Raw genomic sequence first — 205,330 nt, 5'->3', positions numbered from 1 at the left:
CTTACCTGTCTCCTCGACGATCCGGACCGCCCCATCACGAAACTCCCGGTCGTACTTCTTCCGCTTCTCTGGCATCGTGCTCCTCATTATCGATGCCTCTACGGTTCGGGGGGAACCTCAGTGCGACGCGCAAGATCGGCAGTCGTCGCCGAGCCTGCAGGTGATCCTCTCGCGGGATCAGCAGGGCTCGGTCAGCGGGTACTCGTCGCAAACGGACACCATAAGCTTCAAGTGGAGAAACGACGCCTAGCTCTGAAGCGCTCGTAGCCTCGCTCCCCTTTCTGTCCTGATTCGGTCCGTCCTGTCTGTATTCGGTACGACAAAAAATCGCACCCACGCTTCGCGGTATAAGCGATGGGCGGAGGTGGTCGCGAATTCGAGGTCGGTGCCCCAAATGGTCAAGGTGAAGAGGTCGTCATCCAACTCAACCAACGTCGGTCGAATTGTGAAGGCCCAGCCGTACCCGAGGTCGGCATGGATCTGATCGAGGCCAACTTTGTTCACCGAATCGAGTTGCAGGTAGGAGTCGATCGTCCCCTTCGGGGCATCTCGGTGGGGATCTCCTACATCCCGCCGGCACGCCGTGGAACAACGGGTTCATCGAGTCGTTCAACAACCGGCTCCGCGACGAGTGCCTGAACCGCAACTGCTGGCCCACCCTGCTGGAAGCCCGCGTGGTGATCAGCGATTTCAAAGACGACCACAACCACCGGCACCGCCACTCGGCGCTGTGCTACCAGACGCCGGCCGAGTACAGTGCCCGATGCACCCACCAGCATCACCCCGTGGGCTGCGAGATCGACTGACCGACAGCTAGAAGGAACTGGCTCTAGAACTGCCTGGACCGGCTATCGGGGACCTGCCACATCGACTACCGGGGTCAGATCCAACCGTCAATCGGGAAGAGCCAGATTACCGGTGTTCGGCTTCTTCTTCGAACTGCAGTTAATTCTTCTGAATAACATCTTTCATCGCGCTTACTGTGTCGTAGTCGCCGAAAAACTGAAACCCGTGGTCTCGATCGTCAAATGCACCATATGAACGTATAACCAGCTCGCCCTTTTCGATGAGTCTCACCGACTCAAACAGGAGCTTCTCGCGGCCAACGGGTTCGTGGCCAAACGCTCCTACGGCCCTGCTTGGTGTGTCGCGACGACGGACGACACCGATTGCATTCCCATGAGAAACCGCTCCGAAGTACGCCACCGTGAGGGGTACGTCAGCATAACCGAGCGCTTGAGTCGTGCCATCGTCATAGTCGTGTAGTAATGAGACTCGTTGTATCCCCGTGTCCGCTAATAGTTCCGGAAACTGAGACCAAGGTCCGCTACGCTCAAGCCGCAGCCGAGCCAGACGATTCGGGATCACGTCGTGGACGGTGAACACTCGTAGCTGCCACTTCCACTCTGGGTTGTCGCCCATCCGGTCCACGATCATCTCGGCGATCTCTTCATGACCTCGCGCTTCGTGAATACTGCGGCGCTTGACATTGATGTCCAGGACGAATAAATCAGCACGTTCTAGTGGCGTGAAGTTTCTCCACGTGCTCGCATCCTCAATTTCGATCTCAATAGTCATAGTGTTCGCCATCTGGGGTATTGAAATGTGGGCCCCGATTCTGGCGGGGATCATCTGCGAAGACGTGTCCGCCAGCATCGTCACGGATTTCGATTGTCCGACCGTTCACTCTAAACCTATACCTGTAACCGGGCTGCCTATTTTCCCGTCTATCGAGGTTCTCGAGCACCTCATACGGATGCTGTGACACCGGGATTCCCCAATCTCGCTTGGCCTGACGGAACGCGCCACGACGTCCTGCACCTTCCGGAGATCTATCCGGAGGTCGGTTGGGTTGCGCGTCATCGGCGCTATGGACGTCGCGACCTCGGCGCCTCCTACTCGAGTCGTCGCAAGAGCCGGTCGGCGCCAATCCGAGAGGGTCGGCCCAGATCGTTGGGTTACGCGGATAGGCATAAGGGTTCGGCGCCGGCGCCAGCCCGAGTGGGTCCGGACTGAGGTACAGACCGGTGCTCGGGTGATAATAGCGGTGACGGTTGTAGTGCAGTCCGGTCTCGGTGTCCAAGTACTGACCGGGGTACGACCAGGGTGTTGATGCTCCGGTCCATGCGGTCTTGCCATACAGAGTCCTGACCGATCGGCCGGCGACTTCGCCTGTGTTCGGTTCGATCAGCGCGGTCGGTGCGGCGATCTGGTCGGTCACGATCGCGAAGAACTCCCGGTCGACTTCTGACTGCGACCACTGCAGCGCCGGTTGCGTAGCGGGAGTCCTGCCGCCGAGATTCAGACTGAGATCGCCGTCCTGCCCACTTGTGCCACCGGGCCCTGGCCCATCCTCGATCGGGCTGATCGGCTCGGATGTGGAAGTCTGCGCCAGCGGGACGAAGGCGGCCGGCGAATAACTCCACGTGGTCGCCTGCAACTCCTGCTCGGGACCAGGCGCGATGTCGATCTGCTCGACGAGATGCTCGCCGTGCCAGTGAAAGCGTGTGGTTGCGCCGGTCGACTGGTTCGTCTTCGACAGTCGTCGTCCCACGTGGTCGTAGGTGTAGGACCACGCCGTGCCATCCGGGGTGGTCACCGACCGCAGGTGATCGTGGGCATCCCAGACGTAGTGCCAGACATCCGGTTTGCGTGACAGCCGCCGACGACTCATCGAGATAGCCCGACCGGCGGCGTCGTAGCGGTAGGAGGTGCGGCCGTCGTCGACGAGGAGGGTGCCGGAGTAGCGGCGGCGGCCCTTCGAGGCTCGGCTGGCGCCTCGCACCTCAGGGAGCAAGGGGTCGCTGGCGCCTCGCACCTCAGGGAGCGATGGGTCGCTGGCGCCTCGCACCTCGGGGTCGTGGTTACTCTCACCCGTGGAGGCGTACTCGGTGATGTTGCCGGTCGCGTCGAACGAGAACTGCTCCGACCCCGAGGGACTCGTCGCGGCGACCACCCGCCCGAGCACGTCGACCCGGTAGTCGGTACGACCAGCGGTCAGTGTCGACGTCAAACTGGTGAGGATGCCGTCAGAACGGTAGCTGTACTCGGCAGCTGCGACAGTCCGATCGGGGCGCTTCTCCCCCGCGCTCGCTCCACCGACCCCGAGATTCAAGCCCGACGGGCGCTCCGCCACAGCCATGACGGTCCGCCCGATAAGGCGGCCCACCGGATCCCACGTCGAGTCGATGGCCGAGCCCTCGAAGCGCCGACGCCGCTCACGACCTGTCGGACTCGTAGTGATGTCGCAGGAGCGTCCCGCGCTGGACAGGAAGTCGAGAACCCCGCGCGGGTCGTAGCCGTACCGGGTGTTGACACCTGTCGGTGACGTGAGCGAGGCCAGGCGTCCTGCACCAGTCCAGGCAGACTCGATGACCCAATCGCTCTGCGCGTCCTCAACACCGGTGAGCTGCGGCAGCCCAGCAGCGGTGTAACTCGTATGCCAGCGCCCAAAGACACCGGCCGCGCTCTCGAGTCGACCAGCGGCATCGAAGCTGTATTCCGTTGTCTCGCCGTCGAGGTCGGGATTGACCGGATCGGCGGTGAGGTCACTGATCAGGCGACCGACTGCGTCGTAGGTGAACGACACCGTCTGCCCCGCGGCGTTCGTGCGTGACTCCAGTCGACCCTCATCGTCGTAGATATACGTCGTTGTCGCGTTGTTGAAGTCCGTCTCCGACGCCAGGGACCCGTCTGCGTTGTAGGTGTAGGTCCACACCAGGTCGTCGGGGTTGGTGACCGCGACCAGGCGACGTGTGGCGTCGTAGCTGAACTCGGTGCGAGACCCGTCGGCGTCGATCCGTGCGACCGGCAGGTCGTAATGCCCGTACTCCCAACGGGTCACCGCGCCGACGGGATCGGTGTATGCGACGCAGTTGCCCTCGCCGTCGTACTGCCATCGAGACTGACCGCCATCCGGCGCCGTGACACTCGTTCGGTTACCCATCGCGTCGTAGGTGACGACGGTCCGTGCGCCTTCGGCATCGACGACCTCGGTCGGACGCCCGAAGCCGTCGCAACTGACGTGCGTGGTGTGGCCGAGAGTGTCCGAGATCGCGGCCGGAAGCCCGGCAGCGTTGTTGCGATAACGTACGACAACGCCGTCAGGGTCGGTGCGCGACGTCAGCGCGCCGTGCTCGTCATACGTGTAGCTGGTGACCGCACCGGCGTTGTCGACGACGCTTGTCGGTAAGCCGTTGTCGTCGTAGGCGATCCGCGTCGTGATCCCGCCGGGTTCGACGATCCGCTCCGGACAGTCGGGTCCGGCATACGCGATCTCGGTGACCTTGCCGTCCGGGGCCGTGATCGACTCCACGTCACCGATACCGTTGTAGCGCAGAATGGTCCGCGCGCCACCCGGACTGGTGATCGACAGCGGCTGACGGTTGGCGTTGTAGTCGGTGTAGGTTATCCGTCCGGCCGCGTCGGCTTCCTGACGCACGCGTCCGTCGGTGTCGATGCCGTATACGGTGGTCGCGCCGACGGCGTCGCGGTAGGTCGTGTACGAGCCGAGGCCATCTGGGCGGAGGTGGTACTCGAATCGGCCCGACCACACACCGTTCATGCCGGACTGGATCGTCACGCGTCCGAGGTCGTCGTAGCGGTTCCAGTACTCCATGCCCAGCGAGTCACGCCACCAGGTCATGCGCGCGGCGTCGTCGTAGCCGAAATACGTTGTGCCACCGACTGCGTTGGTAACCGCCGCGAGATTGCCCTGGTGATAGTCGAAGGTGCACAACTGCTGGTCGACCGGGACACCGTCCACGCCTGCGGTCAGCCGGTAGCCGAGGATGCGGGCGCCGTCGCACTGCACCTCGATCCGGTAGCCGGCCGAATGTTCCACTGCCGACGGTCGGCCGCGCTCGTCGAAGACGAACTCGATCCGATTGTGGTGGCGGTCGGTCATCGCCGAGACCGCGATGTCCCCGGCGCGCACATCGACCCCGTTGAGTTCGGGGATCGGGACGAAGAACCAGCTCAGACGGTCGCGAATGTGAGTGACCCGATAACCGCCCGTGGGGGTCGTCCGTAGCTCCCAATCGGACGCGTTGACACTCCGCGACACCGAATCACCCTCGGGCTTAGGGAAATTCGTCAAAGTGCCGTCGGCGTCGACGATCGTGACGAGTTCGTCGCCGACGAGGGCCCGCGCGTCGAAGCTCGACGGTGTCGTCGGACCCATCCAGCGGCCCCATCGATACCGCGAACGATGACGATGCGTCAGGCGCAGCGGGAGTACGCCCGGCAACTCGACGTCGGTCAGCGGCAGGAAGTACTCCCCTGATGCGACGTTGACCGGTTCGCCGTTGCTGCGGCATTGGGTCGGTGCCTCGTTGCCCTCGCTGGTATCGGCACGATCGGGAGCGCCTTCGTCGGTGCGCCCGGGGTTCGCCGGGTCGTGGGCCTCACGGGTGTCGTGGTCGATCTCGGGGTTATCCGAGTCGGGACCATTCGGCTGGTCGGGGTTTCGCGGCGACGAGGGCGAATCCGGCGTCGTGTCGCGGTGATTCGGTGTGGGCGAACGATCAGGTGTGATCGGACGGTCCGGGAACGCAGCCGGCGGAATCGGCCGGTCGTCCGGCATGATCCGCGTGTTGGTGGGACTCCCGGCGTCGCGGTCCGGAGTGTGCCGGCCAGTCGGTTCCGGCACGTTGTGAGCGTTCGACGGAGTCGGCCGAGCGCCATCGCGTGCAGGGGTGGCGTTGTCCGGGGTGGTCCGCGCCGGTGTGGTGCGGTCGGGTGTGTGATCGGGGGCCCGTGGAGGTGCGGCAGGCGTGTCGGCTCTGGCGGCAGCACCAGGACTGACCGGTGCGCTGGTGGGCTTCGGCTGGCCTGCGTCCGGCACGGCGTGTGAAGGAGCGTGCGGCCCCGACACCGGGTGCGGTCCAGAGACAGGTACGACCGGCGTCCCGTTCGGTGACTGACCATCTGAGGGAGTCCTCGTCGAGGCGTCGGGTCCGTTGTGTGACCCGACAGGTGACTCGGGATGGACCGTCGGTGTCGGCCGCGCGTTGGGCCCGGGTGTGTCCGCATCCGGACGAACAGGGTGTGGTCCAGGCGACGCGTTGTCGTCGACGGGTTTGGACGGATAGGGACCTGAAGGTTCGTCGTTGCGCACGACCGGTTGCCCTATGCCGTCGCCATCCGATTTGGTCGGTGCATGGTCAACATTGGTCGGTGTGACGTCGCTTCCGCGGGCGTCTGGGTCGTCGTGATGCCCCACGTTCTGTCCGCCGGCGTCACCGTCGTTCTTGGTTGACGGCGAATCGCCACCGGGACTGTGTTCGACGGCGGGTGTGGTCGTTTCTCCGCGATCAGGACCTGGCGGGTCGTCCTCACCTGATCCCCTACCGCCCGGTGTGGTGTCTCCCGCGTCCGGCGTGGACGCGTCCGGTGCGTCTGTTCGCGTCGCCGAAGTGGCTGCCGGTGTGGATGTAGGAGCTGGGTCACCTGAGTGTGGCGAGGTCGGTGATGGACTGTCGAAGGTACCGCCGCCGACGGGTTGATCGGGCGTGGCGGAATCGGAACGTGGTGTGGGCGAGTGCGGTGGCCCCGCTGCGGGTGTGGGTTCGGGTGGACCCGGTGGCGGGGCAGCATGATCTGGCACGGGGGCCGAGGACGACGATTCGGATTGGGCTGGCGTTCCGGGAGTGGGACCGGGGTCGGGCTCTCGTGGAAGCGGTCTCTCGTGAGTGGATAGATCGGGTCCGTGGTGGACAGGCAGATCTCGGGACGGGGTGGCTCCGGGTGTGGGCGCCGAGCCGTCGGGAGATGCCGGATGGGGCGCAGACGGGGTGGGAGACGTCGGGGCGGTGGGCGCCGGCGCATCGGGAGCTGTTCCGGCGTGCGGCCTGGGGGACGGTGTCGGTACGTCGGGCGCCGCTTTGGTGAGTTTGAGAAGTGACAGACCTTTGGGTCCCGGAGCGGCAGTCGCCGCCACATTTCCGAGCAGGGTGCCGAAGCTGCTCGCCGGATCGGTCGACCATCCGCCACCGACAAAGTTTCGGACAGCGGCGTCGGGGTGGGCGACCTGGTTGGTGATGCCAATGATCAGCCCGGCGGAGTTGCGTACGTACTGATGCGGTCTGGCGACGTTGTACGGATTCTGCGGGGCGAGCATCCACAGCGACTTGAACATCTCGGTCCCCGCGCCGACGAGCCCGAACTCGAAATGGTTGAACGCCGTGGCGGCGCCGGCTCCGATGTCTTTGGCCTCCATCTGAGCCTGTTCGAAGGCTGAGGGCATGGGCGGTGCCAGGTTCGCGGCGGCGCTGAGTTCGGATTTCGTGCCTGGTGCAGCCGAATTCCGGTGATCACGACCGACTTTCAGGACTCGTCTCGCCTCGCGTTGATACTCTGGCCAGGGGTTCGGTCCGGGATGGACGGGCGGGGTGTCGCGGCGGTCGTTCCGATAATCGTCGAGTTCGGCGTTGTAGGTTTCGGCCTTGGCTTTCCATTCGTCGCGTAGACGTTCGCCTTCCTCCCATATCCGGATGGCGTCGGTTGCCTTCTGCTGGGCGAACTCGACGACGCCTGCCCATTTCGTCAGAGCTGCAGCGGCATTCGACGCGGCCTCGGCGGCGGCGAACCACCGCGGAACCTGCTGGCCCATGGCGTCGTGGAATCCGTCAGCGCCGTCACCGGCCCAGTTGCCGGCCGAGATTCCGCGGAGTCCTTCTCCGGCCTTCGTGAAGTTGCCTGCGAATCCCTCGAATGTGCCTGCGGCTGCGGTGATCGCGCCGGGATCCCCGAGGATGAGCTCTTTCGGGTCGTTCGTTCTTCCCAGTTCTTTCTCGTCGGGCATGGCGCCCATCGAATTCGCGATGTCATCTCCGAAGTCCTCGACTTCGATCGCGATCGTCTCGAGCCCTACTGCACGGAGACCCTTGCCGACGAGATCGGTGGCACCGTCGACGAGTCCGCCGACGAATTCCCGTCCGCCCTCGATGATGCCGAATGGATCCATTCAGGCGACCTCAGTCATGCGGTGTCCCAGCTGAATCTGGCGCTCGAACCGTACGTTCGTCGCCCGGGGGCTCGCCGGCTGTGAAGCCCTCCCGCTCGAATCCATCCATGGTGTCTTCGATCAGGGTTCGCGGGTCCATCTGGTGACGCTTGATGGTCGCGAGGTCATTCAAGAAACTCTCGCGGTTCTCCTCGGCGAAGTCGAGGTGACGCTGTTTCTCGGCGTCGCTCAGCGACCATTCCGGATTCGTCAGCACGTTGCGGTTGTGATCCCACAGGTCGCCCCACGACATCTTCTTGATGTCCTCGGGAGTCAGGCTCGGGTCACCGGCGATGTCCATCACCATGTCTTTGAACTGACCTTCGGCCCACTTCTCCTCGCGCTCATAGTGACTCGCCCCGAGTCCGAGTCCGCGCGACAGTTCGGCCGCGCCTGTGACGAGCGCCCGAACCCCCCATTCCCAGCGATCGCAGTATTCCTCGAGTCCGGCTTTGGGATCGGCGTGACCGATCGACTTGCCGTCGAGGTCGAGATCCCCGTATCCCCGGCCGAGCGCTGCGGTGTACCCGGCCGCGGCGCCGGTGTCTCCGAGACCGTCGATCACGCCGTTGATTCCCTCGCCGGCCTTCTTGATGTCGTCCGGATCGACAGTCAGCTTCTCAGTCATCGGATGATCTCGCCCTCGTCGTCGTAGTAACAGTGCGGGGTGAAGTCCTTCAGCGGAGGGAAAGTCATCTGCGTGGGTGTCATCGGGTCGACGACGAGGCCCGTCGGTTCCGGGGCTTTGTCGAGCACCTCGTCGATGAGTGCCTGGCCCTGGACGTCGATGTAGGTGACCTCGGCGGGGTCGCGGTCGGTCAGGTCGGCGAAGTCGCGCAGACGCTGGGGCGTCGTGAACGCGAGCATCCAGGGCAGCCCGCCCTGGACCAGGGTGAAGAATCGTCCGTGGACGTCGAGCGGCACCGACAGGTGCGCCTCGCGCAGGGCGTCGTAGAGCCTCGGCGGATCGCCGAACCCGGACAGGTAGGCGCGCACCTCACCCGCATACGTGACAGTCATCGAATCCCCCGACCTTCATCCCCGTGCCGGATGATGCTAGATCACCCGGCCCAGGTCCTCGCGGCGGCTGTCCACAGCATCGGTTCCACCGCGTCGTCGCGGCCGCCGCCCGACCGTCGAGATCGCGTCCCGTGTTCTTGCGACCCGGTCACCGCACCCATCGCCCAGCGACGTGGAGAAGCGACCTGCACAAACGCCATCGCGACGACGCCCGAAAGGTGACCGGGCCCACGTTGACCTCGGCAATCAGTCGCTCAGAAGTGAGCTCGCCCACCTTGAGCCCGCTTTCTAAGGAGCAGCTCAGGTCCGTGTGGGTAACCTCGCCGTGTCCTGCCCGATACCAAATCGTTACCGAGACGGAAAAGCTGTGCCTCTACACCCCATGAACGCTCATCACTCGACGCACACCCGCACCCGCAAGGCGGTGCGAGCCGGTGCGCTCGTCGCCTTTGTCGGCGCGATCGGCCTCGCCGTTGGCAACGCTGCACAGGCTGCAGCCCAGCCCGCGCCCCCGGCGGCGAAGATCGCGCTGCCGGAGAGCGTGAAGATGCCGGCCGGACTGGTCCTGCCGCCCGAGGTCGACAAGTTCGCTCGCGACATCCTGCCGCCGTCGGTATTCACTCCCGCCGTGCCCGGCCACCCGGGCATCCGCAAGGCCGTCAAGCCTGTCAGCGGCACCGTGACGTCGGGTTATGGCCCGCGTTGGGGCACCAATCACAACGGAGTCGACATCGCCAACAAAGTCGGTACCCCCATTTACGCCGTGACCGACGGAGTCGTCCTCGAGTCCGGCCCGGCCTCCGGCTTCGGGCAGTGGGTCCGCGTGAAGCAGGACGACGGCACCACCGGCGTCTTCGGCCACGTTGATCAGAGCTTCGTCCGCCCCGGTCAGCACGTCACTGCCGGCCAGAAGATCGCCACCGTCGGTAACCGCGGCCAGTCCACCGGCCCCCACCTGCATTACGAGGTCTGGGATGCCAACGGCAAGAAGATCAACCCGCAGGTGTGGCTGAACCAGCGCGGCGTCCACCCGTGACGAACGCTCCTGCCTGAGAGCATCGCTCGCGCCAAGCGTCTTGCGGTGTGTTCACCAGCTCTCGACCGCGATCATCTTGTGATCGCGGTCGAGAGCATTTGAGGCAAGTCTCCGTCTGGCTTCATCAATTATTCACAAAGCACGGGATAGACGTGCCGAGCGCGGACATCGTCGACAACCGGTCGACACAGGCACGCGAGGCTACGGGCCTTACGCAAGATCCTGCAATGGTCCGATCAGGTTGGCATCCGTATCACTCAGTTGCTCAACGCGATCGATTAGACCGAGTTGCCACGGCTGAGCGGTTGCCATGACGAGTTCGTCCCATGATCGAGCGCTTGGAATTTGTGATGCGCGATATGCGTCACTGACGGCGGTCGCGGCTAGAGTGCCGGTGCGGAGCAGCGCCGGAATGTTCGCGTGCCGGATGTGAGACGGATGCAGCGCGCGCAAGTAATCTCCGGTAGCCGCGTGCGCCGCCATCTGGGCAGTGACCTTGCCCAAGGAGATGGCCGATACAAGACCGTGGGCGGCCAGGAGCAGTTCCGTGCGGCGACGCTGGCCTGGCCAGTCGAGTTCAGCGGTTCCAGTTCGGTGCAGGGCTTCGCCATGTACATATGTCCGCATGAGAACTTCGACGACGATGACCGTCATCGAGGGGTTGGCGATTCCGTTCCGAATGTTCCAGCCGGTTCCATTAGCGAGTCCGCTGTACGCGTGGAGCGCAAAGTCCCGAAGCGCGGTCGAATCGCTCTCGTAGAGCAGGGACATCCCTGGAATCGGCAGGCTCATCTCCGTGATCACATCCGCGAGTAGATGCTGGCCTAACCGGGACGCGGCCTCCGTGGTAGGTAGTGGTCCTCTGAAGCGTCCGACTTGGTCTACCGCCTGCGGAACTCCATCCACCCAACGGACCCCACGGAATTCACCTTCCATCACCTGTCGGATCGCTTCGATCGGACGTGCAAGGTCATGGCCGGCAGACTTAACGCGGTGCGCGCGGCCCCCGAATCCGGGGCCCATGTAGTCGATGGGCAGCCGTTTCCCGGCGCTCTCCCACATCTGCAATGTGGCAGTATCTTTGAGACCCTTCAGTCGATCCCGCACTGCGCGGTCGATCGTCGAGTCGAACCAGCAGCACAGTAGGCCGATCAGACCGGCCGCGCCGACTGCAAGATAGTCCGAAGTCCTCCACTCGAGGCGGTGCTTGGTGAGCCAGTTCTCCCACGCTTCACGCTGACTTGCTGTCAGGGCTTGGTCGAGGTCGACCTCTTCCCAACCCCGTTGCGTCCTGAGTTGCTTGTTGTACGCGGTGAGTTCGTCATACGACTGGCGATGGGACGTCTCTGGAAGTTCGACCATCGACTCCTCGTCCTTGAGTGCGGAGCCGATGATGTCGTCGAGCTCACTGAGGCGTCGCGCTTGGGTATCGAGGTTGAGCTCGATCTCGTCGTCAGTCATTCCACATCCATCGCTGGCAACCGGTCGCGCACCACAGTCAGGGTCGTCGTCGCGGAACGAAGTTCGCGGAGCTCGACCTTCATCTCTTCGATTTGCGCTTTGAGCGAGGAGTTCTCGGCTTTGGTCTGAGCATTCTCGGCGCGCAGGCTGTCGATCTTCTCCACCAGCAACCTGGTTCGGTCGGTCAGGGTGTTGATGTTCTCCTGCAGGCTTTCGACCACGCGTCGCACCTTCTCGTCTCGGTTGGGCGAGTCTGCGAGTACCAATTTGGCGATCAGATCGAGTTTCACTGCTTCGGCGGCAATCGCCTGAGAAGCGAGCGGACTGAATCCCGTTCCGGCAGCGACTGCACCGCCAATGGCGACGCCCCCGATTCCTGTCAAGAGCATTGTCCCGCCGGCGACGCCGAAGCCGCCTGCTGCCAGCGAACCACCACCGAGAGCCGCCAAGCCCGCCGACGTCGCGGCCGCCCCCGTCAGACCCATGGTGCTTCCGATCGCGGCGCCGATCGCAGGGGCTGCCCAGCCTGCGGTGACGATGCCGACTCCTGCGCCGACAGCAGTCGCGGCGACCACTCGACCCCACTTGATTGACTTGAGTCGCAACGCCTTCCGTACGCTCTCCAACTCACCGTTCGCAGACTTGAGGTCGCCGTCTTTCAACCCCCCAAGATCTTGGGCTGCGAGTTCAAGGCTCGACTCGCGTGTCTTCTTGTCCCATCGGTTCCCGTCGGTCCAGGGTTCCAGCGTCAGAAGTTCGACGAGGATCACCAGCGCCGCTGATCGGACATGGACCTGCGGCGCGAGCGAAGCGGCGAGGTTGACGAATAGTTCGACCTTGTCGTCGATCGATCCACGGTCGAAGTTCTCCAGCTCGTCGGGAAGCCAGTCGGCTCCACCCACCGGCACGACATCCACGAAGGACTGCAAGACGAAGCGATGCAGGTCATTCGTCTTCTGAATGGTGTTCCGGTCCTTACGTTCCGCTTCGAGGTCAGCCATGAGCATGCGCGCCTGCAGCGAGCGCACAGTCAGCACTTGAAGTGGAGTGAGTCTGAGTTCTTCAACCACTTGGTTCGCGGTCACTTCAGTCATGGAGATCCTCGGTCGGTCCTGGCTTGTCGCAGGCACTGTACCGAGTTGATCCGACATCGCTGATGGGTTCGGCACCGATTCAGTCATGCGAGCGGTCTGTCTTCGCGGTGGAATCACTCTTGGGCGCCTGACCGGGGATGGTCATCACCGTCCGAGTCCACCGGTCCTCACCTGCACTACGAGGTTCTGGGATGCCAACGGCAACAAGATCAACCCGCAGGTGTGGCTGAACCAGCGCGGCGTCCACCCGTGACGAACGCTCCTTCCTGAGCCCTATTGTCGGAGCCGGCGTGTACTGCGAAACGCGTACACGCCGGCTCCGACTGCTAGGACGATCACCCCGGCGAGCACCGAGGTGAGTGGCAACGTGAACGCCACCACCACGCACCCGGTCACACCCACCACGGGGGTGGCTCGCGCGGGACGGTTCTCGTCGCGGGTCAGCGTGAGCGCCGACGCGTTGGCGACGGCGTAGTAGAGAAGCACGCCGAACGACGAGAATCCGATGGCCGCCCGGACGTCGGCGGTGGCGGCGACCACCGCGACCACTCCGCCGACCACCAACTCGGCGCGATGCGGGACCTGCGTCCGCGCGTGCACGGCGGCCAGTGGACGCGGCAGATGACCGTCGCGGGACATCGCGAACACGGTCCTCGAGACGCCGAGGATGAGTGCGAGCAGGGAGCCGATCGCGGCAACCGCAGCGCCGACGCGGACCACCGGGACCAGCCAGTCGACGCCCACGGATTCGGCGACAGCCGTCAACGGTGCTGCGGCGTCGCCGAGTTCATCGGCCCCCAGAACGCTGAGTGCCGCGGTCGCGACCAGCGCGTAGACCACGAGGGTCAGCCCGAGGGAGATGCCAATCGCACGAGGAATCGTGCGGGCCGGTTCGCGGACCTCCTCGCCCAGCGTCGCAATCCGTGCGTATCCCGCGAAGGCGAAGAACAGCAGGCCGGCCGCCTGCAGCACGCCGAGCACGCTGGCGTCCGAGCTCAGCGTCAGATTGTCGGGACTGGCGACATCGGACGCGAACGCGGACACCACCACCGCGGCCAGTACCGCCAGCACGAAGGCGACGATGATCCGCGTCAGCCACGCCGCCTTCTGTACTCCCGCGTAGTTCACCGCGGTCAACGCGACCACGGCGGCCACCGCGACCGCGTGGGCGTGATTCGGCCACACATACACCCCGACCGTCAGCGCCATCGCCGCGCACGACGCAGTCTTGCCGATGACGAACGCCCAGCCTGCGAGGTACCCCCAGAATTCGCCGAGGCGCTCCCGGCCGTACACGTAGGTGCCACCCGAGACCGGATAGAGAGCCGCCAACCGTGCGGAAGATGTTGCGTTGCAATAGGCGACGACGCCGGCGATCGCGAGGCCGACCAGCAGCCACGAACCGGCAGCGGCGGCCGCCGGCGCGAGCGCGACGAAGATTCCGGCGCCGAGCATCGCCCCGAGCCCGACCAGCACCGCGTCGTGGAGACCGAGTGCGCGACGCAGCGGGGCCTGGGAGTCTGTCATCGAGTTCCTTTTGTTCGGAGGTCGCACGACGCTGCGGATCCTGGGTGCGTCGTCCGGTGATGTCGCGTGGCCGCTACTGAGTGTCGGGCCTCGGGCTGGGTAACCGCCACCCGAAGGTCGCGGTTGGTGGCGCATCTTTCGCGTACAACCGTGCCGGGCGGCCGCCGCCGACCCGCGTCGCAGGTTTGCCGTCGGCGTCGAGCTGCGGTGCGAGCAATGGCTGCGCGCGCCGGTTGAACGAGTCCCGCATCAGCCGCCGTCCGAGGATCGCTTCATGCAGTTCGCGCAGCTCCGACAGTGTGTACGGAGGTCGCAGGAGATTGTCCGGGTCGGGCTGGTCTTCGTAGCGTTCGCGGAGTTTGTCGGTGGCCGCTGCAATGATCTCGGCGTGGTCGTAAAGGACCCGCTCCCCTGACGCCAGCTGCCCGGTTGGCGTGACGGGCGCGAGTTCGCCAGTGACGTCGGACAATTCGACGGCCGGCAAGGCTACCGCATGCGCGACCGAGATCGTCCAGCCGCGAGGATCTCGGTCAGGATCACTGAAGACCGCCAGCAGGTGCGGATGGACGTGATCGGGCGAGAGCCCCAGTTTCAGTTGGAGCACTTCGCGCACCGTCTCCTCGACGGTGTGCCGCTCCCGGACGAACCGCCCCGGCAACGCGGCTCTCCCCTGCTCGTCGCGCTGGATCACCACGTTCAGCGCGCCGTCGGAAACGGTGAGGACCGCGATGTCGACGGCCACGTTCGGCCGTGGGTAGTTGGTGAGCGTCGTCGAACGAGTGGTCACGAACAAAAGGCTATGCGAATGTCTGCGCAAAGGTCTATTCTCAGATTCGCGCAAAGTCGCCGTCTCGATCGGATGCCGAGACGGAGGAAGGAAGAATGATGAAACTCTCCGCTGCTCTGGACGTCGAGATGGTGGCCCACGAGACCGCCGATGAAGTGACCGTTCTGCTGGAGCTGCAGGCTCCCGCGGGACCCGAGACCACACGCACCCCTACTGCCGTGCAGGTGGTGCTCGACCGGAGCGGGTCGATGTCCGGCAGCCCGCTCGACGGTGCGAAGAAGGCTCTCGCCGGTGTTGTCGCGCAGCTGGATCCATCGGATGCATTCGGCGTGGTCACCTTCGACGACGACGCGCAGGTCGTCGTACCGGCCGCTCGCCTGTCGGACAAGCAGCGCGCGGTGGACGCGATCGGGTCGATCGCAGCCGGTGGCTGCACGGATCTGTCGTCGGGCTACCTGCTCGGGCTGCGGGAACTACGGCGTAGCGCCCAGGCGGCCGGAATCCAGGGCGGCACAGTGCTGATCATCAGCGACGGCCACGTGAACCGCGGCATTCTCGAGGTCGACAAGTTCGCGAGCGTCACGTCGAAGGCCGCCGGCGACGGGATCGTCACGTCCACGCTCGGATACGGGCGCGGCTACGACGAGACGCTGCTGTCGGCGATGGCGCGTGCGGGCAACGGCAACCACGTCTTCGCCGACAACCCGGACGCAGCGGGTGCGGCGATCGCCGGCGAGGTCGAAGGTCTGTTGGCGAAGTCGGCGCAGGTGGTGACGCTGACCGTGCGGTTTGTCCCGCAGGTGCAGGAGTTGTCGTTGTACAACGACCTGCCGGCTCACCAGACCGCCGACGGCGAGGTGATGGTCGAGCTCGGCGACTTCTACGCACTCGAAGAGCGGAAGCTTTTGCTGCGGATGAAGGTCGACGGCCTCGCCGCACTGGGTCTGGCGCAGATCGCGACGCTCGAGTTGCGGTACGTCGAGACCTCGACGCTCACCGAACACACGGTGTCGCTACCGATTTCGGTGAATGTGGTGCCGGGCGACGAGGCTTCGGGTCGTGTGCCGGACCCGAAGGTGGAGTCCGAGCGCCTGTACCAAGAGGGGCAGGCAGCGAAGCTCAAGGCCTCGGAGGCGTTCGAGGCCGGAGATCTGGATACCGGCAACCAGCTGCTGGGCGAGTCGGCGTCTCAGCTTCGACGGGCCTCGGCGCTCGCATCGCCCGAGGAGTTCATGGCGATCGAGGAGGAGCTGCGGAGCATCGAGGTGTTGGGTGCGCAGGCGAGGGTCGAGGGTGCGGGGTACGCGTCGAAGATGTCGCGGGACTCATACCACCTCGCGAACCGGAAGCGCGGGCGTCGGCGGGGGTAGTTCCACTATGTCGAGATGTGGCCACCGGGCTGAGGCTCGGTGGCCACACCAATACCCCGTTCGCCCTCCCCTGTCGGTGCAGTCGCCCACGCGAGTCCGCGGAAGTTGGTCGACGGCGCTGGCTTCGGTGGGAGTCTCGGTCCTCAGACTCCACAGCGAGCGAGATCAGCTGGCGGAATCCGCGGGCCACGCTAGTCTGTTCGGCGAGGGTGGGGCGCCGTCGGGGCGCGCGAGCGTGAGGGGGACTTGTGACGACACCGTTCTCAGACGACTCGTTATTGCCCAAAGCTGCCCCGGCGATGCCCGTGAGTCCGCACGGAAATGACTACGTACTGCGCTCTGAACGCGCTCAGTGGGAGCGGCGGGCCGCAGTTGCCGCCGAAGTAGCGGAGACGCTCGATACCGTGTTCTCAGACCTGAAACCTGTAGGAAAATCCAATCACCTGGGGGACTGTGTAGAAGGACGTGACGTGACCGCCGGACTGAGGCGTGCTCTCGCGTCCCTCTCCGCCGACATTGCGGCACACGCAAACCAGGCGACGGACTTGGCACGCCAGTGCAGATCTGCTGCGACCGAATTCGAAAGCGCCGACCTCGCCGGCGCAGAGGGTCTCGATGCCTGATCCCCGTTTGATAGGTCTCGCAATAGCAGTCGCCTCATTTACGATTTTTGCGGTGGGCGCCTGCGCGACTGAAACGGGACAGCCAGTAGCGGCGCCGTCGACTGCTGCTCCCGTCTCCAACGCCCAAGAGATTCGGCAGACAGACGACGCAGGCAATCGACTCCCCTTCGAAACCGAGTTTCCGAACAGATGGAGCATCAACAACGACGGGTCCTCCTATGAACCCTGTACGCAGGTGTCAGTCGATGTTGTGAAGCGCTTCGTATTGGACCCGGACTCAGTTGGAGACGTCGCTGCTTCCAACTTCCAGACCGCCAGAGGATGTGAATGGAAGTACGTCGACGACAGTAGATCCTCGATCGCCCAGTTCGTGGGCAACCTCCGGCGACCCGAGGCGGGCCTGTCCGGTCACAAAGAGTCGAACGCCGCAGGGACAACCTGGCTACCAGACACTGAAATAGACGGACGTCGCGTACTTCGCGAATCAATGGGACCAGGTGACTGCACGGTCTACGTGAGGTCTGGAAACGCCCTAGTCATAACGTCTGTTACGAGGATGGGCTTCAATCCGCCGTCTACTGAGCAGCTGTGCGCCGAGGCGACCAGTTTTCTGAGGGCAACTATTGCCCAGATCCCGAACTAGGATTCGGACACCGACGGCTGAAACGAATCGAAGTCGTGACTAGGCCACATTTGTCACCAAGTCAGTTCTACCGCAATGGATACCGTTCACATTCCGCCTACTGCACCGCAACGCTCCTCAGAACCCTGCGCGCTAACGCACACCAACTTCACCAACTCCGCCCGGTTCCTTACCCGCGTGGCCGCGAACACCCGACTGACATACTTCTTCACCGTGTCGACTCCCAGGTTGAGGATCGACGCAATCTCTTCATTCGTATGCCCATCCGCAACGAGCTCAGCCAGCTCAATCTGCCGCGGCGACAGACACTCCCGCCACGACGGGAGCGGCTCCCCGGGAAGCAATTTCGCCAGGTTCGACAGCTGCCGGGACAGCAGCCCCATGGCATGCAACCGCAGACGGTCCGGTTGCCTACCCTCTGAGTCGAACAACCCGACCAGCCCGTGGCAATCGTTCGCGAGGTCGAGATGCATCACGGATGCACTGTGTAACTGCTTGCGATACAGGAAGTCTTGTAGATAACTGACGGAGTCGCTGGCGAGTCCGCCGAGCTTGTCCGCCGAGATCGCCGGGTTCTTCGACAACGCCGCCCGCGACTGCGCGGACGCGAAGACGTCCTTCGGATACCACCGTGCTTGATACTCGTCGATCACCGGCATGATCCGCCCCGTGACCACGGAGTTGGGATCCGAAAACGCGGTGACGAAGGTCGGGCCGGTGAAGAACGTCGTGTTCAGACAGTTGTAGTGCTCGTGCAGCGCACCCATCAAGACGTTCTTGAACGCCTCGAGAGTTTCTGCCTGCGAGCATGCATCCAAGATGGCGAAGACCCGCTCGTACTCATCGACGGGTAGCACGACCGACTGACTGGCCAATCCCGTGCTCCTTCCTCCGGACGCGATCCCTGAACTGTACCGGTTCAATTGTGATGTGGAGCACATGCAACGCCATGCAACGGGGGCGCTGCGGCAGCAGGCCCAGAGCAAACCGTCCACTTTCGTGCACTGTGGCGTCAGTCACACTCTTTCTAGTCTTTCGTCGTGGCCGACAGACCGCCGGCCGACAGATCGACAGGAGACTCGCATGAGCAGGCTTCGCTTCGGATACTTCATGGCGCCGTTCCACGCACCCGGCCGCAACCCCACCGCCGCCCTGGAACGCGACCTCGACCTGGTCGCACACCTCGACCACCTCGGCTATGACGAAGCCTGGTTCGGCGAACATCACTCGGCGGGCAGCGAGATCATCGCTTCCCCGGAGATCATGATTGCCGCGGCCTCACAGCGGGCGAAGCGGATCCGGTTCGGCACCGGCGTCACCTCGCTCTCCTACCACAACCCCCTGTGGGCGGCCGACCGCATCATGCAGCTCGACCACCTCACCCGCGGCCGCACGATCTTCGGCGTCGGACCCGGATCCCTGCCCACCGACTCCGCGATGATCGGCCTCAACCCCACCGACACCCGTGAACTCTTGCAGGAAAACCTCGACATCGTCGTACGCCTCCTGCGCGGCGAAACGGTATCCGCGAAGACCCGCACCCACGAGCTCTACGATGCCAAGCTGCAGCTCGCGCCATATTCGGCGGACGGGATCGACGTGGTCGTCGCCGCAGTGGCCTCCCCCACCGGCCCACGCCTGGCCGGCACCCATGGTCTCGGCCTGCTGTCGATCGGCGCGACACTCTCCGCCGACGGCTTCGACGCCCTCGGCCACCATTGGAACGTGATGGAAGAACGGGCCGCCGCCAACAACGTCACGGTTGACCGCAGCAAGTGGACCCTCGCCGGACCGTTCCACATCGCCGAGACCGAGGCCGAGGCGTACCGCCAGGTCGAGTACGGCATCGAGCAGTGGTTCGACTACTTCCAACACGTCGCCGCGTTCCCCCAGATGGCCGTCTCCGGAAGCAAACTGACGGAGATGATCGACTTCATCAACGAAGCAGGCATCGGCGTCATCGGCACCCCAGAACAGGCCCGGGCCCAGGTCCAGCGTCTGTGGGATCAGTCCCAAGGTTTCGGCTGCCTGCTGCAGATGGGCCACGATTGGGCTAACCCGCAGGACACCAAGCGTTCCGCGGAACTCTTCGCGCAGGAAGTGTTCCCGCACTTCCAGGGCCAGGCGCAGGCAACACTCGACGCCGCTGAGCACGCGCGCGCTGTGCGAGAGGGCCATGCTGCGAAGCAGCTGGAGGCCGTCGACCACATGACGCGCAAGTACGAGCAGGAACTGGCATCGAAGGGCTGAACAACGATGCCCTCCAACACAACAGCCGCCGATTCGCTTCAAACGTCATTCCGCGACGCGATGGCTCACGTGTGTTCCCCGGTCGCCGTCGTCACGGCCTTCGACGGCGACCGGCCGCACGGCACCACCGTCAGCGCGTTCATGTCATTGTCGATGGAACCGCCGATGGTGACCATCGCGCTCGACCAGAACTCGGAACTCCTCGGCGTGATCCGCGCGCACGGGAACTTCGCTGTCAACGTACTCGGCGCGCATCAGTCCGACGTCGCGCTTGCCTTCGCGCGGAAGGGCCACGACAAGTTCGACGGCATCGGGTGGGCGACCACTCAGACGCTCTCCGCTCTCAACGGCGCGGCGATCTGGATGAGTTGCGCCGCAGAACGTTTCGTCACCGGCGGCGATCACACGATCATCGTCGGCGCCGTGCGGCACGTCATTCGTGAGGAGTCGCCACCGCTGACCTACCACGGTCGCATCTTCGGCACCCACTCCCCGATCCTCAACGCCACCTGACACCTGGAGGTCTTTCGTCGTGTACGTAACCGTCCAGCCCGGGCGGGTCGAAGTGCTCGAGGCCACGGACTACCGCCGGTTTCAGGTCGAAGCCGCTGCAAGCCTCACCGCCGCCGACATCGCGAAGCAGCTCAAGGACTCCCGCCTCGGTGAGATCGAGGGCGACCATGCGTGGATTCACATCGGCGCTCTCACCGTACTGTTGGCTGCGTCCGAGGGATTCGACGGCCGGCAGTTCGAGGCGATGGTCGCCTATGCGCATGAACGTGGATGGGTGTCGGACGACGGAGGATCGTTGCGGGCACACCTCGTGCGTGCGGGTACCGCATAGCGCTTCACCCACCGGGCAGGTTCCCGCCTGCTATCCACCCACATTCCTCGGCGAATGCGGCTGCGCCACTGACACAGTCACGTACTTCCGGCGAATCCGAGTGCGCATCCATCCAATTGAGGAACCACGATGCGGTCGCGGTGGGCGCCAACGGGAGCCACCGGAAGGTGTCGCCGACATCTGCGGCCACCGACTCCAGGCACACGAACAAACTCTCACCGTCGGTGACCATGTCGCTGCCGGCGACGATGCCGAACACCGCCGACGTCGTCCATCTGGGGTGCCGGCCCTGACTCATTGCCCACTGTGCGATCCACCGGTTCCACTGGCTGAGCTGATCGTCGATGGACACCACCGGATAACGTTCGAGATCGCCGCCGGTCACCGAGTCCTGCTGTGCCAGCGGATGTCTCACGTCCATCAGCGCGCCGACGCGTTCAGCACGCAGCGGCGTGCTTCGCGCCCCCGCCGCGTGGATGGGCGCCCCGATGGTCAACGACAGTTGCGGTCCCCTGGCGTCGTCACCGGTCAGCGACCGGGGCAGCGTCGTGAGGTGTATGGACAATGCGGGGTCGGCGGAGCGTAACGCGGCCATCAGCCTGCGTGGGGTTTCGAGCGCGGGCTCGCTGATGTGCACGGTGACGGCACGACGAGGTGTGGCCGTTCGCGCGATGGCCGCACCGACGCGGTCGATGATGTCGAGAGCGTCGACCGCGAGGTTGTGTCCGGCCGGCGTCGGTTCGACCCGGCGACTCGTCCTGTCGAACAGACGCACTCCGAGGCGTCGTTCCAGACGGAGGATGGCCTGACTCAGGGCGGGCTGCGCCATGTGCAGCTGCTGTGCGGCGCGGGTGAAGTTGCGTTCGCGATGCACGGCGACGACGTACTCGAGCTCACGCAACGACACATCTAGCATCCTGTGATGCTAGATCGATAGGCAATGGGTGTTGGTCGTTTTCGCGCGCGGCGTCGACGATCAGTCCATGCCTCAACATGTCGTCGACGCCCACCTTCACCTGTGGGACCTGAACCATCCCTGGTACCCGGGTTTGCAGGCTTTCGCCGAGGATGTCGGCAAGCCCGACCTCTACTCCGACTTCGGTCTCGACGACTACGCGGCGGCGGCCGGTGGGTTCCCGGTCGAGCAGTTCGTGCACGTCTCGGCGGTGACCGCGCCGCGTGCGTACCTCGACGAGTTGCGGTGGGTGTCGAAGGTGGCCGCCGACCGCGGAGTGGACATGCGCTTCGTCGGATCCGTCGACCCGACGCTGAGCGCGCAGGACATCTGCGCCGACCTCGACGCCCAGGCCGCGATCACGCCGGAGTTCCGAGGAGTCCGCGTGCTCTACGGCTTCGAACCGGACTCGCAGGCGGCACGCACCGTGCTGCGCTGGCTCGACGACCACGACCTGGTCTTCGACCTCACCGCCCACCCGGAGACCATGGACGGCTGGTTGCGGACGCTCGCGAACTTCCCCGATCTCACCGTCGTTCTCGAGCACACCGGATGGCCCACCGCGACGGACGTCGACGCCCGGGCCGCGTGGCGTCGCGCCATCGCCGCGTGCGCCGACTCGACCTCTGCCTCGTGCAAGATCTCCGGGCTCGGCATGTCCACCGGCGACCTGTCGGCGGAGACTCTGCGCCCGTGGGTGGAACCGGCAATCGAAACGTTCGGGTGGGACCGGGTGATCTTCGGCAGCAATATTCCGATCGAGCACATCGGCGGCCGCTACGCCGACCTCATCGAGTCACTCACCACGATCATCGGTGAGGAGCCCGCGGACGAGCAGGACCGGTTCTATCGCCGAAACGCACTCGGCGTGTACGGCTTCGGGGAGGATCGATGACCGATCTGACCGGGCAGGTCGCTTGGGTCACGGGCGCCGCACGCGGCCAGGGACGCGCCCATGCACGCGCGTTGGCGGCAGCGGGAGCCCACGTCATCGTCACTGACATCGCCCGGCAGGTGCCGACGGTTCCCTATCCGCTGGCCACCGAAGAGGAGCTGGCTACGACCGTCGCTGAGATCGTCGCCGACGGCGGCCGCGCCACGGCAGCGCGATTGGACGTGCGTGACGCTGCGGCAGTCACCGTGCTTGTTGAAGCGATCATGGCCCAGCACGGTCGGCTCGACATCCTCGTCGCCAACGCCGGCGTTTGCGCCTTCACGCCGGTCGAGGAGATCCGTGACGACCAGTGGGCCGACATCGTCGATACCAACCTGACCGGGACGTTCCACTGTGTGCGCGCCGCGGTCGCAGCGATGAAGGCGAACGGGCGAGGTCGGATCGTCGGAGTGTCGTCAGGTGCGGGACGCGGTGGCATGAAGGATCTTTCGCACTACGCGGCCACCAAGTGGGGCATCATCGGCTTCATCAAGTCGGTCGCCCTGGAGGTCGGCGCGTACGGCATCACCGCCAACGTGGTGTGCCCGACGTCGGTGAATACTCCGATGGTCATGAACCCGACCACCTTGAGGCGGTTCCGGCCAGACCTCGACGACCCCACCCCCGACGACGCGCGGTCGGTGTTCGCCGGTCTCGGCCCGCTGGGTGTGCCGTGGCTCGAACCCGAGGACGTCACCCGCGCGGTCATGTACTTCGTCGACGATCCTGGCCTCACTACTGGGACCGTTCTGGAGGTCAATCTGGGGACAACGGCCACGCGCGGGTGACCGGCCGGAGCGGCGCACCCACGTAGGTGCGTCGCTGCCTCTGGGACAATAGGCGGCATGGTCGAACAGAGCATCTGGATGCAACAGGTCGCAGCGAATCCCGATCACTCCACCTGGTACGTCGAGCGCTTTCGTGCAATGGCGGCGAAGGGCGACGACCTGGTCGGTGAGGCTCGACTCATCGACGCGATGGCAGCGCGCGGATCCCGCATCCTCGACGCAGGGTGCGGCCCGGGACGTGTCGGTGGATATCTGGCCGAGGTCGGGCACGACGTGGTCGGCGTCGACGTCGACCCGGTGCTCATCGCGGCAGCGGAAGAAGACCATCCCGGGCCCCGATGGTTGGTCGGCGATCTGGCCGAGCTGGACCTACCGGCGCACGGCATCGAGGAACCGTTCGACATCATCGTCTCGGCCGGCAACGTGATGGCGTTTCTGGCGCCGAGTACCCGCGTGACGGTGCTCGAGCGGTTGCGTGCGCATCTTCGGGAGGACGGACGAGCGGTCATCGGGTTTGGTGCCGGGCGAGACTATGCGTTCGACGAGTTCCTCGACGACGCAGTCGCCGCGGGATTCGCTCAGGATCTGCTGTTGTCATCATGGGATGTGCGGCCGTTCACGGCGGACTCGGAGTTCCTGGTGGCGGTTCTGCGGCCCGCGTAGATACCGCACAGTGGGTGGCCCACGAAGGCTGGAGATCGATAAGTGTAGCGATCAAGCGGACTACAAAAGATCATCGTCGGACCGCCTTGGACATCGACAATCCCCTCAATGTTGGTCCGAAACCGTGCCTGGCCCCAGGGCTGTCGGCAGGTTGCTGATCCGACGATGATTCACCTTGTCGGTGGTCAATGCGATCATCAGCATTGTGTGGTGCCGGGTTCCGCGGTCGGCTGCACGCACAGGCTCAACGCCATCGACGAGGTGTAGTCCACAGTCCCGAAGCCCGTGCTACCCCGGGCGGGCCGGAATGGGACGTGCCCAGGCAATCTCGACAATGTGGTCGTCCGGTGCGTCACGATGGGGCTTGAGGCACGAGGTACGAGGACGAGGGGATAAAGGTGGCCGAAGAGAATCTGTCGTTGTCGGATCTGCAGATCTGGATCAGTTCTGCCCTCGAACCGATGGTGGGTCATGAGGCGGTCAATGACGACGACGGCGACTTCCCAATCCAATTCGACACGGGCGCCGCCTTCATCACAGCTGTCGAGGACGAGAAAGCGATCCACGTGTTCTCCCCGCTGGTGACCGACATCGTCGAGACCGATTACGCGGGGTTCGTTGTGCAGCGGCTCAACAGGGCTCACCCGGCCCTCAAGTTTTTCCTTGTGGGCGACACCATCCGTGTGCGGGCAATTCTCTACGCCGATCCTCCGGTAGAAGCTCACCTGATTCGGTGCCTCACCGAGTTCGAGTCGGTGATGACCGACGGTGCCGAGATCGCTCAGGACGTCGGGGGCACCTTCGCATGGGAACTCGGGGCTAAGGACGAGGACGACGATGACGAGGAATTGCCAACTCCCATCATGATCCTTTTCCAACTCGACGCAGACGGCGACCACCCGCTGTCACCAGAAGACGTCGCACGCATATGCGACGACGACGGTGCGGCCATACTGCGGTACATCCGGATCGTTGAGGAACAGATGATCAACTGGCGCAACAGCGCAGACGATGCGCTCGCCACGGGTGATACCGACGAAGCCGAGGCCTGCCTCCACGAGGCGCGGGGCTGGGAGAAGACCGCGCGCGACCTGCGGGGCGCGTTGCGACATGTGGCATTGGGTTCGTCATGAAGGCCGTGGCTGTGCTCCTACTGTGTGCTGTTGTCCTCGCTTCGACGGCGTCGTTCGCGTGGCCGCGTCCACAGAAGACCCGGAAGTCCGACGCCAAGCCGAGTAGGCGGAGGTCACCTGTTCTGGCGCTCAATGAGGAACTCCGGTCTTGGAGAGCATCGCCCTGGTAGATCAGATTCCGGAGGGGCGCGCGGCGGGCCATGTTGCTCTCGCGCTTGACGTTTGGTCAGGGCGGGATTTCACGCTTCGCAATCGGGCCGTCGGACTAGGCTGGCTTCCGTTTGTCGATCCGCCCGAGCATGAGGAGACCGACGAGACTCGCGTGGCACGTCTTGACCGGGTGTACGACCTCAACAAGACGGAACGGGCCGAAGTGGAGGGAATGCGCGATGACCTCGTTGGTCGGTTCGCTTATGTTGCGGGGCTGATCGCAGCGCGCATCTACGCCTACCCTGCCTGGCGCCTCGACTTCTTCGACGAACACAACGTTCGCATAGACCTGGCCGCTCAGGTCTCGGCCATCGCCGCCAGCGCCGCGCTGCTACGTGATCAGCGTGCGCTCCTGGGCGAACCGCCAACCGGACATCTCGCGAAGGACGACGACGTGGTGGGTGTCTACGTCGAGAAAGCACGCGTGCTCGACAGTCGCGCAGATGGTCTGTTGCGGCGAGTGCAGGCCTTCGCCGAGTACCGCGAAGCTGTGGACGGGGTGCAGAAACGCGAGGACAAGCGGGCGTGGTTCGATCGTGTCGGCGCCATCGATGAGCTGGAACACGCGGTAGATGACGTGGTGAACTCCTCGGAGACCGACCATCTCCGCGGAGTGGCAGGCAACTCGGCCGTCCTCGCGACCTTGTATCTCGACACACTCGAACCCCTGACTGCGTCGCTTACGGTTTCGGAGTCTCGGAAGTCCTGATCCTGGTTCGCATAAGTTCAATTCGCGGGAGACGTCCGGAAGCGGGTCCTCGCCGAACTCGATCTGCCTGCCCGTGGCATCGGTGAACCGTTCTACATCGTCGTGTCCGCAGGCAACGTCGTGACTTTCCTTGCACCGAGTACGCGTGTCACCGTGCTGAGTCGCCAACGAGCACATCTGCGCGACGATAGCCGTTCCGTGATTGGGTTTGGCGCCGGCGGGGATTACCCATTCGCCGAGTTCCTTTCTGACGCAGCGACAGCCGGCCTCATTCCTGACGTTTTGCTGTCGGCGTGGGACGTACGGCGATTTTCCGAGAACTCGGAATTCCTGGTAGGAGTTCTCCGGATGGTTTAGCCGCTGCACTACCAAGCAAGCAGTTCGCTGCTCGGAGGGTTTATCTGCTGCTACGTATCCCTGGGGCCAGCGCACGTCCGCTCCCAACGTTGGATTTCAACAGACGCAACCGCCCCAGGCACTGTCGCGCTGAGTCTCCCTTGTATCGCCGGCGGGCCCTGTGGAAGGAGTCGTCGTTCTCCTCTGAAACCAGGTAATGTCCGGGCGGGTCATATGGGGGGTCAAATGGAACTGCGAGCCGATCTCGAGGCGCTGCACGCTGCATCGCGGAACGTCACGGAACTTCATGCCGATATCGCAGACGAATGGTCTGCGCTCGCCAAGCGGGCCGAGGATCTGTTCGGTGGTAGCTGGTCAGGAGCGGCCGCGGACTCATACGCCGAGCCGTGGGCTCACTGCTGCGAAGGTCTCGGGCACGTCTTGAACGGCCTGAGTACGATGGGCCAACTCCTCGCCTCAGCGGCACAAACATACGCTGAGCGCGACACTTCGGGTGCGAAAGTCATCGAGAGGACAGCCTTCGACATCGCACTGAGGCTGCCATGACATCTGACGATGCCTACCGCATCGAGCTCGCGGCAGTTCAGGATTTTGTCGACGACCTCGCACGGTTCACTACAACGGTTGACGACCGGATCCGTAGCCTCGACGCACAGATTGAGGAACTACACCTGGTGTGGGCCAGCGACGCAGCAATCGCTCATCGCAGCGCTCATAGCCAGTGGCGCGAGGGTGTTGCCGACATTCGTGAAGCCATCGTGGAGATCCGGAAGGCAGCGAGTCACTCGCACGCGGCTTTTGGTGGGCTACAAGAACACCTGCGAAAGATGTGGCCTTGACGGCACCGATCGCGGTCCGTCCATCGTCGTTCTCCTCAGCGGCTGAAGCCTTCCTGCAGGTCCATACCGACATCAGCAGGACTCTGGACGCACTGTACGTCTCGCTGCAGTCGAGCGGCCAAATGGCAGGAAGCGACAAGTCCGGCAGGGAGTTCGCACAGTCGTACGACAAGACCGTTAACGGGGAACAGAGTCTCCTTGCGGGTATCGCACTGATGGGTAACGCCTGCGGCAAGATGGCCGAGCTGCTGGACGCATCTGCCGTCAACCATGCGAACGTCAACAACGCCATCGGGCTGTGTACTCCAGCCAATCCTTCAGGCAACCTCAAGAACCTGGACACGATTCCGACGCTGTCGGTGGGTACTTCTTTTGGCGGTCCGGGTGAACCGAGCAATTGGGAAAAGTTAAAGGAGTTCATCGAAGGCGAAATCTTCCCCGACGGACAACCGGACAAGCTAGAGAAGGTCGGCGACGCCTGGACCCGTGCGGCGACAGCACTCCGCACGCATCAAAGCGCAGTTCGGTCCGCGATCAAACCGATCGCCGGCGAGAGCTCTGCCGAAGTTGGACCAGCCCAGGATCAGGCAGCGATGATCGACCAACATCTAGGTGAGATTGCCGAATCTTGCGATGCAGTGGCGAAGCTCTGCAATGGGTTTGCTGATGAAGTACGGAAGACCCGCGAAGAAATCGGCAACCTCGTCGAAGAGTTGGCGTGTGAGCTACTGGTCGCGGCAGCCATCGGAATAGCGTTGGTGCTTGTCACCTCGGGGTTGAGTAGCCTGCTCGCGACAGCGGCGGGCGTGGCGAAGGCTACACAAACGGGTGCCCGGATCGCGGGCGTGATCCGGGCCCTCGCGACCGCTGCCGGCCCAGTGCTCCGTCCGGTGGCGTACGTGCTGGACCCGGTTGCTGCGGCGGCTGGCGACCTCGGCGCGTTGATGGGTTCGCGTGGGGCGATGTTCTCCATGCAGTTGTCCAAAGGATCAATACGGGCAGCGGAGTTAGCTGCCGCTTTGGAGAAAGTCCCGGTTTGGGCACACGATGAATTGAAACGCGCGGCCGATCCTGACGTTCTCCGCAAGGCACTGGAGGCCGACGGGGTGCCGAAGAATCTGATAGACGACGCAATCGCGAACAACCCGTATCGCAACATGACACCGCAGCAGATCCTCGATCGATACTGGGATGATGCCCGAGGTACCTGGGCATACCCACCGAACAACGGATTCGAGGGCGGCTACAAGGTAGCCGACAGTATTCCTGCGGGCACGCGACTCGACCGATTGGGCGGAGACGGCGGTGGGTTCATGGGGCGCGAAGGCGACTCGTACAGCGCCCGAGCGCTTCCACCGGGCAAGGCTGGGCCGTACACCGAGTACGTTGGCACCGGAAATCCGCTGCCCGCGAACTGGGAAGTACGGCACGGCAAGATCGCGGAGGCATTTGGTCAGTCAGGAGGCGGACACCAGTGGGTTGTGGTGGACAAGCTGACGGGCAAAGAAGTGCCAGTGAAGAAACTCATCGACGCCGATGCAATCGAGTAGCCAACCCGATGCCTAGACATTTTGTACAGAGTATTGAGAGGAATACCCGTGGACCGCTGGCATGGACTGACAGACTTCCTTTCTTCGATGCAGTACTGGTCCGAAGTTCAGAACGCACTAGCAGAAGGCGGAAAGTTCCGTAGTGCAGTGCCTCTCTACGAACCGCCATACCTCGACGGAGACAGGCTTGTTGTCCCGCGTGGTCCGGGAAATGCCGAGGACTCGGAAGGCTACACCGACTACTCCATCCTCGACCAACACGACTATTTCAGCATTCGAAGCTCCGGCAGAAGCAGGGGAAATCTGTACAGCGAATCGTCAGAGTCATGGTTTGGAATCTTTAGCGACGCGGGAAAGCACTTCCTTGCGAGTGAAGTGGCATTGACAACGCGACTGCGAATCCCGGGCAAGCGACTCGAGATAGTCACTCGCAGATGGAAAAACCTCGGACTCGCACCCTCATGGACCGAGGTCGCCCAGCCGAATCCGGGCGGTTTTGTCGACTCGAAGACCTATTACAGGAGCGACAACCCGACAAGGTTCTACATCACCGTTAACCCAGATACTTCGACGGCCTTCCTTCTTGATCTGAGCTGGCGAGAGCTCAATTCCGCTCTCAGCGAGGGAATTCCGGGCATCGAACACGTCCAGATGCCGAAGTTCTCGGACGACTAGCTCGTTGCGCTCGCCTAACTGTTAGGAATCTGGACAACAACCTCGCCCGCGTCGACCTGGTTCCCTTGGCACCAAAGAACCATTCGAGATCATCATCTCCGCTAGGAACGACATGGCCGTCTGTGCTTCGAGTAGGTGCTGGGTCGAGGCTCCGTAAGTCAGTCGTCCACCTCTACGCCGTGCCGCACAGCGAACTCGGCCAAGCTGTCGTCGTATCCCTGTCCGAGCGCACGAATTCGCCAGACATCGTTGCGACGGTAGATCTCGGCAATGATCATTGATCGCTCGGTCGTCGCGGCGTCGAGTACTGCTGTGGCGAAGGTGAGTTCGGAACTGTCAACGGTCACCGACAGTGCTCCGACGTCACCAAAGGTGGCGGTCTCAATCGACGCGCCGACCATGATGCGGTCGATGTCGACGTCTACCGCCGAGAGGTCGACCGCTATCCCCTGCTCCCGATCGCCGTCGATACACAGGCGCACCGCGCCGTCCGGACTGGCGGGCTGGTTGTAGAAGACGAACTCGTCGTCGGAAAGCACCTTGTGATCGCGGTCCAACTCGAAGGCGACGACGTCCACTTCGATCGGCGCAGCAGTATCCGCCCAGGCGACGTTGACCGTGAATTCGGTGACGTCGGAAGGAACGTCCATCACCGCTCCAGGCGTCAGGTTCCTGGGTGTCTGCGCACGGGTTGCGGCCGCCGTGGCAACAGCGGATTCTGGCTCCCCAATGGGTGTATCGCCCGCCAACGTTTCGAGGTGATGCGATTCAAGTATCGGAAGCTGCCTGTCGTGGGCCTTTCGTATCCGCGGATCCGAGTGCCCACCGTCCAACACCAGGACGTGTGTCACGCCGGCCGTGAAATTGATGGCCGGGGTGGCGCCTAGAGTCGTCAGGCGAGATCGGATGGCTGCCGCCTCAGTGTGGTCGCCACCGAGCACGAGGACTCGCCGACCGCTCCACGGTAGAGCCACCGGCTGTTTGGAGGGACGCGACGACGCGGTCTGCGGCAACACCTCGATGACGGGGACGGACTTCGGGGTTCCCGGCACCACTCGTTCGACGAGTCGCATAGCGGTGGCCTCGTCGACGATGGGGATGCCCTTATCGCGGGCAACCCTCAGTTTCCGACTGTCTGGGACTCCGGTGTTGGCGATCAGCAGACCGGTCTTCCCACTGACGCCGTTCATCACGTCGAGGCCTGCGTCGGTGAACCGTCGAGCCAGCTCGAGACGGGGCAGCGAGGTTGATCCGGTGATGACGACCTTGGTGCCTTGGACCAGTCCGACACCGGCGTCGAACCGACCAGGGTCAGTCCATGGGCACGGCACGCGGGTCACGTTGTCCGGGTAAGCACGCGTGGTGGAACCGCACGCGACGACCGGAACTTGTAAGCCGAGGTTGTTCGCGAGATCGAGGCTGCGACGAAAGACTTCAAGGAGCACCCGAACGTCGTCAACCGCATTATGGGCGTCGCGCTGCGGTATCTGCCAGTGACGGGCAAGCGTCGCGAGCTGAGCGTTGGGCACATCGAGCTGCAGGCGACGGGTGAGGGTTACCGTGCACAGACGATGAGTGATCGGGAGAGTCACGCCAGCTCGCTTGGCTTCTCCCACGAGGAATCCGTGGTCGAAGTTCGCGTTGTGCGCCACAAGAGTTCGGCCGGATAACAGCTCGTGTAGTTGCACGACCGCTGAATCGAACGTGGGCGCGCCTCGGAGCCTCTCAGGCGTGAGCCCGTGGATGTGCACGGGGCCAGGATCACAGCCCGGGTTGAAAAACGACGAGTACTCGGCTTCGGTTTGTCCATTGCGGTCGACGGCGATGGCTGCGACGCTCAGTACGCGATCGCGGCTTGCGTTCAAGCCGGACGTTTCGACGTCGACCAGAGCCCAGCCTCTATGTGACGGCAACAAATAAACCTCGTCTCCTGACCGCGTGCGGAGCACGGAACGTCCTGGATCCTGGACACCGGCGGCTACACCGCGGGACGGTGTGAGTGCATCGGCCTGCGGTAGCGGGTGTGTCGCGATTCGTGACGCTAGCGCACGCTCCCGACAACCTCTCACACCTTGTTCCAACTGTCGAACCCGTGTCTGACTCGTGCCGGTCTGGGTCGCATGAGCCGATAACGCCCGCGAATCATGCGCTCCTGGAGCTGGTGTCACCTGATCGGACGAACGGAACGGATGTCGGCCGTATCCGCTACATTCGGTTCATTCTGTAGCAGAACGCGGGAGGTGGCGGGTTGTCGAAGAACCCTAGGACGGTGCCGGTGTGGACGATTGCGACGGACCGCGCGGACGTACCCGCGGTGATCGGCGATAACGCACTCACTCCCGAGCGGCTCGACAGTCTTCGGACCGCTCTCGCAGCTCTGAGTGACATCCCGATCACGACTCTCGAGGCCCACGACGTTCCCAAGGCCCTCGACCGGTCGAAGGGCATCCACCTCCACGGTGTCAGTCCGCTGGCGACGCAGCTGTCAGAGCTCGTGAAGAAGACCCCCAATGTTGTCACCGACGGCGGCGAGACTCTGTACACGATGGTCGTACCCCCGAAGTTCGCGTCGCAGTTCGCCGCCGGAATCGTCAAACCGATGGCGTCCTCGACGACCGCGAACGGCATCCACAGTGCACTGTCAGACGGATCCAAGATCGCCGCCCATGCCTCCTTCGTCCCGGTCAGCGCCGGCAAGGCAGCGGCAGCCGGCGCCGCGACCGGCTCGGCCACCACCGCAGGAGCGGCCGCAGCTGGTGCCGGAGCCCTGACCATCGCCGCACCGCTCGTACTCATGGCGGTGGCAGTCGGCGTCAGCGCGTACGCCGACCAGCAGCGACAGAAGACCTTGGAGCGGATCACCGAACTCCTCGAGAAACTGATCGCCGACAACCTCGAATCAGAGCAGCACAGCCTGGAGGCGTGCCGCGGCGCGATCGTCAAGGCCACTTCGGTCCTTCTCGACGAAGGACGCATCGGCGCCAGCCTTGGACTCGACTCGACAGTGTTCGCTATCGAGGAGGCGCTGTCGCGCGCAAAGTCGCGGATTGCCAAGTGGGAGAAGGAACTCACCAACCTGAGTAGCGACAAGGTGGAACTCAACCAGCTTTCCAAGTTCATCCCGGGCATCGAGAAGGCTGACAGCGAGTTTTATGTCCACGTCGAACTCGCACAATTGGCCATCGCGATGAAGCAACGAGTGCTGATCCTGCAAGCCGTCGAACATGCTCAACTGTCCGAGGGTAACCCGTTCGAACGATTCGTGACCACGTTGCAAGCCGAGAAGCAGGGTCTCGACTCGCTCGAACAGCGTCTTGAAGCGGTGGTTCTGCGGCTGTCGGCATTGCAACTGGATCGCTCCCACGGCATCCGGGACGTGGTGTTCTCTTCCGGCGAGGTCGACAAGTTACTGGAGACCACACGTCGTCTGCGCGAACTCGGCCAGTCGGTCCAGCCCAGCACCCGCCAGTCGGAGGTCACAATCGACATCCTTCAGGAGAAGGACGGCTCGGTCATCGTCTTCCCGGCCATCGCCTCGTGATCTGTCGACTCAGCACAGCCAGCACGAAAGACCATGGCAGTCAACGGACGTAACGCAGACCCTGCTGTCGTACGAGACAAGCATGCTCGAATCTGGGAACCGCACGTCGCTCCACTCAACGAGTTGGCGAACCGCATCGCCGATGCAGAAGGACTCCCCCACGGATATGTTCCGTACGTCGACCCGGACGCCGGTGGTGTTCGCGCGCGGATGCTCGTGCTGTTGGACAACCCGTCCACGAAGGCTGAGGCCGGGACCGGTTCTGGACTCCTGAGCCTGGACAACAACGACCGCACTGCCCGGAACTGCCGAGAAGCTTACGCGCGACACAACGTTGAGTGGGCTGACGTCGTGCATTGGAATGTCGTGCCATTCCCAGTCGCCGGCGAGAAGAACGGTGGTTCGACGCCGAGTGAACGGGCTCGTGCCGTTCGTTGGACACGTGAAGTGGTCGACCTTCTGCCTAACTTGGAGATCGTGCTCCTGCTCGGTGCGGCAGCGCGGGACGGATGGAAACGGGCGGGCATCAGAAGGGCCGGCGTGTACGTCCCGGAAGGCAACATCCCGCACTGTTCTATGCGTGGCTTGAACACTGCTGGTGGTCGGGAACGTTTTGAAGAGGCGATTATTGATGTTGCCAGATGTCTGAAACTTAACGGGTAATGCCCCTTTCGTTCGCGCGCCTCGGTCGCGCCGACCCTGCATCCCAGCTAGTCAGCCACTTCTGGTTCACTCGTTGGAGCCACAAGAATCGACGTGTCGACGCCGCATTCTCACCTTACGAATTTCTCGACAGTAGTAATGGAAGAATTCCGGAGTGCCTGAATGAACCCACCTGAGTCCCCGTTCGTCGATATCCCTCGGAGCGAGTGGATCGCTTCCAACCGGTCGGCGTTCGCAATCTGGGACGCGTATCCGGTCAGCCCAGGCCATGCTCTAGTCGTGTCGCGCCGAGAGATTGAGGACTGGTGGGTCGCGACAGCCGAAGAGAAGGCAGACCTGCTTGGACTGGTCGATGAAGTACGGGACGTGATCCTGACGCAGCATGGTCCGGTCGACGGCTTTAACGTGGGTTTCAACGCCGGGCGTGCGGCCGGCCAAACGATCGATCACCTGCATATCCATGTCATCCCTCGGCGACGGGGCGACGTTCCGGACCCGCGCGGGGGCGTTCGACACGTGATCCCAGAACGGGGCAACTACCTGGCGCAGAACGAATCAGTGGACGGTGGCCTTGTCCCCACGTCTCCCGTCCTCATTGATGGACGCACCAAGTACCTTCTTCCCGAGTTGGTCGCCCACCTTCGCGACTCGACCTTGGACCGGGTCGACATTGTGGTCAGCTTCATCAAGATGTCCGGACTCGGTCTACTCAACGGTGCACTCAGTGACGCGCTGGATCGGAACGCGGTGGTCCGAATTCTCACCACTGACTACCTTGGCCTCACCGAGCCTCTCGCCCTGGCCAGCCTGCATGACCTGGCAGATGACTACCCGAGCCAACTGTCGGTCAAAATCTTTCAAGACAGTGAAACGAGCTTCCACCCGAAGGCGTATCTCTTCTACTCGTCCGCTGCAGGCGCTGGCGAGGCAGCATTCGTCGGAAGCAGCAATCTGAGTCGATCCGGTCTTAATGGCGGGATCGAGTGGAGCCTGCACGTCGGATCAATCGACGATCTCAAGCGCGGCTTCGAGGACCTGTGGTCGGATCATCGCAGTGCGCCGCTGACGAATCAGTTGATCGCTGACTACCGACCTGCTCCACAGCACGTTCCGGCCGTCATCGAAGTCGTAGATGCACCCGAACCGGCGCCATCTCCCCGACCTATCCAGCTGGAAGCACTGGAAGCGCTCGCGCGTACCCGCGACGAAGGTTTTCGGGCCGGAATGGTCACCCTCGCTACGGGTTTGGGAAAGACTTGGCTCGCCGCCTTCGATGTCGCCAGCTTCGGAGGACATAAGGTGCTCTTCCTGGCTCACCGCGAGGAGATCCTCACCCAGAGTCGCGACGTATTCAGGCGCATGATGCCTACCGCCAGCATGGGTCTCTATTTCAGTGGGCACGACGACTATCGGGCTGACATCGTCTTTGCGTCGGTCCAGACGCTGTCGCGGAACCTCGAGCTGTTCGATCCGGAGGAATTCGACTACATCGTTGTCGACGAGTTCCATCACGCGGCTGCCGCAACCTACCGTGCGGTCCTCGACCACTTCACGCCCCACTTTCTGCTAGGTCTCACCGCCACCCCCGACAGGATGGACGGCGCAGACCTCCTAGCACTGTGCGCAGACAACCACGTGTACGACTGTGACCTCGTAGATGGAATTCGACGGTCCGAGCTTGTCCCCTTCCACTACTGGGGCGTCCCGGACCCGGTGGACTTCGAGCCGATTCCATGGCGCAACGGCCGGTTCGACCCAACCGCGCTCGAAGCAGCATTTGCCACACAGGATCGCGCTCAATCGGCGTTCGACGAGTGGCAATCACGAAGGGGGCAGCGCACGCTGGCGTTCTGCGCTTCAAAGCATCACGCCGACTTCATGGCTGACTTCTTTGCGGATCGTGGTGTCCGCTGCGCGTCGGTACACAGTGGTCCCTCGAGTGCGCCCCGTAACGAAACCATCGACGCTCTGCGGGAAGGTGAACTCGAAGTCGTATTTGCAGTTGACCTTTTCAACGAGGGTCTGGACGTGCCGACCATCGACACCGTCCTGATGCTCCGTCCAACCGAGTCAGCCATCATTTTTCTGCAGCAGCTTGGTCGTGGATTGAGAGTTTCAGACGGCAAGGCTGCGCTGACTGTCATCGACTTCATTGGCAACCATCGCTCGTTCCTGCTGAAGCCCAGAACCATCCTTGCCCTCGGGAAACGCACCGCTCCGACGACGCTCCAAGTCCTCCAAGCCATGGAGGATGGTGAGTTCGACCTTCCTCCTGGCTGTTCGGTCGACTATGAGCTCGTCGTGGTCGACATGCTTAAGTCATTGACCCGCACAACAGCCACGGACGCTGTCGAGGAGTACTGCCGCTCCTACCAGGAGGATGAGGGGCTTCGACCGACGGCGGCACAGACATTCCGCGCGGGACACGATCCAGCGGCTGTCTCCTCGAGGCACGGTAGTTGGTTTGGTTTCTTGAACACTCTGGGACTACTCGGGCCCCGAGAGGAGGCCGTCTATTCTTTCCACGCGGATGTGCTTCGAGCGATCCAGATCGAGGACATCACTAAGTGCTACAAGCTGATCGCGATGCGGGCGCTGTTGCACGACGGGCGGTTCTGCACCGGGGACTCGGTGGCAAACAACGCGACGACATCACGGCAACTGCTGTTGGCCGACCCACGTCTCGCACGGGAAGTGCCTCAATCCCAGTTCCCCAACCTGCAGCAGGCACCCGAGCAGAAGTGGACATCGTACTGGGTTAGCTGGCCAATCTCGCGGTTGACCGGTGCGGATGGCTCGACATCCCGCGCAAATCACCTGTTTCGTCTGGACGCCGACCGCATTGTCCCGAATTTCACCATCGCACCAGAGCACCGAAATGTCTTCGAAAGCATGGCGGCCGAAATCATCGAGTACCGGCTCGCCAAGTACCTACTGAAGCAAGACGCAGGTACCCACCGTCGATGGCCCTGTCGGGTGGCGCTTGTAGACGGTCTTCCGTCGGTCCTGCTTGACCGGCGGCAGTACGCCGACCTTCCCAATGGCGAAGTGAAATTGGTGGTCGAGGGAGCGACGTATGAAGCGGCCTTTTCCTCTGTTGCAGTCGATGCCATCCGCGGAGGCGGAAGCGACGACTATGCACCACAGTTGCTTAAACGCTGGTTCGGGCCGACCGCCGGGTACCCAGGGCACGTGCACACAGTCGTACTCATGCAAGAGGACGGTGAGCTCACGCTCCGACCCGATCGTGCTGATGACGGCGGCCGACTCGAGCTACCGTTGTTCGGTAGCTTCGCCTCCGCGATCGGCGCTGGGCCCGCTTCGGGATCGAAAGGCACGATCGGCTCCAGCATCGCGGTGCGCGCGCGCACGGATATCGACCATTCATCAGGCAACCAGTTCGTCTGCTTTGCAGATGCAGGAGCGCTAGATCCGAGCGGCGGAATTCTCGCCGGCGAACCGCTTCTGTTCGAGTGGGCGTCTGCCACGTCTCCGACCGAACTCATCGGAGAGACGATTCTTGCCGAGGTAGAACATGGGGGTCAGTCAAAACGACAGCTGACGACGGTGTGGCAGGTCGACAGCAACATCGTGCTGGAGTCGGCGGACGGGTCGAGACAGATCACCACGGGAGCAGAGGTACTGAAGTCGGCGCGTCTCGTGGCCGAACTGTCCGAGAGCGACATTAACCCACTCGCAGATCGAATCGGCGACCAACTCAAGAGCCTTGACGTACCCGAGCTCTACGGGGAAACCTACAACCCCGGGAACTGGCGCTCTGGGCACGTATCACTCGCGCGACACGCGGTACTGTTCGTGACCCTTGAGAAGCGCTCCGACAGCATCCAGTACGTTGAGCACTTTGAAGGCCCAGACCTTTTCGTGTGGAGCTCGCAGAATTCGACCAAGCCCGAAGGAAAGAAGGGCCGGGAAATCCTTGAGGCTCCAGCAACCGGGAAATCGATCGAGCTGTGGATGCGTCGCAAGCCGAGCGACCCGTTCACATACCTCGGTCGTGTCATTCCCCTGGGACACGAGGGCTCTCAGCCGATGACAGTCACGTACCGCTTGCTAACCCCGCTGTCCGGAGAACTGCGACGGCGGTTGAACTTCGAGCAACATAATCGCGCGTAGCGACTGATCCCTATGCGGTGCAAACGCATACACGGAGGTCCCTGTCGGCAAAGCAGACAGGGACCTCCGCTGGCTTATGCCTGAACTTCTGTGGGCATCGTTCTCAGACTCGCGATCGGCTCGCCGGACTGCTTCACCTTCCACAGCGCCCAACCGTCGACGCGTGAACGCTCGGAATCTCCATAGAAGCGGAGTTGTGCTAGAGCTGCCTCATCTGGCCCCTCGAAGTTGCGACGGCCGACAATCGCGTAGTCCAGAACGACGCTCCAGTCACTGGTGTCGAGCACTGCCCCGGGTACGAAACCACCCTCGCACTCCATGTAAATGGGAACTGTGTTGCCTGACTCCGGGTTTCGGGGGCGTTCAGAGGCCTTGGTAGGGAGCTGAATCCTGCGAGTTCCGAACGGCTTCTGCGGCCTCTGCTCGACGTCAACGTGCACGGAGTCATCACCTGCGCGGCGGCTCGGATGGTCCACCGGTTGTGAAACATGCCTCTGGCCGAGCTCAGGATCCTTGACTGACACTTCGTTTCGGCCCTTTAGGGGCTCCGTATGGGTCGTCGCCGATCTGTCATCAGACGCCCTCGATGAAACCCCAGGTAGCTGAATCCTCCCAAGCGCCTCGTCGCCTAGCTGCACAACCTCGTCATAGGTTCGGTTGAGCCGAGCCGCGATGCTGCCGTTGTCGAGCGGCTCATCCCCGTCGAGACCGAACCGACGAATCAGAATGTCAGCTTCGTGGGGGTCCAGCTCGACTATTGCACGGAGGATCTCGTCGACGCTTTCGCATCGCTCGAAACGCACCGCACTCGCGACGACGGTTCGAATGTGCGCACTGGCGCGCTGGATTGTCGCCGCTCGCTGCGCAACCGAGATTGTCGCAGCCTCAGCCAGTTCTTGGTCATCCTCACCGAGGATTTGGCCGTTGTTGTCTCTCACTTCTGGTAGCCAGTCCTTCACCACTGCTGGGACACTGTGAACCTCTACAGTTTCGAGGTGTTGCGCGATGTCGGTGAGCTGCTCAAGGAAGGTCCCGTGCGCACCGTTCTCCGGGTCTTCGGAGCTGGCTTCCGCGTACAGAATGACGAACACCGCGGCGCGTCCATCGGCCTTTGGCCGCAGCACTCGACCCATTCGTTGGATCATCTGACGCCTCGTGCGACTCGCAGCGAGGACGATCGCAACGTCCGCTTCAGGAACGTCGATACCTTCGTCGAGAACCCGAGGAGCAGCTAAAGCCGTGATACTTCCGCGCTTGAAGCTACCGAGGAGCGCAACCCGCTCATTCCGAGTGAGGTCGCTCGTGTATGGCGCCGCCGCGATACCAACTTGCAGGAGAGTTTGGGCTGCAGAAGCGGAGGCCGACATGGTCTCGGCGAATACGAGCGACCTACTCGACTGTTCTAGCACAGGGGCGATCGCGGCGAGTGCCTCCTCTTTGCCGGAGATCGAGGCGAGAAGGTCACGGCGATCGGCAAATGCTTTGAGGTATCGCCGTGCGGATCTAACAGATGCATCGCCACTGAAGTCATCCTTCGCGAGCAACTGAACGTCTTGTAGAAATGATCCGAAAGGTTCTGCGCGGCAGCCGAATTTATTGATCAGGTTGGTTCGCTCGCCACGAGCAACCTCGTCGAGGTCGTCGTATCGTGCCCGTTCGCGTGGCGAGAACGGAACGGGCACGAGGGCCACGTTCACTGGTGCGAGGATGCCGTCCTCGTATCCGCGTTGGTAGGTACAACCAGAGATCACGTTCTCAAAGAATGGCAGCAACACCCGGCCGATACCGTCGTCCGACCGTTCCAAGGTCGCCGTCAAACCAAGGCGATGGTCGAACGAACTCGCCGAAAGGACCTTCGCGAAAGACTCCGCGCCGTAGCGATGAACCTCGTCGGCAACCAAGAGCGATCCAGCCGGCGGCTTTTCGGCAGCAGGCATCACAGCCGACTGCACGGTCGACACAATCACGTCGAAGTGACGAAACGAGTCCTGATGGGCATCGCCGCGTCGCCCCACCCGCAACGCACCACTTGCCGCCACGAGTCGTTCATGCCATTGGCGGAGCAGATCTCGCGACGGTACGACGACGAGGACCCGGCGCCCCTCGGCCACGGCCTCTAGCGTGGCTGCGATTCCGACTTCGGTCTTTCCTGACCCAGTAACGGCTTCGACTACTGCTCGTCGTCCATGTTTGCGCCACTCGTCGAGCGCCTCCTGTTGCCAGGCGCGTAACGGTTTCAAACCTTCGCTCCATACGAACGGACCCACAACATCGTGCCGGCTTTGGTCATCTCATCTAGCTGACCATCCTCGACCAACGCATCGAGCACATCTCGCGTAGCGCTCTCGTCGAGTTTCGAGATGTGGCATGCCCGGTCGATCGTCAGTGGAACGCTCGGCCACGCCGCGGCCACCAAGACCTTCCGAAGCGTTGCTTGGACGGGGAAAGCGGCAGGCGTCGCATTCTCGTTCTCGATCTCGCTATCGGATGCAGCGCGACGCAGCAAGTCGTCGCGAGCGTTCACGCCCGGGTTGTACTCGGGCGCATCCTGCCGGTTCTTAGCGCTCTCGGCGAAAAGGTCGCGTAGTACTCCTTCAATCTGCGATTCAGGAACCTGGAACTGTGCCGCCAGTTCCCGCGCTTTCATCGAGCGGTAATTTGGCGCTCCAGAAACTATCGCCTCCCGGAGAGCTTCGTCCGAAATCCGAACGCAGTCAGTCTCCGACGGCAACGTCTGTTCGACGATTGGCTTAGGTTCAATCGACGGCGACGTTCTTTCTACGACTGTTTCAACTGGGGTGGTTCTGGACCGTGCCCCGTCATCCGGCTCGTCACCCCGGTTCTCAATGGGAGGCACCGGTGGCTCGATATCCGTGGGGTTGTCTAGTCCGCTGCCGCCGCGACCGATGACGGTCGAGACCGTCGAGGGATCGTTCGAATGCTGTAGGCCGGGTTCAATTCCCAGTCTGTCGAGCTCGGTCCAGAGAGACGACATCGCTTCGATGCGATCTGCGTAGAACTCGGATTCCCGCACCCTCCAGAAAGTCCACCCGCAACGTCGAAGCTCGATCTCACGCTCGAGATCTTCACGAAGCTGCTCGGGTGTCGTGTGGAACGCGTCGCCGTCACATTCGACTGCCAAGCGCGACGCACTGCCGGTCACGACGAGATCGATTCGACGGTTATTCACTGGGATCTGCGGATTCACGTGGTATCCGCGGGCAACGATCTCGTTGAACACTCGCTGTTCAAAGAGACTGTCGAAACGCGGATCTCGCACGTCGTTCGGCACGTTCTCGGGGACGGGTTCGGTGGTGGCGACGGTTCGCGTGGTCATGTGTTCCAGCAGCGACTTGCGCAGGTCACCGGTGCGCAGTCGATCAAGCGTCACCGAGTGGAACAGCCACATCTGGTCCTTAGCGCGTGAGGCGCCGACGTTGAAGCGCTGTTCAAACTCTGTGCGCGTCAAAGACTGGAAGTTCTGATCGGGTGCTACGACCAACGAGAGGAAGATGACGTCCCGCTCGTCTCCCTGGAAGTCAGGCGGAGTCCCGACCCGGAACCGCCGTTCGTCCCACTCGTCCTCCGAAATGTTTCCTCGGAGCGCATTCTGAATCGCAGTGACTTGGCCCTGCCCCTGCAGGACAACGACTCCCATCGTCTTTCCGTCGTACTGCGGGTCGTCAAGGCATGCGCGCACTTGGTCTGCGATAGCCTCGGCTTCTGCCCTGTTGGTGAGTGTGGCGAACTTTCCAGTGACGGTTGCTCCGGCGACGTAAGTACTCTTGAGCGGTGGTAGTCGATCGGAACCGAACTGACGCACTGGCACCAGCGGAGCGTCCCGATAGAACTGGTTGCTTGACCAGCTGATGATCTCCGGCATCGACCGGAAGTGCTCCCGGAGACGGACGACCTGGCCAAAGCGTGACCGCAAGAGGGAGAAGAGGCTCGACCGCGGAGTGAAGGTGTTCCGGACGTGGTCGGGAAGGTCGCCGAGGTAGTTGTCCAGGCGCGTGAACACATCGTCGAGGCCACCGAGAGCGACTTCGCTAGGCGTGCACTGCTTGTCGTCGCCGACGACAATGACTCGCGGTGCCAGCCACAGGAGGTAGAGATTCGTGATGTCGACCTGGCTGGCTTCGTCCACGATGACAACGTCGAAGGCGCCTGGCTGAGGCGGAATCGACGCGAGTACCTGTTGCGTAGGCATGACCCACGCCGGCACCGCGCTTTGCGCCTCCTGCATCGCCATACGGGCTGCCTGCCGGAACCTCTCAGCGTGCTTGCCGGTTCCCTTTCCGATGCTGCGAATGTGATCGCGGTAGGCCTGAAGCGCCGTAACCTCGGTGGCGCTCATGCGCTCGAGCGCACTCTTCCACGCTCGTTCTGCCGCCAATCGCGCTGTCAGAGAGCTGATATCGGATGTTGCGGCGTCGAGTTCACTGCTGAGCTGCGCCTCCCGCCCAGGAGTCCGCTGTTGCTGAACCCACTCGTACGCACGACGCCAGTGCCACGCTTCATCTATGGTGTCGACGCGAGCACCCAAGCCCGGGTCAGACAAGTGACCCTGGAGTTCATCGAGCAACGACGGGGCTGCCGTTCGCACACGCTGCACAAGAGCCTGGCACTCGTGGTACTCGCGCTGTTGTTGCTGCGCACGCAAATACGCGCTCAACGCTTCACCGAACTGATGAGCGGATGCTGCTCGAACGCTCTCGGTGAGCTCGCGAGCTTCGGGCGCCGGCGCCGGCCCGAATGCGTTGCCAAGCACATCGGTGATGGCAGACAGTTCTTGACGGGCAGATCGGCGCTGCAACTCGAACGTGATTGCGGACGCCGCTTGAGACAGCGTGTCGGCATCGTCGACGCTACGGACGGCCAGATGCCGCCGAGTGCTCTGATACAGGGTGTCGGTAAGCGCGCGGCAGCTTGCCACCAAGCGTTCGATCGACGCGAGGTGACGACGCAGGATGACGAGGTTGTTCACCTGCGACGTACGCGAGGAGTCGTCGGCAAGGTGGACGCCGAGATCCGCAAGGATTCGCCGTGCGGACTCGACGGCGTCAAGTCCTTTGAGGTGTGCGACGACGATCTCGAGCTCTTCGGCTCGACGCACCGGATCGCCGTCGACGATCAGATTGAGTTCGAGTTCGTCATACGCCTTCTGCTCGGCGGAACGACGGAACCTTCCCTTCCACTCGGCACCATCCTGCAAGCGGGCGAACCATGCTTCTATCGTCTGAAGAACCCTACGTGACACGCCAGGTGCATCGACCGCAACGCTACCAACGGCTCGGTCGCACCGGGTGGCGCCCTCGACGAGGGTGTCGAGTTCCGGAACCCGCGCCCACAGATGGTCAATCTCACCTGCGAGCACGCGGTTTGCGAGCTGCCGGTAGTCCATAGGCAGCGCACGAACAATGTCGACCGCTTCCCTGAGCGTGCCGCACTGGAGCAGGACCTGCTCGGCTGTTCCGCTGTCGACACTCTCGATGATGTCGACAAGATCCTGTGTCTGAGCTGGAAGATCCAGCGGCGGGCGGTGGACCGCGTCGAAGAGGCTTGTCATCCGATCAGCACTAGGCAGCAGGCTGTCCAATGCCGGCAGCATCTGTTCCGCGCGAGTCCCATGCTCAGGCGTCTGCAGCTCGAGGAGCCGGACCAATTCCCGAAACTCTCCCGGGCCAAGTGGCGGTTCCGCGGCGTACAACGGGCCGGGAAGCCACGCATGTCGCTCACGCTGCTCCTCCAACCGTCGCACGATCGAGGCCAGCGTCCCACTGTATCCCGGAGCGACTTCGGGATGCTGGTAAGTCTCCGATTCCCGCAGCGCTCGGATCGATTCGAGGATTGTCGACCGACGTGCCAACGCCTGCTCGCGCTTGTCGGTGAGGTCCGCAATGGTGCGTTCGGACGCCTCAGGGATGAACGAGGTCTTACGCTCAGCGATCGTCGCGACACTTCTGTTGAGTTCCTGGGAACCGCCACGGGCCAGGTCCGTGATGGACACGCATAGCTCTTGCATATCCGCCGGCAGTTTATCTCGGAGCACTTGCAGCGCCTGTGACTTCTCGCTCGTCACCAGCACGCGTTGTCCCCGCGCAAGGAGCGCGGACATCAGGTTCGCGATTGTGTGCGTCTTACCCGTACCGGGTGGACCTTCCACGACGACGCCACTGTCGCCGCCGAGTCGCTCAATGATCTTCGATTGTTCGGCGTTGGCGGGTAGCGGGAACAGCGGGTCCTCGGCGAGTTCGCTCGGCGCCGTAGCTCCGGTGGATTCAAGCCATGCGACGCGCTCATCAGCCTCAATCGCGGCTACGAGCTGCGCTAGGCCGAGTGGTGTCTTCGCAGACGCCTCTTCGGCCTGGTTGATCATCTGGTTGTAGTACTCGACCAGCGCGAAGGCTCCACGCTTTCGCAAGACCAGAGCGGGCGCGAGGGCGAGCGATACCTCGCCGATGGTGGTGGGAGGTTCGAGCTCGTCGGTGACCGGGATTTCCAGACCGAGTGCACGAGCCGCCCAGGTCTTGAGAAAGACCTGGATCGACTCGTCAAGGGGCGAGCTCGACTCCCTGAGTTGCGCAAGTAGCGTTCGACTCCCTGACTGGTCGAAGATCTCGTACCCGGTGAGGAGCTCGCTGTCTTCCAGTCGACAGGACGAGAGCTCGACAAACCTCACCAAGAGGTCACCAGTGGTTTCGTCCCGCTCGATGGTCGCGGCCTGCGTGACGAGATGGGTATTCACACGCGACCCATCAGCAAGCTTCGACGGGAGGGACAGAAGCCCGGATCCGACGACGAGCTCCACCGAGTCGGGCCTCGCCGTGAGCTCATGCATCATGTCGGTCAGGGCTTGGTAAAGCTCATGGTGAGGCCGACGCTGCCGATCCGTCTGAGCCCACCCAGTCCACTGAACGTACCAACGGAGGTACTTCGCGCGGGCTCTCACAACCTCGGCTTCGGGGACGGAGGCATCCTGGCCCGGCTCGCGGAATTGGGGACCGTAGGACTCGCTCCGGTCTGCCGCAGCAGGATCGTCGACCCAGGTCAGGAGCTCCCGAGGGAGCTCAGGCGGCTCCTCCAGATGCACACGCGGCGCCCGCACCACCACGTCTCCCGCCGTCGCAGCCTGATCCACCTGAAACGGAGTTCTACCCGGGAAGAGCCAGTGGTGTTCTTCATGGTCCTCAACCTTGAGAACCGGCCGTGTCCGGGCCTTCACCATCTCCCGAAGGAACTGCATCAATCTGCCAACGCGATCCTTGAGGTCGACGTCGTTCTCTCGACTGGCCACTAAAACCCACTAACTCAGGCCGCGGCGTCGCGGCTCGCCATAATCGAGAGTCACAATAGCGGGCGACCGTGACAATTAGCGCGGGTAACTGTCGTCCGGCAGGGTGCCTATCCAGACTTCTCGTGGTGGACACCCTTGAATTCGATCGTTCAGAGGACAGTCAAGTGACCCATTTATTCTGTGGCCGCCAACGGGGCATCACATTCGGGCCTTTCAAGAAACGATAAGTGCCCTGGGATGGTGGGGTTCCGCGGCGAGGGCAGCTGTTGCTGAGCGGGTCGGCGACCATTCTGCCTTGCTCTCACAGCTTGATGCATTCCGCACCGCCGATGCCGAGGCGGCGTCCGCCGAGTTGGTCCGAGCGGGCTGCAAGCACTGATCGAGGCCGACGCCAGCGAGACGATCGGCATCTGCCCGTTATGAGCGTTCCGCGGAACGTGCCACCCAACTCAACGGCCACCGGACCAAGACTGTTCGACGACCTCCTGACCGCCGCGCAAGTCACGACGCCTACTGTCAGCGCATCTTGATCTCCGCGACAATCTTGGACCACTTGGCGTCGCTCAGTGACACCACTGACTCAGCCTTCGGATTCGATGCCCGACGAATTCCATCGGAGATTTCTCTCGGCATCGGGTCGTCGTACGCAGTCGGCACCTGCATGGCCTGCGCGATCAACTCGGTATCGAATCGGAACGGATACTTCAACACCGACTCCGCTGTCTCGTCAGGCCAGAAACAGCTCGACTCCCACCTCAGCGGAGACAACACCCGGAATAGATATACGTCCACCGCACTCGTCACCCACTCTTCCGGCTGGCACCGTGGACCGCGCCGCAGCCCGCTGGCACGAGCTCCGATGACGTGCCAGTCGAAGCTCATTCCTTTCGTCCAGCCCTGTGGCTCCCGTCGAAGTCCCCAGCGGCCATGCTGTATTCCGAATCGAAGGTTCTCCTGGACCGCCGGCGTGACACCCGAATAGGTGGTGAGAATCCGCGTCAACTCCGCGGTCCTTCGACTAGAGCACGGAGCATGTCCTGCGTCTCGGCGTCCGTCGAGTAGATCCGCATGCCGCGCATCCCTCGGGTGAGAAGCACCTTGTAGGTGTTACGGATGGCTCGGTCGAAGGCCGCTCGGTCGGCGGTCTTGACCTGCCTGTCATAGCTCTTCTCGGGCTGCGCTACCCAACGATCCGTTCGCCAGACCAGATCTGGCCCGAAAATGACTGCGCCGTAGTCGTACTCGAATCCCTGAGCGGTATAGACACATCCGATCTGACCGAAACCAGCGGGATCGGTGGCCCAAAGTTCCCGGCTGGGTGCACCCTCGTGTCTCGTGGTCTTCGGGTTGTTCCAGGGTCGACGCCAACCTCCAATCGTGATGTCATCCGCGAGCGGTTCGCCCTTCTCAGGCGTGCTCCACTTCCAGCAGTATCCGGCGACCATACGAGCGGAGTAGCCGTCGTCGAGCATTTGTTGAAGTCGACTCTCAACTACGGATGGCGCCTCGTCGACTGCCACGTCGAAGGCCTCGTCTCCCTCCCACGGAATCGGTCCGCCTGGTTTGAGTTCAAGAAGCCTTCGAACCCAGTAGTCGTACGCTTGGCTACCACCGCACCGGAACTGGCCGTCCAATCGAATGATCTTTATGGTGCATCCCATTCGCTCGGCCGCTCGTCGGATTTCATCGACGCTGCCGCGCTCCGACGGTTTGACGATTTGATCCTCGTCAAGCAGGAACACGGGTACGCGCGCCGCGTCGATCAACTCTTCGACTTGTGGGCGACCAGTGCGATTGATCGCGCGAGTGAACCGGTTGGTCGAGGTCTCGCGAATGCGGTGCGCTTCATCGCAAATGAGGACTTCTAGATCGTTCGGTTCCGAGTTGATGAAGTTGTTGTAGTAGGTGAAAAGCTTCTGGACTCGCGGCGCTCGAGCACCGGCGACTTTCCGGAGAGTCTTGGTGAATGCAGATGACCCCGTCGCGTGCACTGCGGTCCTCCCCTGACGCGCAAGTTCGCCGAGTAAGCTCAACGCGATGACCGACTTTCCCGAGCCGGGACCGCCGACGACGACGATCACTTCCTTTGTGTTCTGTCGGGCCGCCGCCTGCACGGCACGCATGACGAGCGAATAAGCGACCTTCTGTTCGTCAAGAAGCACGAACTGCTCTCGACGTTGGACCTCGTCGGCCGCTAGGGCCATAAGCTGCTTGCTCGGTCGGATCGCAGACGATGTCAACTGGTCGGCCGCATCGGCGCCGGGTTTATCGGCAATCCGCGAGCGGAGAAATTCGATCAACTCGCTGCGCCGTTGCCCGGTAAACATGCGACCAGTCTGAGATTCCGGGTAACCCCACAACGAACGGACGCCGTCGTCGGTCGCATTGTGCAGGTACGCGACACCAGCGAGTTGCTCAGAACTACCGGCCAGAGCGGCGATGAAATCCGCGATGTGAGAACAATAGCGGCTGACCTGCTCAATAGGGTGAAGACGTTCGCGGTCGCCGTCGTAGAGGACGACGTCCTCCGTACCGTCCAGGACGGTCGCGGTGGTCCACTGTTTCAGCTCGACCACGACATAAGAGGCCTCGCCGGTTTTCGGATGAACACCGCACACAACGACGTCGGCACGTTTGCTAGTGAGCGGCAGCCGGTACTCGAGAAGAAGCTCAGCCTGGTCCAATCCCGCGTCCTCCAGGTCGCTTACCAGGACTCCGACGCTGCGCTCCCACGAGCGCACTTCGGCCTTCGACGCGTGGTAGCCGTACTCGAAGAAGTGTTGCTCGGTCAACTTAGGGATCAGGGTGTTAGCGGTGATCTGGGCGCGAACGCCCGACACCGAAGCTCGAAACAGAGACATGCGGCTCCAGGAAGACACGACGAACTTCCCGCTCGGGTTGGAGCCTTGTCACGATGACGCGTCTGTCGGGCCGTAGCGGATGACGATGTCCACGATAGTGGCTGACGCCGGCAGAATTCGTCCGAGCACCCGGCGGTTCGGACATCCCTGCGACCCGACACGCAAATGCTCACGATTGTCGTAACGATCGGTTAGCTTCCTGTCGACGTAAGTTCTGCGTACGGACGAACGGACAGACTCGAAGATGAAAGATCGAACTAATGGCGTTGCAAGTTGTCGGCGGAGGGTCGAGTGCCATCGCGTCCTCGTCTCACGCCGCGTGTGCCCGCTTCCGCGGCACCGATCCGCTGATCACAGGCTTGACCCGTCGTAGTCTCGCAACCGCGGTCGGGTTTGACGACGCCTCGGGCGCGATCCCGCAGGCGCGGTGGATGCGCGCGATGACGTTCGAGCGGCTGGTGCGCAACGAGGACTTCGCCGGGCGAATCGCCACACGAACTGTCGGTGCGCTTAACCTGAACCGGCCGAAGGAAGTTGTGACGGTCGACGCGCACGCCAACCCGGACACCACCGCGAAGGTGCTCGTCGCAGCGCACGAGCGTGCCGTAAACGAACAGTCCGTAACTCTCGTCTACCAACTCGCAGTCCCATTCGTCGGCTTCGAGGAGCACGACGCTACAGACGTCAAGCCGGACTTCGCGGTCGTCGCGCCATCTCACGACGACCCGACCGCGTCGTGGCTGGTTATGGGTGACGCAAAGGATTACGAGCGGGTTCGCTCGCGAATCGACGACGCGCGAATGCTCAAGGGCTTCCTTCAGGTGGCTGTCGGCGCAGAATCCGCGCGCGCGTGGTCTCGGCTGCCAGTCGGCATGTCCGTCCACACTTTCGGGGTACTTGCCGTGCCGCGCAACGCGTTCCTCCAACCGGAGGCGATTGTCGAGAACCTCCATGACTACGCCGAGGAGGTCAACCTCCGCATCGACGAGCGCCGACGTGAGGCGGCCCAGTCCGGCTATGCCGCTGGGCAAGACGTCAAGCCATATGTCGAGCACCTCCAGGCCGACTTCGACCCGGCCTCGTGCCCGACTTGCACGCTCTTCACCTACTGCCGCGACGAACTACGTCGCTCGACTGTAGCTGGCGATTTGCTAATCGAACTGGGCATAGCCCAGCGGCTTCGGAACGCAGCCCTCGGCCTCGTCGACGGTGTGACGGATGTCGGTCGCGTGCCCGCGTCGACAGCGGCGAACATCAAGGCAACCCTAAGCGGGGTGGCACATAATTCGGGCCAGCTTCGCATCGACCAGGCCGGTAAGCCGGGCACGATCAACGTAGTCCTCGCGAAGTCGGACGCTGCAGCGATCGGCCTCCACGGAATCGGGGTGCAACGAGTTACAGCGAGCGGACGAAAGGACTGGCAGTTCACTGTCTTCCACGACCCGCAAGCGTCCGATACTCGCCGTCGAGCGATGCGGATCATCGGGAAGGCGCTCAACAGCGCAATCGGCGAGCAACAACGGGCGGCCGGCGTCGGCCAGCCCGACTCGGTGCACCTCGTGGTGCCCGACCAGGCGACTGCCGACGTGCTTGTCACGATCGCGGACAACCTAGCTGGAGTCGAACTGAGCCGCTTGCGATGGAAGCGCGACGAGCACCAGGGCCGCCCCGCGCTCACCTACGACGGGGAACCGGCAACCATTCCGCGAGCGATCACCGAGGGCGAACGCACGGCGATTGCGTTCCTTCTCGAGGACGACCGCTCGCGCGGGTTCTCGCTTCGTTGTCCCATCATCGACGCTCGCGAAGTACTCGCGCGCCACTTCGTGGCTGGTGGCCCTGCGGTCAATGCGGGCCGTCTCGACTACCTGGTCGGCTGGGCCGAAGCACAGAAGTCCGGGCCGATCGATCACAGGGCGTTTGCAGACGAAATCGAAGATTCCGTACACACTCCGGGCGCACGCCTCACTAATTCGATGTCTGATGCAATCCACCAGTCGCTAGTCGGAAAGCGCGGCAAATCCGGATCAGGCGAAGCGGCTGACCCCGAGATGTACGAGAGGCTCGTTCTCGAGGAGATGCAGTACAAAGCGCGGGCGATTGAACGCGCTCTGGACGCTCTGGAAGTTATCGAACCGTCGACACTGCGCGCCGCGTATCGGGCGGTCGAGTCTGACGCGCAAGAGGTATGGCGCCGGCGCTTGGCGCTGCACGCGTCGGACCTAGTGCGCTTCGGCCGTACTTACCGTCCCTGGCGGAATTCGCTCGTACCGATGCTCGAGAGCGACGGCAAGTGTGCGGCTCAGTTGCTCCTCTTATGCAACCCGCAAGCGGCCCGCGACATGGCCTCGGACGCCGGCAATCGATTCGTCGCATCTGCCACCGTCGTGTCTGCTGCGCCGCTCGTCATCGACGTCGAGTCACGGAGGATCGTCGACGGGTCGCGGATCGTAATGGTGACTCGGAACGGCATAGCCTGCGTAGAGATGACCGGCGCAACTCTTGACCCGCCCAGCAGCGGAAAGTTCAAGATCGACGGCCTGTCGATCGGCCCACTCGCGACGGAGGACCCAGACATTCCAACCAGATTGCGATGGACTCCTCAGACGACACCACAACTGGAACTCGGCGACTCGCTCGTCGTCGCCGACTTCGCCTGGTTCGACAAGCTCACGGGCAACCGCAAACTTCCGGTATGCAAGCCAAAGTCAGACACGACGTCAGCGCCTACGCCCGTTTGCCGGTTCGACTCGTACGAATCCGATCCGTCGACCCATAGGTGGTGCTGCCGTTCGCACGAGATCAGCGAGGCCGAGTTCTCCGATCTGCTCGCGGAACGACGTGCACGGGGCGAGCTGAACCCCGAGACGTGGCCGCCGGTGCGTGACGATGACGCATTCGAGGTAGCCGCCAGCGGTGCGTCCGAGGGGAACGCGTTCGCAGCCGTGCCGGAGACGCCGCCTGCCCACAAGACCATGGATGACGTCGAATGACCGCACAGCAGGTGGAAGAGTCGAGCCACTTCCAGGAACCGCTTGACGTTGCAACCAGCGCCAAGCACCACGAGGACGCAGCCGTGCTTAACGAGCACGTCACCGATGAGGCAAGTGTTGAACTCGCCGCCATGCTGGCTGGCACGTCAATGAACGAACGGATTCTGTTGAAGGCCGCGGCCGGAGCGGGCAAGTCGTACGCGTTGAAACGACTCGTCGTGGAGGCGACTCAGCACGCTCCGGGTCATCGAGTCGCAATAACCGCATTTACGAACAAACAGGTTCGACCGCTCGCCGTCTCGCTCGCGGAGTCCCTCGGGAAGGACGCTGTTGCGTTACTTGCGGGAAAGGACGCGTACCTCGACATCCCGCAAGAGGTTCTCGACGCTGCAACAGTGGTGACGTCAACGACTAACGTTCCGTTGAATGTGCAGGTTGTGATCGGGACGGTGGCACGGTTCGGCGCAATCTCAGAGCGTAAGAGACTCCTTGATCACCTCGGCTCGGCGTCGGACAGCGATTCCCCGTTCGACGTGTTGTTCGTCGACGAGGCGTGGCAGATCGCACACCACCTGTTCGATCAGATCACCAAACTCGCTCCGATCTGGGTTGGTGTGGGCGACGTCGGACAGTTGCCGCCACTCGAGATCGGGCAGAACCCGTGGCGTGGTGATCCGGCCTATAACCCATACCGCGCGTGGCCGACCGAGTACGACGACGATGCCCGCACGTGGTCGCGCGAACTCCCGACGGTGTGGCGCCCAGCGGCTGGCCACCTCGCGCTCTGGCGCGCCTTTTACCCCGAATGGGAGGGCTCGCTCGACTGCGTCGCAGCTCCAGGCGACCGCTCGATCGATTTCGGACCGATGGACGAGGGCGCGGCCGAGATCTGGAGGCAAGTCGGCACGGGTGTGCCGACTCTGCTCGAGGTTGGCGGATTGCCCGAAGCGGAAGCAGCCGACATCGACTTGCCGCTGATGAATTTCATCGAGGCACTGCTCGACGCGTTCTTCTCGGCCGAGCCGACACTCACATCCGCCGTGTACGACCGGGATGTTTCGGGACGACCGACGGGCCGGTGGGAGACGAAGTCGCTGCGCGACCCTCATTCCGATCCCCTGATCACCATCTTGGCGACGCGGAATCAATCCGTGGACGACGCGACAGAAGTCGTTCTGCGGCTGCAAGAGCGGCACAACTTGACCAACCGCGACGTCGTCGCTTCCACTGTCGATTCTTGGCAGGGGCAGACGAACGGCATCACGATTGCAGTGCACCCGCTGAACGGTGCAGCCGAGCTAGACGAGTTCAACTCCGCGTTCGGCCGTCTCGCGGTCGCGTGCACCCGCGCGACACACGGGCTCCTCATGCTGAGTCGCCCCGGTCTCGACGATCTGCTTGCCGAAGCGCCGGCACGCCCCGGCACGCCGTTCGGTGAACCAGGCACTCGCCAGTTGCCGAGGCAGACGCACGCACGAATCCTCGCCACATTTGCTCGAAGCGCAATCGACGTATCGGAAGACGAATGAACGCAGTCAGGCCGTTCAAGCGTGGGCCAAGTTCGGACCACGGCCGTCCGGAGCTGGTGCATCCCGAGCCGCCGCCGGCTGTGAGTGTTCCCGGCCGCCTACTATGACCTAACACCGCATCCGTGCTCCTTGCCGGACCCGTCTCAGTCACTCCGACCGAGTAGGAAAGAATCGACACGTGTCACGCCTCAACGACCTCCTCCGACAAGTCGCCAATACCGATCCCCAGCTGGCCAAGGATCTTCGACGCGAAACCGATGCGCTCGCGGACCGCCGGGCGTTCGGGTTGAATTTCGAGCGACACACTCCCGAGGCCGTAGAGCTGCCCGGTCGGCCGATACGAAAGAATGACAAGGTCCGGATCCTCCCTGAGCGGGGAAAGACACCGAAGAAGGAGGATGAGCGCCTGTACCGGGTCACGAAGGTGTACTCGGCGGACGGCGACCGATGCGCTGATGTTGTTGCTGTGGATGACCCCGACGATGTGCGGTCTGTAATCGTCGACGACCTCGTTGTCGTCGCCGAGTTCCGTGACCCGATCTACCCTGGGCTACTCTCGACGGGAAAAATTGAGCGTGGGAAAAGCAAGCCTTTTCACACGGTGATCAATTCCGAAAATTATCACGCGCTTCAAGCGCTACTATTTACCCACCGGGGAAAAGTCGATTGCATCTATATTGATCCACCCTACAATACGGGCGCGAAGGACTGGAAGTATAACAACGACTACGTCGAGTCGGACGATCACTACCGTCACTCAAAGTGGCTAGCGTTCATCGAGCGCCGTCTCGTGCTTGCGCGAGAGTTGCTGAACCCGGACGAATCCGTCCTTATCGTAACGATCGACGAGAAAGAGTATCTGCGCTTGGGGTTGCTACTCGAGCAGGTGTTCCCTGGCGCTCGTGTCCAGATGGTCTCGTCCGCTATCAACCCAACAGGGGCGATCCGAACCAATGAGTTCACGCGAACCAATGAGTTCATCTACTTTGTGATGATTGGGGACATTCAACTGATACCCGAAGTTACCGGCATTCAGGATGGCGAGGAGGTGCGTTGGAATCAGCTGCGTCGATTCGAGATGTCATCCGCACGAAATGGTCCGCAACCGAGGCCTGATCAGTTCTACCCGATATATGTGAACAAGGAATCCGGTCGTATAAGTGAAGTAGGAAACTCTATACCCCGGACGGTGGACCGACATACGGTACCAGGACGAGATGGCTGCGTGACCCTGTGGCCACTTAAACCGGACGGTACTGAGATGATCTGGGGACTCACACCCGCAACACTTCGTTCGAGGATCGAACAGGGATATGTCCGCGTAAGTCGCGGCCGAGGCCGCACAGAGGGTGATTTTTCAGTTTCCTATCTAACCAGCGGGAAATTGGAACAAATACGCAACGGCACAATCAAAGTACTTGGGCGACGGCAAGATGGTTCAGTTATTGTCGAGCGCGTAGGCGGATTGAAAAGAACGATGCCGACGACGCAATGGCAACGTGAGTCACACAGCGCACAAGCCTACGGAACAAAGCTGATTTCGAATATAACCCCAAACCGGAGATTCCCATTTCCAAAATCATTATACGCGGTTGAGGACGCGCTCCGGTTGTTTGTGGCGGATAATCCATCGGCCGTAATCCTCGACTTTTTTTCCGGTTCTGGAACAACGGCGCACGCGGTGCTTCGACTCAACAAACAGGACGGAGGGCATCGCCGCTCGATCTCAATTACGAATAATGAAGTTTCCCAAGATGAACAATATCGTCTACGCGAGTCCGGACTGCGCCCGGGAGACGCGGAATGGGAACGGTGGGGCATCTGCGATTACATCACCAAACCGCGAATTGCAGCGGCTATCACCGGTAGGACCCCTGATCGCGAGCCCATCAAGGGAGACTATAAGTTCACAGACGAGTTTCCCATGGCTGACGGTTTTGAAGAGAACGTCGAGTTCTTCACCCTCACCTACGAATCCGCTATGCGCGTGGCGTCACACCGAGAGTTTGCCAAGATCGCTCCCTTCCTCTGGCTACGAGCTGGAGCACGTGGGCGCCGCATCGATGAAATCTCGGTTGGGTGGGACGTTGCCGATACGTACGGTGTGATCGCGAACCTTGACCTCGTTGAGCCGTTCCTGAAAGCCGTTGAGGCTGCGGAGGGAATCACCCACGCGTACATTGTCACCGACGAAGACCGCCTATTTGAAGCGTTAGTCCGACAGCTTCCAGAACACGTCGAACCGGTTCGCCTGTATTCTTCTTACCTCCGCAACTTCGAGATCGAAGCCGGGAGGGCTGCACGTTGAAGTTCACACTGAAGCCATACCAGCGCACAGCGCTCGAAGACATGCTCGCAGCTCTGGATCGCGCCAAGACGATCCACGAGCGTGAAACGACCCCGACCTCGGTGTCTCTGTCCGCAACCACAGGCGCCGGCAAAACAGTGATCGCAGCGGCAGTGATCGAGTCACTGTTTTTTGGCAACGCCGATTACGAATTCGAGCCGGACGACGGTGCCGTTGTAATCTGGTTCTCGGACCAACCGAGCCTCAACGAGCAAACACGGTTCCGCATCATGGAGGCGTCGGACAAGGTCGTGTCAACTGACCTCGTTACCATCGAACCGCCGTTCTCGCGGCCGAAGCTCGAAGCCGGCAAAGTGTATTTCCTCAACACGCAGAAGCTGTCGAAGTCCTCGCTCCTCACGCGTGGTCACGAGACCGTTGCCGAGCAGGACGTGCTGGAGGGAATGCAGGCCTTCGTCCAGCCAGACATGCAGGGTTACACGATTTGGCAGACTATCGCCAACACTATCGACGATCCGGACTTGACTCTGTATTTGATTGTCGACGAGGCGCACCGAGGTTTCGGTACGAAAGCAACAAGAGACAAGTCCACGATCGTCCAAAAGCTGATCAATGGGCATGCTGGGTATCCCCCCATCCCAGTCGTGTGGGGAATCTCGGCCACGATTGGCGATTTCCGGGAAGCGATGGACGACGCGGATGTGTCGGGCGACCGCCGCTACCTTCCACCGGTACAGGTAGATGGTTTCCAGGTGCAGGAATCTGGACTCGTAAAGGATGTCGTGAAGGTCGACATTCCAGCTGAGGCGCAAGCGATCGACATGGTCCTGGTGCGTCGAGGCGCGAGGAAGCTAAAGCACTCGTCCGAGCGGTGGCAGACCTACTGCGAGACACAGAAATTGCCTGACGTCGTCAAGCCATTGATGGTCCTACAAGCTCCCAACACGCCGAACCACGACAAGATCGGTGAGGCACTCGACGTCATCTTTGACGTCATGCCCGAGTTAGGCTCCGACTCGATCCGACACGTCTTTGACAAACACGTGACGCAGACATTTGGGGCTCACCAGGTCGATTGGATTGAGCCTCAACTCGTCGAAGATCGCACGGACGTCCGAATACTCATCGCGAAGGACGCAATCTCCACTGGGTGGGACTGTCCGCGTGCCGAGGTGTTGGTGTCATTTCGGCCTGCGAAGGATCACGACCACATCCAGCAGTTGCTAGGCCGGATGGTGCGCACACCCCTCGCCCGTCGAGTTCCAGGCGACGACGAACTCAACTCGGTCGACTGTCTGTTGCCGTTCTTCGACCGAAAGACCGCCGGTGATGTAGTTAGGCTGCTAACCGCCCAGATCGACGGGGTCCCCGAACCGACCAGGAGGATTATCCGCGACGAGTGCCTCATGACCCCGAACAAGTCAGTCCCGGAGACGGTCTGGCGCGCGTGGGACAACCTACCGTCGATGACACTCCCGCAGCGTGGTACGTCTCCTGTGAAGCGGCTCGCTACTCTCGCTCTTTCCCTATCAACCGATGGTGTGCGGCACGGAGCACTGGCCGAGGTGTCTCGTCAGGTCCATGCCTTGCTCGATGACGCGGCCGTGTCGTACAGAAGCAGAGTGGAGTCCGCGATTGCTGAAGTCTTGGCTGTGCGGCTGCAGGAGATCTCGGCGAAGTTCGGCGCCAAGAGCGTTGAGTACGCCGACATCGTCGAGGTGGCAGACGAACGTGCCATTCGCGCTGCATTCGAAGACGCTCGCAAGGCGTTTGGCGCCGATATCGCGCACGGCTACGTCGACCACCTGACGACCGATGACGACAGCGACGACGCGCTCCGCGAAGCATTCGTTCGAACCGCAGCTCTCGCCTGCGTGCCGGAGATACGGGAAGCGGTCGACAACAAGTCCGACCAGATCGCGGCAGATTTGTTTGACGAACACGATGACGCCATCCAGGAATTACCAGACGATCGCCGGCAGGAATACCGCGACATCAACGCACTCGCAGCGACGCCTCAAATCGAACCACTCGGTCGACCGCGAACCCGCATCGAAGACTACGTCGAGGAGAACGAAGATAAACAGCTCCTCCGCGCCGAGTTGGTGAAGTTGCACCTCATGTCGGACAAGAACGGCGACGCGCCGATCACGAAGTTGAACGACTGGGAAGCCGAGATCGTCAAGCACGAGATCGCGCGCGATGGTGCACTTGGCTGGTATCGGAATCCGCCGCGTCAGACTGCCGATTCACTCGGAATCGCGTATCGAGATGAAATGACGGGAAATTGGCGATCGATGCACCCTGACTTCATCTTCTTTCACGACATCGACGGCGAGGCGAGGGCTTCGATCGTCGACCCGCACGGTCACTACCTCGATGATTCATTAGTCAAGCTTCAGGCCCTAGCGGCGTTCGCCGAGGCGCACGGTGCCGCGTTTCATCGAATTGAAGCATTGAGCAAAGTCGGCAGCGTGATGAAGGTGCTTAACCTCAAGGACGAGGAGGTTCGTGCCGGCATCATGGCTGGCGGTCGCCCGGTCGACTGGTACTACAACTCCAACTTCGCAAGCAACTACTACGCCGAGAACACGGTTTGAGGCTGAGTTCTTGTCGGGGCCGGGCCGTAGCAAGACAAGCTCGTTACGTGTCGTCGGAAGTGGATCACGGTGTCGCGGCGGCTGAGCAAACGTTTCGCACGTCGCACTGACGGCACTTGCGACGGTCCGGCTTCGGCTCAAACTCGCGGCGGCGCAGGCTGTCCGCTGTGGCGATGATTAGTTCTTCGGCTTTGCCAATCGAGTTCGCATCAACCTGGACGTCGTATCGTGTCTCGGCACCGAGGTCCTGAATGAACGCAGCACCAACGTCGAGGCCTTCTCGGCGTCCCGCCTCGGTGTAGATCTGCAACTGCAGTGGGTCGACCTGGCCGCCGGTGGACGTCTTGTAGTCCACGATCGCGAGGCGTCCGACCTTGCCGTCCTCGTTGTCGTAGATGACGTCGGCGCGGCCTGAGATCACCGCACCATCCAGGTAGAGCTCGAACGGTCGCTCGGTCGCCCAGGTGCGTAACAGTTCTGACGAGTACTCGCTGACGTACCTCATCACGAGTCGTCGCGCCTTGTCACGCATTTGCTTGTGGCCGGCCTTATTTGCATAGGGAAGGAAGAATTCAGAGTTGAGCAGCTGGTCTACCTGCTGTCGTGTCGGCATGACGCCAGTCGCCTGGGTGCGCTCCGCCAGCACGCGCATCGTGTGGTGCACGGCGTTGCCGTAACCGAGTTCCTGCTGAATCGTCGGCATGAACCCGAGCTCGTTCTTGAGTAAGTAGCTGCGCGGGCACGTCTCGTACAGTGCGAGTTCGCTGTACGTGATCGCGAGGTCGGCCTCCGATGCAGTTCCCTTGCCTGTCGCCGACGTCGGAATTCCGGTCTTGGCGTAGGCGTTTGCAACCTCGTCGTAGTACGGAGAAGCGTTGCGATTCTTGCCGGCGCCTGTCAACGAAAAGCTGGACAGGAGTACCGCGTCGCGAGCGCGCGTAATCGCCACATAGAACAGTCGCCGCTCGTCGTCATCGGTGCCCTCGTACCGTTGCCGGTCGAAGCGACCGAGCAAATCGTGGGGGAAGTCTTGCGAGCGACCGTTACGGCTCGATGGAAATCGAGTCTTCACGAGTGACGGTAAGAACACGACCGGCCATTCGAGACCCTTCGACCCGTGCACAGTGCAGAGGGCGACACCGTCGTCCAGGTGCCCTTCCTCGCCGGCGAAGTCGTCATAGCTTCCCACCGCATAGTTGGTGAGCAGAATCGCGAGGTTCTTGTAGAACCACAGCCCGCCGCTTCGGCCACCGACCTGTTCCCCCGGGTTGTTCGGGTCTTTGCGAGCGCGCCAGCTGACGCCCTCGTAGTCCGCGAGTACTGTCGTGAAGCGTGCGATTGTCCCGAGTCGGTTGCGCGTCGTCTCGTCGGACAGATCCCACGCATTCACACCGAGCAACTCCATCAGGCCATAGAAGTCACGAACGAGGCTCTCGTTGAAGTCGCTGTCACAGGCTTTCTGCTTCCACACCTCGAGGTGGACAGACAGCGCTGACCGCTGACCTTTAGAGAGGCCAAACGTCGTGGTGTAGCTGTCGAGCAGTCGCTCCAGTGTGACGATCTCTGGCTTGGCGTACTGTGCCGGCCGCCAGCCGATGTCCCCGATCCAGGCGTACGTCTCGCCGAACACTCGAGGCTCCGGCTGCGCGAACAGCCCTGATCGTCCGCCTGCCTGTACAGGGATTCCGGCCTTCTCGAGGGCATCCATGATCGCCGGGTACGACGACCGACCCCGCACGAGAATCGCAATATCGCGATATGCGAGTCCGCCCGAATGAAAGTCGCGGATCTGCCGCGCGATCTCGCTCGCAGCGTCAGTCTCGTCTCCTGGGTCGCGAACGAGCGCGACGCTCGGGCCGTCGGCCGTTCGGTGCGGGAGCATTTGCTTGTCAATGCGACCAGAGATCGTCTGCGCGAAAAGGTTGGCGACTTCCACGATGCCTGGCCGCGAACGACGGTTGGTAAGTAGCTTGAACTGAGCCACGTCCGGATACCGGTCGGCGAAGGTGACGATGTTTTGCACAGCTGAACCGCGCCACTGGTAGATCGCTTGGTCATCGTCACCCACGACCACAACGTCGGCGTTGCCGTTTGGCTTCGCGAGCAGTTCGACGAGCCGTTCTTGAGCTGGGTTCACGTCCTGGTACTCGTCGACGATCAGGTGCCGCAGAGGTGCGCTAACGGCTGTATGCACCGAAGGGTCGGCGAGTGCCTCGACAGCCCGCACAATTTGAGTCCCGAACGACATGAACTGGTAGCGATCGAGAGCGGCGTAGTACGCCAGCACGGCTTCCTTGAAGCTGCCGGCCGGGAGTGTGCCGACGTCGATCAGTTCGTTCTCGATGACGTCAATGCCCCGCTGGAACGTGTCGATGTTCTTGAACGTGCCGTCGGTTGGCGCGAGGTCCTTGATACCGATCAGACGGTTCTGTTGATACAGGAAGTTGGTGAGCTGGTTCGCATCGAGCGGCGTGTAGGTCTCGTACCGCGGCACGTAAGTCTGCAGCATGCGGAAGCAATACGCGTGAATCGTGCCGACGAATAGACGTCCGAGTTGATCTGTGGCAGCAGCACCCATCCGCGCCGTCACGCGCTCGCGAATGCGCTCCTTAAGCTCAGCGGACGCCTTCTCCGTGAACGTGAACGCGACGATCGACTCCGGCGGCTCGCCGTCAACTAGGAGCGAAGCCACACGCTGCGACACGACCTCCGTCTTGCCTGAACCGGCCGCCGCGATGATTTGGATGTGGCTGCCACGGTGCGCAACGGCCTTGGCAGCGTCGCCCTCGAGTATCGGGATATCGGCCCTGCTTGCGGCTGGGCCGGTCGTCACTGGGCCGATCCGAGCTCCTGCTTTGACGGGTGCCGGGGGTGGCGTGACCACACGGGTCCGGCTCGGCGAGGACGGCGCGGCGACGAAGGGCCTAGGAACCGGACGCGGTGGCTGCGACGGCGATACCCATTTGAACTTCATGTGAGGTCGTCGCCCTCCTCTTCTCCGAACCCGCGTGTTCGACCAATCGCGTCACGGGACATCCCGCCGGATGGCGTTCGCTTTGAGTGCCCGGAAATCCTGATGTCCTCGTGGACCAGTCGGACACCGATTTGCCGTCCACACCCGGCATACCTACGACTCAGCTGGGCCCACTGAGCACTTTACGTCGTCGTGGCGCCTCGTTCGTCGACGGGATATGCGTCATAAGGGGTAACCCAGCTCCACTCCTTCGCGAATCGGAACAGTAGGATCAAACCAATGAGTGAGACGTCTGTGACGACAATCGTCCAGCTCGACCTCGGGTCGACCAGCCATATCGATGCCGCGTATACGAGAGCTAGCACTGTGCAGGCCCACGTCACATAATGGCGACGCGGCACGTCGTGACCCGGTGGGCTTCCGGGATAGAGGTCGGATGACCGAATTGCGCGACCAACCTTGTCCCAGAAGCAGTACAGGACGAAGCTGATTGCGACGAGCGTGGCCTCGGGCCGAGCAGAAACGTGCTTACCGAGATCCGTACCGATGCCCTCGGCCGATGTGGCGCAGAACCAATATGTGACCACGAGCATCACATCGATCACAAACTGCCAGAGCGGCAGGTTCGCGAAGCGTATGAAGTACCGGGGCCGATTCCAGCTGTTGTGGTAGCCAATCCAGCTCGTAACTGCAAGTACGAACGCAACAGCGAGGTGTGACCATCCCACCACCGGGATGGAGGAATAGTTGACCAGGGGATCTAAAGTACGCGCGACGACAAGAGCGAACAGAACCTCGATGAACGAAAGACCGACTCGCGTTGTGTCGACTGCCGTCCGTCGCTGGTGCTGCGTCACCGGACCAACACCGGCTGCTCCGCCAAGACTGTCGGGAGCTCCCGCAGTGAATCGCACACAACAACGCGGTCACCGATCGGCAGAACCTCGCGCCGCTCGTGTGCCCAAACGTGCGCGTCGATCCATATCGCACCCATCCCAGCACTCAATGCCGGGTTGATGTCTGAAGGCACGCTGTTGCCCACAGACCATGCGGTTGTCGACGCGACACCAGCTTCGTCGAGCATTGCGGAAAAGGACCGTTCATCTTTACGTGTGACAACATGGACTATCTCGAATCGGTCGGCAAGGCCACTATCAGCAATCCTTCTATGCTGCACAATGGGGTCACCTTGCGTCATCAGCGCTAAGCGATAGGACTTCGCTAGCTCGTCGAGAACTTCACACACACCCGACATCAACGGCGCAGTCGCTTCGAATACCGATGCCGACACCGCACGTATTCGATCTCCGACCACCTCGTCAACACGAATCCCGGCCTCCGCCGCGGCTTGTTCGTATGCCTGTACCGATGAGTGTGGAAATCGGAATCGCGACAAGCCGTACGTCGCAAAGTTTGAGATGTCGATCTCCTTCTGGATCTGACTCCAGTAGTCGGGTTCGATCCCCGTTTCAGCAACAATGGCGGCCGCTTCGTCGCGGGCTTGGTCGTAAAGATGCTCGACTCGCCACAACGTGTCGTCACCATCGAACGCAATCATCCGTCGCACATTGCGCACCGTACCGCGGGAGTACGACAGGAGCAGCCTCTTCGCGCGTCTCTACCAGACATACGTGCAATCGATTCACGGGACGGGCCGATACCTTCGTAAGGCAGCGATACAGTCGGAAGTACAGACCGGCAGTCGGACGAACCGCACGTTGTTTCCCTGCCTCGTCACCCAGGGTCCCTAGCACTCGATGTCTGCGGTACCGACGTAGAACTCGCTCCCGGCAGGGATTGGGTACGCCATCATACCCCGGGCTTGCAGGTGTCGGTCGTCGAACGATCACGTCGGGCAACAGTCGCCCGCGGCCGACTTCCTGGTCGGGGCCGGTCGCCAGCGGGTGGCTTCGACACGCTTTCTCGCTAGCGTTCGTCGACGGCTCAACGAGCAAAGGGTTCGCGATGGTGCACCTACACCACCAACTGACTCCCCGACCGCCGCAGCTCCGAGAACGCCTTGATCGTCGTCGAAGTCGCGTGGCAATCGGCCGTAGATCCGGCCCTGCCTCGACCTTCGACACCATCACCACGTTGTCCACGTACGGCTGGATCGTGCTGGTGTTCTGCACCGTGGCGACGATGATCAGCTGGAACCCGAACTTGCGGAACGCCGGCAGCGCCTGCTGGGCGAACTGCGGGTCGGACTTGGAGAACGCCTCGTCGAGCATCAGCTGGGCGAAGATCGGCCGGTTGTCGTTGCCGTGCGGGCTGGCCAGGTTGAAGCGCAGCGCACCGGCGAGACAGAACGCCATCAGCTTTTCCTGCTCGCCGCCGGAGTTGGCGCCGGCGTTGGAGTAGGTGCGGATGGTCTCGCCGCTCTTGGCGTCGTGCTCCTCGCAGTAGAAGTCGAAGCGGTTACGCACATCGAGGGCGTCGCGCGTCCACTGACGGTCCTCCGGGGTGTTACCGGCGAGGCGTTCGCGCAGCAGCAGGATCGATCCTCCTACGCCATTCTGCAGACATCGCCAATCCGTTATTTCGACGCTTGATTAAACCAGCCAGGTCCTTAGCGGAACTTGCACACTCGGTGCTCACATCATTCCTATCGTTGGCTTAGAAAGGGCACTTCTCCTTAATCGTTAACGGGGCCGGCGCCTGGTCGCAGATCGACCCGCCAGGCAGTTGCTTCATCTGCCGTCACTCCGGTAGCGGCGACTACGGAGATCAGGTCTTCCTGTCGTGCCTGACCAAACGCCAGCCGATAGTACGCAACCCGCTTCTTCACCCGTTCGATCCGTGCTTCATCAGTACTTAGCTGATACGGCAACACATCGCGAAAGACTCTGTGCGGTCCCGGATACACCCAGTCCGGTGCCAATCCCGGCACGTCGGGATGTGGCGCATCGGCGCTGGCTAACTCGTATGCTTCGCGCCACGGGTTCAACGACCGAAGCATCTCGGCCCCATGCTTCTGTGCGATATTCCGTCGCACCGCATGTCCACGGAAGCGGTTCACGCGCCCGTCACGCTGCTCGAAGTCGACCGGGTTGCCCGGCACGTTCCAGTGCACGAGGTTGTGGCACCACGGATGAAAATCAATGCCCTCCTGCCCAACGCTCGTCGACACCAGGACGAACGGCCAGAACGGCGAGTTGAAGGCTTCGCGAATGTCGGTCGAGCGCACCGACTGGTCGTCTTGTTTGGAGTCGCCGTAGCGCATGGCGAACCGGCAGCGAAAGTCGATGTCGGCCCCGCCCAGTGGGTCTTTGCCCTTGTAGATTGCGGTGCTGAGCTTGAGCGGCTGGGCGGCGTGGAACGCGAAGCGGGCCAGCTTCTCGTCGGTCATCGAACTGTCACCCTCGACAGCGGCGAGGTGATACAGGTACTCATCGAGCACGGCCTGCAGATTGCCATCTGCGCAGTAGCGCAACACTTTCTGCCAGTAGGGAGTGTCGTCGCGATACAGCTCGTCGAGGATGAGCGACGACTCCCAGCGGTTGAACAGCGTGCGCAGACCGGACGCGAGGACTGCGGCAGCGCACCATCTACCGGCGGCGGTCACTTGGCTTGTATTCACGGACAGCCGACCGAGCGCACGCCACGCGCAGTTTGCCGGTGAGTGCATCGCCAGCTGCGCGGTGCGAAGGGCGAGGTCGGGCGGGATCGTGGTCAAATCTCCGTGGCCTTCGCCGCGACGCACGGCGGCAGCCTGTTTCACATAGTCCTCCAGAGCCGACGTTTGCTCTTGGTGTTCGGGCGCCTCGGGATCGTCGGGGTCGTGGACACGACCTGCCATTGCCGCGGCGGGCATCAGCCCGTCCGCCGTGCCGGCCAGTGCCTCGTCGAGAACACCGTCGGCGATCATAAGAGGCCATCGCCACAGTGCCGAGGCGCTCTCGGTGGCGGTCGATTCACGGGCGCCCGTCGGTAGCCCTGACGCGAGCTGCTCGGCAAGTTGCGCCTCGGCTATTTCACGGTCAGCCGCGTCGCCGTTCTGGCCGGCACTCGCCAGCGGATCGGCCCGGTCGGCGGGGCCGGGTAGCGGGAAGAAGGCGATGAACGACGCCATCGCAGAGAGGTCTGACCCCCTCCGACTGAACTGGAGTCGTTGTGAGACATTCTCGTTGGTCGTGGTGATCTTCCTTGGCGCGGCCGTCTCGCTGCGTGCAATGCGCCGGCTTGCGTCATGGCTGAGAAGCGAAGCAACTGCGGTGGGCGTCGCCGACCATTGAGAGAAGACCAGCTTCTTCGTCATCGTTTGTGCTTGGAAGCTCGCGTAGGGTCCGCCCGGCCTGAGGTACGGCTGCGACGGCGGCATCCACAGCATCTGCTGCCAGTTCAGTCCGGTGGTCTGATCGATTAGAGTCTGCAGTCGTGGATTTTGTTGCGGTAGAGCCTCATACGATTCGATCGACCGAAGGTCGAGGCGCCGCACGCCGCGAAGCATCCGCTGCACTTCGGGATCGTCGGCATCTCGGGCAACGAATCGTCCGAGCTGGTACTCATCCATGAAATGCACCAGCGCCGGTACCGACTTCCACACGTCCATTGGAAGGTGCGTGCCCACGTGCTGAGCAAGTTCGGTCAGCTTGATGAACTGACTGACATCGTCGGCGGTGACCGCCGAGGCGGGCACTCGACGTTCCTTGACCATCGATGACTTCGCTGTCGACGGCCGCTCGGTTCTGCACATAACCGTCAGCAGCTCGGTGCGCAGCCGATCCCGAAGCTCTGACGGGTCCTGACCGCGTGTAACGGCATCACGAAACTCACTGAGTAACTTGATGATTCCGCGGGATCCTTCGTGAGGCGCGGCTTGCCCCTTGGTCAGGAAGTCGAGTGTGCCCAGGAATTGCTCGCGATGTGTACCGTCCGACAGTTTACTGGCTGAGTCTGTTCCGTCGGCGAGGTCGTCGATGTCGAAGGGCTTATACGGGGTCGCGGACAGCAGCAGCACTCGCGCGGACGAATAGTTGAACATCTCCTGTGCCAACTCGCTGACCGTAAGGTCGTCCTGGAGCAGGTCGGTAAATCGTTGGAACTCGTCAAGGATCACCAGATCGGGTTCGAGTGCCTCGACACCAGCACGCGCCAGCGTTCGTCGTAGCGCAATCACCACGTCGGCCGCAGCAGTGAAGCCGCCGGGGACGTCGGTATTCCCAACCGTGCCGTCGAGGAGTTCGGTGAATCGATCGAGGACCGAGGACCCGCTTCCGACGGGCATTCGGACGAGCTCGAGAAACTTGGAAACCACTGTTTGGTCCAGTGGCGGCGCACCAGCAGAGGCGTTGTCGTCCAGAGTTCGCTCAAACCATTGGGTGTGCTCTTTGAATCTCGTCCAATCCATGGTCCCGCGCAGGATGCGGTACGCGGCCGTGGCGCGGGCTCCTCGAAGGTCGAGTTCGTCTCGCAAGATCAGGAACAGCAGCGATCGTTCGTCGCGAGTGCCGGTGCGCCAGCCCCTATCCGGGAACGATGTTCGCGGTGTGAGGGAGACAAGGTTGACGGGCTTGCCGACCGAGGTCACCGGCGTGTTGAGCTGATGGGTTGCTGTGGCGAGCATGCTTAGTCGTGTCGACAAGTTGACCTTGGTGCCAAGGATGTCGAGGCGTTTGACGTTCTGTCGTGCCACGTCGGCGTTGGAGCAGATGTAGACGATGTCGATCCGGTCGACCTCGTCGTTGTCTTGCAGATCGTCGATGGCGGCAGCGATCACGCCGCGAGCAACCATACTCTTGCCGAGGCCGGTCTCATCGGCGACGAGGTATCGGGTGCCCGTCTTTCTGCGGTAAAGCACGTCGACCACCTGCTCGACGCTGGCCCGCTGAAATGGGCGCAGCTCAGCGAGATACGGTGCGGCCGAGAATCGGGATCTAGACACTGGCACCACTTTCCATTTCCGTCGCAGCGACGATTGCCGACCACAGATGCTCGAAGCCTTCGGGAAGTACTTGGTGTGGGTCGCCTTTGGCGATGATCGACGTGACGACTCCCGCGAGCTGGTCCAGAATCTCGCGGCGAGCAACCGATGCCTTCAGCATCTGCTCGAACAGCCCCTGTTCGAGTTGCGTCCACCGGCCGCCCTGCCGGGCTCCCGCGCCGTCGATGTCGGTGCCGTCCCCGGCCGGACTGCCGAAAGCGAGCAGTAAAGAGAGCAGGCGCCGAAATGCTTCGGGACTGCTGATTTCATGAGTGATGATCTCGTCGAGCCGGCGGCCGACGTCTCCGACCAGGTCGGCTTTGACAACCGTGGCGCTACGTCGACCCTGAGCATCCTCTACAGCGAGGACGACGAACGCGGTGACGTCCTTCAGGTGCAGGTCTGAGTACGCAACGCTTACCTGGTCCCCCGTAGACACCGTCGTCTCGGTGGATGGGTCGGTAAGGAGCGCAATCGACGACTTTGCGACGTCCGGGTTGTGGGGCCACGGATCGGTGCTGCTGATGTCGAGACGAGCGTGATCGTCATCGTCGAGTGACAGGTGCGCGGTTAGAGGCACAGCGGCCACCGAGCGAAGGTATGACTCAAGCGCCAGTTGTGGGTCGTCCTCGCGCTCGGCGCCGGGGCTGATCTTCGCGGCTTCCAGAATCGAGCCGAATCCGTCGGTGCCCAAGAGTGCGTCGACACCATAGGTCTTGGTGCGGCCGGTGAGTTCAACCAGGATCTCGACGTTGTCTTCAAAGGCGGCGCGTGTGGCGTTGGCGGAGCCGATGAACACGTGTGCGAGTCTCGCTCGTTCGATGGCGTAAAGCTTGGCGTGCAAGCCGGTGAAGAGCGTTGCGCCGGCGACTGGTTCTTCGTCGTCTGCCGGAATGCCTGCCGTGGGACTCAAGACGTAGGGATGATCGATCCAGTCGCCCCATTCTGCGGTGAGGCCGTCGAGCGATTCTTGCCTCGACACGACCGACAGGGAGTTCTTCGAGGTGGCAGCGAGGCGTTCGATTCCATTGTCTTGCAGGAATGGCGAGACGAGCAGGTGCTTATAGCCGCTGAAGTCAGGTTTCGGTTGCGGGCGGTTCGGGAGTCCGAAGACGTGGAAGGCGAGGTCGGTCACGTCAGGTGGGAAGTCCCACTCGGCATATCGGATGGTCTCGGAGAGTTCCGTCAGTCGGTTCCGGCGTGCTGCCTTCAAGCTGATGGGGGCTGCGGACGCCAAGTAGCGCAATAAATCTGCGAGGGGTCTGTTGGTCGCGTACGGACGGGTGGTGATCCAGCCGTCGAGATTGAGGGCGACATCCCAGGATCGATCTCTGGTGAGGTTACGGCTGAGCACGAGGAGTCGGACGAGTCGTTCGCCGTCGTGGTTGGTATAGACACCGAGCCAGGTCTTGGGGTGGAACAGGCCACGGGTGCGGGTTATGCCATGGATCGAGTTTTCGAGGAGCGAGAACAGACGCGCCCGGTCTCTGGGTACGACGACCTGTCCGGTTTGGTGGAAGATGTCGATGCTAGCGATGCTCGCTCGGATCGCCGCAATGGTTTCGACGCTGTCTGCGGATTCGACCTTGGCGCTGCCGGCGAGCGCCAGGCACGGGAGCAGCGCGCTCTCGAGGTCCAGGGTGAAGGTGGTGGCGACGAGGTGGTCGAACGCGAATCCCGGCGGCGGCACGAGTTGTTTGAGCAGCGTGGTACGGCTGTCAGGCGGGAGCATCGGCAAGTCCGTCCTTGATGTCGGCCAGGAGAGTCTGGACGATCTGCCAACGGAAGTTGAGACGCGCTGATCCCGACGAGCCGCCCCAGTTCTTGATCTGGCGATCGTTGGTCAGGCGTGACAGCTCGCCCTTGTTCTTGCGTTCGCGCTCGGCAATCGTCCGACGGATGTCTGGATCGGTCGACATGGAGTGCGGGTCGCGGTGACGCACCTCACTGATCCACTCGTTGATGAAGATCATCGTGCCGGGTGCGACTGGGTTGCCGTTCCTGCCGAGGAGGACGGTCGTCCAGAAGTCGTCCAGATCCCAGCTAGTCAGTTCGGTTCGGTTACGCTCGATCTCGTCGGCCCAGTCGGTCAGGCGTTCGGTGTAGTGGTCGGCCCAATTCCCGTCGTCTACTCGGCCGGGGTCGAAGCGTTCGGCGATCAGCAGGTTGTAGATGAGTGTTGCGCCGTTGATGGTGAGAGAAAACAGGCGCGCGTGTTCCACGGCGTCTTTCAGCTCGGTTGGCGCTGTGAGTAGAGCGGGGTGCTGCCAGGATTGGTTGGCCTCGTCGGGGTCGGTCTCGAGTCCGTTGGCCAGGAGGTACGCGAGGTATGTGCCGGGCGCGGCGACCATGATGCGTTCACGGAGCCACTCGGCTTCGTCGTGGGTGAGGTCGAGTCCACCGGCGAGTGACTTGGGGAAGTCGGCTGGTGGGCGGACGCCGATATCCCAGCGCAGGGCCTTAGCATCGGTGAGGATCTGATAGCGCTGCAGGGCGGACCAGTAGATGCTCGACGGGAGGTTCTGGACGGCCTTGCCTGCGCGGGAGCCGATCATGCCGCGAACAGGTGACGGCGAGCGCAGAACCTCGATGAGTTTGCGTTCCTCGTCGTTAGCTTTCGAGACGACCATTGTTCCTGTGTTCTTGGCCGCTGCTCGTTCGAAGATCCACGGGATGATCAGGAAGTAGCGCGGCCGAGTGTGGACCGTCGAAGTCCCGGGAAACAGAAGGTCGGCGAGCCCGTCGCGGACCTGGCCGATGCCCAGGTCGTCGAGGGTGCTGGTGTCGCTGAACATCTTGACGATCTCACGCATGCGTCGTTCGTCGTCAGGTGAGGTGTCCAGCCAGGCGAGACTCGACATTGATATACCCCTTCCGTGGGCCTACCCGGTTAGCCGAGTCGGGCCGCTCGACATCGCACCTGCTCGATTCACAGACGCTCATCGTGTCGCCCGCCACTCCGTCGGCGTTACGGAGTCGCGCGCAGCCGAATTGGGTCTGCGTGTCGAACACTAGTTGCTCCCGCCGACGGTCCGGACGGATTCGCGTGGTAACGACCCGAGGGAACTCACCGATACGGGCGTCGACAGCACACTGAGTGTCTACGAGGGGTTATCCATTGTCAGCGCAAGCTCATTCAACCGATCGGCTGATCGACGCGATCGTCGCACTCGATCCCTCGCCCCGAACTCACCGTTGGAGCAGTATCTCGCTCTGCGTGCTTGATGCCGTTTGGAGCATAGGAGCAAACTACGACAGGGTCGTCACTCCTTTGGTGCACCGATTCGCAACGGCATACGCGATACCGCAGGCGCTTGTCCCCATCGAAGCTCCCCTGCCTGCCGATTACTTTCCACTAACGCGTTTGGCCTCGCTGGAGGTCGAAGAACTGCTCGGAGTAACGAACCGTCAGCGGACCTCAACCCGCGGCGGCATCGTGAAAGCCGAAGCCGCCCTACGCTACGCACAGATCCTCGCTTCCCACCAGGTCGCGACTCTCGACGACGGGATAGCCCTGCTTAGCCGTTCGAAAGAGGTCCAGGTCGTCGACGACGCGCTGGCCACCGTGCCAGGTGACGGCCAGTTCGGGATCCGGCGAAGCTACCTCTGGATGCTCATCGGAGACGACGAGAAGATCAAGCCGGACCGGATGGTCCTTCGTTGGTTGTCGCGGAACGGCTTCGACGGCGACCCTTTGCAAGCCGAGAGGCTCATCCTTGGCACGGTAGCTCGCGTTTCAGCCAAGCTTGGTCGGAACGTCACGGCATGGGAGATCGACCATGCGATTTGGTTGGCTGCTCGGGGGTCTCGACGGTAGTCACCCTCCGCATCCTATTCGAAACGTTCACGTACAACCATCTGACTTGTCCGACTTCTGTGTAACACTCATGGCCACATCGAGAAAGGTGTCCTATGGTCCTGCCATTGATCCCCCTCGTCGCTATCGCTGTCGGCGCCGCAGCCGGCAGTGGCGGCGTCGCGCTTGGCGGTAAGGGCGCCTACGACATCAAGAAGGCTAAGAGCGAGCTCGACGCCGCTCGAAGCCTCTACGAATCGCGTCGTGCCGAGAGCGAAGCGTTCGTGAGTGCCGTCAACGACCGAATTGTCAGCTACGGGGCCGAGCAAGAGACAGCACTCCGAGATGTCGTTCTACGCATGCACGACTTCCTCATTCGGAATGAGAAGAAAGTGCGCGACAACGAGAAGTTGCTCGCAGACGGACTCGAGGCCAGCGTGAACTTGGTGGCCGGCAAGAGCTCGCTCGATCTTTCGGCTGCCGAATGGGTGCGTGGGGTGATCAGCTCGGTCGCGACCGGGCTCGGCACCAGCGCGGCTACTACCACCGCGATTTCGTCGTTCGGTGTTGCCAGTACAGGCGCCGCAATCTCCGGCCTTTCGGGGGTGGCAGCCGAGAGCGCTACGTTGGCGTGGCTGGGTGGCGGTGCGCTCGCCGCTGGGGGTGGCGGTGTCGCGCTGGGTGCCCTCGCCCTTAACTTTGTGACATTCGGTCCTGGGCTACTCGCCGCAGGATTCGTCATCAACGGCAAGGGGAAGAAGGCTGGCACTCAGGCTCGCGAGTATCACGCGAAGATAGCAGTCGAAATCGAGAAGCTCGGCGTGGCAGACGCCGCACTTGAAGCAGTCGAGGCACGCGTGAACGAACTGAGCGAGCTACTCGCAGACATGTCGCAGAAGGCGACTGCTGCGCTTGACGAACTCGAGGCCGAGACGTTCGATCCAGAACTCCACGCCCCCGTGTTTCAACAATCTATGATTCTGGTCAAGGCCGTCATGGACATCGCGACAACGCCGGTACTCGACGAAGGTGGCGAACTAACAGACGCTGGCCACGCGCTGACCGTGAAGTACCGGCCTGCGCATCCACGAAAAGCAGAGTCCTCTGCTCCTGCGTCAACCGGTGATACCGCATCGGCGAGCGCTACCGCGATCGAGAGAACCGAGTTGACACATGACTGATAACAAGAAACCGCTCAGCGGAGAAGTCCTACGGCCAAAGAACACTGGGTTACGAGTGCCGGCTGGAATCGACGGTCTGGCCGCACTCAATCAGCTCGTTGACGCTGCTCGTGAGTGCATCACCGTTCACGCGACCGAGAACACGAAGCAGGCTCGCATCGCTGCCTACGAGAGCACCGAGGTTGCTCGGATCAAAGCGGCCGAAGGCGTCCTTCGACAGTACTTCGATGCGACGTTCGCAGAGCGTCGCGCCACTTTCGCCGCGCTCTTCGAGCGTCTCGACAACGCACTCGATTCAGGCGATTCGCAGGTCATCCGCGATGTCGTGAACGGAGTCGTCGACATCGCAAAAAGCTCGCCGCTCGCCGACCTGGCCGACCTCGGACAGATTCGAGCAGCGCTCGATGACCCGGACCAAGTCTGGGATCTGTGATTTAGCGGGATCGTCGACCTATACCGACAACTGACTCCCCGACCGCCGCAACTCCGAGAACGCCTTGATCGTCGTCGACGTAGCCGTGGCAACTGGCCGCAACTCCGGCCCGACCTCGGTCTTCGACACCATCACCACGTTGTCCACGTACGGCTGGATCGTGCTGGTGTTCTGCACGGTCGCAACGATGATCAGCTGGAACCCGAACTTGCGGAACGCCGACAGCGCCTGCTGAGCGAACTGCGGGTCGGACTTCGAGAACGCCTCGTCGAGCATCAGTTGCGCGAAGATCGGCCGGTTGTCGTTGCCGTGCGGGCTGGCCAGGTTGAAGCTCAGTGCACCCGCGAGACAGAACGCCATCAACTTCTCCTGCTCGCCACCGGAGTTGTCGCCGGCGTTGGAGTAGGTGCGGATGGTCTCTCCGCTCTCGGCGTCGTGCTCCTCGCAGTAGAAGTCGAAGCGGTTACGTACATCGAGGGCGTCGCGCGTCCACTGGCGGTCCTCAGGGGTGTTGCCGGCGAGGCGTTCGCGCAGGAGCAGGATGTCGGAGTACTGCTCGAGGATGGCCTGCTCGTCGCCGAAGCTCACCGCCGTTGCGCGGTTGGAGATCTGGCGGGCCTTCTCGGTCAGTTCCTCTACAGCGGCGAGCTTCTTGCGGCCAGGGACCAGCCGCAGGCGCGTGCCGCGGTTGAACGCCACCGCACCCAGGCCGGTATTGACGCGCTCGATCTGTTCGACGATGCGTCGTTCCTCGGCGTCGGCGGCCATGTGAAGGCCCAGGATCGCGCCGGGGGCCTGCTCGGTGATCAGGCGGCGCATCCGTTCGTAGGCGGACGGCAGTTCGCGTTCGTCGATGCGGCGGCAGACGGCGACGTAGTCGTGGATGCGCTCGTCGAAGTCGTCGCTGTCGTTGGGGATGGCGTCCGGGAATTCCTCGTCATAGGTGTCGAGGATCCGGGCCAGCTCATCGCGGGAGCGTCGGGCGTCGGACCGCATGCGGTCGCGCTCGCGGCCGGCAGCCTTGACGATCTCCTGGCGGTACGGCTCGGGGTTGAGCACGTCGAGGGTCGCCGAGAGGTCCTCGCGGAAACCGTCGAGGGTCTTCTCCGCCTGCGCGGGAACGTCTTCGGGCTTGAGCCGGTCGATGAGGTCGAGGAGTTGGGTGCGGCGCTCGTCCTGGCGGGCGATCTTGTCCTTGACCAGCGCGGCCTGCGAGATCGCGTTGCGGACCTGCTCCCAGAGGTCTTCGGCCTTGCGCTGCAGGGCCTCGACGTCGGGGTGCTCCTCCATGAGGAGGTCGTACTGGTCGGTGAGCTGGTCGACGCGATCATCGACGGAGTCGACGTCGATCTCGTTCCACTGCGTGAACTGCTCGCACACACGGCGGTAGGCGTCGCGGCGTCGTTCCTTGGCGGAACGTTCGCGGTCGAGTTCGGCGCAGTCCTCGCGGGCGTCCTCGAAAGCGCGCTCCTCGTAGGCGAGTTCGTCACGCAGCGCGGAGATCTTGGATTCGACGTCGCCGACGAAGATGTACTGCGACCGGCGCAGCTGCTGGCGGTCGTCCTTGACGGCCAGCTTCGCCGAATCCTTGCGCAGACCCTGGTCGGTGACGGCCTTGGCATACTGGGAGAACTCCCCCGGGTTGTCGACGCACATGTGGTTGCCGAGCTTCGCGAGCACGGTCATCGCCTCGGCCGCACAGGGATGGCCGGGGTCGACGGAACGCAGCTTGGACGCCAGGGTGCCCGGCTCGACGTCGGGCATCGGGCGGGTCTCGGCCTGGTGCAGCTGAATCCGGCCACGCATGTCGTGCGAGTTGACGAACCGAAGCGCGGAGCGGAAGTGCTTGTCCGGCACCAGCAGCCGCAGGCCAGCGTTGCGCAGGACCTTCTCGACGGCGAGCCGCCAACGTTCCTCGTCGGGGTCGAGTTCGACGAGTTCGGCGACGTACTTGAGCTCGGACTCGTCGATCTGCAGCGCGTGCGCGATCACGCGGCGCATCTCGTGTTCGGTACGCGGCAGCGCGGATCCGGCCTGTTCGACGCGGCCGAGTTCTTCCTGTGCGGTGTCGCGGCGGCTGCGGGCGGCGACCTCACGGGCGAGCGCCTCGGCGTAGTGGGCGCGACCGGCGTCGAGCTGGCCGTCGATCTTGGTGGCCTCTTCGATGAGCTCCTCGCGCAGCGACCAGAAGCCCTCGGCGTTGGTCGGCGGGCTGAATCCGAGGGCGGAGACCTTGTCCTCGTACGAGTTTCGTCGTGCGGTGACTTCGGTGCTGAGTTTCTGTGCGCCGCCGAGCTGTTCGCGCAGCGGGGCGAGATCGCCGGTGGAGGTGGCGATGCGGGCCAGCAGCAGGCTGTGGTCCTGGCGTAGCTGGTCGTGCTGGGTGGTCAGCGCGGCGAGATCACCGTCGAGGCGGGTGATCTGGTCGTCGAGGTCGGCGACCTCGGGCTGTGCGTTGCGGATCCGCAGATTGTTGACGTAGCTGCGGATGGTGGTGCTGTCGATGGTGTCGAGGACGGAGAAGGTGGCCGACTCGGTCGCGTACCGCTCGTGCACTTCCTCGATGTTGCCGAGGATGGTGCGCTTGCGGCGCGCGACGTCGAGCAGCTCTCGGGCCTCGACGAGCGGGTCGATCTGCTCGAGGGCGTCGGCGATGCCGACGATGGACGTCGGGGCGTCGAGCATGAACTCGCGCACGAACTGTGCGAGACCGCCGACGCTCTTGAGCGACTTGGCCTTTCCGAGGAGCTGCTGCGCGGCGTCGGAGCCGCGGATCCCGATGAGCGAGTACAGCGTCGAGAGGTACTTGCCCTCGCCGGGTCCGCCGCGCCAACCGCGGTCGCGGAACTTGGCCGAGTTGTAGTTGGCCGCGGCCCACTCGTTGCAGGCCTCGACGATGTCGGCGTCGCCGTCGTAGATGAAGTACGAGCTGTGTGCGTCGGTCATCTTGCCGGCGGCCAGCCACTTGAGGACCAGGCCGGTGATGGCGGTGCCCGAGGTGGAGGTGTAGGTGACCGCGATGGCCGCCCACGCCGGGCCGGTGCCGCGGAGGTACATGATCTCGCGGTGCGCGTTGGTGCCGTCGCGTCGCTCGCCCCACGCGCCGCGCACGTACTTGCCGACGGTGCGCTTACCGCTCGACGACCCGGCGGCGGTGGCGTCGCCCGAGGCGTTGAAGTTGCGGCGGTGGTCGGGCAGGAACGCCAGCGAGATGGCATCGAGCAACGACGACTTGCCAGAACCCGACGACCCGGTGATCAGAGAACCGTTGGAGCTGAACGGGATCGAGTGATACCCGTCGAACACGCCCCAGTTGATCAGCTGCAACCGGGACAGGTGGTACTGGTCGACGCTCACCAGTCGTCTCCTTCGTCGTCGCCGTACGCATTCTCGGCGTCGTCGGGCCGGGTGGATTCGTCGGCCGCGATCTCCGGTGGCTCCTCCCCCGTGTCCCCGGCGCCGATGAACTGCTCGAATTGTCGCTGCAGGTCGGTGATCACCGACGCCGTCATCACCGCGGAGATCACCGGGCTGACGGTGAACGTGTCGGCGTCGTCGCGCTGCTTGCGCAGGAACTCGAGTTCTTCCATCTTGTCGATGGCCCGCTCGATGCGTTTGTCGAAGAGTGCGAGGTCGCGGTCGATGGTGTTGGTGACGCCGGCGAAGAGTTCGTGGATCTCCTCGCGGGTGATCAGCGCGTCCTCGTCGCGGGCGGCGCGGATGTACTTGGCGAGGTGCAGCGCCAGGATCGCGTCGTAGGTGTGGACGGTCTCGCGCTTGAGAATGCGTCGGCCCCAACGGGAGTCGTAGCCGGCCTGCTCGACGAAGGCGACCTGCAGTTCGTCGACGAGGCGCAGCCGGAGGTCGAGTTCGGACAGCCGGACCCGCAGGACATCCTGGTACTCCGACACCCACGACCACAGCTGCGGCTGCCGGTCGCCGCTGACGTAGCGGCGGGCCAGCAGGTTCTGCAGGGCCCAGCACGCGCGGTCGGGCAGCTCGCTGACGTCGCCGTCGAAGCGGGGTGCGCTCGGCGCGTGCGAGGTTCCGCGGTTGGCGACGGTGGGGAGATCGTCGAAGCCGGCGAATTCGTCGGGGAGATCGGGGCCCTTCGTGGCTCGCTGCGCTCGCACCTCAGGGAGCGAGGGGTTGGCGTTGGCTTGCACCTCAGGGTCGCCCTTCGTGGCTCGCTGCGCTCGCACCTCAGGGAGCGAAGAATTGGTCATTCGGCGTCGACCTCCGCAGTCGGAATCGGTTCGGTGAAGGTCAGGTCGGGGACTTCGATGGCGTGGTCCTCCCCGAGGAGGGACCGGAAGCGCACGGTGGTCATCGGCACCTTCTCCCCTGCTGCCATCTGCTTTTGGGCCCAGGACCAGAGCACGATGACGTGCGCGAGGTACGCCTCGTCGAGACTTTCGATGACGTCGGTGAGGGCGACCGGCCCGGCGGCGACGGCGTTGTTCACGGTTTCGGTCAGTTCGACGGTGTCGACCTGACCGGTCATCGACGCGAAGGCCGAGAGGTCGGTGTCGGCGCCGCCGGCAGGCAAGGCTGGGGCGGGCGGGACGTGTTCGCGGATCTCGAAGGCGAGGCGGCCGATCGAGTTGAGGGTCGGGGCGGCCAGCGGCAGCTCGTAGCCGAGGCGACGGTCGGCTAGGGAGGACTTGAGTAGGTCGTTGGCGGTGGCGAGGGCGTCGTTGAGCTGTCGCGCCAGACCGCGGCTCTGCTCGAGGGTGCCCGACGCGACGAAGCGTCGGATACGACGAGCACAGCGCTGGCGGGTGCGGCCGACCTCGGCCATCTGCTGGGTGACCAGACCGAAGAAGTTGTCCATCACCGACCGCAGCCCGGCGTCCATGCCGGGGAAGTTCTCGATGATGGTGTCGATGTCGGCCTTGAGGCGGGCGCGACGTTCCGGGTCCTGGATCATCTGGGAAAACGCCTGGTACGACGCCGACTGCGACGACTGCAGCAGGGCCTCGTAGTCGTCGAAGAGCTGGCGCTGACGGTCGCGGTAGGCGAGGTCGGAGTCGCCCGGGTCGTCGAGCAGCGCGGTGGTGATGCGGTCGAGCATCGTGCCGTATTGGCCGATGTCGGAGATGATCTGTTCCATCTGGTAGCCGATCGCGCGGGCGGAGTCCTCGGCGACGCGCAGGTCGACCGGTGGTCGGCGGCCGGCTTCGAGGTCGGCGAGCTCGGCGTCGAGGTCGGACATCTGCGCCTCGAGCTCGAGGCGGATGGTCTCGGGGTCGTTGCTGACCTGCCCGGCGACGCGGCGGAGTTCGGCGGCGATGCCGGTGATCGAGCCGCCGGTGGCGATGGAGTCCTCGCGGCGCTGGCGGCGCATGAAGTCCAGGACCGTGCGGGCCTCGCTGGTCAGGTGGCAGAGGTTGGGGGCGTCGGGGTCGGTGGTGTCGGTGACGCGGTGCAGCCAGCCCTGACGGGCCCACAGCTTGACCAGTTCCAGGCCGGTGGGCTGGTCGTCGGTGAGGTCGAGTTCGGCGAGGTCGCGTTCGAGCCGCATCGTCAGCTCGACCTCCGACATCTTGGTGCCGTAGTCGAGGTGACGCTCCATCAAGGTGACGTAGAGAGCCGAGTTGTTCGCGGCGAACAACTTGACCGCCGCCGACTTCTGCAGCGCACGGTTCGCTTCGAGGGCGTCACCCAGCGTGACCTGCGCCGATTCCGACGGCACGGCAGGTCGCCCGGCCTCGCGCTGAGCCGGGAAGGCAGAAATCTCCATCGCCGCCTCACGGGGTTCTCGGGGACTACGGGACCCGCGACAGTCTGCCACGTCCCCGCGACGGCACCCCAGTCCGGTGGTCGTGTGTTCAGCCGCAGGTGACCCACCTCGCTACCCTGAGCATCATGGTGATGGCTGATCGTCCCGAGGTCGAGACCGCGTCCGGACCGCTGACGGCGCTGGCCGTCGCCGGACTGGCGTCGAGCATGCTCGGCGGGCTCGCGCGCGTGCCCTTCAAGAGGCCGTGGTCGGGGCCGTCGGGGCTGTTGGACAACATCGGCCAGTCTGTCACCCGCCAGTCCATCCGTACGTTCATGGGTTACTCGATGGGTCTGCCGATCGAGGAATTCCGGTCGATGGAGAAGATCCTCGACGAGATCTGCCGCGTGGTGATGCCGCCGTTCGTCGAATTGACCGACGGGGTGGAACTCACCGACGACACCATCGGCGGCGTCCCCGGCCTGTGGTGTCGCGCGAAGGCGAGTACCGACGCCTACGTCGACGAGGACGAGGAGAAGCAGGAGATCGGCGCGACCATCCTGTACCTGCACGGCGGCGGGTACATCGGGACGTCGCCGATCATGTATTCGGCGTTCGCGTCGTCGCTGGTGCGGATCACCGGGTTCGAGGTCTTCATCGCCGACTATCGGATGGCACCCGAATTCCCCTTTCCCGCCGGGGTTCTCGACGCCGCGGATGTCTACCAGGCACTCCTGGGCCGTGGGGTGAGCCCGGAACACATCATCGTCGCGGGCGACTCCGGCGGTGGTGGGCTCGCCGCGTCGCTCGTGGCGCACCTGCACGAGCAGGGTCTACCCAAGCCCGGTGCGATGGCGTTGTTCTCCCCCGAGATCGATCTCGACCTCGACCACCCGTCGATCACCGAGAACGCCCAGTACGACGTGCTGCCGTGGAACATCCCGGTGACGCCGTACCTACATGGTGTGCAGCCGAACGATGCTCGCGTCTCGATCATCCACGCCGACCCGGAGCCGGACTGGTTCCCGCCGACATTCGTGTGCTGGGGCAAGGACGAGATGTTCCGCGACGGCATCAGGGAATTCGCAGCGCGACTGGAGGACTTCGAGGTGCCCACGCGCGCGCTCGAGGAACCGGGGATGTTCCATGTGTTCCCGATCCTGATGCCCTGGGCCGAGGCGTCGAAGCGGGTGTTCCGGTCGCTCCATGACCTTGCTCAAGGCCACGTCGCCAGCGACCCGGACGCGACGCAGACGCACTGAGGTCGTCGGCTCACCCCAGGACGAACGCGAGTAGGAAGCCGCCCGCGGTGGCCAGGCCGACCCACCAGCCGCCTTCTCTATAGGCCTCGGGCATCAGGCCGTTGGCGAGGACGCCGAGGGTTGCGCCGCCGGCGAAGGCCTGGACGATGCTGATCGCGGTAGGCGAGATGGCGTCTGCCACCGCGTAACCGCCGACGGTCACCGCAATGAGGACCGCGGCGGTGGCCACCCACATCACCAGCGCGTAGCGCAGCGACATGTCGTGTTCGCGTCTCATCAACGACGCACCGCTGACCGCCTCGGGGACGTTACCGACGGCGATCGCCACCACCAGCACCAGCGAGCCGCCCGCGGTGAGCGAGACGCCCAGCGCGCTGTTCTCGGGCACGCCGTCGAGAAAGACACCGAGCATGAGGGCCGGGCCGATGGCTCGTGAACCGAGCTTCGTCTCGACGACATGGTCGGCGACCACGTACACCGCGGTGCCGAGGAACAGCGCAGCCCCGGCGAGGCCGATCCCGGCCTGTTTGAACGCCGGCTGGAACAGTTCGGTGGACACCGCGGCGATCATCGTGCCCGCACCGAACGCCATCAGCGTTGCCAGGACGCGCGCCGGGAGATCCCACCGGAGACCGATCGCGGCTCCGATCGCGATGGGTACCGCAGTCACGAGTCCGTAGAGGATCGCAGTGAGCATGGGTCCAGCTTGCGCCTCGTCGTCCGGCGGAAGCGTGCGACACGGCGGACGGGATCGGTGTCGTCCAGGTGGACGACGGCGAACGACGGTTACGGAGCCGTAGAGGTCGGGTTCGTCCGGAATCCGTGAGAAACAGGTCACAGAATTGCGGATCCCGCGCTCGACCTGCGGCGACGCAGAGGATATGCTGACTTACGTCCGATGAACCGGTCAGACCCCCGACCCGACCGGTTCGTCGGACATTTTTGTTGCCGGACCATCCTGCTGTCCTGACGAGCGGTTGAGGGACGGGCGCGCGTCGAGCGACGTGTTACGCAGACCGGCCATCCATTTATTCCAGCGGTAACCACCCGGTAATCGTCGAGGGGTGAACTGGTTCTCGTAGCGATCAGCTACTCGATGAGATCGAAATCTTCCGATCCACCGCTCTTGGGCAATGATGCCCGATCCGCATTCGTCTCACACGCCGAGCCGCCAGGCGCCGTCGTCTCGCCATCCAGGAGTCCTTGTGCCCTCTTTCGCTCAAACCATCTCCGAGAACATCGCCGCGTCGCTGGCGGAGATCCCGCATCCCTCACTTCCCAAGGGGTCCAACATCTACGGCGGCACCAAGATCTTCCCGGACTACCAGGCCGAGGACGGCGAAACGTACTTCACGCTGGTGCACGGCATCGCGCACGAGTCGTCGGTGTCCTTCGTCGCGGTCCTGCAGGCGACCCGCGCCCTGCGCAAAGGCTTCGAATCGGCGATGTACTTCTACGGCCCCGGTGCCATCAATTGCCTTGCCACGCGGGGTTTCCCGACGACCGGCGACTCCGGTTTCCCCGGTGAGCAGAACATCAACAACGCGCTCGAGACCTTCATCTCCGAGGGTGGCACCGTGTTCTGCTGCCGCTTCGGCCTCGCGCTGCACGGCGGCCGCGAGGAAGACCTGATCGAGGGCGTCATCCCGGCGCACCCGCTCGACGTCCAGGACGCCATCATCCACTACGCCCGCAAGGGCGCGATCATCAACTCGACGTACATGGTCTAGGCCACAACACTTTCCGCATCACCGAACCTGGGACATCCTATGACCATCATCGGAACCGTCGCGGCGAACTTCACCCGCGATCTCGAACAGAACTACGCGACAATCGAACACTATGTCGCCGAGGCGCGGGCCCACGGCGTCGACTTCCTGGTCTTCCCGGAGGCGGCGATCGGCGGATACCTGTCGTCACTGGGCAATCACGGCGACACCCGGAAGAACAGTGCACGGTCGCTGCCACCGGCGATCTCCCTCGACGGACCCGAGATCGCGCGGGTGCAGTCCATCGTCGGAGATCTGGTGGTGGCGATCGGGTTCTGCGAACTCGGCGAGGACGGCGAGACCCGCTACAACGCGGCCGCCGTTCTCGACGGCCACCGGATCTACGGCAGTTACCGGAAAGTCCACCAGCCACTCGGCGAGAACATGTCGTACTCGTCGGGCGAGGGATACGGCGTCTTCGACACCCCGATCGGGCGTGTCGGACTCCAAATCTGTTACGACAAGGCATTTCCCGAGGCCGCGCGCATCATGGCGCTCAAGGGTGCCGAAATCATCGCCAGCCTGTCGGCCTGGCCGGCCGCACGCACCGCCACCGCCGAGAACCTCCAGGAGGACCGGTGGACCTACCGGTTCAACCTCTTCGACGCCGCGCGCGCCCTGGAGAACCAGGTGTTCTGGGTGGCGTCGAACCAGAGCGGGACGTTCGGATCGTTGCGTTACGTAGGCAACGCCAAGATCGTCGATCCGGGCGGCAACATCCTCGACACCACGCTGCTCGGCAGCGGACTCGCGGTGGCCGAGGTGGACATCTGCGAGAGCTTCACCGCGATGCGTGCCGGCATGTTCCACCTACGGGACCGCCGCCCGGAGAAGTACGGCCTGCTCACCGAACCGGAGACGGCCGACGACCTCGCCTGGCGGGACCTCGCTCATGCCTGAGATGACCGTCCAGGTGCGCTGGCCCGACGGGCAGTTCCGCCAGTACTACTCCCCCAGCCTCGTGCTGCACGACCACCTTGCACCAGGGTCGTACCGCGTCGACGACTTCCGGGCGCGGGCCACCACCGCGCTCGAGGAGGCGAGCGCACGCGTGCGGGCGAAGTTCGGTTTCGCGTGCACCTCGGCTGCCGCATCCGCCGAAGAGATCGCCGACGATGCTGCGCGGCATCCGGATTCGGCGGAGGTCGAGGTGGTCTCGATGTACCCGCCGCTACCCGCCCACACCACCGACCTTCGGGAGCGCTCATGAACACACATGTTCCGGTCGTCGTCATCGGCGGCGGCCAGGCCGGCCTCTCGGTCAGCTGGTACCTCGGTCAGGCCGGGGTCGAGCACGTCGTCGTCGAAGCGGAGACCGCGGTCCATGCCTGGGCCGACAAGCGTTGGGACAACTTCACTCTGGTGACACCCAACTGGCATTGTCGATTGCCCGGGTACGCCTACGACGGTCCCGATCCGGACGGGTTCATGACCCGCGACGAGGTTGTGGAATGGCTGACCGGATGGTTGCAGACCTTCGACCCGCCACTCATCGAACGCACTCGAGTGACCCGACTGCAGCGTCTGGGCGCTGACCGGTTCGAGGTGACCCTCGACGGGCCGGACGGCATCCGCGCAATGACGTGTGATCAGGCGGTGATCGCGACCGGCGGGTATCCGCTGCCGGTCATCCCTCCGTTCGCGTCGGCGCTCGATCCGGCGATGCATCAGCTGCATTCGGAGCAGTACTTCAATCCTGAGCAGCTGCCCGAGGGCGCGGTGCTCGTCGTCGGGTCGGGGCAGTCGGGCACGCAGATCGCCGAAGATCTGCACCTGGCCGGCCGGCAGGTTCACCTCGCGATCGGCAACGCGCCGAGGGTCGCGCGGTTCTACCGGGGACGCGACTGCATGACGTGGCTCTCGGACATGGGGCTCTACGACACTCCGACGCAGGAGTACCCAGGTGGTCGTGCCGCCCAGGAGAAGACCAACCACTATGTCACCGGCCGCGACGGTGGCCGCGACATCGACCTCCGACGCTTCGCCGTCGAGGGCATGCAGCTCTACGGCCTGCTCACCGACGGCAAGGATTCGACGCTGCGGTTCGCGCCGACACTCACCGACGCACTGGACAAGGCCGACGCCACCTACAACTCCATCTGCGCCGACATCGACCGCCACATCGACTCGCTGGGGATCGAGGCGCCGGAACCCTCACGGTACGAGCCGGTGTGGGCTCCGGAGGTCGACCCCGTGGAGTTGGATCTGACGGCCGCCGGCGTCACGTCGATCATCTGGGCCATCGGGTACCGACCCGACTACCGGTGGATCGAGGCCAGCGCCTTCGACGGCGGGGGCCGCCCGATGCAGACGCGCGGGATCACCGAGGTGCCCGGACTGAGCTTCGTCGGGTTGCCGTGGATGCACACCTGGGGATCGGGACGGTTCCTCGGAATCGACCGGGATGCGAGGTATGTCGCGGAGCACATCGTCGGTGTTCTGGGTGAGAACCGCCCGCGGTTGGCGGCGGCGCAGTAGATGGCTGAGCGGGATGCGGTCGTCGCCCGCCCTTCGTGGCTCGTCGCTAGCGCTCCTCGCACCTCAGGGAGCGAGGGGCGTCGATTGCGCTCCTCGCACCTCAGGGAGCAAGAGCGCCCCACGCACCTCAGGGAGCAGTAGATGCTCGCTATCCGGCACAAGACCTAGGAGTACCCATGACGGTATCCACACGAGTTGACCTGGCATTGATCGGGATTCGGGGTGAACCGCCGGTGCAGCGGACCGGCGGGGCCGGACCGAGCGACGACGGCCACCTGATGGTCGACGGACTGCACGCCGCGATCCCGCGGAACCCGCAGAGTCCGTTCGTCTTCGACGGCGACCGCGTGCTGTACGACGGGTTGGACGTCGGCATCGAGGTCGAGGCGATCGGGCGTCCCCGGTTCTACGACCTGCAGACCGCCGACGGGATCAGCTACGAGAAGATCGCCCGTCTACACGGGCGCAATGTCCTGGCGACAACGGTGGTGCAGACGTGCATCCGCTACGAGGAGTCTGAGCGGTGCCGGTTCTGTTCGATTGAGGAGTCGTTGCGGTCGGGGTCGACGATCGCGGTGAAGAAGCCGGAGCAGCTGGCCGAGGTCGCGCGTGCCGCGGTGGAACTCGACGGCATCAGCCAGATGGTGATGACCACGGGCACCACCAATGGCCGTGATCGCGGAGCTCGACATCTCGCACGATGCGTGCGCGCGATCAAGGCCGCGGTCCCCCACCTTCCGATCCAGGTGCAGTGCGAACCGCCCGCCGACCTCGCCGTGCTGGCCGAGCTGCGGGAAGCCGGCGCGGATGCGATCGGCATCCACGTCGAATCCCTCGACGACGAGGTGCGGCGTCGGTGGATGCCCGGCAAGTCGTCGGTGTCGATGGACGAGTACCGCGCCGCCTGGGCCGAAGCGGTGCGCGTCTTCGGTCGGAACCAGGTGTCGACGTACCTTCTCGTCGGGCTCGGTGAGGACACCGACGAGATGATCGCCGGCGCCAAGGAACTCGCCGACATGGGCGTCTACCCGTTCATCGTGCCGTTCCGGCGCCACGCCGGGACGCTTGCCGTCGACGTCGACGATGCGCCGGCACCGGACCCGGCCATCGTGGAGAAGATCAGTCGCGAGGTCGCGGGCCATCTCACCCTCATCGGGATGGCGGGAGCGGATCAGCGCGCCGGATGCGCGGCCTGTGGTGCGTGCAGCATCCTCCCGACGGTGGGTGGCTGAATGAGGACATCCAGCACAGACGTCGTCGGAGGTGAACTGTCGATCCTCGCCGGTCGACGCCGCGTCGCCGCGCGGCCGGACTTCCTGATCACGGTCGCCGACACCGCCGTCGAACATGCTGCCTACCGGGCGATGCGGCACCGCGAATTCGTCGAGCAGCAAGGGCTTTTCGCGCATACCGACCTCGATGACACCGACGACGATCCGCGCACGGTGGTCCTCGTCGCGACGTTGGCGGACGGCACGATCGCCGGCGGTGTTCGGGTCGCGCCCGTGCGCTGGCCCGGATCGTCGGACACCGAGGACATCGGCTGGTGGTTCGGCAGCCGGCTCGTGGTCGCCGACCCCGGCCACGCAGTCGGGATCGGTCCGGCACTCGTGCGGGCGGCGTGTGCGCACATCGAACAAGAGGGGGCACTGCGGTTCGACGCCACCGTGCAGGACCGCTACGCACGGATGTTCCGGCGGCTCGGCTGGGACGACTGCGGGGCCGGTCCGGTGATCGCCGGTCAGGCACATCGGGAGATGCGGTGGCCGATCGACCGCATCCAGCGGACCGTCGACGGCACCAAGGCCGTTCTCGCCGAAGCGCTTGCGCCGTTCGCCGACCAGGACGGCGGACTCGGGGCGGCCGGCTTCCGCGGTGACGACGGTGTGCCGTTGCCCGGTACCGACGTGATCGCAGCCTGCGATGCGATCATCCCGTCGATGATCGAACGCGATCCGGAATGGGCCGGATGGTGTTCGGTGCTGGTCAACATCAACGACCTGTCCGCGATGGGGGCACGGCCGATCGGCCTGCTCGACGCCGTCGGCGCACCCACGACCTCGCATCTCACCCGCATCATCCGCGGCATCTCCGCAGCCGCACGCGCCTGGCAGACCCCCGTTCTCGGCGGTCACACCCAGGTCGGCGTGCCGTCGGCGCTGTCGGTGACGGCGTTAGGGACCACCCGAAGCCCGCTGCGGGCCGGTGGCGGCGCGGTCGGCGACACCGTGACCCTGCACGCCGACCTCGGCGGATCGTGGCGGCCGGGTTACCACGACCGCCAGTGGGACTCGACGAGTTCACGAAGCAGCGACGAATTGTGTGCGATGGCAGGTCATCTCGCGACGGTCGCGCCTGCAGCCGCGAAGGACGTGAGCATGGCCGGGATCGCCGGAACGCTTGGCATGCTCGCCGAGGCGTCGGGCACCGGCGCCGAACTCGACGTGACCGCCGTGCCGCGACCGAACGACGCGTCGATGGGCGCGTGGCTGACGTGCTTCCCCGGGTACGCGATGCTCAGTACTGATCGGCCGGGGCGTCGCGCCGAGGCGCCTGCCCCGAGCACCCTGACAATCGCGGACTGCGGTCGTCTCACCGCGGAACCGGGCGTGCGCCTGCGATGGCCCGACGGCGCGGTGACGGTGGTGGTGGCGTCGACGGTCACCGGGCTGGGGGCCGCGTGATCGGACCTTCCCGTCGGTTCTCGGCCGGTACTGTTCGACCATGAGCACTGCCACCCTCGGTGCTCTCGCCGCGCACTTCGGCCGCGACGTGGAGCGCGGTGTGTCCAAGGCCGTCGGCATCGTCGAAGCAGCCGCGCGCGATGGCGTCGACCTGCTCGTCTTCCCGGACGCCACCCTGGGCGGTTACCTCGGCGACCTGCGCAATCCCGACCCCGACGAGCTGCCTCCGGCGCTGGATCCCGACGGACCCGAACTGGCCGCGATCATTGCCGCCGCAGGCGACACCACGGTTTGTATCGGTTACACCGAGGCCGGCGGCGACAAGCATTTCAACACGGCGGTGTGCGTGTCCGGGGACGGGATTCTCGGCTCGCACCGAAAGGTTCACCAGCCCGCCGGTGAGTCCCTGGCCTACGCGGCCGGTGACGAGTTCCGTGCCTTCGACACCCCGGTCGGCCGGATCGGCATGCTCATCGACTACGACAAGACGTTCCCGGAATCGGCCCGCACCCTCGCCCTCGACGGCGCGCGGATCATCGCTGCCCTGTCCGCGTGGCCGGCGAGCGTGACCGACCGCGCCGCCCGGCTGCCCGCCGACCGCCAGTCACGACTCTTCGACCTCTACGACTGCGCCCGCGCCGCCGAGAACCAGGTGTTCGTGGTCTCGTCGAACCAGACCGGCGTGATGGGGTCGCTGCGATTCCTCGGACAGGCCAAGGTCGTCGGACCCGGCGGCGACATCCTCGCCACCACACGGTCCAAGGGTGGACTGGCCGGCGTCACCGTCGACGTCGACGCCGAGATCGACCGTGCCCGCCGCGTGCTGAGCCACCTCGCCGAACTGCGCCCGGACACCTACCGCAGCGCGAGACGTCAAGCCGGGTCGATCGCGGACCTATCATGACCGGTGTGGACTCCCCCTCACTCCGCGTCGCGCTGCTGACCTACTCCACCAAACCCCGTGGCGGCGTGGTCCACACGCTGAACCTGGCCGAGGCGATGGCGCGACTCGGCGTCGACGTGACGGTCTGGTCGCTGGCACGCGGCGGTGATGAGGGGTTCTTCCGCGCGGTGGATCCGGCGGTGGCGTTGCGACTCGTGCCATTCGGCGATCGCGAGAACGAGACGATCACCGACCGCATCGTGCGGTCCATCGACACCCTGCGCGAGGCCTTCGACGCGAGCGCCTACGACATCGTGCACGCCCAGGACTGCATCAGCGCCAATGCCGTTGGGACGTGCATCCGCACGATCCATCACCTCGATCAGTTCACGACGCCGATTCTCGTCGAATGCCATGAGAAGGCCGTTGTGAATCCGTATGCGCGGATCTGTGTGTCGCGGGCGGTCGCCGACGAGGTTGAGCACGGCTGGGGGCTGACACCGGACGTGATCCCCAATGGGGTTGCGTACGAACGGTTTGCCGATGCGGCGTCGGATGTATCGGAAGCTGTTGAGGCGCGCGCCCGGTGGACCGGCAAGCTCGGCGAGTACGTGCTGGCCGTCGGTGGGATCGAGCCGCGCAAGGGCAGCATCGACCTACTCAACGCGTATGCGATGCTGCGTGAACGGCATCCGGAGCTGTCGCTCGTCTTCGCCGGTGGGGAGACGCTGTTCGACTATCGGGACTACCGCGCCGACTTCGACCGTCGCCGGGCCGAACTGGAGGTCGAACCGATCGTCCTCGGCAATGTGCCCGACGACGAGCTGCCGTCGCTGGTCGCGGCCAGTCGGGTGTTCGCGTTCCCATCGGTCAAGGAAGGGTTCGGACTGGCCGCGATGGAGGCGCTGTCCGCGGGGCGGCCGGTGGTGACGCGTGAGCTGCCCATTCTCCGGGAGGTGTTCGGCGACACGGTTTCCTACGCGTCGACGGTGCCCGAGCTCGCCGAGGCGCTGGCGGACGCGCTCACGCCCGACCCGACGCGCGTCGACGCCGGCCGGTCGTTGGCCGCGTCGTTGACTTGGGAGGACGCGGCGCGTCGTCATCTCGAGTTCTACGCCCGGCATCCGATGCCCACGCGCACATGACCCATGCGCGCGCCTCCGAACGCGCCGGGATTCTCGCCGTCATGCTGACGGCGTTTCTGTGGGGCACGTCGGGAACAGTCGCTGCCTTGGCTCCCGCGCTCAGCGCGGTCACGATCGGTGCCATCGCGATGTCGGGCGGCGGATTGCTGCAGGGTGCGATCAACGCTCGCGCGGTGCGTGCCGAGTGGCCGTCGTTGGTGCAGCGGTGGCCGACGGTGCTGGCGGGCGGCGTGTGCGTGGCGATCTACCCCCTGTGCTTCTACGGCTCGATGCGGATCGGTGGCGTGGCGCTGGGCACCGTGGTGTCGCTGGCGTCGGCGCCGTTGTTCTCGGCGGTGATCGAACGGGTGGCGGAGGGTCGGGCGTTGACGACGCGGTGGTGCGTCGCGTGCGCCCTGGGCATCGCCGGCAGCGTTGCGCTGGCCTTGTCGCGCAGCGAGTCGTCGCATGGTGACTCGGTCACCGGCAGCACCGCGTCGGCCTGGGGTGTCGTACTCGGGCTGGGCGCGGGCGCGACCTATGCGGGGTTCTCGTGGGCGATGCGACGCCTGATGAACCAGGGGCTCGCCCGCGGGGCGTCGGCCGGTGGCGTCATGGGACTGGGCGGGGTGCTGTTGCTGCCGGTGGTCGCGGTCTGTGTGCCGTCGGTGGTCGATTATCCGGAAGGCCTTGCCGTGCTCGGCTATCTGATCGTCGTGCCGCAGTTCCTCGGCTACGTGTTGTTCAGCCGTGGGTTGGGACGGATCGACAGTTCGACCGCCACCACCATCACCCTCATCGAGCCGGCGGTCGCCACAGTGCTGGCGGTCGTCGTGCTGTCGGAATCGATCACCGCGATCGGTTGGGCGGGCATCGCGGTGCTGGCGGTGGCGCTCGTCGTGTTGATGGCTCCCGCCCGGCGACGGGGATCGGTTAGCGTCGAGCGGAGAAGTACGCACAACGGCGTCCCCGCCGTGGATGAGGAGGACATGCATGAAGCAGTTCCGAGAGGCCGTCGAAGCACGTGACGCGCAGGCGATGCAGGATCTGCTCGCCGACGACGTCGTGTTCACCAGCCCGGTCGCGTTCAAGCCGTACCCGGGCAAGGCGATCACCTCGGCGATCCTGCGGGGCGTGCTGCGCGTCTTCACCGACTTCCGCTACGTCCGGGAGATCAACGACGAGGGCGGTCGGGATTCGGCGCTGGTCTTCGAGGCCACCGTCAACGGCAAGGCCGTCACCGGCTGCGACTTCATCCACATCAACGACGACGGCAAGATCGACGACTTCATGGTCATGGTCCGGCCGCTGTCGGGTGCGCAGGCCCTCGCCGAAGCGATGGGTGCGCAGTTCGACCAGATCGCGGCCGAGGCGGCCGCCGAGACGGCGGGCGGTGCCAACGCATGAAACTCGGACTGCAGCTGGGATATTGGGCCGCGCAACCGCCGGCCGGTCACGCCGACCTCGTGACCGCCGCCGAACAGGCCGGCTTCGACTCGATCTTCACCGCAGAGGCGTGGGGATCCGACGCCTACACGCCGCTCGCCTGGCTCGGGTCGTCGACGAGCCGCGTACGGCTTGGCACCTCGGTGCTGCAGCTGTCGGCCCGTACGCCGACCGCCTGTGCGATGGCGGCGCTGACGCTCGACCACCTGTCCGGCGGTCGGCACATCGTCGGACTCGGCGTGTCCGGGCCGCAGGTCGTCGAGGGGTGGTACGGGCAGAAGTTCGCCAAACCGCTCGGCCGCACGCGCGAGTACATCGACATCATGCGCCAGGTGTGGGCGCGGGAGGCTCCGGTCGCCAGCGCCGGACCGCACTATCCCCTGCCGTACAACGGCGACGGCGCGTCTGGGCTGGGTAAGCCGCTCAAGCCGATCACCCATCCGCTGCGTGCCGACATCCCGGTCATGCTCGGCGCCGAGGGGCCCAAGAACGTCGCGCTCGCAGCCGAGATCGCCGACGGTTGGCTGCCGCTGTTCTACACACCGCGCATGGCCGACACCTACAACGCTTGGCTCGACGAGGGATTCGCCAAGCCGGGCGCGCGACGCAGCCGCGAGGACTTCGAGATCATCGCGACCGCACAGATCGTCATCACCGACGATCGCGCCGCGACCTACGACGCCATCAAACCGTTCCTCGCCCTATATATGGGTGGAATGGGCAGCGAGGACACCAACTTCCACGCCGAGGTGTACCGCCGCATGGGGTACTCCGACGTCGTCGACGAGGTGACCAAGCTGTTCCGTTCGAATCGCAAAGAGGAAGCGGCGCAGATCATTCCCGACGCCGTCGTCGAGGACTCGGCGATCGTCGGCGACGTCGATTACGTCCGCGAGCAGATCAAGGTGTGGGAAGCGTCCGGCGTCACCACGATGCTGGTCTCCCCGCGCACCATCGAGGAGATCGATCAGCTCGCCGGCCTCATCAGCTGATGCTGTCCCCCGCCCGGTTCACGATCATCGACGACGTCGTCGCGTTCCCGACGCCCGTCGCGGAGACGTTCGACTATCTCACCGACCCGAGCAATCGGCCTGCGTGGCAGTCGAGTCTGCGTCGAATCGACGACCTGCAGGTCATCGGCGACCGGGCGGGTGACGTCGGCACCAGCTGGACCGACGTCACCGTCGTGCCCGGGGTGGCACCGCGTTTGGAGGTGACCGACTGCGAACCGCACCGGCTGTGGCGCGAGGTCGGCGGGTGGCGGAGCGTCGACGCGGTGCTGACGCTGGGCTTCGAGGAACGGGGTGACGGTGGGACGGATGTCCACGCCGAGGCGACGCTGACCGTACCCGCCATCGGGGTGCCGGTGCTGGCGGTGAACCGGTGGCCGGCGGCGACAGCGATCCGTGCCGACCTGGCCCGCGCGGCCCGGATTCTGGGCGGTGGCGGCGCTCGGTGAAGCATGCTTGCTCGGGTAGCGTGACCAGGGTGAACATGAAGAATGCGACGCTCGCGCTCGGCGCGGCCCTCGTCCTCACGGTGGCCGGCTGCAGCTCCGACTCCGATTCCGATTCCGGCACAACCGAAGCCACCGGTACCGCCGCAGCAGGCAACACCGACACCGGTTCGGCACCCACCAGCTGCCCCACCGCGTCGGCCAAGGACGGCGCCGAGCCGCAGTGGACGCTGAAGGGCGCCACCGGCGAGATGGAGATGGTCGCCGCCACCCAGAACGAGGCGCCGAAGATCACCGTCCAGTCGCCGTTCAGCGTCGATCAGACAGTGGTCGAAACCCTCGTCGAGGGCGACGGACCCGTCGTCGCCGAAACCGCCTCGGTCACGGTCTGCTACGTCGGAGTCAACGGACGCAACGGCGAGGAATTCGACAGCGCCTACCAGAGCGGCACCCCCGTCGACTTCCCGCTCAACGGCGTGATCCCCGGCTTCAGCAAGGCGATCGCCGGGCAGAAGGTCGGTTCCAAGGTCGGTGTCGCGATGACGTCGGCCGACGGTTACGCCCAGGGCCAGCCGAGCGCAGGCATCGAACCCGGCGACACCCTCATCTTCGAGATCGGGATTCTCGCGGCTTCGTAGGGGTCCAGAACGAAACACGAAGGGCTGGTGACTGTTTGGTCACCAGCCCTTCGTGGCTCGTCGCTAACGCTCCTCGCACCTCAGGGAGCGAGTGGTGGCGTCGACCGCTCCTCGCACACCTCAGGGAGCGAGTGGTGGCGTCGACCGCTCCTCGCACCTCAGGGAGCGAGTGGTGGCGTCGACCGCTTCTCGTTTCCGACTGCCGAACCTCAACTCGACCGGCAGACGTCGATCGAAGTCTGCCGGTCGGGGTTGAAGTCGACCGGCTTGCGGGGCCTCGTGCTGGACGGAAGAACTCGCTCGTTACAGCGCCCGGTGCCGGATGTCGATCGGCAGACCGTCGGCCGGGGTCGGGCCGGTGCCGTAGGTGAGCTCGGGCTTGTAACCGGCCGGGACGGTCCACTCGAAGCGCTGCAGCATCTGGTGCAGGATCGACTTCACTTCCATGCCACCGAAGTACAGACCGATGCACTTGTGTGCGCCGCCACCGAAGGGGGCCCAGGCGAAGCGATGAACCTTGTCCTCGCGACGCTCCGCCGAGAAGCGCTCGGGATCGAAGTGGGTGGGGTTCGGCCACCATTCCTTGCGGAGCATGGTCGCCCACGGGTGGATGGCCAGCAGGGTGCCCTTCGGGATGTGGTGGCCGCAGATCTCGGTGTCCTCGATCGCCATGCGGAACAGCATGCCGACGGGGGCGTTGAGGCGCAGCGTCTCCTTGAAGGCGAGCTCCATGCTGGGGAGCTTGTCGATGTCGTCGTAGTCGATGGTCGGCTTGTTGAGGGCCAGCGACTCCTCGCGCAGGCGTTGCTGCCACTCGGGGTGACGACCCAGGAAGTAGGTCAGCATCGACAGCGCGATGGTGGACGTGTCGTGTGCGGCCATCATCACGAAGATCATGTGGTTGACGATGTCCTCGTCGGTGAAGGTCTCACCCTCGTCGCTCTCGCTGTTGCAGAGGACGCTGAACAGGTCGTTGGCGTCGTTGCCGCGACGCAGCGGGATCTCGGAACGGAAATACTCCTGCAGGACCTCGCGGCCGCGGAGTCCCTGCGCCCAGGTCCAGTTGCCGACGTCCTTGCGGATCATGGCCTGCCCGCCGCGGACCGCGGCCTCGAAGGCCTTCTCGAGGCGGTGCGCCTCCGCTTCGCTCACATGCGCACCCATGAAGACCTCGGTGGCGAGCGAGAGGGTCAGGTCCTTGGTGTTGGAGTACATGTGGAAGCCCTTGCCCACCTCCCAGTTGGCGAGGGTCTTCTCGATGTGCGGGGTCATGATGTCCAGGTAGCCGTTCAGGCGGGGCCGGCTGAAGGCCTGCTGCATGATGCGACGGTGCTGCATGTGCTCGTCGAAGTCCATGAGCATGACGCCCCGGCGGAAGAACGGGCCGATCATCGGCTCCCAGCCGAGCTCGCTGGAGAACGCCTTGTTGCGGTTCATCCACACGGCCTCGATGGCGTCGGGACCGACCAGGGTCACCATGTTCATGCCGAGGGCACCCGACCAGGACACCTGGCCGTAGCGGTCGAAGCGGTCCATCGCCGACTGCAGCGGGTCTGCAAGGGCTTGCAGCGTGTTGCCCAGGTACGGGATACCAGGATCGCCCATCACCGGCTTGAGACCGGAGCCTGCAGGTGGATCGGCCAGCGGACGCTCTTTGCTCGGGTACAGGCTGCTCAGCTTGCCGAGCGCGGTCTGCATCTGCTTCTTCCGACTGGCCATGAACTCGTCACTCCCCATTGATCCGATGTGCGTTACATCACTATGCACCATTGGAACGGATTTTGTCGATTGTTTCTTGAGGCGTGTGTCGAGAGGTGGAAGTGGCTCAGCCCGCCTCGTTCTGGGCGGATTCGACGGCAAGCGGCGACGTGAGCCGCGGCGCGAACACGCCGAACGAGATGATGACGGCCAGACCCCAGATCAGGTACGCCGACCCGGCGATGTGTTGCCACCAGGCCCACGACAGCTCGGCGTCGTAGCGCTGCGGCAGGTGCTGATGCGGGGCGTACGCGAAGATGACCAGTCCGGTGCCGACCAGCCACCCCCAGATCTGCGACGCGCCGGGGCGTACGGCCAACGCGATCAGCACCATCAGCAGCGGCACGATCCAGACCCAGCTGTGGTCCCACGCGACCGGCGAACAGTACAGCCACGCGAAGGCGACGGTCAGCACGGCGGCGACCTCGATCGTCTCGTCGCGACCTGACGGACTGGCCGCCGAGGCGGACAGCAGACGCCATGTCGACCATGCGATGAGCAGTCCGATGACGAGGGCAGCGCCGAACCAGACGAGTTCCGACTCGATGCCGAGTCGGGCCACCTCACCCTTGGCCGACTGGTTGTTGGCGAACTGCGGACTCCCGATGCGCTCGGTGTCGAACAGGGTGGACGTCCAGTAGGTGACCGAGTCGTCGGCCGCCAGCAGGAACCCGACGCCGGCGTAGGCGACGGCCGACACTGCGCCGACGATGAGTGCACGCCAGTCTCGTCGAAGGAGGAACAGCAGCAGAAAGACCGCCGGGGTGAGTTTGATCGAGATCGCCAGACCGACCAGCAGCCCACGCCACCACCGTCCGCGACCCAGCAGGGCGTCGACGATGACGAGCGCCATCAGGACGATGTTGATCTGACCGAAGTTCAGGGTGTCGCGGACCGGTTCGAGCCACAGGCCGACGCTGGTCGCGGCGGTCGCGAGCCACCACAGGTCCGTCGACGGGCGATCGGTCAGGTGTGCGACGACGATCCGGCAGACCAGCAGCAGGCAACCGATGGTGACCGCGGTGAACAGTCCCTGCCCCAGCCCCAGCGGGACGAAGGTGAACACGGAGAACAGCGCGGCGGCCAGCGGCGGGTAGGTGAACGGCAGATACGAGCCGCCGCCGAGCGTCGGCAGCGTGCCGTAGAGGTCGCCGTTGTCGAGGAAGACGCGGCCGCCCATGCGGTAGACGTCGAAGTCGATGCGGTAGGGCGCGGGCGGATGGTTCGGGAGGACGAAGATCGCGACCGCCGCGCTCACGAGGAAGACGACAAGCGTCAACCGGCGCGCCCATGCCGAACGGAGATAGCGATCGATCACCGACCGGGGAATGTCCACAACTGTCACGAGCCCTCTCTTCCGAGCGGGATCGTATCGCGGCGGACGGGAGTATCAGCGGGGGCGGCGGTGACCCCGCTGAGGACTCATGTGCTGGGCCTCAGGCCGCGCCGGATTCCTCAGCGGTTTCCGACGTGGCGTCGTCGGGATAGCCGTCGAGCATGATCGTCGCGACCGCGCCCAGCGCTTCCTCCCACGCCGAGGTCATCGCCGGCGTCCACGACTCGCCGCCGATCTCGCTCATGGCGGCGATCATGCATTCGGCGACCGCGCTGTACATCGGCCTGGTGACGCCGAGGCTCGCATGCCGCTTGCCGAGGGCGTGCAGGTTGGTGGTGAGCCAGTCCGCGTCCTCGAGATGATCGAGCACCGAGACGACGGCGGTGCGCAGCATCTCGGCCTGAACGCGGGTGTCGCGCTGGAACATCGGTTTCACGCCGGGATAGCGCTCGAAGAGGATGTCGTAGAACCGGACGGTGAGACCGGAATCGGGTAGATCGACGAGGGCCAGGCTTTCTTCCAAGAGTTGTTTGTCCATGCGCAGACCCTGCCGCCGCGTCGTTGCGGCTGGGCTGTGGTGCCGCAAGGTCGAGGTAACGGTGATCTCACACGCGGGGATCAGGTGTGTGAGATGTTTCGCGGGTTCGCGGTCAGGTGGAGCTCGCAGTAGGCTCCACGTTCAGGTGCATCGGAACCCGTCGCCTTCGCGCTACGGACCGTCGAACTTCCGAAGGCTATCGTGAATTCTGTATTTCGCGCAGATGTGCTGCGCGTCCCCGTCCACGTCGACGCATTCGAATACGGCTGCTGCCGAACGCCTCCCCGCGTCGGGGAAACGTTGAGCGGGCAGCTGTCCGCATATCCGGCTCCGAACGGTCGGGCCGTTGCCACCCATTGGGATCGTGTCCGTGATGTCGTCGTCGTCGTCGGTGAGGCCGTCGCTCGGTGGGACCCGGCACACGGAGATCCGCTCGGCCGACCGATCGCGATGTCACTGTCATGGCACGACAACTCCCCGGCAGGTGTCGAGGCGACCGGGGTGATCTCTTCGGCACATCAGCTCTTCTGCAAGCCCGTTCCCAGCCCTGAGCGGCCACGCGTCGAGCTCCGACAGCTCGTGACCGCTGTCGAGAAGTTCCCCGCCGATCTGATCCAGGACGACGGGACCGTGCTGGTTCCCGGCGGAGTAGAGGTTGTTCTCGACGAGTTGGTACTGGTCGAGCCGACCGCGGCGGACGCGGCTCAAGCCCGAGCCGCGGCAGATCTACGACGCCGGACGCTCACACTCATGGGGCCGGCCATATGTATGGGGACGGTCGTCCCCTACGAGGGTGAGCGTGTTCGGGTCGACCTCGACGATGACCGGCTCACCATCTCGGGGTCGACTTCCGCACCGACCGGGACGGTCACCGGAACCGTGAGACAGCTGGGCCGGCTCGAGTCGAACGGAACATTCTCGATGGTCGTGCCGGTGTCGGCGCCAGCGGGCACCCCGACCGTGGGCGTGGTCGGCGACGTTCTCGTGGTCTTTGTCGTCGACCCCACCAACTGAAGAAGGCATTAACCCGGGCTCGAAGAACTCACCACTCCTGTCCGTGATCCGTCACGAATGTGACTGGTGTAACTCAGTTCCGGCGTGTGGTCGACCACACGGAAGATCCCGCTGGTTCAGCGACCCCTCCAAATCCCGAACTGTGGAAAAGCCTCGCACTCGAACGTATGTTCGGGTACTGTGGAGTCATGCCGGAGCTCACCCCACTCTTCGACCAGAAGGGCCAGGGCAGCCGGCGGGCAGTTCTTGTCAGACCACCGATGTAGAACTGACCACACACGATTATTCATGACAGAGCAGTAGTCAACGACGGTTTCACACCACCGCACGTATACCTCAGAAGAGGGATGGCTGCCATCATGATCGACACTGAGACCACTGCGCTCACCACTTCACTCGACGCGGTCCTCGACCGACTCGCCGAGATCACCCCACCCACCGACGATTCCACCGGCCGTCTGACGTACGAACAGTTGGAATGTTGGCGATTGATCCGCAACCTGGCTGATCACCAGATCGCGACGCATGCAGCACAACTCGACGATCTCGGCGTCGCGGCCAAAACGGGTTCGACCACCAAGAAGCTGCTGGTCGAGATGGGGTTCCCGCCCGCAGCAGCCACCCGCACCACACGGATCGCCGAGGCTCTCGGCACACTGAGCAAGGTCGAGGCCTGCGCCGCTGACGGTCGACTCTCCGGCGAAATTGTCGACGCCATCGTCCGCGGCGTCGCTGTGATCGAGAAACGCTGCCCCACAGCACTATCCGACGACAACCGCATCATCCATCAAACCGAACTGCTCACCCAGGCCCTCTCCGGTGCCACACCCACAGACATACAGAGGTGCGCACAGACGATCTGCAATACCCTCGCCGACGACCAGGACTGTAACCCTGCCTGCGACGACCGCACTCTCAACACCCTGTCTCACCACCTCACCGACGACTCCCGCGTCGACATCCGCGCGAACATCAACCAGGCAGTCGGGGAGAAATTCATCGCGATGATCGACGAGCGCTCCATACCTCGTCCCGAACCCGACGGCGCCGCCGACCGACGCTCCGCCGATCAACGACGCGCCGACGCCCTCGAAACACTTTTGGATCAAGCCGCCGTCGGAGCCGCCATGGACACCATCGGCACACCGCGAACCCAAACATTGCTGACCATTCCCGCCGACGGCGACGACCCCGCCCACCTGCCCTGGACGGGGCCGGTCACCAACGCCACCGCCAAACAACTCTCATGCGATGGCACCCTGACCGAGATCATCATCGACGGCGAGACCGTGCCCCTTCGAATGGGACACGAAAGGCGCCTGTTCCCACCACATCTGCGCAAAGCGATCATCCTCCGCGACCAGACGTGCATCAAATGCGGTGCACCGCCCTCACACACCCAGGTCCACCACATCCTGCACTGGTCCGACGACGGGAACACCGACCTCGACAACGGCTGCCTGCTCTGCCAACGCTGCCACACCCAGGTCCACCACCACGGCTGGGACATCGTGATGGGGTTCGACCGGCATCCGTGGCTGGTCCCACCCGTCGAGATCGATCCGCAGCGTCGACCCCGCCCTGCCCACAACCGCCGCACCATGCGTCTCGACGACGCCGCATGACAACAGCTTTCGCGTAGCACCTTTCGCATCCGGCGATTAAGCACCGAGCCGGGACCGCAGTCGTTCTTTGACAAGTCCACAGTGTGAAAAGCGAGCCGACGGATTCCGTCCTGCTCAGCAGAGATGCTGAGCAGGACGGAACACCGGGCACCGTCAGGCCCCGACGTACTCAGCCAGGTGTTGGCCCGTCAACGTCGACCGGTCACCAACGATGTCGGCCGGTGTTCCCTCGAAGACGATCCGACCGCCGTCGTGGCCGGCGCCGGGTCCGAGGTCGATGATCCAGTCCGCGTGCGCCATCACCGCCTGGTGATGCTCGATGACGATCACCGATTTGCCCGAGTCGACGAGCCGGTCGAGCAGCCCGAGGAGCTGTTCGACGTCGGCGAGATGCAGGCCGGTGGTGGGTTCGTCGAGGATGTAGACGTCGCCCTTCTCCCCCATGTGCGTGGCGAGCTTCAGCCTCTGACGCTCGCCTCCCGAGAGCGTCGTGAGCGGCTGGCCGACCTTGATGTAGCCCAGACCGACGTCGACCATACGATGGAGGATCTTGTGCGCTGCCGGCAATTTGGCGTCGCCATCGGCGAAGAAGGCCTCGGCCTGCGCTACGGACATCTCGAGGACTTCGCTGATGTTGCGCCCACCGAGGGTGTATTCGAGCACCTCCGCCTGAAAACGCTTGCCCTCGCACACCTCGCAGGGGGCCGCAACCCCGGCCATCATCGCGAGGTCGGAGTACACGACGCCGGCACCGTTGCAGTTCGGGCAGGCGCCCTCCGAGTTGGCGCTGAACAGAGCGGGTTTGACGCCGTTGGCCTTGGCGAAGGCCTTGCGGATCGGTTCGAGCAGTCCGGTGTAGGTGGCCGGGTTGGAGCGTCGGGAACCCTTGATCGCGGTCTGATCGATCGAGACCACCCCCTCGGCGTTGGCGACCGACGAGTTGATCAGCGAGCTCTTGCCCGACCCGGCCACACCGGTGAGCACGACGAGGACGCCCAGCGGGATGTCGACGTCGACGTTCCGCAGGTTGTGCATGTTCGCGCCGCGGACCTCGAAAGCGCCACTGGGAGTGCGGACCTCGGGTTTGACCGAGGCACGGTCGTCGAGGTGACGACCGGTGAGGGTGTCGGCGGAGCGGAGTTCCTCGACCGTGCCCTCGAAGACGATCTCGCCTCCGTCGGTGCCGGCTCGCGGACCGAGGTCGACGACGCGGTCGGCGATGGCGATGACCTCGGGCTTGTGTTCGACGACCAGCACCGTGTTGCCCTTGTCCCGCAGGGCGCGGAGCAGGTCGTTCATGCGCTGGATGTCATGTGGATGCAGACCGATCGACGGCTCGTCGAAGACGTAGGTTACGTCGGTGAGCGAGGACCCGAGGTGCCGGATCAACTTGGTGCGCTGAGCTTCACCACCGGACAGGGTGCCGGCCGGACGGTCGAGGGACAGGTAGCCGAGACCGATGTCGACGAACGCGTCGAGATGCTCGCGCAGCGATTTGATCAGCGGCGCGGCCGACGGCTCGTCGAGTTCGGCGACCCATTGCGCCAGATCGCTGATCTGCATTGCGCAGGCGTCGGCGATGGAGATGCCGTTGATCTTCGACGACCGGGCCTCGGCGGTGAGTCGAGTGCCGTCGCAGTCCGGGCAGGTCTGGAAGGTGATGGCGCGGTCGACGAAGGCGCGGATGTGCGGCTGCATCGCCTCACGGTCCTTGCTCAGCATCGACTTCTGGATCTTCGGGATCAGGCCCTCGAAGGTGATGTTGATGCCCTCGACCTTGATCTTGGTCGGCTCCTTGTAGAGCAGATCGTTGAGTTGCTTCTTGGTGTACTTGGCGATCGGCTTGTCCGGGTCGAAGAAGCCGCAACCGCGGTAGATCCGCCCGTACCAACCGTCCATCGAGTAACCGGGGATCGTCAGTGCGCCCTCGTTGAGCGACTTCGACGCGTCGTAGAGCGCGGTGAGGTCGAAGTCGGAGACGTCGCCACGGCCCTCACACCGCGGACACATGCCGCCGGTGATGGAGAAGCTGCGGCGCTCCTTGATCTTCTGGCCGCCCTTCTCGACGGTGACCGCACCCGCACCGCTGATCGACGCCACATTGAAGGAGAACGCCTGCGGGGAACCGATGTGCGGCTTACCCAAGCGGCTGAACAGAATTCGGAGCATCGCGTTCGCATCGGTGGCGGTGCCGACCGTCGACCGCACGTTGGCGCCCATGCGTTCCTGATCGACGATGATCGCCGTCGTGAGTCCTTCGAGGACGTCGACGTCGGGGCGGGCCATCGACGGCATGAAGCCCTGGACGAACGAACTGTAGGTTTCGTTGATGAGGCGCTGGGATTCGGCGGCGATCGTGCTGAAGACCAGTGAACTCTTGCCGGAGCCGGAGACACCGGTGAACACCGTCAGACGGCGTTTGGGCAGCTCGACGTCGACGTTCTTGAGGTTGTTCTCGCGGGCCCCGTGCACCCGGATGCGGTCGTGGGTGTCGGCGGGATGGGGGTCGTACTCTTCGACCGGGGCGGATCGGGGCGTCGACTTCGTGCGCGCGGCTGGGCTCATCGTGTCTCCATCGTGGCGGCGCATGCCGGTGCGCAGCCATCGTCGTGTTCGGGCAGTATTTCCGGTGTCGTATCGGTATGACTGGATCCAACCAGGAGAGTCATCGGCGATTCGACGACTCCCCCGGCCAGTGCTTCAGGTGGCGGCAATCGACCGGCGCCGCACACGGTTCACGCGACCTGGTCGATACGGATCAGGTTGCCGGCGGGGTCGCGCACCGCGGCGTCGCGGACACCGTAGGGCTGGTCCATCGGCTCCTGGATGATGTCGACGCCACTGGCCTGCAGCTTCTCGAACAGTCCGTCGAGGTCCTCGGTCGCGAGCGTGAGCGCGCCGTAACTGCCCTTGGCGATCAGTTCGAGGATCGTCTGACGTTCGGCGTCGGTGATGCCCGGGTCCGCGGCCGGCGGATGGAGCACGATCGAGGTGCCGGGCTGATTCGGCGGTCCGACCGTCAGCCAGCGCATGCCCTCGTAGCCGACGTCCTTGCGGACCTCGAAGCCGAGGAGGTCGCGGTAGAAACCGAGCGCGGCCTCGCCATCGGTGTGCGGAAGAAAGGTGTATTGGATGGTGATGTTCATGGAAGTCAGGCTAGGCACCCTCACCCCCGCTGCGCTTCTCGATTCCTGATCGGTCTCGTGATGTTCTTGGCCAGACACGCGGGGATCCCGTCGGTGGCGTCGGCGGACTGCTCGCGGTAGACCGTCGGAGGCACCCCGACCAGTTCGGTGAACCGTGTGCTGAAGGTGCCTAGCGATGAACAGCCCACCTCGAAACAGACCTCGGTGACGCTGAGATCGCCACGACGCAACAGAGTCATCGCTCGTTCGATGCGACGTGTCATGAGATACGAGTACGGCGACTCCCCGTAGGTCTGACGGAACTTGCGGCTCAGGTGTCCAGCCGACATGTTCACGCCCCGAGCCAGCGCCTCGACGTCGAGCGGCTGGGCATACTCGCGGTCGATCCGGTCGCGGACCCGGCGGAGCAAGGTCAGGTCACGCAGTCGCTGGTCGGAATCGGAGCGGGCCACGGGTTGATCGTAGGCGTCGGATTCGGAACGTGGGTCAGCCGCGGAGAAGTGCGGCCATGTCCGCGCTGATCGCTTGCAGCCGTTCGGCGGCGCGGGCGTGCGGGATCTCGCCGTCCGCGCACGCGAGGACGACCTCGAGGTAGCACTTCAGTTTCGGTTCGGTGCCCGACGGCCGCACGATGACCCGATCGTCGGCGGCGGTACGCAGGACGAGTGCGTCGGTCGGCGGAAGGTCGGCGGAACCCGGCGCGAGGTCGAGGATCTCGACGACCTCGGAACCGGCCAGCGTGTCGATCCTCGTGGTGCGCAACCGGTCCATCATGTGGCCGATCTCGCCGAGGTCATCGACGCGGATCGTCAGCGGGACGGTCGCGTGGTGGCCGTGGCGTCGGCCGAGGTCATCGAGGAGGTCGACGAGTGCGCGGCCGTCGGCGGCGAGTTCTTCGACGAGGCTGATGACGCGGACCATCGCCGAGATCCCGTCCTTGTCGCGCACGGCCTCCGGGTCGGTGCAGTACCCGATGGCCTCTTCATAGCCGAATCGCAGATCCGGTGTCCGGGCAATCCATTTGAAACCGGTGAGGGTCGCCGCGAACCGCAGACCGTGATGGGCGGCGATCTTCCCCAGCAGCCGGCTCGACACGATCGAGCAGGCGAGCGTGTTCCCGTTGCGACCGGTGTCGCGGGCGGCCTGTTCCCCCAGCAGCCAACCGATCTCGTCGCCGGTGAGCTGGCGCCAGTCGTCGTCGGTGGGGGTGGCGACCGAGCAGCGGTCGGCGTCTGGGTCCAGGGCGATGACGACGTGTGCGCCGACGTCGCGGGCGAGATCGAGGGCGCGGTCGAGGGCTCCGGGTTCCTCCGGGTTCGGGAAGGCGACGGTCGGGAAACCGGGGTCGGGCGCGAACTGCTCGTCGACGACGTGGATGTCGTCGACGCCGGCGGCACGCAGCACCGCGAGAGCGGTCGCACCGCCGACCCCGTGCATGGGCGTCAGGACGACGCGCACCGAGCTGGGTTCGGTGCCGGGTCGAAGTCCGGCGGTTCGGGCGATGTAGGCGTCGGTGGTGGCATCGTCGAGGGCCACGACAGCGGCGGCGTCGCGGGCGATCTCGTCGGCCGGTGGCGCGGCGTCGATGAAGGCGGCGATCGATTCGTCGGCAGGCGGGACGATCTGGACACCACACCCGGCAGGGTCGGTCGCGCGTCCGCCGAGATACACCTTGTAGCCATTGTCCGCGGGCGGATTATGCGACGCGGTGATCATCACTCCGGCATCGCAGTCGAGGGCGCGGGTCGCGTACGCGGTCACCGGTGTCGGCAGCTGACGAGGGAGCGTCATCACCGTGAGGCCCTGTGCGGCAAGGACTTCGGCGGTGGCCTCGAGGAAGGCGTCGGAACCGTGCCTCGCATCGCACCCGACGACGACGCGCGCGTCGGGTCCGACGGTGTCGATGAGGTGGCGACCGAGGCCGTATGTGGCGCGGGTGACCACCGCGACGTTCATGCGCGTCTCCCCCGCCCCGACCTCGCCGCGCAGGCCGGCCGTACCGAAGGTGAGTGGGCCGCGGAATCGGTGGTGGAGATCGGCGGCGGCCGCAGCATCTCCGGAGTCCGCCGCGTCAATGAGGCGGGTGAGTTCGCCACGGGTCACCGGATCCGGGTCGTGGTCTCGCCAGGTACGCGCGGTCTCGATCACCCGCGCGACGCTATCAGTCAGCGGATGCGACGCTGACATTCGACGCGGTCACCGAGAGACACCTTCGCCCCGCGCTGGATCTGGGTGTCCATCCCGATGAGGGTGATCTTCTCGGTGGGCACCGGCCGGGTTCGAGGATGGCCGCCGATCGTCGCCTTCGGCCCCACCCGGACACGTTCGTCGAGGATCGACCACGCGACGGTCGCCCCGGCGCCGATCACAGTGTCACTGAAGATGATCGAGTCGACGACGGTGGCACCCTTCTCGACGACCACACCGGGCCCGAGGACGCTACGTCGTACGGTTCCGCACACGTGGGCGCCGCTGCTGACGAGGCTGTCCTCGACAACCGCACCGGCTTCGATGCGGGCCGCGGTACGTTGCGGCTGGTTCGTCAGAACCGGTCGCTCGGCGCGGAAGACGTCGATCTTTCCGTCGATCAGATCTCTGTGTGCCTGCAGGTAGGTCTCGGGCCGGCCGGCGTCGATCCAGTACCCCGACATCGCGTGCGCCACCGTCTTTCCGCGTTCGACGAACCACGGCACGAGGTGTTCGCCGAAGTCGCCGAGGCCGGTGTCGTCCTTCGCCGAACCCACCGTCGTCTCGCGCGCCAGACCTTCCAGTCCTTCGATGAGCACCTGCGGGTCGTAGATGAAGATCTCGGTGGCGATCGTGCGCGTCGTCGCACGGTCTGGCTTGTAGCGGAACTCGCGGACAGTACCGTCGCGGCGGGAGGTGACCGTAGCGTGCTGGGATGCCTCCTCCAGCGAACAAGTCGTGGTGACGATGGTGCATTCGGCGCCACGGCTGCGATGGGTGTCGAGGGCGTCGCGGAAGTCGAAATCGTAGACGTGGTCGGCGCTCATGACGATCACCTCGGCCGGGCCGTGTCGGGCGATCCGGTCGCGGATCCGGTACAGCAGGTCGGCGTTGCCGGTGGCGAAGCCGTCCTCGGTCTCCGGGGCATCGGTCTGCTCAGGCATGACGATCCGCAGTCCGCCGCTGGTGCGGTCGAGATCCCAGGGGCGTCCGCCGGCGACCAACTGGGTCAGCGTCTCCGCCTCGTACTGGACACACAGCCAGACATCGTCGACGTGACTGTGGTGCAGGTTGGACAGTGGGAAGTCGATGAGTTGATAGTTCCCCGCGAACGGCAGCGCCGGTTTGGCCCGCCGATCGGTCAACACCTCCATTCGGGAACCACGCCCACCGGCTTGCACGATCGCGAGAACATCAGAGTGCCGCATCACCCCAGTGTGCCCGAGAGCTCGGGCTGTACCGGGATGACTGATCGAGCGATGAGAAGGGAGAGCCCGGTGGAACGGACCGATTGCCTGGTGGTGGGCGGCGGCATCGTGGGTCTGGCCGTGGCCCATGCGGTGGCGGCGACCGGGCGCGAGGTGGTCGTTCTCGAGGCCGCCGACTCGGTCGGCACACAGACGACCTCGCGAAGTTCGGAAGTCATCCACGCAGGTATCTACTATCCCGAGGGCAGTCTGAAGGCGCGGTTGTGCGTGCGGGGACGCGAGCTCCTCACCCGGTACTGCGACGAGCACGGTGTTTCCTGGCGTCGCCCGGGCAAGCTGATCGTGGCCGTCGACGACGCCCAGACGGGCCGGCTCGATGTCCTGCTCCGGCACGGACACACGAACGGCGTCGGCGACCTGCGACGGATCGACGGCGTCGAACTCCACGAGCTGGAGCCAGACGTGCAGGGTGTGGCCGCCCTGCTGTCACCGTCGACCGGGATCGTCGACGTCGACGGGGTGGTCGGCGCCCTGCGCCGGGACCTCGAGTCTGCGGGCGGAGCTGTCGCGTTGCGCAGCAGGGTGATCGGCGGGCGCGTCGACAACGGCGGAGTCACCGTCGACACAGCCGAGGGTGGGTCGGCGTCGGCGCGCGTGCTGGTGAACTGTGCCGGACTGGGTGCGTGGGACGTGGCCCGATCGCTGGACGGGTTCGACGGTCCGGTCCCGCCGCGTCGCCTGGCGAAGGGCAACTACTTCGGATTGTCCGGTGCACGAGCGCCATTCCAGCACCTGGTGTACCCGGTGCCGGTCGATGGCGGTCTGGGGGTGCACTTCACGATGGACCTCGTCGGCGCGGCGCGGTTCGGTCCGGACGTCGAGTGGTTGGACGGTGATTCTGACGCTGGAGATCTCGACTACTCGGTCGACGAGACACGCCTGGCCGACTTCGAGGGATCGATCCGCCGATACTGGCCCGGATTACCCTCCGGCGCACTGGCTCCCGCGTACGCCGGCATCCGACCCAAGACCAGCGGCCCCGGCGAGGCGGCCGCGGATTTCGTCATCGACGGGCCGGCCACGCACGGGCACGCCGGGCTGGTCAATCTGTTCGGCATCGAGTCGCCCGGGATCACGTCGTGCCTGGCAATCGGCGAGTATGTGGTCGGGTTGATGGGCGGTGAGGCCCGGTGAGCGCTCACGATTTCCGTACGCGCTCACGATTTCCGGGTGAGCGGGAACGGAACTCGTGATCGCGACCGCCGGAGCTACGTGGCGTATTTGTAAGCGGCGCTCTGCTTCTCGCGTTTCTTCATGGCCTGGATCGCGTCGTGGTGGCGACGAGCGTGGTAGGCCAGCGGGAAGTAGATCGCACGCTCGGGCAGGGTGCGGTAGGCGAACCGCAGGCGGCGGTGGATCTTCTCGAGGTGGCGCTGCTCCTCGTCGGTCCAGGTCAGGCCGAGGATCTCGCGCACGCGCGGATCCATGACGCCCACGGTCGTGAGGTAGTTGAAGTCCTGAAACGGGACCGATGCGGTGGCGGCGACCTTCTTGACGGCCGGGCGCAGCGCCTTGGGCACCGCCTTCGGCACCGGCGGGGCGGCACGCATCTGCTCGATGAGTTCGATGGCGACCGGGTGGCGGACCAGCTTGTTCTCGATGAAGTCGTCGAAGTACTCGTCGAACTCCTCGAGGGTCTCCGGGTAGCCCTTCATCGGGACCTGGACGATCTTGGCGATGCGACGGTTGTCGCGCAGCAGTTCCTTGCGCTCGTCGAGGGTGAACTCACGCCCGAGGACGAGCGGCGCGGCGGTGGTCATGGTCGGGAACGCGGTCGCGATGACCCACGCGTAGGCCTCCGGGTTGAGCGCGCTGATGTGCTTGCCCTCGGCGTTGCGCATCTGCAGCGGCTGGTGCAGCTTCCGGAGGCGGTGCCCCTCGGCGATGGCTTCCTGACCGCCGTAGGTCCAGCGCAGCACCGAGTCGGCGGACCGGATCGCACGCCCCACCGGGTCCGTGCGGAACACCGAATACTTGCCGACGACGTCGCCGATCACCGGGTGCATCACCTGCATCACGAACGCCGCACCGTTGATCGGCAGGAACGTGTAGAGACCGGTGAGCTGCGCGGTGAGCGAGTCGGGTGGGATCAGCTCGATCTCGTCGTCGCGGTGGTTGATCAGGCGGTCGGTGTCCTCGAGTGCGGCGGCCGCCTGCTCGTCGTGTACCGCGGTCATGGTGCCCCCAACGTGGTTTTCGAAAGCTATTTCGACAACATTCGTAGTCAGATTACCGTAGGGGGCGTCGAAAACCCAGGTTTCGATGCTCAGACAGGGCCGATGATGACCGTGCGGGTGCCGAGGGCGCGCTCTCGCACGGTGAAGATGCGGGTGCCCTTCTTGCGGCCGGTGCGGATCTCGCTGAGATCCAGGCCGCCCGAGCGCAGACGCGCGTGGGTCGCCTCGACGTCGGTGGACCGCCAGGCGACACCCCACAGCGAGGTCGCGGCTGCGGTGGGCGGCTCGGTCGAGGTCACCGCGGTCACAACCTCGACGATGAGGTCGCCGGCACGGAAGAACAGCTGCCGGGCGTTGTCGCCGATCGGCTGATCGAGCCGGAAATCCAGGCCGAAGACGCCACCGAACAGCGCGACCGCCCGATCGCGGTTGTCGCAGGTGAAGACGAGGTGGTCCATCCCGGTCACGTCGGTGGCATGTGCCGACTCCCCCACGGCTTCGCGGGCGGTGACGCCGAGCGGGGTCGTCTCCCCGGTCACCCCGAGCGGCGACTCGACGACCGGGAAGCCGCGTCGGGTCAGCAGCCGGTGCATCGACGCGACATCGTCGACCGTGAAGTACACGCGGTGGCCGGCGTCCGCGTCACCCTCCTCGACGAGTCCCTGACGCAACCGGAGCTCGGTGTTACCGAGAACCACTCCCGGCGAATCGGGATCGGGCGCCCCGGAGAGGCCGAGAAGGATCTCGTGAGCACGGGCGGCGAGAGCAGGATCGGCACAGACGAGTTCGACGGTCGCGGTCGGGAACGGATTCGGCGGGATCACCGCTTCTTCTTACCCTTTCGCCTGCGAGGTGCCGGTGGGGCGGGCCGGTACGTCAGCTGCGCCGAGCTGGTGATGTGCCAGGCGCCGCACGTGCACTCGTAGTAGCGGAGAGACAGGGTGCCCAGTGCTCGCCGCTTGATGCGGTCGATGCCGTCGAGCGCATCGGCCGGCGACGAGAAGGGAAGCTTGTCCGGCGTCGGACACTCGGCCGTCTCGATCCGACGTTCCGATCGTGCCGCGGGGCGTCGGTGCATCAGCTCGTGAAACGCCGTCCGAGCCTCGATCTCGCGGTAGAACGATTCGAGATCGTCGTCGGAGAAGGGCACGGCCCGATTATCCCCTCACCGCGGATCGACGGCAGAACGCGCCCGGTGCGCGACTAGCGGGCCATCCACAGACGACGGCGGATGACCTCACGCATGCGTCGCAACTCGGCGGCGCTCAGAGCCTCCGGCGGATCGGCGTCGACGATCCGGTTGAGCTCGGCGAAGAAGTCTCGATCAGACAGCCCGAACTCCTCGATGATCTGCTTCGACGACCCGCCGCCCAGCGGGTACCAGTACTTCTCGAACTGGATCATCTGCTGCTGCCTGTCGTTCATTCCACCTCCAAATGTGCTGTTGCGACGTCGCGTCGGGACGGAAGCCCGGCGGCGCGAAAGTATGGGATCGTGCGTGACGCACATCACCGCCGTCGTCCTTTCTACACCTGTCGTCCGACAGTTGGGAGGACGAGACCCAGGGTGATTCGAATGTGTCTCAGAACGTTCACCGGAAGGTCATGAATTCCCGGCAAACCCCACTCGGGGAGACGTCAGGCGTTCACCGAGGACTGGGTCTCGGCGCGCCGGGAGTCGCGTCGGTTCGCGCGGATGCTGCTCGCCAGCGAGGCCCCGATGAACGCCACTCCGACGAGGCCGGTGACGATCTCGTCGATGTGATACTCCACGCCCAGGAGCAGGATGACGGCGAGCGCGCCGATCGCCCAGTGCGCCCCGTGCTCGAGGTACCGGTACTCCCCCAGCGTGCCCTTGCGCACGAGGTAGATCGTGATGGACCGGACGAACATCGCGCCGATGAAACCGAGGCCGAGAGCGATGATGATCGGATCCGAGGTGATCGCGAAAGCGCCGATCACGCCGTCGAAGGAGAACGACGCGTCGAGCACCTCGAGGTAGAGGAAGAGGAAGAACGCAGCCTTGCCGGTCGCCTTGGTCGCAGGGGTCGGGCCCGGTTCGTCGTGGCCCGGCCCGTCGGACATGAACAGCGAACTGAGTCCGTCGACGGTGATGTAGGTGACCATGCCGAGGATTCCGGCGACCAAGACCGTGGCCCGGATGTCGTCGGCAGCGAGGAACTCGCCGCAGAGCACGAGGGCGATCGACGCGAGCACGACCGGCAACTGGTCGAGCTTGCCGATCTTGGCCAGCGGACGTTCGAGCCACGTCAGCCAGGTGCGCTCCCGTTCGGTCAGCACGAAGTTGAGGAACAACAGCAACAGGAACATCCCGCCGAACGCGGCAATCTGCGGATGCGCGTCGGTCAGGATCGTCTCGTAGCTGGGTTGCCCGTCGGCGAAGTAGGCCTGCCCCTCCGGCGGAGGGTTGGTGGCCAGCCGCAGCGCCTCGGCCGGGTTCAACCCGCCGGTGATCCAGACGATGAGCAGCGGGAAGAGCAGGCGCATACCGAACACGGCGATCAGCACACCCACGGTCAGGAACATGCGCTGCCAGAACGCGGACATCCGCTCGAGGATCGTCGCGTTGATGACGGCGTTGTCGAAGGACAACGACACCTCGAGCACGCCGAGGATCGCGCACAACGCGAGCCCGGTCCAGCCCAGGTAGAGATACGCGATGGCCAGCGCCACCACCGAGACGACGGCGGACAGGCCGAAGATGCGGGCGATCACCGTAGCTTCTCGGCTTCCTTCGCGAGTTCGAGCAGAGTGTCGGTCAGCTCGGCCAGGACGTCGTGGTCGGCACGTTCGGCGACCGCGGTGCCGAGGTCCTCGGCAGCGCACCGCAGAGCGAACATGCGGTCGCCGAAGTCGGCGGCCTCGGCGGCCGACAGGATCACGGCGTCGGTGGGAATGGAGGTGCCCTCGAGCAGCGTTCTCTGTTCGTAGGCGCGTTGCCTGCACGAACGCTTGCAGTATTTGCGCCGCCGGCCGAGTTCGGAGTCGACCATCATCGACCCGCACCACGCACAGTTGTACGGGCGACGCCGGTGATGGGAGACCTGTTCCACATCGGAGACCGTACCCCGATGGGACGCCCGGAAACCGGGGTGGCACGTCGGGCGGCCGCCTCGGGTCAACACGGGTCGTCGGCGGGTGGCGAACCGCCATCGACATTGCGCGTAGAATGTTCCTGTTGACGACTCAGTTGGCTGCGTTCGAAGGTGAACGCCGCGTGAACACAGCTGATAGATCCGGCAAACTGAGAAATCTGACGAAGCTTTGAGAGGAACTGTTCATGGCAGATCGAGTACTTCGGGGTAGCCGCCTCGGCGCGGTGAGCTACGAGACCGATCGCGACCACGACCTCGCGCCGCGTCGCATCGTCCAGTACCGCACCGACAACGGTGAGATCTTCGACGTCCCCTTCGCCGACGACGCCGAGGTGCCGTCGAAGTGGCCGTGCAAGAACGGCATGGAAGGCACGATCCTCGAGGGCGCAGAGCCCGAGGAGAAGAAGACGAAGCCGCCGCGCACCCACTGGGACATGCTGCTCGAGCGTCGTAGCGAGGAAGAGCTCGAGGTGCTCCTCAACGAGCGTCTCGACCTGCTGAAGCAGCGTCGCAAGGGCATCGCGCACTGAGCCCCACCGCTTGACAGACAGATCGGCCCGGCAGGAACACCTGCCGGGCCGATCCGTTTGTCTGGTGCTGAGCTAGGAGTTCTTGACGATCCCCAGGCGCTCGAGGCGGCTCTGGATTCCCCAGCGCGCGACCATCGTGAAGGCCTCCGACATGACGCCACCACTCATCTTGGAGACGCCCAGCTCGCGTTCGGTGAACGTGATCGGCACCTCGCGAACGTCGAAACCGGCGCGCACTGTCCGCCAGGCCAGGTCGATCTGGAAGCAGTAGCCGGCCGACTCGACCGTGTCGAGCTGGATCTTCTCCAGCACGCTGCGTCGGTAGGCGCGGAAGCCGGCGGTGATGTCGTGCACCTTGGCGCCGAGCGCGACGCGGGCGTAGGTGTTGGCACCGCGCGAGAGGAACTCCCGATGCTTGGGCCAGTTCACGAGTTTGCCGCCGGGGACGTACCGGGAGCCGATGACGAGGTCCGCGCCGTCGTTGATGGCGTCGAACAGGCGGTGCAGCTGCTCCGGTGCGTGACTGCCGTCGGCGTCCATCTCGACGATGACCGGATAGTCGCGGCCCAGGCCCCACGCGAAACCGGCGAGGTAGGCCTTGCCGAGGCCGTCCTTCTCCTGGCGGTGCAGCACGTGGATACGACCGGCCTGCTCGTCCTTGAGAGCGAGTTCCTCGGCGACCTCACCGGTGCCGTCCGGACTGGAGTCGTCGACCACCAGCAGGTGCACGCCGGGCAGGGCGGCCTGGAGGCGTTCGACGATCACGGGCAGGTTGTCGCGCTCGTTGAACGTCGGCACGACGACCAGTGCGCCCGCTCCGTCGGCGCCGACCACCGGCTGCGGCGCGTCGCCTGACTGCCGCTGTCCTGCCGAGGCGTCAATCCCCGATGCCATCGAGCTCCTTAAATGTCACCGGACGCCCGTGCGGCGTCCCTGCGTGGCTTGAGTGTGAACCTAGTACGCGAGGCCAGCGCAAACAAAAGACCGGCCACGGCCACGACGATCGCGAGGACCTCCGGCCACATCCCGAGACGGGTGGCGAGGGTCGTCCCGTCGTGGAGCGGCAGCGTGCTGGTCAGCACATCCGAGGCGAAGACGCCGGATTGTTCGGTGATCGAGCCGTCGGCGTCGATGATCGCGCTCACACCGCTGGTCGCGGCGACGACCACAGCACGTCCGTGTTCGACGGCACGCACCTGCGACATCGCCAGCTGCTGGTACGTCATCTCGGTGCGACCGAAGGTCGCGTTGTTGGTGGGAACGAACAGCATCTGTGCCCCGTCGCGGATGGACTGGCGCGCCGCGCGGTCGAAGGCGACCTCCCAGCACGTCGCGACACCTACGGTGACCTCACCCGAGCGGCCCGGCACGTCCACGACGGTGGGACCGGTGCCCGGCTTGAAGTTGCCGGCCATGTCCGCATACGACGAGAAGAGACGGAAGAACGAGCGCCAGGGCAGGTACTCGCCGAACGGTTGCACGATGTGCTTGTCGTAGCGGTCGACCGGTCCCTTGTCCCCGTCCCAGACGAGCACCGAGTTCGTCGGGCGTCCGTCGGAGTTGCGGATCAGGGTGCCGACGAGGATCGGGGCGCGGACCGCCTCGGAGGCGGCGGTGATCTCGGCGGCGGCATCGGCGTTGTCCAGCGGTGAGATGTCCGAGGCGTTCTCCGGCCACAGCACGAAATCGGGCGGGGCGGCGAGGCCGGCGTCGATCGCCTGGGCATAGCCGATGGTGGTGCGCACATGGTTGTCGAGCACGGCACGACGCTGTGCGTTGAAGTCCAGGCCGAGTCGCGGCACGTTGCCCTGGACCGCCGCGATGTGCACCGACTTCGACGAGATGGTGCGGTCGATGGTGGCCGGGGTCAGCGCGATCGCCGCCACGGGTGCGAGCAGCGCGATGGCGACGGCGAGCGTCGCGACCCGCACGAACCCCGACGGCTGGTCACCGGTGAGCGCCGCCGCCGATCGGGCGGACCGGCGATAGGCGGAGACCAGGATGATCAGCAACCAGGCGACCGACGCGCCGAACAGCGCGACGCCGGCGGACAGCCCGGGGGCGCCCAGTAGGGATGCCAAAGGCAGCAGCGGCCCGTCGACCTGGCTGAAAGCAGTTCTCCCCCACGGGAACCCGCCGAACGGGAACGCCGATCGCACGGCCTCGACGAGCACCCAGGAGAGCATGAACCAGACCGGCGGGACCGGGAGTCGCATGGTGACGGTGGCGATCGCGCCGAACAGGGCGAGGTACCCGGACAGCAGCACCGACAACGCGAGCCACGGTAGCGGCCCGACGTAGACACCGATCCACGGCAGCAGCGGGATGAAGAAGGCGAGCCCGAAGACGAAGCCGACCCATGCACCCGTGCGCACCCGCGGGCGCCGCACGTACAGCGCGGTGAACAGCACACCCAGCCCGAAGACCGCGAGGAACCACCAGTTGCGGGGCGGGAAGGCGGCCCACATCGCCAGACCGGCGACGATCGCGGCCAGGGTACGGAGACTCCAGTCCCAGGTCAGGGTGAAGCGACGTGCACGCGCCTCGGTCTCCTCGTCGGACGTCATCGTGTCGGTGGTGTTCACCCGGCGTCCCGGTCGTAGAGGACCTGTCCGCGGTGCACGGTCCGGACGCACCGCGGCAGCTCAGCTCCCGGGGAGACGTCCGGCAGGGCGGGCACGCGCGAACGCGGGTCGGTGGACCAGCGTTGCACCTTCTCGTGGGAGCCGGCCACGACGAGGTCGTCGACCTCCCACACGGCGTAGCTCGCGGGCGCTCCGGGGGTCAGGGTGCCGGTGAGGCCGTCGTTGATGCCGCCGGCGCGCCAGCCGCCGCGGGTGGCCGCCGCGAAGGCGCCGCGTGCCGAGATCGCGTTGGTGGGCTGGTGATGGTGGACCGCGGCACGGATCGTCGACCAGGGGTCGATCGGCGTGACCGGAGCATCGGACGAGAATGAGAGCGCCACACCGGTTTTCGCGAGCATCGCGAAGTCGTTGAGGGTGGCCGCGCGGGCCTTGCCGAGCCGGGCGTCGTAGAGGTCGCCCGCACCGCCCCATTCGGCGTCGAAGTGCGGTTGCATGCTGGCGATGACGCCGCAGCGGGCGAGGACCTCCGCGTCGCGGGCGGTGACCATCTCGGCGTGCTCGAGCCGGTGGGCGCAGCGGGCGATCGCCGGGGTGCCCAGCTCGTCGGCGAGTTCGGTGAGCGCGGCGACGACGGCACCGGTGGCGGCATCGCCGATGACGTGGAACCCGGACTGGATACCGGCGAGCGTGCAACCGCGGAGGTGATCGCGGATGGTTTCCATGTCGAGGTAGCTGATGCCGCGGGTGTCCGGGGCGTCGGTGTACGGCTCGTTGAGCCACGCGGTGTGTGATCCGATCGCGCCGTCGATGAAGAGGTCGCCGCCGAGGGCGTGGGCGCGGGTGATGGTCATGAGCTCGGCCGCGTGATCGGCGTCGGTGACGGTCTGTCCCCAGTAGCGGCGGATTTCGACGGGGTGGTCGAGGTCGGCGATCGCCAGGAAGTCGTCCATGCCGCTGATGTCGGGGCCGCCGTTCTCGTGGACGGCGACGACCCCGTGCGCGGCGGCAACGTCGAGCGCACGTCGCTGCGCCCGCTCACGATGTGCGGCAGTGACGAGGAGACGGGCTGCACCGCGGACGAGATGATGCGCCTCGGCAACGAGCGGCTCTTCCGGGTGGTAGCCGACGGCGTCCGCGAGCTCCGGCACCAGGCGACGGAGAGCGGTCGAGGCGACCGCGGAGTGCTCGTCGACCCGGGCGAGGTACACGGGGCGGGCGCCGACCACGGCGTCGAGTTCGCTGGTCGTCGGGAAGCGGCCGTCCTCGGGTTCGGGGCCATCCCAGGTCGAGTCGTCCCAGCCGAGACCCCAGAGCAGGTCACCCTCCTCGTGGCCGGCCGCGGCGTCGTCGGCGATCGTCTTCGCGACGAGTCGCAGACAGTGCGTCCGGCTGGTCGCCTCGTTGAGGGTGAGACCGTCGAGCGAGAGCCCGGTCGACGTGAGGTGCACGTGCGAGTCGACGAAACCCGGGCTGACGAACAACCCGTTCAGGTCGATGATCTCGGCATCCGGGTGGAGGGCCCGGCCGATGTCATCGGTGCCGACCCACACCACCACCCCATCGGTGATGGCCATCGCGGTCGCGTCGGGGGCGGCCGCCGAGTACACGGCACCGCCGAGGAGCAGTTGGGTTGCCACGATCGTTCAGTCTGCCTTGCCGTGAGTGAATGTGGCCGAGAGGGGTAGGGCGGACGGTCCCAGGTCAACGAGTGGGTGGGAGCTGCGGGGTGGTCATCTGTGGAGATGCCGCGCCGAAGCCTGTTTCGGGCGTGTCCGACTCGACAACCGTGCCATCGACGACGGTCGCGCCACCTCCGCGGATTCCGCCGCCGTAGATGCCGGTGGCGTACAGGCCCGCGCGGTCCATCGCCGTGGCCATCCGCCGCGCTCCCACGGCCACCACGACCGGACGCATCACCTTGCGGGTCGGCGGGAACAGCAGCAGGATGCCTGCGACGGTCGACACGACCCCGGGGACGACCAGCAGGATCGTCGACGTGGCGACCAGGGCGGTGTCGGCGAGCGGGGCCCGGGCGTCCACCTCGTTGTTGGCCGCCCGCCGGAGCTCGCCGAAGACCTTGCGGCCCTGCCAGCGCAGCGTCAGGAACCCGAGGACGCCGGCCGCGATACTGATCAGCACCGCCCAGCCGAACCCGAGTGTCACCGCCATCGCCACGAAGGCGGCGATCTCCAGCAGCGCATACACGGCGAAGTAGCGGAGTGCCATGGTCGTCTCACCTGTCTTTCGGTGCCTTGTGGGCACCCTCGGTGTCAGGGTCTGGCGGTGTAACGAACGAGGCGGCGATTTTTCTCCCGAAGGGTCGAGAGGCTCAACCAGCAGGCGTCTCGCCCCGGGCCTCGATGTCACCCTCGGTCTGCAGGTAGACGTTGCGCAGCGCGTCGAGGAGTTCGGGGGGTGGTTCGCGCCACATGTCCCGTTCGACGGCCTCGAGCAGCCGTTCGGCGATCCCGTGCAGCGCCCAGGGGTTGGACTGCTGCATGAATTCCTGGTTGGTCTCGTCCAGGACGTAGGACTCGGTGAGTTTCTCGTACATCCAGTCGGCGACGACGTCGGTGGTGGCGTCGTAGCCGAAGAGATAGTCGACGGTCGCGGCCATCTCGAAGGCGCCCTTGTATCCGTGGCGCTGCATCGCCGAGATCCAGCGCGGATTGACGACGCGGGCCCGGAAGACGCGGGCGGTCTCCTCGGACAGCGTGCGGGTGCGCACCGAATCGGGCCGGGTGCTGTCGCCGATGTAGGCCTCCGGCGAGGTACCGGTCAGCGCGCGCACGGTCGCGACCATGCCGCCGTGATACTGGAAGTAGTCGTCGGAGTCGGCGATGTCGTGCTCACGGGTGTCGGTGTTCTTGGCGGCCACCGCGATCCGTCTGTAGGCGGCGCGCATGTCGTCGACCGCGGGCACACCGTCGAGACCGCGACCGTAGGCATAGCCGCCCCACTCCGTGTACACGCGCGCCAGGTCCTCGTCGCTGCGCCAGTCGCGGGAATCGATGAGTTGCAGGATTCCGGCACCGTACGTTCCGGGCTTGGAGCCGAAGACGCGGGTGACGGCGCGACGACGGTCGCCGTGTTCGGCCATCGACGCACGGACGTGGGCGGCGACGAAGTTCTGCTCGTCGGGTTCATCGGCGGCAGCGGCAAGCGCGACCGCGTCGTCGAGCATCGCCACCACATGAGGGAAGGCGTCCCGGAAGAACCCGGAGATGCGGACGGTGACATCGATGCGCGGGCGCCCGAGTTCGGCGAGGTCGATCGGTTCGAGATCGACGACGCGGCGCGACATCTCATCCCAGACCGGCATCACGCCGAGCAGGGCGAGGACCTCGGCGACGTCGTCGCCGGACGTACGCATCGCACTCGTCCCCCACACCGACAGCCCGACCGACGCCGGGTGGTGGCCGTGGTCGGCGACGTAGCGTTCCAGCAGCGAGTCGGCCATTGCGCGGCCGGTCTCCCACGCCAGCCGCGAGGGCACGGCCTTCGGGTCGACCGAGTAGAAGTTGCGGCCGGTCGGCAGGACGTTGATCAGTCCGCGCAGCGGGGATCCGCTGGGGCCGGCGGGGATGAAGCCGCCGTCGAGGGCGTGCAGTACGCGGGGCACCTCGCCGGAGGTCTGCCGCAGGCGAGGAACCACCTCGGTGGCCGCGAATCGCAGGACGTCACCGACCGCGTCGGGCAGCCCGGCGGCGGCCTCGGCGACGGCGGCCGGCGACCAGTCGTCCTTCGCGCACGCGGCGACGAGGTCGCGGGCCTGCACCTCGACGGCATCCACGGTCCCGCGTTCGGCGGTCCCGTCCTCGACCAGGCCGAGCGCCTCACGGAGTCCGGGGAGCGCGGACGTGCCGCCCCACAGCTGCCGGGCGCGCAGCATCGCGAGAACGAGGTCGACCTCGGCGTCGTCGCGCGGCGCCTCGCCGAGAACGTGCAGGCCGTCGCGGATCTGGACGTCCTTGATCTCGCACAGCCAGCCGTCGACGTGCAGCAGCATGTCGTCGAAGACCTCTTCGTCGGGACGTTCGGTGAGCCCGAGGTCGTGGTCCATCTTCGCGGCGGTGAGGAGCGTCCAGATCTGCTGGCGGATCGCGGGCAGCTTCGCCGGGTCGAGGGCGGAGATGTTCGCGTGTTCGTCGAGCAACTGTTCGAGCCGGGCGATGTCGCCGTAGGACTCGGCACGGGCCATCGGCGGGATCAGATGGTCGACGAGCACCGCGTGGGCCCGACGCTTGGCCTGCGTCCCCTCCCCCGGGTCGTTGACGAGGAACGGGTAGATGAGCGGGAGGTCGCCGAGCGCGGCGTCGGTTCCGCAGTTGGCCGACATGCCGAGGTTCTTGCCCGGCAACCATTCGAGGTTGCCGTGTTTGCCGACGTGCACGATCGCGTCGGCTCCGAAACCGGCCAGGTGTCCGTCGGACTGCAGGGCGGCGATCCACCGATACGACGCCAGATAGTGATGCGACGGGGGCAGATCCGGGTCGTGGTAGATCGCGACCGGATTCTCTCCGAAACCGCGCGGCGGCTGCACCATGATGGCGATGTTGCCGAAAGTCAATGCGGCGACGACGATGTCGCCGTCAGGATTGGCCGACCGGTCGACGAACAGCTCGCCCGGTGCCTCGCCCCAGTGTTCGACGACCGCACTGCGCAGATCCTCCGGCAGCGTGTCGAACCACGCGCGGTACTCCGCGGCGGGCAGCCGGATCGGATTGGCGGCGAGGGTCTCCTCGGTCAGCCAGTCCGGGTCCTGTCCGCCGGTGGCGATGATCTCGTGGATCAGCGCATCCGAATCGTCTTCTGCCAGGCCGGGTATCGCATCCGGCCCCGATTGCGGTCCGAGGTCGTAGCCGGCCGCACGCAGCGCGGCGAGAAGCCGGAGCAGGCTGCGCGGGGTGTCGAGGCCGACGGCGTTGCCGATGCGTGCGTGCTTCGTCGGGTACGCCGACAGCATGATGGCGATGCGCTTGTCCGCGACGGGGATCCGGCGCAGCCGTGCGTGCGACACGGCGATACCCGCCACCCGGGCACAGCGTTCGGGATCCGGCTGGTACCACGGCAGGCCGTCGTCGTCGAACTCCTTGAACGAGAACGGGACCGTGATGATCCGGCCGTCGAACTCCGGCACCGCGACCTGCGTCGCGACATCGAGTGGTGAGAGACCGTCGTCGCTCGCCTCCCAGTCCGCCCGCGAACCGGTGAGGCAGAGGCCCTGCAGGATCGGGATGTCGAGGGCCGCGAGCCGTTCGATGCTCCACGCCTCGTCGTCGCCGCCGGCCGACGCGGTCGCCGGGGTCGCTCCCCCGGCGGCCAGGACGGTGACCACGAGGGCGTCGGCCGTGCCGAGCAACTCGATGAGGTCGTCGGGTGCCGTGCGCAACGAGGCACAGAACACCGGCAACGACCGGGCGCCGCGGTCCTCGATGGCGCGACAGAGGGCGTCGATGTAGCGGGTGTTGCCGGCCAGGTGCTGGGCGCGGTAGTAGAGCACCGCGATGGTGGGCGCGTCCGATGCCGCCTCTTCGCTCGCCGCACGCTCCAGGATTCCCCAGGCGGGCGTCTGTTGCGGTGGTTCGAACCCGTGACCGGTGAAGAGCACGGTGTCGGAGAGGAAGTGGTGCAGGTTGACCATGTTCGCGACGCTGCCGGCGGCGAGATAGTCGTGGGCCTGGGCGACGACACCGGCCGGCACCGACGAATGCGCCATCAGGTCCGGGTCCGGCTGCTGTTCGCCCGAACAGACCACGAGTGGTTTCCCGGTCGCCTCGACCGCCGCGAGTCCCTCTTCCCAGGCGCGGGTACCGCCCAGGATGCGGACCACGATCAGGTCCGCATCGGCGGCGAGCGCCGGGATCTCGTCGACGAGGATCCTCGAAGGATTGGCGCCGCGGACGCTCACCTCGGAGTTCGCATCGCTCGCGGCCGCCGCGGTCAGCAGATCGGTGTCCGAGGTCGAGAGCAGCAGGATCATCGTTTCTCCTCGCCGGGTTGTCGCGCCCGGTGTGTCAGGTGTGGGCGAGGGACTGGTCTGGCTGGGGCCCCGGCAGGACCGAAACCCATCACAGTGGCGCGACCGCGCCGGATTCTCACCGGCTTCAGCCCGCTCGCGGTTGGGTCTCAGCCTACGGCGGCCCATCCGGGAACCCCTCACCTGGGCCGGTCGTACGCTTGTGGGATGACCGAGGCGCCGGACCCCGCCCCCGAGACAGCGATCCGAGAGTCCACGGACCGCTGTCCCGGCGTGTTCAGCACCCACGCGGCGCAGGACGGTGCGCTGGCCCGAATCCGGCTCCCCGGAGGCCGGATCCGGTCTGATCAGCTCGCCACCCTGGCCCAGGCGTCGGCCGCCCACGCCGACGGGTTCCTGGAGCTGACCGCCCGCGGGAATCTCCAGTTGCGCGGGATCACCGACGTCGGCGCCGTGGCCGACGCCGTGGTGACCGCCGGACTCGCACCGAGCTCGTCACACGACAAGGTGCGGAACATCGAGGTGAGCCCCCTGACCGGGCGCATCGGCGGCATCGCCGACGCCGGTCCGCTGGCCGCCGCTCTCGACGATGCCCTGCGTGCCGATCCCGCGGCGACCTCGATCTCGGGACGCTTCCTGTTCGGGTTCGACGACGGCCGAGGTGACATCCGGCACCGCGGCGCCGACGCGTGTGCGGTGGTGCGCGCGGCGGAGCCCGTGGTCGCCGACATCCTGGTCGGTGGGGTCGCCGTCGGATCCGTCGACGGTGTCGACGGGATCGTCGACGCCATGATCGGGGTGGCGGCCGGCCTGAACGAGGTGGCTCCGGGTGCGTGGCGCATCGGTGACCTGGGCGCCGAGGACCGGGGCCGGCTGGAGAGGCTCGTCGCGGCGAGCCTGGCACCGGTTGTCGGATCCGACGACGACGCCGTGCCGAACCCGACCGAGCCGATCGTCGGCTGGTTCGACCAGGACGACGGGTCGGTGTTGCTCGGATCGGTCGTGGAACTCGGACGCCTGCCCGCACGTCTCGCCGAGTTCATCGCCGCGGTCGAGTCGCCGGTCGTGTTCACCCCGGACCGTGAGATCCTCATCTGCGACCTGGGCGAGGGTGTCGCCGAGACCGTGGTGCGGGTTCTCGCGCCGATGGGACTGATCTTCGACGCGAACTCGCCGTGGGCGAGGGTCAGCTGCTGCGTCGGCGCCCCCGGCTGTGCATCGGCCCAGGCCCCGGTGCGCGAGGACCTGCTCGTGCATGTCGAGGCAGGACTTCCGGTGGGTGATCGCGAGCACTGGGTCGGTTGTGAGCGGCGCTGTGGCTCCCCCGCCGGCCCGCATCTGTCGGTGCAGGCCACGCCCGACGGCGGTTACGACCGACGTCGCCGCTAGGCTCGTGCGCACCATGACCGAGTACTTGCGCGACGGCGCCGCGATCTATCGCCAGTCCTTTGCGACGATCCGGGAGGAGTCGGATCTGTCCGCCTTCGCCCCTGACGTGGCGACCGTGGTCGTACGGATGATCCACGCCTGCGGACAGACCGACCTCACGCGCGACGTCGTCGCGACCCCCGGGGTCGTCCGGGCGGCCCGCGGGGCGCTCGAAGCCGGGGCACCGATCCTCTGCGACGCGTCGATGGTGGCCTCCGGCATCACCCGCAAGCGGCTGCCCGCCGACAACGAGGTGCTCTGCCACCTCTCCGAACCCACCCTTCCCGCTCTGGCCGAGGAGATGGGGACGACGAGAACCGCTGCCGCCCTACAGTTCTGGTTGCCTCGCCTCGACGGCGCGGTCGTCGCGATCGGCAATGCCCCGACGGCACTGTTCGCACTGCTCGACATGATCGACGAGGGCGCTCCCCGCCCGGCGGCGATCGTCGGCGCACCCGTCGGCTTCGTCGGTGCCGCGGAGTCCTGCGAAGCCCTCGCCGCCCGCACCGACCTCGAGTTCATCACGGTCACCGGCCGCCGGGGCGGGTCGGCGATCACCGCCGCCGCCGTCAACGCGCTCGCCACCCCCCAGGAGTGAATGTGCCTGCAGTCGTGAACGAAACAACTCCGCAACGAACAGGCGATCAGGGCAAGCTCTGGGGAATCGGTCTGGGCCCCGGCGACAGCGAGCTGATGACCGTCAAGGCCGCGCGAGTGATCAGCACGGCCGACGTGGTCGCGTATCACTGTGCGCGGCACGGCAACAGCATCGCACGCTCGGTCGCCGAACCGTACCTGCGCGACGGGCAGACCGAAGAGCGGCTCATGTACCCGGTCACCACCGAGACCACCGACCATCCCGGTGGCTATCAGGGAGCGCTCGACGACTTCTACGCCGACAGCGCGGAACGGCTGGCCGTCCATCTGCGCGCCGGCCGGGACGTGGTCCTGCTCGCCGAGGGGGATCCGCTCTTCTACAGCTCCTACATGCACATGCACAAACGGCTCTCGCCGCACTTCGATGCGGAGATCGTGCCCGGGGTGACCTCGGTCAGCGCGGCGTCGGCGGCCACCGGCGTGCCGCTCGTCGAGGGCGACGAGACACTCACGGTGGTGCCGGGCACGGCGTCGACCGAGGAGCTGCTCTTCCGTTTCCGGTCGGCCGATGCCGTCGTGGTGATGAAACTGGGCCGCACCTTCGAACGGGTGCGAGAGGCGTTGCGGGAGGCGGGCCGGCTCGACGAGGCGTTCTATGTCGAACGGGCCTCGACCACCGTCGAGCGAGTGCTTCCCGCATCGGAGGTGAATCCGGCTGAAGTGCCGTACTTCTCGATCCTCGTGATTCCCGGGCGACGGAACAATCCACGCTTCGAGGCGGAGCCGGTACCAGGCGAACTCGTGGTCGTCGGCCTCGGGCCCGGTCACGACAGTTGGACCACGCCGGAGGTGCGCACCGAACTGGCCACGGCCACCGACCTCGTCGGCTACACGACCTATCTCAAGCGGGTGACGCCACGACCCGGTCAGCGCGTCCACGCGAGTGACAACCGGGTCGAGTCCGAACGTGCCGAGTTCGCACTCGATCTCGCCCGACGGGGTGCGCGCGTGGCGGTCGTGTCGTCGGGTGATCCCGGCGTGTTCGCGATGGCGGCCGCGGTGGCCGAGGTGGCCGCCGAACCGCAATGGCACGACGTCCCGGTGCGGGTGGTTCCCGGTGTCACAGCGGCCACCGCGGTGGCCGCTGCCGTCGGGGCGCCTCTGGGCCACGACTTCGCGGTGATCTCGCTGTCCGACCGGCTCAAGCCGTGGTCGGTGATCGACCGTCGCATCCGTGCCGCCCTGGCAGCCGACCTGGTCATCGCCATCTACAACCCCGGATCGGCGAGCCGGGCATGGCAGGTCGGAGCCCTCAAACACACTCTTCTGCAGACGGTTTCGCCCGACCGCGTCGTCGTCCTCGGTCGCGACGTGGGCGGTCCCGAGCAGACGCTGACCACGACCACGGTCGCCGACCTCGACCCGGACGTCGTCGACATGCGGACACTGCTCCTCATCGGTTCCTCGGCCACCCGGGTGGTGCCCCGGGCCGCGGGTCCCCTGGTGTTCACGCCCCGACGGCACACTCCGGCCGATGAGCCGGAACAGGTTTCAGCCGAGCAGCCGCTCGAGCCAAGCCTCGGCGGCAGCGACGTCTGAGACCGCCGGAACGTCGGGTTCGGTCGGCCGGTCGACGACGATCACCTCGATGCCCAGGGTTGCGGCGGCGTCGAGTTTCGCCTTCGTGAGTGATCCGCCGCTGTTCTTGGTGACGAGCAGGTCGATCCGGTGCTCCCGGAGCAGGGCCAGTTCGGAGTCGTAGTCGTAGGGCCCGCGCGAACGCAGGATCTCTCTGCGCGCAGGGAGTTCCGAGGTCGGCGGATCGACCACCCGGATCAGGAACCACACATCATCGACATCGGCGAACACGCCGACGTCCTGACGTCCCGTGGTCAGAAGAACTCGCGTGCCGCGGCGTCGTACCTCGTCGGCGGCAGCGGCGAGATCCGGTACCTGTACCCAGTGGTCGGATTCGGTCGGGACCCAGGGTTCACGACGCAGGCGGAGCAGCGGCACACCGAGGTCGGACGCGGCCTGCGCAGCGTTGCGGGTGATGGTGGCCGCGAAGGGGTGGGTGGCGTCGACGACGGCGTGAATACCATTGCCGCGCAGCCACTCCCGCAATCCTTCGACACCGCCGAAGCCGCCGATCCGGACCGGACCGACCGGCAGTCGCGGATCGGCGACGCGCCCGGCGAGTGAGCTGATGACGGACCACCCCGCCTCGGTCAGGGACGCTGCCAGCGCCCGGGCCTCGCCGGTGCCGCCGAGGATGAGGATCTGTTCGTCGGTCATCGGTGCGGTGTCTCGCGGAGTTTGGCCATCCGGGCGTGGGAGTACAGGTAGCTGTCGGTGACCTCGGGATGTGCCGCCGCGTCGAGGACCCGGCCGACGAAGATGACCGCGGTCTTGCGGATGTCGGCGGCCTGGAGGGTCTCCGGCAGTCGATTCAGCGGGCAGCGCACCACCTGCTGGTTCGGGCGGCTCGCGAAGGAGACGGTCGCCGTGGGACATTCCGGCCCGTAGTGCGGTGTCAGCGCATCGACGATCTGCTCGGCCCGGTGGGCGGCCAGATGCAGGGCGAGCGTCACGCCGGTCGCGGCGAGACGTGCGAGATCCTCGCCGGCGGGCATGTCGGTCGACAGCGTCGACACGCGGGTGATGAGCAGGCTCTGCCCAACACCCGGGACGGTCAGTTCGGTGTCGAGCGCAGCGGCGGCCGCGGCGAAGGCCGGTACCCCTGGCACGATCTCATACGGAATACCCCGGGCACGGAGTTCTCGTTGCTGTTCGGCCAGCGCCGAATAGATCGACACGTCGCCGGAATGCAGGCGGGCGACGTCGTGTCCGCGATCGTGGGCGGCGACGATGTGGTCGACGATGTCGGACAGCGGCATCCGCGCGGTGTCGACGAGGACGGCATCGCCGGGACACGATTCCAGCAGCTCGTCGGGTACCAGCGACCCCGCGTACAGACAGGTGCGGCACTCCCCCAGCAAACGCGCGCCGCGCAGCGTGATGAGGTCGGGCGCCCCGGGTCCGGCGCCGATGAAGTAGACGGTCACGACGTGAGCCCCGTTTCTTGCGCTGGGTCGTCTTTGGTTGCGGCCCACTGGATGATCGGTAGCGCCGGCCGCCAGGTGGTCATGGTCCCGAGGGGTGCGACGGTCTCCACGGACAGACGCCGCAGGGTGCCGCCGCGTTCGGCGTGCCACCGGACAAGGATCTCCTGGTTCTCCACGGTGACGGCGTTCACCACGATCCGCCCCGACGGTCGCAGTGCGTTCCACGCGGCGGTCAGGACCTCGTCGTCGAGGCCGCCGCCGATGAACACCGCATCGGGAGACGACGCGTCGGCGAGGGCGTCGGGCGCGGCGCCTCGTAGCGACAGGCGATGACCGACGCCGTGCCGGCGCGCGTTGCCCGTCAGCCGTTCGGCGCGGTCCGCGTTCTGTTCGAAGGAGATCGCCCGACCTCGCTCGTCGGCGCGCAGCCATTCGATGGCCACGCTTCCGGACCCGGAGCCGATGTCCCAGAGGAGTTGCGGCCCTGCGGGTTCGAGCGCCGCCACGGTGACCGCCCGGATGGTGGACTTGGTGATCTGACCGTCGTGGGCGTAGGTGTCGTCCTCGCGACCGGGCATCCGGCTGCGACGCGGTCCGACACACTCGACCGCCACGATGTTGAGCGGGTCGACGGCAGGGTGCGCCCAGGATTCGGCGGACGCGGACCGGATGCGCTCGTCCGGTCCGCCGAGTTGTTCGAGCACGGTCAGCGTCGAGGCGCCGAATCCGTTGTGCACGAGGAGGTCCGCCACGGCTGTCGGGGTCGTGGCGTCTCGGCTGAGGACGAGGAGACGTCCTCCGCCGGTGGCCTCGGTGAGAGCCACCTCGGGATCGGCGGTCACGGCACTGACGATCCGCGTCGTGGCAAGGTCCCACCCGAGACGCGCGCATGCCAGGCTCGCGCTCGACACCGCCGGGAACACCTGCACTCGATCGGCCCCCACACGGGCGACGATGCTCGCACCGACGCCATGGAACATCGGATCGCCGCTGGCCAGGATGTGGGTGCGTCCGGTGCTGTTCGCGAGCACTTCGGTGAGGTGTTCCGACATCGGCGACCGCCACGGCTCCCGCGCGCCGGCAAGCTCGTTCGCCCCGTCGTCGAGGAGTGCGAGTTGCCTTGGTGCACCGTAGATCACCTCGGCACCGCGGAGTTCCTCGCGTGACATGTCGGCCAGTCCGCGCCACCCGTCGGCACCGATGCCGACGATGACGAACCGCGCTGCGGCGGCCGAGTCGGCCGGTGTGGATCTCATCGCGGCAGTCTCCGCCAGACCGCGCGTGGGAGCAGACGCATGCCGAAGAAGACCGGCCGCAACGCCGCCGGGATCCAGACCTCACCGCGGCCCCGGCGATACGCGCGGGCAACCGCGTCGGCGACCTGGTCGGGGGTCTTCGACATGGGTGCGGGCTTCACCCCGGACTCCATCAGCTCCTTCGTCATCGCGCCGATCACGAAGCCGGGACGGGCGATCAGCATTCGGACGCCGGTGCCGTGCAACGAATCCGACATGCCACTGGCGAAGCCGTCGAGGCCGGCCTTGGTGGAGCCGTACACATAGTTGGCTCGGCGCACCCGGATTCCGGCGACCGAGGAGAAGACGATGATCGTGCCCGAGCCCTGTTCTCGCAGCGCGGCGGCGAGCGGGATCAGCACACTGACGTGTGCGTAGTAATCCGTGTGCGCGATCTGCAGGGCATGCGCGACATCGGCTTCCGCGCGGGCCTGATCGCCGAGGATCCCGAACGCGATGATCGCGATCCCGATCGGTCCGAACTCCATGACCAGGGAGGCGATGAGGCCGGGATGACTGTCGGTGTCGTCGGCGTCGAAGGCCACGGTGTGGACGGCCGTCGCGCCCGCGTCGAGCAGCAGCGCGGTCTCTCGGGCGAGGTCGTCGGGCCGGCGCGCGGCGAGCACGACCGTCCTGCCCTCGGCCAGGCGTTGCGCCGTGGCCACACCGATCTCACTCCGTCCGCCGAACAGGACGAGCGAACCCGGAGATGTGTCAGACGCCATGCACAGCAGTATCGCACCAGCCCCGGCCCGCCCCGGCCACCCCACCGGCGCTAGCGTGGCAGCCATGTCACGTACCGCTGCCGACGTCGGCCCTGCCGCTGTCGAGTTCCTGACCGAACGCCATCTCGGCACCCTCACGACGGTGCGCGCCGACGGGACACCGCATTCGGTCGCGGTGGGCTTCACCTGGGATCCCGAAGCCGGGCTGGCGCGGGTCATCACCTTCGACGGCAGTCAGAAGGTGCGCAACGTCGAACGGGGTGGCTATGCGGCGGTGACGAATGTCGACGGCCCGCGCTGGCTGACCCTGGAGGGTCCGGCGCGGGTCAGCCGCGAACCCGAACGCGTCCGCGAGGCGGAACAGCGCTACGCGCAGCGGTACCGGCAGCCCAAGCCGAACCCGCGACGCGTCGTCATCGAGATCAGCGTGGCGAAAGTGCTCGGATCGGCCTCGCTGTTCGGATGACCTCGATACGCGGCGTCCTCGCTACGCTCGGTCGTCGCTACTCGGCCAGCAGAGGAACGCGGCGTCCTCGCTACGCTCGGTCGTCGCTACTCGGCCAGCAGAGGAACGCGGCGTCCTCGCTGCGCTCGGTCGTCGCTACTCGGCCAGCAGAGGAACGCGGCGTCCTCGCTGCGCTCGGTCGTCGCTACTCGGCCAGCAGAGGAACGTGGCGTCCTCGCTACGCTCGGTCGTCGCTACTCGGCCAGCAGAGATGGGCGTCGCCACCCGACGGCAGAGTCGACGCCCCCGACCAGAGATGGGCGCCGCCACCCGGCCAGCGGATGCGCGCCAGCCAGCAGGGGTTGCGCCGCCAGCCAGCAGTGGAGGCGCGCGCCGGGGGTCGCTGGTTGAGCCGGTAGCGAGCGAAGCGAGCCACCGCGTCGAAACCTCGCCTCCACCCTGACCGAACCGGTCGGCAGAGCCTGCGGGCAGACGGATTTCGACGCGACGCCTCGCTACGCTCGGTGTCGGCTCAACCCGCATGGGGTTGCCTGGTCTGAGCCGGCAGAGGAGGCGCACGCCGGCCGGTTGGCGGCGGGAGCGCGTGACCTACAGCTGCACCAGCTCGTGCGGGCGATTGTTGACGGATTCGCAGCCATCCTCGGTGACCACGACGATGTCCTCGATGCGGGCACCCCAGTGGCCGGAGAAATACACCCCGGGTTCCACGCTGAACGCCATGCCGCGACGCAGCACGATGTCGTTGCCGTTCACGATGTAGGGCTCTTCGTGAACCGAGAGGCCGATGCCGTGTCCGGTGCGGTGGATGAACTGGTCGGCGAGACCGCGTTCGCGTAGAAGGTCGCGGGCGGCCGCGTCGATCGAGGCCGCGGTGACCCCGGGTCGGACGGCAGCGACCGCGGCCCGCTGTGCCTCGTGGAGCGCCGCGTAGGCGTCGGCGATGTCGGCGGCCGGCGGCTCGAAGCAATAGGTTCGGGTGGAGTCGGAGTTGTAGCCGGGTTCCACCGGTCCGCCGATGTCGATGACGACGATGTCGGAACGTTCGATGACACGGTCGGAGAACTCGTGATGGGGATCGGCTCCGTTGGGGCCGGAGCCGACGATGATGAACGCCGCCTCGGTGTGCCCCTCCTCGAGGATCGCGGCCGCGATGTCGTCGGAGACCTCACGCTCGGTGCGTCCGGGCTGAAGCCACTCACCCATCCGGGCGTGGACGCGGTCGATGGCCGCGCCGGCACGACGCAGGGCCTCGATCTCCGCGTCGTCCTTGATCATCCGGAGCTCGCGCAGCACGGCCGTCGCGAGTTGCGGTGTGGCGCCGGTGTGTCGGGCGAGCGGGATCACGTGTAGAGCGGGCATCGAATCCGACACCGCGATGGCCGGATTCGGCGACAGCCCGGCGAGTGCGAGGCCGTGCGCGTCGTCGCCGTCGACCCAGTCGGCGACCTCGATGCCGAGATCCCCTACCGCCGAAGCAGACAGCGACGGCACCTCGAGTCGCGCGATGACCAGCCTGGGGTCACCGGCCGCGGGGATGACGAGCGCGGTGAGGCGTTCGAAGGTCTCGGCGCGCGAGCCCACCAGGTAGCGGAGGTCGGGGCCGGGGGCCACCACCAGTGCGTCGAGGCCCGCTTCGCGAGTGAGTTCCGCGGCACGCCGCATGCGTTCGCGGTACACGTCAGAACCGAACAGCGGGGCACCGAACAGCGGGGCCGCCGAGCCGGCGGTGGTCGAAGTGGCTGCCATGGTCGAAGACTACCGCCGGTAGCGCGGGTCGTGGTGACGCGGCGACGCCGTCAATGCGAAAGTGTGGAGGTGACGGATTCGTTGATGCTGCTCGACGGTGCGAGCCTGTGGTTCCGGTCGTTCTTCGCCCTGCCCGAGAAGATGACCAGTCCCGACGGGCGACCGGTCAACGCGGTGCGGGGATTCATCGACACGATCGCGAATCTCGTGACGCGCGAACACCCGACGCGCCTCGTCGTCTGCCTCGACCTCGACTGGCGTCCCGAGTTCCGCACCGCCCTCATCCCGACCTACAAGGCACATCGGGTCGCGGTCGAAGACGGCGCCACTGATGTCACCGGAACCCTGACCATCGACGTCGAAGAAGTCCCGGACACCCTGACACCGCAGGTCGACATGATCATGGACGTCCTCGCCGCCGCCGGGATCGCGACCTCCGGCGCGGTCGGCTGCGAGGCCGACGATGTCATCGGAACTCTGGCCTGGGAGGAGGCACAGGATCCGGTGATCGTCGTCAGCGGTGATCGCGACCTGTTGCAGGTGGTCTCCGACGACCCGGTGCCGGTGCGGGTGCTCTACGTGGGACGCGGACTGGCGAAGGCCGAGATGATGGGGCCGGCGGAGGTCGGCGAGAAGTACGGCGTGCCCGCCGATCGCGCCGGGATCGGCTACGCGGAGATGTCGATGCTGCGCGGCGACGCGTCGGACGGCCTGCCCGGTGTGCCGGGCATCGGTGAGAAGACCGCGGCGAAACTGATCAGCGAGTTCGGCAGCCTGGACGCGCTCGAGGCGGCCGCGCGGGATTCGTCGTCGACGGTTCCGACGCGGGCACGCAAGGCGCTGCTCGCGGCCACCGACTATCTCGACGCGGCACGCACGGTGGTGTCCGTGCGCACGGACGCCGAGACCATCGACAGCGGATCTGACCGGTTGCCGTCAGAGCCCGCCGACCCCGAGGCACTCGCCGCGCTCGTCGACGAGCTGGGCATCGGCGCGTCGGTGGGCCGGCTGGCGAAAGCGCTCGGCTGGTGAGCTGCACCGACGGTGGCCTCGATACGGTCCTCGGCCAGCGCCTCGGACCTACTCGACCAGCAGAAGAATGGCGAGCCCGCGCACTACTCGAGCAGCAGAAACTCAGCTGGGGCGCGAGACCTCGTAACGACCTTCATCGTCGATGAAGGTGACGGTGACCTGCTGGTCCTGTCCGCCGACGGTCACCGAGCAGGTGAACGACGAGCCCTCCTTGACGCGCTGGCCGGACGGGCACTTCACGTTGCTGACATCGCTGGCCTGGTAGTCCTCGGTCAGGATCTTCTGCACGCCGTCCTGGGCCGCCTGCTGGTCGAGATTCTTCGGCGCCCATCCGGGCGCGACGAATGCGGTGATCAGGACGATCGCGGCGATCACGATCAACGCACCGCCACCGGCGAACAGCAGCGTCCGGAGCGTCTTGTTCGACGTGGGCGTCGCCATACCGCTGAACTGGTCGGGTCCGCCGACCTGGTTCTGGCCGTAGAGGCCGGGGGCCTGCTGCGGCTGGCCGTACGGTTGCTGACCGTACTGGCCCGGCGCACCGTATTGACCGGCGTCGGGCTGGCCGTAGGGCTGCTGTCCGTACTGCCCCGGGCCGCCGTATCCGGGCTGACCGCCCGGTTGACCGTACTGGCCGGGCTGTGCCCCCGGGTACCCGACCTGCGTCGGCTGGTTCTGAGGCGGCTGGCCGGGTGCCTGACCTCCGGCGCCGTAACCCGGCGTCTGCTGATAAGGGTTCTGCTGGTAGGGATTCGCCTGGTAGGGATCAGGCTGGTACGGATCCGCGGGCTGACCGTAGCCGGGGTTGGGCGCCATCGTCGTGGGGTCGGCCTGCGAACCACCCTGCGGGGAACCGCCCGTGTTCACGATCTCGGTCTTGTCACCGGCATCGGGCTGACCCTGCTGGGGTTGGGACGGATTCGGGTTGTACGGGTCGGTCATGAGTCCCCTCCCACTGGGCCACCCACCTCGACGAGGCGTCGGCGAACTTGTGACGTCACGCGCAGTGCCGGAAAATCGCACCCCGACACCGAATGCGGGATGAACGTTACCTCAGGCACAGACGACTATCAGTCAACCTTGCACGGGGCGCTCCCGGGCGTCGTCTGGTGGACCGACGGGCTCAGCCGAGCTCCGCTGCCACCACACCCCGTCGGATCGCCCGGACCGCGGACCGCGCGGTCCCACCGAGACGAGTGTCCGTTCCGACGCAGAGCCGGATCTGTTCAAGAAGGTCGATGACCTGGCGGTTCCACCGGACGAAGTCGCCCGGCGAGAGCAGCTGGCCCCGTTCGCCCGCGAGGAGAAGGGCTTCGCTGAGCGTACGGCCCGACGCCCACGTCGCCACCGCGAGCGAGAAACCGGTGTCCGGTTCCCGGGTGGGACTGACGCGGTGACGCGATTCGACCGCAGTCACCTTCGACCAGATGTCGACGGTCGCGGCCATCGCCGTACGCAGCGAGGTGCTACCCGGGAGGGCATCCACACCGCCGTAGCTGTCGCGGCGGCTCTCGTAGACCAGGGCCGCGACGACCGCGGCCAGGTCGGCGGGTGACAGGTCATCCCAGACGCCGGCACGTATGCACTCGGTCACCACGAGATCGCTCTCGCTGTAGATGCGGGCCAGCAGTTTGCCCGAGTCGGTCACCCGCATGGTGTGCCCGGTCGATTCGGACGCCTCGCGAACGCGCTCGAGGTACCCGAGCTCGCTGAGGACACCGACGATGTGATCGAAGGTGACGCCGAGCGTCGAGGTGCGTTCGCCGATGCTGCGCTCGGCGTTGACGATGTCGCGGAGCAGACGGTTGCGTTTCTCGGCGAGGCGGAACAGCTCGTCGCCGTTCGGGATCTGGCGTGCGGGATGGGCACGCAGGGCGCGGCGCATCTGGGCCAGTTTGGTGTCGTCGGCGGCGTCGGCACGCTTCTTCGATCGACCGCGGGGCATCTCGATCCCGGTGGACCGCAACGCCGACGCGAGGTCACGGCGTCCGCGACCCGTCCGGCGGTCGGCGTTCTTCGGCAACCGCATGTTGCCGAGGACCTCCGGCGGATTGACGAAGTCACGCAGCCCGATCCGCCCGCACCAGGCATCCTCGGTGACCACCAGCGGCTTGGGATCGGCCGCCTGCGTGGCCGGTTCGACGATCACCGCGAGACCGCGGTGGCGTCCGACGGGTACGCCGATGACGTGGCCGCGTTTGAGCGCGGCGAGATCGGCGACGATCGTGTCTTCGGTGTCGATCCGCCTGCGGTACTTCAGGTCTCGCTCGCGGCGACGGATGTCCTCGCGAAGCGTGACATAACCGAGGAACCCCGCATACGCCTCGGAATCGCCCACCGCGGGCTCGCCGGTGGCGTCCGCTCCGCCGGGTTCCAGACCTCGTGCCTCCGCGGCGCGGGCCAACTCGCCGTCGAGTTTGCGCAGTGCACGCTGGGACTCGTGGAGCTTACGGGCCTGTCCGACCACCGATCGGTCGGCCTGGAACTGCGCGAACGACCGGTGCAGGAGTTCGCGGGCACCGTCGAGACCGAGACGGCCGAGCAGGTTGACCGCCATGTTGTACTCGGGCGAGAACGAGCTGCGCAGCGGGAAGGTGCGGGCACCCGCGAGACCGGCGACCTCCTCGGGGACGACTTCGGGTGTCCACACCACGACGGCATGACCCTCGACGTCGATCCCGCGGCGTCCGGCGCGGCCGGTCAGCTGGGTGAACTCGCCGGGGGTGAGGTCGACGTGCGACTCCCCGTTGTATTTGACGAGCCGCTCGAGGACGACGGACCGGGCCGGCATGTTGATCCCGAGCGCCAGTGTCTCCGTGGCGAACACCATGCGCACGAGTCCGCGGACGAAGAGTTCTTCGACCGCGTGCCGGAAGGTCGGGAGCATTCCGGCGTGGTGCGATGCGAGGCCGCGCCGGAGACCCTCGCGCCATTCCTGGACACCCAGCACGTCGGCATCGCTCGGTGAGAGTTCGGTGAGGCGCCGGTCGACGACGGCGTCGACCTCGGCGACCTCCTCGGGTGTCAGCAGCGCGATACCTGACCGCAAGCACTGCGCCAGAGCGGCATCGCAGCCCGCCCGGGAGAAGATGAACCCGATCGCGGGCAGCAGCCCCTCACGGTCGAGGCGGGCGACGAGGTTGGGCCGTGAGAGCAGCGGACCTCGTCCGTCACGGCGGCGTGGAACTCCCTCACCGCCTCGGCGACCTCGGCCCCGAGACGATTCCCGTTCGTCGTCGGCGAGCAGGATGCGATGGCGGATGTGCCGTTTGAGTTCCGGGTTCACCCGCGGACGCGATCCCTTGCGATCCGCCGGATCGCGGTCGGCCGGGTCGAAGAGGTCGAACATCCGCTGTCCGACCAGCATGTGCTGCGACAGCGGGACCGGCCGGTGCTCGTCGACGATGACGGAGGTGTCGCCGCGGACCGTCTGGATCCAGTCGCCGAACTCCTCGGCGTTGCTGACGGTCGCGGACAGGCTCACCACGCGCACAGACGGTTCGAGGTGCAGGATCACCTCTTCCCAGACCGCACCGCGGAAGCGGTCGGCCAGGAAGTGCACCTCGTCCATCACCACATGCGAGAGGCCGTCGAGGGCGCGGGATTCGGCGTAGATCATGTTCCGCACGACCTCGGTCGTCATCACGACGATCGGCGCGTCGGGGTTGATGGAACTGTCACCGGTGAGCAGACCGACCGACTCGTGCCCGTGTACCGCGGCGAGGTCGGCGTACTTCTGATTGCTCAGCGCCTTGATCGGGGTGGTGTAGAAGCACTTGGTGCCCCCGGCGAGCGCGAGGTGGACCGCGAATTCGCCGACGATCGTCTTGCCCGCACCGGTCGGCGCACAGACGAGAACACCGTGCCCGGCTTCGAGAGCCTCGCAGGCCCGCCGTTGGAAGGGGTCGAGTCCGAATTCCAGCCGCGACGTGAACGCGTCGAGTTGACTCACAGGACGTCGTCGAATGTCTCGTGTGCCCGTGTCGACGTGCGAGTGGCGTTCGGGTTCCCGGCGGCCGAGGTCGCGACCGGAGACGGCGGCGAGACCGGGCGGGTCGGCGGCAGGGGGCTCGCCTCGTCGTCGGAGAGTCCGGCCCATGTCGGTGCCCGCTTGCCACGACGCCGGTCGACGATGCGGGCGAACTGGATCGCGAACTCCATCAACACCGTCAGCGCCACTGCCAGCGCGAGCATGGTGAACGGATCCTGGCCCGGGGTCACCACCGCCGCGAAGACGAAGACGGCGAAGATGAGTCCGCGGCGCCACTGCTTCAGCCGGGCGTAGGTGAGGACTCCCACGCCGTTGAGCGCCACGATCAGCAACGGCAACTCGAAGCTGACACCGAAGATGACGAGCACATTGATCATGAAGCCGAAGTACTGATCACCTGCCAGTGCCGTGACCTGGACCTCGTTGCCGACCGTCAGCAGGAAGTGGAATGCCTTGGCGACCACCAGATAGGCCAGCACGGCGCCGGCGACAAAGAGAGTCGTCGCCAGGGTGACGAAAACGAGTCCGTAGCGGCGTTCGTTGTCGTGGAGACCGGGCGTGATGAACTGCCAGACCTGGTAGATCCACACGGGGCAGGCAAGGACGACACCGGCGGTGAGCGCGACCTTGAGCCGAAGCATGAACTGATCGAACGGACCGGTCGCGAGGAGCCTGCACGAGTCGTCGGCGGTCAGGGTCGCTCGCGACGAGGGCGGCAGGTCACAGTAGGGCCCGCGCAGCATGTCGCCGAGCGACGGAACACCCAGGAAGCCGTGGCTGTACCAGATGAAGCCGACGATGGTGGTGGCCACGATCGCCAGCAGCGAGATGACCACACGGGTACGCAACTCATAGAGGTGCTCGACCAACGACATGGTGCCGTCGGGATTGAGTTTGCGTTTGCGGTATCGGGGGTCGAAGGGGATGCGCACTCGGATTCTCCGACGCGCCCCTAAGCCGATTTCTTGGTGTCGGCGTTCGACGGTGTCGTACCCGGCTGAGTGGTGTCAGCCGACGGCAGTTCCCGCTGCGCGGCGTCGGTGGCGGGCGCCGAGTCGGCCGGCTTCTCGTCTTTCTGCATCTCCTTGATCTCGCTCTTGAAGATGCGCAGCGACTGTCCGAGACCTCGGGCGGCATCCGGCAGCTTCTTCGAGCCGAACAGGACCAGCAGCACGACGGCGACGATCGCCCAGTGCCACCACGAAGTGAAGCCCATGAGATCACCCTTCAGATCGGATCCAGACCGTGTCCAATGCTACCCGAGTTGTCGGGGACCGGCGGACCGCCCGGTCAGCGGTAGCGTTCGCGTGCGCTCGCGGCCGATCCGGCGACCGCCGCCGCGATGTCCGGGTCGTCGACGATGCGGACCGATCCGCCGAAGCCCAGCAGGAATCGGGTGAGCCACTCGGGCGAGCCGTAGACCATGCGGGCGCGGACCGGCGCCTCCGGGTCGCGGTCGGAGATCGAGGTGGTCGGTTCGACCGGGTAGTAGTCGAGGAGCCACAGATGATCGGGATCGATCTCGAGTTCGACCGCCGGCAGATCCGGGTTCTCCGGGACCAGCACCGACTGCGACGACGACTCGGCCTCGGCCGGCGGGTTGCTCGGTTCGTCGAGTTCGACGGCGGTGTCGATGCGGTCGAAGCGGAACAGCCGCACGCCTTCGGCCATCCGGCACCACGCCTCGAGGTAGGTGTGCTGATCCATCACCTGCAGGCGGATTGGGTCGACGACGCGTTCGGTGACGCTGTCCCGGCTCGCCGAGTAGTAGTTCAGCCGGAGCGCACGCGCCCGCCGCACGACTTCGCGGACGGTCGTGAAGGTCGGGTTCTCCCCCGGCGCCGCCTCCGATTCCGGGCCGGCGCCGGAGAGGCCGGGCACGGCGGTGGCGCCCACCGCCTCCTCGATCTTGGCGATCGCACGCCGCGCGGCGGCCACGTCGACGACACCGGGCGTCTCCACGAGGGCACGCAGTGCCACGAGGAGCGTGCTGGCCTCGACGGTGGTGAGTCGGAGCGGGCGGTCCATGCCCGCGGTGAACCCCACGTTGACGAAGCCCTCGCTGAACTCGAGCTCGATCAGGTCGTCGGGGTAATAGCCGGGGAGCCCACACACGAAGAGCAGTTCGAGATCCTTGGTGAGCTGCGTCTGTGTGACGCCGAGTTCACGCGCGGCCTGCTCGATCGAGATGCCGCGTCGAGCCTGGAAATACGGGACCATCGCCAGCAGCCGGTTGAGGCGCGACGGCTGTGCACCGGCCATCAGGCATTCACCCCCGCCAGCCGGTCCAGGCCGGCGATGACGAGGTCCCGCAGTTCCGGCGGGTCGAGGACGACGGCGTCCCGACCCACACCCAGCACCATGCGCGCCACCGCGGACAGTGAGTGGATGTCGAGGGTCAACACGTCGCCTGGCTCACCGTCGAGGTCACCGGGCTCCGACGACGTCGCGGCCCGGCGCAGACCCGCGGCACGGCCGGCGGCCACCCAGATACCGGCGGTACGTCCATCGGTGCCCGCCGCGGAGTCGACCGCCGCGGACACGATCTGCTGGAGGTCGGTGCCGGCGGGCACCACGACGGCGTCGGCGGGGCCGACCGGGGTCACCGACGAGATCCGCGACAACCGGAAAGTACGGGTGGCGGCGCGATCGAGGTCGTGACCGACGACGTACCAGCGACCCCGGTGCGACACCACTCCCCAGGGCTCGACTCGACGGGCCGCGGGGGTTGCCGTCGCCGACGACCGGTGGGTGAACTCGACGGCCCGTCTGGCCTGGATCGCGGCCAGCAGTCCGGCGATGACCTGTTCGGAACCCATCGAGCGCGACGATCCGCCCGCGGTGATGCCGAGGTCGTCCTCGGAGCGGACGTCGAGGCCGGCGGCGCGGAGTTTGAGGATCGCGGTCTGCGACAGCGTGGATACCTCAGGGGTGTCCCAGAGCGCGGCGGCCATGGCGATCGCGGCCGCCTCGTCGGAGTCCAGGGAGATGTCGGGCAGCTCGTAGGTGTCCCGGTCGATGCGGTATCCCTCGGCGCCCGCCGCCATCGGCGAACGGCCGGTGACCAGCGGGATACCGAGGTCGCGCAGTTCGTTCTTGTCGCGCTCGAACATCCGGTTGAACGCCTCGTCGGACTTGTCGCCGTCCTGGTAGCCGGCGACATTGCGTCGGATGTACTCGGCGGTGACGTACTGCCGCGTCCACAACAGACAGATCACCAGATTGAGCAGTCGCTCGACTTTGGGAGTGGCCACTGCGTCAGGTTAGATCGTCGCCGATCGGGCCGTGCGGAGGCACGCTCACATGGATGCGATCAGCCGGTCGACCCGCTCGTCGACGCTGCGGAACGGGTCCTTGCACAGCACGGTGCGCTGGGCCTGGTCGTTCAGCTTGAGGTGCACCCAGTCGACGGTGAAGTCGCGGCCGGCCTTCTGCGCCGCCGAGATGAAGTCACCACGCAGCTTGGCGCGGGTGGTCTGCGGCGGCTCGTTGACCGCTGTCTTGATGGCCTCGTCGGTGGTCGCGCGGGCCACCAGCCCCTTGCGCATCAGGACGTCGAACACACCGCGTCCGCGCTTGATGTCGTGGAAGGCGAGGTCGAGCTGCGCGATCTTCGGGTCCGACAGCTCCATCGAGTACTTGTCCTGGTAGCGCTGGAACAGCTTGCGCTTGATGACCCAGTCGATCTCGGTGTCGACCTTGGCGAAGTCGTCGGCCTCGACCGCGTCGAGCATGCGGCCCCACAGGTCGACGACCATGTCCATCTCGGGATCGGGACGACGGTTGGTGAGGTGCTCGACCGCGCGTGCGTGGTACTCGCGCTGGATGTCGAGAGCGCTGGCCTGGCGGCCGCCGGCGAGACGCACCGGGCGTCGGCCGGTGGGATCGTGGCTGACCTCGCGGATGGCGCGGATGGGGTTGTCGAGAGCGAAGTCCCGGAACGCCACGCCGGCCTCGATCATCTCGAGCACCAGGGCCGCCGAGCCGACCTTCAGCAGGGTCGTCATCTCGGACATGTTGGAGTCGCCGACGATGACGTGCAGGCGACGGTACTTCTCGGCGTCGGCATGCGGCTCGTCACGCGTGTTGATGATCGGCCGCGACCGGGTGGTCGCCGAGGAGACACCCTCCCAGATGTGCTCCGCGCGCTGCGACAGGCAGAAGGTGGCGGCCTTCGGCGTCTGCAGCACCTTGCCGGCGCCGCAGATGAGCTGCCGGGTCACCAGGAACGGCAGCAGGACGTCGGAGATCCGGGAGAACTCCCCCGCCCGGACGACGAGATAGTTCTCGTGGCAGCCGTAGGAGTTGCCCGCCGAGTCGGTGTTGTTCTTGAACAGGTAGATGTCGCCGCCGATGCCCTCGTCGGCGAGCCGCTGTTCGGCGTCGACGAGCAGGTCCTCGAGGACGAGTTCGCCGGCGCGGTCGTGGTTGATCAGCTGGATGAGGCTGTCGCACTCGGCCGTCGCGTACTCGGGATGCGAGCCGACGTCGAGGTAGAGCCGTGCGCCGTTCTGCAGGAAGACGTTCGAGGAGCGGCCCCAGGACACGACACGGCGGAAGAGATACCGCGCCACCTCGTCCGGGCTCAGTCGTCGATGGCCGTGGAAGGTGCACGTGACACCGAATTCGGTCTCGATGCCCATGATTCGTCGCTGCACTTGACCAACCCTACTCGCGGGACCCGCGGTCGACCGGGCAGAACAGCCCGGTCGACCGCGCGTCGTCGCGTTCTAATTCGATCCGTCGGAAGTGTCCCCGCCGGAAGTGGTGTCGTCCGCCGGTGCATCCGGCGCCGACGCATCGGCGGCCGGGGTCCCGGCGGTCGGCAGGAGCTCCTCGACCGCGGCCGAGGTCAGGCGCTTGAACGCCCGTCGGGGCCGATTGCGGTCGAGGATCGCGACCTCGAGGTCGCCGGCGGTCAGCTCCCGCGGCGACGCCGGGGCGCCGTTGCCGGAGTCGGCCGGGGTGGCGAGCGCCTTGACTGCGACCCCGATCGCCTCGGCGAGCGCCATGTCGGGCGCGTAGCTCTCCTTGAGAGCCGCCGCGATGGGTTCGGTCGCGCCGCCCATCACCAGGAACCGGGTCTCGTCGGTGATCGAGCCGTCGTAGGAGATCCGGTACAGCTGAGACGGTTTCGGCTTGCCCGCCCGGGCGACCTCGGCGACGCACAACTCCACCTCGAACGGCTTGGCCTGTTCGGTGAAGACGCTGCCCAGGGCGTTGGCGTAGGTGTTGGCGAGCGACAGACCGGACACGTCGGCGCGGTCGTAGCTGTAGCCGCGCATGTCGGCGAGCTGGATGCCCGCCTTGCGCAGACTCTCGAACTCGTTGTATTTGCCCACCGCGGCGAAACCGATGCGGTCGTAGATCTCGCTGGTCTTGCGGAGGGTGTTCGACGGGTTCTCCGCGACGAACAGCACGCCGTCGGCGTAGGTCAGGATGACCACCGACCGACCGCGTGCGATGCCCTTACGTGCGAGCTCCGAGCGATCGCGCATGATCTGCTCGGCACTGGCGTAATACGGGAAGGTCATCGGGCACCTCCCTCGTGCTCGGCGGTACGGCGTTCGACGACGGCCCGCGCCGCATCCTCGATCTCGGTCGCGTCCACCTCCCGGGCACCCTGTGCGTCGACGACCGCGGCCATCGGGAAGATCCTGCGGACCAGGTCGGGTCCGCCGGTGGCCGAGTCGTCGTCGGCTGCGTCGTAGAGGGACTCCACCGCGATGGCGAGCGCCTCACCAACGGTCAGATCTGAGCGGTAGAGCTTCTTGAGCGACGACTTCGCGAACACCGACCCGGAACCGATGGCCGTGTACCCGCCGAACTCCTCGTGACGGTCACCCGCGACGTCGAAGCTGAAGATCCGGCCGCGCTCGGTCGGGTCGTCGTGATCGATGTCGTAGCCGACGAGCAAGGGGATGGCGGCGAGACCCTGGAGGGCCGCGCCGAGGTTGCCCCGGACCATGCTCGCAAGCCGGCTGACCTTGCCGTCGAGCGTGAGCGGGACGCCCTCGATCTTCTCGTAGTGCTCGAGCTCGACGGCGAAGAGCCGCACCATCTCGATCGCGATACCCGCGGTGCCGGCGATACCGGCCGCCGAGTACTCGTCGGTGATGTAGACCTTCTTGACGTCCCGCGTCGCGATCAGGTTGCCCATGGTGGCGCGACGATCCCCCGCGAGGATCACGCCACCCGGGTACGACACGGCAACGATCGTCGTGCCGTGCGGGATGTCTCCGGCGCCGTCGGCGCCACCCGCGAAGGACCCCACGCGATCAACCTGAGCCTGCGGAAGCTGCTCGGGCGCGTGCATCCGCAGGAACTCGGTGAACGACGAGATGTCCGCACTCAGAGACGATCTCGGGGCCGGGACGGAACCCGTACGAAAATGTGAGAAGGGCAGTGATCCGAACCTGTCGCTCACTGGCCGCCCTTCTGCACGTAAGCACGCACGAAGTCCTCGGCGTTCTCCTCGAGCACGTCATCGATCTCGTCGAGCAGGTCGTCGGTGTCCTCGGCCAGCTTCTCGCGACGTTCCTGTCCGGCACCGGAATCGGGGCCAACGCCCTCATCGTCGCCGCCGCCACCACGCTTGGTCTGTTCCTGCGCCATCTGCTGCCTCCTTGAAACCGATCGCCCCTTGGCGGGCTACCCGCGACCGACCACCATCGGGTCTCGCGACCCCTGGGATCTCACCGGCTTCCGCCGGGGGTTGATCCCTGGTGAATCGGCCTCGGAATCGTGTGTTCCCACACTACCTGTGGCGGCGACAACTCGGGCGGAACAAAGCACATGCCCCGCGCGTGTCAGGTGGTCAGCTGGTCGACGAGTTCGGCCGCGGAGTTGACCGAATCGAGCAGCTTGCCCACGTGGGCCTGCGTCCCGCGCAGCGGCTCGAGCGTCGGGATGCGGACGAGAGAGTCCCCACCGAGGTCGAAGATGACCGAATCCCAGCTGGCCGCGGCGACGTCCGCGCCGAAACGACGCAGGCATTCACCGCGGAAGTAGGCGCGGGTGTTGCGCGGCGGCTCGTGGATCGCGGCGAGCACGTCGTTCTCGTCGACGAGGCGCTTCATCGAGCCGCGCGCGACGAGGCGGTTGTAGAGCCCCTTGTCGAGTCGGACGTCGGAGTACTGCAGGTCGATGAGCTGCAGGCGCGGCGCCGACCAGGCCAGACCCTCGCGCTGGCGGAAGCCCTCCAGGATGCGCAGCTTGGCCGGCCAGTCGAGGATGTCCGAGCACTCCATCGGGTCGCGCTCGAGACGGTCGAGCACATCCGCCCAGGTTTCCAGAACATGCTTGGCCCGCGCGTCGTCGGAGTGCTCCTGCTCGTGGAACTTCATGCAGCGTTCGAGGTACTCGCGCTGCAGGGCCAGGCCGGTCAGCTCGCGGCCGTCGGTGAGTGCGACGGTCGCGGTCAGGGTCGGGTCGTGGCTGATGGTGTGCACCGCCTGGACCGGGCGGGCGAGCTCGATGTCGGAGAAGTCGACGCCCGCCTCGATGAGGTCGAGGACCAGTGCGGTGGTCCCGACCTTGAGGTAGGTCGCGGTCTCGGCGAGGTTGGCGTCACCGATGATGACGTGCAGCCGGCGGTAGCGCTCCGGGTCGGCGTGGGGCTCGTCGCGGGTGTTGATGATGCCGCGCTTGAGGGTGGTCTCGAGGCCGACCTCGACCTCGATGTAGTCCGAGCGCTGCGAGAGCTGGAAGCCCGCCTCGTCGCCCGACTGGCCGATTCCCACGCGGCCCGAGCCGGTGATGACCTGGCGCGAGGCGAAGAACGTGGTCAGACCTGCGATGACCGCGGTGAACGGGGTCTCGCGGGCCATCAGGTAGTTCTCGTGGGTGCCGTAGGAGGCGCCCTTGCCGTCGATGTTGTTCTTGTAGAGCTGCAGCTTCGGCGCACCCGGGACGCTCGCCACGTGGCGTGCGGCGGCCTCCATGACGCGTTCGCCCGCCTTGTCCCAGATGACCGCGTCCATGGGATCGGTGACCTCGGGCGCGGAGTACTCGGGATGGGCGTGGTCGACGTAGAGGCGGGCGCCGTTGGTGAGGATCATGTTGGCCGCACCGATCTCGTCGGCGTCGATGATCGGGGCCGGTCCGGAACCGCGGCCGAGGTCGAATCCGCGGGCGTCGCGGAGCGGGGACTCGACCTCGTAATCCCAGCGCGTGCGCTTTGCGCGGGGCACGCCGGCCGCGGCCGCGTAGGCGAGAACCGCCTGCGTGGAGGTCATGATCGGATTCGCGGTCGGGTCGCCGGGAGCGGAGATTCCGTACTCGACCTCGGTACCGATGATTCGCTGCATGCTTCGAGGGTAGAGGGTGATGCGGAGTGGCTCGCATCGTCCCGCTCGCAGGGCGGGCCCGGCACCAGTACCGTCGTCGCCGTGAAAGCTTTCCGCCGGTTCACCGTTCGGGTGCCGCTGCCTCCCGAACTCGCCGCCCTCGGCCCCCTGTCACGCAACCTGCGTTGGGCGTGGAACCCGCCGACCCAGGAGTTGTTCGCGACGATCGACACCGAGCGGTGGCAGGCGACGGGTGATCCGCTGCGGGTGCTCGCCGACGTCGATCCGGTCCGGCTGACCGAGCTGGCGGCCGACGACGAGTTCCGGGCGCGGGTGTCGGCGGCGGAGGCGAGTCTCGAGGAGTACCTCGACGCGCCGCAGTGGTTCGGCGGGTACGCCCAGACCCATCCGGTACCGCCCGGGATCGCGTACTTCTCCATGGAGTTCGGGGTCTCCGAGGTCCTGCCGATCTACTCCGGTGGCCTCGGCATCCTCGCCGGTGACCACCTGAAGGCGGCCTCGGATCTCGGGCTACCCCTGATCGGCGTCGGACTTTTCTACCGGTCGGGCTACTTCCGCCAGGGCCTCGACCACGACGGTTGGCAGGTGGAGCGCTACCCGGTCAACGACCCGCGCGATCTGCCGCTCACCCTTCTCACCGAAGGCGACACACCTGTCGTCGTCGAGATCTCGATGCCCGGCGGTCGGACCCTGTCCGCACAGGTGTGGGTCGCGGACGTCGGCCGAATCCCCTTGCTGCTCCTCGACTCCGACATCGCGGCCAACACCGACGACCAGCTGCGCGGCGTCACCGACCGGCTCTACGGCGGCGATCAGGAGCACCGCATCCTGCAGGAGATCCTGCTCGGCATCGGCGGTGTCCGCGCGCTCCGCGCCTACGTGCGGGTCACCGGCCGGGACGAGCCGACGGTGTTCCACATGAACGAGGGTCACGCCGGGTTCCTGGGCACCGAGCGGATCCGGGAGTACGTGGCCGCCGGACTCGACTTCGACACCGCCGAGGCAGTGGTCCGGGCGTCGAACATCTTCACCACGCACACGCCGGTGCCGGCCGGGATCGACCGCTTCCCCACCGATCTGGTGAACCGGTATCTCGACGGCGACGACTCCGGGACCTCGCGTCTGCTGCCCGGACTGCCCGCCTCGACCGTCGCCGAACTCGGCGACGAGGCCGACCCGGGTGTGTTCAACATGGCGCACATGGGTTTTCGGCTCGGCCAGCGCAGCAACGGCGTCTCGCAGCTGCACGGTGAGGTGAGCCGGGAGATGTTCGCCGACCTGTGGCCCGGCTTCGACGCCGCCGATGTGCCGATCGGCGCGGTCACCAACGGCGTGCACGGTCCCACGTGGGTGTCGAAGGTGTGGCGTGACTTCGCCTCGAGCGACGAGGATTCCGCCCCCGAGGTCTACGCCGGGCTGCCCGGCGAGACCATCTGGTCCACCCACGAGTCGCTGCGGGCCGAGCTCGTCGCCGAGGTCCGGCGCCGGGCGCACGCGAGCGGCCGCGAACGGGGTTTCACCGACGCCGAACTCGGCTGGACCGCCGACCTCTTCGACCCCGGGGTGCTGACGATCGGCTTCGCCCGTCGCGCAGCCACATACAAGCGACTCACGCTCATGCTTCGCGACCCGGAACGCATGCGCCGCATCCTCACCGACCCCGACCGCCCGGTGCAGCTCGTCATCGCGGGCAAGGCGCATCCGGCCGACGACGGCGGCAAGGCACTCATCCAGCAGGTGGTGCGCTTCACCGAGGATCCGCAGCTGCGCGACCGCATCGTCTTTCTGCCCGACTACGACATCTCGATGGCCCGGTACATCTACGCCGGCTGCGACGTGTGGCTCAACAACCCGGTTCGGCCGATGGAGGCGTGCGGGACGTCGGGGATGAAGGCGGCGCTCAACGGCGGACTCAACCTGTCGATCCTCGACGGCTGGTGGGACGAGATGGCCGACGGCGACAACGGCTGGGCCATCCCGTCGGCCGAGGGCGTCGAGGACGAGAACCGACGCGACGATCTCGAGGCCGAGGCGCTCTATTCGCTTCTCGAGGACACAGTGATCCCGTTGTTCTATCGGCGGGACGAGAACGGACTGCCGACGCGGTGGGTGGAGATGATGCGCCACACGCTGACTCGCCTGGGACCCCGGGTTCTCGCCTCGCGAATGGTCCGCGACTACACCACCGAGCTGTACTGTCCGGCCGCGACCGCCTACGTCGCCGCGTGTGCCGACGACTACGCAGGTGCCCGCGACCTCGCGATCTACCGGCGCGACATCGAGACCGGCTGGGGTTCGATCGTCGTCGCCGGCGTGGACGAGGAGAACGAGGACGACGGTTTGCGGGTGTCGGCACATGTGGCGCTCGGCGAGCTCGAACCCGAGAGTCTCCGCGTCCAACTCGTGCTGGGCCGCGTGACCGACGACGGCGACATCGTCGACCCGGCGATCATCGACATGAGCCCGGCCGCCGAACGAGATGCGTCGGGCCGGGTGGTCTTCTCGGTGCCGGCCACCCCACCGGCGTCGGGGCACCTCGGCTACACCGTGCGCGTACTCCCCCGCCACGAACAGCTCTCGCACGACGCCGAACTCGGGCTCGTGCGGTACCCGGTGGCGTCTGGATAGAGGTCGTCTCGCCGGGCCTTCGTGGCTCGTCGCTTGCGCTCCTCGCACCTCAGGCAGCAGTGAAGTCCTCGCTTGCGCTCCTCGCACCTCAGGCAGCAGTGGGTCGTGGTCAGCGCTTCTTCAACCGCAATCGTGAGTAGGTGAACGCGAGCAGCAGGATGCTGATGAAGGCGAGCACCGCATAGGCGATGGCGCTGTGGGCGATCGATGTCTCCCACAGCGTGATCCGTTGGGGTGCGGCGACGTTGATGTTGTACAGGTCGACGCTGCCGGCGGCGGTGACGTAACCCCAGAACGACGGGAAGATCCACGACAGTTGCTGCAGGCCGACACCGTCGAGTTTGAACAGGCCGCCGCAGAAGACGAGCTGCACCATCACCACGATGACCAGCGGTGGCATCACCTGCTCGTTGGACTTCACCGCCGACGAGATCGCGAGTCCGACAAGAGTACTGACACAGGCGAGTACCGCGACGGCGAACAGCAAGGCCAGCGGCGGCGGCAGGATCGGACCACCGAAGTCGGGCAGGCCGCGCCCGGCGAAGGTGATGCCGACCATGATGATCGTCTGCAGGATCGCGGCGACGAAGAAGACCACGATCTTCGCGAACAGGTAAGCGCCGGGACGCAATCCGACAGCTCTCTCGCGCTCGAAGATGTCGCGCTCTCCGACGAGATCGCGAACCGTCAGGGCCGCACCCATGAACGCCGCACCCACGACGAGGACGACCAGGATCTGGATCGCCTCCGCACCGTCCTTGGGTGGCGGCGCATTCGGGATCACCTCGAGCCGGGCGAAGCCGCTCGACCCCGGGATGACCAGCGTCAGCAGCCCGAGGACCACCGGCAGCAGCACCAGGAACACCAGATAGCCGATGTCGGCGAAGACCAGCCGCACCTGGCGTCGGGCGATCGTCGACGCCTGCCTGGTGAAGCTGGTGTGCGGCACCGGTATCGGCGGACCCGGAGGACGTTGCGGCGGAGGCGGATTCGGTGTGCGCCGATGCCGATCGAGGTAGCGCGTGTGCGCGGCGTCGGGTTGGTCGGCGACGTAGGCGAAGATCTCCGCCCAGTCGGAGGTCCCCATCTCCTGCTCGACGTGCGCGGGCGCGCCGCAGAACGACGTCTTGCCGCCCGGGGCGAGCAACAGCACCTGGTCGCACATCGACAGGTACGTCAGGGAATGAGTGACCACGAGGACGACGCGGCCGGCGTCGGCGAGGCGCCGCAGGGTTGCCATGACCTGGCGGTCGAGAGCCGGATCGAGACCCGACGTCGGCTCGTCGAGGATCAGCAGCGACGGACCGGTGAGCAGCTCCATCGCCACCGACGCCCGCTTCTGCTGTCCGCCGGAGAGCTTCTCGACACGGGTGTCGACGTGTTCGGTGAGCTGGAGTTCGCTGAGGACGCCGTCGATGACCCGGTCGCGGTCCTCCTTCGACAGGTCGGGCGGCAGCCGGAGCTCGGCCGCGTAGCGCAGGGCCTGCCGCAACGTGAGTTTGTGGTGGAGCACGTCCTTCTGCGGGACCATGCCGATACGGGTGCGGAGAGCGTCGTATTCGGCGTGGACGTTGCGGCTCTCGAAGGTGACCAGGCCGCTCGTCGGCGAGTTCAGACCTGCGGCGATCTTCGACACGGTCGACTTGCCGGCGCCGGACGGGCCGATCACCGCGGTGAGCGTGCCGGGACTCGCGCTGAAGTCGACGTCGGCCAGGAGCCGTTTGCCGCCGTCGACGACGAGGCTCACCCCGTGGACGTGGAGGCCGTCGGCGACGGCCGCGCTCTCCTGGCCGCGCATGAGGGTGCCGCCGGACACCACGAAGTCGCTGTTGCCGATCGTGACCACGTCGCCGTCGGACAGCGGTGCGTTGTTCACGCGCCGGCCGTTGACGAAGGTGCCGTTGACGCTGCCGAGGTCGTCGATGACCAGGACGCCGCCGCGGCTCGACACCTGCGCGTGGTGGCGGGAGGCGAGTACGTCGCTGACGACGATGTCGTTGTCCGGGGTGCGGCCGATGCGCTGCACCCCGCGCAGCGAGATCGACTCCCGCTCGGGCGGGGTCGGCGCTCCGGGGAGCCGGTACACCGCCGAGACGTTCTGTTTGAGCGCCTGCAGATGCGGGGCGTTGCGCAGCTCGGCGGGCATCGGTTCCGGCGCACCGGGACGAGCGGGACCACCTTGGGGTCGCGGCGGGATGCGGCCCGACGGCGGCAGGTTCGGTCCGGGATGTCCGGGGGCGGCGAACCCCGCCGATCGGGGCCCCGACGGGAACGGACCCGGACGGCCGGGCGAGGACGGCACCCGGCCGCTGGGCGGCGGGTAAGCGGTCGGATCGATGACCAGGTCGACGACCGGGCCGGTGCTCACGTCGCCGAGCCGGACCTGCGTCGGGCCGGCGACGATCATCTCGGCCATGCGTCGACCCCCGGCGAAAAAGCCGTTGGTGCTACCGATGTCGACGAGATACCAGGCAGTGCCGCGCCACTCGATGGCGAGATGTCGACGCGACACCATCGGATGGTTGATCACGATGTCGTTGTCGGGTTCCCGACCCAGGGTGATGCGCGGGGATTCGCCCAGCGGATGAGGCGCCCCACCGTCGACGATCACCCGACCGCGAGCCATCGATGTACTGTTCATCGCCGCCAACTTTAGTGCTTGACGACGGTTTTCATGCCGTTCTGTACAGCAGACGACCGACCCCTTGGGGAGTCGGTCGTCTGTTGGGTGAGGCGCGTCTTACAGGTACTGGCCGGTGTTCGTCTCGGTGTCGATGGCGCGGCTCGCCCCGGAGGACTTGCCGGTGACCAGCGTGCGGATGTAGACGATCCGCTCGCCCTTCTTGCCCGAGATTCGAGCCCAGTCGTCCGGGTTGGTGGTGTTGGGCAGATCTTCGTTCTCCGCGAACTCGTCGAGGATCGAATCGAAGAGGTGCTGCACACGCAGACCCGGGGCACCGGAGTCGAGCTGCGACTTGATCGCGTACTTCTTCGCACGGTCGACGACGTTCTGGATCATCGCGCCCGAGTTGAAGTCCTTGAAGTACATGATCTCTTTGTCGCCGTTGGCGTAGGTGACCTCGAGGAACCGGTTGTCCTCGCTCTCGGCGTACATGCGCTCGACGACCTTCTCGATCATCGCCTTGATGCACGCCGTGCGATCGCCGCCGAACTCGCCGATGTCGTCGGCGTGGATCGGCAGTTCCTCGGTGAGGTACTTCGAGAAGATGTCGATCGCCGACTCGGCGTCGGGACGCTCGATCTTGATCTTCACGTCGAGGCGGCCGGGACGCAGGATCGCGGGGTCGATCATGTCCTCGCGGTTCGACGCACCGATCACGATGACGTTCTCGAGGCCTTCGACACCGTCGATCTCGCTGAGCAGCTGCGGGACGACCGTGGTCTCGACGTCGGACGAGACACCGGATCCGCGGGTGCGGAAGATCGAGTCCATCTCGTCGAAGAACACGATGACCGGGGTGCCCTCGGACGCCTTCTCCCGGGCGCGTTGGAAGATCAGCCGGATGTGACGCTCGGTCTCACCGACGAACTTGTTGAGCAGCTCGGGGCCCTTGATGTTCAGGAAGTAGGACTTCGCCTCCTTGGCGTCGTCGCCGCGAGCCAGCGCGATCTTCTTCGCCAGGGAGTTCGCGACGGCCTTGGCGATGAGCGTCTTACCGCAACCGGGCGGACCGTAGAGCAGCACACCCTTCGGCGGTCGCAGCTGGTAGTCGCGGAACAGGTCCTTGTGCAGGAACGGCAGCTCGACGGCGTCGCGGATCTGCTCGATCTGCCGGCCCAGACCACCGATGTCCTCGTAACCGACGTCGGGCACCTCTTCGAGGACGAGGTCCTCGACCTCGGCCTTGGGCACCCGTTCGAAGGCGAACCCGGCCTTGGTGTCGATGAGCAGCGAATCGCCCGGACGCAGCTTGCGACGCTTGCCGTCCTCCGCGTCGACCTCGCCCAGCAACGGCTCGGCCAGCCACACGACGCGCTCCTCGTCGGCGTGCCCGACGACCAGCGCCCGCTTGCCGTCCCCGAGAACCTCGCGCAGCGTGCTGATCTCGCCGACCGTGTCGAACTCGCCCGCCTCGACGATGGTCAGGGCCTCGTTCAGACGAAGCGTCTGCCCCTTGGTGAGGGTTTCGGTGTCGATGTTCGGCGAGCAGGTGAGCCGCATCTTGCGGCCGGAGGTGAACACGTCGACGGTCGCGTCGGGGTACACCTCGAGCAGAACTCCGTAGCCGCTGGGTGGTTGTCCCAGACGGTCCACCTCCTCGCGCAAGGCGACGAGTTGCTGACGCGCTTCCTTGAGCGTGTCGAGCAGCTTCGCGTTGCGTGCCGTGAGGCTGTCGACGCGTTCCTGGAGGCTGTCGGTGTCTGCCTGACGTCCGAACGACGGGCGTTCGGAACCACTCCGCGCGAGTGGCGGGGTGTAGGCAGGGGTGAAGCCCTCGTCGGGTGCACTCGCGCTCTCGGGGACCGCACGGTCCCCGGTGGCGTCATGGCGGTCAGATTCGGTCATTGCTGACTCCTCTCCCCGGCAATCACCCGATCCCTCGATCGGAATGCTCGCGCCGTATCCCTACGCTACCGGCACGGACGCAGAATCGCCCTTCACCCGCCAAATGGCGGTGTTGACGGTGTGTTAAATGTGCGCCTCCGCAACGGAATCGCGATCTCGCGGCCGGTGCGGACCGGCCGAACTCAGCCCTTCGTCGGCCGACGCTGCGGGCGCAACGTGGTGGTGCCGTCGGCGAGTCGGCGGGCGGTGATGAGAAACGCGGTGTGGCCTTGCATTTTGTGTTCGGGCCGCACTGCCAGACCCACCGCCGACCACTCGCGCAGCAGGGTCTCCCAAGCGCGCGGTTCGGTCCAGCACTCCTGCTCCCGAAGTGCTTCGATCACCCGCGACAGCTGGGTGACGGTTGCCACATAAATGGTCAGGACTCCGCCTGGTTTCAACACCGTGCGCACGACGTCGAGAGGTTCCCACGGCGCGAGCATGTCGAGGATCACCCGGTCGAAGCGCTCGTCCTGATCGACGTTCGCCAGATCGTCGACGACGATGTTCCAGTTGTCCGGACGGCCACCGAAGAAGGTCTCGACGTTGCGGATCGCATGCTCGGCGTGGTCCTCGCGGATCTCGTAGGAGTTGACCTCGCCGTCGGCACCCACGGCACGCAACAACGAGCAGGTCAGCGCACCCGATCCGGCACCGGCCTCCAGGACGCGGGCGCCCGGGAAGATGTCGCCTTCGAGAACGATCTGGGCTGCGTCCTTGGGGTAGATGACCTGCGCACCGCGCGGCATGGAGAGCACGTAGTCGACGAGCAGCGGCCGCAGTGCGAGGTACTGGGTCCCGCTGGTGGCCGAGACGACGCTGCCCTCGGGCGAGCCGATGAGGTCGTCGTGCGCGATGGCGCCGCGGTGGGTGTGGAACAGCTTGCCCTCTTCGAGGTGCACCGTGAACTTTCGGCCCTTGGCATCGGTCAGCTGAACCCGGTCGCCTACGGCGAACGGTCCGGTGGTGGGCACTGGTGCTTCCTCTCGTGAACGGGACGGCTCCGACCTCCCGCGGTACGCGGAAACTGTGGTGGTCGGGAGTCCGGTGGGCCGTGAGGACGATACCCGACCGCAGATGGGTGTCGGATCGGCAGAGTGTCGGGGCCGCGGCCTACCCTGCGAGATGTGAGCACGATGACCGGCACCGGCGACACCTCGACCAGCGCGGCCCCCGCGCCGGAACCGCCCCCGTCGGACAGCACGCGCGGGATCGTCGGACGCCGGCTCGCGTTGTCTCCGTCGCGGGCGGCGGACTTCAAACAGTGCCCTCTGCTCTACCGCTTCCGTGCCATCGACCGCTTCCCGGAGACTCCCACCGCCGCACAGACGCGGGGCACCGTCGTGCACGCCGCGCTCGAGAATCTCTTCGACATGCCGGCCGAACTCCGGACCCAGGATTCCGCGGAACTGCTCGTCGAGGGCGCCTGGGCGGCCCTGTGCGAAGAAGATCCACAGCTCGCGCGGGTGATCGGCGAGGGCGGCCAGGAGGCGTTCATCGCCGGCGCGCACAAGCTCATCGCGACGTACTACACGATGGAGAACCCGACCGCCTTCGACGCCGACGCGGTGGAGGAGCACGTCGAGATCGAGGCCGACGACATGCTGATGCGCGGGTTCATCGACCGCATCGACGTCGCACCGACCGGTGAGATCCGCGTCGTCGACTACAAGACCGGACGCTCCCCGGGCGAGGCCTATGAGGCCAAGGCCCTGTTCCAGATGAAGTTCTACGCACTGGCGATCCTGCGGACGCGGGGCGCCGTGCCGAACCGTCTGCAACTGATGTACCTGTCCGACGGCCAGCAGCTGATCTATCACCCCGATCATGACGAGCTCCTCCGCTTCGAGCGGACGTTGCGCGCGATCTGGCAGGCCATCCGCACCGCCGTCGCCTCCGGGGACTTCCGGCCGCGGAAGTCGCGCCTGTGCAGGTTCTGCGAACATCAGGCGCGGTGTCCGGAGTTCGGCGGCGAGATCCCGCCCTACCCGGGTCCGCCGCCCGGGTTCGTGTCCTGAACCACACCCCGGAATGCTCGACTATGTCGACAGACATAGGCTGGATGCGTGGAGAGTTCGTACTACGTACCCGTCGACGCCCCGGCGTCAGACGGCAGCAGCCCGGCCGCCGACCCGTCGGCGCGTCATGAATACTTCCGGCCGACCGACGCCACCCTGAGCGTGTGGTCACCGACGATGCAGCACGGCGGCCCGCCGTCGGCGCTGATGATGCGCTCGCTGCTGCGGTGCGATCCGGATCCCGCGCAGCACTTCACCCGGGTGACGACCGAGATCCTGGGTCCGATAGGGCTGGGCATCAACCGGATTCACGCTCGGGTGATCCGCCCCGGCCGGCAGATCAGCCTCGTCGAGACCGAACTCGACGTGCAGCAGCCAGACGGATCGTTCCGGACGGCAGCCCGTTCCGTCGGCTGGCGCATCCGCGCCGCGGACACCGGTGAGATCGCCAACGGTCCCGTTCCCCTGTCTCCGCTCCCCGACGAGCTGCCCAGCCAGATCGGATTCCCCGACGACAGCGGCGAGGCGGTGGACTGGGGCACTCTCGGATTCATCGGCACCGTCGAGTCGGCGCGGACCACGGGCCGGAACGGCTCGACGCCCGCGGTCTGGCTGCGACCGGCCATCCCGCTGGTCGAGGGTGAGAAGACCTCCGATCTGGAGTCGATCTTCACGGTCATCGACGTCGCGAACGGGCTGGGCACCCAGCTCCGACCGGACCGCTGGTCCTGGATGAACACGGACACGACCGTGCATCTGACCCGGGTGCCGAGCGGACCGTGGGTCGGCATCGACGCGCACATGGTCGCCGGTCCGGACGGCTTCGGCGGCACCTTCGCCGACCTCTACGACACGTCCGGCTACATCGGCCGGTCGGCGCAGACAGTGATGCTCAACGCCGTGGGCTGACCCGCAAACCCACCGCTTTTCGCCACATCCACCACTTTTCAAGGGGTGGATGTGGCGATAAAGGGTGGGTTTCCGGACGCCTAGAAGCGGCAGGAACGGATGTCGGTGGCGAGGATCGCCTTGGCGCCGAGCTCGGAGAGCTCGTCCATCAGGTTCTGGTGATCCTTGCGCGGGACCATCGCGCGCACGGCGACCCAGTCGGGGTCGGCCATCGGGGCCACCGTCGGCGACTCGAGACCCGGGGTGATCGCCGACGCCTGATCGAGAAGCGTCTTGGGGCAGTCGTAGTCGATCATCACGTACTGCTGACCGAAGACGACGCCCTGGACGCGGGCGACGAACTGCTTCTCGGCCTTGGTGAGCTCCGCGTCGCGACGGGAGATCAGGACGGCCTCGGAGTCGCACAGCGACTCGCCGAAGGCTGCCAGTCCGTGCTGGCGCAGGGTCCGTCCGGAACCGACGACGTCGGCGATGGCGTCGGCCACACCGAGTTGGATGGAGATCTCGACCGCGCCGTCGAGCCGGATGATGTCGGCGGTGATGCCGCGGCCGGCGAGGTCGTCGCGTACCAGGTTGGGGTACGAGGTCGCGACGCGCTTGCCGGCGAGGTCGGTGACATTCCACTCCTGGTCGGCGGGTGCCGCGTAGCGGAAGGTCGACGAGCCGAAGCCCATCGCGAGCTGCTCGTGGACCTGGGCCCCCGAGTCGCGTGCGAGGTCGCGTCCGGTGATGCCGAGGTCGAGGCGCCCCGACCCGACGTAGATGGCGATGTCCTTGGGACGCAGGAAGAAGAACTCGACGTCGTTGTTGTTGTCGAGAACCGTCAGGTCCTTGGAGTCACTTCGTTTGCGGTAGCCGGCCTCGGCGAGGATGGCCGACGCGGATTCGGAGAGCGCACCCTTGTTGGGTACGGCCACTCGCAGCATCTCGATGTCCTTTTCGTGGGGTTGCGCTCAGCTGAGCAGGAGGTGGTGGTCTGTGAAGCCGGGTCGTCCGGTCACAGATGTCGGTACACGTCCTCCAGTTTCAGTCCCCGCTTGATCATCATCACCTGCAGCCAGTAGACGAGCTGGGAGATCTCCTCACCGAGCGATTCGTCGGACTCGTGTTCGGCGGCGAGCCATACCTCGCCCGCCTCCTCGATGATCTTCTTGCCCAGGGTGTGCACACCCGAGTCGAGCGCGGCGACCGTGCCCGACCCCTCGGGGCGGTTCTCGGCCTTGTCGCTGAGTTCGGCGAACAGCTCCTCGAAGGTCTTCACCCCGACATTTTTGCATGTGAGCGGGACGTCCCTGCCCTGGGGTCAGACCATCCGGACAGCGCCGCGGAGCCCCGCCCAGGCACTCGCGAGGTCGTCCCGTGCCAGATCGACCAACGACGTGCGGAAGGTGCGCAGCGCGCCCGTGGGTACGGCGGCGGCCGACGGCACGACGAGCGTGGGACATCCGGCCGCGGTGGCAGCCGCGGCACCGGTCGGAGAATCCTCGACCGCCAAGCACTGCGCGGTCGAGAAACCCAGTAGTTCCGCGGCGCGGAGGTACGGATCGGGTGCGGGTTTGCCGACGGCCACCTCGTCGCCGCAGACCGTGGTGGCGAAACGATGCCGCCCGATCGTGTCCAGCGCCACCTCGGCCGCCTCGCGCACCGTGTTGGTCACCAGCGCCATGGGGATACCGGCGCCGGCGACAAGATCGAGCGCCTCGAGAGCGCCGGGTCGCCAGGGAAGGCCTTCGTCGAAGAGTTCGGTCACCCGATCGAGCGTCCACCGACCGTCGGCGTCGGGGTCGCGGTCCTCGGGCGGGATCCCGGCGGCGTCGTGCAGCTTCGCCAACGCGTCGGGAAGCGAATTTCCCAGCGTTGATTCCCGCAGTTGCGGCGTCATCGCCATGCCGTGACGTGCCGCCAGGCCGGTCATCGCGATCTCCCAGATCGGCTCGGAGTCCAGCAACGTGCCGTCCATATCCCAGAGGACGGCGGCCGGGAGTCGGAGGGCAGGGTCGGCTCGGAGTGCGGAATCAGCGGTGTCGGTCACCCCTGCATCATCGCAACCCACTTCTCGGTCGGCTCATCGGCCGGATAGAACAGCTCGATGGTCAGCTCCTCGAGCGTCACGTCCCGTGGTGACCCGAACGTGGTCAACGTACTGAAGAAGGACAGCATCTGGTCGCCGACCGCGATCTCGAGCGGGACGAGCAACGAGCCCGCCTCCCCCGACCTGTGGGACACGGCGTCCCCGCTCAGGCCGGCGACCGTCGGATAGGACGACACCTCGCGCTCGAGTTCGGCGAGTCGTTCGTCACCGGTGATCCGCACCATCCGACGAAGCAGGTCGAGCAGGTAGGCCGCCCACTCGTCGAAGTTGCGCGTCATTTGCGCGAACCCGTCGGGATGGAGCGACACCCGGAACAGGTTGACCGGCCCGGTCTGGAGCTCCGCCGGAAGCATCTCCAGGAGCAGCATCGCGGTGTCGTTGGCCAGCACCACGTTCCAGGCACGGTCCAAGGCCATCCCCATGTTGGGGTTGTGGGCGTCGAGCAACCGTCTGACCTCGGCACGCACGCGGGTCATGGTCTCCGAATCGAGGGGTTCCTCACTGTAGCGAGGAGCGTGTCCCGCCGCGAGTAGAAGCGAATTGCGTTCTCGCAGAGGGATGTCGAGACGCTCGGACAGCGCATGGAGGAGCGTCGGACTCGGGCGCGACTTACCCGTCTCCACGAAACTGAGGTGTTTGGGTGAGACCCCGACCTCGTAGGCGAGGTCGAGCTGACTGATGGACCGACGAGACCGCCACTGCTGCAGCAGGGTTCCCACCTCGACGGTCATGGGGTCATCGTAGACAGCTCTCGATCAGTTCGAGCGAGTACGCGATGGTCTGGGCGAGAACGTCTTCGGGCCCGCCGTCGAACTCCTTGCGGACCGCCGACACCCGGCCACGATGATCGAGGCCGAACCAGACGGTTCCGGGCGCGGCCTCGTCGGGTTCCGGACCCGCTTCACCGGTCACCGCGACGACGATCTCGGCGTCGAAGAGCCGCGCCGTGGTGGCCACCATCGCGCGCGCCGCCGTCTCGCTGACGACCGGACCCTCGGGCACCTCGAGCAGACCGTACTTGACGTCCGAGTGGTAGGCGATGACGCCGCCCCGGAACCAGTCCCCGGCCTGCGGCGCCTTGCTCAGCTCACTGGCAAGGTTGCCGCCGGTCAGCGACTCGGCGACTGCGACGTGCACACCCTGCTCCACGATCGCCTCGGCCAGACGCGCGCAGGTCTCGGAGAAATCGGTCACGTCGGACATCAGTCACTCGCCTCTCGGTCGGTGGTCAGATCACAGCACCCCGGACGATATCCGGATCGGGCCCGCGTCAAACCACGACCTGGTCAAACCACTACCTGGTAGGTAGTGGTGTCAGCGACGACCCGACGTCAGTCTTGGGTCATGACCCAGACCGGCACCGCTGCGCCCACCACCGTCCTCATCTCCCCGGCGATGGCCGTACCGTCCCGCGTCTACCGACGACTGGCGGAGGCGCTCGCCGGACACGGCCTCGATGTCCGCGTCGTCGCGCGTCGCGGCGTCGAAGAAGGTTCGGCACCGCCCTCCCGCACCGCGGACTGGTCTTACGAGGACGAAGCCGCCGACCTCGCCGACGCGATCGCCGGCGCACGCGCCGACGTCCCGGGCACACGGGTGGTCGTGATCGGCCACAGTCTCGGCGCTCAGCTGGCGGCGATGGTGGCCCAGTCCTCGGATCACACGCCCGACGGAATCGTCGCGGTCGGGGCGTCGGTGCCTGCGGTCCGCCACTACGGCATCCGCGGTGTGGCCCTGGGCGCGATCGCGGGAGCCGTCACGCCGGTGTCGGCGATCGTCGGCCATTGGCCGCGACCGGGTTTCGGCGGTCCGGCCGCCCGAACGTTGATGCGGCAGTGGGCACGTATGGTCCTCACCGGCCAGGCGCCGTTCGCCGTCGACCGGTCGATCCGGACACCGACCCTGGCGATCAGGCTCGACGGCGACGAGATCGTCACCGACGGCGCTGCATCGGCGTTCGATGCCGCGTTCGCACCGGAGGCGATCTCCCACTGGCGCTACGACGACGGGCACTGCCCGGCGGGCGGGAACACGACGCACGTCGGCTGGGTCCGCACCCCCGACACCGTCGCGCAGCGGATCGCCGAGTGGTGGGACTCGCAGGCCACTGTTGCGCCAGCAGCCATCGAATCCGGAACCCAGCACCGGCCGGGGTGACTCAGGGCACCCAGGTCCCCGACGTGGACTCGATCCGTTCCCGCGTGCGAGCAGCCGTGCCGCGAGCCCAGGCACCGGTCGACACGAAGGCGAGAACGAGGACGGCGGCACCGCACACCGCCATGATCAGCCAGACCGGACGGGCGGCGACGGCGAGCCCGTCGGCAACCGTCCCGTCGATCCCTGCGAACGCCACCGCACCGAACCCCGCCACACCGAGCGCGGTACCCACCTGACGACCGGTGGACGCCATCGCCGACGCCAGTCCCGCCTGGGTACGGGGCATCCCGGACACCGCCCCGTTGGTGATCGGTGCGTTGAGGAACCCGAATCCCAGCCCGAAGACCAGGTATGCCGCGCCGACGTAGACGAGGGCGGTGTCGTTGCCGAGGCCGGTGAGCATCAGGGCGCCCGCCACCATCGCCGCTCCCCCGATCACCATCGGCGGCCGGGCTCCCCGATCGCCCACGAGCCGGCCGGCGATCGGCGCGCAGACCACCGAGGCGGCCGCCATCGGCAAGGTCATCAGTCCCGCGTCGAGCGGCGACATCCCGCGAACCTCTTGCAGATACAGGGTGTTGAGGAACAGGAAGCCACCGGTGGCGGCGAAGGCGATGACTGCACATCCCACCGCACTCGAGAAGGGCACGCTCCGGAAGAACCGTGGGTCCAGAAGGGGCTCCGTGCGGCGACTCTCGTACGCGATCATCGCGACGAGTGCACCGGCGGAGATGACGAAACATGCGAGGACGCCCGGTGATGTCCAGCCCTGGGGACGCCCCTCGATGATCGCGAACGTGAGGGTGGCCAGGAAGGCCAGGATCAGGACCTGACCGACCGGGTCGGCGCGACGAGAGCGCTCGGCCTTCGACTCCGGGACGAAACGCATCGTCAGCCCAAGGGCGAGTAGGCAGACCGGAACGTTGAGCCAGAAGATCGCCTCCCAGCCGATCCCGGAGACGAGCGCCCCGCCGACGACCGGACCGAACGCCAAGCTCAATCCGAATGCGGTGCCCCACAATCCGATTGCCTGAGCACGTTCGCGTGGGTCGACGAAGACATTGGTGACGATCGACAGCGCAACCGGGTTGAGCATCGCCCCGCCGACGGCCTGCAGCATGCGCGCCCCGATGAGGGCCTCGGGGGTGGGCGCCAGCGAGCACAGCACGGAGGCGACACCGAAGGTCACCAATCCCACCTGGAAGATCCGCTTGCGACCCAGGCGATCTCCGAGCGATCCGCCGAAGATCAGCAGGCTGGCGATCACCAGTGCATACGCGTCGAGGACCCACTGCAACTGCGACGGTGTGGCACCGAGGTCCGAGCTGATCGACGGTAGGGCGACGTTCACCGCCGAGACGTCCAATCCGACGATGAACAGGCTCAAGCAGCAGGTGGCGAGGATGACGAGCCGGTCCCGCCGCGTGAGGGCACCGTCGGCCGAGCGGGCGCGCTGGGCGGCCCGTGCGGCGTTCACGACTCGGCCGCCTCACGGAGGAGGTCGAGCAGTTCCGCCAGTCGCCGGAGCTGCTCGTCGTCGAGCGCGGCGAACATGTCGGGGGCAGTGGCCGGATTCTCGGTCACCTCGTCCACCACCCGCCGTCCGGCGTCGGTGATCGTGACGCGCTTGCACCGGCCGTCGTCGGCGTCGGCCTCCCGGGTCACGAGTCCTCTGCCGACGAGGTCGTTGACGATCCCGCTCATCGCCGACGCGTCGACACCCATCCGTTCGGCGAGGTCCCGCTGCGTCATCGGGCGCACCGCGACACGGCGGAGCGCGCGGAACCGGCTGAACGGAATGTCGATGACCTCGCTGATCTGGGCGCGCGACTGTTTGGCCTGGTCACGCACGAGGCTGTTCATCGTGAACCAGATCTCGGTCGCGGTCTGCGTGCCCGCTTCGGTCGTAGACATAAAACGATTGTAGATTTACAACTATTCGGCGGCAATCAACCGACGGCGAGAAGTGCGCACGTCACGACCATGACGATCGCGGTGCCCCCGTGGACGCCGAGCGCGATGGATCGAGGACCGCCGTGTCTCCAGACGATGACCGCGTCTCCGACGGGTATCAGCGTGGCTCCGAGGATCACCCACGCGAGTAGGTGCGTCGCGCCGGCGACCATCAGGATGACGACGACCAGGCCCGACAGGATGTCACGTAGACCCTTCACCTCGAGGTAGGCATCGACATCCGGTCGGCCGGTCTCCGCCGGGACTCCGTAGCCACCGGCCGCCACTCCTGGCGCGACGAGAAATCGGATGCCGATCGCGATGATCGCCACCGCGATGAGTCCGGCGAGTGCGTATCCGACGGCGGTGACGATCATGGCCGACGCCACTCAGCCGATCAGCGCGACGGAGAGGCCGACGACCGCCAGGCCTTGCAGCGTCGCCCTGACGGTGATGACCCGATCCCAGTTCTGCTGCAGCACACGAGCATCGGACGGCGTCTCGCCGGCTTCGGCAGCCGCCGTGAAACGCCGGTTGATCGGAGCACTCACCCGGGTGTAGATGACCGTCCACGCCACCAGGAAGACGAGTGCCGCAGCCGCAGCGACCGCCTGGACCCACCGGGTGGCGACCGTTGCGAGGATCGCCACCACCGCGGCCGCGACGAGTCCCAGCACTCCCGGCACGGGCATCCGACGGTCACCATAGCGGTGAACCCTGCCGATGACCGAGGTCAGCGCACGGTCGCCGACCGCCGCCAGCGCCGGCCGCATCACGACCGCGCAGAAGACGTCGGTGCCGTAGACGACGGCGGTGGCCAGCAGCGCGACCACTGCTACGACGGTGGCGACGAGTTCGATGGTCATGACACTTCCTTCGGTAGTCCCGCTAGCAACGCTAACCCTGGGGTTCGAGAACGTCAAGAGCACCGCTAGCATTTCTAGCAGTGCTAGGGTCGAGCCATGGTCATCGAAGGTCGTCGAGAACGGGAACGGTCGGCGCGTCGTGAGCTGATCATCACGACGGCACGCTCGATCGCCGAAGCGGAGGGCTGGGAGGCCGTCACCACCCGTCGGCTCTCGAGCGAGATCGAGTACAGCCAACCGGTCATCTACAAGCACTTCGCCGGCATGGAGGACATCGCCGAGGCCGTGGCCGTCGAGGGCTTCACAGAACTTGCCACCGTCATCCGGAACGCGCGCGCAGGTACGGAGACCGCCGAGCAGGCTCTCACACGAACCGCAGAGGCATACCTCGACTTCGCCCGCACCAGCCCCGCGGTCTACGACGCGATGTTCAGCCGTCCGACGACCCTGCACTTCGCTGCCGCCGACACCCCGCCCCAGTTGATGGCCGCCTTCGGTGAACTGCGTGAGGTCGTCGAGCCCCTCGGCGAGGACGAAGATTTCGACACCCTCACCGAGGTGGTCTTCGCGGCCCTGCACGGGCTCGCCACCCTCCGCCGCGGCGGTCGTCTTCGGCCCGATCACGACACCGACCGAATACGGATGCTCGTCCGGCAGATCACGACGTGACGCCACCGTAGGCTGAGACGCAGCATCGTCGAGCGAAAGCTGAGTCGCCATGTCGAAGATCCTCGTGTTCGGACACCGCAATCCCGACACGGACGCGATCGGCTCCGCGATCGGGCTGGCGCGCCTCGAACAGGCTCTCGGCGTCGATGCGGAAGCCGTCGCCCTCGGCGTACCCGGTCCGGAGACGGCCTTCGCCCTCGACCACTTCGGCCTGGACGCGCCGCGCGTCATCGACCACGCGAGCCCCCACGACGTGATGCTCGTCGACCACAACGAACGCCAGCAGAGTGTCGCCGACATCGCCGACGTGACGGTCCGGAAAGTGATCGACCATCACCGCATCGCCAACTTCGAGACCGCCGCGCCGCTGTACATGCGGGTGGAACCGGTGGGCTGCACGTGTTCGATCCTGACGCGCATGTACGCCGAGAGCGAGGTCGAGATCCCCGCCGACACCGCCGGGATCATGTTGTCGGCGATCATCTCCGACACCCTGCTGCTCAACTCCCCCACCACCACCGACTCCGACCGCATCGCTGCCGAGGAACTCGCCACCATCGCCGGCGTCGATCTCGACGAATACGGAAACCAATTGCTCCGTGCGGGAACAGAAGTGGGCGACAAACCGGCGTCGACGATCATCGGCCTCGACGCCAAGACCTTCTCGATGGGATCCAACAGTGTTCGCGTCGCGCAGCTGACGACCGTCGACTCCGACGCCGTCCTCGCCCGCCGAGACGAGTTCTTCGAGGCCATGACTGCCGAGAAGAAGACTGCTGGCTACGACCTCTTCCTGTTGCTCATCACCGACGTGATCGCCTGCGACTCAGACCTTCTGGTGGTCGGCGAACCTGTGGAGGCCGTCGAGCGCGCCCTCGGAATCACCGTCGCCGACGGACACGCCTTCGGCAAGGGCATCGTGTCACGGAAGAAGCAGATCGTGCCGCAGTTGACGAAAGTGCTGGCGGGTTGACGACCGTATGATCTTGTGCCCGGAATCCGGGCACAACGTCATACGGATCTGAGATCAGTTCCCGACGCCCTCACCGTGACGGCCCGCTCCACCGGCGAATCGGGTTGCGCCGGCGACGGTGTCGGCTGCCAGGGACACCATGCCGTGTTGCAGTTCGTTCATCAACGCGGCGTCGTTGTCCAGGCCGTTCTGCTCGAGCACGGACATCCGGTCGTGACGCAGGCACGTCTGCGGCAACCCGGCGATCTCGGTCGCGAGCTCGACGGCGGCGTCGAGAGCGGTACCCGACGGGACCACTCGATTCGCGAGTCCGATCTGCAGGGCCTCGTCGGCGGCCACCGGGCGCCCGGTGAGGATAAGGTCCATCGCCCGACTCTCCCCGATCAACCGCGGAAGCCGCACCGTCCCACCGTCGATCAGCGGGACGCCCCAGCGACGGCAGAAGACGCCGAACACGGCATCCTCCTCGACGACGCGCAGGTCGGCCCAGAGTGCGAGTTCGAGACCACCGGCGACGGCGTGACCGGAGATCGCCGCGATCACCGGCTTGGACAACCGCAACCGGGTCGGCCCCATCGGACCGTCACCGTCGAACTCCACCCGGTTGGGCGTGCCGTCGGCGATGGCCTTGAGATCGGCGCCCGCACAGAAGGTCCCGCCTTCGCCGTGGAGTACGGCCACCGACACCGCGTCGTCGGCGTCGAACCGCCGGAATGCGTCGGCCAGGGCGTCGGCGGTCGCGCGGTCGACAGCGTTACGGCGGTCGGGGCGATCGATCCCGATGATCCGGACCGGCCCCTGCGACCGTTCGATCACTCCCGACTCGCCCATGACCACCGTCCCGTCAGGTGTTGAAGTACTTGGCTTCCGGATGATGCAGCACGAACGCGTCGGTGGACTGCTCCGGATGGAGCTGCAGCTCCTCCGACAGCTGAACGCCGATCCGCTCCGGCTCGAGCAGCTCGATCATCTTCGCGCGGTCCTCGAGATCCGGGCAGGCGCCGTAACCGAAGGAGAAACGCGCACCGCGGTATTCGAGGTCGAAGAAGCCCTGAGCGTGCTCGGGATCCTCGCTGTCCATCGACCGGTCACCGAACTTCAGCTCGCTGCGCACGCGCTGATGCCAGTACTCGGCCAGCGCCTCGGTCAACTGCACACCGATGCCGTGGACCTCGAGGTAGTCGCGGTAGGCGTCCTCGGCGAACAGCTTGTTCGCGAAGTCGGCGATCGGCTGCCCCATCGTGACGAGCTGGAACGGCATGACGTCGACCCGGCCCGCCGCCTTCGCGGCCTCGCGTGACTGGATGAAGTCGGCGATGCACAGGAACCTCGACCGCTGCTGGCGCGGGAACGAGAAGCTGAACCGCACCGGCGCGTCGGGGTCCGGCTCGGTGAGCACGTGCACCGTGTCGCCCTCGCTGACCGCCGGATAGTAGCCGTACACAACCGCTGCGTGCTGTAGGATGTTCTCGGTCGAGAGCCGGTCGATCCAGTAGCGCAGACGCGGACGTCCCTCGGTCTCGACGAGCTCCTCATACGACGGGCCGTCGCCACCGCGGGCACCGCGCAGACCCCACTGGCCGAGGAACAGCGCGCGCTCGTCGAGCAACTGCAGATAGTCGGCGATCGGCACCCCCTTGACGATGCGCGAACCCCAGAACGGCGGGGTGGGGATCTCGTTGTCGGAAGCCACATCCGAACGTGCCGGCACCTCGACCGGCACCTCGGCGGCCTTGCGCTTCGCGGCGATGCGCTTGGACCGTTCGTGGCGGGCTTTACGCTCGGCGGTCTTGGCCGCCTCGGCCTTCGCCTCGTCGCTGTCCGGGTCCGGGCCCCCGCCGCGCTTTCGGGCCATGATGTCGTCCATCAGTCGCAGACCCTCAAACGCGTCACGCGCATAGTGCACGTCACCCTCGTAGACATCCGACAGGTCGTTCTCGACGTACGAACGCGTCAGCGCCGCACCACCGAGCAGCACCGGGTACTCCTCGGCGAGACCCCGGGTGTTGATCTCCTCGAGGTTCTCCTTCATGACCACGGTCGACTTCACGAGCAGACCCGACATGCCGATGACGTCGGCTCTCTTGTCCCCGGCGACCTCGAGAATGGTCGCGATCGGCTGCTTGATGCCGATGTTGACGACCTCGTATCCGTTGTTGGACAGGATGATGTCGACGAGGTTCTTGCCGATGTCGTGCACGTCGCCCTTGACGGTCGCCAGCACGATGCGGCCCTTGCCGTCCTCACCCGTCGACTCCATGTGCGGTTCGAGGTGTGCCACAGCGGCTTTCATGACCTCGGCGGACTGCAGCACGAACGGCAGCTGCATCTGGCCCGAGCCGAACAGTTCGCCGACGGTCTTCATTCCCGACAGCAGCGTGTCGTTGATGATCGACAGCGGCGGGACCTGGGTCATCGCCTCGTCGAGATCGTCGGTCAGCCCGTTGCGCTCACCGTCGACGATGCGCCGTTCCAGCCGCTCGAACAGCGGCAGCTTCGCGAGCTCCTGGGCACGCGACTCGCGAGCCGATGCGGCCGACACACCCTCGAAGAGCTCCATCAGCTTCTGCAACGGGTCATAGCCCTCGCGTCGGCGGTCGTAGACCAGATCCAGCGCGATCTCACGATGCTCCTCCGGGATACGCGCCATCGGCAGGATCTTCGACGCGTGCACGATGGCGGTGTCGAGGCCGGCCTGCACGCACTCGTGCAGGAACACCGAGTTCAGCACCTGCCGAGCGGCCGGGTTCAGACCGAAGGAGATGTTCGAGATGCCCAGCGTGAAGTGCACATCCGGGTGCGACTCGTGCAACCGGCGGATGGCCTCGATGGTCTCGATGCCGTCGCGTCGGACCTCTTCCTGACCCGTGGAGATCGGGAAGGTCAGGGCGTCGATGATGATGTCTTCTTCGGCCAGGCCCCAGTTGCCGGTGATGTCGTCGATGAGACGCTCGGCGACACGGACCTTCCAGTCCGCGGTACGCGCCTGACCCTCCTCGTCGATGGTCAGGGCGACGACGGCCGCACCGTGCTCGACGACGAGCCGCATGATCTTGTTGAAGCGCGAGTCCGGTCCGTCGCCGTCCTCGTAGTTCACCGAGTTCACCGCGCAACGGCCACCGAGGGCCTCGAGTCCGGCGCGGATGACCTCCGGCTCGGTCGAGTCGAGCATGATCGGCAGCGTCGACGATGTCGCGAAGCGGCTCGCCAGCGCAGTCATGTCCGCAGCACCGTCACGACCCACGTAGTCGACGTTGAGGTCGAGCATGTGCGCACCGTCGCGCGTCTGGTCCTTGGCGATGTCAAGGCACTTCTGGTAGTCCTCGGCGATCATCGCCTCTCGGAATGCCTTGGAGCCGTTCGTGTTCGTGCGCTCGCCGATGACCAGGAAGCTTGCGTCCTGATCGAAGGGCACCGCGGTGTACAGCGACGACGTCTCCGACTCGTGCTCCGGGGTACGGGTCGCGGGGGTGACCTCCGCCACGGCCGCGGCGACCTGGCGGATGTGCTCCGGCGTCGTACCGCAGCAGCCGCCCACGAAGGACAGACCGAACTCGCCGACGAACTGGGCCATCGACTCGGCCAGCTCCTCCGGTGTCAGCGGGTACTCGGCACCGTTGGCGCCGAGGACGGGCAGACCGGCGTTCGGCATCACCGACACCGGGATGCGCGCATGCTTCGACAGGTAGCGCAGGTGCTCGCTCATCTCGGCCGGACCGGTGGCACAGTTCAGGCCGATGAGGTCGACGCCGAGCGGCTCGATGGCGGCCAGCGCGGCACCGATCTCCGAACCGAGCAGCATCGTGCCGGTGGTCTCGACCGTGACGTGGCTGATGATCGGGATCCGGCGACCGACCTGATCCATGGCCCGCTGGGCCGCGATCACGGCGGCCTTCACCTGCAGCAGGTCTTGAGAGGTCTCGATGAGCACCGCGTCGGCGCCGCCCTCGAGCATGCCGATGACACATTCCTGGTAGGCGTCGCGGATCACCGCGAACGTCGTGTGCCCGAGGCTCGGCAACTTGGTCCCGGGACCCATCGAGCCGAGCACGTACCGTCCGGTGCCGTCGGCGGACGGCCCCATCTCGTCGGCCACCCCCCGCGCGATCGCGGTGCCCTTGTAGGCCAGCTCGCGGATGCGGTCGGCGATGTCGTAGTCACCGAGGTTCGAGAGGTTGCAGCCGAAGGTGTTGGTCTCGACGGCGTCGGCGCCGGCCTCGAAGTAGGCGCGGTGGATTCCTTCGAGGACGTCGGGCCGCGTGTCGTTGAGGATCTCGTTGCAACCTTCGAGGTTGCGGAAGTCGTCGAGGGTGAGATCCGCGGCCTGGAGCATCGTGCCCATCGCCCCGTCGCCGATCAGCACCCGCCGCGACATCGCCGACAGGAAGGTCGTGTCGAAGTCGCGCGGTTTGTGGCCGCGATCACCGGGATATTCGAAGGACATGGTTGACAGCGTAGTTCGCCCTCTCTGCGTGTTCGGTCGTAGGCTGGTTCGGTGAACGCTGAGCAGATGTCGAACCTTCCCCAGCTGCGCAGACCCATTCTGCTCGCGGCCTTCGAGGGCTGGAACGACGCCGGGGACGCCGCCAGCAGTGCCGTCGAGCATCTCGCCCTCGAGTGGGATGCTCGTCCGCTCGCCGACATCGACTCTGACGAATACTACGACTTCCAGGTCAACCGTCCCACTGTCAAGCAGATCGACGGTGTGACGCGGCGCATCGAATGGCCGACGACGTCGATCTCGTACTGCAGCCCGCGCGGTGCCGACCGCGACATCGTGCTGGTCCGCGGCATCGAACCGAACATGCGGTGGCGTGCGTTCTGCGCCGAGATCGTCGAACTCGCCCAGGAGCTCGAGGTCGAGACCACCGTCATGCTGGGCGCGCTGCTCGCCGACACCCCGCACACCCGCCCGGTGCCCGTCACCGGAACTGCCTACAGCAGCGAGTCGGCGGCCCGGTACAACCTCACCGAGAGCCGATACGAAGGCCCCACCGGCATCACCGGCGTGCTGCAAGACCTCTTCGTGCAGGCGGGCCTGCCCGCCGTGTCCTTCTGGGCCGCGGTGCCGCACTACGTGTCGACCCCGCCCAACCCGAAGGCCACCGTGGCGCTCCTGACGCGCGTCGAGGAGGTCCTCGACATCGAGGTCCCGCTCGGCACGCTGCCCGAGCAGGCCGAGGAATGGGAACGGGCGGTCACCGAGATGACCGAGGACGACGAGGAGATCGCCGACTACGTCCGGGGGCTCGAGGAACGCGGCGACGCCGAGATGGATCCCGACGAGGTGATGGCGAAGATCGACGGCGACGCACTCGCCGCCGAGTTCGAGCGCTATCTCAAGCGCCGCGGACAGGGGCCGTTCGGCGGGTGAACACCCACCGAACGGCAGCGGTGCGTCGTGCCGGTGTCGCGGGCGCGGTCGGTCTGGGTGTCACGGCCGTCGCCGGGTACGTCACCCGAAATCGCACCTACGACCGCCGGGAGTCGTCCCTCCTCGCATCCAGCGGTGTGATCCCACGGTCGGTCACCATGCCCGGCGGCGCGGTGATCAGCTACGGCGAGGGCCCACCGGGCGGCGAGCCGCTGCTCCTGATCCCCGGACAGCAGGTCTCGTGGAGCGACTATGCGGCCGTGCTCGGCGCACTGTCGGAGGACTGGCATGTCTTCGCCGTGGACTGTTTCGGCCACGGCGGCTCCGCCAAGGATCCGGCGTGGTATCCGGCGCTCCGACAGACCGCCGCACTCGGCTGGTTCGTCGACACGGTGATCGGCTCGCCCGCGGTGGTTGCCGGGCATTCGTCGGGCGGGCTGCTCGCCGCACGTCTCGCAGCCGACTGCCCCGCCCTCGTCCGCGCTGTCCTCATCGAGGACGCGCCGTTCTTCGCGACCGAACCCGACCGCGCTCCCGCCACGTTCGCGTGGCGGGACGGCTTCCGGCCCATGCACGACTTCCTGACCGCACCGCGGGAAGCCGAGATGACCTGGACGCGCCACTGGGTGCGCCACAGCCACCTGCGAGCGCTGTTCGGCGACAAGGGCTGGACACGACTGGTCCGCGACCCGGTCGAACGCCGGCTCGACCGCGATCCGCGCCGCATCCCACGACTCTGGTGGCTGCCGCCGACGCTGAACCGCGCCCTCGACCTCACGGCATGCCTGCAGGACGGCACCGGCGACTACGACCTGCGCTACGGCGAGATGTTCTACGACGGCACGTGGTTCGAGGGATTCGACCAGGCCGAGACCCTCGCGAGAGTCCGCGTGCCGGTGACCCTGCTGCACGCCACCGTGCACGTACAGGACGGTGTCCTGCTGGGTGCGATGACCGACGACGACGCGCGCCGGGCCCACGTCCTGATGCCGGATTGCCTACTCGTCGACCACATCCCGGCCGGGCACGACATCCATCGCCAGCGTCCGGCGTTGTTCGTCGACTCGATCAACGCCCTGCCCGGGCGGATTCACCGGTGACGACCGAGCGGGGCAGCGCTCAGCCGATCCTCTCGATGGAGACGACCGGCGTGGTGATGCGCCACGTACGGACGTCGGGATCGTCGGCCGCTCGCACCCAGAACTGAGCCGACTCTCCGAGCCGGCAGGACTTCACCCCGAGCAGCGGGATGTCCTCCGAGTCACGGCGCAGCCGACTGACGGTCCAGTCCTCGCTGTCGGTGCCGCCGACGCCGGGAGCGCGCAGGAGCGTCATCTCCTCGAAGTCCAGCAGGTAGGTGGATGTCCGGGTGACCACGGTGAACACCCCGGAGTCGGTGTCGGGTCTGATCTCTTGCACACGCGCCACGAGAGCACTGTACCCAGAGCCATCGCGCACTGTTCGGCCCGTGCAGCCCAAACGACGTCCGGCGCCGCACGCGGCCCGATCAGTCCTGCCGGGTCGCCGGGATGCCGAGCAGGGCGTCGACCGCCGCGGCGAGTGCCGCGGGCGACTCCGCCGACGACCCGATGCCGGCCCGCACGTCGGCGCACCAGGCGTCCACTGCGGCAAGCGCTTTCGGGGTGTCGAGGTCGTCGGCGAGGTGCTGGCGGACGCGTGCGATCACATCGGACGCATCGGGTCCGGCGGGTGCGGCGAATGCCGTCCGCCACCGGTCGAGACGTTCGACGGCGGTGTCGAGGATCGACTGGGTCCACATGCGGTCGCCGCGGTAGTGGTCGGCGAGCAGTGCGAGCCGGATGGCGGCCGGGTCGACGCCCTCGCGGCGAAGCACCGACACGAACACCAGGTTGCCGCGGCTCTTCGACATCTTCTCGCCGTCGAGACCGACCATCCCGGTGTGCACGTAGTGGCGCGCGAACCGTCGCGAATCCGTCAGCGCCTCACCGTGGGCGGCCGAGAACTCGTGGTGCGGGAAGATCAGGTCGTTGCCGCCGCCTTGGATGTCGAACTCGATCCCGAGCCGGTTCAGAGCGATCGCCGAGCACTCGATGTGCCAGCCCGGGCGTCCGGGACCGAACGGCGAGTCCCAGGACGGCTCGCCGGGACGCTCCGCGCGCCACAACAGCGCGTCGAGCGGGTCACGCTTGCCCGCCCGGTCGGGGTCGCCGCCACGCTCGGCGAAGAACCGTGCCATCGTCTCGCGGTCGTAGCCGGACTCGTATCCGAACTGTTCGGTGGCGTCGGTCCGGAAGTAGACGTCGGGATACTCCGCGTCGTCGACGGTGTAGGCGGCACCCGAGGCGAGCAGTTTCTCGACCACCTCGATGACCTCGCCGATCGACTCGACGGCACCGATGTAGTCGCGCGGCGGCAGCACCCGCAGGGCGGTCATGTCATCGCGGAAGAGCTGGGTCTCGCGCGCACCGAGGTCACGCCAGTCGACGCCGTCACGGTCGGCACGTTCGAACAGCGGGTCGTCGACGTCGGTCACGTTCTGCACGTAGTGGACGACATGCCCCTGGTCCCGCAGGACGCGGTTCACCTGATCGAAGGTCACGTACGTCGCGGCATGGCCGAGGTGGGTCGCGTCGTACGGGGTGATCCCGCAGACGTACATGGTGGCGGTCGGTCCCGGGCTCACCGGACGGACAGCACGGTCGGCGGTGTCATAGAGGCGGAGGGCTGGTCCTTCGCCGGGTACCGCCGGAAGTTCCACATCGGGCCACGACTGCATGGCGTCCACTGTATTGCCCACGGACCGCGACGTGTTCACGGCCCGTCCGCAGCGATCGTGATCACCCGGAGCCGATGGGATCGACGATCCCGGCGGTGTCGATCAGAACGGGGGCCACGGAATGGGCCGATGGCCCGGCGGCAGCGGCATGGTCTCGCTCTCGGCGAGAACGATCGCCCGCACCGTGAGCGCGTCGACCTCGTCGGCGGTGATGTGGCGCAGCAGATCGCGGCGCAAGGCCGAGGCGTCGGTCTCCAGGTGCTCGGCGAGCTCGGCGACGTCGGCGACCAGATGTCCGGGCACCTTCTCCCCCGCCCAGCCCCACAGAACGGTCCGGAGCTTGTCCTCGGTGTGCAGGCAGATGCCGTGATCGATGCCGTAGACACCGCCGTCGAGGCCCTCGAGGACGTGGCCGCCCTTGCGGTCGGCGTTGTTCAGCACGACGTCGAGCACTGCGAGTCGCTGGAGACGCGGGTCGTCGGCGTGGACGAGCACGACGGGTTCGCCATACGGGTCGTAGGCCTGCAGGACGGCGAAGAATCCGGTCGGCACCCGGTCGACCGGGCACAGATCGACCAGATCGATCCGCGGCTGCGCCTCGACGGGCGGGTGCTCGGAGTTGTCCGGCGTCTCGATCCAGCGCTGCACCATGCCCGGACCGACTGGTCCGTCACGGTGGATCGTCGTCGGGATCGCACCCCACCCGAGGGCCTCCGAGATCAGATACGACGCGACCTCGCGTCCGGCCAGGGTGCCGTCGGGGAAGTCCCACAGCGGGACCTCGCCACGGATCGGCTTGTACACGCAGCGCATCGACTGTTCCTCGAGCACGGCGTCGCACACCAGGGTGGCGTTGCTGGCCGACGGGATCCGCCCGAGGATCGTCAGCTCCCCGTCGCGGAGGATCTCGAGCGGTGACACCTCAGCCGGAACGGGGTCCGAGGACTCCGGCTGGTGCGGACTCGCGGCTTCCGGTGTCAACGGCCGCGCCCCTGTCTCACCGTCGGGACTCGCTCACGCCTGGGAAGAGGGTCCGGGTGTGCCCGGGTCTTCATCGTCGGGGTCGTCCGGATCGTCGTCGTCGTCCTCGTCGACGAGGAAGCTCGGATCGGTTTGCGCGGCAAGGCTGTTGAACACCTCGGGATCGATGAAGTCGATCGACTTGCTCAACTGCGCGTCACGCTTGTAGCCGTTGGTGCGCACGCACAGGTGGCCGTCGGGGTCGAGCGGCTCGCTGCAGAGTGGGCACGGCTGGCGGCCGGCGGAGATGACCTTCGACGACCGTGCCGCGAATTCGCGTGCCGCGGCAGTGGTGAGGAACACGCGCACCGCGTCAGGTCCCTCGTCGGTGTCGTCGAGCACGACGCTCTCGTCGAACTCCCCCTCGGTGATGGCCAGCAACTCCACGACGACGGCCTCGGATTCGGCGTCCCAGCCCAGCCCCATGGTGCCGACGCGGAACTCGGCGTCGACGGGCATGACCAGCGGGCTCAGGTCGCCGACCCGATCGGTCGCCGGCGGGATCGGGGTGCCGAAGCGGCGGTGGATCTCGTCGAGCAGTGCGCCGATCCGGTCCGCGAGGATCTGGACCTGCTGCTTTTCGAGCATCACGCTGATGATGCGTGTCTCGTGGACGGCCTGGAGGTAGAACGTGCGGTCGCCGGGTTGCCCTATCGTGCCGGCGACGAACCGGTCCGGGCTGCGGAACACGTGTATCGCTCGGGACATCACACCTCCTTCATTGTTGTGTTCATTATCCCGATGTCGCCGGGATCGTCGCAGCGGCACCGGTGTCCCCGCCCACGACGGCATCGTCGGACGCCTGCTGGTCGTCACCGGTGGCCGGACGAGGTGTCGGAACCGAGAGCTTGTGTGTGTTGTTGACCGTGTGCACGTACGGACGCGACGAGGAGTAACGGACGACGCTGATCGACGCGGGCTCGACGACGATGCGCTGGAATGCGTCGAGGTGACTGCCCATCGCGTCGGCGATGATCGACTTGATGACGTCACCGTGCGAGCAGGCGATCCAGACACCGGCGCCGTCGGAGCCGCCGTAGACGCGGTCGAGTTCGCGGATGGCACGCACCGCACGGGCCTGGACGTCGGCGAGGCCCTCCCCGTCAGGGAAGACCGCGGCCGACGGCTGCTGCTGCACGACCTTCCAGAGCGGCTCGGAGAGCAGCTCGGAGATGGGGCGTCCGGTCCAGCCGCCGTAGTCGACCTCGGCGAGGTCGTCGACGACGACCTCCGGAGGACGCTCCCCGTTGGTGCCGAGGGCGGCGAGCAGCGGTGCGACGGTCTCCGCGCAGCGATCGAGCGGTGAACGGACCACAGCCCTGATCGCGCCGAGGTGCTCGCCCAAACGGCTCACGAGTGCGTCGGCCTGTTCGCGGCCCCGGTCGTCGAGGTGGACTCCGGGGCTACGACCCGCGAGCACACCCGAGGTGTTCGCCGTCGAACGGCCGTGCCGGAGAAGGATCACGGTCATCCCACAACCATAGGCATGCGCGCATGCGGCCCGCACGCGGCGAGGACGCGGCGAGGACGCGGCGAGGACGCCTCAGACGTCAGGTCGCGGAGATCGTGCCGGTGGACAGCAGGACGATGAGCGTGACGCCCAGGATCACGCGGTAGGCGCCGAACCAGTTCATCGAGTGCCCGCTGACGAACTTCAGCAGCCAGGCGATGGCCGCATAACCCACGATGAACGCGACGATCGTCGCCACCAGCAGCTGCGGCCCGGTCGCCTCCATGCCCTCACCGCTCGGGTTGAACGCGTCCGGCAGGCTGAACAGGCCCGACGCGGTCACCGCCGGGATGGCCAGCAGGAACGAGAACCGGAACGCGGCCTCGCGTTCGAGCCCGAGGAACAGTCCGGCGCTCGCCGTCGCACCCGACCGGGAGACACCGGGGACCAGCGCCAGGCACTGTGCGCCGCCCATGACCAGCCCGTCGCGCAGCGTCAGCTTCTCGAGCGGACGCTGCTTCGTCCCGTATCGCTCGGCAAGCCAGAACACACCCGCGAAGACGATCAGCATGATCGCGACGAGCCACAGGTTGCGGCCGGTGGTGCGGATCTGGTCCTTGGCGAGGTAACCGATGAGCCCGATGGGGATGGTCGCGAGGATCACATACCAGCCGATGCGGTAGTCGAGGTTGCGCTCCTCGGCGTGGAACAGGCCGCGGAACCACGCCCCGATGATGCGGAAGATGTCGCGGGCGAAGAAGAGCAGCACGGCTGCCTCGGTACCGAGCTGGGTTACCGCGGTGAACGACGCCCCGGCGTCCTCGCCGAACATGAGTTCCGAGGCGATACGGAGATGCCCGGACGACGAGATCGGCAGGAACTCGGTGAGGCCCTGCAACGTCCCGAGGACGATCGACTGGGTCCAGGTCATGGTGTCGGTCACGGCGCCCGATGCTACGCGGAGGCCCGCCCGCCGACCGGTCTCGGCGACACGCGTCGACCCGCCTGAGACCCGGCCTCGACGGGTCACGCAAGATGGGTTCATGCACTCGTCTCGACGACCGCGCCCCCGTCACCAGCCCCCGAGCGGTCTCGCACGGTTGCGGCGCCCGGTCGTCGCAGCGGCGACACTCGCCGTGGGTGTGGCGATGATCACGGCGTGCGGGTCCGACGACTCCGGCACCCCGGACGTCCCGACCGTCACCCCGGCGACCGCGGCCGAGGCGCCCGCGACCTCCCAACCTGCCGGACTCACCGTCCCCGCACCCGCCGGTTCCCGGGCGCTCGCCTCGTCCGGCCGCACGGTCGCCGTCGTCTCGCCGGACGGCAGGCAACTGCTCCGCTTCGACGCCGCGAGGATGACCGCGCCACCCACATCGGTCGAGGTACCCGGCCTGACCGCGCTCGCCCCGGACACCGATGGCGGCTATCTCGGGGTCGGGCCGGGTGCGCTGGTCGTCGTCGACGCCCAGGGCGCCGCGCGCACCGCCGGACTCGACACCGACTCCCCGACCGCGGTCGTGCGCGCCGCGTCCGGCGAGATCGTGGTCGGCACCGCCGACGGCCGGGTGCTGATCTACGACGGCGACTTCGAGAACGGGCAACTCCGCATGAGGCACGATCTGCGCGAGTTCGTCCGCGTGGATTCACTCACCGCGGCTCCGGCCGCGGCCGAGGGCCTCGACGGCCAGATCGTCGTCCTGGACCGCGCGCAGTCGTCGGTGACCCCGATCGACCCCGAATCCGGCGAACCCGGGCCCGCGTTGCGGGCCGGCAACGGCGCCACGACCTCGACGGTCGACCGTTTCGGACGCATCCTGGTCGCCAACACCCGCGACGGCGAGATCCTCGGCTTCTACGGTTCACCGCTGGTCATGCGGTTCCGCTATCCGGTGGCCGATGGCCCGTACGCCGTAGACTACGACGACACCCGCAACCTGCTCTGGGTGTCGACAACCGCGAACAACGAGGTGGTGGCGTATGACCTGGCCGACGGCGAGCCGACCGAGAAGCAGCGGTTCGCGTCTGTCGTCCAGCCCGACGCCATCACCGTCGACGATGCCGGCACCGTCTACGTCCTGTCGGCACGCGACGGCCGACTCCAGGTCGTACCCCCGCCCGGCGCTCCTCTCGGTGTCGCGGCGGTCGAGCCGGGCCGGTGACCTGTGACTGCTGATCGACGACCCCACACCCGGCACGCACGGACATCCGCCCGCCTGGGGTCGCGCTACCCCACCGGCTGGGAGGTCACGTCCGAGGACGTCGAGTGCATCCTGCTGAAGTTGCCGCCGGACGTCACCCGGGTGACCGCGTCGATGCGACTGGCACTCCAGGCCGAGTTCGGCGGCTGGGAGCTGTCCCGGGTCCGCCTCTACTCCGACGGCACGCGCAAGGTCCTGCTCAAGCGCCGGCGTCCGCCGCGGGGCGCCCGCGAACTCGACGAGGACCGTTCCACCGACCACGATCCCCGGAGTGCCCAGGCATGCTGACCGCACGAACCGCCACCAGGGTGCTGATCGCACTCAACCGGTGGTGCTATCCCCTGCTGCTCAAGGTGATGTTCCTGCTGCCGCCGGAACGCATTCATCACATCGTGTTCGTGCTGCTGCGTGCGGTGGGCCGGTTCTCCCTGCTCTCCGTCCCGGTGGCCAAGCTGCTCGCCCACCACGACCCGGTACTGCGAAGCCGTGTGTTCGGCGTCGACTTCCCGGCGCCCATCGGGCTGGCGGCCGGCTTCGACAAGACCGCCGGTGCCGTGAACACCTGGGGTCAGATCGGTTTCGGCTTCGCCGAGATCGGCACCATCACCGGCCGGGGACAGCCCGGCAACCCGCAGCCGCGCCTGTTCCGCCTGCCCGCCGACCGGGCCCTCATCAACCGGATGGGCTTCAACAATCCGGGGGCGCACGTCGCCGCCGAACACCTCACCGAGGTCCGGCGCGGCCCGGTGTCGGTGCCGATCGGCGCGAACATCGGCAAGACCAAGGTGGTCCCGCTCGACGAGGCCATCGACGACTACCGTCTCTCGGCCGGCCTGCTCGGCCCACTCGCCGACTTCGTCGTGGTCAACGTGAGTTCTCCCAACACTCCCGGGCTACGCGATCTCCAGGCCGTCGACTCGTTGCGGCCGATCCTCGCCGCGGTCCAGTCCGAGGTCCACGTCCCGGTCCTGGTGAAGATCGCTCCCGACCTCGTCGACGACGACATCGACGCGGTCTCCGACCTCGCCGTCGAGCTCGGTCTCGCCGGCATCGTCGCCACCAACACCACCATCGGCCGCGAGGGTCTGCGCACCCCGGACGCCGACGTGCGCGAGATCGGCGCGGGTGGTCTGTCCGGAGCACCGGTGGCCGACCGGTCGCTGTCCGTCCTGAAACGGCTCTACAACCGCGTCGGCGGGAAGATCGCGATCGTGAGTGTCGGCGGCATCGAGACCGTCGATCAGGCGTGGGAACGCATCTGTGCCGGCGCCGATCTGCTGCAGGTCTACACCGGGTTCATCTACGGCGGACCGCTGTGGCTGTACGAATTGCACGCCGGTCTCGCCGAGCGTGTGCGCGCGGGCGGTTTCGCGTCGGTCTCCGATGCGGTGGGCAGCGCCGCGACCGCGCAGCCCTGACCGGACGCTCCGACGCCGCCGACGTGGCAAAGCAGGCGTCCTGACCGCTCGACGAGCGATCAGGACGCCTGGTTGTCGTTGCGTCTCAGACGTTCTCGCCGGGCTGTTCGTAGGTGCCCACCAGGACTGCGCGGGCGATCGCGTGCGAGAAGAGGTTGAAGCCGAGGTAGGCGGGGGTGGCTCCCTCGGGCAGGTTCAGCGACTCGGTGTCGACCGCGTGCACGGCGACGAAGTAGCGATGCGGTCCGTGTCCGGGCGGCGGGGCGGCACCGATGTAGCGGCGCAGCGAGGCGTCGTTGGTGAGCGTTACGGCGCCATCGGGCAGACCCGAACCCTCGTCGTCACCGGCCCCCTCGGGCAGGCTCGTGACGGACGCGGGGATGTCGGCGACGGCCCAGTGCCAGAACCCCGACGCGGTCGGTGCGTCGGGGTCGTAGACGGTGACGGCGAAAGACTTCGTCTCCGAGGGGAATCCGGACCAGGTCAGCTGCGGTGACAGGTCATCTCCACCCGCACCCATGATTCCGCTGACCTGACCGCTGGCCAGCGGCGAGCCGTCGGTGAGGCTCTCCGAGGTGAGCGTGAAACCCGGCAGACTCGGTAGCGGGGAGTACGGGTCGAAGGACGACATGTGTTCACCTTTCTGACGTTTCGCGCATCGGATCGATCTGCCCACCACTCTATGTGAGGGCTCAGCTGTGGAGCAGGAAGTGTTCGAAGACCTTGGTGCCGAACAGAACCGCGTCGACCGGCACCCGCTCGTCGACGCCGTGGAACAACGCCGCGAAGTCGAGCTCGGGCGGCAGCTGCAGCGGCGCGAACCCGAAGCAGCGGATGCCCAACTTGGCGAACGCCTTGGCGTCGGTGCCGCCGGAGAGCATGTAGGGCACCGTCTTTCCCTGCTCGTCGTGAGCGAGAATGGCGTTGTTCATGGCGTCGACGAGGTCGCCGTCGAACGTCGTCTCGTACGAATCGAGGTGCGTGATCCATTCCCGGGTGACGTTCGGCCCGATGAGTTCGTCGATCTCCTTCTCGAAGGCCTCCTGACGCCCCGGCAGTACGCGGCAGTCGATGACGGCTTCGGCCTTCTGCGGGATGACGTTGGCCTTGTAGCCGGCTTTCAGCATCGTCGGGTTGGCGGTGTCGCGCAGCGTGGCGCCGATGATGCGGGCGAGATTGCCGAGCTTGAACAGCGATGTCTCCAGGTCGGGCGCGTCCGGGCTGAAGTCCAGTCCGGTCTCGGCGCTGACCTCGGCGAGGAACTGGCTCACCGACTCCGTCATGACGAGCGGGAAGGTGTGCCGGCCGATCCGCGCCACGGCTTCGGCCACCTCGGTGACCGCGTTGTCGGCGTGCAGGAACGAGCCGTGACCCGCCCGCGCCTCCGCGGTGAGACGCATCCAGCCCAGACCCTTCTCGGCCGTCTCGACGAGATACAGGCGCTTCTGGGTGCCGTCGGGTCGATCGACGGTCAGCGAGAAACCGCCGACCTCACCCACCGCCTCGGTGATCCCCTCGAAGAGATCCGGCCGGTTCTCGACCAGCCAGTGGGCGCCCCACGTCCCGCCGGCCTCCTCGTCGGCGAGGAAGGCGAACACGATCTCCCGCGGCGGGACGGTGCCGTCGCGTTTGAACTGGCGGGCCAGCGCGAGCGCCATCCCGGCCATGTCCTTCATGTCGACCGCACCGCGTCCCCAGATGTAGCCGTCCTTCACCGTGCCGGAGAACGGGTGGACACTCCAGTCCGCCGGCTCTGCCGGCACCACGTCGAGATGGGCGTGGATCAGGAGGGCGCCGCGGTCGGAGTCGGGCGGTCCCGCGAGGCGCGCGAAGACGTTGCCGCGTCCCGGACGGCCCGACTCGACATACTGTGTGGTGTATCCCACTTCCTCGAGTTGCTGCGCCACCCACTTGGCACACTCTTCCTCGCCTTTCGTGGTCTCCGGCTCCCCCGTGTTGGAGGTGTCGAACCGGATCAAACGGCTGACGAGATCGACTACTTCAGTGGTCGCAGACTGGAAAGACACCCCTCACTCCTACGGGATTTGGGATACACGGGCAACCTCGGTTAGTGTTATCCCGCTGCCGAGAGACGGCGGGGAGAAATCACCGCCGGAGCAACGCAGCAGAGCAAGTCCGAGTGGCGGAATGGCAGACGCGCTAGCTTGAGGTGCTAGTGTCCTATTAACGGACGTGGGGGTTCAAGTCCCCCCTCGGACACCGCAGATCACAGAAGAACCCCGGCTCCGGCCGGGGTTCTTCTCGTTTGTCATCGATACCGCGCGGACACGGCAGGGTCAGCTCCCGACGGGCTCCATGAACCCCGCCCAGGCGCGCGAGTACGGCAGGTCGATCGAGTTCTCCACGAAGGCCTGCAGGATGACGCGACGCAGCCGTCGCTGGACCGCCCACTGGCCGTTCGGCATGGTCTTGACCGTCAGGCGCAGGACGACCTTCTCGGAGGAGACCTCCTGCACGCCGAGCATCTCGATGGCACCGAGGATGTCGGTGTCGTCCTGTTCGACGGCGAGCCGCGCCGCCTCGGCGGCCACCCGCTGCGCCTTGTCGATGTCGGCGCCCGGCGCGACCGGCACGTCGACGCGTGCGACCGCGAACTCCTGGCTCATGTTGCCGACGCGGGCGATCTCGCCGTTGCGGACATACCAGAGGGTGCCGTCGATGTCGCGGAGCGTGGTGACGCGCAGACCCACGGTCTCCACCTCGCCTATCGCCTCGCCGAGGTCGACGATGTCACCGACCCCGTACTGGTCCTCGAGGAGCATGAACACCCCGGTGACGAAGTCGCGGACCAGGTTCTGGGCACCGAAGCCGATCGCAAGGCCCACGATGCCGGCCGAGGCGATGAACGGTGCGATGTTCACCCCGAGGACGCTCAGCACCGACAGCACCACCCAGACGAGCAGCACGATCGACACGGTGGACTTCAGCACCGAGCCGATCGTCGCGGCCCGCTGGGCGCGACGAGCGGCGATCTGGGCGCTGCGTTCGGTTGTCGGCGTCTTGGACCGGAAACCGCGGATGAGAGACGCGCCCCGAGTTCTCCCGCCCTCCCGGGAGCGGGGCCGGGTCGCCCGGTCGATGACGCGATGGATGGCGTAGCGCACGACCAGCGCGAGCAGGATGTAGGCCGCGATGCGGATCGGATTCTCGATGAGCCATTCGCGATTCGTGTCGGTCCATTCGAAGGCCAGGTTCTGAATGGTCATGACCCCGACCGTACGGACGATGAGATCGTTGTCCAGTCGTGATCGTTCGCAGACCGGCGTCGTCGGACCCGAAAACCGTTGTCAGCCTGCGCGGAACGTGACGATGTTCTGATCGAGGATCATTCGGTCCTCTTGTGTGGCGACGGCCACATCGGGTGCCAGGACCAGAGGGACGCCGGTCCCCTCCGAGGCGTCGAAGGCCGCGGTGTCGGCCACCCGGCCGGTGATGGTGAAGAGATCGGTCACACTCGGTACACCTTGCGACACCAGGAACGACGGACCGTTCATCACGTGGACGTGCAGGTGCGGTGCGACCGAGTTGCCGCTGTTGCCCACCTTGCCGATGACCTCGCCCCGACGCACACGGTCCCCCGGCTTGAATCGCACCGAGCCGGGTTGCATGTGGGCGTAGTTCACGTAGAAACCGTCGCCGATGTCGAGGACGAGGTTGTTGCCGTCGGCATCGGCGATCGGCAGATTCGCCGGGTACTCACCCGGCACCTGCTCGGGCAGGTCGTTGCGGCTGGCGACGACCGTCCCGTCGGCGACGGCGAGCGCGTCATCGCCGAAGATCCGGTAGCCGGCCGGATTCCTGGCGTCGCCGACGAAGATCTTCCCGTCTGGTCCGGCCTGCTCCCAGTCGACGGCGTAGCGCTGCGCGAGGACGGGCGCGCCATCGAGCGGCAGCAGGGCCCGGGTGTGCCGGACCGCGTCGCAGCAGGCGTCGGCGGCGATGTAGTGCTCACCGGCGAGCGGCGGACCCAGGACCGGGACCACGCCGTCGTTCACGTCGACCGCCGCGATCCTCTCGGTGGTCTCGCGCATCTCGGGTGGCGCCTCGTCGGCGCGGACCGAGATCTCGTGGATCAGCTTCTTCGGTGCGTCACCCGCGAATCGCAGGTGGAGGAACAACACGCCGTTCTGTCCCGGTGCGAGCACCTCGGAATACCCGTCGGGCGCACCTGGTCTCGGCTGGACTGAGGGCGCTCCGGTGGGCTTGAGCCGTCCCGCGACACCGGCCTGGTCGAGGCCGATCAGTGCAGGGCTGCCTTCCGTCTCGGCGTCGAACACCTCGACCCCGGTGATCGTGACCGGGGTGCGCATGTAGTTCGTCAGCGACACCTCGTAGACGAGATGGTCGGAACCGTCCGATCCGGCGAACGGAGTCGGCGCCAACATCACCGACCCCACCACCGGGGTGACGACCGGTTCGGCGGGAACCGGTACTTTCGTACCACCGTCGGAATCCTCGGCACCGCCGCAGCCGGCCAGGACGAGCGCGGCACACAGGCCGAGAACTGTCGATGAGAGTCGTTGTGGGTGCATCGCGTTCCTCTGCGGCCGTCGCGCCGACGGCGGTCCGTCCGGCATCGGCAGGGATACTAGGGAACGCCGGGGCGGCGCGGGTGTGGTCACCGCAGACCGGGCACAATTGTGACGTGACCCAGCGCCTGTTCTTCGACTGCGACACCGGTATCGATGATTCGGTGGCACTGCTCTATCTGCTGGCCCGCGCCGATGTCGACCTCCTCGGGATCGCCTCGACGGCCGGCAACGTCCCTGTGGACGTGGTCACGACGAACAACCTGTCCTGGCTCGAACTCTGCGGCCGTCCCGAGATCCCCGTCCACGTCGGGTCGGCCACTCCCCTCGTCGCCGACCTGATGACGACCGAGGACACCCACGGTCCACTGGGCGTCGGCCATGCCGAACTGCCCACCCCGACCATCACGGCGAGCCACGTCGACGCCGCGGACGCCTGGATCGAGGCGTCGCGAGCTCACGACGGCGAACTCGTCGGGCTGGTGACCGGGCCGCTGACCTCGCTGGCGACCGCGGTCCGCCGGGATCCGGCACTGCCGTCCCGCATGCGCCGACTGGTGATCATGGGCGGCGCGTTCCACACCCACGGCAACACGACGCCGACCTCGGAGTGGAATGTCGCCGTCGACCCGGAGGCCGCCGCAGAGGTCTTCGCGGCGTTCGGTACGGCAGGCGCACCGGAGCCCATCGTGTGCGCGCTGGATCTCACCGAGCAGGTCGTGATGACCCCGGACCACGTGGTGCGCCTGGCCGCCGCGTCGGGAAGCACACCGCTCGAATGCCCGGACCCCGGCGACGAACGGGGTCTGCGTTCGGTTGCCGACAACGAGATCATCCGGCACCTCACCGATGCCCTGCGCTTCTACTTCGAGTTCCATCACGACCACGACGAGGGCTACATCGCCCATCTCCATGACCCGTTCGCGGCGATGGTCGCGCTGAACCCCGGCCTCGTGGCCACCATTCCGGCGCGCGTGGGCGTCGAGCTCACCGGAACCCTGACGCGCGGGATGACGGTCGCCGACGAACGCTGGATGTCGCCGCTGGGACCCAACGCCCGCATCGCCACGACCACCGACCTCGACTCCGTGTTCGACGATCTCATCGAGACGATCGGGACCTACGCTCGCGCACTCGTCGGGATCTGAGACCCCCACCGCCGTCTGAGGTGTCCGAGAAGCGAGCACGACGGCCCAACGGCACCTACGGTTGACCGGTGACTCGACTCGGTTATCAGATCGCCAACTTCACCTACCCGGACGTTCCCGCCGAACGGCTCTTCCCCACCGTCGTCGCGCAGGCGCGGGAGGCCGAGGACTCCGGTTTCGACACCGTCTTCGTGATGGACCACTTCTATCAGTTGCCCATGCTCGGTGAACCCGACGATCCGATGATCGAGTGCTACACACTGCTGTCCGCGCTCGCCCAGCACACCTCGACGGTCCGCCTGTCGTCGCTGGTCACCGGTAACACCTACCGCAACCCCGCGTTGCTGGCGAAGACCGTGACCGCCCTCGACGTGGTCTCCGGCGGTCGAGCACAACTCGGGATCGGGGCGGGATGGTACGAGCACGAACATGATTCGCTCGGATTCGAGTTCGGTAGCTTCAGCGACCGGTTCGAGAGGCTGGAGGAGGCCCTGCAGATCGTCCGCGGCATGCTCGCCGGGGAGCGCCCCAGCCTCGACGGCAAGCGGTATCGCGTCGCCGATGCGCTGAACGTGCCCGCACCGCTGTCGAAGATCCCGGTGATGATCGGCGGCGGCGGCGAACGCAAGACCTTGCGGATGGTCGCGCAGTACGCCGACGAGTCGAATCTGCTGTGCGCGCCCGAGGACATCCCGCGCAAGCTCGATGCACTCGACGAACACTGCGAGCGCCTCGGACGCGACCGGTCGGAGATCACGGTGACCGTGCAGACCTACACCTGTATGGCACCCACCCACGAGGAGGCGGTCGCCGAGTACGAGGCCTACGTCCGGCGCACGCCGGCGGCCGCGATCCGGCGCGGACAGACCATCGTCGGCGATCCGGACGAGGTCGGCGCCCGGTACGCCGACATCCTGGCCGCGGGCGTCGACGGTTTCACGGTCAATGCGGCCGCCAACGGCCATGTGCCGGGTCGGGTCTCACACCTCGGTGAGACGCTCGCGCCACTGATCGGCTGAGCGGAGGCCGGCGCGGCGATCAGCGATTGTCGAAGGCGTCGACGATGCGCTGGGCGGCGAGCGCCGGCGTGAGCACACCTTCGCGCAGCTCCTCCTCGACCGTGCCGCGGATGTCGCGGACGCCGGGCGACTCCGCGAGCCGGCTGAGCACGATGTCGTGGACCATCGACCACGTCCAGTCGATCTGCTGCTGGTTGCGGCGGGCGGTGAATTCGCCTGCCTCCCTGAGGGTCTGATTGTGTTTGACGACGGTGGCCCAGAACTCGTCGATGCCGGTCTTCTCGATCGCGCTCATCGTCAGCACCGGCGGTGTCCAGAGGGCGTCGTGCGGGTAGATCAGTCCCAGGGCGTTCCGCAGTTCGCGAGCCGCACCCTTCGCCTCGTTGAGGTGTTTGCCGTCGGCCTTGTTCACCACGACCACGTCGGCGAGTTCCAGGACACCCTTCTTGATGCCCTGCAGCGAATCCCCGGTGCGGGCCAACGTCAGGAAGGTGAAGGTGTCGACCATGTTGGCCACGGTGACCTCGGACTGCCCGACACCCACGGTCTCCACGAGCACGACGTCGAAACCCGCGGCCTCCACGAGCACGATCGACTCACGGGTGGCCTTCGCCACACCGCCGAGCGTGCCGGAGGTCGGTGACGGACGGATGTACGCGTTCTTCTCCGTCGACAACCTGCCCATGCGGGTCTTGTCGCCCAGGATGGAGCCGCGGGTGCGCGTCGAACTGGGGTCGACGGCGAGAACCGCCACCTTGTGCCCCAACTCGACCAGGTGCATGCCGAGCGCCTCGATGGTCGTCGACTTGCCCACGCCCGGAACGCCGGTGATGCCGACCCGGAACGAGTTGCCCGCGTGCGGGGTCAGCTTGAGCAGCAACTCCTGCGCGGCCGCCCGATGATCGGGGCGCTTGGACTCCACCAGGGTGATCGCACGCGCCAGGTCGGCGCGGCGATCGGCCAGCACGGCATCGGCCAGCGCGTCGACGTCGACGCGACGCCGAGGACTGTCCGCCATCAGTTCGCGGCCACCCCGGGCAGTTCCAGGCCGAGGGTGTCGGCGAGCTTGCCGATGAGTTCCACGGCCGAGTCGGCGATGACCGATCCGGGCGGGAAGATCGCGGCGGCGCCCGCTTCGTACAGCTCGGCGAAGTCACCCGGCGGGATGACGCCGCCGACGACGATCATGATGTCCTCGCGCCCGACTTCCTTGAGCGCCTCCCGCAGCGCGGGAACCAGGGTGAGGTGACCGGCGGCCAGCGACGACACACCCACCACGTGCACGTCGTTGTCGGCGGCCTGGGCGGCCACCTCCTCCGGCGTGGCGAACAGCGGGCCCACGTCGACGTCGAAGCCGAGGTCGGCGAAGGCGGTCGCGATGACCTTCTGGCCGCGGTCGTGACCGTCCTGGCCCATCTTGGCGACCAGCACGCGCGGCTGGCGGCCCTCGGCCTCGGCGAACTGGCGTACCGCCTCGATCGCCGCGTCGATGTTGCTCACCTCGCCTGCCTCATGTCGATACACCCCGCTGATCGTCTTGATCTCCGCCTGATGACGACCGTAGACCTTCTCCAGTGCCTCGGAGATCTCCCCGACCGTCGCCTGATGACGCGCGGCCTCGATGGCCAGGGCCATAAGGTTGTTCTCCATGCCACCCTCCGACGACGCCGCCGCGCGGGTCAGGTCGGCCAGTGCCGCCTCGACCGCGGCGGAATCCCGCTGTGCGCGAAGGGTGCTGAGCTTCTCGAGCTGCTCGGCGCGCACCTTGGAGTTCTCGACCTTGAGGACCTCGATCTCCTCGTCGTCGGCCACCTGGTACTTGTTCACACCGATGAGCGGCTGCTGCCCCGAGTCGATGCGGGCCTGCGTGCGGGCCGCGGCCTCCTCGATGCGCAGCTTCGGCAGACCCTCGTTGATGGCCTGCGTCATGCCGCCGGCCTCTTCGACCTCGCGGATGTGCTTGCGCGCCTTCTGCGCCAGCTGGTGGGTGAGCGACTCGACATAGTTCGAACCGGCCCACGGATCGATCGGACGAGTGGTGCCGGACTCCTGCTGCAGCAGCAGCTGGGTGTTACGCGCGATGCGGGCCGAGAAGTCGGTCGGCAGGGCGATCGCCTCGTCGAGCGCGTTGGTGTGCAGCGACTGGGTGTGACCCTGCGTCGCGGCCATCGCCTCCACACAGGTGCGGGCGACGTTGTTGAACACGTCCTGCGCGGTCAGCGACCATCCCGACGTCTGCGAATGTGTGCGCAGCGACAGCGATTTCGCGTTCTTCGGATCGAACTCGGCGACGAGCTCGCTCCACAGGAGACGCGCCGCGCGCAGCTTGGCGACCTCCATGAAGAAGTTCATGCCGATGCCCCAGAAGAAGGACAGACGCGGCGCGAACTTGTCGATGTCGAGACCCGCCTCGAGACCGGCGCGGATGTATTCGACGCCGTCGGCCAGCGTGTAGGCCAGCTCCAGGTCGGCGGTCGCACCGGCTTCCTGGATGTGGTAGCCGGAGATCGAGATCGAGTTGAACTTCGGCATCTTCTGGCTGGTGTACTCGAAGATGTTCGAGATGATCCGCATCGACGGCTTCGGCGGATAGATGTAGGTGTTGCGGACCATGAACTCTTTGAGGATGTCGTTCTGGATGGTCCCCGCCAGCTTCTCGGGCGGCACCCCCTGCTCCTCGGCCGCCACGACGTAGAGCGCCAGGATCGGCAGCACCGCACCGTTCATCGTCATCGACACCGAGACGTTGCCCAGGTCGATGCCGTCGAAGAGCTGACGCATGTCGAGGATCGAGTCGATCGCGACACCGGCCATGCCGACGTCTCCGGCGACGCGCGGGTGGTCGGAGTCGTACCCACGGTGGGTCGCGAGGTCGAAGGCCACCGACAGACCCTTCTGACCGGCCGCAAGGTTACGGCGGTAGAAGGCATTGGACTCGGCGGCGGTCGAGAAACCCGCGTACTGCCGGATCGTCCAGGGCTGGTTCACGTACATCGTCGGGTACGGGCCACGGATGAACGGGGCCTCTCCGGGAACCGAGTCGAGCGGGTACGGATGCTCGGCGTCGTCGAGGATCTCGTCGCGATCGGTGCGGGTGTACACCGGCACGACGTCGATCTGCTCGGGCGTGTTCCAGGTGACCTGGTCGACCGAGTAGCCGTGTGCGGAGGCCAGTTCCTCGGTGACCGGCGCACCGGGTCCGGCGACTGTCGTGGCCGGTCCCCCGGTGAGCTCGACCCCGGCGAAGCTCGGGATCGACCGGGCCGAATCGGACTGTGACAGGTTGGGTTCGGTCTGGGTCATGCCGTCGCTCCCGAAGTAGAGAGAAGCTGATCGAGGAGATCCCCGAGGGTGCTCACCGCGTCGATACCGACACGCAGCGAACCGTCGGGACGATCATCGGATTCGGGCCATTCCTTGTCCGGGCCGGCGAGCAGGACCTTGGCGAGACCGGCCGCACGTGCGGCCGCGAGCGCCGCCGGACCTTCCTCGGCATAGCGTGCCTTGGTACCGCAGATGACCGCGATCGTGGCCTTCGAGCCGGCCACCGCGTCGCCGATCTTGTCGGCGGTCAGCGGGCCCGGGTTGACCACGGTGATGCCGCCGGCACCCAGCAGGTTGGCCACGAAGGTGGTGCGTCCGTTGTGCTCGGCGACGCTGCCCAACGGAATGAGCAGGATCGACGGGCGCGCACCCTGCTCGGCGAGCACCACGTCGGAGCGATCGCGCAGCGCCTCGAAGGCACGGCCGACACGGGCCAGCTTCGGGGTTCCGGTGACCACATCGGTCACGCCCGAGACCGAGGCGCCCTGGGCATCGGAGAGGGCCCGCTCGTCGATGTTCGGGAACTCGTTGACGCCGGTGACCGAGATGCGTCGGTGTGCGACCTCGGCGTCGCGTCGGGCCAGCGAGGCCTCGACCTTCTCGGCGATCCAGCCGCTGTCGAGAGCTGCGCGGTAGCCACCGGCGGCCTCGACCTCGGTGAAGACGGCCCATGCGTTGGCGGCGAGGTCGTCGGTCAGCGACTCGACGAACCACGAACCGCCGGCCGGGTCGAGGACACGTCCGATGTTGGACTCCTCGAGCAGCAACAGCTGGGTGTTGCGGGCGATGCGGCGCGAGAAGGACGCACTCGAGGTGCGCTTGTCGGCCGGGATCGTCGCGTCGTACGCCAGGACGGTCAGCTGGTCGGCGCCGCCGACACCCGCGCCGAATGCGGCGATGGTGCTGCGCAGCATGTTGACCCACGGGTCACGCTGGGAGTACATCGACAGGTCCGTCACGCCGTGGGTCAGTGCACCACCGGCGTCGGGCGCACCGACGACCTCGGCCACCCGGGCCCAGATCTTGCGCAGCGCACGGAACTTGGCGATCGTCGCGAACTGGTCGTCGTCGGCCGAGACGCCGAAGGTGATCTGGTTCAGTGCCGCCTCGGCGGACAGACCGGCGGCGGTCAGGTCACGCAGATGCGCGACCGCGGCGGCCGCCACGAGGGCGAGTTCGAGGCCGTTGTCGGCGCCGGCCGTCGCGAAGTCACTGCCGTCGACGCGGAAGGTCCGGACCCCGGCGGGGAGGTTCGACGCGGCGAGCGCGGTGGCCTCGTCGGCGTCGACGGTGGCACGACCGGAGAACGCCGCGGTCAGCGGCGAGAGTCCGAAGGAGTGCGTGGTCGCCGCGGTGGGGGGTGCGGCGACCGGTGCGGCCTGCGCCTTCTCCTTGAGCGACAACAGTTCCCGGGCGGCGGCGATGCCCTCGGTACCGGCGTCGAGCGTCACCGGCACGAGGTCGAGGTAGACACCGCGCAGGACAGTGGCGAGGTCGGCGACACCGAGACCGCCACCGGGCTTGCCGACGGACAGCCAGAGTCCGCTGGTGCCGTTGGCCATCGCCTCGAGAACGAGTTCGTTGACGTCCTCGGCCTGGGTCGCGTCGTCGCCGAATCGCTCGGTGACGCGCCACCCGGTGGTGACGTCACGAGCGGGATCGGCGCCACGGACGAACGGGAACCGGCCCGGCAGGCCGGGTTCGGTCGTCTCGTCGCGACGTGTGTACAGCGGCCGGATGGTCAGCCCGTCGGCGGTGTCGGTCGAGAGCAGGGCCTCCGGAGTATCCGGGAGCTCGTCGACGTCGACCCGACGCGATTTCGCCAGAACGGCCGCGGCGGCCTTCGACCACGCCTGGTAGGCGCCGTCGAGATCTGACTCGGGTTTGGGCTGGTCAGTTTGCTGTGGCATGTGGGGAAGCACACCTCCGTGAGTGCTCTGTGCGAGCGCGTACACGACCTTAGCCGATCGCTCGTTCGGCCCATCAACAAGGTCGGCGTGAGCTGTGCCACCCACCAGGGTGCGTGCAGGTCGCAGGGTCGAGGGGTCTCGTGAGGTCCAGAGTAGAGTGTCCGGATGCCCCAGCCAGCCCCCGTCACCGAGGTGACCCCCGACGCGGCGGGCCGCCGACGGCGAGTCGTCTTCGACCGGCGGGTCGTGCGGCGCGCACTGGCCGCCGCCGCTCTCGTGGCACTGGTCCTGCTCGGGTCCTACTTCATCCCACTGCCCTCGATCGGCAGCGTCCGCGCCTGGGGCGACGACCTCGGACCGGCTTTTCCGTGGCTGTTCTTCGCGGCATATGCCGTCGTCACGATCGCCCCCATCCCCCGCTCGACCTTCACCGTCATGGCCGGGATCTTCTTCGGTCCGGTCGTCGGCTTCGTGGGGGCGATGATCGCGTCGTCGATCGCGGCGGTCGCGGCCTTCGGTCTCGTGCGGGCACTCGGACGCGACCGGGTGCGGCCGTTCCTCAAGAAGCCGGTCGTCAAGGCCGTCGAGTACCGCCTCGAACGTCGTGGCTGGCTGGCCGTCGGCTCCCTCCGCCTGATCGCGGCCTGCCCGTTCTCGGTCGCGAACTACTGCTCGGCGTTGTCCTCGGTACGACCGGTGCCGTTCACGGTGGCGAGCATCATCGGCATGGCTCCGGGCACCGCGGCCGTGGTGATGCTCGGCGATTCGCTGACCGGCGAGACCAATCCGCTGCAGCTACTGGTCAGCGGCGCACTCTTCGCGGTCGGGATCGCGGGATTGATCCTCGACGCCCGGTTGCCGGTCGCGTCCGATGGTCCTCAAGCACCCCGGCTTGAGAAGGGATCATCAAGCTCCCTCACTTGATTTATCTAGTCCTAGGACTTGATCGTGCTTGATCAAGGTCGTAGGCTTGTGTGATGTTCGTCATGACCGTCGATCAGCGGGGAAGCCGCACCGACATCGATCGCGTCGACGCTGTGCTCACCCGCCTGGGCGACGTCGACACGGTGCGCTCCTTCGAGCGCACCGCCGGCGACGAGATCCAGGGTGTTCTCGACGATCCGACGACCCTTGCACATCTCGCCGTGGAACTGACCGCCGACGGCCACTGGAGTGTCGGCATCGGCACCGGCGGCGTGGAACAGCCGCTGCCCTCCTCCACCCGCGCCGGCCGCGGAGCCGCCTTCCTCTACGCCCGAGACGCGGTCGAGGCGGCCAAACGACAGCGGATACCGCTGTGCGTGCGCGGCCCTGACGCCCGATGGTGCCGTCACGCACAGACCGCCGGACGCCTGATCAGCGACATCGTCGCCACCCGGAGTGCCGCCGGGATCGAGGCGGTGGCACTCATGCGGCGGGGACTCACCCAGGCCGACGCCGCGGGCGCCCTCGACATCACGCCGCAGGCCATGAGCCAACGGCTCCGCGCCGCCGGTTGGGATCTGGAACCGGATGCGCTGGACCTCCTCGCCGACGCGCTCGCCGAGGCCGATCGTCATGCCTCGGACGCGGAGCTCGCGCGATGACCGGCACCGCACTCGTCCTCCTCCTGCTGACCGTCGTCGCGCCCGTGCTCTGGCTCGGTGTCGAACACTGGATGCGCGGACGTGCCCGGGATGGACTGGCCGTGCCGCGTTCGGCGGCGATCATCCACACCATCGGCCTGATCGTCCTGCTGGGCCTCGCGGCCGCGACCGCAATCGTCGCGGCGACGGCCGGACCAGCCGCCGGATTCGCCGCCGCGGCGGCTCCGGTGATCGCGGCGATCGCGGCCATCACCGGTGGCGGTCCGGTGGTGCGCGCGGTACTGCAACTCGGCGGCGTCCGGGCGGGTCCGACGCCACCGCACGACCCTGACACCGACGACACCGACACCGACACCACCGAGACGGAACCGTCCGACCCGACGGAGGTCGGCCCGCTCCGCGGTGGACGCGTGATCGGCTACCTCGAGCGACTCGCGGTCGTCACGACGCTGATGGCCGGATGGCCGGAGGGACTCGCGATCATCCTCGCCGTGAAGAGCCTCGCGCGCTATCCCGAACTACGTGCCCCGCAGGCCTCGGAGCAGTTCATCATGGGCACCTTCGCCTCGGTGCTGTGGGCGATCGGCCTCGCGGGCATCGAACACCTCATCACGACCTGATATGCGCGTCCGGTCCCAGCTGTCGTGACCTAACCGGGAGTGCCGGGGGTGGTACCGGTCTCCTCGATCGCGGCATCGAGCGACGGGTGCCGTGACGACCGGCCCATCCCGGTACCGATCTCCGGGGCGACCGGTTTGCGGGCCACCGCCTCGGCCTCGGCGACGGCCTGCGCAACCTTGGGGTCGGAGGCCAGCGAGAACCAGTCCTCGGTCTCCGACTCGTCGATCTGCGAGGGCGGCGAATCGGTCGGCTCGTACCGGAACACACCGTCGTCGCCCTGGACGCCGAAGGACTTCGCGAAACCCTGCAGTGCCGAACCGAAGTCGGACGGCACGACCCAGACCTTGCTGCCCTCGCCCTTCGCCATCTCCGGCAGCTGCTGGAGATATTGGTAGGCAAGCAGTTCCGGGGTGGGCTTGGCGGCCTTGATCGCCGCGAAGGTCTTCTCGATGGCCTTCGCCTCGCCCTGCGCGTTCAGGTAGTACGCCGCGCGATCACCCTGCGCGCGCAGGATGCGCGACTGCCGGTCCGCCTCGGCTGCGAGGATCGCAGCCTGCTTGGCGCCCTCGGCCGCGAGGATCTGCGACTGCTTGTTGCCCTCGGCCGTCTTGATCGCCGACTCCCGCTGTCCTTCCGCGGCCAGGATCGTCGCGCGCTTCTCGCGGTCGGCCTTCATCTGCTTCTCCATCGACTCCTGGATCGACGGCGGCGGCATGATCGACTTGAGTTCGACGCGGGCGACGCGCAGACCCCACCGGCCGGTTGCCTCGTCGAGCACTCCGCGCAGCTGCCCGTTGATGGAATCGCGCGAGGTGAGGGTCTCCTCGAGAGTCATGCCGCCGACCACGTTGCGCAGCGTGGTGATGGTGAGCTGCTCGACGCCGGCGATGTAATCGTCGATCTCGTAGACCGCCGAACGCGGGTTGGTCACCTGGAAATAGACGACGGTGTCGATGGACAGGGTGAGGTTGTCCTCGGTGATCACCGGCTGCGGCGGGAAGGACACGACCCGCTCACGGATGTCGACGCGCGCCCGGATCCGGTCGATGAACGGCAACAGCAGGGTGAGCTGTCCCGACGCGGTGCGGGTGTAGCGGCCGAGCCGTTCGATCACCGCGGCTTCCGCCTGCGGGATCAGGGCCACCGATTTGACCAGCACCACCACCACGAGCAGAACCAGCAGTACGACCACGACCAGGCCGAAGATCTGATAATCGTCCATCATTCGCCTTCCTCGCGAAACGTCGAGCAGGTCAGGGTCGAGGGATCAGGGGTGCCACACCACCGCGGTCGCACCGTCGATCTGCACGACGGTCACATGGGTTCCGGGTTCGATGACCTGTGCGGGATCCATCGTCCGAGCGGACCAGATGTCGCCCCCGATCTTGACCCGGCCGTCGTGCTGGTCCACCTTCTCGGTGACGATCGCCGCTCGCCCCTCGAGGGCCTCGGTGTTCATGAGCACGGCGGGACGGTTGAGCATGTGGCGTTTGGCAACCGGACGGACCGCGACGAGCAGCAGCACCGACACGACGGCGAAGACCAGACCCTCGACCCACAGGGGCGGCTCCCAGACGAAATCGACACCGGCCGCGGCAAAAGCACCACCGGCCAGCATGAGCAGCACCAGTTCGCCACCGAACATCTCCGCGACCACCAGGACGATCGCGGCCGCCAACCACAGCAGGGCGCTCATGTGTCCAGTCTGCCAGAGTTGTCGGGGGCCCTCCGGTCCTCGGACGCGCGAGCATGCGGAATGCTCTAGCCGGCCTCCTCCGCGGCCGTCACGAAGTCGATGAGTTCCTCGACGGACCGCAGCAGATCCACCTCGAGGTCGCGGAAACTACTCACTCCGCCGAGCACCCGGCGCCATCCGTCTCGGGGGTCACCCCAGCCCAGCTCGGCGCACACGCCGGTCTTCCAGTCGGTACCGCGCGGGATCTTCGGCCAGGCCGTGATCTTCACCGACGCGGGCTTCACCGCCTCCCACACGTCGATGTAGGGATGGCCGCACACCAGCACGTGCTCGCCGACCTCGGCGGTGAGATGGGCTTCCTTCGAACCGGCGACGAGATGGTCGACGAGTACCCCCGCGCGCCGGTGCGGGGCGGGCTGGAACTCGGCGAGCGCTTGTTCGAGGTTGTCGAGGCCGTCGAGGCTGACGACCACCACGCCCTCGGCCCGCAGGTCGTCGCCCCACACTCGTTCGAGCAGGGTCGCGTCGTGCACGCCTTCGACGAAGATCCGGCTCGCCCGCGCGGTGCGGGCGCGGGTGCGGGGTGCGGCGCGCGAACCCGACGCCGTCGTCGCGGGCTTCTGGGGGCCGCGCGTGCGCGGGCGCACGAGGGTCACGGTACGGCCGTCGATGAGGAATGCGCCGGGGTTCATGAGGAACACACGGGTCCGGCCGTGCCGGTCCTCGAGGCGGACGAGGTCGCCGGCGTAGCTCTTCTCGAGACCGACGACGGCACCGCAGAATCCGGTGGCGGCGTCCTCGACCACGAGGTCACGGTCGGCGGCGACCTCCACCGGACGCGGCTTGGCCCGGCGTGGCTGGGACAGCACATCGCGTCCGTACCGGTCATCCATCGCGTTCCACCTCTCCGGTCCCTGGACATCTGCGTCCAACACCGTATGCGCCCGGCACACCGGCAGCGGGTTGCCACGCCCGGTGACCGGGAGGGGGACGGCGGTATCGTTGTCTCCTGATGAAACGCAGCGACATCCTCCCTCACATCGTCGCGTGGCCGACCTGCGCCCTCGGCGCCTGGGCGGCTGCGTGGCTGACCGGACGCTGCTCCCCCGACGACGTGATCGAGGCACTGGCCGAATCCGCCGACCGGCACGAGGTGCAGAGCGAACAGTCCACGTCCGCAACGGAATCCGGCAGCAACATCCACAACGGCAGCGGCGTACTCGACCTGCTGGGCTTGCTGAGGTCAGCCCGACGGTTGGCCGTGCGCCTGCCGTCCACCGGCGATCCGCAGGGCCTGCCACCGAATCCCGCGACGTCGAAGGCACTGATCACCGGCGAGGTTCTCCTGATCGACGACTCGGACACGGCCGGCACCCTCGCACTCGTCCCCGAGTTCTCCACCCTCGGCATCGATCCCCCGTACGTGACGTGCCGGTGGACGGTCTTCCGGTATGCGGATCGGCTGGACCTCGACCATCTGGTGTCGTCCGGACCGTCTGCGGGTGACCTGGAATACGATCTGCGGCAAGCAGTCCGCGATGCGGCCATGATCATCGGCGGCCTCGGCGGGCGCCGATCGCTCGACGCGGGCGACCTCCGCAAGGAGCTCGCGGTCCTCACCGCCCGGCATCGCGTCGCCCTGCCGCCGCATGCGCTCGACGCCCGCTCGACCCGCCTGATCGACACCGCCGCCCAGGTCGAGGCGATCGTCGACCTGGCCGGCGCCCGCCGGGTGGAGATCGGGGACAGTGCGGGCCAATGGGATTCGGGTGACTCCGCGCTACGTGGATTGCAGACGCTCACGAGAACCGCGCGCGCTGCCGCCGTCAATCACACGATCGGCGAACTACTCCGGCGCTGAGCCGCGAGGTCCGGCCCTCTCGGGTCCGGCACCGGACCCGGCCGGGGCGGCCGCTCGGAGACGAGGCCGTACATGGTGATGCCGTTCCAGTCCTCGGCTGCGAACTCCGCGGCCCCCCACGCCAGCGCGTACCAGTCACGCAGCCGGGGAGATCCGGTCCAGGCGTAGTACGGCCGGGATGCCGCGGTACAAAATCGCTCGACCTCGCGCATCATCGCGGTCAACACACGACCGCCGCGTTCCTCTGCCGCCACGATCCCGATCCGGAGGTTGACCGCGTCGTTCACCGGCGGCGCCATCTGCGGACTCCTCAGGAGTTCGGCGACGCGTTCCCGTACTCCGGGAACAGTCGCCACCACCGCGAAATCGGCTGGGGTCAGCGGCGGCTTGCCCCCGGGTGACAGGTCGGTGTCGTGTGGCTGGAAGACCAGCATTCCGACGAGACGGCCGTCCCGCCGTGATCCGATCACACATCCCGCGTCCAACAACGGCCGCAGGAGAATCTCTGCCAACCATCTGCGCAGCGAAAGGTCGGATATGTACTCACCGAGCAGCCAACTGTACAGCGGGATCTCGTGCAGAGTGTCCGCGAGCAACTCGACGCCTGGGCCGAGATCGTCGGCGTCGAGGGTAATTGTTTCAATCCCCTCGAATTGTTCATCACTCATAGCAGGTCACAGCGCTTTGGAGACGACATCGAAAAAATCGGTGGAAACACCTCGGGTGGACCGCGTCATTGCCGCGGCCCACCCGAGAAGGCTTCTCACACCGTCGGAGTCGTGTCGTCGCCACCCTCGATGGAACCGGTGATCAGGGATTCCAGGATCGGTTCGAGGACTTCGGGACTGAGTTCGATGTAACCGTCTGCCATTACAGATTTCCTCTCTCACAATCGCAACCCGGGACGGGAAGCTCAGTAAGAGAATGGCATTCTGCGGACGACGGGGCCACTTGTGCAGTCTCCCGTTATTCGATCGTTACCCGTGCAAACCATTTACGATTTGAGGGCACTCGCCGCCCTTTAAGGATTCAAATCCGACAATATGTCTCAGAAATGCACTTAAACGGCCGTCAATCAAGATGCAAAGATTTCGTCCCGGACTTATGGAGTCCCGGTTATTGCCCGCCGGACGAGGTGGTCGGCCGCCGCGATGGGCGCGCGGCAGGCACGCAGCACCGGTCCCGGCACACCCGGCCGTTGTCGCCGCAGCCCATGGCGGCCAGGTCGCCACCGCCGGTGGCGTAGTTCTGCACGAGTTCGCCGATCATCTCGACGAACCGCGGGTCCGTACCGACGGTGTCGGCGCGGACGTACTGCATGCCGAGCCGTTGCGCCGCCTCGGCGGCCTCGTTGTCGAGGTCCCAGATCACCTCGAGGTGATCGGAGATGAATCCGACGGGATAGACCACGACCCGTCGGACGCCCTGTGCCGCAAGATCTTCCAGGTGGTCACAGATGTCCGGCTCGAGCCACGGGATCTGCGGGGGTCCCGACCGCGACTGCCAGACCTGGTCGAAGTCGTCGATGCCGAGCGCGTCGGCGACGGCCCGCGACGCCGCCAGCACCTGGCGGGAGTACAGACCGCCGCCCTCGGCGGCCGGCCCGGAGGCGGCGTCGGCCGAGTTCGGGACGGAGTGCGCGGTGAAGACCAGGCGTACCGGGTCGGCGGACTCACCGAGCGCCTCGATCCCCCGACGAACGGCATCTGCACCGGCTGCGGTGAATGCGGGGTGCGACCAGTACTGCGGCAGCTTGCGCAGCACCACAGCGCCCTCGCGTGTGGTGCTCGCGGGTTCGCGTTCGGCGAGCGCCGTCAGCGCGCGGTCGATGTCCTCGTGGTACTGACGGCATCCCGAGTAGCCGCCCCATGCGGAAGTCGGGAAGACGAGGATCCGGCGATGCCCGGCCCGGTACATCTCGGCGAGGGTGTCCTCGGCCATCGGGTGCCAGTTGCGGTTGCCGAAGTAGACCGGCAGGTCGAGACCGCGGCGTGCCAGTTCGGCGCGCAGGCCGTCGATCATGTCCAGGTTGAGCCGGTTGATCGGCGACACCCCGCCGAAGTGCAGATAGTGCTCGGCGACCGACTCCAGTCGCTCCCGTGGTATCCCCCGGCCCCTGGTCACATTCTCCAGGAAGGGCATCACCTCGTCGGGCCCCTCGGGGCCACCGAAGGACAGGAACAGGACGGAATCGAAAGCGGTCTCCACTGCGTGTCTCCCCGGGCTCACGACCCGGAGGTCATGCCCTCCGGGAACCAGGTGTTGTGGCTGGCGCCGCCGTCGACATAGACGATGGAGCCGGTGGTGCCCGGCAGCCAGTCGCTCAGCAACGCACAGACCGACTTCGCGACCACGGTCGGATCGTCGACGTCCCAGCCGATCGGCGAGGCACCGTCCCAGTACTCGTTGAGCATGTTGAGCTGCTTGGCGTCGTCGGTCGCGGTGCCGGCGATGGCCTTGGCCGCGAGGGTCTTGATGGGTCCGGCGGCGACCAGGTTGGAGCGAACGTTCTTGGCGTTGCCCACCTCTCGCGCCACGTAGCGGTTCACCGACTCGAGGGCGGCCTTCGCGACGCCCATCCAGTTGTAGAACGGCATGGCGGTGCGCGGATCGAAGTCCATACCGACGATGGAGCCGCCCTCGTTCATGACGGGCAGCACGGCGCGGGCCAGCGACGCATAGCTCCAGGCCGAGATCTCGAAGGCCTTCGCGGCGTCGGGGCCGGGCCCCTCGAGGAACGGCTTGGCGTCCGGACCCATCAGGGTGCGCGGTGCGAATGCGATCGAGTGCATGACGCCGTCGACGCCCTGCGGGGCGATCTCGCGGATCTTGCCGGCGAGCGCCTCGAGGTCCTCCTCGTTGGTCACGTCGAGGCCGATGGCCGGCGGGACCTCCTTGGGCAGCCGCTTCGCGATCCGGTCGATCAGCCGTAGCCGCTCGGGGATGCCGGTGATGATCACCGTCGCGCCCTGTTCCTGCGCCATGGCGGCCGCGTGGAAGGCGATCGACGCATCGGTGATGATGCCCGTGATGAGGACGGTCTTCCCGTCCAGGATTCCGCTCACGAAGATGTGCTCCTGAGATCGACGTTGATTGAGATGTGGTGTGGCCGGTGGCGGGTCTGACCCGGGTGGGTCAGTGGCCCATGCCCATGCCGCCGTCGACCGGGATGACCGCGCCGGAGATGTAGCCGCCCTCGTCGGAGGCCAGGAAGCTGATGGCGGCGGCGACGTCTTCGGGCTTGCCCGTACGGCCCAGCGGGATGGCCTGCTTGGCCATCTCGATGTAGCGATCCTCCATCGCCGCGGTCATGTCGGTCTCGATGAACCCCGGGGCGACGACGTTGGAGGTGATGTTGCGGGACCCGATCTCGCGGGCGATCGAACGTGCCATGCCGATCAGGCCGGCCTTGGACGCCGCGTAGTTGACCTGGCCGGGGATACCCGACATCGCGACGACCGAGCCGAGGAAGATCATCCGACCCCACTTGGCACGCTGCATCCCCTTGGTGGCGCGCTTCGCACAACGGAAGGCGCCGGTGAGGTTGGCGTCGATGACCTTCTCGAAGGACTCCTCGGACAGGCGCATGAGCAGCATGTTGTCGGTGATCCCCGCGTTGGCGACGAGGACCTCCACCGGGCCCTGGTGGGCCTCGACCTCGGCGAAGGCCGCGTCGACGGACTCCGAGTCGGTCACATCGCACTTCACGCCGAACAGCCCCTCGGGCGCACCCGACCCGCGGTGGGTGACCGCGACCTTGTGCCCGTCGGCGGCCAGGCGCTGGGCCACGGCCAGGCCGATCCCGCGGTTGCCGCCGGTGACCAGGACCGACCGGGAAGGATTCTGCGCTTCGCTGCTGGATGCCGTCATGGGTGTCTAACCTATCCGTTCTGTTGGGGGCGGCGTCGCGGTGGTCGGCGGACGTGGCACGCCAGTGGGTCGGACCAGTGGGTTCGGGTCAGGGCAGCCGGCGATTGATCGCCAGGGCTGCGAACGCCGAGACCAGCGCGAACAACGTACCCGCGATGAGCCACGGCTTCGAATTGTCCCCCCGCCGGGTCTCGTAGCCGATCTCGTTCTGCAGCTTCTCGTACACCTTGTTGAGCTCGTCGAGGCTCGCCGCGGTGAAGAAGTCGCCGCCGGACAGGTTCGCGATCTTGCGGAGCGAATCGTCGTCGACGGGTACCGGCACCCGGTCGCCCTCGAGTTCGACGGTGCCCGTCCGGGTTCCGAAGGAGATGGTGGAGACCGGGATCTTCTCCTCCTTGGCCTTGCGGGCCGCGGTGAAGGCGCCGCGGGGGTCGTCGGGATCGTCGGGCACGGTCTCCTTGCCGTCCGACAGGAGCACGATCCGCGCCGGCGGGGCCGCCTCACCACCGCCGAGGACGGCGTTGAGCGTGCTGATCTGCTGCAGTGCCGCGAAAATGCCCTCGCCGGTCGCCGTCTTGTCGTCGAGTCTCAGTTTGTCGACGGCGACCTTTGTCGCGTTGTGGTCGGGGGTCGGCGACACCAGACTCGCCGCGGTCCCGGCGAAGGAGATCAGCCCGAGGTTGATGCCCTCGGTCAACTCGTCGGCGAACTTCTTCGCCGACTGCTGGGCGGCCCTGATGCGCGACGGCGCCACGTCGGTCGCGTTCATCGACCGGGACACGTCCATCACGAGGATCACCGTCGCCTTGTTGCGCGGGACCTTGCGGTCGGCCTGCGGACCCGACAGCGCGACCGTCAGCAGGATCAGCGAGATGATCAGCAGCGCGATCGGCACATGGCGGAACCGGTTGCGGTCGGCCGGTGCGACGGACTTCAGGAGATCGAGGTTCGCGAAGGTCAGCGCCCGCTGCCGACGACGACGCAGCATGTACACATACGCGGCGCCGAGCAGCGCCACGACGAGCAGCAGCAACAACCACCAGGGACTGGACAGCATGGTCTACCCCACCCCGGCGGCGAGGCCGCGACGTCGCTGGGCGATGAACTTCACGGTGTCGGCGATCCACTCGCGGTCGGTGCGCAGCGTCAGCGTGGCGCCACCGCAGCTGCGCAGCGTCCGGTGCACGCGCTGCTGATGCGCCCGCGCGGCCGCGGCGAAGTCGCGTCGGAGGTCCTCGGTGACCGTCACGTCGTGGATCTCCCCCGATTCGGCGTCGGCGAGGGTGACCTCGCCGATCGGCGGCAGTTCGAGGTCGCGCGGGTCGAGGACCTCGACCGCGAGCAGCTCGTGGTGGGCGCCGATGGCGCGCAGTGATCGTTCCCAGTCGATCGGCCCGAGGAAGTCGCTGATCACGACCGCGAGACCCCGACGGCGCTGTGGCCGACGCAGTGCCTCGATGCCGGCCTTGAGGTCTCCGCGGACACCGGGAGCACTCCGGTGCGTCGTCGCGATCGCCTTGAGCAGGTTCTGTGCATGGGCGCGACCGGCCCGCGCCGGTACCCGCACGAGGTCGTCGCCGGTCACGACGAGGGCGCCGTGACGGTTACCGCCGCCGGTGGTCAGGTGCACGATCGCGGCTGCCGCGGCCACCGCGAGGTCTCGTTTGGTGCAGCCGACGGTGCCGAAGTCGAGGCTCGCCGACGCGTCGACCACGAGCCAGGTCTCGAGCTCGCGGTCGGCGATCATCTGGCGCACGTGCGGTTGGGTGGTCCGCGCGGTGACCGACCACTCCATGCGACGGACGTCGTCCCCCGGCTGGTAGGCGCGCGCCTCTCCCGGCTCCGAACCCGGTCCGGGGATGAGTCCGAGGTGCTCGCCCTGCAGCACACCGTCGAGCTTGCGGCGAACCGTGAGCTCCAACATCTTCAGAGCCGCGGTGAGCTGGGGCTCCTCGAGCAACCCGGCACCGAGGCTCGGCAGGTCCCGATTAGCCGCCATACCGCGAATTCGGGTTCACCGGACCGGAACCCTGCGGAACCTGTTGCGCGGCATAGCCGTTGGCACCCTGCGGAGCTCCCTGCGGCACGCCGGCGGCGTGGCCCTGCGGACCCGGACCCGACTGGTAGGAGTTCTGCGCCACCGGCTGCGCGCCGACCTGCGGGAGTCCCACGGTCTGCAAGACCCGGGTGATGACCTGGTCGGCGTCGATCTCGTCGGCCAGGGCGTCGTAGGACAACACCAGACGGTGACGGAGGACGTCGGGCATGATCTCGACGATGTCCTGCGGGATGACGTAGTCGCGGCCGCGGACCAACGCGAGCGCGCGAGCGGCGGCGACGATACCCAGGGTCGCGCGGGGCGAGGCACCGTAGGACAGCCACGATGCGACGTCGCTGAGACCAAGCTCGGCCGGGCGGCGTGTCGCGTTGATGACGCGGACGACGTAGTCGACGAGCGCGTGGTGGACGAAGACGTTCGCGGCGGTCTTCTGCAGCCGCAGCATCGCGGCGGGGTCGAGGACCTGCGAGGCCGTCGGCGGGACATTGCCCATCCGGTAGACGATCTCGCGCTCCTCCTCCACCGACGGGTAGTCGACGAGCACCTTGAACAGGAAGCGGTCGCGCTGTGCCTCCGGCAGGGGGTAGACACCCTCGTTCTCGATGGGGTTCTGCGTCGCCATCACGAGGAACGGGTCGGGCATCGGATAGGTCTTGCCGCCGATCGACACGTGCCGTTCGGCCATGACCTCGAGCAGCGCGGACTGCACCTTGGCGGGCGCGCGGTTGATCTCGTCGGCGAGAAGGAAGTTCGCGACCACCGGACCGAGCTCGGTGTCGAACTCCTCCCGGCCCTGGCGGTAGATCCGCGTACCGATGAGGTCGGTCGGCACCAGGTCGGGGGTGAACTGCACCCGGGAGAAGGACCCGCCGACGACCTTGGCGAAGGTCTCGACCGCGAGCGTCTTGGCGACGCCGGGAACACCTTCGAGGAGGATGTGGCCGCGGGCGAGCAGACCCACGAGGATTCGCTCGACGAGCTGGTCCTGACCGACGATGACGCGCTTGACCTCGTAGATGGCCCGCTCGAGCAGGGCGACGTCGGCGTCGCTCAGCACCGACGAATCGGCGCCTGCCGCGGCCGGGTCCCCCGTGGCCGCCTTGTCGAGGGAGTGCGATTCGGTCAACCCGTGCTCCTGTTCATCTGAACTCTGCTGCTCGCTGGTGAGGACACGCCGGGACCGAAGGCACCCCCACGTGTTTGTGCCAGCCTAGCCGTGCGAACTGAAAAGCTGCCAAGAAGATCGCGGCTCGTCGGTCAGACGCATTCAGAGCAGGCGGACCACGTTCGGCATCGCACCGTTGGTGCGCAGCGGCGACACCTTCACGACGGAACCGGACTGCGGGGCCTCGACCATCTTGTTGTCGCCCAGGTAGAGCGCGACGTGCTGACTCGCGTTGGGACCGTAGAAGATCATGTCGCCGCGACGCATCTGCGAGAGCGGGAAGTGCGGACCCGAGGTGTACTGGTAGCCCGTGTAGTGCGGCAGTTCGATGCCCACGCCGCCGAAGGCGTACATCATCAGGCCCGAGCAGTCGAAACCGACCTTGCGGTAGTCGCCGTAGCTGTCGGCGACACCGCCGTCGCGGATGCCCTGCGTCGGACCGTTGGCGTCGCCACCGCCCCAGGCGTAGGTGACACCCAGCTGCGACAGAGCACGGTTGACGACGATCTCCACCGCCTGCGGGCCGCGCAGACCCGGGCGCACCATGCCGCCCGATCCGCCGCCGCCGCCACCACCGGAACCGCCGAACAGGGAGCCCAGGCTCCCCGAACCCAGCCGTGAGCTCAGGCTGTCGTTGCCGCTGCTGCCGGTGAGGTCCACGCCACCGAGGCCGAGCTCGTTGAGGAGTTCGGACTGCGGGAGCCGCTGCTCCCCGATGATGCCCGAGAGCATCTGGGAACCCATGTCGAGGCCGATGCCGAGAGCCGCCGAACCCACGTCGACCGCGATCTTCGCGGCGGCACGCGCAGCGATCGCGAGCAGCTCGTTGTCGGAGACGTTGGTGGTCGGCAGATCCGGGAGGGCGGCCGGGGCCGACGGGAAGAGGTCGGACAGCAGTTCACGGGTGGATGGCCCGGCGGCGTTCTTCTTCGGGACGTAGCCGCGGATCGAGTCGATCTTCTTCTGCACGCGGTCCCGCTTGGCGACCAGGGTCGCCTTGCGCTGCTGCTGATCGGTGACGGCGGTCCGGGCCTCGGCGACCGCGGCCAGTGCGTCGCGCTTGCGCTGTTCGGCGCTCTTCGCGGCGAACGACGCCTGCCGCCGGGTCGCCTCGACCGCGGCGAGGCGATTGGCCTTCTGGTTGCGGGCGACCTGCAGTCGACGGATGGTCTCCTGCTGCTTCTTGCCGACCTGGTCGAGCAGCTTCATCCGGTCCAGGACGGCCTGCGGGTCCGGGGAGGCCACGTAGTTGGACATCGAACCCTGCTCGGCGCCCTGCTGGTAGGCGAGGCGGACGAATCCGTCGAACGCCTTCTGCGCCTCGACGACGGCCTGGCCGGCCCGGTCGAGTTCGGTGCGCGCACCGCGCGCGGCGACCGTGGCCAGTCGCCGCTGGGCGAGTGAGTTCTGGAAGTCGACGATCGCGCGGTTGACGTTCTCCTGCCGCATCGCCAGGGCCTGGTCGAGGTCGACGATGTCCTGGTTGACCGACGCGATCTCGTTGATCAGCCCGGACACCGGCGACTCGGGCGCCTTCTTCGGGGTGGCGACCGCATGACCGGCGCCGACCGCACAGATGAGAACGGCAGCCATGGCCGCCGTGACGCGCGCCGGCCAGGACGCACCTGTTCTTCCTCGCCTCACCTGAACTCCTCGCGGTTCTTCCGGGGACGTGCCCGATCCCGGATGTTGATCGAACGGCCACTGTGCCCCGACCACACACTGCACATGGGTCGCAGATGCCCCTATAGGGAACACAGGTCACACATGCGACATCAGAACCGTACGTCACATCAACCACACGAGAAAACCTAACGAAATGAATTACAAAGACGTGATTACCTGGGAAAATGCTGTGAACTGCAGATAGTTCACCAGTGCGGCTCAGGTCTCGAATTCGCAACAAACCGGTGGACGAACCGATTCGGGGGCGAGCACCACGACACCGGCGCCACCGGACCGCGACGAGCGGTCGTCAGTGACGCAGACGAAAGTGAAGACCGGGCGTCAGGAAGACGTCGAGGAGTCGACGGTCGCCCCGTCGCGAGACGCGTCCGGGTCGTCGGACGACGACGCGTGCGCACCGGTCGGGTTCACCGGACCGAGGGGGCCGCCCGCCGCCGCTGCGCGGGCACGTCGGGTGCGGAATCGCGCGCCCGCCGCACTGAGCACGACGACGAGGATGAGGACGAGTCCGACGACGGTCCAGTCGACGTGCGAACCGGTCATCGAGTCGACCATCTGTCGCGCGGCCCCGGGCGGATCGGTGAGGGCGAGATTCTGGGTCGCCTCCTCCTGGATCACCCGGCTGAACTCCGGCGAGGAGCTGCCGACAGAGTTGGGGCCGAGCACGATCACGGTGCCGCCGACCTGCTCCTGGAGCTGGTTGGCGATGTCGCGGTAGAGGCTGAAGCGCGGTTGCACCTGGTCGACGACCACGAAGCTGAAGTCCTGGCCCTTGGACTTGGCGTACTCGATCACCTCGAGCATCCCGGGTACCTGCTCGGGAGTGGCGCCGGCCACCCCGTCGTCGGCGATGTCGCGCGAGAGCTCGGCCATGTCGACCCCGACCAGCCCGGTGAGTTCGCTGTTCTCCGCGGGAGCGGCCAGCATCAGCATCGTCGGCTCGGGACCCATACGGCCTCACCCCTGTCTGTCGGAAACCCCCGCGGCGAGCAAAGCGGACGCTCACCGGACTTCGCCCTGCACCGTACGACACAATGGAGTCGTCCGGGTATTCGCCTACGCGTGCGGCCTCGACGGCGTGTCGTCGCCACCCCGCTGGGACAGTACGCTCGTACTGTTAGGCTGGACGAAGTTGTCGCGGGTCGTCTCGCGGACACCCGATGGCACCGGTGCAGCCCGCCGGGTTCAACAATTCATCGAGCATCGCCGACGCGGCCCGTCGGCACACGAGGAGAGTGGATTTAGACGTGAGTATCAATTCCTTCGGCGCCCGCGGCACGCTGGACGTCGGCGACAACAGCTACGAGATCTACCGCCTGAATGCCGTCAAGGGCGCCGAGAAGCTCCCCTACGCCCTCAAAGTGCTGACCGAGAACCTCCTTCGTACCGAGGACGGCGCGAACATCACCGCCGAGCACATCGAGGCCCTGGCCAACTGGGATCCGAACGCCGAGCCCAGCGTCGAGATCCAGTTCACCCCGGCCCGCGTGATCATGCAGGACTTCACCGGCGTGCCCTGCATCGTCGACCTCACCACGATGCGCGACGCCGTCAAGGAACTCGGCGGCGACCCGAACAAGGTCAACCCGCTCGCGCCCGCCGAGATGGTCATCGACCACTCCGTGATCATCGAGGCCTTCGGCAACGCCCAGGCCTTCGAGCGCAACGTCGAGATCGAGTACCAGCGCAACGAAGAGCGATACAAGTTCCTCCGCTGGGGCCAGGGCGCCTTCGACGACTTCCGCGTCGTCCCGCCGGGCACCGGCATCGTCCACCAGGTCAACATCGAGCACCTCGCGCGCTCGGTCATGGTCCGTGACGGCGTCGCCTACCCCGACACCTGCATCGGCACCGACTCGCACACCACGATGGAGAACGGCCTCGGCGTCCTGGGCTGGGGCGTCGGCGGCATCGAGGCAGAGGCCGCGATGCTCGGCCAGCCGGTCTCGATGCTCATCCCGCGTGTCGTCGGCTTCAAGCTGACCGGTGCCACCAAGCCCGGCGTGACCGCCACCGACGTGGTCCTCACCATCACCGAGATGCTGCGCAAGCACGGTGTGGTCGGCAAGTTCGTCGAGTTCTACGGCAATGGCGTCGCCGAGGTGCCGCTGGCCAACCGCGCCACGATCGGCAACATGAGCCCCGAGTTCGGTTCGACGTGTGCGATGTTCCCCATCGACGAGGAAACCGTGAAGTACCTGCGCCTCACCGGCCGCAGCGAAGAGACGCTCGCCCTCGTCGAGGCGTACGCCAAGGAACAGGGCATGTGGCTCGAGAAGGACGCCGAGGAGGCCGTGTACTCGGAGTACCTCGAGCTCGATCTCGCCGACGTCGTCCCGTCGATCGCCGGCCCGAAGCGTCCGCAGGACCGCATCGAGCTGTGGGATGCCAAGAACGCCTTCCGCAAGGACATCCACAACTACGTCGAGAACGGCAACAGCCCGGCTCACACCAAGCTCGACGAGGCCGTCGAGGAGACCTTCCCGGCCTCCGACCCGGCCACGCTGACCTTCGCCGACGATGACGCGGAACCGCTGCACTCGGCCGCCAACGGCGCCGAGGGCCGTCCGACGAAGCCGGTGCGCGTGGACTCCGAAGAGCGCGGCTCGATGATCCTCGACCACGGCATCGTGACCATCGCATCGATCACCAGCTGCACCAACACCTCCAACCCGTCGGTCATGCTCGGCGCGGCGCTGCTCGCCAAGAAGGCCGTCGAGAAGGGCCTGACCTCCAAGCCGTGGGTGAAGACCTCGATGGCTCCGGGCTCGCAGGTCGTCACCGGTTACTACGAGAAGGCCGGCCTGTGGCCCTACCTGGAGAAGCTGGGCTTCTACCTGGTCGGCTACGGCTGCACCACCTGCATCGGCAACTCGGGCCCGCTGCCCGAGGAGATCTCGAAGGCGATCAACGACAACGACCTGACCGCCACCGCGGTGCTCTCGGGCAACCGCAACTTCGAGGGTCGCATCAACCCCGACGTGAAGATGAACTACCTGGCCTCGCCGCCGCTGGTCATCGCCTACGCCCTGGCCGGCACCATGGACTTCGACTTCGAGTCCGACCCGCTGGGCAAGGACACCGACGGTAACGACGTCTTCCTCAAGGACATCTGGCCGACCAACGAGGAGATCGAGGCGACCATCGCGTCGTCGATCTCGCCGGAGCAGTACGCCGCCGACTACGCCGACGTCTTCAAGGGCGACGAGCGCTGGCAGAACCTGCCCACGCCGTCGGGCAAGACCTTCGAGTGGGACGAGAAGTCGACCTATGTGCGGAAGCCTCCGTACTTCGAGGGCATGCAGCTCGAGCCGGCACCCGTCTCCGACATCAAGGGCGCTCGCGTGCTCGCGAAGCTCGGCGACTCGGTGACCACCGACCACATCTCCCCCGCGTCGACGATCAAACCCGGCACCCCCGCCGCGCAGTACCTCGACGCCAACGGTGTGGCACGCAAGGACTACAACTCGCTGGGCGCCCGTCGTGGCAACCACGAGGTGATGATCCGTTCGACCTTCGGGAACATCCGCCTGCAGAACCAGCTGCTCGACGGTGTGTCCGGTGGCTACACCCGCGACTTCACCCAGGAGGGTGCACCGCAGTCGTTCATCTACGACGCCGCGCAGAACTACGCCGAGCAGAACATCCCGCTCGTCGTGCTCGGCGGCAAGGAGTACGGCACCGGTTCGTCGCGTGACTGGGCGGCCAAGGGCACCAGCCTGCTAGGCGTCAAGGCGGTCATCACCGAGAGCTTCGAGCGCATCCACCGCTCGAACCTGATCGGCATGGGCGTCATCCCGCTGCAGTTCCCCGAGGGTGAGTCGCACAAGTCGCTGGGCCTCGACGGCACCGAGACCTTCGACATCACCGGTATCGAGGAGCTCAACGAGGGCAAGACCCCGAAGACCGTGCACGTCACCGCCACCAAGGAGGACGGCTCGAAGGTGGAGTTCGATGCCAAGGTGCGCATCGACACCCCCGGTGAAGCCGATTACTACCGCAACGGAGGCATCCTGCAGTACGTGCTGCGGAACATGATCAAGAGCTGACAGGAGCACGCGACGTGCCCAAGGTCAGTGATGACCGCCTTGCCGCGCGTCGTCGGGAGATTCTCGACGGCGCGCGGCATTGCTTCGCGGAGTACGGATACGACGGTGCGACCGTCAAGCGGATCGAGGAGTCCACGGGTCTGTCCCGCGGCGCGATCTTCCACCACTACCGGGACAAAGAGGCGCTCTTCCTCGCGCTCGCGCACGAGGACGCCGAACGCATGGCGGATGTCGCCGCCGAAGAGGGTCTCGTGCAGGTCATGCGTGACATGCTCACGCGGCCAGAGGATTTCGACTGGCTCGGAACCCGACTCGAGATCGCGCGAAAGCTACGCACCGACAACAGCTTCCGGGCCGAGTGGATGGCACGGTCGGCCGAGCTCGAGCAGGCCACCCTCACCCGCCTCGAGCGCGGCCGTCAGGCCGGTCGTCTTCGCGACGATGTCCCCACCAACGTCCTGGTCAAGTATCTGGATCTCGTTCTCGACGGACTGATCACCCGACTGGCATCGGGTCAGCCCACCGACGATCTGCACGCAGTCCTCGATCTCGTCGAGGAATCGGTGCGGGCCAAGGACTGACGCCCCCGCCGGGAACGATGAGCTCGACCGGACCGGCGAGCCGCGCCGAATGCCGTTCGGCGCGGCTCGCC

168 protein-coding genes, 1 tRNA gene, 4 pseudogenes and 1 riboswitch are annotated in these 205,330 nt (G+C 66.1%); of the genes and pseudogenes, 73 read left to right on the top strand and 100 right to left on the bottom strand.

All coding sequences use genetic code 11. The features are described from left to right. Together NWF34_RS09670 and NWF34_RS09665 are read left to right on the top strand one after the other, a co-directional pair. Positions 1 to 250 (top strand): hypothetical protein (locus NWF34_RS09670; protein WP_258324834.1); only part of this gene is annotated, 250 nt, incomplete at its 5' end. Positions 251 to 569: 319 nt separating this feature from the next. After that, positions 570 to 806: pseudogene (locus NWF34_RS09665) on the top strand (integrase core domain-containing protein); the annotation flags it as partial. A 139-nt stretch (positions 807 to 945) separates the two neighbouring features. On the opposite strand, the gene NWF34_RS09660 reads toward NWF34_RS09665, so the two are convergent. From NWF34_RS09660 to NWF34_RS09645, 4 genes are read right to left on the bottom strand one after another with little or no spacing between them, the layout of a single operon-like run. Continuing rightward, complete coding sequence (locus tag NWF34_RS09660; RefSeq protein WP_024497985.1) at positions 946 to 1,578, bottom strand: hypothetical protein; 633 nt, start codon at positions 1,576 to 1,578, stop codon at positions 946 to 948. After that, entirely contained in the window at positions 1,568 to 7,966 is a 6,399-nt protein-coding gene (locus tag NWF34_RS09655; RefSeq protein WP_258324833.1) for a putative T7SS-secreted protein, read from the bottom strand. The genes NWF34_RS09660 and NWF34_RS09655 overlap by 11 nt, the downstream gene beginning before the upstream one ends. Positions 7,967 to 7,976: 10 nt before the next feature. Then, complete coding sequence (locus NWF34_RS09650) at positions 7,977 to 8,633, bottom strand: hypothetical protein (RefSeq protein WP_024497987.1); 657 nt, start codon at positions 8,631 to 8,633, stop codon at positions 7,977 to 7,979. After that, the gene (locus NWF34_RS09645; RefSeq protein WP_024497988.1) at positions 8,630 to 9,025 is read right to left on the bottom strand and encodes an SseB family protein; all 396 of its coding nucleotides are present in this window, start codon (positions 9,023 to 9,025) and stop codon (positions 8,630 to 8,632) included. The genes NWF34_RS09650 and NWF34_RS09645 overlap by 4 nt, the downstream gene beginning before the upstream one ends. Before the next feature lie 382 nt (positions 9,026 to 9,407). Between NWF34_RS09645 and NWF34_RS09640 the strand changes: the two genes are divergently transcribed. Next, positions 9,408 to 10,061 (top strand): M23 family metallopeptidase, encoded by a 654-nt coding sequence (locus tag NWF34_RS09640; RefSeq protein ID WP_258324832.1) that lies wholly within the window; start codon positions 9,408 to 9,410, stop codon positions 10,059 to 10,061. A gap of 210 nt (positions 10,062 to 10,271) precedes the next feature. On the opposite strand, the gene NWF34_RS09635 is transcribed toward NWF34_RS09640, so the two are convergent. Beyond that, positions 10,272 to 11,522 carry a hypothetical protein gene (locus NWF34_RS09635; RefSeq protein WP_248664741.1) on the bottom strand — a complete coding sequence of 417 codons (1,251 nt, stop codon included), beginning with the start codon at positions 11,520 to 11,522 and terminating at the stop codon, positions 10,272 to 10,274. Continuing rightward, a complete protein-coding gene (locus NWF34_RS09630) occupies positions 11,519 to 12,616 on the bottom strand; it encodes a cell division protein ZapB (protein WP_159405028.1) in 1,098 nt (365 codons plus the stop codon). The genes NWF34_RS09635 and NWF34_RS09630 overlap by 4 nt, the downstream gene beginning before the upstream one ends. Before the next feature lie 153 nt (positions 12,617 to 12,769). Here NWF34_RS09630 and NWF34_RS09625 point away from each other — a divergent pair. Further along, positions 12,770 to 12,869: pseudogene (locus NWF34_RS09625) on the top strand (M23 family peptidase); the annotation flags it as partial. 20 nt (positions 12,870 to 12,889) lie between these two features. On the opposite strand, the gene NWF34_RS09620 reads toward NWF34_RS09625, so the two are convergent. Both NWF34_RS09620 and NWF34_RS09615 read right to left on the bottom strand, forming a co-directional pair. Then, a complete protein-coding gene (locus NWF34_RS09620) occupies positions 12,890 to 14,143 on the bottom strand; it encodes an APC family permease (protein WP_258324831.1) in 1,254 nt (417 codons plus the stop codon). Between the two features lie 73 nt (positions 14,144 to 14,216). Continuing rightward, the gene (locus NWF34_RS09615; RefSeq protein WP_258324830.1) at positions 14,217 to 14,930 is read right to left on the bottom strand and encodes an NUDIX hydrolase; all 714 of its coding nucleotides are present in this window, start codon (positions 14,928 to 14,930) and stop codon (positions 14,217 to 14,219) included. A 98-nt stretch (positions 14,931 to 15,028) separates the two neighbouring features. On the opposite strand from NWF34_RS09615, the gene NWF34_RS09610 reads away from it, so the two are divergent. The 3 genes from NWF34_RS09610 to NWF34_RS09605 all read left to right on the top strand — a co-directional run bounded on the left by NWF34_RS09610 (position 15,029) and on the right by NWF34_RS09605 (position 17,566). Next, positions 15,029 to 16,300, top strand: coding sequence for a VWA domain-containing protein (locus tag NWF34_RS09610; RefSeq protein ID WP_258324841.1), 1,272 nt, complete (start codon positions 15,029 to 15,031; stop codon positions 16,298 to 16,300). A 299-nt stretch (positions 16,301 to 16,599) separates the two neighbouring features. Next, positions 16,600 to 16,923 carry a type VII secretion target gene (locus NWF34_RS25430; protein ID WP_375295641.1) on the top strand — a complete coding sequence of 108 codons (324 nt, stop codon included), beginning with the start codon at positions 16,600 to 16,602 and terminating at the stop codon, positions 16,921 to 16,923. Then, complete coding sequence (locus NWF34_RS09605) at positions 16,916 to 17,566, top strand: DUF3558 domain-containing protein (protein ID WP_258324829.1); 651 nt, start codon at positions 16,916 to 16,918, stop codon at positions 17,564 to 17,566. The genes NWF34_RS25430 and NWF34_RS09605 overlap by 8 nt, the downstream gene beginning before the upstream one ends. A gap of 86 nt (positions 17,567 to 17,652) precedes the next feature. Here NWF34_RS09605 and NWF34_RS09600 read toward each other — a convergent pair whose 3' ends face one another. Further along, positions 17,653 to 18,441: a helix-turn-helix transcriptional regulator gene (locus NWF34_RS09600; RefSeq protein ID WP_258324828.1), complete on the bottom strand. Its 789-nt coding sequence runs from the start codon at positions 18,439 to 18,441 to the stop codon at positions 17,653 to 17,655. A gap of 208 nt (positions 18,442 to 18,649) precedes the next feature. Here NWF34_RS09600 and NWF34_RS09595 point away from each other — a divergent pair, with 208 nt between their 5' ends. The 3 genes from NWF34_RS09595 to NWF34_RS09585 are packed head-to-tail and all read left to right on the top strand — an operon-like array spanning position 18,650 to position 20,660. Next, a complete protein-coding gene (locus NWF34_RS09595) occupies positions 18,650 to 19,816 on the top strand; it encodes an LLM class flavin-dependent oxidoreductase (RefSeq protein ID WP_258324827.1) in 1,167 nt (388 codons plus the stop codon). 6 nt (positions 19,817 to 19,822) lie between these two features. Continuing rightward, complete coding sequence (locus NWF34_RS09590) at positions 19,823 to 20,329, top strand: flavin reductase family protein (RefSeq protein WP_258324826.1); 507 nt, start codon at positions 19,823 to 19,825, stop codon at positions 20,327 to 20,329. Positions 20,330 to 20,348: 19 nt separating this feature from the next. Beyond that, on the top strand, positions 20,349 to 20,660 hold the full coding sequence (locus tag NWF34_RS09585) for a hypothetical protein (RefSeq protein ID WP_127963086.1): 312 nt from the start codon (positions 20,349 to 20,351) through the stop codon (positions 20,658 to 20,660). 4 nt (positions 20,661 to 20,664) lie between these two features. Here NWF34_RS09585 and NWF34_RS09580 read toward each other — a convergent pair whose 3' ends face one another. Then, entirely contained in the window at positions 20,665 to 21,576 is a 912-nt protein-coding gene (locus NWF34_RS09580; RefSeq protein WP_258324825.1) for a LysR family transcriptional regulator, read from the bottom strand. Positions 21,577 to 21,643: 67 nt separating this feature from the next. On the opposite strand from NWF34_RS09580, the gene NWF34_RS09575 reads away from it, so the two are divergent. The 10 genes and pseudogenes from NWF34_RS09575 (at position 21,644) to NWF34_RS09530 (ending at position 29,473) form a co-directional block, all read left to right on the top strand. Further along, on the top strand, positions 21,644 to 22,510 hold the full coding sequence (locus tag NWF34_RS09575; protein WP_258324824.1) for an amidohydrolase: 867 nt from the start codon (positions 21,644 to 21,646) through the stop codon (positions 22,508 to 22,510). After that, positions 22,507 to 23,337 (top strand): mycofactocin-coupled SDR family oxidoreductase, encoded by an 831-nt coding sequence (locus NWF34_RS09570; RefSeq protein WP_258324823.1) that lies wholly within the window; start codon positions 22,507 to 22,509, stop codon positions 23,335 to 23,337. Before NWF34_RS09575 ends, NWF34_RS09570 begins: the two co-directional genes overlap by 4 nt. 57 nt (positions 23,338 to 23,394) lie before the next feature. Next, positions 23,395 to 24,000 carry a trans-aconitate 2-methyltransferase gene (locus NWF34_RS09565; RefSeq protein ID WP_258324822.1) on the top strand — a complete coding sequence of 202 codons (606 nt, stop codon included), beginning with the start codon at positions 23,395 to 23,397 and terminating at the stop codon, positions 23,998 to 24,000. Between the two features lie 398 nt (positions 24,001 to 24,398). Continuing rightward, positions 24,399 to 25,133, top strand: coding sequence for a hypothetical protein (locus tag NWF34_RS09560; RefSeq protein WP_258324821.1), 735 nt, complete (start codon positions 24,399 to 24,401; stop codon positions 25,131 to 25,133). 148 nt (positions 25,134 to 25,281) lie between these two features. Continuing rightward, positions 25,282 to 26,052, top strand: a complete 771-nt coding sequence (locus tag NWF34_RS09555; RefSeq protein ID WP_258324820.1) for a hypothetical protein — start codon at positions 25,282 to 25,284, stop codon at positions 26,050 to 26,052. A 48-nt stretch (positions 26,053 to 26,100) separates the two neighbouring features. After that, positions 26,101 to 26,409, top strand: a pseudogene (locus tag NWF34_RS09550) (SAM-dependent methyltransferase); the annotation flags it as partial. Between the two features lie 213 nt (positions 26,410 to 26,622). Next, on the top strand, positions 26,623 to 26,955 hold the full coding sequence (locus tag NWF34_RS09545) for a WXG100 family type VII secretion target (protein ID WP_309148633.1): 333 nt from the start codon (positions 26,623 to 26,625) through the stop codon (positions 26,953 to 26,955). Continuing rightward, positions 26,952 to 27,248: a WXG100 family type VII secretion target gene (locus tag NWF34_RS09540; protein ID WP_258324818.1), complete on the top strand. Its 297-nt coding sequence runs from the start codon at positions 26,952 to 26,954 to the stop codon at positions 27,246 to 27,248. The genes NWF34_RS09545 and NWF34_RS09540 overlap by 4 nt, the downstream gene beginning before the upstream one ends. Further along, complete coding sequence (locus NWF34_RS09535; protein WP_258324817.1) at positions 27,239 to 28,798, top strand: TNT domain-containing protein; 1,560 nt, start codon at positions 27,239 to 27,241, stop codon at positions 28,796 to 28,798. Before NWF34_RS09540 ends, NWF34_RS09535 begins: the two co-directional genes overlap by 10 nt. A 48-nt stretch (positions 28,799 to 28,846) precedes the next feature. After that, positions 28,847 to 29,473, top strand: coding sequence for a hypothetical protein (locus NWF34_RS09530; protein ID WP_258324816.1), 627 nt, complete (start codon positions 28,847 to 28,849; stop codon positions 29,471 to 29,473). Between the two features lie 158 nt (positions 29,474 to 29,631). Here NWF34_RS09530 and NWF34_RS09525 read toward each other — a convergent pair whose 3' ends face one another. Continuing rightward, positions 29,632 to 31,422 (bottom strand): TerD family protein, encoded by a 1,791-nt coding sequence (locus NWF34_RS09525; RefSeq protein WP_258324815.1) that lies wholly within the window; start codon positions 31,420 to 31,422, stop codon positions 29,632 to 29,634. Between the two features lie 299 nt (positions 31,423 to 31,721). Here NWF34_RS09525 and NWF34_RS09520 point away from each other — a divergent pair, with 299 nt between their 5' ends. The 3 genes from NWF34_RS09520 to NWF34_RS09510 all read left to right on the top strand — a co-directional run bounded on the left by NWF34_RS09520 (position 31,722) and on the right by NWF34_RS09510 (position 37,811). Next, complete coding sequence (locus NWF34_RS09520; protein WP_258324814.1) at positions 31,722 to 33,014, top strand: hypothetical protein; 1,293 nt, start codon at positions 31,722 to 31,724, stop codon at positions 33,012 to 33,014. Positions 33,015 to 33,047: 33 nt separating this feature from the next. Next, entirely contained in the window at positions 33,048 to 33,677 is a 630-nt protein-coding gene (locus NWF34_RS09515) for a uracil-DNA glycosylase (protein ID WP_258324813.1), read from the top strand. 162 nt (positions 33,678 to 33,839) lie between these two features. Beyond that, on the top strand, positions 33,840 to 37,811 hold the full coding sequence (locus NWF34_RS09510; protein ID WP_258324812.1) for a DUF3427 domain-containing protein: 3,972 nt from the start codon (positions 33,840 to 33,842) through the stop codon (positions 37,809 to 37,811). 74 nt (positions 37,812 to 37,885) lie between these two features. Here the strand turns inward: NWF34_RS09510 and NWF34_RS09505 are convergent, their stop codons facing one another. From NWF34_RS09505 to NWF34_RS09490, 4 genes are all read right to left on the bottom strand, one after another. Further along, complete coding sequence (locus tag NWF34_RS09505; protein WP_309148632.1) at positions 37,886 to 40,078, bottom strand: DEAD/DEAH box helicase family protein; 2,193 nt, start codon at positions 40,076 to 40,078, stop codon at positions 37,886 to 37,888. After that, positions 40,048 to 45,108, bottom strand: coding sequence for an AAA domain-containing protein (locus NWF34_RS09500; RefSeq protein ID WP_258324810.1), 5,061 nt, complete (start codon positions 45,106 to 45,108; stop codon positions 40,048 to 40,050). The genes NWF34_RS09505 and NWF34_RS09500 overlap by 31 nt, the downstream gene beginning before the upstream one ends. Before the next feature lie 516 nt (positions 45,109 to 45,624). After that, the gene (locus tag NWF34_RS09495) at positions 45,625 to 46,110 is read right to left on the bottom strand and encodes a hypothetical protein (protein ID WP_005195045.1); all 486 of its coding nucleotides are present in this window, start codon (positions 46,108 to 46,110) and stop codon (positions 45,625 to 45,627) included. Beyond that, positions 46,107 to 47,969: a DUF2075 domain-containing protein gene (locus NWF34_RS09490; RefSeq protein ID WP_258324809.1), complete on the bottom strand. Its 1,863-nt coding sequence runs from the start codon at positions 47,967 to 47,969 to the stop codon at positions 46,107 to 46,109. The genes NWF34_RS09495 and NWF34_RS09490 overlap by 4 nt, the downstream gene beginning before the upstream one ends. Before the next feature lie 260 nt (positions 47,970 to 48,229). Here NWF34_RS09490 and NWF34_RS09485 point away from each other — a divergent pair, with 260 nt between their 5' ends. From NWF34_RS09485 to NWF34_RS09470, 4 genes are all read left to right on the top strand, one after another. Next, positions 48,230 to 50,962, top strand: a complete 2,733-nt coding sequence (locus tag NWF34_RS09485) for a hypothetical protein (RefSeq protein WP_258324808.1) — start codon at positions 48,230 to 48,232, stop codon at positions 50,960 to 50,962. Further along, positions 50,959 to 52,491 carry an AAA family ATPase gene (locus tag NWF34_RS09480; RefSeq protein ID WP_258324807.1) on the top strand — a complete coding sequence of 511 codons (1,533 nt, stop codon included), beginning with the start codon at positions 50,959 to 50,961 and terminating at the stop codon, positions 52,489 to 52,491. The genes NWF34_RS09485 and NWF34_RS09480 overlap by 4 nt, the downstream gene beginning before the upstream one ends. Positions 52,492 to 52,669: 178 nt before the next feature. After that, a complete protein-coding gene (locus NWF34_RS09475) occupies positions 52,670 to 54,799 on the top strand; it encodes a site-specific DNA-methyltransferase (protein WP_258324806.1) in 2,130 nt (709 codons plus the stop codon). Further along, positions 54,796 to 57,399, top strand: a complete 2,604-nt coding sequence (locus NWF34_RS09470) for a DEAD/DEAH box helicase (RefSeq protein WP_258324805.1) — start codon at positions 54,796 to 54,798, stop codon at positions 57,397 to 57,399. Before NWF34_RS09475 ends, NWF34_RS09470 begins: the two co-directional genes overlap by 4 nt. A gap of 64 nt (positions 57,400 to 57,463) precedes the next feature. On the opposite strand, the gene NWF34_RS09465 is transcribed toward NWF34_RS09470, so the two are convergent. The 7 genes and pseudogenes from NWF34_RS09465 to NWF34_RS09435 form a co-directional block, all read right to left on the bottom strand. Beyond that, the gene (locus tag NWF34_RS09465; RefSeq protein WP_258324804.1) at positions 57,464 to 60,232 is read right to left on the bottom strand and encodes an ATP-dependent DNA helicase; all 2,769 of its coding nucleotides are present in this window, start codon (positions 60,230 to 60,232) and stop codon (positions 57,464 to 57,466) included. Positions 60,233 to 60,555: 323 nt separating this feature from the next. Beyond that, on the bottom strand, positions 60,556 to 61,230 hold the full coding sequence (locus NWF34_RS09460; protein ID WP_258324803.1) for a hypothetical protein: 675 nt from the start codon (positions 61,228 to 61,230) through the stop codon (positions 60,556 to 60,558). Beyond that, positions 61,227 to 61,931 carry an HAD family hydrolase gene (locus tag NWF34_RS09455; protein ID WP_258324802.1) on the bottom strand — a complete coding sequence of 235 codons (705 nt, stop codon included), beginning with the start codon at positions 61,929 to 61,931 and terminating at the stop codon, positions 61,227 to 61,229. The genes NWF34_RS09460 and NWF34_RS09455 overlap by 4 nt, the downstream gene beginning before the upstream one ends. A 416-nt stretch (positions 61,932 to 62,347) precedes the next feature. After that, a pseudogene (locus NWF34_RS09450) lies at positions 62,348 to 62,871 on the bottom strand (SbcC/MukB-like Walker B domain-containing protein); the annotation flags it as partial. A gap of 137 nt (positions 62,872 to 63,008) precedes the next feature. Next, the gene (locus NWF34_RS09445) at positions 63,009 to 66,182 is read right to left on the bottom strand and encodes a helicase-related protein (protein WP_258324801.1); all 3,174 of its coding nucleotides are present in this window, start codon (positions 66,180 to 66,182) and stop codon (positions 63,009 to 63,011) included. 67 nt (positions 66,183 to 66,249) lie between these two features. Beyond that, positions 66,250 to 68,028 (bottom strand): phospholipase D family protein, encoded by a 1,779-nt coding sequence (locus NWF34_RS09440; RefSeq protein ID WP_258324800.1) that lies wholly within the window; start codon positions 68,026 to 68,028, stop codon positions 66,250 to 66,252. Beyond that, a complete protein-coding gene (locus NWF34_RS09435) occupies positions 68,015 to 69,157 on the bottom strand; it encodes a DUF6361 family protein (RefSeq protein ID WP_258324799.1) in 1,143 nt (380 codons plus the stop codon). Before NWF34_RS09435 ends, NWF34_RS09440 begins: the two co-directional genes overlap by 14 nt. A 503-nt stretch (positions 69,158 to 69,660) precedes the next feature. Here NWF34_RS09435 and NWF34_RS25365 point away from each other — a divergent pair. The 3 genes from NWF34_RS25365 (at position 69,661) to NWF34_RS09420 (ending at position 71,706) form a co-directional block, all read left to right on the top strand. After that, positions 69,661 to 70,113, top strand: coding sequence for a hypothetical protein (locus tag NWF34_RS25365; RefSeq protein ID WP_309148631.1), 453 nt, complete (start codon positions 69,661 to 69,663; stop codon positions 70,111 to 70,113). A gap of 95 nt (positions 70,114 to 70,208) precedes the next feature. Next, complete coding sequence (locus NWF34_RS09425; protein WP_258324797.1) at positions 70,209 to 71,273, top strand: hypothetical protein; 1,065 nt, start codon at positions 70,209 to 70,211, stop codon at positions 71,271 to 71,273. After that, complete coding sequence (locus NWF34_RS09420) at positions 71,266 to 71,706, top strand: hypothetical protein (RefSeq protein ID WP_258324796.1); 441 nt, start codon at positions 71,266 to 71,268, stop codon at positions 71,704 to 71,706. Before NWF34_RS09425 ends, NWF34_RS09420 begins: the two co-directional genes overlap by 8 nt. Before the next feature lie 18 nt (positions 71,707 to 71,724). Here NWF34_RS09420 and NWF34_RS09415 read toward each other — a convergent pair whose 3' ends face one another. The 3 genes from NWF34_RS09415 to NWF34_RS09405 are packed head-to-tail and all read right to left on the bottom strand — an operon-like array spanning position 71,725 to position 77,449. Beyond that, positions 71,725 to 75,063 carry an ATP-binding protein gene (locus NWF34_RS09415; protein WP_258324795.1) on the bottom strand — a complete coding sequence of 1,113 codons (3,339 nt, stop codon included), beginning with the start codon at positions 75,061 to 75,063 and terminating at the stop codon, positions 71,725 to 71,727. After that, positions 75,060 to 75,932 carry a DUF4194 domain-containing protein gene (locus NWF34_RS09410; protein ID WP_258324794.1) on the bottom strand — a complete coding sequence of 291 codons (873 nt, stop codon included), beginning with the start codon at positions 75,930 to 75,932 and terminating at the stop codon, positions 75,060 to 75,062. Before NWF34_RS09410 ends, NWF34_RS09415 begins: the two co-directional genes overlap by 4 nt. Then, on the bottom strand, positions 75,929 to 77,449 hold the full coding sequence (locus NWF34_RS09405) for a DUF3375 domain-containing protein (RefSeq protein WP_258324793.1): 1,521 nt from the start codon (positions 77,447 to 77,449) through the stop codon (positions 75,929 to 75,931). Before NWF34_RS09405 ends, NWF34_RS09410 begins: the two co-directional genes overlap by 4 nt. Positions 77,450 to 77,574: 125 nt before the next feature. Between NWF34_RS09405 and NWF34_RS09400 the strand changes: the two genes are divergently transcribed. Beyond that, positions 77,575 to 78,690: an alpha/beta hydrolase gene (locus NWF34_RS09400; RefSeq protein WP_258324792.1), complete on the top strand. Its 1,116-nt coding sequence runs from the start codon at positions 77,575 to 77,577 to the stop codon at positions 78,688 to 78,690. Positions 78,691 to 78,700: 10 nt separating this feature from the next. On the opposite strand, the gene NWF34_RS09395 is transcribed toward NWF34_RS09400, so the two are convergent. Then, positions 78,701 to 79,387 carry a ZIP family metal transporter gene (locus tag NWF34_RS09395; protein ID WP_258324791.1) on the bottom strand — a complete coding sequence of 229 codons (687 nt, stop codon included), beginning with the start codon at positions 79,385 to 79,387 and terminating at the stop codon, positions 78,701 to 78,703. 508 nt (positions 79,388 to 79,895) lie between these two features. Here NWF34_RS09395 and NWF34_RS09390 point away from each other — a divergent pair. The 13 genes from NWF34_RS09390 to NWF34_RS09330 all read left to right on the top strand — a co-directional run bounded on the left by NWF34_RS09390 (position 79,896) and on the right by NWF34_RS09330 (position 91,168). Continuing rightward, positions 79,896 to 80,420, top strand: a complete 525-nt coding sequence (locus tag NWF34_RS09390) for an MSMEG_0572/Sll0783 family nitrogen starvation response protein (RefSeq protein WP_258324790.1) — start codon at positions 79,896 to 79,898, stop codon at positions 80,418 to 80,420. A 39-nt stretch (positions 80,421 to 80,459) separates the two neighbouring features. Next, complete coding sequence (locus NWF34_RS09385; protein WP_258324789.1) at positions 80,460 to 81,359, top strand: carbon-nitrogen hydrolase family protein; 900 nt, start codon at positions 80,460 to 80,462, stop codon at positions 81,357 to 81,359. Continuing rightward, the gene (locus NWF34_RS09380; protein WP_005195020.1) at positions 81,352 to 81,669 is read left to right on the top strand and encodes an MSMEG_0570 family nitrogen starvation response protein; all 318 of its coding nucleotides are present in this window, start codon (positions 81,352 to 81,354) and stop codon (positions 81,667 to 81,669) included. Before NWF34_RS09385 ends, NWF34_RS09380 begins: the two co-directional genes overlap by 8 nt. Beyond that, entirely contained in the window at positions 81,666 to 82,937 is a 1,272-nt protein-coding gene (locus tag NWF34_RS09375) for an MSMEG_0569 family flavin-dependent oxidoreductase (protein ID WP_258324788.1), read from the top strand. Before NWF34_RS09380 ends, NWF34_RS09375 begins: the two co-directional genes overlap by 4 nt. Positions 82,938 to 83,113: 176 nt before the next feature. Then, positions 83,114 to 84,169: an MSMEG_0568 family radical SAM protein gene (locus NWF34_RS09370; RefSeq protein WP_258324787.1), complete on the top strand. Its 1,056-nt coding sequence runs from the start codon at positions 83,114 to 83,116 to the stop codon at positions 84,167 to 84,169. Beyond that, positions 84,170 to 85,621 carry an MSMEG_0567/sll0787 family protein gene (locus NWF34_RS09365; RefSeq protein ID WP_258324786.1) on the top strand — a complete coding sequence of 484 codons (1,452 nt, stop codon included), beginning with the start codon at positions 84,170 to 84,172 and terminating at the stop codon, positions 85,619 to 85,621. Between the two features lie 40 nt (positions 85,622 to 85,661). Then, entirely contained in the window at positions 85,662 to 86,525 is an 864-nt protein-coding gene (locus NWF34_RS09360) for a carbon-nitrogen hydrolase family protein (RefSeq protein ID WP_258324785.1), read from the top strand. Continuing rightward, the gene (locus NWF34_RS09355) at positions 86,522 to 87,649 is read left to right on the top strand and encodes an MSMEG_0565 family glycosyltransferase (RefSeq protein WP_258324784.1); all 1,128 of its coding nucleotides are present in this window, start codon (positions 86,522 to 86,524) and stop codon (positions 87,647 to 87,649) included. Before NWF34_RS09360 ends, NWF34_RS09355 begins: the two co-directional genes overlap by 4 nt. Continuing rightward, positions 87,646 to 88,656, top strand: a complete 1,011-nt coding sequence (locus NWF34_RS09350) for a DMT family transporter (protein ID WP_258324783.1) — start codon at positions 87,646 to 87,648, stop codon at positions 88,654 to 88,656. The genes NWF34_RS09355 and NWF34_RS09350 overlap by 4 nt, the downstream gene beginning before the upstream one ends. Then, positions 88,622 to 89,035 carry a nuclear transport factor 2 family protein gene (locus NWF34_RS09345; RefSeq protein WP_204718232.1) on the top strand — a complete coding sequence of 138 codons (414 nt, stop codon included), beginning with the start codon at positions 88,622 to 88,624 and terminating at the stop codon, positions 89,033 to 89,035. The genes NWF34_RS09350 and NWF34_RS09345 overlap by 35 nt, the downstream gene beginning before the upstream one ends. Beyond that, entirely contained in the window at positions 89,032 to 90,066 is a 1,035-nt protein-coding gene (locus NWF34_RS09340; protein ID WP_204718231.1) for an LLM class F420-dependent oxidoreductase, read from the top strand. The genes NWF34_RS09345 and NWF34_RS09340 overlap by 4 nt, the downstream gene beginning before the upstream one ends. Further along, on the top strand, positions 90,066 to 90,533 hold the full coding sequence (locus tag NWF34_RS09335; RefSeq protein WP_005195001.1) for an SRPBCC family protein: 468 nt from the start codon (positions 90,066 to 90,068) through the stop codon (positions 90,531 to 90,533). The genes NWF34_RS09340 and NWF34_RS09335 overlap by 1 nt, the downstream gene beginning before the upstream one ends. A gap of 35 nt (positions 90,534 to 90,568) precedes the next feature. Beyond that, positions 90,569 to 91,168, top strand: coding sequence for an FKBP-type peptidyl-prolyl cis-trans isomerase (locus tag NWF34_RS09330; protein ID WP_005195000.1), 600 nt, complete (start codon positions 90,569 to 90,571; stop codon positions 91,166 to 91,168). Between the two features lie 303 nt (positions 91,169 to 91,471). Here the strand turns inward: NWF34_RS09330 and NWF34_RS09325 are convergent, their stop codons facing one another. The 3 genes from NWF34_RS09325 to NWF34_RS09315 all read right to left on the bottom strand — a co-directional run bounded on the left by NWF34_RS09325 (position 91,472) and on the right by NWF34_RS09315 (position 94,800). Then, the gene (locus NWF34_RS09325; protein WP_258324782.1) at positions 91,472 to 92,887 is read right to left on the bottom strand and encodes a cytochrome P450; all 1,416 of its coding nucleotides are present in this window, start codon (positions 92,885 to 92,887) and stop codon (positions 91,472 to 91,474) included. 106 nt (positions 92,888 to 92,993) lie between these two features. Then, positions 92,994 to 94,271, bottom strand: coding sequence for a glycosyltransferase 87 family protein (locus NWF34_RS09320; protein WP_258324781.1), 1,278 nt, complete (start codon positions 94,269 to 94,271; stop codon positions 92,994 to 92,996). 91 nt (positions 94,272 to 94,362) lie between these two features. After that, complete coding sequence (locus NWF34_RS09315; protein WP_143932187.1) at positions 94,363 to 94,800, bottom strand: globin domain-containing protein; 438 nt, start codon at positions 94,798 to 94,800, stop codon at positions 94,363 to 94,365. A gap of 201 nt (positions 94,801 to 95,001) precedes the next feature. Between NWF34_RS09315 and NWF34_RS09310 the strand changes: the two genes are divergently transcribed. Together NWF34_RS09310 and NWF34_RS09305 are read left to right on the top strand one after the other, a co-directional pair. Then, the gene (locus tag NWF34_RS09310) at positions 95,002 to 95,814 is read left to right on the top strand and encodes a hypothetical protein (RefSeq protein ID WP_258324780.1); all 813 of its coding nucleotides are present in this window, start codon (positions 95,002 to 95,004) and stop codon (positions 95,812 to 95,814) included. Between the two features lie 347 nt (positions 95,815 to 96,161). Continuing rightward, positions 96,162 to 97,439: an HNH endonuclease signature motif containing protein gene (locus tag NWF34_RS09305; protein ID WP_258324779.1), complete on the top strand. Its 1,278-nt coding sequence runs from the start codon at positions 96,162 to 96,164 to the stop codon at positions 97,437 to 97,439. Positions 97,440 to 97,592: 153 nt separating this feature from the next. On the opposite strand, the gene NWF34_RS09300 is transcribed toward NWF34_RS09305, so the two are convergent. From NWF34_RS09300 to NWF34_RS09280, 5 genes are all read right to left on the bottom strand, one after another. Next, the gene (locus NWF34_RS09300; protein ID WP_258324778.1) at positions 97,593 to 100,004 is read right to left on the bottom strand and encodes an excinuclease ABC subunit UvrA; all 2,412 of its coding nucleotides are present in this window, start codon (positions 100,002 to 100,004) and stop codon (positions 97,593 to 97,595) included. Between the two features lie 170 nt (positions 100,005 to 100,174). Further along, positions 100,175 to 100,585 carry a VOC family protein gene (locus NWF34_RS09295; protein WP_005199977.1) on the bottom strand — a complete coding sequence of 137 codons (411 nt, stop codon included), beginning with the start codon at positions 100,583 to 100,585 and terminating at the stop codon, positions 100,175 to 100,177. Between the two features lie 20 nt (positions 100,586 to 100,605). Then, complete coding sequence (locus NWF34_RS09290; RefSeq protein WP_005199978.1) at positions 100,606 to 101,037, bottom strand: helix-turn-helix transcriptional regulator; 432 nt, start codon at positions 101,035 to 101,037, stop codon at positions 100,606 to 100,608. 34 nt (positions 101,038 to 101,071) lie between these two features. Beyond that, positions 101,072 to 102,772: a phospho-sugar mutase gene (locus NWF34_RS09285; protein WP_182372220.1), complete on the bottom strand. Its 1,701-nt coding sequence runs from the start codon at positions 102,770 to 102,772 to the stop codon at positions 101,072 to 101,074. After that, positions 102,751 to 103,980, bottom strand: coding sequence for a glucose-1-phosphate adenylyltransferase family protein (locus NWF34_RS09280; RefSeq protein WP_005199980.1), 1,230 nt, complete (start codon positions 103,978 to 103,980; stop codon positions 102,751 to 102,753). Before NWF34_RS09280 ends, NWF34_RS09285 begins: the two co-directional genes overlap by 22 nt. A gap of 69 nt (positions 103,981 to 104,049) precedes the next feature. Between NWF34_RS09280 and NWF34_RS09275 the strand changes: the two genes are divergently transcribed. Then, a complete protein-coding gene (locus NWF34_RS09275) occupies positions 104,050 to 105,174 on the top strand; it encodes an NAD(P)/FAD-dependent oxidoreductase (protein WP_258324777.1) in 1,125 nt (374 codons plus the stop codon). A 74-nt stretch (positions 105,175 to 105,248) separates the two neighbouring features. Here the strand turns inward: NWF34_RS09275 and NWF34_RS09270 are convergent, their stop codons facing one another. The 6 genes from NWF34_RS09270 to NWF34_RS09245 all read right to left on the bottom strand — a co-directional run bounded on the left by NWF34_RS09270 (position 105,249) and on the right by NWF34_RS09245 (position 109,233). After that, the gene (locus tag NWF34_RS09270) at positions 105,249 to 106,217 is read right to left on the bottom strand and encodes an oxygenase MpaB family protein (RefSeq protein WP_182372218.1); all 969 of its coding nucleotides are present in this window, start codon (positions 106,215 to 106,217) and stop codon (positions 105,249 to 105,251) included. An 89-nt stretch (positions 106,218 to 106,306) separates the two neighbouring features. Next, entirely contained in the window at positions 106,307 to 107,041 is a 735-nt protein-coding gene (locus NWF34_RS09265) for a VOC family protein (RefSeq protein ID WP_182372217.1), read from the bottom strand. After that, a complete protein-coding gene (locus NWF34_RS09260; RefSeq protein ID WP_005199984.1) occupies positions 107,038 to 107,367 on the bottom strand; it encodes a hypothetical protein in 330 nt (109 codons plus the stop codon). Before NWF34_RS09260 ends, NWF34_RS09265 begins: the two co-directional genes overlap by 4 nt. A gap of 53 nt (positions 107,368 to 107,420) precedes the next feature. Then, the gene (locus tag NWF34_RS09255) at positions 107,421 to 107,642 is read right to left on the bottom strand and encodes a DUF3263 domain-containing protein (protein ID WP_005199985.1); all 222 of its coding nucleotides are present in this window, start codon (positions 107,640 to 107,642) and stop codon (positions 107,421 to 107,423) included. Positions 107,643 to 107,854: 212 nt separating this feature from the next. Then, the gene (locus NWF34_RS09250; RefSeq protein WP_258324776.1) at positions 107,855 to 108,952 is read right to left on the bottom strand and encodes a DUF475 domain-containing protein; all 1,098 of its coding nucleotides are present in this window, start codon (positions 108,950 to 108,952) and stop codon (positions 107,855 to 107,857) included. Beyond that, the gene (locus NWF34_RS09245; protein ID WP_258324840.1) at positions 108,949 to 109,233 is read right to left on the bottom strand and encodes a hypothetical protein; all 285 of its coding nucleotides are present in this window, start codon (positions 109,231 to 109,233) and stop codon (positions 108,949 to 108,951) included. The genes NWF34_RS09250 and NWF34_RS09245 overlap by 4 nt, the downstream gene beginning before the upstream one ends. Before the next feature lie 284 nt (positions 109,234 to 109,517). Here NWF34_RS09245 and NWF34_RS09240 point away from each other — a divergent pair, with 284 nt between their 5' ends. After that, on the top strand, positions 109,518 to 109,862 hold the full coding sequence (locus NWF34_RS09240; RefSeq protein WP_005199988.1) for an RNA polymerase-binding protein RbpA: 345 nt from the start codon (positions 109,518 to 109,520) through the stop codon (positions 109,860 to 109,862). A gap of 72 nt (positions 109,863 to 109,934) precedes the next feature. Here the strand turns inward: NWF34_RS09240 and NWF34_RS09235 are convergent, their stop codons facing one another. The 5 genes from NWF34_RS09235 to NWF34_RS09215 form a co-directional block, all read right to left on the bottom strand. Next, positions 109,935 to 110,756, bottom strand: coding sequence for a polyprenol monophosphomannose synthase (locus NWF34_RS09235; protein WP_119032316.1), 822 nt, complete (start codon positions 110,754 to 110,756; stop codon positions 109,935 to 109,937). A gap of 8 nt (positions 110,757 to 110,764) precedes the next feature. Beyond that, positions 110,765 to 112,447, bottom strand: a complete 1,683-nt coding sequence (gene lnt, locus NWF34_RS09230) for an apolipoprotein N-acyltransferase (protein ID WP_258324775.1) — start codon at positions 112,445 to 112,447, stop codon at positions 110,765 to 110,767. Then, a complete protein-coding gene (locus tag NWF34_RS09225; RefSeq protein WP_143932177.1) occupies positions 112,444 to 114,084 on the bottom strand; it encodes an amidohydrolase in 1,641 nt (546 codons plus the stop codon). The genes lnt and NWF34_RS09225 overlap by 4 nt, the downstream gene beginning before the upstream one ends. Positions 114,085 to 114,148: 64 nt before the next feature. Then, positions 114,149 to 114,673: an FxsA family protein gene (locus tag NWF34_RS09220; RefSeq protein WP_024498041.1), complete on the bottom strand. Its 525-nt coding sequence runs from the start codon at positions 114,671 to 114,673 to the stop codon at positions 114,149 to 114,151. A 103-nt stretch (positions 114,674 to 114,776) separates the two neighbouring features. Beyond that, on the bottom strand, positions 114,777 to 118,430 hold the full coding sequence (locus tag NWF34_RS09215) for a cobaltochelatase subunit CobN (protein WP_258324774.1): 3,654 nt from the start codon (positions 118,428 to 118,430) through the stop codon (positions 114,777 to 114,779). Between the two features lie 53 nt (positions 118,431 to 118,483). Further along, positions 118,484 to 118,556: riboswitch (cobalamin riboswitch) on the bottom strand. 78 nt (positions 118,557 to 118,634) lie between these two features. On the opposite strand from NWF34_RS09215, the gene NWF34_RS09210 reads away from it, so the two are divergent. From NWF34_RS09210 to NWF34_RS09200, 3 genes are read left to right on the top strand one after another with little or no spacing between them, the layout of a single operon-like run. Then, positions 118,635 to 119,816 carry a nitrite/sulfite reductase gene (locus NWF34_RS09210; protein WP_258324773.1) on the top strand — a complete coding sequence of 394 codons (1,182 nt, stop codon included), beginning with the start codon at positions 118,635 to 118,637 and terminating at the stop codon, positions 119,814 to 119,816. 13 nt (positions 119,817 to 119,829) lie between these two features. Then, a complete protein-coding gene (locus tag NWF34_RS09205) occupies positions 119,830 to 120,453 on the top strand; it encodes a precorrin-8X methylmutase (RefSeq protein ID WP_258324772.1) in 624 nt (207 codons plus the stop codon). Positions 120,454 to 120,455: 2 nt separating this feature from the next. Next, complete coding sequence (locus NWF34_RS09200; RefSeq protein ID WP_258324771.1) at positions 120,456 to 122,051, top strand: precorrin-2 C(20)-methyltransferase; 1,596 nt, start codon at positions 120,456 to 120,458, stop codon at positions 122,049 to 122,051. Here NWF34_RS09200 and NWF34_RS09195 read toward each other — a convergent pair. From NWF34_RS09195 to NWF34_RS09180, 4 genes are read right to left on the bottom strand one after another with little or no spacing between them, the layout of a single operon-like run. After that, positions 122,004 to 122,747, bottom strand: coding sequence for a cobalt-precorrin-6A reductase (locus tag NWF34_RS09195; RefSeq protein ID WP_024498046.1), 744 nt, complete (start codon positions 122,745 to 122,747; stop codon positions 122,004 to 122,006). The genes NWF34_RS09200 and NWF34_RS09195 overlap by 48 nt on opposite strands. Continuing rightward, positions 122,744 to 123,517, bottom strand: coding sequence for a precorrin-4 C(11)-methyltransferase (gene cobM / locus NWF34_RS09190; protein WP_024498047.1), 774 nt, complete (start codon positions 123,515 to 123,517; stop codon positions 122,744 to 122,746). Before cobM ends, NWF34_RS09195 begins: the two co-directional genes overlap by 4 nt. Further along, positions 123,514 to 124,773, bottom strand: coding sequence for a precorrin-6y C5,15-methyltransferase (decarboxylating) subunit CbiE (gene cbiE, locus NWF34_RS09185; RefSeq protein WP_258324770.1), 1,260 nt, complete (start codon positions 124,771 to 124,773; stop codon positions 123,514 to 123,516). Before cbiE ends, cobM begins: the two co-directional genes overlap by 4 nt. Next, a complete protein-coding gene (locus NWF34_RS09180) occupies positions 124,770 to 125,537 on the bottom strand; it encodes an SDR family NAD(P)-dependent oxidoreductase (protein WP_258324769.1) in 768 nt (255 codons plus the stop codon). Before NWF34_RS09180 ends, cbiE begins: the two co-directional genes overlap by 4 nt. Positions 125,538 to 125,601: 64 nt before the next feature. Here NWF34_RS09180 and NWF34_RS09175 point away from each other — a divergent pair, with 64 nt between their 5' ends. Beyond that, entirely contained in the window at positions 125,602 to 126,003 is a 402-nt protein-coding gene (locus NWF34_RS09175; RefSeq protein ID WP_024498050.1) for a pyridoxamine 5'-phosphate oxidase family protein, read from the top strand. A gap of 588 nt (positions 126,004 to 126,591) precedes the next feature. Here NWF34_RS09175 and NWF34_RS09170 read toward each other — a convergent pair. Then, entirely contained in the window at positions 126,592 to 127,749 is a 1,158-nt protein-coding gene (locus NWF34_RS09170) for a Xaa-Pro peptidase family protein (RefSeq protein WP_258324768.1), read from the bottom strand. An 84-nt stretch (positions 127,750 to 127,833) separates the two neighbouring features. Between NWF34_RS09170 and NWF34_RS09165 the strand changes: the two genes are divergently transcribed. Beyond that, complete coding sequence (locus NWF34_RS09165) at positions 127,834 to 128,781, top strand: 5'-3' exonuclease (protein WP_258324839.1); 948 nt, start codon at positions 127,834 to 127,836, stop codon at positions 128,779 to 128,781. A gap of 102 nt (positions 128,782 to 128,883) precedes the next feature. Here the strand turns inward: NWF34_RS09165 and NWF34_RS09160 are convergent, their stop codons facing one another. The 11 genes from NWF34_RS09160 to dop all read right to left on the bottom strand — a co-directional run bounded on the left by NWF34_RS09160 (position 128,884) and on the right by dop (position 141,081). Beyond that, on the bottom strand, positions 128,884 to 129,723 hold the full coding sequence (locus tag NWF34_RS09160) for a DUF4333 domain-containing protein (protein WP_258324767.1): 840 nt from the start codon (positions 129,721 to 129,723) through the stop codon (positions 128,884 to 128,886). Positions 129,724 to 129,904: 181 nt separating this feature from the next. Beyond that, positions 129,905 to 132,733: an RNA helicase gene (locus tag NWF34_RS09155; protein WP_258324765.1), complete on the bottom strand. Its 2,829-nt coding sequence runs from the start codon at positions 132,731 to 132,733 to the stop codon at positions 129,905 to 129,907. Next, positions 132,730 to 133,704, bottom strand: a complete 975-nt coding sequence (tatC, locus tag NWF34_RS09150) for a twin-arginine translocase subunit TatC (protein WP_258324764.1) — start codon at positions 133,702 to 133,704, stop codon at positions 132,730 to 132,732. The genes NWF34_RS09155 and tatC overlap by 4 nt, the downstream gene beginning before the upstream one ends. Positions 133,705 to 133,724: 20 nt before the next feature. Further along, complete coding sequence (tatA, locus tag NWF34_RS09145) at positions 133,725 to 133,988, bottom strand: Sec-independent protein translocase subunit TatA (protein WP_258324763.1); 264 nt, start codon at positions 133,986 to 133,988, stop codon at positions 133,725 to 133,727. A 74-nt stretch (positions 133,989 to 134,062) separates the two neighbouring features. Beyond that, positions 134,063 to 135,034 carry a YafY family protein gene (locus NWF34_RS09140; RefSeq protein ID WP_258324762.1) on the bottom strand — a complete coding sequence of 324 codons (972 nt, stop codon included), beginning with the start codon at positions 135,032 to 135,034 and terminating at the stop codon, positions 134,063 to 134,065. Then, entirely contained in the window at positions 135,034 to 136,026 is a 993-nt protein-coding gene (locus tag NWF34_RS09135; RefSeq protein ID WP_258324761.1) for a YafY family protein, read from the bottom strand. The genes NWF34_RS09140 and NWF34_RS09135 overlap by 1 nt, the downstream gene beginning before the upstream one ends. Positions 136,027 to 136,071: 45 nt before the next feature. After that, a complete protein-coding gene (gene pafA / locus NWF34_RS09130) occupies positions 136,072 to 137,430 on the bottom strand; it encodes a Pup--protein ligase (RefSeq protein ID WP_005200010.1) in 1,359 nt (452 codons plus the stop codon). A gap of 72 nt (positions 137,431 to 137,502) precedes the next feature. After that, on the bottom strand, positions 137,503 to 138,306 hold the full coding sequence (gene prcA / locus NWF34_RS09125; protein ID WP_005200011.1) for a proteasome subunit alpha: 804 nt from the start codon (positions 138,304 to 138,306) through the stop codon (positions 137,503 to 137,505). Further along, entirely contained in the window at positions 138,303 to 139,199 is an 897-nt protein-coding gene (gene prcB, locus NWF34_RS09120) for a proteasome subunit beta (RefSeq protein WP_258324760.1), read from the bottom strand. The genes prcA and prcB overlap by 4 nt, the downstream gene beginning before the upstream one ends. Continuing rightward, the gene (locus NWF34_RS09115) at positions 139,196 to 139,387 is read right to left on the bottom strand and encodes a ubiquitin-like protein Pup (RefSeq protein ID WP_004019064.1); all 192 of its coding nucleotides are present in this window, start codon (positions 139,385 to 139,387) and stop codon (positions 139,196 to 139,198) included. Before NWF34_RS09115 ends, prcB begins: the two co-directional genes overlap by 4 nt. 194 nt (positions 139,388 to 139,581) lie before the next feature. Further along, positions 139,582 to 141,081: a depupylase/deamidase Dop gene (gene dop / locus NWF34_RS09110; RefSeq protein ID WP_005200013.1), complete on the bottom strand. Its 1,500-nt coding sequence runs from the start codon at positions 141,079 to 141,081 to the stop codon at positions 139,582 to 139,584. Between the two features lie 81 nt (positions 141,082 to 141,162). Here dop and glgP point away from each other — a divergent pair, with 81 nt between their 5' ends. Beyond that, positions 141,163 to 143,709 (top strand): alpha-glucan family phosphorylase, encoded by a 2,547-nt coding sequence (gene glgP, locus NWF34_RS09105; protein WP_258324759.1) that lies wholly within the window; start codon positions 141,163 to 141,165, stop codon positions 143,707 to 143,709. Between the two features lie 109 nt (positions 143,710 to 143,818). Here the strand turns inward: glgP and NWF34_RS09100 are convergent, their stop codons facing one another. The 3 genes from NWF34_RS09100 to NWF34_RS09090 form a co-directional block, all read right to left on the bottom strand. Continuing rightward, on the bottom strand, positions 143,819 to 146,335 hold the full coding sequence (locus tag NWF34_RS09100; protein ID WP_258324838.1) for an FHA domain-containing protein: 2,517 nt from the start codon (positions 146,333 to 146,335) through the stop codon (positions 143,819 to 143,821). 114 nt (positions 146,336 to 146,449) lie between these two features. After that, positions 146,450 to 148,237 (bottom strand): proteasome ATPase, encoded by a 1,788-nt coding sequence (arc, locus tag NWF34_RS09095; RefSeq protein WP_005200016.1) that lies wholly within the window; start codon positions 148,235 to 148,237, stop codon positions 146,450 to 146,452. Between the two features lie 182 nt (positions 148,238 to 148,419). Next, positions 148,420 to 149,250: a tRNA (adenine-N1)-methyltransferase gene (locus NWF34_RS09090; protein WP_006437953.1), complete on the bottom strand. Its 831-nt coding sequence runs from the start codon at positions 149,248 to 149,250 to the stop codon at positions 148,420 to 148,422. A gap of 162 nt (positions 149,251 to 149,412) precedes the next feature. Here NWF34_RS09090 and NWF34_RS09085 point away from each other — a divergent pair, with 162 nt between their 5' ends. Both NWF34_RS09085 and NWF34_RS09080 read left to right on the top strand, forming a co-directional pair. Next, positions 149,413 to 150,294 (top strand): RecB family exonuclease, encoded by an 882-nt coding sequence (locus NWF34_RS09085; protein WP_096274957.1) that lies wholly within the window; start codon positions 149,413 to 149,415, stop codon positions 150,292 to 150,294. A gap of 48 nt (positions 150,295 to 150,342) precedes the next feature. After that, entirely contained in the window at positions 150,343 to 151,203 is an 861-nt protein-coding gene (locus NWF34_RS09080) for a thioesterase family protein (RefSeq protein WP_258324758.1), read from the top strand. Between the two features lie 80 nt (positions 151,204 to 151,283). On the opposite strand, the gene hisG is transcribed toward NWF34_RS09080, so the two are convergent. The 5 genes from hisG to NWF34_RS09055 all read right to left on the bottom strand — a co-directional run bounded on the left by hisG (position 151,284) and on the right by NWF34_RS09055 (position 154,498). After that, positions 151,284 to 152,129 carry an ATP phosphoribosyltransferase gene (gene hisG, locus NWF34_RS09075; RefSeq protein ID WP_006437956.1) on the bottom strand — a complete coding sequence of 282 codons (846 nt, stop codon included), beginning with the start codon at positions 152,127 to 152,129 and terminating at the stop codon, positions 151,284 to 151,286. Positions 152,130 to 152,200: 71 nt separating this feature from the next. After that, complete coding sequence (locus NWF34_RS09070; protein WP_006437957.1) at positions 152,201 to 152,464, bottom strand: phosphoribosyl-ATP diphosphatase; 264 nt, start codon at positions 152,462 to 152,464, stop codon at positions 152,201 to 152,203. Between the two features lie 42 nt (positions 152,465 to 152,506). Continuing rightward, the gene (locus NWF34_RS09065) at positions 152,507 to 153,235 is read right to left on the bottom strand and encodes an HAD family phosphatase (protein ID WP_258324756.1); all 729 of its coding nucleotides are present in this window, start codon (positions 153,233 to 153,235) and stop codon (positions 152,507 to 152,509) included. Then, positions 153,232 to 154,026 carry a helix-turn-helix transcriptional regulator gene (locus NWF34_RS09060; RefSeq protein WP_258324755.1) on the bottom strand — a complete coding sequence of 265 codons (795 nt, stop codon included), beginning with the start codon at positions 154,024 to 154,026 and terminating at the stop codon, positions 153,232 to 153,234. Before NWF34_RS09060 ends, NWF34_RS09065 begins: the two co-directional genes overlap by 4 nt. Positions 154,027 to 154,030: 4 nt before the next feature. After that, entirely contained in the window at positions 154,031 to 154,498 is a 468-nt protein-coding gene (locus tag NWF34_RS09055; RefSeq protein ID WP_258324754.1) for a CinA family protein, read from the bottom strand. Positions 154,499 to 154,639: 141 nt separating this feature from the next. On the opposite strand from NWF34_RS09055, the gene NWF34_RS09050 reads away from it, so the two are divergent. After that, positions 154,640 to 155,452, top strand: coding sequence for an alpha/beta fold hydrolase (locus NWF34_RS09050; RefSeq protein WP_258324753.1), 813 nt, complete (start codon positions 154,640 to 154,642; stop codon positions 155,450 to 155,452). 1 nt (position 155,453) lies between these two features. On the opposite strand, the gene NWF34_RS09045 is transcribed toward NWF34_RS09050, so the two are convergent. The 4 genes from NWF34_RS09045 to NWF34_RS09030 are packed head-to-tail and all read right to left on the bottom strand — an operon-like array spanning position 155,454 to position 158,271. Then, positions 155,454 to 156,929, bottom strand: a complete 1,476-nt coding sequence (locus NWF34_RS09045) for an MFS transporter (RefSeq protein ID WP_258324752.1) — start codon at positions 156,927 to 156,929, stop codon at positions 155,454 to 155,456. Next, positions 156,926 to 157,366 (bottom strand): MarR family winged helix-turn-helix transcriptional regulator, encoded by a 441-nt coding sequence (locus NWF34_RS09040; protein WP_258324751.1) that lies wholly within the window; start codon positions 157,364 to 157,366, stop codon positions 156,926 to 156,928. The genes NWF34_RS09045 and NWF34_RS09040 overlap by 4 nt, the downstream gene beginning before the upstream one ends. A gap of 35 nt (positions 157,367 to 157,401) precedes the next feature. Next, positions 157,402 to 157,782: a DUF4267 domain-containing protein gene (locus tag NWF34_RS09035; RefSeq protein ID WP_258324750.1), complete on the bottom strand. Its 381-nt coding sequence runs from the start codon at positions 157,780 to 157,782 to the stop codon at positions 157,402 to 157,404. Between the two features lie 12 nt (positions 157,783 to 157,794). Then, positions 157,795 to 158,271: a DUF1772 domain-containing protein gene (locus tag NWF34_RS09030; RefSeq protein WP_258324749.1), complete on the bottom strand. Its 477-nt coding sequence runs from the start codon at positions 158,269 to 158,271 to the stop codon at positions 157,795 to 157,797. Between the two features lie 96 nt (positions 158,272 to 158,367). Between NWF34_RS09030 and NWF34_RS09025 the strand changes: the two genes are divergently transcribed. Together NWF34_RS09025 and NWF34_RS09020 are read left to right on the top strand one after the other, a co-directional pair. Beyond that, entirely contained in the window at positions 158,368 to 158,940 is a 573-nt protein-coding gene (locus NWF34_RS09025; protein ID WP_258324748.1) for a TetR/AcrR family transcriptional regulator, read from the top strand. 49 nt (positions 158,941 to 158,989) lie between these two features. Next, positions 158,990 to 159,913, top strand: a complete 924-nt coding sequence (locus NWF34_RS09020) for a manganese-dependent inorganic pyrophosphatase (protein WP_258324747.1) — start codon at positions 158,990 to 158,992, stop codon at positions 159,911 to 159,913. 54 nt (positions 159,914 to 159,967) lie between these two features. Here the strand turns inward: NWF34_RS09020 and NWF34_RS09015 are convergent, their stop codons facing one another. After that, entirely contained in the window at positions 159,968 to 160,744 is a 777-nt protein-coding gene (locus NWF34_RS09015) for a crotonase/enoyl-CoA hydratase family protein (RefSeq protein WP_258324746.1), read from the bottom strand. A gap of 13 nt (positions 160,745 to 160,757) precedes the next feature. Further along, positions 160,758 to 164,357, bottom strand: a complete 3,600-nt coding sequence (gene metH / locus NWF34_RS09010) for a methionine synthase (RefSeq protein ID WP_258324745.1) — start codon at positions 164,355 to 164,357, stop codon at positions 160,758 to 160,760. A gap of 51 nt (positions 164,358 to 164,408) precedes the next feature. On the opposite strand from metH, the gene NWF34_RS09005 reads away from it, so the two are divergent. Together NWF34_RS09005 and NWF34_RS09000 are read left to right on the top strand one after the other, a co-directional pair. Next, the gene (locus NWF34_RS09005) at positions 164,409 to 165,287 is read left to right on the top strand and encodes a PAC2 family protein (RefSeq protein ID WP_006437967.1); all 879 of its coding nucleotides are present in this window, start codon (positions 164,409 to 164,411) and stop codon (positions 165,285 to 165,287) included. Next, a complete protein-coding gene (locus NWF34_RS09000; protein ID WP_258324744.1) occupies positions 165,284 to 166,387 on the top strand; it encodes an alpha/beta fold hydrolase in 1,104 nt (367 codons plus the stop codon). Before NWF34_RS09005 ends, NWF34_RS09000 begins: the two co-directional genes overlap by 4 nt. Positions 166,388 to 166,406: 19 nt before the next feature. Here NWF34_RS09000 and NWF34_RS08995 read toward each other — a convergent pair whose 3' ends face one another. The 6 genes from NWF34_RS08995 to NWF34_RS08970 all read right to left on the bottom strand — a co-directional run bounded on the left by NWF34_RS08995 (position 166,407) and on the right by NWF34_RS08970 (position 171,458). Continuing rightward, positions 166,407 to 166,715 carry a hypothetical protein gene (locus tag NWF34_RS08995; RefSeq protein ID WP_006437969.1) on the bottom strand — a complete coding sequence of 103 codons (309 nt, stop codon included), beginning with the start codon at positions 166,713 to 166,715 and terminating at the stop codon, positions 166,407 to 166,409. 79 nt (positions 166,716 to 166,794) lie between these two features. Continuing rightward, on the bottom strand, positions 166,795 to 168,045 hold the full coding sequence (gene mshC / locus NWF34_RS08990; protein WP_258324743.1) for a cysteine--1-D-myo-inosityl 2-amino-2-deoxy-alpha-D-glucopyranoside ligase: 1,251 nt from the start codon (positions 168,043 to 168,045) through the stop codon (positions 166,795 to 166,797). A 102-nt stretch (positions 168,046 to 168,147) separates the two neighbouring features. Next, the gene (locus tag NWF34_RS08985) at positions 168,148 to 169,026 is read right to left on the bottom strand and encodes an SCO1664 family protein (RefSeq protein WP_024498080.1); all 879 of its coding nucleotides are present in this window, start codon (positions 169,024 to 169,026) and stop codon (positions 168,148 to 168,150) included. A 33-nt stretch (positions 169,027 to 169,059) separates the two neighbouring features. After that, entirely contained in the window at positions 169,060 to 169,773 is a 714-nt protein-coding gene (locus NWF34_RS08980; RefSeq protein WP_024498081.1) for a DUF3090 domain-containing protein, read from the bottom strand. 25 nt (positions 169,774 to 169,798) lie between these two features. Next, positions 169,799 to 170,536: an MSMEG_4193 family putative phosphomutase gene (locus NWF34_RS08975; protein ID WP_258324742.1), complete on the bottom strand. Its 738-nt coding sequence runs from the start codon at positions 170,534 to 170,536 to the stop codon at positions 169,799 to 169,801. A 79-nt stretch (positions 170,537 to 170,615) separates the two neighbouring features. Next, positions 170,616 to 171,458 carry an undecaprenyl-diphosphate phosphatase gene (locus NWF34_RS08970; protein ID WP_024498083.1) on the bottom strand — a complete coding sequence of 281 codons (843 nt, stop codon included), beginning with the start codon at positions 171,456 to 171,458 and terminating at the stop codon, positions 170,616 to 170,618. A 100-nt stretch (positions 171,459 to 171,558) separates the two neighbouring features. Between NWF34_RS08970 and NWF34_RS08965 the strand changes: the two genes are divergently transcribed. The 3 genes from NWF34_RS08965 to NWF34_RS08955 are packed head-to-tail and all read left to right on the top strand — an operon-like array spanning position 171,559 to position 174,134. Then, positions 171,559 to 172,677, top strand: a complete 1,119-nt coding sequence (locus tag NWF34_RS08965) for a hypothetical protein (RefSeq protein ID WP_375295639.1) — start codon at positions 171,559 to 171,561, stop codon at positions 172,675 to 172,677. A 3-nt stretch (positions 172,678 to 172,680) separates the two neighbouring features. Further along, positions 172,681 to 173,004, top strand: a complete 324-nt coding sequence (locus tag NWF34_RS08960; protein ID WP_006437976.1) for a DUF5703 family protein — start codon at positions 172,681 to 172,683, stop codon at positions 173,002 to 173,004. After that, entirely contained in the window at positions 172,998 to 174,134 is a 1,137-nt protein-coding gene (locus tag NWF34_RS08955; protein WP_258324741.1) for a quinone-dependent dihydroorotate dehydrogenase, read from the top strand. The genes NWF34_RS08960 and NWF34_RS08955 overlap by 7 nt, the downstream gene beginning before the upstream one ends. An 85-nt stretch (positions 174,135 to 174,219) precedes the next feature. On the opposite strand, the gene NWF34_RS08950 is transcribed toward NWF34_RS08955, so the two are convergent. Next, a complete protein-coding gene (locus NWF34_RS08950; RefSeq protein ID WP_006437978.1) occupies positions 174,220 to 174,765 on the bottom strand; it encodes a YbhB/YbcL family Raf kinase inhibitor-like protein in 546 nt (181 codons plus the stop codon). 61 nt (positions 174,766 to 174,826) lie between these two features. Next, the gene (locus tag NWF34_RS08945) at positions 174,827 to 176,161 is read right to left on the bottom strand and encodes a M20/M25/M40 family metallo-hydrolase (RefSeq protein WP_258324740.1); all 1,335 of its coding nucleotides are present in this window, start codon (positions 176,159 to 176,161) and stop codon (positions 174,827 to 174,829) included. Between the two features lie 107 nt (positions 176,162 to 176,268). On the opposite strand from NWF34_RS08945, the gene NWF34_RS08940 reads away from it, so the two are divergent. Next, positions 176,269 to 176,354: transfer RNA gene (locus NWF34_RS08940), tRNA-Leu, on the top strand. Positions 176,355 to 176,431: 77 nt separating this feature from the next. Here NWF34_RS08940 and NWF34_RS08935 read toward each other — a convergent pair. Together NWF34_RS08935 and NWF34_RS08930 are read right to left on the bottom strand one after the other, a co-directional pair. Continuing rightward, positions 176,432 to 177,361 (bottom strand): mechanosensitive ion channel family protein, encoded by a 930-nt coding sequence (locus NWF34_RS08935; protein WP_258324739.1) that lies wholly within the window; start codon positions 177,359 to 177,361, stop codon positions 176,432 to 176,434. Between the two features lie 81 nt (positions 177,362 to 177,442). Beyond that, on the bottom strand, positions 177,443 to 178,687 hold the full coding sequence (locus NWF34_RS08930) for a M23 family metallopeptidase (protein ID WP_258324738.1): 1,245 nt from the start codon (positions 178,685 to 178,687) through the stop codon (positions 177,443 to 177,445). A 113-nt stretch (positions 178,688 to 178,800) separates the two neighbouring features. On the opposite strand from NWF34_RS08930, the gene NWF34_RS08925 reads away from it, so the two are divergent. Together NWF34_RS08925 and NWF34_RS08920 are read left to right on the top strand one after the other, a co-directional pair. Then, positions 178,801 to 179,832: a nucleoside hydrolase gene (locus NWF34_RS08925; RefSeq protein ID WP_258324737.1), complete on the top strand. Its 1,032-nt coding sequence runs from the start codon at positions 178,801 to 178,803 to the stop codon at positions 179,830 to 179,832. Between the two features lie 68 nt (positions 179,833 to 179,900). Then, a complete protein-coding gene (locus NWF34_RS08920) occupies positions 179,901 to 180,851 on the top strand; it encodes an LLM class F420-dependent oxidoreductase (protein WP_258324736.1) in 951 nt (316 codons plus the stop codon). Between the two features lie 19 nt (positions 180,852 to 180,870). Here the strand turns inward: NWF34_RS08920 and meaB are convergent, their stop codons facing one another. From meaB to NWF34_RS08905, 3 genes are read right to left on the bottom strand one after another with little or no spacing between them, the layout of a single operon-like run. Further along, positions 180,871 to 181,869, bottom strand: a complete 999-nt coding sequence (gene meaB / locus NWF34_RS08915) for a methylmalonyl Co-A mutase-associated GTPase MeaB (protein ID WP_258324735.1) — start codon at positions 181,867 to 181,869, stop codon at positions 180,871 to 180,873. Further along, the gene (gene scpA, locus NWF34_RS08910; RefSeq protein WP_258324734.1) at positions 181,869 to 184,154 is read right to left on the bottom strand and encodes a methylmalonyl-CoA mutase; all 2,286 of its coding nucleotides are present in this window, start codon (positions 184,152 to 184,154) and stop codon (positions 181,869 to 181,871) included. Before scpA ends, meaB begins: the two co-directional genes overlap by 1 nt. Beyond that, complete coding sequence (locus tag NWF34_RS08905) at positions 184,151 to 186,085, bottom strand: methylmalonyl-CoA mutase family protein (RefSeq protein ID WP_258324733.1); 1,935 nt, start codon at positions 186,083 to 186,085, stop codon at positions 184,151 to 184,153. The genes scpA and NWF34_RS08905 overlap by 4 nt, the downstream gene beginning before the upstream one ends. Before the next feature lie 165 nt (positions 186,086 to 186,250). Between NWF34_RS08905 and NWF34_RS08900 the strand changes: the two genes are divergently transcribed. Genes NWF34_RS08900 through NWF34_RS08890 form a run of 3 tightly spaced genes read left to right on the top strand, consistent with a single transcriptional unit; the run spans position 186,251 to position 188,291 of the window. Next, positions 186,251 to 187,009, top strand: a complete 759-nt coding sequence (locus NWF34_RS08900) for a TVP38/TMEM64 family protein (protein ID WP_258324732.1) — start codon at positions 186,251 to 186,253, stop codon at positions 187,007 to 187,009. 53 nt (positions 187,010 to 187,062) lie between these two features. Beyond that, on the top strand, positions 187,063 to 187,671 hold the full coding sequence (locus NWF34_RS08895) for a hypothetical protein (RefSeq protein ID WP_006436227.1): 609 nt from the start codon (positions 187,063 to 187,065) through the stop codon (positions 187,669 to 187,671). Further along, the gene (locus NWF34_RS08890; protein ID WP_258324731.1) at positions 187,668 to 188,291 is read left to right on the top strand and encodes a hypothetical protein; all 624 of its coding nucleotides are present in this window, start codon (positions 187,668 to 187,670) and stop codon (positions 188,289 to 188,291) included. The genes NWF34_RS08895 and NWF34_RS08890 overlap by 4 nt, the downstream gene beginning before the upstream one ends. Positions 188,292 to 188,320: 29 nt before the next feature. Here NWF34_RS08890 and NWF34_RS08885 read toward each other — a convergent pair whose 3' ends face one another. The 3 genes from NWF34_RS08885 to NWF34_RS08875 all read right to left on the bottom strand — a co-directional run bounded on the left by NWF34_RS08885 (position 188,321) and on the right by NWF34_RS08875 (position 190,881). After that, entirely contained in the window at positions 188,321 to 189,514 is a 1,194-nt protein-coding gene (locus NWF34_RS08885; RefSeq protein ID WP_258324835.1) for an SPFH domain-containing protein, read from the bottom strand. 45 nt (positions 189,515 to 189,559) lie between these two features. Continuing rightward, a complete protein-coding gene (locus NWF34_RS08880; RefSeq protein ID WP_006436230.1) occupies positions 189,560 to 189,988 on the bottom strand; it encodes an NfeD family protein in 429 nt (142 codons plus the stop codon). 65 nt (positions 189,989 to 190,053) lie between these two features. Beyond that, the gene (locus NWF34_RS08875; RefSeq protein ID WP_258324730.1) at positions 190,054 to 190,881 is read right to left on the bottom strand and encodes a DUF3097 domain-containing protein; all 828 of its coding nucleotides are present in this window, start codon (positions 190,879 to 190,881) and stop codon (positions 190,054 to 190,056) included. 119 nt (positions 190,882 to 191,000) lie between these two features. Here NWF34_RS08875 and NWF34_RS08870 point away from each other — a divergent pair, with 119 nt between their 5' ends. Next, on the top strand, positions 191,001 to 191,849 hold the full coding sequence (locus NWF34_RS08870) for a serine/threonine protein kinase (protein ID WP_258324729.1): 849 nt from the start codon (positions 191,001 to 191,003) through the stop codon (positions 191,847 to 191,849). On the opposite strand, the gene NWF34_RS08865 is transcribed toward NWF34_RS08870, so the two are convergent. From NWF34_RS08865 to NWF34_RS08825, 9 genes are all read right to left on the bottom strand, one after another. Beyond that, positions 191,819 to 192,517 (bottom strand): hypothetical protein, encoded by a 699-nt coding sequence (locus NWF34_RS08865; RefSeq protein WP_258324728.1) that lies wholly within the window; start codon positions 192,515 to 192,517, stop codon positions 191,819 to 191,821. The two genes, NWF34_RS08870 and NWF34_RS08865, sit on opposite strands and share 31 nt — an antisense overlap. Before the next feature lie 448 nt (positions 192,518 to 192,965). Further along, positions 192,966 to 194,057, bottom strand: a complete 1,092-nt coding sequence (locus NWF34_RS08860; protein ID WP_258324727.1) for a ferrochelatase — start codon at positions 194,055 to 194,057, stop codon at positions 192,966 to 192,968. A gap of 17 nt (positions 194,058 to 194,074) precedes the next feature. Then, positions 194,075 to 194,914, bottom strand: a complete 840-nt coding sequence (gene inhA, locus NWF34_RS08855; RefSeq protein ID WP_159405072.1) for an NADH-dependent enoyl-ACP reductase InhA — start codon at positions 194,912 to 194,914, stop codon at positions 194,075 to 194,077. A gap of 70 nt (positions 194,915 to 194,984) precedes the next feature. Next, positions 194,985 to 195,719: a 3-oxoacyl-ACP reductase FabG1 gene (gene fabG1 / locus NWF34_RS08850; protein WP_006436236.1), complete on the bottom strand. Its 735-nt coding sequence runs from the start codon at positions 195,717 to 195,719 to the stop codon at positions 194,985 to 194,987. Positions 195,720 to 195,807: 88 nt separating this feature from the next. Then, entirely contained in the window at positions 195,808 to 196,776 is a 969-nt protein-coding gene (locus NWF34_RS08845; RefSeq protein WP_024498157.1) for a VWA domain-containing protein, read from the bottom strand. 3 nt (positions 196,777 to 196,779) lie between these two features. Continuing rightward, positions 196,780 to 197,718 (bottom strand): DUF58 domain-containing protein, encoded by a 939-nt coding sequence (locus tag NWF34_RS08840; RefSeq protein WP_006436238.1) that lies wholly within the window; start codon positions 197,716 to 197,718, stop codon positions 196,780 to 196,782. After that, positions 197,708 to 198,904 carry a MoxR family ATPase gene (locus NWF34_RS08835; RefSeq protein WP_258324725.1) on the bottom strand — a complete coding sequence of 399 codons (1,197 nt, stop codon included), beginning with the start codon at positions 198,902 to 198,904 and terminating at the stop codon, positions 197,708 to 197,710. Before NWF34_RS08835 ends, NWF34_RS08840 begins: the two co-directional genes overlap by 11 nt. 141 nt (positions 198,905 to 199,045) lie before the next feature. Then, positions 199,046 to 200,587, bottom strand: coding sequence for an NlpC/P60 family protein (locus tag NWF34_RS08830; protein WP_258324724.1), 1,542 nt, complete (start codon positions 200,585 to 200,587; stop codon positions 199,046 to 199,048). A gap of 363 nt (positions 200,588 to 200,950) precedes the next feature. Next, positions 200,951 to 201,580: a DUF6676 family protein gene (locus NWF34_RS08825; protein WP_258324723.1), complete on the bottom strand. Its 630-nt coding sequence runs from the start codon at positions 201,578 to 201,580 to the stop codon at positions 200,951 to 200,953. A gap of 296 nt (positions 201,581 to 201,876) precedes the next feature. Here NWF34_RS08825 and NWF34_RS08820 point away from each other — a divergent pair, with 296 nt between their 5' ends. Together NWF34_RS08820 and NWF34_RS08815 are read left to right on the top strand one after the other, a co-directional pair. Further along, positions 201,877 to 204,678, top strand: coding sequence for an aconitate hydratase (locus NWF34_RS08820; RefSeq protein WP_182156109.1), 2,802 nt, complete (start codon positions 201,877 to 201,879; stop codon positions 204,676 to 204,678). A gap of 14 nt (positions 204,679 to 204,692) precedes the next feature. Continuing rightward, positions 204,693 to 205,259, top strand: coding sequence for a TetR/AcrR family transcriptional regulator (locus NWF34_RS08815; protein WP_006436243.1), 567 nt, complete (start codon positions 204,693 to 204,695; stop codon positions 205,257 to 205,259). Positions 205,260 to 205,330: the final 71 nt, after the last annotated feature.

The organism is Gordonia sp. GONU, from assembly GCF_024733855.1.
Taxonomy (GTDB): Bacteria; Actinomycetota; Actinomycetes; order Mycobacteriales; family Mycobacteriaceae; genus Gordonia; species Gordonia amicalis.
Note: the sequence above shows the minus strand (reverse complement) of the source record. Positions and strands in the feature narration are given on the sequence as shown.

Bases quoted from the DNA above. Each gene is read 5' to 3' on its own strand.
- NWF34_RS09660 (WP_024497985.1), bottom strand. From the start codon at position 1,578: ATGACTATTGAGATCGAAATTGAGGATGCGAGCACGTGGAGAAACTTC.
- NWF34_RS09655 (WP_258324833.1), bottom strand. From the start codon at position 7,966: ATGGATCCATTCGGCATCATCGAGGGCGGACGGGAATTCGTCGGCGGA.
- NWF34_RS09650 (WP_024497987.1), bottom strand. From the start codon at position 8,633: ATGACTGAGAAGCTGACTGTCGATCCGGACGACATCAAGAAGGCCGGC.
- NWF34_RS09645 (WP_024497988.1), bottom strand. From the start codon at position 9,025: ATGACTGTCACGTATGCGGGTGAGGTGCGCGCCTACCTGTCCGGGTTC.
- NWF34_RS09640 (WP_258324832.1), top strand. From the start codon at position 9,408: ATGAACGCTCATCACTCGACGCACACCCGCACCCGCAAGGCGGTGCGA.
- NWF34_RS09635 (WP_248664741.1), bottom strand. From the start codon at position 11,522: ATGACTGACGACGAGATCGAGCTCAACCTCGATACCCAAGCGCGACGC.
- NWF34_RS09630 (WP_159405028.1), bottom strand. From the start codon at position 12,616: ATGACTGAAGTGACCGCGAACCAAGTGGTTGAAGAACTCAGACTCACT.
- NWF34_RS09620 (WP_258324831.1), bottom strand. From the start codon at position 14,143: ATGACAGACTCCCAGGCCCCGCTGCGTCGCGCACTCGGTCTCCACGAC.
- NWF34_RS09610 (WP_258324841.1), top strand. From the start codon at position 15,029: ATGAAACTCTCCGCTGCTCTGGACGTCGAGATGGTGGCCCACGAGACC.
- NWF34_RS25430 (WP_375295641.1), top strand. From the start codon at position 16,600: ATGCCCGTGAGTCCGCACGGAAATGACTACGTACTGCGCTCTGAACGC.
- NWF34_RS09605 (WP_258324829.1), top strand. From the start codon at position 16,916: ATGCCTGATCCCCGTTTGATAGGTCTCGCAATAGCAGTCGCCTCATTT.
- NWF34_RS09595 (WP_258324827.1), top strand. From the start codon at position 18,650: ATGAGCAGGCTTCGCTTCGGATACTTCATGGCGCCGTTCCACGCACCC.
- NWF34_RS09590 (WP_258324826.1), top strand. From the start codon at position 19,823: ATGCCCTCCAACACAACAGCCGCCGATTCGCTTCAAACGTCATTCCGC.
- NWF34_RS09580 (WP_258324825.1), bottom strand. From the start codon at position 21,576: ATGCTAGATGTGTCGTTGCGTGAGCTCGAGTACGTCGTCGCCGTGCAT.
- NWF34_RS09575 (WP_258324824.1), top strand. From the start codon at position 21,644: ATGCCTCAACATGTCGTCGACGCCCACCTTCACCTGTGGGACCTGAAC.
- NWF34_RS09570 (WP_258324823.1), top strand. From the start codon at position 22,507: ATGACCGATCTGACCGGGCAGGTCGCTTGGGTCACGGGCGCCGCACGC.
- NWF34_RS09565 (WP_258324822.1), top strand. From the start codon at position 23,395: ATGGTCGAACAGAGCATCTGGATGCAACAGGTCGCAGCGAATCCCGAT.
- NWF34_RS09545 (WP_309148633.1), top strand. From the start codon at position 26,623: ATGGGGGGTCAAATGGAACTGCGAGCCGATCTCGAGGCGCTGCACGCT.
- NWF34_RS09540 (WP_258324818.1), top strand. From the start codon at position 26,952: ATGACATCTGACGATGCCTACCGCATCGAGCTCGCGGCAGTTCAGGAT.
- NWF34_RS09515 (WP_258324813.1), top strand. From the start codon at position 33,048: ATGGCAGTCAACGGACGTAACGCAGACCCTGCTGTCGTACGAGACAAG.
- NWF34_RS09510 (WP_258324812.1), top strand. From the start codon at position 33,840: ATGAACCCACCTGAGTCCCCGTTCGTCGATATCCCTCGGAGCGAGTGG.
- NWF34_RS09490 (WP_258324809.1), bottom strand. From the start codon at position 47,969: ATGTCTCTGTTTCGAGCTTCGGTGTCGGGCGTTCGCGCCCAGATCACC.
- NWF34_RS09485 (WP_258324808.1), top strand. From the start codon at position 48,230: ATGGCGTTGCAAGTTGTCGGCGGAGGGTCGAGTGCCATCGCGTCCTCG.
- NWF34_RS09480 (WP_258324807.1), top strand. From the start codon at position 50,959: ATGACCGCACAGCAGGTGGAAGAGTCGAGCCACTTCCAGGAACCGCTT.
- NWF34_RS09455 (WP_258324802.1), bottom strand. From the start codon at position 61,931: ATGATTGCGTTCGATGGTGACGACACGTTGTGGCGAGTCGAGCATCTT.
- NWF34_RS09440 (WP_258324800.1), bottom strand. From the start codon at position 68,028: ATGCTCCCGCCTGACAGCCGTACCACGCTGCTCAAACAACTCGTGCCG.
- NWF34_RS09435 (WP_258324799.1), bottom strand. From the start codon at position 69,157: ATGTCGAGTCTCGCCTGGCTGGACACCTCACCTGACGACGAACGACGC.
- NWF34_RS09425 (WP_258324797.1), top strand. From the start codon at position 70,209: ATGGTCCTGCCATTGATCCCCCTCGTCGCTATCGCTGTCGGCGCCGCA.
- NWF34_RS09420 (WP_258324796.1), top strand. From the start codon at position 71,266: ATGACTGATAACAAGAAACCGCTCAGCGGAGAAGTCCTACGGCCAAAG.
- NWF34_RS09410 (WP_258324794.1), bottom strand. From the start codon at position 75,932: ATGACCAATTCTTCGCTCCCTGAGGTGCGAGCGCAGCGAGCCACGAAG.
- NWF34_RS09405 (WP_258324793.1), bottom strand. From the start codon at position 77,449: ATGGAGATTTCTGCCTTCCCGGCTCAGCGCGAGGCCGGGCGACCTGCC.
- NWF34_RS09400 (WP_258324792.1), top strand. From the start codon at position 77,575: ATGGTGATGGCTGATCGTCCCGAGGTCGAGACCGCGTCCGGACCGCTG.
- NWF34_RS09395 (WP_258324791.1), bottom strand. From the start codon at position 79,387: ATGCTCACTGCGATCCTCTACGGACTCGTGACTGCGGTACCCATCGCG.
- NWF34_RS09385 (WP_258324789.1), top strand. From the start codon at position 80,460: ATGACCATCATCGGAACCGTCGCGGCGAACTTCACCCGCGATCTCGAA.
- NWF34_RS09380 (WP_005195020.1), top strand. From the start codon at position 81,352: ATGCCTGAGATGACCGTCCAGGTGCGCTGGCCCGACGGGCAGTTCCGC.
- NWF34_RS09375 (WP_258324788.1), top strand. From the start codon at position 81,666: ATGAACACACATGTTCCGGTCGTCGTCATCGGCGGCGGCCAGGCCGGC.
- NWF34_RS09370 (WP_258324787.1), top strand. From the start codon at position 83,114: ATGACGGTATCCACACGAGTTGACCTGGCATTGATCGGGATTCGGGGT.
- NWF34_RS09365 (WP_258324786.1), top strand. From the start codon at position 84,170: ATGAGGACATCCAGCACAGACGTCGTCGGAGGTGAACTGTCGATCCTC.
- NWF34_RS09360 (WP_258324785.1), top strand. From the start codon at position 85,662: ATGAGCACTGCCACCCTCGGTGCTCTCGCCGCGCACTTCGGCCGCGAC.
- NWF34_RS09355 (WP_258324784.1), top strand. From the start codon at position 86,522: ATGACCGGTGTGGACTCCCCCTCACTCCGCGTCGCGCTGCTGACCTAC.
- NWF34_RS09350 (WP_258324783.1), top strand. From the start codon at position 87,646: ATGACCCATGCGCGCGCCTCCGAACGCGCCGGGATTCTCGCCGTCATG.
- NWF34_RS09345 (WP_204718232.1), top strand. From the start codon at position 88,622: ATGAAGCAGTTCCGAGAGGCCGTCGAAGCACGTGACGCGCAGGCGATG.
- NWF34_RS09340 (WP_204718231.1), top strand. From the start codon at position 89,032: ATGAAACTCGGACTGCAGCTGGGATATTGGGCCGCGCAACCGCCGGCC.
- NWF34_RS09335 (WP_005195001.1), top strand. From the start codon at position 90,066: ATGCTGTCCCCCGCCCGGTTCACGATCATCGACGACGTCGTCGCGTTC.
- NWF34_RS09330 (WP_005195000.1), top strand. From the start codon at position 90,569: ATGAAGAATGCGACGCTCGCGCTCGGCGCGGCCCTCGTCCTCACGGTG.
- NWF34_RS09325 (WP_258324782.1), bottom strand. From the start codon at position 92,887: ATGGCCAGTCGGAAGAAGCAGATGCAGACCGCGCTCGGCAAGCTGAGC.
- NWF34_RS09315 (WP_143932187.1), bottom strand. From the start codon at position 94,800: ATGGACAAACAACTCTTGGAAGAAAGCCTGGCCCTCGTCGATCTACCC.
- NWF34_RS09305 (WP_258324779.1), top strand. From the start codon at position 96,162: ATGGCTGCCATCATGATCGACACTGAGACCACTGCGCTCACCACTTCA.
- NWF34_RS09300 (WP_258324778.1), bottom strand. From the start codon at position 100,004: ATGAGCCCAGCCGCGCGCACGAAGTCGACGCCCCGATCCGCCCCGGTC.
- NWF34_RS09295 (WP_005199977.1), bottom strand. From the start codon at position 100,585: ATGAACATCACCATCCAATACACCTTTCTTCCGCACACCGATGGCGAG.
- NWF34_RS09285 (WP_182372220.1), bottom strand. From the start codon at position 102,772: ATGTCAGCGTCGCATCCGCTGACTGATAGCGTCGCGCGGGTGATCGAG.
- NWF34_RS09280 (WP_005199980.1), bottom strand. From the start codon at position 103,980: ATGCGGCACTCTGATGTTCTCGCGATCGTGCAAGCCGGTGGGCGTGGT.
- NWF34_RS09270 (WP_182372218.1), bottom strand. From the start codon at position 106,217: ATGACCGCGGTACACGACGAGCAGGCGGCCGCCGCACTCGAGGACACC.
- NWF34_RS09255 (WP_005199985.1), bottom strand. From the start codon at position 107,642: ATGAACGACAGGCAGCAGCAGATGATCCAGTTCGAGAAGTACTGGTAC.
- NWF34_RS09245 (WP_258324840.1), bottom strand. From the start codon at position 109,233: ATGATGGTCGACTCCGAACTCGGCCGGCGGCGCAAATACTGCAAGCGT.
- NWF34_RS09240 (WP_005199988.1), top strand. From the start codon at position 109,518: ATGGCAGATCGAGTACTTCGGGGTAGCCGCCTCGGCGCGGTGAGCTAC.
- NWF34_RS09235 (WP_119032316.1), bottom strand. From the start codon at position 110,756: ATGGCATCGGGGATTGACGCCTCGGCAGGACAGCGGCAGTCAGGCGAC.
- NWF34_RS09220 (WP_024498041.1), bottom strand. From the start codon at position 114,673: ATGGCACTCCGCTACTTCGCCGTGTATGCGCTGCTGGAGATCGCCGCC.
- NWF34_RS09215 (WP_258324774.1), bottom strand. From the start codon at position 118,430: ATGATCCTGCTGCTCTCGACCTCGGACACCGATCTGCTGACCGCGGCG.
- NWF34_RS09210 (WP_258324773.1), top strand. From the start codon at position 118,635: ATGACCGAGGCGCCGGACCCCGCCCCCGAGACAGCGATCCGAGAGTCC.
- NWF34_RS09205 (WP_258324772.1), top strand. From the start codon at position 119,830: ATGACCGAGTACTTGCGCGACGGCGCCGCGATCTATCGCCAGTCCTTT.
- NWF34_RS09195 (WP_024498046.1), bottom strand. From the start codon at position 122,747: ATGACCGACGAACAGATCCTCATCCTCGGCGGCACCGGCGAGGCCCGG.
- cbiE (WP_258324770.1), bottom strand. From the start codon at position 124,773: ATGAGATCCACACCGGCCGACTCGGCCGCCGCAGCGCGGTTCGTCATC.
- NWF34_RS09180 (WP_258324769.1), bottom strand. From the start codon at position 125,537: ATGGCGTCTGACACATCTCCGGGTTCGCTCGTCCTGTTCGGCGGACGG.
- NWF34_RS09175 (WP_024498050.1), top strand. From the start codon at position 125,602: ATGTCACGTACCGCTGCCGACGTCGGCCCTGCCGCTGTCGAGTTCCTG.
- NWF34_RS09170 (WP_258324768.1), bottom strand. From the start codon at position 127,749: ATGGCAGCCACTTCGACCACCGCCGGCTCGGCGGCCCCGCTGTTCGGT.
- NWF34_RS09165 (WP_258324839.1), top strand. From the start codon at position 127,834: ATGCTGCTCGACGGTGCGAGCCTGTGGTTCCGGTCGTTCTTCGCCCTG.
- NWF34_RS09160 (WP_258324767.1), bottom strand. From the start codon at position 129,723: ATGACCGACCCGTACAACCCGAATCCGTCCCAACCCCAGCAGGGTCAG.
- tatA (WP_258324763.1), bottom strand. From the start codon at position 133,988: ATGGGCTTCACTTCGTGGTGGCACTGGGCGATCGTCGCCGTCGTGCTG.
- NWF34_RS09140 (WP_258324762.1), bottom strand. From the start codon at position 135,034: ATGGCCGGTGCACAGCCGTCGCGCCTCAACCGGCTGCTGGCGATGGTC.
- prcA (WP_005200011.1), bottom strand. From the start codon at position 138,306: ATGACCTTCCCGTATTACGCCAGTGCCGAGCAGATCATGCGCGATCGC.
- NWF34_RS09115 (WP_004019064.1), bottom strand. From the start codon at position 139,387: ATGGCGCAGGAACAGACCAAGCGTGGTGGCGGCGGCGACGATGAGGGC.
- dop (WP_005200013.1), bottom strand. From the start codon at position 141,081: ATGCAGCGAATCATCGGTACCGAGGTCGAGTACGGAATCTCCGCTCCC.
- NWF34_RS09100 (WP_258324838.1), bottom strand. From the start codon at position 146,335: ATGGCTCGCGGTCGGGTGATCGTCGACGGTGGGGCGCCTCATCCGCTG.
- arc (WP_005200016.1), bottom strand. From the start codon at position 148,237: ATGACCGAATCTGACCGCCATGACGCCACCGGGGACCGTGCGGTCCCC.
- NWF34_RS09085 (WP_096274957.1), top strand. From the start codon at position 149,413: ATGACCGGCACCGGCGACACCTCGACCAGCGCGGCCCCCGCGCCGGAA.
- hisG (WP_006437956.1), bottom strand. From the start codon at position 152,129: ATGCTGCGAGTGGCCGTACCCAACAAGGGTGCGCTCTCCGAATCCGCG.
- NWF34_RS09060 (WP_258324755.1), bottom strand. From the start codon at position 154,026: ATGACCGTCGAGGTGGGAACCCTGCTGCAGCAGTGGCGGTCTCGTCGG.
- NWF34_RS09055 (WP_258324754.1), bottom strand. From the start codon at position 154,498: ATGTCCGACGTGACCGATTTCTCCGAGACCTGCGCGCGTCTGGCCGAG.
- NWF34_RS09050 (WP_258324753.1), top strand. From the start codon at position 154,640: ATGACCCAGACCGGCACCGCTGCGCCCACCACCGTCCTCATCTCCCCG.
- NWF34_RS09040 (WP_258324751.1), bottom strand. From the start codon at position 157,366: ATGTCTACGACCGAAGCGGGCACGCAGACCGCGACCGAGATCTGGTTC.
- NWF34_RS09035 (WP_258324750.1), bottom strand. From the start codon at position 157,782: ATGATCGTCACCGCCGTCGGATACGCACTCGCCGGACTCATCGCGGTG.
- NWF34_RS09030 (WP_258324749.1), bottom strand. From the start codon at position 158,271: ATGACCATCGAACTCGTCGCCACCGTCGTAGCAGTGGTCGCGCTGCTG.
- NWF34_RS09025 (WP_258324748.1), top strand. From the start codon at position 158,368: ATGGTCATCGAAGGTCGTCGAGAACGGGAACGGTCGGCGCGTCGTGAG.
- NWF34_RS09020 (WP_258324747.1), top strand. From the start codon at position 158,990: ATGTCGAAGATCCTCGTGTTCGGACACCGCAATCCCGACACGGACGCG.
- NWF34_RS09015 (WP_258324746.1), bottom strand. From the start codon at position 160,744: ATGGGCGAGTCGGGAGTGATCGAACGGTCGCAGGGGCCGGTCCGGATC.
- metH (WP_258324745.1), bottom strand. From the start codon at position 164,357: ATGTCCTTCGAATATCCCGGTGATCGCGGCCACAAACCGCGCGACTTC.
- mshC (WP_258324743.1), bottom strand. From the start codon at position 168,045: ATGCAGTCGTGGCCCGATGTGGAACTTCCGGCGGTACCCGGCGAAGGA.
- NWF34_RS08980 (WP_024498081.1), bottom strand. From the start codon at position 169,773: ATGTCCCGAGCGATACACGTGTTCCGCAGCCCGGACCGGTTCGTCGCC.
- NWF34_RS08975 (WP_258324742.1), bottom strand. From the start codon at position 170,536: ATGACCGTGATCCTTCTCCGGCACGGCCGTTCGACGGCGAACACCTCG.
- NWF34_RS08965 (WP_375295639.1), top strand. From the start codon at position 171,559: ATGCACTCGTCTCGACGACCGCGCCCCCGTCACCAGCCCCCGAGCGGT.
- NWF34_RS08955 (WP_258324741.1), top strand. From the start codon at position 172,998: ATGCTGACCGCACGAACCGCCACCAGGGTGCTGATCGCACTCAACCGG.
- NWF34_RS08950 (WP_006437978.1), bottom strand. From the start codon at position 174,765: ATGTCGTCCTTCGACCCGTACTCCCCGCTACCGAGTCTGCCGGGTTTC.
- NWF34_RS08935 (WP_258324739.1), bottom strand. From the start codon at position 177,361: ATGACCATTCAGAACCTGGCCTTCGAATGGACCGACACGAATCGCGAA.
- NWF34_RS08930 (WP_258324738.1), bottom strand. From the start codon at position 178,687: ATGCACCCACAACGACTCTCATCGACAGTTCTCGGCCTGTGTGCCGCG.
- meaB (WP_258324735.1), bottom strand. From the start codon at position 181,869: ATGGCGGACAGTCCTCGGCGTCGCGTCGACGTCGACGCGCTGGCCGAT.
- scpA (WP_258324734.1), bottom strand. From the start codon at position 184,154: ATGACCCAGACCGAACCCAACCTGTCACAGTCCGATTCGGCCCGGTCG.
- NWF34_RS08905 (WP_258324733.1), bottom strand. From the start codon at position 186,085: ATGCCACAGCAAACTGACCAGCCCAAACCCGAGTCAGATCTCGACGGC.
- NWF34_RS08900 (WP_258324732.1), top strand. From the start codon at position 186,251: ATGCCCCAGCCAGCCCCCGTCACCGAGGTGACCCCCGACGCGGCGGGC.
- NWF34_RS08895 (WP_006436227.1), top strand. From the start codon at position 187,063: ATGTTCGTCATGACCGTCGATCAGCGGGGAAGCCGCACCGACATCGAT.
- NWF34_RS08890 (WP_258324731.1), top strand. From the start codon at position 187,668: ATGACCGGCACCGCACTCGTCCTCCTCCTGCTGACCGTCGTCGCGCCC.
- NWF34_RS08885 (WP_258324835.1), bottom strand. From the start codon at position 189,514: ATGGACGATTATCAGATCTTCGGCCTGGTCGTGGTCGTACTGCTGGTT.
- NWF34_RS08880 (WP_006436230.1), bottom strand. From the start codon at position 189,988: ATGAGCGCCCTGCTGTGGTTGGCGGCCGCGATCGTCCTGGTGGTCGCG.
- NWF34_RS08875 (WP_258324730.1), bottom strand. From the start codon at position 190,881: ATGGATGACCGGTACGGACGCGATGTGCTGTCCCAGCCACGCCGGGCC.
- NWF34_RS08870 (WP_258324729.1), top strand. From the start codon at position 191,001: ATGAAACGCAGCGACATCCTCCCTCACATCGTCGCGTGGCCGACCTGC.
- NWF34_RS08865 (WP_258324728.1), bottom strand. From the start codon at position 192,517: ATGAGTGATGAACAATTCGAGGGGATTGAAACAATTACCCTCGACGCC.
- fabG1 (WP_006436236.1), bottom strand. From the start codon at position 195,719: ATGACGGCATCCAGCAGCGAAGCGCAGAATCCTTCCCGGTCGGTCCTG.
- NWF34_RS08845 (WP_024498157.1), bottom strand. From the start codon at position 196,776: ATGCTGTCCAGTCCCTGGTGGTTGTTGCTGCTGCTCGTCGTGGCGCTG.
- NWF34_RS08840 (WP_006436238.1), bottom strand. From the start codon at position 197,718: ATGGCGGCTAATCGGGACCTGCCGAGCCTCGGTGCCGGGTTGCTCGAG.
- NWF34_RS08825 (WP_258324723.1), bottom strand. From the start codon at position 201,580: ATGGGTCCCGAGCCGACGATGCTGATGCTGGCCGCTCCCGCGGAGAAC.